Genomic DNA, 228452 nt, shown 5'->3' on the forward strand with positions numbered 1-228452 from the left:
AGGCCGCCGATGCGCTGGGGCTGTCCTACTGGCGCAAGCATCGCCTGATCGTGCTGCCGCAGGCGATCCGCCATGTCATCCCGCCGCTGGTCAACACCTTCATCGCCTTCTTCAAGGACACGAGCCTGGTCCTGATCATCGGCATCTTCGACCTGCTGACGACGGCGAAGACCGCGATCATCGATCCGGCCTGGCAGCAATTCTCGGTCGAGGTCTACATCTTCGTCGCCGCGATCTACTTTGTCTTTTGCTTTGCGATGTCGCGGTACAGTCGCGGCCTGGAGGCGAATACCGCCTCGAGGTGAGCGGCTTTCCCCGCCGCGGGAGCGAGCCAGAAGCGCTGGAAGCCTATACTGGAGCGCGAAATGCTTATGCCGTGCCTATATCGCGTGCCTGGATTCAAACTGGCAATCCTACGCGGCGAGATCCATCTGCAATTTGCTGGTGGCACTCACAAGAGGCACGTCACATCATGATGAAATCAGTTCTCGCAGCGTCGGCCATGCTGGTCGCGCTTTGCTCCGCCGCCTCTGCCCACGAGGCAATGAATCACTCGCACATGGCTTCGGCGGCCACTGCCCAGATGTCGGAATCGCATCCGAACTCCTTCGCCTTCGCCGCTCCAACGGATGAGGCCGGATACGATGCGCATCGGTATCACGGCGGGCCGAAAGCGAACGACTAGGGTCTGACCGGCGCACGGCGGGGACGGCCAAGTCCCCGCCGGTGCGGCTCGCGTTATGCCTTCACCTTGGGATCGATCGGCGTGGAGCCGCGCAGACCCAGAATATCCTCCAACACCTTCGCGCCGGCGATCACCTGCGCATCCGCGCGCGGGGCGCCGACGACCTGCACACCGACCGGGAGGCCAGACGCCGTGAAGCCGCAGGGCAGCGACAGCGACGGGCAGCAGGCGAGCGTGATGGCGTAGACGATGCCGAGCCATTCGACATAGTTCTCGAACTTCTTGCCGGCGCATTCGGCGACATAGCGGTGCTCGATCGGGAAGGGCGGTACGATCGTGGTTGGCGTCAACAGCAGGTCGTAGTTTTTGAAGAACTCGATTGCGCGCGCAGTCATGCCGACGCGTTGCGCCTCGGCGCGCGCGAGCTGCTCGACGGTGAGCTTGAGGCCTTCCTCGATGTTCCAGATCACCTCGGGCTTCAGAAGGTCGCGCTTGGTTCGCAGCAGATTGGCCTTGGTGATCGCGAAATCGAAGGCGCGCAGGACGTGGAAGCATTCATGCGCCTCGCGCCAGTCCGGATGCGCTTCCTCCACGATCGCGCCAGCCTCCGCAAAGCGTTCAGCGGCCTTGCGCGTGATCGCCTTGACCTCGGGATCGACCGGCGTGATGCCGAGATCGGGCGAATAGGCGATGCGCTTCGGCTTCTTGCCCGACTGCGCCGCCGACAGGAACGAGGTCGCAGGTGCGGGCAGCGAGAGCGGGTCGTCCGCATAGTCGCCGCTCATGGCATCCAACAACAGCGCAAGATCCTCGACGTTGCGCGCCATCGGCCCCACCACGCCGAGATTGCGGTCGATCGCCGATTTGGGGGTGTGTGCGACGCGCCCGATGCTCGGCCGCATGCCGACCACGCCGCAGAAGGCCGCGGGGCTGCGCAGGCTGCCGCCCATGTCGGAGCCCTGCGCGAGCCAGGCCATGCCGGTGGCCAGCGCCACCGCCGCGCCGCCGGAGGAGCCGGCCGCAGACTTCGTCGTATCCCAGGGATTGAGCGTCGCGCCGAACACTTCGTTGAAGGTGTTGGCGCCGGCGCCGAATTCCGGTGTGTTCGACTTGGCGTAGACGACCGCGCCATTGCCTTCGAGGTTCTCGACCATGAGATCGGACTGCTTGGGCACATTGTCCCTGAAGATCGGCGAACCCTGTGTGTTCAGCACGCCCGCGACGTCGGTCAGGTCCTTGATCGGCACCGGCAGGCCGGCGAGCAGCCCGCGCGCGCCGGCCGGCTTCTGCATCAGCGCCTTGGCGTTGTCCCGCGCGCGATCGAAGCATAGCGTCGGCAGCGCGTTGACCTTGCCGTCGACCTCACCGATGCGCTTCTCCAGCACATCCAGAAGCTCGAGCGGCGAGACGTCGCCGGATCGCAGCTTGTCGACGAGGGCGCGTGCGGTTTCGCGGATCAGGTCTTGAGACAACTATTTTACTCCTGTGCTTATTGTGTCGTCATTGCGAGCGCAGCGAAGCAATCCGGACTGCCACAGCGGATGCATTCCTGGATTGCTTCGCTGCGCTCGCAATGACGGGAAAAACTAACCCCAGCCCGCGCTGATGCCGCCATCCACGGTATAGATGACCCCCGACGTATATCCGGCGCGATCAGACGCCAGGAACGCCATGAGATCGCCGATCTCGCGCGCATGCGCGGGCCGGCCGAGCGGCAGGCTCTTCTGGAATTCCTTGTAACGGCTCTCATCGCCGAACTGGTGCTTTGCCCGCGTCTTGAGCAGGGTGACGTGGCGATCAGTGCCGACCGGGCCGGGATTGATGCCGACCACGCGGATGTTGTCGGCGAGGCTCTTGCCGCCGAGCGCGCGGGTGAAGGCCATCAATGCGGCGTTGCCGGCGCTGCCGCAGATGTAATTGGCGTCGAATTTTTCGCCGGCCGCGCCGATGTCATTGACGATGACGCCGCCGCCCTTCGCCTTCATCTGCGCGTAGATCTGCCGCGTCAGGTTGATGTAGCCGAACACTTTCAATTCCCAGGCGTGCCGCCAGGTCGCCTCGTCGATCTTGTCAATCGAGCCGCCGGGAATGTCGCCGGCATTGTTGACGAGCACGTCGATGTCGGCGGCTTCCCTCGCGAGCCGCGCCACGTCTTCGGCCTTGCGCAGGTCCACGATGCTCGTCGCGGCATCGATCTGGTGCGCGGAGCGCAGGCGGTCCGCCAGCGCCTTGAGCTGGTCGCCGCTGCGGGCGGCGAGCAGGAGGTTTGCGCCTTCCTCGGCAAACGCCTCGGCGGCGGCTGCGCCAATGCCTTTGGACGCGCCCGTGATCAGGACGCGCTTGCCACGCAGATGCAGATCCATGAAGGGTACTCACTCGGTGGGAACATCAGGATCAAACCAGTAGGCGCTCGGCCGCGCCACGGTCAACATTGCAGTGCAGCGTTGCACTGCTGCCGAGTTTGGTCCATTGCAGTGCGGTCAAAAAGGCGGCGGCTGCCGGACCAACCAAGGACGTTCTCGATGAGCAAGAAACAATACCGGATTGCAGTCATTCCCGGCGATGGCATCGGCAAGGAAGTGATGCCCGAGGGCCTGCGCGTTCTGGAGGCAGCGGCGAAGAAGCACGGGGTGTCCCTGCATTTCGACCATTTCGACTTCTCGTCCTGGGACTATTACGAGAAGCACGGCCAGATGATGCCCGACGACTGGAAGGAAAAGATCGGCAAGCATGACGCGATCTATTTCGGCGCCGTCGGCTGGCCGGCCAAGATTCCGGATCACGTCTCGCTGTGGGGGTCGCTGATCAAGTTTCGCCGCGAGTTCGACCAGTATGTGAATTTGCGCCCGGTGCGGCTGATGCCCGGCGTGCCGTCGCCGCTGGCGAACCGCAAGCCCGGCGACATCGATTTCTGGGTGGTGCGCGAGAACACCGAAGGTGAATATTCCTCCGTCGGCGGCCGCATGTTCCCGGACACCGACCGCGAGTTCGTCACGCAGCAGACGGTGATGACCCGCATCGGCGTCGACCGCATCCTGAAATTCGCTTTCGAGCTCGCACAGTCGCGGCCGAAGAAGCACCTGACCTCGGCGACCAAGTCCAATGGCATCTCCATCACCATGCCCTATTGGGACGAGCGCGTGGAGGCGATGGCCAAGAAATTCCCGGGCGTGAAGTGGGACAAGTACCACATCGACATTCTGACCGCGAACTTCGTGCTGCATCCGGACTGGTTCGACGTCGTGGTCGGCTCAAATCTGTTCGGCGACATCCTCTCCGATCTCGGCCCGGCCTGCACCGGCACCATCGGCATCGCGCCATCAGGCAACATCAATCCCGAGGGCGATTTCCCCTCGGTGTTCGAGCCGGTGCACGGCTCGGCGCCCGACATTGCGGGGCAGGGCATCGCCAACCCGATCGGCGCGATCTGGTCCGGCGCGATGATGCTCGAGCATCTCGGCGAGAAGGAAGCCGGCAAGTCGATCGTCGAGGCGATCGAGCGCACGCTTGCCGAACGGACGCTGCGAACGAAGGACCTCGGCGGCAACGCCGACACCACCGCCTGCGGCAAGGCGGTTGCGGATATGGTGGATTGAGGCGAGGCGAGCTGCGTAGGGTGGGTTAGCCGAAGGCGTAACCCACCACTGTTCGTATCCGCAGAGACAGAAGAGGTGGGTTACGCCGAGCAACTGCGCTTCGCGCAGTTGCAGGGCTAACCCACCCTACACATACGATTTCCGCGTCGCATCGAAGATCGGCGGATAATTGTTCTCGTCGAGCAGATCGAGAAACGGGTCGAGTCCCCTGGACTTGATGAGGCCGAGCTCCTGATGCGAGATCAGGTTCACGGTCAGGATCTCCACGGGATCGCTCGCGATCTCCAGCGCCTCGGCGATCTGCTTATCGGGGCCGATGATCGGTGTGAGAAACAGGAACGTCTGGAAGTCCGTTCCTGCAACCGGCGGACACGGCAGCGCGACGCGATGACCAAAACCGAACCAGGTCGTGTCGATGAACGGCAGATTGGCCAGCCAGCGCAGATTGGCGCAAACCTCCTCTGTCGGCTCCCGGACATACCACATCAGCTCGGCACGCGGCTTCGCGTCCCCATGCACTCCCGGCATCCGCTGCTCGCTCATGCCGTTGGTGACAAGGACATAACCTTCGTCAGATCCCTCTTCGCACACCGGCACGAAATCGCGGCCAAAGGCGTGGATGTCGATGCGGCGCTCCGCGCTGCCGGTGAAGCTGTGCTCGGGCTCGCCAAGCTCGCTTTCATAGATCGCGAGCCGGTGCCGGTAGAAGTCGGTTTCGGGTAACGGCTCGCTCGAGCCGGACATGAGCTTTGCAAGACGGGAGAACATGTGAACCTCGGGGGCGGATGTGGACCGGGATATCCGCGTTGTCGTGAGACGACGCGGGCCGGTTCAAATCCGCTCCACGAGTGCGGTGATGCTTCGCTTTAGTCCAGACCTCGTTGCGCGATAGTGCACTTCGCCGGGCTATTCTCAGCGATGCGCTTCGTTCCCGACTACCCCGCGATCTTCTCGATCGCCGCCTGATCCAGTCCGAACTTCGTCCCGGCCTCCAGGATTTCCTGCCACGTCGTCGGGTCGACCGGAATGCCTTCGGCCAGACGCTTCTTCCTGGTCTCGCGCTCGGGATCGCCGGCGATCTTCACCTTGTCGACGCCGGGAGCGGGCGGCGAGCCGGTGTGCCAGGCAACAAAACTCTCGACCTCGCTCGCAAGGTTGTCGCCGGTGCCGAGCTTGTTCGGGTCGATGACGATCGAGAGCATGCCGTTGAGGACGTTGTACTTGCCGTCGGACGGGCCCTTGACCACCTGCCCGCCGGACAGCGCGCCGCCGAGGATTTCGCACACCAGCGCGAGCCCCGAGCCCTTGTGCTCGCCGAACGGCAGGATGGCGCCGTGCGGCGGGATCACGGTGTAGCGCGGATTGGTGGTCGGCTTGCCTTCGTTGTCGATAATGGTGCCGGGCTCGAGCTCGACGCCCTTGTTGTGGGCGACGCGGGTCTTGCCTTGCGCGATTCTGCTGGTGGCGAAGTCGAGCACGATCGGGTCCTTGCCCCTGCGCGGGATGCCGACGCAGAACGGGTTGGTGCCGTGGCGCGCATCGCTGCCGCCCCACGGCGCCACGATCGGGCGCGAGATCACGTTGACGAAGTGGATCGAGACCAGCCCGTGGTCGATGCACTGCTCGGCCCAATGGCCGATGCGGCCGATGTGGTGCGAGTTGGAGAGGCCGACGAGACACACGCCGTTGCGCTTGGCGCGCTCTGCCGCCAGCTCCATCGCCTCGTGCCCGATCACCTGGCCATAGCCGGTGAGGCCGTCGAGAGTGAGGAGCGGACCGGTGTCGAGCACGATCTTGACGTGCGCGTTCACGGCGAGGCCGCCCGTGGTGACGCTCTGGACGTAGCGCGGGATCATGCCGACGCCGTGCGAGTCATGTCCTCTAAGATTGGCCTCGACGAGGTTGGTGGACACGAGCTCGGCTTCGCGGTCCGTAGATCCGCCCGCCTTGACGATGGCGCGGATGGCGTTGGTGAGCGGCTCTGCCTCGATGGTGCGGTAGTCGGCCATTGTAGTTGCTCTTATCCTTTCACAATCCGGCGGCAATGAACCCATGCCGCTTCAATGAGGTTCTCGCTCGCTTCCGGCGTGCGGAAGGCCGAATGCGCCGACAGCGTCACGTTTGGAATCTTCGTCAGCGGATGGTCGCCGGGCAGGGGCTCGGTGTTGAAGACGTCGAGGCCGGCATGGCGGATGTGGCCGGACTTCAGTGCGTCGATCATCGCCTGCTCGTCGACGACCGCGGCACGCGCGGTGTTGATCAGGATGACACCGGGCTTCATCGCAAAAATCTTCTCGCGCGTGATCATGCCGCGGGTCTCGTCGTTGAGCAGCAGATGCAGCGACACGACGTCGCTTCTCGCCAGCAGCGTGTCGAGATCGGTGAACTCGACGCCCGGATGGCTCTTTGGCGACCGGTTCCAGGCAATCACCTTCATGCCTGAGCCGACCGCAATTCGTGCGACTTCCGCGGCGATGCCGCCGAAGCCGATCAGGCCGAGCGTCTTGCCGGTGAGCTGCATGCCATCCTCGCGCAGCCAATTGCCGACGCGCATCTCGCGGTCCATCATCGCGATGACGCGGGCAGAGGCCCACATCAGGGCGATCGCGGACTCCGCGACTGCCGTGTCGCCATAGCCCTTGATCAGATGCACGGAGATGCCGAGCTCGGCGAGTTCTTCCGGATTCATGTAGCTGCGCGCGCCGGTGCCGAGGAACACGACGTGCTTGAGGCCGGCGCATTTCTTCGCGACCTCGGTCGGAAGCGCGGTGTGGTCGACGATGGCGATCTCGGCGCCATCGAGGACTTCAGGATATTGCTCGGGCTTGATGTCGGGATCCCTGTGGATCCGCACCTCGGGGTCGCCGGGCTTCCCCAGCCGCTCCATGATCACGGCGAGGGCTTCGTTGGCGTCGACGAAAACTCCGCGCATGGCTCTCTCCGATCAGGATGCGACGCCGGCGATCGCCAGCACGGTGTGCATCAGCACGTTGGTGCCCGCGGCGCAGTCGGGCTGCGTGGCGTCTTCCAGCTCGTTGTGGCTGATGCCGTCCTTGCAGGGCACGAACACCATCGCCGCCGGCATGACGGTGTTGAGGTTGCAGGCATCGTGGCCGGCGCCGGAGGTGATGCGGCGGGAGGAATAGCCGAGCGTCGTCGCCGCGTTCTCGACTGCCGCGATCAGCTTGGGATCGAAATGCGTCGGCGGCTTGCGCCAGACCAGGTCGATCTTGACCTCGACCTTGCGGCGCGCGGCAATCTCGGCAATGGCGGCGCGCAGATCGCGATCGAGCGCGTCCATGATGGCGCCATCCGCGCTGCGGCAGTCCATGGTGAAGGCGATCTCGCCGGGAATGACGTTGCGCGAGGGGTTTGCGATCACGGCCTCGCCGATGGTGCCGACTGCTTTCGGCCCGTGCTTCTTCGCGATGGCCTCCATCGCCAGCACGATTTCGGAGAGCGTCGCGAGCGCATCGCGCCGCAGCGGCATCGGCGTCGATCCGGCATGGCTCTCGAAGCCGGAAATCTTACCGTCGTACCAGAGCACGCCCTGGCCGGAATCGACCACGCCGATGGTCTTGCCTTCGGCCTCGAGGATCGGACCCTGCTCGATGTGCAGCTCGACGAAGCAGCCGAGCTTCTGGAAGCCGACCGGCTTGTCGCCGCGATAGCCGATGCTGTCGAGCGCCTGGCTGACGGTCGTGCCGTCGATATCCTTTCGCGACAAGATGTCATCGGTGGTGAAATCGCCGACGTAAGCGGCGGAGGCCATCATCGCCGGTGCGAAGCGCGAGCCTTCCTCGTTGGTCCAGTTGACGACGCAGATCGGCGCTTCGGTTTCGATGCCTGCGTCGTTCAGCGTGCGGATCACTTCCAGCGCGCCGAGCGTCCCCAGAATGCCGTCATACTTGCCACCGGTCGGCTGGGTGTCGAGATGCGAGCCGATGCCGACGGGCAGCTTCGTCATGTCGCGGCCCTTGCGCAGGCCGAACTGTGAGCCGAGTGCATCGGTGTGCACCTCGAGGCCGGCGTCCTCGCAGGCCTTGCGGAACCAGTCGCGCACCTGCTTGTCTTCGCTGCTCAGCGTCAGCCGCCGCACACCGCCCTTGGCCGTCCCGCCAAACTGGGCGGTCTCGTGGATGGAGCCCCAGAGGCGGGCGGAATCGATTTGCAGATTGGTGGCGGCTCGGCTCATGCGGTCGGTCTCTCGGTTGTCCGGCGCTTTTTCAATGACGCGCCGGCGCGGACTCGTCAACCGCGAGGCTGCTCTGCGCAATCTGCCGTGCGAGCTCGGCGACGCGCTCCACCGCGACGACGTCAGGCGAGGCGAGCCAGCTCGCTGTGAATGTCAGCGGCGCTATGGCGAGATCGGTTTGGAGCAGCTGCAACCGCCCGTCGGCCAGCTCGTTCTCGACGATGGCGTCGGGGATCACGGCGATGCCGAGCCCTTCGACCGCCATATGGATGACCGTCGCCAGCGATGCGGACGCATGCAGCCGGATCGGCGGCAGCTCCGGCCGGTCGAAGACTTCGCGCACGACCTCGTAAGGCCTGGTCTTGCGCGGGAAGGTGATGATCGGAAACCGCGCGAGGTCGGCGCGCGTCACCGGGCCGTCGCCGAGCCCGAGCGAGGGGCTTGCGAGAAAGCCGATCGGATAATCCGCGAGCACGCGATTGTGGACGCCCGAGGCCGACAGCGGCCCCACCACGAAGGCAAGCTCGATCTCCTGCGCGAGCAGGCGCGCAGTGAGGTTCGGCGTGATGTCGACCTCGATCTCCAGCGACAGGTTTGGATAGACTTCGTTCATGCTCTTGACGAGCCGCGGCAGCCAAGTGTGCACGATGGTCTCGGCGACGCCGAGGCGCATCACGCCGCGCATCGCCGAGCGATCGCCGATCTCGGCGATCATCGCCGCCCTCAGACCGATCAACTTCTCCGCATAGACCATCATCTGCCGGCCGCTCGGCGTCGGCGAAGCAACGCGATGATCGCGGTTGAGGAGCTTTACGCCCATCTCGCGCTCGAGCTGGGCGATGCGCTGGGAGATCGCCGGCTGGGTCGTATTGAGCCGTGCTGCGGCGCCGCGAAAGCTGCCGAGCTTCACAACCCAAAGGAAGGTTTCGATCGACCTGAAGTCCAGCATGAGAAGGATTTTCCCGATCGATAAATCTAATTTATCAAGATCGATTAGAAAGGAAGATTAGACTTTATAGCATGCTTGGTGTTCGCTGTCTTTGTCGAGTTTATAGGCAGGTCGATCAAATGACTGTTTTGGTGGCAGCGCAGCAAACTGAAACGCCCGACACGCTCCCGAGCCGCCAGGCGCGGCTCGCCTATCGCGGCGGCCAGGTCGGATCTACTGCCGGCGTCGCCCCCGGCTTCGTCCAGGGCAATCTGGCGATCCTGCCGGCCGAATACGCCAGCGCCTTTCACCGCTTCTGCCAGCTCAATCCGAAACCGTGCCCGATCATCGGCATGTCCGATGTCGGCAGCCCGCACATCCCCGCGCTCGGCGCCGATCTCGACATCCGCACCGACGTGCCGCGCTATCGCATCTGGCGCGACGGCGAGGTGGTCGACGAGCCGACCGACGTGACCAAGCATTGGCGCGACGATCTCGTGACCTTCGTGCTCGGCTGCTCGTTCTCGTTCGAAGAGGCGTTGCTCGACGAGGGCATGCCGATCCGCCACATCGAGCAGAACGTGCGCGTGCCGATGTACCGCACCAACATCGCCTGCGGCGAGGCCGGTCCGTTCGCCGGTCCCATGGTGGTGTCGATGCGTCCGTTCAAGCCGGCCGATGCGATCCGCGCGGTGCAGATCACCTCGCGTTATCCCGCCGTGCACGGTGCACCCGTGCACCTCGGCCATCCGCACCTGATCGGCATCAAGGATCTCGCCAAGCCGGATTACGGCGATCCCGTGCCCGTCGCCGACGACGAGATCCCGGTGTTCTGGGCCTGCGGCGTGACGCCGCAATCGGTGATCAACGCCGCCAGGTTGCCGTTCGCGATCACGCATTCGCCCGGCCTGATGCTGGTGACGGATCTGAAGAACCGGAACATGGCCGTGATTTAGTAGGCAGCGTTTGCTGCTTCTTCGGGCTTTACCGCGTCCATCAATCGCTCCATTCGATCAGTCGAAATTTAGTAACAGGGGACTTTGCCATGACGATCTCTCGCCGCGACGTGCTGCTTGGTGCCACAGCCACTGCCGCGCTGGTGCCGCTCGCTGCACGCGCCCAGACCTCCGAGGTCGTGATCGGCGTGATCTATCCGTTCTCCGGCGGCAGCGCGCAGCAGGGCGTCGACGCGCAGAAGGCCTATGAGACCGCGCTCGAGGTCATCAACAAGGACACCGATTTCGATCTGCCGCTGGCCAAGGGCGAGGGTCTGCCGGGCCTCGGCGGCGCAAAAGTCCGCCTCGTGTTCGCCGACCACCAGGCCGATCCGCAAAAGGGCCGCGCCGAGGCCGAGCGCCTGATCACGCAGGAGAAGGTCTCCGCGATCATCGGCACCTATCAAAGCGCGGTCGCCGTCACCGTCAGCCAGATCTGCGAGCGCTACCAGATCCCGTTCGTCTCCGCCGACAACTCCTCGCCGAGCCTGCATCGCCGCGGCCTCAAATATTACTTCCGCGCCGCCCCGCATGACGAGATGTACTCGGCTGCGATGTTCGACTTCTTCGATGCTTTGAAGAAGAAGGGCACCAAGATCGAGACGCTGTCGCTGTTCCACGAGGACACCATCTTCGGCACCGATTCCGGCAACGCCCAGGCCAAGATCGCCGGCGAGCGCGGCTACAAGATCGTCACCGACATCAAGTATCGCGCCAATTCGCCGTCGCTGTCGGCCGAGGTGCAGCAGCTCAAGAGCGCCAATGCCGACGTGCTGATGCCCTCGAGCTACACCACGGACGGCATCCTGCTCGTCAAGACCATGGGCGAGCTCGGCTACAAGCCGAACGCGATCGTGGCGCAGGACGCCGGCTTCTCGGAGAAGGCGCTCTATGATGCCGTCGGCGACAAGCTCGAAGGCGTGATCTCGCGCGGCACCTTCTCGCTCGATCTCGCGCAGAAGCGTCCCATGGTCGGCAAGATCAACGAGATGTTCAAGGCGCGCTCGGGCAAGGACTTCAACGACCTGACCTCGCGCCAGTTCATGGGCCTGATCATCCTGGCCGACGCCATCAACCGCGCCAAGTCGGCCGACGGCGAGAAGATCCGCGATGCACTGGCTGCGACCGACATCCCGGGTGAGCAGACCATCATGCCCTGGAAGCGCGTCAAGTTCGACGAGGCCGGCCAGAACAACGACGCCGACCCCGTGCTGCTGCAATATATCGGCGGCAAGTTCGTCACCATCTTCCCGCCGCAGGCCGCGATCGCCGAAGCGACCTGGCCGATGAAGTAAGATTGGGAAGCGGGAGCTCGGACGTAGCTCCCGCCCTCATCCTGGGGAACGGGCGTAGCCCGCGTCTCGAAGGACGAGGGCTGGGCCATCCTTCGAGACGCGCGCTGGTGCGCGCTCCTCAGGATGAGGATCTATTTCGGGGGACGACTTTTGACAGCTCAAGCCATTATCCAGAGTCTCGCGAGCGGCCTTCTGATGGGCCTGCTCTACGGACTGATCGCGGTCGGCCTCGCGCTGATTTTCGGCCTGATGGACGTCACGAACTTCGCCCATGGCGAATTCCTGATGCTCGCGATGTACCTGTCCTTCTTTCTGTTCGCGTTCTTCGCGATCGATCCCCTGCTGTCGGCCCCATTGGTCGCCGCGGCGATGTTCGTGTTCGGAGCGGTGGTCTATCTACTCCTTGTACGCTTCGCCATGCGGGCCAAGGCCAATGCCGGCATGGTGCAGATCTTCACGACTTTCGGCCTTGCGATCGTGATGCGCGGCCTCGCGCAGTACTTCTTCACGCCGGACTATCGCAGCATTCCACAGTCCTGGCTCGGCGGTAAAACCATCTCGGTCGCCGGCATCTTCCTGCCCGAGCCGCAGCTCATCGGTGCGCTGGTCTCGATCGCGGCCTTCGCCGGGCTCTACCTCTTCATCCACCGCACCGACTTCGGCCGCGCGCTGGAAGCCACCCGCGAGGATCCCGGCGCCGTCGCGCTCGTCGGCATCGACAAGAACCGCGTGTTCGCGTTCGGCTGGGGCCTCGGCGCCGCGCTGGTCGGTCTCGCCGGTGCGATCATGGCGGTGTTCTTCTACATCTATCCCGATGTCGGCGCGTCGTTCGCGCTGATCGCCTACGTGACCGTGGCGCTCGGCGGCTTCGGCAGCGTGTTCGGCGCCTTCGCCGGCGGCATTATTGTCGGCCTGGTCGAAGCGGTGACCGCGCTGGTGTTGCCGCCATCGCTGAAGTCCGTCGGCATCTATGCCGTCTATCTCCTCGTCGTCTTCATCCGGCCGCGCGGCCTGTTCGGGTCGATGTGATGGACAAGGCTTTTGCAGCGCGGCGCCGCCGCGACCTCATCATCGCCGCCGTGCTGGCCGGGCTCGCAGCGCTGGCTCCGCTGTTGATCAAGGATGTTTACGTCCAGAACATCCTGATCCTGACCCTGATGTATGCGGCGCTGTCGCAGAGCTGGAACATCCTGTCCGGCTATTGCGGGCAGATTTCGCTGGGGCACGCGCTCTATTTCGGCATCGGCGCCTACACCACCGAGCTGCTGTTCACCAAGTTCGGCGTGCTGCCCTGGTTCGGCATGCTCGCCGGCGGCGTGATTGCGGCAATCATCGCAATGGGGCTCGGCTATCCCTTCTTCCGCCTGCGCGGCCATTACTTCGTGATCGCGACCATCGTCATCGCCGAAATCGGACTGCTCTTGTTCCAGAACTGGGAATGGGCGGGGGCTGCGATGGGAATCACCGTTCCCGTGCGCGGCGACAGCTGGCTGAAATTCCAGTTCATGCGCAGCAAGCTGCCGTACTTCTATTTCGCGCTGGTGCTGTGCAGCCTCGCCTGGTTCGTCACCTGGTGGCTGGAGGACTCCAAATGGGGCTTTTGGTGGCGCGCGGTGAAGGACAATCCGGAAGCGGCCGAGAGCCTCGGCGTCGTCGTGTTCAACTCCAAGATGGGCGCGGCCGCGGTCTCCGCCTTCCTCGTCGCCATCGGCGGTGCCTTCTATGCGCAGTTTCTCGCCTATATCGACCCTGAAAGCGTGATGGGCTTCCAGTTCTCGCTGCTGATGGCGTTGCCGGCCGTGCTCGGCGGTATCGGCACCCTCTGGGGTCCGGTGCTAGGGGCGGCCATCCTGATCCCGATGACGGAGCTGACGCGCTCTTATATCGGCGGCTCAGGCCGTGGCGTTGACCTCATCGTCTACGGCGCCCTGATCGTCGCGATCTCGCTGGCCCTGCCGCGCGGCTTGGTGAGCCTGTTCTCCCGTTCGAAAGCAAGAGGAGCCACGCGATGACAGCGCTCCTTGAAACCCGCGGCGTCTGGCAGCGGTTCGGCGGCCTCGTCGCCAACAGCGATGTCTCGATCTCGGTCGGCCGCGGCGAGATCGTCGGTCTGATCGGGCCGAACGGTGCCGGCAAGTCGACGCTATTCAATCTCATCGCCGGCGTCTTGCCGCCGACGCAAGGGTCGATCTGGTTCGACGGCGAGGATGTCACGAACATGCCGGCGGCCGAGCGCTGCCAGCGTGGCGTCGGGCGCACCTTCCAGGTGGTCAAGAGCTTCGAGACCATGACTGTTATCGACAACGTCATCGTCGGTGCTCTCGTCCGCAACACCGTGATGCGCGAGGCGCGCCGCAAGGCGCATGAGGTGCTCGAATTCACCGGTCTTGCCGCGCGCGCCGACGTGCTCGCGAGCGACCTCGTGCCGGCCGAGAAACGCCGCCTCGAAGTCGCCCGTGCGCTGGCGACCGAACCAAAGCTGCTGCTGCTGGACGAAGTCCTCACCGGCCTGACGCCGACCGAGGCGCAGACCGGCGTCGCGCTGGTGCGCAAGGTCCGCGATGCCGGCATCACCGTTTTGATGGTCGAGCATGTCATGGAGATCGTGATGCCGCTGGTCGACCGCGCCATCGTGCTCGACCTCGGCAAGGTGCTGGTCGAGGGTAAGCCTTCCGACGTCGTCCGCGATCCCAAGGTGATCAGTGCATATCTGGGAGATCGTCATGCTGTCGGTGCATGAAGTCACGACCGCCTATCAGGGCCTGGTCGCGATCTCTGCGGTCTCGATCGAGGTCCAGAAGGGTGAGATCGTCTGCGTCGCCGGCGCCAATGGCGCGGGCAAGTCGACGCTGCTCAAATCCATCGCCGGCGCCGAGCGCCCGCGCTCGGGCACGGTGACGTTCGACGGCAAGCGCCTCGACGGCATGGCGCAGCATCACATCACCGCCACCGGCATCGCCTATGTGCCGGAGAACCGCCGCCTGTTCCCGCGCCTGTCGGTGCGCGACAATCTGCGCCTCGGCAGCTATCTGTACCGCGGTGACGCCGACCGCGAGGGGCCGCTCAATCTCGTGTTCACGCTGTTCCCGCGTCTCCAGGAACGTTTGGAGCAACGCGCCGAGACGCTGTCCGGCGGCGAGCAGCAGATGCTTGCCATCGGCCGCGCGTTGATGACGCGCCCGCGGCTGCTGATGCTGGACGAGCCCTCGCAGGGCATCATGCCGAAGCTGGTCGACGAAATCTTCCAGGCGGTGCTGCGCATCCGCGACGCCGGCATGACCGTGCTGATCGTCGAGCAGCGCATGGCCGAGTGCCTGGAGATCGCCGACCGCGCCTACATCCTGCAAACCGGCCGCGTGCTGATGCAGGGCCCGGCAGAGGAGATCAGGGGGAACCCGGACGTACGGAAGGCGTATCTGGGGCTTTAGTTACTACACGATCGGTGTCATCGCCCGCGAAGGCGGGCGATCCAGTATTCCAGAGACATTAGTTGGCTACGGAGAAGCCGCGGCGTACTGGATTCCCCGCCTTCGCGGGGAATGACAGCGGTGAGTGAGGCCGCGCCATCGCGCTCGTCACGAGACGGTGGCGCTAATGCTCGTGCCCGGGCAGCGTCACCCCGAACACCTTCACCAGATCCTTCACCTGCTCCGGCGACAAATACCGCGGGTTCATCCCGCGCAGCAGCAGGTACAGCTTCGCCGTCTCCTCCAGCTCCTCCGTCGCGAATACCGCGGCCTCCAGCGTGTCGCCAGCGACCACCGGGCCGTGATTGGCGAGCAGCACGGATGAATATTTGCCCGCCAGTCCCTTGATCGCATCCGCAACCGCGGGATCGCCGGGGCGGTAATAGGGCACAAGCGCAGTGGCGCCGCATTTCATCAGATAATAAGCCGTCATCGGCGGCAGCGCGGCGCGTGGGTCGATCTCGGGTAGCATCGAAAGCGCGACCGAATGGGTGGAGTGCAGATGCACGATCGCCCGCGCGCTTTCGCGCGTGTCGTAGAGCGCGGTGTGCAGCGGAACTTCCTTGGTCGGCGCATCGCCCGAGAGGAGGCGGCCCCGTGCGTCCAGCCGCGACAGTCGCGCCGGGTCGAGGAAGCCGAGCGAGGCGTTGGTGGGGGTGACGAGCCAACCCCCGTCGTGCATCTTGACGCTGATATTGCCGGAAGAGCCCGGCGTCAGCCCGCGCTCGAACAAGGACCGTCCGAAGCGGCAGATATCCTCGCGCAGCCGGGTCTCGTTGCTCATAGCCGTCATGCCCGCTTGTCTCACGCTTTGGCAGCGCGGCCAAGCCGTGTTATTCGGATCAGTGAGCCGCCGCAAAGGGCGGCCGTCCAGGAAACGTTCGCAAGGGTCAGTTGCATGTCCGCCTCCACGTCACAAAATCAGCGTATCGCGGTCATCGGGCTCGGCTCGATGGGGTTCGGCATGGCGACCTCGCTGAAGCGCGCTGGTCATGCGGTGACCGGCTGCGACGTCTCGGCTGACGCCGTGGCGCGTTTCGTGAAGGACGGCGGCACAGGCGTCAGCACGCCAGCGGAAGCGGCCAAGGGCGCCGACATCGTCGTCAGCGTCGTCGTCAATGCCGCGCAGACCGAGACCATCCTGTTCGGCAAGGATGGCGTCGCCGAGACCCTGCCGAAGGACAGCGTCTTCCTGTCCTCCGCAACCATGGACCCGGATGTGGCCCGTCGCCTCGCAAAGCAGTTGGAGGCGACCGGCCGTCACTATCTGGATGCGCCGATCTCCGGCGGCGCGCAGCGCGCGGCCCAAGGCGAACTGACGATCCTTGCCTCCGGCAGTCCCGCTGCCTTTGCAAAGGCACGGCCGGCGCTCGATGCCATGGCGGCAAAACTGTACGAGCTCGGCGATGCCGCAGGGCAGGGCGCCGCCTTCAAGATGATCAACCAGTTGCTCGCCGGTGTGCATATCGCCGCCGCCAGCGAAGCGATGGCGTTCGCCGCCAAGCAGGGCCTCGACATCCGCAAGGTCTATGAGGTGATCACGGCCTCCGCCGGCAATTCCTGGATGTTCGAGAACCGCATGCCGCACGTGCTCGACGGCGATTACACGCCGCGCAGCGCGGTCGAGATCTTCGTCAAGGACCTCGGCATCATCCAGGACATGGCGCGCAGCGCCCGCTTCCCGGTGCCGGTCTCGGCCGCCGCTCTCCAGATGTTCCTGATGACGTCAGCTGCCGGCATGGGCCGCGATGACGACGCCTCGGTGGCGCGCATGTACGCGCAGGTCACCGGCGTCAAACTTCCCGGCGACAAGTAAAGCCAAGAGGATTCCAATGCCCCGTTTCGCCGCCAACCTCTCGATGATGTTCACCGAGGTGCCGTTCCTCGACCGTTTCGACGCCGCCGCGCAAGCGGGCTTCACTGCAGTCGAATTCCTCTTTCCCTACGAGCATCCGGCTGAAGTGGTCGGCGAGCGGCTCAAGCGCAACGGTTTGACGCAGGCGCTGTTCAACCTGCCGCCGGGCGATTGGAATGCCGGCGAGAAGGGTTTTGCGGCGCTGCCGGCGCGATTCTCCGATCTTAAGGCGAGCCTGGAGACCGCGTTGCCTTACGCCAAGGCGACCGGCGTCAAGCGGCTGCACTTGATGGCCGGCATTGCCAACCGCGGCGAGCGCGTCGCGATCGAGGCGTTCTACAAATCGGTGGCGTGGGCTGCGGAGTTCTTCGCTCCGCACGGCATCGATATCGTGCTCGAGCCGATCAATGCGCGCAATGTGCCCGGCTACTTCCTCAACGATTTCGGCTTCGCGCGCGACCTGATCCAGGAACTGAGACTGGCGAACCTGAAGCTCCAGTTCGACATCTATCACTGCCAGATCATCCATGGCGACGTCACCATCCGCCTGCGTGAGATGATGCCGATCATCGGGCACATCCAGATCGCCAGCGTCCCCTCGCGCAACGAGCCCGACGGCGAGGAGCTGAACTATCCTTTCCTGTTCACTGAACTCGACCGGCTCGGCTATACCGGCTTCGTCGGTTGCGAATACAATCCGCGCGGCAAGACCACCGATGGCCTCGCCTGGTTCAAGCCTTATGCGGGAGTGAAGCCGTGACGCTCGCACTGGGTTGCATCGCCGACGACTATACCGGCGCCTCCGATCTCGCCAACACGCTGACGCGCGCGGGCCTGCGTACCGTGCAGACTATCGGCGTGCCCGCGGACGATCTCACGCTGCCCGAGGTCGACGCCGTCGTGGTGTCGCTGAAGAGCCGCTCGATCGAGGCGGGCCTTGCCGTGTCGCGCTCGCGCGCGGCGGAGAAATGGCTGCGTGGCCGCGGGGCGCGCCATGTGCTGTTCAAGATCTGCTCGACCTTCGATTCCACCGATGCGGGCAATATCGGCCCGGTGATGGACGCGCTGCGCGCCGATAGCGGCGAGGCCGTCGTGCTGGTGACGCCGGCCTTCCCGGAGACCGGTCGCACGGTCTACCAGGGCAATCTGTTCGTCGGCGCCGTGCCGCTGAACGAGAGCCCGCTCAAGGACCATCCGCTCAACCCGATGCGCGATTCCAACCTGGTGCGCGTGCTGGCACGCCAGAGCAAGACGCAGGTGGGTCTCGTCGACCTCGCGACCGTCACCCGCGGCGCGGAGGCCGTGCGGGCTCGGCTGGCCGAACTGTCAGGCAAGGGCATCGGTGCCGCGATCATCGATGCCGTGTTCGACCGCGACCTCGAGACCATCGGCCTCGTCGCTGCCCAGCATCGGCTGTCGGTCGGCGCCTCCGGCATCGGCCTCGGACTGGCGCGGGCTCTCGTCTCGACGGGCAAGGTCAAGTCGGCCGCTGGCAGCGGCGGGGCGGACGCCGCCGTCAGCGGACCGGCGGCCTGCCTCGCCGGAAGCTGCTCGCAGGCGACGCTTCAGCAGATCGCCAACGCCGAACGCGTCATGGCGGTGCTCCATCTCGATCAGGACCGTATTCTTACGGGAGCGGACGAAGTGCAGCGCGCGATCGCCTGGGCCAGGCCGCGTTTAGCCGACGGTCCGGTCCTGATCGCGTCGAGCGCGACACCGGATCAGGTCGCCGCCTTGCAGGCGCGCCACGGCCGCGATGCGGCCGGTCACGCCATCGAGCAGGCGATGGCCGACATTGCGGAAAACCTAGTCAAATCAGGCGTCAGGCGGCTGGTCGTGGCTGGCGGCGAGACCTCCGGCGCCGTCGTCGATCGCCTCGGGATTCCCGGCTTCCTGGTCGGTGCGGAGATCGCTGCGGGCGTCCCGGTGCTGCGCGCCGTCGGCGCTGAAGCAGGCGATATGTTGCTCGCGCTGAAGTCCGGAAATTTCGGCGGGCCGGAATTCTTCGCGGACGCGCTTGGGCTCATGCGCTGAGCGCAGGGCGTTCTTAGCTGCCTGTTCATTTCTTTCAGGCTCCGTACTCGAACGGAGTCGTAGTTAACATCTGCTCAGTCGCTCTGTTGTCTGATGTCGGCGTCGCTCCTTTTGGTTGATTGTTAAGACCTCCCGGACGCGCGCCCGCGCCAGCACAACGAGACCCGATTATGTTCGCCACCATTTCCATTCGCGCCAAGATCATCAGTGTCGTGGCGTTCCTGCTGGTCGCGATGACCGGCATGGGCCTGCTCGCCGTCACGAAGATGCGGTCGATGAACGCCAACACCACCGACATCACCACGAGCTGGCTGCCCAGCGTCCGGGTGCTCGGCGAACTCCGCGCCAGCGTCATCACCTACCGCAACGTCGTTCGCCAGCACATGCTGTCCGAGACCCTCGAGGAGAAGCTCGCCAACGAAAAGACGGCCGGCACCGTCATCGAGGCGCTCGCCAAGTCCCGCAAGGCCTACGAGCCGATGATCACTTCGCCCGAGGAACGCCGGCTGTACAACGAATGGGCCAAGCTCTGGGACGATTACAAGAAGGGCACCGAAGACGTCATGGCGCTGTCGCGCAAGGAGGCCGGCAAGGTCCCGCATGACGCGCAGGAGCTGAACACCAAGACGGTCAACAAGATCGGCCTTGCGTCGGATGAGGTCCTGATGAAGGACATCGATCTCAACACCAAGGGCGGCGACCAGGCTGCCCAGGATGCCGCCGACAGCTATTTCTATGCCTTCATGCTGGTCTCGATCATCCTCGGCGCCGCCGTGATCATCGGCATCGGCGTCAGCTTCTACCTGGTCCAGGACGTCTCCGCCGGCATCAACTCGATCATCCAGCCGATGCAGGCGCTCGGCAAGGGCGACCTCTCCGCCGAAGTCCCGCATCGCGGCGAGAAGACCGAGATCGGCGCCATGGCCGACGTACTCCAGATCTTCAAGGAAGCCTTGATCGCCAAGAAAGCCGCCGACGAGGCCGCCGCCGCCGATGCCGAAGCTAAGATCGAGCGCGGCCGCCGCGTCGACGGCATCACCCGCGATTTCGAAACGATGATCGGCGAGATCGTCCAGACCGTGTCGTCGGCCTCGACGCAGCTCGAAGCCTCCGCCTCGACGCTGACCTCGACCGCCGACCGCTCACAGCGGATGGCGACCACGGTCGCCGCGGCCTCGGAGGAAGCCTCGACCAACGTGCAGTCGGTAGCCTCGGCCACCGAGGAGATGGCCTCGTCGGTCGGCGAGATCAGCCGTCAGGTGCAGGAATCAGCGCGGATGGCGGGCGACGCCGTCGGCCAGGCCCGTGCCACCACCGAGCGCGTCAGCGAGCTGTCCAAGGCGGCCTCCCGCATCGGCGACGTCGTCGAGCTGATCAACACCATCGCCGGCCAGACCAACCTCTTGGCGCTGAACGCCACCATCGAGGCGGCGCGTGCCGGTGAAGCCGGCCGCGGCTTTGCGGTGGTCGCCTCCGAGGTGAAGGCGCTCGCCGAGCAGACCGCCAAGGCGACCGGCGAGATCGGCCAGCAGATCTCCGGCATCCAGGCGGCGACCAACGACTCGGTCGGCGCCATCAAGGAGATCTCCTCGACCATCGAGCGTCTCTCCGAAATCTCCTCGGCGATTGCGGCTGCGGTGGAAGAGCAGGGCGCAGCGACCCAGGAGATCGCCCGCAACGTGCAGCAGGCGGCGCAGGGGACCCAGCAGGTCTCCTCCAACATCACCGACGTGCAGCGCGGCGCGACCGAGACCGGCACCGCCTCCTCGCAGGTGCTGTCGGCAGCGCAGATGCTGTCCAACGACTCGAGCCGCCTCAAGACCGAGGTCAGCAAGTTCCTGACCAACGTCCGCGCGGCCTGAGCCGGGAAACCATCGCAGTTCTGAAGGCGGCGCCTGCGGGCGCCGCTTTTTTTGCTGGGGGTGAGCCGCTTCCGTAATATTCCGGCCGCAGGCTGCATATCTGGAATGCGATTTCGCAGTGCGATAGCAGGGAAGTGACCGGACGGGGCGGCGCTGTCGTTGGCCATTTCCACGGTGTTCGGGTAAATCAGCCCTAGGAACCCGTGGGGCGTGTTCCCTGTCCCTGATTTGGAATTGCCTGACCAATGATTGCTCTGGTCCGTATTGCCCTGAGCCGACCCTACACGTTTGTCGTGCTCGCGCTTCTGCTCCTGATCATCGGGCCGCTCGCGGCCCTGCGGACGCCGACCGACATCTTTCCGGACATCCGCATCCCCGTGATCGGCGTGGTCTGGCAGTACACCGGCCTGCCGCCGGACCAGATGTCCGGCCGCATCACCACGCCGTTCCAGCGGGCGCTGACGACGACCGTCAACGACATCGAGCATATTACCGCCAACTCCTATAACGGCTTTGGCATCATCAAGATCTTCTTCCAGCCGAACGTCGACATCCGCACCGCCAACGCGCAGGTCACCGCGATCTCGCAGACGCTGCTGAAGCAGATGCCGCCGGGCGCAACGCCGCCCCTGATCCTGAACTACTCCGCCTCGACCGTTCCGATCATCCAGGTGGCGCTGTCGGGCGATGGCCTGACCGAGCAGAACCTCGCCGATATCGGCATCAATAATCTGCGCACCCCGCTGGTCACCGTGCCCGGCGCGGCGATCCCGTATCCGTTCGGCGGCAAGCAGCGCCAAATCCAGATCGACCTCGATCCGACCGCGCTCCAGGCCCGTGGCCTGTCGGGCCAGGACGTCGCCAACGCGCTCGCAGCCCAAAACCTGATCACGCCGGTCGGCACCCAGAAGATCGGCCAGTTCGAATACAACATCCAGCTCAACAACTCGCCGCTGAAGATCGACGAGCTCGGCAATCTGCCGATCAGGACGGTCAACGGCGCGATGGTCTATGTGCGCGATGTCGCGACCGTGCGTGACGGCAATCCGCCGCAGACCAACATCGTCCATGTCGACGGCAACCGCTCGGTGCTGATGATGGTGCTGAAGGCGGGCGCGACCTCGACGCTCGATATCATCGCCGGCATCAAGCAGAAGGTGATCGACGTCAAGGACCAGCTGCCGGACGCGCTGAAGATCGGCTTCATCGGCGACCAGTCGGTGTTCGTCCGCGGTGCGATTCAAGGCGTCGCGATCGAAGGCGTGATCGCGGCGCTGCTGACCAGCGTCATGATCCTGCTGTTCCTCGGCAGCTGGCGCTCCACGGTCATCATCGCGGTCTCGATCCCGCTCTCGGTGCTCGGCGCCATCATCATGCTGTCGGCGATCGGCGAGACGCTCAACATCATGACGCTCGGCGGCCTTGCGCTCGCGGTCGGCATCCTCGTCGACGACGCCACCGTCACCATCGAGAACATCAATTACCATCTGGAGCAGGGTAAGCCGGTCGAGCAGTCGATCCTCGACGGCGCCAACCAGATCGTGACGCCGGCTTTCGTCTCGTTGCTGTGCATCTGCATCGTATTCGTGCCGATGTTCTTCCTCTCCGGCGTCGCCCGCTTCCTGTTCGTGCCCATGGCCGAAGCCGTGATGTTCGCGATGATCTGGTCGTTCATCCTGTCGCGCACGCTGGTGCCGACCATGGCGAACTATCTGCTGCAGGCACACGTCCATCACGAGGGCGGCCCGCCGAAGTCGCGCAATCCGCTGGTGTGGTTCCAGCGCGGTTTCGAGGCCCGGTTCGAGCGCATTCGCGGCGGCTACCATGACTTCCTCGGGCTCGCGCTGGCGCACCGCGCGGTGTTCGTGATCGGCTTCCTCTGCGTGGTCGGCGCGTCCTTCGCGCTGGTGCCGTTCCTGGGACGCAACTTCTTCCCGGCGGTCGATGCCGGCAATATCCTGATGCATGTCCGCACCCAGGTCGGCACCCGCGTGGAGGAGACGGCGAACCAGCTCGCCGACGTCCAGAAGGCGATCCGCAAGCTGATCCCCGGTGAAATCGAGACGCTGACCGACAACATCGGCATGCCGATCTCCGGCATCAACATGACCTACAACAACACGGGCGTGATCGGCCCGCAGGACGGCGACATCCAGATCAAGCTGAAAGAGGGCCACAAGCCGACGGAAGAGCACGTGCGCGTGCTGCGCGAGCAGCTGCCGCGCCTGTTCCCCGGCGTCAGCTTCGCGTTCCTCCCCGCAGACATCGTCAGCCAGATCCTGAACTTCGGCGCGCCGGCGCCGATCGACCTGCAGATCCGCGGCGCCAACGTCAACGCCAACTTTGCCTACGCCAACAATCTGTTGGCGCGGGTTCGCAAGATTCCGGGCGTTGCCGATGCGCGCATCCAGCAGTCGCCGAACAACCCAACCTTCAACATCGACGTCGACCGCACCCGCGCGCAATATGTCGGCCTGACCGAGCGCGACGTCACCAACAGCCTCGTGGTCAATCTCGCCGGCTCCTCGCAGGTCGCGCCGACCTACTATCTCAATCCGGAGAACGGCGTTTCCTACTCCATCGTGATGCAGACGCCGCAATACCAGATCGACTCGCTCAGCGCGCTGCAGACGCTGCCGATCACGGCAACGGGCGCCTCGCAGTCGCCGATCCTCGGCGGCATCGCCGACATCAAGCGCGCGACCTCGAGTGCGGTGGTGTCGCAATACGACATCCAGAACCTCATCCAGATCTTTGCCACGACCTCGGGCCGCGATCTCGGCGCGGTCGCCGCCGACATCCGCCAGGTGATCGCCGACACGGCCAAGGACGTGCCGAAGGGCTCCTCCGTGGTGCTGCTCGGCCAGGTGCAGACCATGAACAGCGCCTTCACCGGTCTTCTGTTCGGCCTGCTCGGTGCCGTCGTGCTGATCTACTTCCTGATTGTCGTGAACTTCCAGTCCTGGTCCGATCCGTTCGTGATCATCACGGCGCTGCCGGCCGCGCTCGCCGGCATCGTCTGGATGCTGTTCATGACCGAGACGACGCTGTCGGTGCCGGCCCTGACCGGCGCGATCATGTGCATGGGCGTTGCCACCGCCAACAGCGTGCTCGTGATCTCCTTCGCCCGCGAGCGCTACGAGGAACTCGGTGACCCCATCGCCGCTGCGCTCGAGGCCGGCTTCGTCCGGTTCCGCCCGGTGCTGATGACCGCGCTCGCCATGATCATTGGCATGGCGCCCATGGCCCTCGGACTGGGCGAGGGCGGCGAGCAGAATGCGCCGCTTGGCTGCGCCGTGATCGGCGGCCTGATCTTTGCAACTTTCGCCACGCTGATGTTTGTTCCCGTGGTGTTCAGTATGGTACACAAGAAACAGGGCGCCAAAGCCGCCGCCCCATTGGAGACTCCGCATGTCGCCCACTGAACCCCGCTCCCCGGTGTCGCACCGGAAACTGGGCATCTTCGGCGTGGTGGCGCTGATTGCGGCAGGCCTCGTCGTAGGCACCGGCATTCGTGCCCGCGAGGAGCAGGGCTCCAAGCTGAAGGAATGGACCGACGATCAGGCCGTTCCCAGCGTTGCGGTGACCCTGCCGAACGCAAAATCCCTCAACGGCACCATCGACCTGCCGGGTCGGCTCGAAGCCTATTACCGCGCGCCTATCTTCGCACGCGTCTCCGGCTATCTGAAGAGCTGGAGCGTCGACATGGGCGCGCGCGTCAAGGCGGGGCAGGTGATCGCCGAGATCGAGGCGCCCGACCTCGACCAGCAACTGCTTCAGGCCCGCGCCGACCTCGCCAGCCAGCAGGCCAGTGCCAGGCTCTCGGAAGCAACGCTCAACCGGCGCAAGACGCTGGTCGCCTCCAACTTCGTCTCCGCGCAGGAGATCGACGAGCGCACCGCCGATCTCTCCAACAAGAACGCGGCCGTCCATTCAGGCCAGGCAAATGTCGAACGGCTTGAAGCGCTGGCCGGCTACAAGAAGATCACGGTGCCGTTCGATGGCGTGGTCACGGCGCGCGATACCGACGTCGGCGCGTTGATCAATGCCGGCGGCGGCTCCGGCCCGGCGATGTTCGTGGTCTCCGACATCACCAAGCTGCGCGTTTACGTCAACGTTCCCCAGAACTACGTGCCTGCGATCAAGATCGGCGCCAAGGCCACCATGGTCATGCCGGAATACCCGAACCGGACATTCCAGGCGACGGTCGAGGCGTCTTCGCAGGCCGTCGACGTCGCCTCAGGAACCACCCGCATGCAGCTTCGGCTCGACAATTCCAACGGCGAGTTGATGCCCGGCGGCTATGCCAGCGTGAAGCTCAACCTTCAGCGCGACACCGCGCCGCTGAGCATTCCCGCCAGCGCCCTGATCTTCAACGGCAGCGGTCTGCGTGTTGCGACCGTCGGTCCCGACGACAAGGTGCAGTTCAAGACCGTGACCATCGCGCGCGATCTCGGCAAGGAGATTGAACTCGCCTCGGGCATCGCACCCGACGACCGCGTCATCACTGCCCCGCCGGATGGCCTTTCCGACGGCGACCAGGTTCGCGTCGCCGGCGGTGCCAAGGGCAAGCCGGCGACGGCGTCGGAGAAGCAGGCGCCGAAGGGCTAGGTTGATCTCGTAGGGTGGGCAAAGCGAAGCGTGCCCACCGTCTTCACGTGATTGGAAGAAGAATGGTGGGCACGGCGCAAGAGCGCCTTTGCCCACCCTATGAAAGCTACGCCACCCGCCACTCCGGCACGTCATCCGCGGCCATCGCGATCTCGCCGAGCGAGCCTACTGGCGTGCGATCCATGTTGAGCAGATGCGCAAGCGTCGCCGCGTCGCTCGCCGGAATGCGCGCGAGTGTGCGCCGCTCGTCCGCCGTCCGCAGCATCACCACGCCGTGTTCGACCTCGCCGCCGCGGCCATAGAGCACCGTAAAGCTCTCGACCTTGCCCTTGCCTGAGACCTCCGTGACGAACTCGGGCACCGCGCGCTTGTTGCGGTCGGCCTCGCCTTGCACGCTCGTCTCCTGCGCCAGCGCCTCACGTGGCGTCTTCGACACCACCAATGCGTGGTGCTTGGTGACGAAGCCGCCCTGGCCGTAGAGCAGCCCGAGCTTGGCACCATCGCGCACACGCCGCACCATCGCGCAGGCCGCATGCGTCATGTAGGTGTTGAGCGGCGCGCCGAAGAAGGTCAGGCCACCGGTCACGGTCGGCTGCACGTCGACCCCGAGGCCAAGCGTCCGCCGCGCCATCTTGGGCACGCAGGGGAAGCAGCTATAGAGCTCGATCGCGTCGAACTTTTTACCGTCGCCGCCGGCGAGATCCATCGCCGCCTTCAGCACCGCATTCTGCGGATGGCTTTCATGGAACTGATCGCGCAGGAGGTAATCGCGCGGCTCTTCGGCCGAGGCGCCGCCAAGCGGGTAGACCAGCTTGTCCTCCGCGATGCCGGCCGCGCGCGCCTTGGCGAGGCTGGTGAGCAGCAGCGCGCCGCCCATGTTGACGCTGGGGTTGGCGACCATGAGCTTGTTGTAGGGCCAGGCGATCAGCCGGTTGTCGGCCGTCGGCGTCGTGATCTCGTCCGGCGCATGGCGCCGCTTCAGCCAGGCGTTGGGATTTTCGGCGGCGGCCTGGGAGTAGCGCGACCACAGCGTGCCGGACTCTGCCATGGCTTCGCGCGGCGTCTGGCCCCAATGGGCGGAGGAGGCGGACTCATAGAATGGATAAACCGTGACGGGACGGAACACGCCGAGTTTCACCGCCAGCGGCTTCTGGAAAGCCGCCCCACGCTTGGGCTCCTCGACGTCATGGGCGAACGGCGTCCAGGGTAGCTTGACCCCGGCGCGCTCCGCCTTGGTCGCGGTCGACTGCGCCTCCGCGCCGCAGACTGCCGCCACAGTGCATTCGCCACGCGCGATGCGTTTTGCCGCCTCGTGGATGTAGCGGATCGGGCTCTCGCCGCCGACCGGGCCGTAATAGCAATGCGCCGGCGCAATGCCGAGCCGCTGCGCCAAAAGCTTCTCCGGATCGCGATAGCGCCAGCTCAGGAAGTTGACGACGTCGAGCGACTGCACCTCGCCAAGCAGCTTTGCGCCGGCGTCCTGCTCGGCCCGCCGCAGCGCTTGCTCCAGAAGATCGAGAGGCTCGAGGCCCTCGGTGATCTCCTTGGGTCGGTCGATGATCTCGCCGATGCCGACGATGACGGGGATGCGGTCTTCTGGGATATTGTCAGTCATAATCTCGATTCACGATGTTAGTTGTCTCGTCATTGCGAGGAGCTCGCGACAAAATTGCGAAGCAATTTTGCGCTGTAGCGACGAAGCAATCCAGATATGTATCCGCGGAAGCAGTCTGGATTGCTTCGCTTCGCTCGCAATGACGATGTGGATGCTACTCCGCTACCAGCGCATTCATGTGCTCGACGGCCTCGGCAAATTCCTCCTTGAACTCCTGCACCACCGCGCCCGCCGACTTCACGCTGTCGATCAGGCCGACGCCCTGGCCGACGAAATAGCTGACGAGGTCGCGCGCCTTGGCATTGCCGCTCGCCGCCGCCCGATCGATCGCGTTGAAGGCGTCGCGGCTGATGACGCTTTGCAGCGGCATCGGCAGCGCGCCGGGGCTTTCCGGCGCGCGGTCCCAGGCATCGGTCCAGACCGACCGGAGCTGGCGTGCGGGCTTGCCGGTGCGCCCCTTCGAACGGATCGCGTCGCGCGAGGACGCCGCGATCATCTTCTCGCGGAAGATCTCCGTGGTCTCGGCCTCCACGGTGGCGAGCCACACCGAGCCGGTCCAGGCGCCGGCCGCGCCCATCGCCATGCAGGCGGCCATCTGCCGTCCCGTCATGATGCCGCCGGCCGCGAGCACCGGCACGTCGCGGATGTTCTTGATCGCCTTGATCACCTCCGGCACCAGCACCAGGGTGGAGACCTCGCCGCAATGGCCGCCGGCCTCGGTGCCCTGCACCACGAGAATGTCGACGCCGGCGGCGACCTGGCGCAACGCATGCTCCTTGGCGCCGACGAGGGCGGCAACCGGCACGCCGTGCTTCCTGCCCATCTCGATCATCGCCTTCGGCGGCACGCCCAGCGCGTTGGCGATCAAACGGATCGGATGGTTGAAGGAGACCTCGAGCAGCTGAAGTGCGGTCTTCGCGTCGAACGGTTGCGGCTGGTTGTCGGCCACATCACTTGTCGTCAACTCGATGTCGTATTTCTTCAGGAGGTCGCGCGTGTAGGCGCGGTGCTCCTGCGGCACGCGCGCCTCCAGGCTCTTCCAGGTGACGTCCTTCTCGCCTGCGGTCGAGATGTTTTCGGGGATCAGCACGTCGATGCCATAGGGCTTGCCGTCGACATGCTCGTCGATCCATTTCAGCTCGCGTTCGAGCGTGTCGGGCGTGTGCACGGTCGCGCCCAACACGCCAAAGCCGCCGGCGCGGCTGACGGCGGCAACGACGTCGCGGCAATGGCTGAAGGCGAGCAGCGGGAACTCGATGCCCAGCATGTCGCAGATCGGCGATTTCATGGCACTCTCCCGGCAGCCGTCGCGTTGCTGTTGTTGCTTTGCTTGAGCGAAGGCACTTCGAGGCTAGCCCATCGTCGCTAGCGATGCCAATCCGGATTTGGCCGCGCATCTTGCGTGCAGACGCCACGCGGCGGATGAGCCATTCCGCAGCACAAAATAAACAGGCCAGAGCCCACCGATTTGCCTCTTGCGCTTTTGTGAGCCTGTGAGAATGCTGGCGCAAACAAAGAGAAAACAGCGAGGGAGCGCCAACTGATGTCGCAAGCGCAAGCGAGTCCGGCCCGAACCGTGAAGGCCCAAGCCTTGAAAGCTTACGACGTGGTCGTCGTCGGCGCGGGCTTTGCCGGCATGTACATGCTGCACCGCCTGCGCGGTCTTGGCTTCTCGGCGCGCGTCTATGAGCAGGGCGGTGGCGTCGGCGGCACCTGGTACTGGAATCGCTATCCCGGCGCGCGCTGCGATGTCGAGAGCATGCAGTATTCCTACTCGTTCTCGGAAGAGCTTCAGCAGGAGTGGGACTGGAGCGAACGCTATGCGCCGCAGCCGGAGATTCTGAACTACGCCAACCACGTTGCCGATCGTTTTGATCTTCGTCGTGACATCCAGTTCGACACCCGCGTCGAGCGCGCGGCGTTCGACGCGGGCACGAAGTGCTGGTCGGTGAAGACGTCGGACGGCGAGACGGTTGAGGCGCAGTTCATCGTGCTCGCGACCGGCTGCCTCTCGAACGCGCGCAAGCCTGACATCAAGGGCCTCGAGAGCTTCAAGGGACCGGTCTACCACACCGGCAACTGGCCGCATGAAGACGTCGACTTCACGGGCTTGCGCGTCGGCCTGATCGGGACGGGATCGTCTGGCATCCAATCGACGCCCGTCATCGCAGAACAAGCAAAACATCTCACCGTATTTCAGCGCACGGCGAATTTTTCGATTCCCGCGCGCAACGCCGCGCTGACCGGCGAAGAACGCAACAATTTCCGCAAGACCTATCCGGAGATCCGCCGCTTCGCCCGCGAAGTCGCACGCAACGGCATTTTCGCCGAGCAACCCGATCGCGGCGCACTCGACGACAGCGACGAGACCAGGAATGGCAAATATTCGACGCGCTGGGAGCGCGGCGGGCTCACCTTCATGTATGTCTACAACAATCTCGGCCTGGAGCGATCCGCGAACGATACCGCGGCGAACTTCGTGCGCGGCAAGATCGCCGAGATCGTGAAGGACCCCGAAACCGCGAAGCTGTTGCAGCCGAACAGCCATCCGATCGGCACCAAGCGCATCTGCATCGATACGGATTATTTCGCGACCTTCAACCGGCCGAACGTCTCGCTGGTCGACATCAAGACCAATCCGATCGAGGAGATCACCGCGAATGCCGTGCGCGTCGCAGGCAAGGACCACGAGGTCGACGCGCTTGTGATGGCGACGGGGTTCGATGCCATGACTGGCTCGGTCGCGAAGATCGACATCAGTGGCCCGGGCGGACGGACGCTGAACGAGAAATGGGCGGAAGGCCCAAAGACCTATCTCGGGCTGATGAGCGCGGGCTTTCCGAACCTCTTCATCATCACCGGCCCCGGCAGTCCGTCGGTGCTCTCGAACATGATCGTCTCGATTGAGCAGCATGTCGACTGGATCGCCGATTGCCTCGTCCACATGCGCAGGCAGGGTGTTGCCACCATGGAGGCTTGCGGGGAGGCCGAGGACAAGTGGGTCGCCCATGTCAACGAGGTCGCGCACGGCACGCTCTATCCGCAGGCCAATTCCTGGTACATGGGTGCCAACATTTCCGGCAAGCCGCGCATCTTCATGCCCTATATCGGTGGCGTCGGTGTCTACCGCCGGATCTGCGACGAGGTCGCGGCGAAGGGATATGAGGGGTTTTTGCTGGGGCGGGCCGAGCAGGGGCTGACGGCGGCCGCGTCCTGAGCCTCGCTCCGATCGTCATTCCGGGGCGCCGTAGAGCGGCGGGCCCGGAACGACGGCGGGGAAGTGGCCTGCCATGACGAAACGCAGAGTTGCCCCGCCCGGCAATGCATTTCTGCGCCCTTGCCATCGGCCGTTCGCGGGCTAATTAATGCAGGCGCATCTTTTCGCCGGAGCCCCCGCATGACCGACGCCCCCGCCTACGTGCCGCCCAAAGTCTGGACCTGGAACAAGGAGAACGGCGGGCAGTTCGCCAGCATCAACCGGCCCATCGCCGGTCCCACCCACGACAAGGAGCTGCCGGTCGGCAAGCATCCCTTCCAGCTCTATTCGCTGGCGACGCCGAACGGCGTGAAGGTCACGGTGATGCTGGAGGAACTGCTGGCGCTCGGCCACAAGGGCGCCGAATACGATGCCTGGCTGATCAGGATAGGCAATGGCGACCAGTTCGGCAGCGGCTTTGTCGACATCAACCCGAACTCGAAAATTCCCGCGCTGGTGGACCGCTCCGGTCCCGAGCCGATCCGGGTGTTCGAATCCGGCTCGATCCTGGTCTACCTTGCCGAGAAGTTCGGCGCCTTCCTGCCGAAGGATATCAAGAGCCGCACCGAAGCGATGTCCTGGCTGTTCTGGCAGATGGGCAGCGCGCCCTATCTCGGCGGCGGGTTTGGTCACTTCTATGCCTACGCGCCGACCAAGATCGAATACGCCATCGACCGCTTTGCGATGGAGGTCAAGCGCCAGCTCGACGTGCTCGACCGGCGCCTTGCCGACAACGAGTACCTCGCGGGCAATGAGTACACCATCGCCGACATCGCGGTGTGGCCCTGGTACGGCGCGCTCGCCAAGGGGCTGGTCTATGGCGCCGGCGAATTCCTGTTGGTGCAGGACTACAAGCACGTGCAGCGCTGGACCGACCAGATCGCCAAGCGCCCGGCCGTCAAGCGCGGCCGCATGGTCAACCGCGTCTCCGGCGATCCCGCCAGCCAGCTCCACGAGCGCCACGACGCCGGCGATTTCGACACCAAGACGCAGGACAAGATCGGCGAGCCGGCCGCGACGTAAACGGTGCTCGCTTCACCTCGCCCCGCTTGCGGGGAGAGGTCGAATTCGATCGAAGATCGAATTCGGGTGAGGGGGACTCTCCGCGAGTCCAACTCACACTGTTTTCTCGGAGGCAGCCCCTCACCCCAGCCCTCTCCCCGTAAGAACGGGGCGAGGGAGCGCGATGGCGCGGCCTACTTCCCCTTCCCCCCTTCCGCGGCCGGAAACACCACGCGATCATCCGTGCGGCAGTAGCGATCGGCGAACATGCGGCCGATCGGGTGATAGCGGTCCATGTGCACCCGCATCGCCTTGTCGTCCCACAGTTCGTCGCGGATATGGAAGTGGATGCCTTCGCCCATGATCAGCCGGCGATCGTCGTTGACGTCGATCATCTTCCAGAGCTTGCACTCCATCGCCCAGGGCGTGTCGGCGAGCCGCGGCACGGCGATCTTCGCCGATGGTGCGAGCTTCAGCCCGAGATAGTCAGGCTCGCCCACTTCAGGGGGAAAGTCGCCGCTGCTCTCGTGCATGGCCTTCGCCAGCGGCTCGTCGGCGAGGTTGACCACGAACTCGCCAGTGCGCTGGATGTTGAGGAACGTGTCCTTGTCCTGGCCGTTGGGCTTGCGGTTCGCCGCGAACATGCACAGCGGTGGATCTTCGCAGAAGGCGTTGAAGAAGCTGAACGGCGCGGCGTTGACGACGCCGGTCGGCCCGACCGAGGTCACCCACGCGATCGGCCGTGGCAGGATGAAGGACGTCAGCACCTTGTAGCGCTCGCGTGGCGTCAGGTCGCTGGCGGCGTATTCCATGGTGGCTCCGTAGGAGTGAAACTCTCGTAGGGTGGGCAAAGCGAAGCGTGCCCACCACTTTCTTGCGAAGCCGCGATGGTGGGCACGGCGCGCGAAGAGCGCGCCTTTGCCCACCCTACGGCTCTTCCCGAGCGGGGAGAGGCCAGAGACTTTTACGCCATGCTCAGCTCGTGGCGTCCCACCACCATCCAGTGCACCTCGTCCGGACCATCGGCGAAGCGCAGATGGCGCACGTCCTGATACATCTCGGCAAGCGGGGTCCAGTGCGAGATGCCGCTGGCGCCGTGCATCTGGATCGACTGGTCGATGATCTTGCAGGCGCGCTCAGGCACCATGGCCTTGACCATGGAGACCCAGACGCGGGCCTCCTTGTTGCCGAGCACGTCCATCGCCTTGGCGGCCTTGAGCACCATCAGCCGCATCGCCTCGATCTCGCAGCGCGCCTGCGCGATGATCTGCATGTTGCCGCCGAGATGGGCGATCTTCTTGCCGAACGCCTCGCGGGTGAGGCCACGCTGCACCATCAAATCAAGCGCCTTCTCGGCCTTGCCGATGGTGCGCATGCAGTGATGGATGCGGCCCGGGCCGAGGCGGAGCTGCGAGATCTCGAAGCCGCGGCCTTCGCCGAGCAGCATGTTCTCCTTGGGCACACGGACGTTGTTGAAGCGCATGTGCATGTGGCCGCGCGGGGCGTGGTCCTGGCCGAACACGTACATGGGCCCGAGCACCTCGACGCCGGGCGTGTCGCGCGGCACCAGGATCTGCGACTGCTGCTTGCTCGGCGCCGCATCCGGATTGGTCTTCACCATCACGATGAGGATCTTGCAGCGCGGATCGCCGACGCCGGAGATGTAGTATTTCTCGCCGTTGATGATCCATTCGTCGCCGACGAGCTTTGCGGTCGTGGAAATGTTCTTGGCGTCGGAGGAGGCGACGTTCGGCTCGGTCATGACATAGGCTGAGCGGATCTCGCCGTTCATCAGCGGCTTCAGCCACTTCTCCTTCTGCTCCTTGGTGCCGACGCGCTCCAACACTTCCATGTTGCCCGTGTCCGGCGCCGAGCAGTTCATCGTCTCGGAGGCCAGCGGACTCTTGCCCAGTTCGGAGGCGATATAGGCGTAGTCGAGATTCTTCAGGCCCTGGCCGGTCTCGTCGTCGGGCAGGAAGAAGTTCCAGAGGCCTTCCTTCTTGGCCTTGTTCTTGGCGACCTCGAGCACCTCGAGCTGCTTCGGGGTGAAGCTCCAGCGATCCTGCTTGCCTTCGCCGGCCTTGGCGAATTCGATCGACATCGGCTCGACGGTGTCGCGGATGAATTTCCTGACGTGATCGTAGAGCGGCCGGACCTGGTCCGACATGCGCAGATCGTTGAGCTCGTCGCCGGGATTGAGAGTGTAGTTGGTGGTGCGGGGTATGTAGGCGTGCTTTGTCATTGTTCCTCCCGGGGTCACTGAGATCGCGTTGGGCCGCAGAATAGTCGCAGCGCGGCCAAAGCGCGAGCGCACATTTTTTCAGGCGACCCATGCCATGCGATGGAATATCGCGAGCGTGTTTGAAATGTTGTTTGAACGGGGTCGAAGCTTCGGCGTGCTCGCGCACCAATCTCCGCTGTCATCGCCCGATTTAATCGGGCGATCCAGTATTCCAGAGGCGGCGGTGATTGAACCGAAAGGCCGCGGCGTACTGGATGCCCCGGTCAAGCCGGGGCATGACAGCGGTGGTTGCGGCTAAATCAGTTCGGCAGCCGATGCATCGCGCAGATCTTGTTGCCGTCGAGGTCGCGCAAATAAGCGATGTAGAGCTTGTTCCCTGCGCCCTCGCGGATGCCGGGTGGATTCTCGATCGGCGTTCCGCCGGCGGCGACACCGGTGGCGTGCCACTTGTCGACCTGCTCAGGCGAGTTGGCGGCAAAGCCGATGGTGCTGCCATTCGCACACGTGGCGGCCTCGCCGTTGATCGGCTTCGTCACCGAGAACACGCCGGTCTTGGTGATGTAGAAGATGCGATGGCCGTCGACCCTGGCCGGGCGCACCTCGAGCGTGCCGAGCAGCTGGTCGTAGAACGCCTTGGCCTTGTCCAGGTCGTTGGTGCCGATCATGATGTGTGAGAACATTTGCCCATTCCCCTCAGAGTTTGTAGCCCGGATGGAGCGCAGCGAAATCCGGGTCTTGCTTGCTTTTGAAAATCCCGGATTACGCTTCGCTCCATCCGGGCTACGAGATTCAAAACGCCGTATAGCCGCCGTCGATCACGAACGTATCCGCGGTGTGATACGACGACGCCTTGCTCATCAGATACACCGCGATGCCGCCGAAATCGCTGGCCTCGCCGAAGCGCCGCATCGGAATGCGCGGCATCACATTGGCGACGAACTTCTCGTTGGCCATGATGCCCGCGGTCATGTCGCTCTTGATCCAGCCGGGCAGGATCGCATTCGCGGTGACGCCGTGACGCGCCAGCTCGACGCCGAGCGCGCGCACCAGCGCGTTGATCGCGGCCTTGGTCGCGGCATAATGCTCATTGCGCGCAGTGCCGAAGATCGAGGCGAGGCTCGAGGTCGCGACCAGCCGGCCGAAGGGATCGCCGGCATTGGCGCGCTCGGTCATGTGTTTTGCGGCGGCCTGGAACGCGTGGAACACGCCGTCCAGATTGGTCGCAAACATCGTGCGCCACTCTTCCTCGGTGCGCTCGATGAAGGAGCGCCGGCCGCCGCCGCCGATGCCGGCATTGGCAAAGCAGCCGTCGACCCGGCCGAAAATGTCGAGTGTCGCCTTCATCGCGGCATTGACCGAGGCTGGATCGGTGACGTCGCAGACGCGGGTGTCGACCTTGCCGGAGAGGCCCGTCATGCTCGCGGCAGCAGCCTTGTTCTTGTCAGGATTGCGGCCCCAGATCGAGACGTTGCAGCCCTGGCTGGCGAGCGCCTGCGCGATGCCGAGCCCGATACCGCCATTGCCGCCGGTGATCACGGCGACGCGGCCGCTGAGGTCGAAAAGGTTCATGGCGCGTTTCCTGTTCTTGGCACGGGCGCGCGCCAGCCTGTGCGCGCAAGATTGTGCGATACGACGACAAGGTATGTTCGGACCACCATGGACAAGGCCGCGACAAAAATCAAATATGCGCCCCGGCAAAACTAATTCCGGTCTGCGAAACATCGCTAATACCAACTGACGAGGAAACCATGCAGTTCAAACACGTCACGCTCGATTTCGATGGCTCGGTCGCGATCCTCCGGCTCGACCATCAGGAGGTGATGAACGCGGTCTCCATGGACATGCTGGGCGGCCTCTCAGATGCGCTCGACGCGATCGAGGAGAAGAAGGGCGAGGTGCGTTGCGTGGTGCTGACCGGCGCGGGGCGGGCGTTCTGCACCGGCGCGAATCTGCAAGGCCGCAACAATCAGTCGAAGAAGACCAAGGCCGGCCTGACGCTCGAGACCGGCTTTCATCCCTTCCTGCGCCGCATCCGCAATCTGCATTGCCCGATCGTGACCGCGGTCAACGGCCCGGCGGCCGGCGCCGGCATGAGCTTCGCACTGCTCGGCGACATGATTTTGTGTGCGCGATCCTCTTACTTTCTTCAAGCGTTCCGTCGCATCGGCTTGGTGCCGGATTGCGGCTCGACCTGGCTGCTGCCGCGCCTGATCGGCCGGGCGCGTTCGGTCGAATTGTCGCTGATGGGCGAGCGCCTGCCGGCCGAGAAGGCGCTGGAATGGGGCCTCGTCAACCGCGTCTATGACGACGGCGTGCTGATGGAGGAGGCGATGAAGCTCGCGCGTGATCTGGCGAGCGGCCCGACCGTCGCGCTGTCGCTGATCCGCAAGCTCTACTGGGACAGCCCCGAAAATTCGTTCGAGGATCAGCTCAACCTCGAATTCCAGTGCCAGCTGCGCGCCGGCGACACGGACGATTTCCGTGAAGGCGTTGGCGCGTTCCTGGAGAAGCGCCCGGCGCAGTTCAAAGGCAAATGATCGAGGCCGAGCTCTCCCGCAGCGTCGCGCGCTGGTGCGAAGGGGCGACCGGCGTCACGGGCGCGGCAAAACTGTCCGGCGGCGCCAGTCAGGAAACCTGGCGCTTCGACATCGAGCATCCCGATGGGTCGATCGGCGCGATCCTGCGCCGCTCGCCGAAGGGCTATGGCGCCGCGCCGACGCGGGCGGCCGGTCTCGGCGCCGAAGCGCAGTTGATGCAGCTTGCCTATGAGGCCGGCGTGCCGTCGCCGCGCGTCATGCATGTGCTGACGCCGGACGAAAATCTCGGCACCGGCTTCATCATGCAGCGGGTCGAGGGCGAGACCATCGCCCGCAAGATTCTTCGCGATGATGAGTATGCGGCGGCGCGGCCGCGTCTCGCGCGGCAGATCGGCGGTGTGCTCGCCGGCCTGCACAAACTGCCGCAGGACAAGCTGCCCGAGCTGCGCAGCCGGTCCGCGACCCAGGAGATTGGCGAGTTCGAGCGCGACTATCGCAGCCTGAACTGGCCAAAGCCCGTGTTCGAGCTGGCGCTGCGCTGGCTGCGCGACCATGATCCCGGCCCCTCCGCCGAGACGACGCTGGTGCACGGCGATTTCCGCAACGGCAACCTCATCGTCGGCGCTGACGGCGTCCGCGCCGTGCTCGACTGGGAGCTCGCCCATCTCGGCGATCCCATGGAGGATCTCGGCTGGGTCTGCGTCAATTCCTGGCGCTTTGGTGAGATCGACAAGCCGGTCGGCGGTTTTGGCACACGCGAGGAATTGTTCGCCGGCTATGAGGCCGCGGGCCGCAAATGCGATCCTGCGCGCGTCAAATTCTGGGAAGTGATGGGCACGCTGCGCTGGGGCATCATGTGCGGCGGCATGATGCAGCGGTTCCGCGAGGGGCCTGACCATTCGATGGAACGCGCCATGATCGGCCGCCGCGCCAGCGAGACCGAGATCGATCTGTTGCGGCTGCTGGCGCCGCGCGGGAGCTGATACATGCAGGACGAACCGACCCCGACCGAGCTGACCAAGGCGGTCGCCGATTTCCTCCGCAACGACATCACGCCGCTGATCTCCGGCCATCAGGCCTTCAAGCTGCGCGTCGCCGTCAACATCCTCGACCTCGTCACGCGGCAGCTGACGCAGGAGGAAGGGAGTGACGCGAAGGAGGTGGAGCGGCTGCGTGCGCTGCTGGGCATGGACGGCTCGGTCACCGATCTCAACCGCGCGCTCGCCGATCGCATCGCCAAGGGTGAGGTTGATCTGGCAACGCCTGGCCTCGCCGAGCATCTCTGGCAGACAACGATGGACAAGCTCGCGGTCGATCAGCCGAATTACGCGTCGTACAAGCGGGAGCTGGGGCGATAGGCGGGTAGACGGTGCCATATTCTCCGCTGTCATCGCCCGCCTAGTGCGCAATTGCGCACAGGGGCGGGCGATCCAGTATTCCAGAGACGGCAGTGAGATACATTGAAGCCGCGGCGTACTGGATGCCCCGGTCAAGCCGGGGCATGACACCTGTGGTGTTGGGACATCCGTCGTCGTGACGAGGAGAGCGGCGCTCTACTTCCCCACCCATTTCGGCGGCCGCTTCTCTGAGAACGCCTTCGGGCCTTCGATGTAATCCTGCGAGGCCACCATCGCCTTCACCGCCGGATATTCGCGCTGCTCCTCGATCGCCTGTTCCAGCGACACGGCGAGGCCCTTCTGGATGGTCTGCTTCGATGCGCGGATCGACATCGGCGAGTTCTTGGTGATCATCTCCGCCCAGCGCAGCGCGCCCGACAGGGCCTCGCCCTGCGGCACCACCTCGTTGACGAAGCCGAGCTCGTGGCCCTCCTTGGCGCTGACATGGCGCGCGGTGAGGATCATGCCCATGGCGCGCTTCAGGCCGATCTGACGCGGCAGGCGATGCAGGCCGCCGGCAAGTGCGGCGAGGCCGACGCGCGGCTCGGGCAGGGCGAAGGTCGCGTTCTCCGAGGCGATGATCAGGTCGCAGGCGAGCGCGATCTCGAAGCCGCCGCCCATGGCGACGCCATTGACCGCGGCGATGATCGGCTTGTCGCAGTCGAAGCGCGAGGTCAGGCCGGCGAAGCCGCCCTTGTCCCAGCCGCGCTTGCCGCCCGCCGCCTGCCACTTCAGATCGTTGCCGGCGCAGAACGCCTTGTCGCCGGCGCCGGTGACGACCGCGACCCACTGCTCGGGGTCGGCGGAGAAATCGTCGAAGACCTTGTTGAGCTCGAAATGCGCATCGATGTGCAGCGCGTTGTAGACCTCGGGCCGCGACAGCGTGACGATCGTGATCGGCCCCTTGCGTTCCACCTTTGAGAATTTCAGATCCATCGCGCGCTCCCGCATTTTCTCGTGAAGGAATATTGCGGACATACTAGCGCGCGTCAGCGCCGCGACACCATCGAATTGCGCGGGCGCGCCTTGCGCCTGTCACACGCCTTGCCTTGCTTGACTTGCGCGCGCACTTCTCACCTTAATCGCGCGAAGCGAAAAGCGCGGTAGCGCCTTAACGCAAAACAACAAAACTACTCCGGGAGAGAGCCGTGGATTTCTCATTGCCTGCCGATCTCGTCGCCTATCTCGGAGAGCTCGATCGATTCATCGAACGCGAGATCAAGCCGCTCGAACAAGCCGACGACAACATCCGCTTCTTCGACCATCGCCGCGAATGGGCGCGCACCGATTTCGACAATGGCGGCCTGCCACGACATGAGTGGGAAGCGCTGCTGCGCAGGGCCAAGGATCTCGCGGATGCCGCCGGCCATCTGCGCTTTCCGGTGCCGAAGCAATATGGCGGCAAGGACGGCTCCAACCTCTGGATGGCCGTGATCCGCGAGCACTTTGCCGCCAAGGGTCTCGGCCTGCACAACGATCTCCAGAACGAGCACTCCATCGTCGGCAATTTCCCCGTTGTCACCATGCTCGATCGCTATGGCCGCGACGACCAGAAGGCGATGATCGACGGTTCGATCAAGGGCAAGTACCGCATCACCTTTGGATTGACGGAGCCGCATCACGGCTCGGACGCCACCCACATGGAGACGCGCGCGGTGCCCGCGACCCGCGACAACGTCAAGGGCTGGATCATCAACGGCGAGAAGATGTGGACGACCGGCATGCACGTCGCCACGCATTGCGCGCTGTTCGCGCGCACCTCGGGCAATGACGGCGATGCCCGCGGCATCACCTGCTTCCTGGTGCCGGCCAAGAGCGATGGAGTGAAGGTCGAGGAGTACATGTGGACCTTCAACATGCCGACCGACCATCCCCGCGTCAGCTTTACGGACGTGTTCGTGCCTGAGGACGCGCTGTTCGGCGAAGTCGGCCGCGGCCTGTCGCTGGCGCAGTGCTTTGTCCACCAGAACCGCATCCGCCAGGCGGCAAGCTCGCTCGGCGCCGCCGTCTACTGCATCAACGAGAGCGTCAAGTATGCGCGCGAGCGAAAGCCGTTCGGCAAGGCGCTCGCCGAGAACCAGGCGATCCAGTTCCCGCTGGTCGAGCTCGCGACGCAAGCCGAAATGCTGCGCCTGTTGATCCGCAAGACCGCTTGGGAGATGGACCAGCTCAATGAGGAGCAGATCGAGCGCACGCTCTCCGACCGCGTCTCCATGTGCAACTACTGGGCAAACCGCCTCTGCTGCGAATCCGCCGACCGTGCCATGCAGGTCCACGGCGGCATGGGCTATTCACGCCACAAGCCGTTCGAGCACATCTACCGCCACCACCGCCGCTATCGCATCACGGAGGGCAGCGAGGAGATCCAGATGCGGAAGGTGGCGGGGTTTTTGTTCGGGTATATGGGGCCGGGGAAGCATTAGAGAGACGCTGCGATCTCTCCCCGAGTCGTCCCCGCGAAGGCGGGGACCCATAACCCCAGGGAGTAGTTTGAGGCGAGACGGCAACTCCGTGTCTTCGCCAAACTCCACCCTGTGGTTATGGGTCCCGGGCTCGCGCTGCGCGCGCCCCGGGACGACGACGCGGATAGAGCGGGGCTAATTCACCCTTCTATCCTTCCCCGCCCAATAAGGCTCCCTCAACTGCCGTCGCAAGATCTTGCCTGACGGATTCCGCGGCAGCGCCGGCAGGAACACCACGCTCTTCGGAGTCTTGAACCCGGCAATGCGTTCGCGGGTGAAGTTGATGATGTCGGTGGCGGTCGCCTGCTTGCCGGGCTTCATCACCACGACGGCCTTCACCGCCTCGCCCCATTTGTCGTCGGGCACGCCGATCACGGCGGCCTCGGCGACATCAGGGTGATCGCACAGCGCGCTCTCGACCTCGGCCGGGTAGATGTTCTCGCCGCCGGAGATGATCATATCCTTGATGCGGTCGTGGATGTAGAGATAGCCGTCCTCGTCCATGTAGCCGGCGTCACCGGTGCGCAGCCAGCCATCGCTGCGCAGCGTCGCCGCAGTCGCCTCCGGCAAATTCCAGTAGCCGGCCATGTTGGAGCCCGAGCGCGTCGCGATCTCGCCGACCTCGCGCGGCGGCAGCGGCTTGCCGTCCGCATCCAGGATCGCGATCTCGACACCCGGCAGCGCTTTGCCGGCCGAGCGCATCCGCTCGAGGCCCTCGACGTGGTCCTCCGGCGGCAGCGCGACGATGGTGCCTGTGGTCTCGGTCATGCCGTACATCTGCACGAAGCCGCATTTGAAGACCTCGATGCATTCCTTCAGCAGCGCCGCCGGAATCGGCGAGGCGCCATACAGCATGTATTTCAGCCGCGAGAAATCGACCGTCTTCGCGCGCGGCTGCCGCACCACGAACTGCATCGCCGCCGGCACCATGAACAGCTTTGTGATGCCCGATTGCTCGAAGAAATCCAAAACCTTCGTCGGATCGAACTCGCGCGCGATCACGCCGCGGGCGCCGTGGTAAAGTCCCATCACGCCCCAGCCGGAACCGCCGATGTGGAAGATCGGCATCGCCACCAGTGACACGTCGTCGGTCGACCACCGGTTCCATTCCGGTTTATCCTCGGCATTGCCTGTTTGCACGAGGTTGAGGAAGTTCGCATGCGACAGCATCGCGCCTTTGGGCTTGCCTGTGGTGCCCGACGTATAAAGCTGGATTGCGATGTCCCGGGTGTCGATCGGCACGCTGGGATCATCGCCCCTCTGCGTATCGCGCCAGGCCGTAAAATCCTGCCATTCCGGCGCGCCGCCTTCGGTGGTGATGACAGTGCGCACGCTGGGCAGCTGGTCCTTGATCTGGCGGACCTGCGCGATGAACTCCGGCCCCACGAACAGCGCCGGCGCCCTGCAATCCGCAACGATGAACGCGACCTCGGGCCCGGCGAGACGCCAGTTCACCGGCGCCATCACCACACCCGCCTTCATCGCGCCCATCAGCAGTTCGAAATAGAGGTCGCTGTTCTTGCCGAGATAGGCGATGCGGTCGCCCTTCTTCACGCCCATCGCGATCAACGCGTTGGCGACCTTGTTGGTCTTGACGTTAAACTCGGCAAAGCTGGTGACGCGGCCCTCGAACTCGTAGGCGGTCGCGTTGCCGCGGCTCGTCGCGCGCTCGCGCACCATGTCGGCGAGATTCGCCAATGGCTGTGTGGTGGACATGTCTCTCCCGTGGCGTCTTGTTTTTATGCCTGGGAGTGTGGCGTCATCCGCGGGTGAAGACAAGATGGGAGGGGCCCCGCGTCGTCCCGGACAAGCGCAGCGAAGCGGAGCGCAGATCCGGGAGCCATAACCACAGGAAGAGGTTTTGCGGAGACTCGGAGTTACCGGTCTCGCGCCAAACCTCTTCCTGGGGTTATGGGTCCCGGGCTCGCGCTATGCGCGCCCCGGGACGACAGCGGTGGGTGCATCACCCCCGCTTCGCCCGGTCCTTCTCGTTCTGCGCCATGATGCTCTCGCGCGCGGTTTTCCAGTCGTCGTCGCTCCAGTCGCGGAGCTGGTAGAAATTGCCGCCCATCGCCAGCGCTTGCGCGCCGTCCATGGCGATGGTCTCGCCGCTGATCCAGTCGCAGCCGCCGGAGATCAGGAACACCGCGAGGTTCTGCAATTCCTCCATGGTGCCGACGCGGCCCATCGGGTTCATCGCCTTGGTGCGGGCGCCGGCTTCGTCGCCGGGCTTGATGCGCTTGCTCATGCCCTCGGTCGGGATCTCGCCCGGCGCGATGGTGTTGAGGCGGATGCCGTACCGGCCCCATTCGGTCGCGAGCGACATCGTCATGGCGTGGATCGCCGACTTGCTCATCGCGGACGGCACCACGTAAGGCGAGCCGTTGCGCACCCAGGTCGTGGTGATGGAAACGACATTGCCGGGCTGCTTCAAGGCGATCCAGCGCTTGCCGACCGCATGGGTCACGTAGAACGTGCCGTGCATCACGATGTTGGCGACGGCATCGAAGCCGCGCGGCGAGAGCTCTTCGCTGCGCGAGATGAAATTGCCGGCCGCGTTGTTGATGAGATCGGTGAGGGGAGAGTCACGAAAGATGGTCTCGATCATCTCTTCGACCGCGAGCGCGTTGCGGATGTCGACGCCGTGGCTGGTGACGCGGCCACCATACTCGGCCATCAGCTCGGTCGCGGTCTCGTCGCACACGATCTTGCGCCGGCCGCAGATGTGCACCTCTGCTCCAAGCTGGAGGAAGCGCGCCGCCATCGACTTGCCGAGCCCGGTGCCGCCACCGGTGACAAGGATGTTCCGGCCGGCCAGAAGATTTTCCTTGAACATGGCTGTTTCCTCCGCAGGCATTGTCAGTTAATTGGTCGATTGACTAAATCCGGCCGCCGGCTTCCTGTAAAGCGGCACTGAACAAGAACAGGGGAGAATTCATCCATGGAAGAGCGCGTCTCGATCTCGATCTCGGAAGGCGTCGCCGACGTGCGCCTGGTGCGCGCGGACAAGATGAATGCGCTCGATCAGGCGATGTTCGAAGCCCTTGTTGCCGCAACCGACCGGCTTTCGAAGGAAAAGGGCGTGCGTGTCGTCGTGCTCTCGGGCGAAGGCCGCGCCTTCTGCGCCGGTCTCGACATGGGGCGTTTTGCCGCCATGAAGGAGAAGGGCGGCAACGGAATTCCGGGTGGCGAAAATCGCGATCTCACCAAGCGGACGCATGGCCAGGCGAACTTTCCGCAACAGGCGGTGTGGGGCTGGCGCCAGTTGCGGGTTCCGGTGATCGCGGCCGTGCACGGCGTCGCTTTCGGCGGTGGGTTCCAGCTCTCGCTCGGTGCCGACATGCGCTTTCTCTCACCCGATGCGCGGATGTCGGTGATGGAGATCAAATGGGGCCTCGTGCCCGACATGGCGGGCACGCCGATCCTGGCCTCGCTCGTGCGCGATGACATCCTGCGCGATCTCACCTACACCGGCCGCATCTTCTCGGCGCAAGAGGCGATGGCCTATGGCCTCGCGACGCGCATCTGCGATGATCCGCGCGCCACGGCTCTCGAAGTCGCGCGCGAGATCGCCGGCAAGAGCCCCGATGCGATCCGCGCTGCGAAGCGGCTGCTGAACAATCTCTCGGTCGATCCGGGTCCCGCATTGCTCGCGGAGTCGGTCGAGCAGCAGAAGCTGATCGGCAGCGCGAACCAGACCGAAGCGGTGCGCTCCAATCTGGAGAAGCGCGCGCCGAGGTATGTGGATTAGTAACTCCCCGTCATTCCGGGGCGATGCGTAGCATCGAGCCCGGAATCCATAACCACGATCGGGAGTATGGATTCTCAGATGCGCAATTGCGCATCGTAGCCTGCGCCTTCGGCGCATCCCGGAATGACGACCGCGGTTGTGACTAAGATCTCAAACCCGACGAAAGATCGGAAAAAGCAACAAATGAGCGAAACGTCCCAATTCCTCGGCATCGTCTCCGGCGAGCACCGCCGTACCCACGCCGAAGTCGCCAACCGCGCGGGTCGCATCGCGAGCGGCCTCGCCGAAATCGGCGTCGAGCAGGGCGATTGCGCCTGCATGCTGATGCGCAACGACATCGCCTTCCTCGAAGCCGCCTACGCCGCGATGCGGCTCGGGGCCTATGGCGTGCCGATCAACTGGCACTTCAAGCCGGAGGAGATCAACTACATCCTTGGCGATACCGGCACGTCCGTGCTGATCGGGCATGCAGACATGCTGCACGCCCTGCGCGATGCCATCCCGAAAGGCGTCACCGTGCTCAGCGTGCCGACCCCGCTGGAGATCCTGTCCAACTACAAGATCGACCCCGATCACCTGAAGACGCCGGACTTCGCGATCGATTTCGAATCCTGGCTTGCGCAACACCAGCCCTATGACGGCCCAATCGTGCCGCAGCCCATGAACATGATCTACACGTCAGGGACGACGGGCCATCCCAAGGGCGTGCGGCGCAACGCACCGACGCCGGACCAGCAGGCGGCCGGCGAGCGCATGCGTGCGATGATCTATGGGCTCAAGCCCGGCGCCCGCGCGATCCTGCCGGGCCCGCTCTATCATTCCGCGCCGAACTCGTTCGGCATCCGCGCCGGCAAGCTCGGTGGCGCGCTGGTGCTGATGCCGCGGTTCGACGCCGAGGAGTTCCTGGAGCTGATCGAACGGTATACGATCGACACCATCTTCATGGTGCCGACCATGTTCATCCGCCTGATGAAGCTGCCGGAGGCGATTCGCAAGAAATACGACGTCTCCTCGCTCCGTCACATCATCCACGCCGCGGCGCCCTGTCCGGCGGACGTCAAGCGCGCGATGATCGAATGGTGGGGGCCGGTGATCTACGAATTTTACGGCTCGACCGAATCCAGCGCCGTCACCTTCGCGACATCAGAGGACGCACTGAACAAGCCCGGCACGGTCGGCAGGATTTCGCCGGGCGCCGAACTGCGCTTCATCGGCGACGACGGCCGCGTGCTGGGCGTGGGCGAGATCGGCGAGATCTATTCCCGCATGGCCGGGATGGCCGACTTCACCTACCACAACAAGCCGGAGAAACGTGCCGAGATCGACCGCGGCGGTTTCATCACCTCGGGCGACGTTGGTTATATCGACAAGGACGGCTACGTCTTCATCTGCGACCGCAAGCGCGACATGGTGATCTCAGGCGGCGTCAACATCTATCCGGCCGAGATCGAGTCCGTGCTGCATGCCGTGCCCGGCGTGCATGATTGCGCCGTGTTCGGCATCCCGGATGCCGAGTTCGGCGAGGCGCTGATGGCGGTGGTCGAGCCGCAACCGGGTGTCACGCTTGATGCGTCCGATGTCCGTGCAAGGCTGAAGACGTCGCTCGCCGACTACAAGGTGCCCAAGCATATCGAGATCCGCACGAGCCTGCCGCGCGAAGACTCAGGAAAGATCTTCAAGCGCCGCCTGCGTGATCCCTATTGGGAGCAGGCGGGGCGGAAGATCTGACACTGCGTAGGGTGGGCAAAGCGAAGCGTGCCCACCATTACGGTCGCAAGGCATCGATGGTGGGCGCGGCGCTTCGCGCCTTTGCCCACCCTACGAGATACGGGACGGGGAAACATTTGTCATGACCGACGCCGCAAACGAAGTCCTCTACGAAGTCGCCGACCACATCGCGGTGATCACGCTGAATGCGCCGGAGCGCATGAACACGATCTCCGGCCCGATGCTGAACGATCTGGCGCGGCTGCTGACCGAGGCCAATGAGGACCGCAACGTCCGGGTCGTGATCCTCACCGGCAAGGGGCGGGCATTCTGCGCCGGCCTCGATTTGCGTCGGGAGCGCGACGGCAATGGCCTCAGTGCCGCGTCTTCGCCGACCACGATCAATCTGCGCAACACGCCGCCGACCGTGCTTCAGGCGATGGACAAGCCGACCATCTGCGCCGTCAACGGCGGCGCCGCCGGTTACGGCATGGACACCGCGCTCGGCTGCGATATCCGCATCATGGCGGAGTCCTCGAAGCTTGCGGCGGCCTTCGTCAAGCGCGGCGTCGTGCCGGAATCCGGCGGCACCTGGCTGCTGCCTCGGATGCTCGGCTGGGCCAAGGCTTCCGAGCTGATCTTCACCGGCCGGACGCTCAGCGCCCGCGAGTGTCTGGAATGGGGCCTCGCCAACGAGGTCGTGCCGGATGCCGACTTGATGGGCCGCGCCCGCGCCATCGCCCGCGAAATCGCAGCCAACGCGCCGCTCGCGGTGCAGGCCTCCAAGCGCATGATGCGGATGGGCCTCAACGAGAACTTCTCCGATCACGTTCACCGCGTCTACCTCCAGCTTCTGCCGCTGTTCAAGACACAGGACATGGCCGAGGGCATGAAGGCGTTCATGGAGAAGCGTGAGCCGAAGTTCGAGGGGCGGTAGGCGCCGCCTGATCGCGCACGCTGGAGTAGCAATCAGTAATCGGCTCGGCTAGGTTGACGTTCCCACGCCAACCGCTTGCGATCGCCGATGCCCTCATACCGCGCCAGCTTCTTCGAAGTTCCTCATGCGGCCCTTTACGCGCTGATGACGGTGACCGTCCTGGCGTCGGGATTCTGCTTCATCCAGGCAGGCAGTCCGGCGGCGCCGGCAGAGTTGCTGTATCGCTATGGCGGCATGTATTCGGGCGCAATCGCGCGGCATGAGTACTGGCGCCTGCTCGCCTATGGCTTCCTGCATGTCAACTTCGTCCACCTCACCATGAACATGTTGTGCCTCGTGCTGTGGGGCGGACATCTCGAGCGGCGAGTGGGACCGGCCTATTTCCTCATCATCTATCTCTGCGCGATGGTGTTCGGCGCCGTCATCGGCAATGGCATTCATTCCACGCCCTATTTGACCGTCGGCGCGTCCGGCGCCACGTCGGGCATTTTGGGTGCGCTGCTCTGCCTGTGGATCCTCGGCAAGCTCGACGTCAGGTTCGACTTCTTCGCCATCAACATCGGATTGAACATCGCGTTTGCGCTCGGCAATTCGCGGATCGACTGGGGCGTCCATCTCGGCGGCTTTGCGGCCGGATTGATCGCCTGCGCATTGCTGGACCTCATCGAGAAGGCGAATCCTTACGCGCTTCGTTGCAAATTTCCCGAAGCCGTGAAGGTCAATCTCACTCTGTTGGCCTGTGTTGCTGCTGCGTGGGCTTGGAGCGGTCAGGCCATCGCCGCCGGGATTTCCGGATGGGGCCTGGCCATCGTTGTCGTGGTCGCATGCTGTGCGGTCGTGAAGGTGGTTGATCTCGTCCTCTCCATGAAGAAGGGTCTTGCGATCGTCGTGGTCGCCCTGGCTGGAGCGAATGCTGTCACCATCCTGCTGTGCGGTTTGGCTCTGGCATCTTCTTGCAGTCCGCGCTGGCCAACCGGGTCCGTTCCACTCGATAATCTTCTCGTCATATTCTGTCCCAATCCTGTTCTGATCTCGGGGCTGGCCGCGATCGGTGCCGCCGCGGTGACGCTGTGGCTCTGCGCAAGGGAAATTTCGCGCGGGATCGAGGATGTCGGATTTGTCGGCACATCGCTGCGTGCCGAACGCAGCCGGCGTCATGGACTATGACCGCGGAGGTCGTGCTATAAGAGGGCTCATTGACCCCGGATCATCCCAAGGTTCCTAAATCTAATGGCCCCCGTTTCCATTCTGCTCAACGTGATCTGGATTCTCATCGGCGGTGCCTGGATGGCATTCGGCTGGCTGGTGGCTTCCGTCATCATGGCCATTACCATCATCGGCCTTCCCTGGGCGCGGGCGGCGTTCAACATCGCGGTCTACGCCCTGCTGCCGTTCGGCTCGCGCGCGGTCAACCGCGACGAGGTCACCGGTATGGGCGATATCGGCACCGGCCCGCTCGGGGTGATCGGGAACATTATCTGGTTCGTGCTGGCCGGCTGGTGGCTGGCACTCGGCCACGTGCTGACAGCCGTGATCTTCGCCATCACCATCATCGGCATCCCCTTCGCCTGGGCCCATCTGAAGCTCGCCGGCATCGCGCTCTGGCCGATCGGCAAGGTGATCGTGCCGGCCTAGCCTCAAGCGATCGTCCCTTTCAGTGTGCGCCGCCCCCAACTTCATCTTGCGCTGCGGCAAAAAACTTGCACACTCGGCTGAGCCGGGCAGCGAAGCGAGCTCGAACAAGGAAGCGAGCCATGTCCCTCCAGACCGTGCCACCCGACGCCATTGACAACCGGCCTAACCGCGCTGAGGACGCCCAGGCGCTGGAGGCAGATGCGCGGCTGCGTGACGACATCCGCCTGCTCGGACGCATCCTGGGCGACACCGTGCGCGACCAGGAAGGTGCTGAGTTGTTCGACCTGGTCGAGCGCATCCGCCAGACCTCGATCCGGTTCCACCGCGACGAGGACCGGCTCGCCCGCCGCGAGCTCGAGCAGATCCTCGACAGCATGTCGACCTCGGAGACGGTGCGGATCGTCCGCGCCTTCAGTTATTTCTCCCACCTCGCCAACATCGCCGAGGACCAAAACAACATTCGCCAGATGCGCGCCCGCAGTGCCGCCCAGAGCACCGGTTCCGGCGTGCTGGCAGAGACGCTGGCCCACGCCAGGGACGCCGGGATCAGCTCCGATGTGCTGCGCAATTTCTTCAAGACCGCGCTGGTCAGCCCGGTGCTGACGGCGCACCCGACCGAGGTCCGCCGCAAGAGCACCATGGACCGCGAGATGGAGGTCGCTAGCCTGCTCGACCGCCGCGAGCGTGTGGCGCTGACTGAAGACGAGGCCGCCGCCAGCGACGAGCAGCTTCGCCGCGAGGTGCTGACGCTGTGGCAGACCAATCTCTTGCGCCGGACCAAGCTCACCGTGCTCGACGAGGTCGCCAATGGCCTGTCGTTCTACGATTACACCTTCCTGCGCGAGGTGCCGCGGCTGGTCAACGTGCTCGAAGACCGGCTGGAGGAGGCTGGCGAGGCGGCTGCAAGCGAGCTCGCCTCGTTCCTGCGCATGGGCAGCTGGATCGGCGGCGACCGCGACGGCAATCCCTTCGTCACCGCCGACGTGATGCGCGGGACGCTGCGGCTGCAGTCGAGCCGGGTGATGCAATTCTATCTCAACGAGCTGCATGTGCTCGGCTCGGAGCTGTCGATCGCGGCGCACCTCGCCGACGTCTCCGAGGAGCTGCGGACGCTGGCGGAACGCTCGCCCGACACCTCGCCGCACCGGAGCGGCGAGCCTTATCGTCTCGCGGTCTCCGGCATCTATGCGCGCCTGACGGCGACGGCCGAAAAGCTCGAGGTCGAGATCACGCGTCGGCCGGTCGGCAAGGGCAGGCCTTACGAGACCGTTAGGGAGCTGCAGGCCGATCTCGACGTGCTGCACCGCTCGCTGATCTCCAACAATGCCCGCGTCATCGCTCGCGGCCGGCTGCGGCTCTTGCGGCGTGCGGTGGATTGCTTCGGCTTCCACCTGGCGCGGCTCGACATCCGCCAGAATTCTGCCGTGCACGAACGTACCATCGCCGAGCTGATGGACGCCGCGAACCCCGGCATGTCCTACCTCGCGCTGGGCGAGGACGCGCGCATCTCGCTGCTCACCAACGAGCTGCGCAGCACGCGCTCGCTGGTCTCGCCATTCGTCAAATACAGCGACGAGACCATGGGCGAGCTCAACGTCTTCCATTCCGCCGCGGAGGCGCATGCGAAGTTCGGCTCGGACGCCATTCCCCAATGCATTATCTCGATGTGCAAGGGCATGTCCGACATGCTCGAAGTGGCCGTGCTGCTCAAGGAGGTCGGCCTCGTTCATCCTTCCGGGCGCAGCGCCATCAACATCGTGCCGCTGTTCGAGACCATCGAGGATTTGCAGGCCTCCAGCGCCATCATGGATCGCATGCTGTCGCTGCACGATTACCGCCGCCTCGTCGACAGCCGCGGCAGCGTGCAGGAGGTCATGCTCGGCTATTCCGACTCGAACAAGGATGGCGGCTTCGTCACCTCGGGCTGGGAACTCTACAAGGCCGAGATCGGCCTCGTCGACGTGTTCGAGCGCCACGGCGTGCGGCTGCGCCTGTTCCACGGCCGCGGCGGCTCGGTCGGCCGCGGCGGCGGTCCGAGCTATGACGCCATCATCGCGCAGCCCGGCGGCGCGGTGAACGGGCAGATCCGCATCACCGAGCAGGGCGAGATCATCTCGTCGAAATATTCCAACGCCGAAGTCGGCCGCAACAATCTGGAGATACTCGCCGCCGCAACGCTGGAGGCGAGCCTGCTGCATCCGCGCCAGAGCGCGCCGCGCCGCGAATATCTCACCGCGATGGACGAGCTTTCAAATTTGGCTTTCAAGGCCTATCGCGGCCTCGTCTACGAGACCGACGGTTTCGTCGATTATTTCTGGGCCTCCACCGTCATCAACGAGATCGCGACGCTGAATATCGGCAGCCGTCCGGCCTCGCGCAAGAAGACCCGCGCGATCGAAGATCTGCGCGCCATTCCCTGGGTGTTCTCCTGGGCGCAGTGCCGCCTGATGCTGCCGGGCTGGTATGGCTTTGGTAGCGCGGTCGAGCAGTGGATCGCGGAGCATCCCGACAAGGGCATGCCGTTCCTGAAAGAGCTCTACAGGGAATGGCCGTTCTTCCGCATGCTGCTGTCGAACATGGACATGGTGCTCGCCAAAAGCTCGATCGCGATCGCCTCGCGCTATGCCGAACTGGTGCCGGACGAAGCGCTCCGCGAAAAAATCTTCGGCCGCATCCGTCGCGAATGGCATTCCTGCATCGAGACGCTGCTCGACATCATGGGCCAGGACCGGCTGCTCCAGGGCAACCCGCTGCTGGAGCGCTCGGTGCGCCACCGCTTCCCCTATCTGGATCCGCTCAACCACGTGCAGGTCGAATTGCTGAAAGAGCATCGCGCGCAGAACCCGGACGAGCAGGTGCTGCGCGGGATTCAGCTGACGATCAACGGCATTTCGGCCGGATTGCGGAATACGGGGTAGTAGGGCGAGTAGCGAACAGAAGGCGTGCCGCTGTCGACTATTCGCTACTCACCATTCGCTATTCGTTGATGTTCACGGCTTTAGTGCGCCCTGCACACCGGTGTACACAGCATAGAGCGATGTCGAGCCACAGATATAGAGTCTGTTTCGCTGCTGCCCGCCGAAGCTCAGGTTGGCGACGGTTTCCGGGATGTGAATTTTGCCAAGCAGTTGGCCGTTGGCCGTATAGCAGCGCACGCCGTCTTCGTTCGGATCGCCCCAGCCCACCGAACACCAGACCCGTCCTTCGGTGTCACAGCGGACGCCGTCGGTGATGCTCGGCTTTGGCATCTCGGCGAAGACCTTGCTGTTCGACACCTTCCCCGCCGCCACGTCGAGGTCGAACACGCGGATATGCGATGGGTTGTCCGGTCCGTCCGTGAATCCGGTCTCGCAGATGTAGAGCTTCTTCTCGTCGGGCGAGATGGTGATCCCGTTGGGCTCCACAAAATCGTCGATGACGACCTTGACGTCGCCGGTTTTCGGGTCGACGCGGTAGACGTTCTTCTTCTCCTGCTCGGGGTCGGCCTTGATGCCCTCATAGAAGCCACCGATGCCGTAGGCCGGATCGGTGAACCAGATCGCGCCATCGGCGGTAACGACCGCATCGTTCGGCGAGTTCAGTCGTTTGCCATTGAATTTGTCGGCAATGATGGTGATCGAGCCGTCGAGTTCGGTGCGCGTCACACGCCGCCCGCTATGCTCGCACGTGATCAGGCGTCCTTCGCGATCGATCGTGTTGCCGTTCGAGTTCATCGAGGGTTGACGGTAGACGCTGGTATGACCGTCATCCTCCGAGAAGCGCATGATGCAATTGTTGGGGATGTCGCTGAACAGCAGATATCGTCCGGCTGCAAAATACACGGGACCTTCGGCCCATCGGAAGCCGGTTGCAACACGCTCGACCGCCATGGTGCCGGCGAAGGCCGGGAAGTCGGCAGGCCCGAACGTTGGCGGCCCCTTCTTCGCGGATTCCAGACGGGAGTCCGGGTAGCGGCTGCCGGGAAGCGGTCCCAAGGGCAACGGGGCCGTCGATATCGTCGGAGTGCCGGTCTGGCCGAACGGCGTAACGGAGGCGGCCAGGGCTGCGTTCATGGTGACGCCCGTCGCGGCTACCGCCGCTGCCGCGCCCTTCAAGAGGGTGCGGCGTCCAAGGCACGGCTCATCAGTACCAGTAGAATTGGTCAGTGATTTTGTCATAGTCGCCTCCCGTTTTTTGTTGGAAGGAAGCCATTCGCCCGCAATCGGGCGTAATGCGGGCGATCTCCGGTCGGACAACCGGAGATCGCAATGCAACAATTGCTGGGAAAACGGCTAGACGGGATCCCAGGGGAAGATGTCGGCGGAACGGTCGAGCTTGTAGAACGAGCCCTTCAGTGCCGGCATGCCGTGTTCCGCGATCGTTTGCGGCGTCCAGCCTTCGCTGCGATGAACCGAGCGCAGCGGGCGATTCTGGCTGAACAGGAACAGCTCATTCATGCGTGCGCCGAAGATCTGCCCGGAGACGTCCTTGGCGGCATCGGAGAGCAGATAGGCGCAGATCGGTGCGATCTTCTCCGGTCCCATCTGCTTGATCTTCTCGACGCGCGCCTTCTCGGCTTCGGTCTCGGTCGGGATGGTGCCGATCATGCGGGTCCAGGCAAACGGCGAGACGCAGTTGGAGCGGACGTTGAAGCGGCCCATGTCGAGCGCGATCGACTTCGACAGCCCGATGATGCCGAGCTTGGCCGCGGCGTAGTTGGCCTGGCCAAAGTTGCCGATCAGGCCGGAGGTCGAGGTGAAGTGCACGAAGGAGCCGCTCTCCTGCTCGCGAAAGATCCGCGCCGCGGCGTGGCTAACGTAGAACGAGCCCATCAGGTGAACCTTGATGACGGCCTCGAACGCTTCCACGCTCATCTTGTGGAAGATCATGTCGCGCAAAATGCCGGCATTGTTGACGACGCCGTCGAGCTTGCCGAAATGATCGGTCGCGGTCTTCACGATCTTGCTGGCGGGGACAGCTTCCGCCACCGACTCGAAATTGGGCACCGCGATGCCGCCGCGCTTCTTGATCTCGTCGACCACCTCCTCGGCGGGCGAAGCGCTGGAACCGGCGCCGTCAGCGGCAACACCGGGGTCGTTGACGACGACCTTGGCGCCCTCCGCCGCGCAGAGCAGCGCGATCTCGCGCCCGATGCCGCGGCCTGCACCGGTGACGATGATGACCTTGTCTTGCAGTGATTTTGTCATGTGAGTTCTCCGCTAGCCGTTCCAATTTCCGCCGTCATTCCGGGATGCGCCGCAAGGCGCAGGCCCGGAATCCATACTCCCGATCGTGGTTATGGATTCCGGGCTCGTCGCTGACGCGACGCCCCGGAATGACAGTCGTTACCTCTCGTTCGTAAACACGATCGTGCCTGATGCCGCGAACATGCCGCCGACGCCGTGACACACCGAAATCTTCGCGTTCGGCACCTGCGCCGGCGCGATGCCGCGCATCTGGCGCACGCTCTCCTGGAGTGCGTACATGCCGTACATGCCCGAATGCATGTAGGACAGGCCGCCGCCATTGGTGTTGAGCGGCAGCTTGCCGCCGGGCCGCGTGTTGCCATCCGCGATGAATTGGCCGGTTTCCTCGTGCGGCATGAAGCCGAGGTCGCCAAGGCCGAACAGCGGCAGATGCGCAAATGCATCGTAGATCATGAGATGGTCGACATCCCGGTGCGCGATGCCGGCTTCCTTGAAGGCGAGGGGGCCGGCGGTCTTGAATGCGCGCGAGGAGTTGAAAGTCTCCATCTGGCTGACCATCGGCGTCTCCACGCTCTCGCCAGTGCCCATGATGTAGACGGGCTTCCTCGGAAAATCCTTGGCGCGGTCGGCCGAGGTCAGGATCAGCGCGCCGCCGCCGTCGGTGACGAGGCAGCACTGCAGCAGCCGGAACGGATAGGCGATCATGCGCGAGTTGAGGACATCAGCGACCGTGATCGGGTCCTTCATCATCGCGCGGGGATTTTTGGCCGCCCATTCCCGCTGCACCACCGCCACCGAGGCGAGCTGCTCATGCGTGATGCCGTAGGTCTTCATGAAGCGCAGCACGGGGATCGGGAACATGCTGGGTGGCCCGTAGATGCCGTAGGGCGCCTCGAACTGTCCTTGCAGGCTGTCGGCGGGGACCGAGCGCGGCGCCTTGCCGATCATCGACTTGCCGCTCTCGGCATGGGTGATCAGCACGGTCTTGCAGAGACCGGCCTCGATCGCCGCGGCGGCATGGCGAACGTGCAGCATGAACGAGCAGCCGCCGACCGAGGTGCCGTCCACCCAGGTAGGCTTAATGCCGAGATAATGGCAGACCTGCTGCGGCGTTTCGACCGCGGTGGCAAAGCCGTCGATGTCGGAGAGTTTCAGCCCGGCATCCGCGATGGCGTTGAGCGCCGCATCCGCGTGGAGCTGGAGCTGCGACATATTGGGGATGACACCGAGTTCGGTGGTCTCGGCCGCGCCGACGACGGCAACCTGGTTGCTGCGCATGGCCTATCCCTTCGCCGGACGGAACACGGGGAGGGTGATCTTGTCGTCGAGCGCCTCGAAGGCAACTTCGAGCTTCATGTCGAGCTCGAGCGCCTCCGGCGTCTGCGGACAATCGATGATGTTGCTCATCATCCGCGGTCCTTCGGCAAGCTCGACCACCGCGATCGCATAAGGCGGCGTGAAGCCGGGCGCGGCGGGACGATGATTGATCACGTAGCTGTAGAGGAAACCCTTGCCACTCGCCTTGAAGATGCTGACCTTGCGCGAGGCGCAGGACGGGCAGAACGGGCGCGGCGGGAAATAGACATGCGCGCAGGCGTCGCAGCGCTGCAAACGCAATTCGCCCGCTTTCGTGCCGTCCCAGAAATGCTGGGTCTCCGGCGTCGGTTTCGGGCGCGCGCGCTGCGGTTCGGCCATGTCGGAAAACCCTCCCAAAGGCAATTCTTGCTAAGGCCTGGGCTTCACGCCTGGCTGTTTCGATCTTGATGCGACAATCGACCATCGCGCGTCAACGGTCCAGCAATGCGCATGCATGCCATCATGCGCACAATGCTTGTGTCGAACCGAGGCGGCGCTATAGATTGCGCGCGCAATATTCCGTGAGACAGACATGCCCGATTTTCCGACACTGGCGAAACTCGCCGACGACCTCGAAAGCAGCCGCACGACCTCCCGCAAGCTGGTCGAGGCATGCCTCGCCAGGATCGCCGACCCGACTGGCGAGGGCCAGCGCACTTTCATCCACGTCGACAAGGATGCCGCGCTCGCAGCCGCGGATGCGATGGACGGCTTGCGCAAGGTCAAGGCGGCGCCGTCGCGCTATGCCGGTATCCCGGTCTCGATCAAGGATCTCTTCGACATCAAGGGCCAGGTCACGCGCGCCGGCTCCCGCGCGCTCGACGATTCTGCGCCGGCCGATCAGGACGCCGCGACGGTGGCGCGGCTGCGCAAGGCCGGCTTCGTCGTGATCGGGCGGACCAACATGACCGAGTTCGCCTATTCCGGCATCGGCATCAATCCGCACTACGGCACGCCGAAGGGCGCCTGGAACCGGGCCGAGGGACACGTGCCCGGCGGCTCGTCCTCGGGCGCCGCGGTGTCCGTGCTTGACGGCATGGCGCATGGCGCGCTCGGCACCGACACCGGCGGCTCCTGCCGGATTCCGGCCGCCTTCAACGGCATCGTCGGCTACAAGCCGACGCAGCGCCGCGTGCCGCTGGACGGCTCCGTGCCGCTGTCCTTCTCGCTCGACAGCATCGGGCCGCTGGCGCGGTCGGTCAGCTGCTGTGCCATTCTCGATGCCGTGCTCGCGAACGAGCCGATCGTCCCGCTGAAGCCGCGGCCGGTAAAGGGCATGCGGCTCGCAGTGCCGACCACGATTGCGCTCGATGATCTCGACGCGGACGTGGCCTCGACGTTCGAGCGCGCGCTCAAGAGCCTCGCCGATCACGGTGCGATCATCGAGCGCATCGAGATGGCCGAATTTCACGACATCGGCCCGATGAACGCCAAGGGCGGCTTTGCGGCGTCCGAAAGCTATGCCTGGCATCGCTACCTCATCACGGCCAAGGGCGACGTCTACGACCCCCGGGTCTCCGTGCGCATCATGCGCGGCGAGGCGCAGAGCGCGGCCGATTACATCGATCTCCTCAACGAACGCCGCTCGCTGATCGCCCGCGTCAATGCGCGCATCGCGCCCTATGACGCGCTGGTGCTGCCCACCACCGCCAACACCCCGCCGAAGATTTCCGATCTCGCCGATGACAAGGCGTTCACCAGGGAAAACCTGCGGGCGCTGCGCAATTGCACCCTCATCAACATGATCGACGGTTGCGCCATCTCGCTGCCCGCGCATCGCGAGGGCGAAATTCCCGTCGGCCTGATGCTGGCGGGCGCGGGCGGATCGGACCGTCGTATTTTCGAGCTTGCTGCCGGCATGGAGGCCGTAATTCGTGTTTGACCTGACTTTCACCGTTGACGCCCAGGACACCACCACGCCGCTGACATTGGCGATCGACCAGATGGTCATTGCCGGCTGGACCGGGCGCGATCCCGTCGCGCGCGACAAGCACATCGCCGAGCTGCAAGAGATGGGCATCGCCCCGCCGGCCTCGACGCCGATCTACTACCGCGCCTCGGCGCGGCGGCTGACCCAAGAAGACCGCATCGAATGCTGCGGCGGCGATTCCTCCGGCGAGGTCGAATTCGTGCTGATCGGCTGGCAGGGTCGCATCTTCGTCGGCTGCGGCTCCGACCATACCGACCGCAAGGTCGAGGCCTACAACGTCACGGTCTCCAAGCAGATGTGCGACAAGCCGGTCGCATCCACGCTCTGGGAGCTCGAGGACGTCATCGGCCATTGGGACAGGATGATCCTGCGCTCCTATGCCACCATCAAGGGCGAGCGCGTGCTCTACCAGGAGGGCACGCTCGACGCGATGCTGCCGGTCGCCGACCTCATCGCGCGCGGCTTTGAGGGTAGCAAGTTCCCCGACGGCTGCGCCATGTTCGGCGGCACCTTTGCGGCCAAGGGCGGCATCCGCCCCGCCGATCGCTTCGAGTTCGAGCTCGAGGACCCCGTGCTGAAACGGACGATCAAGCACGGGTATGACGTGGCGACGCTGCCGGTGAGGGGCTGATACCTCTCCGCCGTCATTGCGAGGAGCCCTTGCGACGAAGCAATCCAGGATCCCTCTGCGGAAAGACTCTGCATTGCTTCGCTGCGCTCGCAATGACGAGGAGATAGTCGGGAATCGGGTGGCAAAGGGCGGGCCGGTCTTGCGAAGGTGGCAGTCATGACAGCAACGGCACGCAAATCACCCCCTAAGCCCTCAGTCGACCTCGCCGCCCACGTCGACGCCCTCGACTGGCCGCAAATCACTGCCGAGCTCGACGCCCAGGGCAGCGCCGTCCTGAAGGATCTGCTGACGCCGGACCAATGCCGCGCCATCGCCGCGCTCTATCCTGATGATGCGGGCTTCCGCAGCCGCATCGTCATGGGTCGCCACGGGTTTGGCCGTGGCGAGTACAAATATTTCTCCTACCCGCTGCCCGATCTGATCGCGGAGCTCCGCCCGGCGCTCTATGCCCACCTTCAGGGCGTTGCCAATCGTTGGAACGAGGCGATGGGGATCGATATCCGTTATCCCGCCGCGCACGCGGCGTTCCTCGAGCGCTGCCACGAGGCAGGCCAGGCGCGACCGACGCCGCTGCTGCTGCAATATGAGGCGGGCGACTTCAATTGCCTGCACCAGGATCTCTATGGCGAGCACGTGTTTCCGCTCCAGGTCGCTATCCTCTTGTCCGAGCCGGGACGCGATTTTACCGGCGGTGAGTTCGTGCTGACCGAGCAGCGCCCGCGCATGCAGTCGCGCGCCGAGGTCGTGCCGCTGATGCAGGGCGATGCGGTCGCTTTCGCCGTGCATCACCGCCCAGTGCAGGGGACACGCGGCACCTACCGCGTTAATCTCCGCCACGGCGTCAGCCGGATCAGGTCCGGCCAGCGCCACACGCTGGGTGTGATCTTCCATGATGCCAAGTGAGCGCTGCGATTGACGGGTGATCTGTTCGACACGGCCGCCGAGGCACAGCCGTCGCGCGAGGAGATTGGCGACGGCGCCGTGTTGCTGCGCGGATTCGTCAGGCCGATCGAGAGCGAGCTGATCGCCGCCGTGCGCGCGATCGTGACGCAGTCGCCGTTCCGCCGCATGACCACGCCCGGCGGCCACCTGATGTCGGTGGCGATGACCAATTGCGGCGAGCGCGGCTGGATCACCGATCACACCGGCTATCGCTATGATCCCATCGATCCGCGAACCGGCGCGCCATGGCCCGCGATGCCGGCGGTGTTGCGCGACCTAGCCCGGCGCGCCGCGGAGCAGGGCGGCTTTGCCGGCTTTGCGCCCGATGCCTGCCTCGTCAATCGCTACGAGTCCGGCACGCGGCTGTCGCTGCATCAGGACAAGGACGAGCTGGACTATTCGGCGCCGATCGTCTCGGTCTCGCTTGGGCTGCCCGCGACCTTCCTGTTCGGCGGCCTGGCGCGCAGCGACAAGCCGCGCCGCTTCCGGCTCGTCCATGGCGACGTCGTCGTCTGGGGCGGGCCCAGCAGGCTCGCCTATCACGGCGTCGCGCCGCTCGCCGATGGCGAGCACGCGCTGCTGGGAAGGAAGCGGATCAATTTGACGTTTCGCCGGACGCGGTGAATCAAGCAGAGTGCTTGCTCGCAGGAAATCGCCTAGACTTGGGGGCTACCCGAGTACGAAAGTCGAGGGGCCCATGCAGCAAATACCGGGATGGCTGAGCACCGCGCTGATCGGTGCTGTGATTGCAGCCTTGGGGTATGTCTCGAAGCTTGCGATCGAAAGTGCTCTTCAATGGAGGGCGGCCCGTACTGCGCGGCGCGCTCAGCTTGTTCACCTGCTATCCCTGCTGCTGGCGACGAGGAAGGCCTTCATTATACAGAACGCGCTGGCACGGCGGCTCTGCGACGAAATCACCCGTGCTCATCCGGAGCTAGATGGGTCGTATGACAACGTTCTTGCCCAGGGATATCTCTCTTTGGACGACCGACAGAAGTTAGAGCATGGCGTCATCCGCAATTATACGAGCAACTGTTTGTACCCACTGAACTTGCAAATCATCGATTGGCTTTCGAAGGACGATTATTTCAAAGGCGGAGGCAGACAACAACAGGCCAAAGAGCTCTCAGTAAGATTGCAGACCCTTTTTGCTCATTTGGTATTGTGGCGCGCCAAGTACGAATTTTGGATACCTTCCAGGCCGGAGCGCGCCATCGTATACATGGCTGACGAGGATGCTCACGGCATAAGTTTTCCCACCGGTATCGAGGACCTGATTGCTCGCGTGGCCGATGACATGATCGGCTCGCCGGGCGAGGCGGCGACCGGGAAGAGCCCGTGAGAAGCTCTACGGCTTCGGTGGGTGAATGAACGCCCAGGGGCTGACTTCCGAATCCCGCGTCACCTCCACGGAAATCAGATATGGCCCGCCATGGGCCAGCGCCTTTTCCATCGCCGCCTTGAACTGGTCCGGCGCGGTGACGCGCGCAGCAGCCACACCAAAGGACTCCGCGAGCTTGACGAAATCCGGATTGACCAGATCGGACGCCACCACGCGGCCATTAAAGCGCTCGCGCTGGTCGCGGCGGACATTGCCATAGGCGTTGTTGTTGAACACCAGCGTCACCACGCCGATGTTGAACTGCACGGCGGTGGCAAGCTCCTGCACGCCGAACATGAAGCCGCCGTCGCCGGTGATCGCCACCACCGGCTTGTCGGGATTGGCGACCTTGGCGCCGAGCGCGGTCGGGAAGCCCGAGCCGAGCGTGCCCTGATAGCCTGACGTGATGAAGGTGCGCGGCTCGTAGATCGGAAAGCCGTACCAGGAGGCGAAGCCGAACTGCGACAATTCATCGGTGACGATGGCGTTGGTCGGCAACACCTCGCGCAGGATGTTGAGATACGCCATCTGCGGCTGGATGCTCTGGATCTCTGCCAGCGCGGCCGCAGTGGCCTCCCGGATCGCGGCGCGGCGGCCGGCGGACTTGCTGTAGCCGGCCTTGCTGACCGCTTCGATCAGATCGGCGGTCGCAGTCTTGGCATCGGCGACGATGGCGGTGTCGGAGATGAAGCGCCGCATCTCGACGGGATCGATGTCGATGCGGATGCTCTTCAAGCCGTCGGGCCGATACGGCCAGCGCGACATGGTCGGCAGCTCCAGCCGCGAGCCGATGCCGATCATGAGATCGGTCTTCGGCCATAGCTTGTAGGCGGCAGCCATCGTGAGCCCCAGCTCATGCGCGTTGGAGACGATGCCGCGCCCGCTGCGGAAGGCGACAACGGGTGCATCGATCATCTCGGCGAGCTCGAGGATTTCGTCGCGCGCCTCGATCGCGCCGCTGCCGACAAAGATCATCGGCGCCTTGCTGCTCCTGATCACCGCGGCCGCCTGCGTGATCAGATCAGGATCGGGCAATGGCGCGGGCAGCGGCTCCAGCACCTTTGCGGCACAGGTGTCCGCGCGCTGGGTGAAGACGTCCCAGGGCATCTCGACCGAGGCGGGGCCGCGACGGCCGGACGTCATTTCCTGGAAGGCGCGCGATACGGTCGTCGGCGCGTTGCCGGGCGTTTCGATGCGGTCGGCCCATTTGACATAGGTGCGCAAGGTGGCGAGCTGGTCCGGCATTTCGTGCAGATGGCCGCGGCCCTTGCCAAGAAACTGCGTCGGCACCTGGCCGGTCACGCACAGCACCGGCTCGTTGCAGCCGTAGGCGGTCAGCAGCGCCGCGCTGGCGTTGAGCACACCGGGGCCGGGCACCACGCTGAACACGCCGGGTTTGCCGCTGGAGCGCGCATAGCCGAACGCCATGTAGCCGCAGGCCTGCTCGTGCCGCGCGCCGATCACCTTGAGCTGGGCCTGGTGGAAGGCGTCGAACAGGCCGTAGACCTGCGCGCCGGGCAGGCCGAACACGGTGTCGACGCCGTGGGCGACAAGGCCGCTTACGATCGCTTCGCCGCCGGTGAGGGTGGTCATTGCACTATTCCATTTCGATTGTTGTCAGGCTTCGTCGACGACGCCATTCCGTAGCATGCCGATGCCTTCGGCTTGGACCTCGATGACATCGCCGGGCGTCAGATAGCGCGGCGGATCGAACCGCGCACCGGCACCGGTCGGCGTGCCCGTCACAACGATGTCACCGGGGACCAGCGTCGCGAAGGTCGAGATATAGCTGATGAGATAGCGGAACGGGAACATCAGCCGGCTGGTCCGGTCCTCCTGCCTGAGCTCGCCGTTGACATGCGTGGTCAGACGAATGTCGGCGATCTGCGCTTCCCGGGTGTAGGGCACCAGCCACGGGCCGAGGCTGCCGCTGGAATCAAAGTTCTTGCCCTGCGTGACGTTGAACTTGGCGTGGCGCAGCCAGTCGCGCACCGAGCCTTCGTTGCAGAGCGTGAGCGCCGCGATGTGATCGAGCGCGGCACTTTCCGCGATGTGTCGGCCCGCCTTGCCGATGACAAGCACGATCTCGCCTTCGTAGTCGAGCTGCGCTGACGCGCGCGGGCGCACCAAAGGCGTGTCGTGGCCGACGAAGGAGCGGGGCGAGCGCATGAACATGCTCGGATATTTCGGTGCGTCCTGGCCGTCCTTGTACTCGGCATTGCGGTCGGGATAGTTGACGCCGATGCAGATGATCTTTTCCGGCGCGGGCACCGGCGGCAACCATGTGATATCGCCGAGCGCGTGATCCGGCGCGCGGCTGGCGGCCTCTTCGGCAAGGCTCACGAGCTTTCCGGCCGCGATCACCTCGCGCAGCGTCGGATAGTCTTTTGCGTGGCGTGCGGAGAGATCGACGATGCCGCCCTCAAGGACGGCGCCGTACTTGGTTTCACCCTTCACGGAATAGGTGGCGAGGCGAGGGAGCTTCATAGGCAATCTATCTCTCTTGTCGTCCCTGTGAAAGCAGGGACCCATACCGCGTGATCTATCGATAGCGTGCGATGACAATCCCGAACGACCAACCTTCGCCAAACTCCTCCCTGTGGTTATGGGTCCCTGCTTTCGCAGGGACGACGGGGAGAGTTATTTTGCCTGTCATCGGCATTAATCCGCCACCAGTACATCGGCCACGAACTTCGGCTCGCGCACGGCTTGCCCGCTGAACGGCGAGCCCTGCTCGAACCAGGACCGCGGCGCCGGCGCGCCCCATAGCGTCTGGCGGCGTGGATCGCGCAGCGACCAGCGCAGCGGCTCGTGGTCGTGATCGCCGGTGAAGTAGTCGCTGGTGTATAGTTCGAGACGGTGCCCGTCGGGGTCGCGCACGTAGAGGAAGAACGCATTCGAGATGCCGTGGCGTCCCGGGCCGCGCTCGATGTTCTTGACGAAGCCTTGCGAGGCCATCACGTCGCAGAGATGGATGATGTTCATCGCCGTCGGCGTCCAGTAGGCGAAGTGGTGCAGGCGCGGGCCCTTGCCGTTGGTGATCGCGAAGTCGTGGACATTGCCCTTGCGATGCATCCAGGCCGCGGCGATGCGCCCGTTCGGTCCGTCCTCCTCGGCGTATTCGGTGAGACGGAAGCCGAGCCGGGCATAGAACTCGACGGTGTCCTGCACCTCGGCGGCGAAGACGTTGAAATGATCGAGCCGCTGCGGATGGCATCCCCTGTAGAGATCGTAGCGGCGTAGCAGATGCGGGCGGCGGTCCATCGACGCGTACAGCTCGATCTGGAAGCCGAAGGGGTCGGTGAATTGCAGCGTGCGGCCCTGGAAGGGCTGGTCGACGAAGGCGTAAGAGAGACCGTTCTCCGAAAGGAAGGAGGCGGCCTTGTCGAGGTCTTTGTCGTTGCCGACTTTGAAGCCGAGCCGGGCGCAGGCGGGCACCGCCGCCTTGCGCAGCACCAGCGAGTGATGCTGGTGCTCCTCGGCTGCGCGCAGATAGACGACCTTGTCGTCGGCATCCTCGACATGCAGGCCGACGGTGGTCTCGTAGAATTCGCGGCTGAGCTTCAGGTCGGTCACGTCGAGCACGACGTGGCTGGAGCGGATGATGTTGAACGGCGGTTCGAAGATGTGTTGCGGTACGGGCATCGGCGTTTCCCCTCTGGCTCGTCATCCCGGGATGTCCCGAAGGGACAGGCCCGGGATCCATACTCCCGACTGGTGGTTATGGATTCCGGGCTCGCGCTATGCGCGCCCCGGAATGACAATTACATTCCCAATTTCTGAATCTTGTGCGTGCCCCGCGCCAGCGAGACGTGCTTGGTTTCCATGTAGAAGTCGAACGAGTAGTCGCCGCCGTCGCGGCCGATGCCTGAGGCCTTCATGCCGCCGAACGGCGTCGGCAGATGGCGGACGTTCTCCGAGTTCAGCCAGATCATGCCGGCCTCCAGCGCATCGGCAACGCGCAGTGCGCGGCCGACATCGTTGGTCCAGACGTAACCGGTCAGGCCGTAGCGGATGTCGTTGGCGATCTCGATGGCGTCGGCCTCGTCCTTGAAGGGCAGCACGGTGAGGAAGGGGCCGAACACTTCCTCCTGCGCCACGCGCATCCTGCCGGTTGCGCCGGTCACCAAGGTCGGCTCGACATAGTGTCCGCCGCCCGGGCCGTCATAGGCCTTGCCGCCGACCGCGATGGTCGCGCCGTCCTGCCGCGCGACGTCGAAATAGGAGCAGACTTTGGCCAGGTGCCGCTCGTGGATCAGCGGCCCGATCTCGGTGGCGGGATCGAGGGGATGGCCGACCTTGAGTGCCTTCACGCGCGCGGTCAGTTTCTCGATGAATGTCTCGGCAATGTCTTGCTGGATCAGCAGACGGCTCGACGACGTGCAGCGCTCGCCGTTGAGCGAGTAGATCATGAACACGACGGCATCGAGCGCGCGGTCGAGATCGGCGTCGTCGAACACGATCACCGGGTTCTTGCCGCCGAGCTCGAAATGCACGCGCTTCAAGGTCGGCGCGCCCTGAACCATAATCGCCGACCCCGTCGCGCTCTCGCCGACGAAGCCGATCGCCTTGATCGCGGGATGCTCGGTCAGGGCCTTGCCGGCCTCCTCGCCAAACCCATGGACGGTGTTGAGCACGCCGTCGGGCACGCCGGCTTCCTTGACGAGCCTTGCGAGAATGGCGGCCGTCACCGGCGACCATTCGGCCGGCTTGTGCACGACGGTGCAGCCCGCGGCCAGCGCCGGCGCGATCTTCCAGGTCGAGAGCATGAACGGCGTGTTCCACGGCGTGATCACGCCGACCGGGCCGATCGGCACGCGGGTCGAGACGTTCCAGTGCTCGTCGCTCGGCGTGTTCTGGCCATCGCGCGCCTCGGCGCATTTGTCGGCGAAGAAGCGAAAATTCTCGGCGGCGCGGATCGCGGCCTTGGCCATGAAGCGATAGGCTTGGCCGGTGTCGATGCATTCAAGCACGGCGATGTCGTCGGCATTGTCCTCGATCGCATCGGCGACCCGGTGCAGCAGCTTCTTCCGCATCGCCGGCCCCATGTCGCGCCAGGACTTGAAGGCCAGCGCAGCGGCTGTGGCTGCGGCGTCGATGTCCTCGGCGGTGCCGCGCGCGACGCTCGCAAGCGTGGCGCCATCTACCGGCGACTTCGTCTCGAATGTCTCACCGGAGATCGAGGGGACGATCTTGCCGTCGATCATGTGGCCGATGCCGTCGGCCCGCAGCTTCTTCAGCAGTGGTGCTGCACGGTCGCGATTGGCCTGGAACACATCGGCTTTCGGCGTGGGCTTATCCATGGGCAGCCTCCACTTTCAGGGCGTCGTGGATGTTGTTGCGCTTCCAGCTGGTGTCCTTGTCGTTGATCTGCATGTCGAACGACAGGGCGAACTTGCTGGCGGCGAAGACGGGATCGAGATGTTTTGAAAGCGCCTGGAAGACGTGCTCGCCGGCTTTCTGGCGCGTGGGAAGGTCGCGGCCCTCGCCGACGCGCAGCACCATGTCGAGAAAGCCGTAGTCCTGTCGCGCGTCCGCGATCGCATAGTGCTCGCATCTAATGGCGCGGACGCGAATGCCGCCGAGCGGGAAGATGCCGGTCTCGACCGCCGCCTTCCGCACCACCTCGCAGACCGCGCCGATGTCGAGGCGGCCGTCGAGATTGGCCGAATATTCGATGGTGAAATGCGGCATCGCGGTTTCACTCCCTGTCTTTTTTGTTTGCCTAAGCGAAGTAGCAGCTCACCGAGCCGTAGGCGCCATAATCGGCCTGAATTGTGTCGCCCTTGCGGGTCTCGATCGGACGGATGAAGGAGCCGGCAAGCACGATCTGGCCGGGCTCCAGCGCATGGCCGAGCGGCGCGATCTTGTTGGCAAGCCAGGCCACGGCAGTCGCGGGATGATTGAGCACGCCGGCAGCAAGGCCCGTCTCTTCGAGCTGGCCGTTCCTGAAGCAGAGCGCGCCGATCCAGCGCAGGTCGGCGTCCAGCGGGCGGATCGGCCGTCCGCCGAGCACGATGCCGGCATTCGCCGCGTTGTCGGCGATGGTGTCAAAAATCTTTCGCGTCGCCTTGGTCTTGGGATCGACGCGCTCAATGCGCGTGTCCAGGATTTCCAGCGCCGGCACGACAAAATCGGTGGCGTTGAGCACGTCGAACATCGTGCAGTCCGGCCCCGCGAGCCGCTTGCTCATGACGAAGGCAAGCTCGGCCTCGACGCGCGTGGCGATGAAGCGCTCGGTCGGGACAAGGCCGCCATCGAAAAAGAACATGTCGTCGAGCAGCACGCCGGAATCCGGCTCGTCGATATTGAGCGCGCTCTGCATCGCCTTCGAGGTCAAGCCGATCTTGTGGCCTTTGACGGTGCGGCCTTCCGCGAGCTTGAGGTCGACCCAGGCCTTCTGAATCGCGTAGGCGTCAGCGATGGTGATGCCCGGAAAATCCTGCGAGAGCTGCCGGATCTGGGTGCGGGTCTTCTCCGCCTGGTGCAGACGGTTCGCGCAAGCTTGGATATCGTCGTTGGAAAGCGCCATCTGTGATCTTACAAATCGTGGTGCCCGGAGATACTTAACATGTTAAGTGAATGCGTCAAACACAATTTGGGTTTGCTGCACTGCAAACATTTTGCGGCTTGAAAGGGCGTCATGACGAAGAGACCGGCTGATCCCGCGAACGGAAGTGAGCCCGCCGCACGGCAGGTGCCGATGCGCGACTTCTCGCGCTCGCTGCCGATGTCGCTGCTCAGGGCACGTGAAGCGGTGATGCGGCAATTTCGTCCCAAGCTGCGCGAGCACGGCCTGACCGAGCAGCAATGGCGCATCCTCCGCGCATTGGCAGCCATCGAGGCCGCGGAGGTGACCGAGCTTGCGCGCACGGCCTTTCTCCTCGGCCCGAGCCTGTCGCGCATCCTGCGCGATCTCGAGGCGCGCAATCTGATCGAGCGCAAGACCGCCAAGGCGGACCAGCGCCGCAGCATGGTCTCGATCTCGAAGGAGGGCGTGAAGCTGATGGCCGCGGTCGCCCCATCCTCGGAGGCGATCTACGCCGAGATCACGCAACGCTTCGGCGCGCGCAAGCTCGCCGAGTTGCAGGAGATGCTCGGTCAGTTGGAATCGTGTCTCGCTTCGACGGACGCGAGTGACGTCACGGATGAAACGTAACGGCAAATTTGCATGATCACTTTCCAACTACGCATGACTGTCATCATTGCATAATGCGTGGGCAGCGCGGTCGCCGCGAAATGCGTGAAAATGCCGTGAGAAATCGCTGAGAATAGACAGCCGTCGCGGGTGTTGATCACTATTGGGTGCGCGCTCTGCGCAGTTAGTCGATGTTGGCGCAATATCAATTTACTCGTATCGGCAGAATTCGTAAGTAGCATCCGGTCCTGTATTCAGCGATAGAGCCAAAACAGAACCAAGACCAAGAAGGGCCGACAAGGATGCCCGGCCCCAGGGAGGAATGAATGAGACTGACGAGACGCGACTTCGCGGCCGGAATTGCTGCCGGCATTGCCGCGCCATACCTCATCAAGAGCGCGCATGCGCAAGGCGCCACCATCAAGATCGGCATGTGCGCGCCCGTCACCGGTCCCGCCGCTGAGTCCGGCGGCTACGCCGTCAAGGGCGCCAGGCTCGCGCTCGAAGCCGTCAACAAGGCCGGTGGTATCCTGGGCAAACAGGGCGAGTTGATCGTCGAGGACGACCAGACCACCAATCCCGGCATCGTGCTCGCCTTCTCGAAACTCGCCGCGCAGTCCGACATCGTCGGGTTCCTTGGCTCGATTCGTTCGACCCAGGTGCATGCGATGGCGCCTGACGTCACCAAGCTTGGCAAGCCCGTGATGATCGGCGGTACCGATCCGAACCTCACCCATATGGGCAATCAGTGGCTGTTCCGCTGCCGTCCGAACGACAGCTATTCCGGCCGCGTGATCGCCGAATACGGCGTCACCACGCTGGCCAAGAAGAAATGGGCCGTGCTGCACTCGACCGATGCGTTCGGCACCGCAGGCGGCAAGGCGCTGACCGCCGCGCTCGAAAAGCTCGGCGCGCCGCCGGTGCTCGATCAAGGCTATGCCAACCAGAGCCAGGACTTCACCCCGGTCGTGCTCGCGATCAAGCAGTCCGGCGCCGACATCCTCGGTTCCTACTTCACGTTCGAGAACGATCTCGGCATCTTCGCCCGCCAGCTCCGTCAGCTCGGCGTCAACATCCCGTGGGTCGGCTCGCCTTCGATCGTCAACATCACCGCGCTGAAGCTCGCAGGTCCCGCGCTCTACAACACGTATGGCGTGGCGGACTATGCCGAGGATTCCAGTGAAGGTTCGAAGGCATTCGGCAAGATCTACCGCGATGCGGTCAAGGTCGCGCCCGACAACCAGAGCTCCTGGACCTTCGACGCCATCAGCGTCTTGTCGGCGGCCATCAACAAGGCCGGCACGACCGATCCGGCCAAGGTCCGCGAAGCCATCCTCGCGATCAAGAAGTTCCCGGGTGCCGAGGGCGAATACAATTTCGACCAGAACGGCGATGGTCTCCACGGCTACAACATCGTGAAGAACGAGAAGGGCAACATCGTCTTCGACAAGCACATCGAGTTCAACGACTGACGTTCATTCGACCTCCCCGATTTCGATCGGGGAGGTCGAACCGTCTTTCGGCGAACGCATCCGACCTCCAACAGAACGCTTGTCATGGATCTCGCCCTACAACTCCTTTTTACCGGCATCGGTATCGGCGCCGTCTACGCGCTCGTCGCGCTCGGCTTCGTGCTGATCTTCCGTGCCACCAATGTGGTGAATTTCGCCCAGGGCGAATTCTCCATGGTTGCGGCCTATCTGATGGTCGTCGCGGTCGAAGCCGGTCTGCCCTATTGGGCGGCCTTCATCGTCGCGCTGCTCGGCATGGCGCTGCTCGGTGTCATCTTCAATCTCGGCGTCTATTATCCGCTGCGTCACCGCACCTATCTGCCTGTGATCATCGCCACCATCGGCGCCTCGATCCTGCTCGCCAATTCCGTGCTCGCGATCTACGGCCCGCAGCCGCAGGTGCTGGAAGGCTGGTTCGAGACGCCCGGCATTCAGGTCGGCCCGGTCTATCTCGACAGCCAGTATCTGCTGATCATCGGCGTCACCATCTGTCTCGTGATCTTCAATTTCTGGTTCTTCGAGAAGACGCTGCTCGGCAAGAAGCTGCAGGCGACCTCGCAGGACAAGGAAATGGCCTCGCTGCTCGGCATTTCCGTCTCCACCATGATCATGATCACCTTCATCTATTCGGCGGTGCTTGGCGGCCTTGCCGGCATCCTCGTCGCGCCCGTGCTGTTCGTCTCGATCCAGATGGGCTCGACGATCGCGCTGAAGGCGTTCGCGGCCACCATCATCGGCGGCTTCGGCGACGTTGCCGGCGCCATCATCGGCGGTCTCGCGCTCGGCGTGATCGAGACCTTTGGTGCGGCCTATATCTCGGTGCCCTACAAGGACGGCTTCGCCTTCCTGGTGCTGGTCGCCTTCCTGATCTTCCGGCCGCAAGGCATCTTCGGCGAACGCGTGGCGGAAAAGGCATGAGCGCACCCAGCGACAACATGCCGATTCCGGCGCCCGCCATCCGTTCGAAACCGCTCGTGATCCGGCACCTGCCGTACTTCATCGGCGCGGCGATCCTGGTCGCGCTCGCGGCCAACATGCGCTTCGACGGATACGTCCATAACATCCTGCTGCAGGCCACCACGTTCTCGATCGCGGTGTTCGGCCTCTCGGTCGTGCTCGGCCTGTGCGGCCAGATCAATCTGGCGCAGGCGGCGTTCTTCGGGCTCGGCGCCTATGCGGTCGGCATGGGCACGACGGATCTGCAGCTCAGCTTCTGGCTGTGTCTCGTCGGCGGCTGCGTGATCTCGCTGCTCGCGGGCGCGTTCCTCGGCATGTCCACGCTGCGGCTCGGCGGTCATTATCTTGCGATGGTGACGATCTCGTTCCAGCAGATCGTCACGCTGGTGATGATCAACGCGATCTGGCTCACGCGCGGTCCCGACGGCGTCCCCAACATCAAGCGTCCCGAGCTGTTCCAGTCGTCGCAGAGCTATCTCGCCTTCTGCGTGGCGATGCTGGCGATCGTCGGCTACCTGGTCTGGCATCTCTCCGACACCAAGCTCGGCCGCGCCATGCGCGCGGTGCGCGACAACGAGCTTGCGGCCGGCGTCAACGGCATCGACGTCTTCCGCACCAAGATCTACGCCTTCGCGCTCTGTGCGCTGCTCGGCGGGCTCGCGGGCGGATTGTTTGCCGGCGGCTTCGCCTATGTCAGCCCCGATCAGTTCTCCTTTGCGGAATCGATCGTGTTCCTGACCATGTCGCTGCTCGGCGGCGTGGCCTCGCCGATCGGCTCTGCCATCGGCACGGGTCTCTTGATCCTGATCCCGGAATGGCTGCGCTTCCTCAAGAGCGTGCCGGGCCTGTATCTCGCGATCTACGGCCTGTTCGTGATCCTGATCATCCGCTTCATGCCCGACGGCATCTGGGGCTTTGTCGCGGACGCCTTCACGCGCTGGCGCGCCAAGATCAAGGCGCCGCCGGCAGCGGCTGCCCTGCAATTGAAGCCGGCGACGATCGGCGGCGACACGGTGCTGGAAGTCACCGGCCTGTCGAAGCATTTCGGTGGCCTCAAGGCCGTCGACGGCGTCGACATCGCCGTGAAGCGCGGCGGCGTGCATGCGCTGATCGGTCCGAACGGCTCGGGCAAGACCACGACGCTCAACGTGCTCTCGGGTCTCTATGAAGCGACAGCCGGCAGGATCGTGCTCGACGGCACCGACATCACCCACATGCCGCCGCATCAGCGCACGGCGTCTGGTCTCGGCCGCACGTTCCAGAACATTCGCCTGTTCCGTTCGATGACGGCGCTGGAGAATGTCGAGATCGGCGCCGAGCGGCCCGGCAACACCATGGTCGGGAAGGGCGACGACGCCCTGACCGAGCGGGCGATGGAGGCTTTGACCTTCGTCGGGCTCGGCAGCCGCGCCAACGAGCTGATCTCGAGCTTCTCCTACGGCCATCAGCGGCTGATCGAGATTGCCCGTGCGCTGGCCTCGAACCCGACGCTGCTGCTGCTCGACGAGCCCGCGGCCGGCCTCAACTCGACCGAGAAGCTGGAGCTGCACGAGCTGCTCAAGCGCATCGCGGCGCAGGGCCTGACCATCCTGATCATCGATCACGACATGACGCTGGTCTCGGAAGCGGCCCAGCACATCACCGTGCTCAACTTCGGACGCCGTATCGCCGACGGCGAATCCCTGGCCGTGCTGCGTCATCCCGACGTCGTCTCCGCCTATCTCGGGAGCGAATGATGCCGTTGCTCGAAATCCGCAATCTGGTGGTGCGCTACGGCGAGATCGAAGCGCTGCGCGGGGTGACCTGCGCGGTGGAGCAGGGGCAGGTGGTGACGCTGCTCGGGGCCAACGGCGCCGGCAAGTCCACGACCTTGCGCGCCATCTCCGGCCTCGCCAAGCCGACCTCCGGCGACATCCTGTTCGACGGCAAGTCGATCGCAGGTCTTGGTCCGGAAGCGATCGTCCGCATGGGCATCTCGCACGTACCGGAAGGTCGTAGGGTCTTCCCGGGTCTCACCGTGAAAGAGAACATCATGCTCGGCGCGTCCAATCGCCGGGCGCCGACCTCGGAGATCTCGCGGGAGGCGGACGCGATGTTCGACCTGTTCCCCGACATCCGGAAGTTCACCAACGCGCTCGGCTGGACGCTGTCCGGCGGCCAGTTGCAGATGGTGGCGGTGGCGCGCGGCTTGATGGCCAAGCCGCGGCTGTTGTTGCTCGACGAGCCCTCGCTTGGTCTTGCGCCTGTCATCGTGCAGGCCGTGTTCAAGATCATCTCGGAGATCCGGCGTAACACGACGGTGCTGCTCGTCGAGCAGAATGCGCGCATGGGCCTGTCGGTGGCCGATTACGGCTATGTGCTCGAAACCGGCCGCATCGTGCTCGGCGGCAAGCCCGACGCGCTCTGGGGCAACGAAGCGATCCGCGCCGCCTATCTCGGCGGCCATGCCAAGGTGAATGCTTAACCGGGGAGTTTCTTGATGGTCACGATCCAGGTCCAGAACCTCATCGACTTCGTCGGCGAGGTGTTTGGTCACGCAGACTCCTCGCCGGAGGAGGCGAAGCGGATCGCGACCTATCTCACCACGGCCAATCTCACTGGCCATGACAGCCACGGCGTGATCCGCGTGCCCGTCTACATCCGCTGGCTGAAGACCGGCTTCGTGGTCCCGAACCAGACCGCAGAGGTGGTTGTCGACACGCCCTCGCTCGCGGTGGTCGACGGCAAGTTCGGCTACGGCCAGACCGTGACGCCGCAAGCGGTCAGGATCGGCATCGAGAAGTGCAAGAAGGCGGGCCTTGCCGCTGTTGCGTTGCGCAATGCCGGCCATATCGGCCGCGTCGGCGACTGGGCCGAGATGGCCGCCGCCGAAGGGTTGGTCTCCGTGCATTTCGTCAATGCCGCCGGCTCGCTGCTGGTGGCGCCGTTCGGCGGCGTCGAGAAGCGGCTCTCCACCGCGCCTTACTGCGTCGGCATCCCCCGCGAGGGCCAGGACCCGATCGTGCTGGATTTCGCGACCTCCGTCGTCGCCGAAGGCAAGGTGCTGGTCGCAAGCCGCGGCGGCAAGAAGCTGCCGAAGGGCGCGCTGGTCGATGCCGACGGGACCCTGAGCGAGGACCCGACCGTGCTCTACGGGCCCTTCACGCCGGAAGGGCCGCGCGATCACACCAAGGGCACCGGCGCGATCCGCGCCTTCGGCGACCACAAAGGCTCGGGTCTGGCCTTCATGTGCGAGCTGCTCGGCGGCGCGCTGACCGGAACCGGGGCCACCTCGGGCGGGCAGCGCTTCGCCAACGGCATGCTGGCGTTCTATATCGATCCGAAGGTCGTCGATACCTCCCATGTGTTCGACGCAGAGGTATCGCGCTATACCGACTTCATCCGCGCCACCAAGCCGATGGCGGGAGTCGATCAGGTGCTGATTCCCGGCGATCCCGAGCGGAAAACCCGGGCTGAGCGCACCAAGAACGGCATCCCCTTGCCGGATGACACCTGGGCGGCAATAGTGAACACCGCCCGCGAGGTCGGCGTCAGCGAAGTCAGCATCCAGCGGGCGACCGCATAGGTCTTGCGTCATTGCGAGCGTAGCGCGGAGCCCCGGTTCGCGGTAACAGCAGAGCCGTGCTGTCGCGGCGCTCGTCATGGTGACGAAGGTCCAAACAACGGTCCAAGCAACAAAAGAAGGAAGGCAACGTGGCGAACAAGGTCAAGGAAATCTGGAAGTCGGGCAAGGCCGTGGTCAACGCGTGGCTCGCGATTCCCTCCGGCTTCTCGGCCGAGATGATCGCGCAATGCGGCTTCGACAGCGTCACCGTCGACATGCAGCACGGCGTGCAGGACTATCTCTCGATGGTGCAGTGCTTCCAGGCGATGGACAAGCATCCCGTGACCCCGATGGTCCGCGTGCCCTGGAACGAGCCCGGCATCATCGGCAAGGTGCTCGATGGCGGCGCCTACGGCGTGATCTGCCCGATGGTGAACACGGCGCAGGAAGCCAAGAACCTCGTCTCGTATTCCAAGTATCCGCCGCATGGCGTCCGCTCCAACGGCCCGATCCGCGCCGGCATGTACGGCACCGCGGGCTCCTACCAGAAGACCGCGAATGCCGACACCATCCTGCTGCCGATGATGGAGACCAGGACCGCGGTCGAGAACATGGAAGCGATCCTCGACGTCGAGGGCATCGACGGCGTCTATATCGGCCCGTCCGATCTCGGCTTCTCCTACGGCCTCGAGCCGAAGCTCGACCGCAGCGAGCCCGAGATCCTCGCGATCTACGACAAGATCATCAAGGAATGCGCCAAGCGCGGTCTCAACCCGGGCATCCATTGCAGCGGCGCGGAGGGCGCGGCGCGTGCGATCAACATGGGCTTCAAGCTGGTGACGTTGTCCAACGAAGTCGGCCTGATGACGACCTACGCCAAGATGCAGGTCAACGCGACCCGCAAGGATTCGGCCGGGAAGGCCTGATCTCGTGTCCCGGACGCGATGCGGCGTCTAGCGCCGCTTCGCAGAGCCGGGACCCAGTTGCTTGCGAAAGAAACGACACATGGGGCCCCGGACGCAGCGCACCGTTTCACGCTGCGCTGCGTCCGGGGCACGATAGTTTTGATACAGGAGACCTGCCATGACCATCAGCCCCGTCATTCGCCTCCATCCCGATGATGGCGTGCTGATCGCGCGCGCGAGCCTGCCGCCGGGAACATTGGTTGCCGACGGCGTGACCACGGTCGAGCGCATTCCCTCCGGCCACAAGGTCGCGATCAAGCCGATCGCAGTGGGCGAGCCGGTCAGGCGCTACGGCCAGATCATCGGCTTTGCGACGGTGCCGATCGCGCCGGGCCAGCACGTGCATACGCAGAACTGCGGCATGGGCGATTTTTCCAAGGACTATGCCTATTGCGCCGACGTCAAGCCGACGCCGAACTTCGACTTGCCGGCGACCTTCGAGGGCATCCGCCGCCCGGACGGCCGCGTCGCCACGCGCAACTATATCGGCATCCTCACCTCGGTGAATTGCAGCGCGCATGTCGCAAGCCTCGTCGCAGACGTCTTCAAGAAGAATCCGTTCACCGGCGACAATCCTCTCGCCGACTTTCCCAATGTCGATGGCGTGGTCGCGCTGACCCACAAGACCGGCTGCGGCATGACGCAGAACGAGCCCTTGGCGCTGCTCCGCCGCACACTCGGCGGCTATGCGCGTCACGTCAACTTCTCCCACGTCATCGTGCTTGGGCTGGGCTGCGAGGTGAACCAGATCGGCGGCCTGATGGAGGAGCAGAAGCTCGCCGGCCGCCTTCGCGCGATGGACATCCAGGAGGTCGGCGGCACCCGCAAGACGGTCGAAGCGGGTATTGCCTTCGTGCGTGAAGCTCTCGCGGACTCCAACAAGGTCAAGCGCGAATCCGTGCCCGTCAGCGAACTCACCGTGGCCCTGCAATGCGGCGGCTCGGACGGCTATTCCGGCGTATCCGCCAATCCGGCGCTTGGGGCTGCCAGCGATCTCATCGTCCGTCACGGCGGCACCGTGATCCTGTCGGAGACGCCCGAGACCTACGGCGCCGAGCACCTGCTCACGCGCCGCGCCGTCAGCCGCGAGGTCGGCGAGAAGCTGGTCGATCTCATGCGCTGGTGGGACGCGTATACCGAGCGCGAAGGCGCCGAGATGAACGCCAATCCGAGCCCTGGCAACAAGGCCGGCGGCCTCACCACCATTTTGGAGAAATCGCTCGGCGCGATGGCCAAGGCCGGCACCACCAATCTCGTCGACGTGCTGCGCTATGCCGAGCCCATCACCAAGAAGGGTTTCATCTTCATGGACACGCCCGGCTACGATCCGGTCGCTGCGACCGGCCAGGTCGCCGGCGGTGCCAATCTGGTCTGCTTCACCACCGGCCGCGGCAGCGTGTTCGGCTGCAAGCCGGCGCCCTCGATCAAGCTCGCCACCAACACGCCCATGTACAAGCGCATGGAAGAGGACATGGACGTCAATTGCGGCACCATCCTCGAAGGCGAGGAGAGCGTCGAGCAATGCGGCCAGCGCATCTTCGAGCTCATCCTGAAGACGGCGTCCGGACAGCCGACCAAGAGCGAAAGCTTCGATTTCGGCGGTGCCGAATTCGCGCCCTGGGTGCTAGGGGCGACGATGTGAGGCTACGCGGCAGTTACGGAATGGTGACCGACAACGCCCGGAAGTAGCTTGCCGGAACATGGTCGCGCACGAAGCTGGGCAGTACGTCGGATTGGTCGAGCGTCCGCGGATCGATGTCGCTGAGCTCCGCGATGCTTGGGATCTTCAGGTGGAAATTGCCTCCGGTAAGAAGGGTACCAAGCCCGACTAGGTTGAAGCTGGGGTCGTTTCCCTCTTTCGACGCCGGCACCTGACCTGCGAAGGTCGAGCCAGACGCGCAATGCAGCATTCGGCCGACGTGGCGGAAGTTGCCTCGCAGGCTGGGTGGAACGGCCGGGACGATGTCGTTACCGTTGACGAGCCGGAACGTGCTTTCGCTGAGAGGCTCGTAGGCTTCAAAGAAATCCTGACCGCCGGTTCGCGGCCCGCCAAACGTGTAAATGGCGGTTGCCCGTAGGCCAGCATCCAACGCCCGCAGTGCTGAGATATTTGCCAAGGCGCCGCCCATGCTGTGTCCAGTAAAGAAGAGCGGCTGTCCGGCGCCGCCACTCCTGATCGCGACTTCGATGTCTGATCGGACTGCATCGACGGCTTCGGCAAATCCCTTGTGAAGAACATTTTGACTTGGTGCGAGGGTGAAGTCGGTGATCCAATCCTTGATACTGAGCGGATCGGTGCCGGAGAGTGTGACGAAAGTCGCGCCGCGTCCGACGGCGACAATGAAGCGGGCTTTTGGCGGCACCAAACCTGTAGCGGGAGTGTCGGCGCCGAAGCCGCGCATCTCTAGCCCCAATGCCGTCAGGATATTGTCTACCTTGTCGCGGTCGTCGGTCTCGTAGGCGAGCTGCGACAACCACATCATGGCTTGCGCGTTTCCCGGTGTGAAACCTGGAGTGACCGTGAAACCATCGAGCGCGTCGGCGCGATAGGAAGCCCGCGGGAATCTGACCAGAAAGCTCATCGGACACATCTCCTCTTTCAGGCCGCGCCACGCGTCGATACGTTGCGCGGCAACCATTACGAACGGGAGAGTCCATCATGCGCAAAGCGGCGCGTCGGGCGCGGCTTGTGCAGGCAATGGTTCATTCGATCATAGGTAGATCACTTCGGCAAGTGTAACTCGCAGATCAGCCCGCGGCGTAGGCAACCCGTGCCCGTTGTTAGTGCTTGATCCCACCCGGAACCGGTGTTCTGCTCAAAAAAGCTGCTGGAGCACCGCACCCCGTGTCGATCTACGTCGCACTACACCACGTCACGCACTACAAATACGACCGCCCGATCGATCTTGGCCCGCAGACCATCCGGCTGCGGCCGGCGCCGCATACGCGCACGCCGGTTCTGAGCTATTCGCTCAAGGTCACTCCGGCCAATCATTTCGTGAACTGGCAGCAGGACCCGCAAGGCAATTGGCTGGCGCGCTACGTCTTTCCGGAGAAGACGACCGAGCTGAAATTCGAGGTCGATTTCACGGCGCAGATGACCGTGGTCAACCCGTTCGACTTCTTCGTCGAGCCCTATGCCGACAGTTTTCCGTTCGAATATTCGAAGGATCTGAAGACCGAGCTCGCGCCTTATCTCGAGACCATCAAGCCCGATCGCCTGTTCGCGAAATTTCTCGACACGATCCCGCACGAAGCCCCGAACACCGTCAACTTCCTGGTCGATCTCAATCGTGAGCTTCAGAAGCACGTCCGTTACATCATCCGCATGGAGCCCGGCGTGCAGACGCCGGAGGAGACGCTCTCCTCCGGTGCCGGATCGTGCCGCGACTCCGCCTGGCTCCTGATCCAGACCTTCCGTCATCTCGGTCTCGCGGCCCGTTTCGTCTCCGGTTATCTCATTCAGATACGCCCCGACATCGATCCGATCGAGGGACCGCCAGAGGTCGAGAACGATTTTACCGACCTGCATGCCTGGGCCGAAGTCTATTTGCCCGGCGCGGGCTGGATCGGCTTCGACGCGACCTCGGGTATGCTCGCGGGCGAGGGGCACATCCCGGTTGCGGCCACGCCGCATTATCGTTCGGCGGCGCCGATCTCCGGCGGCGCCGGCTTTGCCGAGGTCGAGTTCGAGTTCGACATGAGCGTGAAGCGCATCCGCGAGGCGCCGCGCATTACAAAGCCGTTCTCCGACGAATCCTGGACGCGGCTCAATGACCTCGGCGAGCAGGTCGACGGCGATCTCGCCGCGCAGGATGTCCGGCTGACCATGGGCGGCGAGCCGACCTTCGTCTCCGTCGACGATCTGGAAGCGGCGGAATGGAACACCGAGGCCGTCGGCCCGACCAAGCGCGCGCTCGCCGACGATCTGATCCGCCGCTTGCACACGCGCTTCGGGCCGGGTGGCCTGCTGCACTTCGGCGAGGGCAAATGGTATCCCGGTGAAAGCCTGCCGCGCTGGGCCTTTGGCCTGTACTGGCGCAAGGACGGCGTACCGATCTGGAAGAATGCCGATCTGATCGCCAGGATCGAGAATCCGCGGCGCGCCGAGGTCATGGACGCCCAGGAATTCGTGGAGGGCGCGGCGGCGCGGCTCGGACTTGATCCCGGCTACGTCATCCCAGCCTATGAGGACACCGCGTACTGGCTCCAGAAGGAAGCCGAGCTTCCCCTCAACGTCGATCCGTCCGACTCCAAATTATCCGATCCCGAAGCCCGCGCGCGGATGGCGCGCGTGTTCGACGAGGGCCTCAACACGCCGCGTGGCTTCGTGCTGCCGGTGCAACGCTGGAACGCGCCGCCGCGCTGGCGCAGCGAGCGCTGGCAACTCCGGCGCAATCATCTGTTCCTGATGCCGGGCGATTCACCGCTGGGCTTGCGCCTGCCGATCGGCTCGCTCGGCTACATCCCGCCCAACCAATATCCTTACATCGTCGAGCAGGATCCGTTGGAGCCGCGGGGCAAGCTGCCGGTGTTCACGCTCGCCGCGCGCCCGGAATCGCCGCCGCAGGTCGCGCCCGAGCATCTCAACACGTCGGTCCCGGTCCGCACCGCGATGTCGGTCGAAGTTCGCGACGGCGTGCTCTGCGCCTTCATGCCGCCGGTCGAGCGCATCGAGGATTATCTCGAGCTGGTCGCGGCGCTCGAAGCCACCGCCGAGGAGATGCAGCTCCAGGTCCATGTCGAGGGCTATCCGCCGCCGTTCGATCCGCGCGTCGAGGTCATCAAGGTGACGCCCGACCCTGGTGTCATCGAGGTCAACATCCAGCCGGCAAAGAGCTGGCGCGAGGCGGTCGACATCACCGTCGGGCTCTATGAGGACGCCGGCAAGACACGCCTCGGCGCCAACCGCTTCCTGGTCGACGGCCGCCACACTGGCACCGGTGGCGGCAACCACGTCGTGGTCGGCGGCTCCAGCCCGCAGGACTCGCCGTTCCTGCGCCGGCCTGATCTCTTGAAGAGCCTCGTGCTGTACTGGCAGCGGCATCCGTCACTGTCCTATTTCTTCTCCGGCCTGTTCATCGGCCCGACCAGCCAGGCGCCGCGCATCGACGAAGCGCGCCACGACAGCATCTACGAGCTCGAGATCGCGCTCTCGCATGTGCCGCCGCCGGGCTACCAGACGCCGCTGTGGCTGGTGGACCGGCTGTTCCGGCATCTGCTCGTCGACATCACCGGCAACACCCATCGCGCCGAGATCTGCATCGACAAGCTCTATTCGCCGGATGGCTCCACAGGCCGGCTCGGCCTCGTCGAATTCCGCGCGCTCGAAATGCCGCCCGATCCGCGCATGTCGCTGGCGCAGCAGTTGCTGATCCGCGCGCTGATCGCAAAATTCTGGCGCGAGCCGCAACAAGGCAAGTTCGTGCGCTGGGGCACTGCGCTGCATGATCGCTTCATGCTGCCTCACTTCATCTGGCAGGATTTTCTTGACGTGCTTTCTGAGTTGAAGCAGTCCGGCTATCCCTTTGAGCCAGAATGGTATCTGGCCCAGCTCGAATTCCGTTTCCCCGCCTTCGGCCGCGTCCATCATGGCGGCGTGACGCTGGAATTGCGTCAGGCGCTGGAGCCCTGGCATGTGCTCGGCGAGGAGGGCTCGGCCGGCGGCACGGTGCGTTATGTCGACAGTTCGGTCGAACGGCTTCAAGTGAAAGCTGAGGGGTTTGTCGAGGGCCGCCACATCGTGACCTGCAACGGCCGCCGCCTGCCGATGACCTCGACCGGTCGCTCGAGCGAAGCCGTGGCCGGCGTCCGCTTCAAGGCCTGGCAGCCGGCCTCCGGCCTGCACCCGACCATCCCCGTTCACGCGCCCCTGACCTTCGACCTGATCGACACCTGGAACGGGCGCTCGCTGGGCGGCTGCGTCTATCACGTCGCCCATCCCGGCGGCCGCAGCTACGACACCAAGCCCGTCAACACCTACGAGGCCGAGGCGCGGCGGCTGGCGCGCTTCCAGGACCACGGCCATACGCCGGGTCCGATGCAGCCCCCGCCCGAGGAACGCACAAATGAGTTTCCGCTGACCCTCGACTTGCGGACCCCGCTCCTGCAATGAGAATGATGGTGGGGCAGGGAGAGGCGCATGGGCGAGGGCGCAGCCGAACAGGACGACAAGACGGGTAAGGCGCAAGGTCAGCGCGAAGGCCAGCGCCGCCTCGCGCAATGGGTCCGCGACTATAGTCGTCTGCCCGGCATCCCCGACGAGTTCCTGGGGCCCGACGGCGCCCCCCGCGCGGTCTGGAGCCGCTTCTTCGACGCCTTCGGCGCGCTCGCGCCGGACGAGATCGAACGGCGGTTCGGCATGGCCGACCGCCATTTGCGCGAGGCCGGCGTCACCTACCGTGCGCCCGGCGACAGTGCCGACCGGCCATGGTCGATCAGCCATCTGCCGCTGCTGATCGACGAGGCCGACTGGAAGCAGCTGTCCGCTGGCATCACCCAGCGCGCCGAGCTGCTCGAGCTCGTGCTGCGCGACATCTATGGCGAGGGGCGGCTGGTCGCGGAAGGCGCGCTGCCGGCCGCCGCGATCGCCGGCAGCCCCGAATATCTCCGTCCCGTCTGCGGCGTGCCGCCGCCGGGCGGGCGCTATCTCTCGCTCTATGCCGCCGATGTCGGCCGCGGACCCGACGGGCGCTGGTGGGTGCTCGGCGACCGCACGCAGGCGCCCTCAGGCGCGGGCTATGCGCTGGAGAACCGCCTGGTGCTCTCGCGCGCCTTCTCCGATCTCTACAAGTCGATGAACGTGCCGCGCGTCGCGCCGTTCTTCGAGGCGTTTCGCGACAGCTTGCGCGCGCGCGCCGATCGCGACGAGCCGCGCATCGGCGTGCTCACGCCGGGCAGCTTCAGCGAGACCTATTTCGAGCACGCAACCCTGGCGCGCTATCTCGGCTTCCTGCTGGTCGAGGGCGACGATCTCGCCGTCAGCGACAACCGTATCCACATCCGCACCGTCGCCGGCCTGAAGCGGCTCGACGTGCTGCTGCGCCGGGTCGATTCCAACTCGCTCGATCCGCTCGAGCTCGATGCGTCCTCGCATCTCGGCGTGGCCGGCCTGATCGACGTGCTGCGCAAGGACGGCGTCGTCGTCGCCAACATGCCGGGCTCGGGCGTGCTGGAGGCGCGCGCGCTGCTCGGCTTCCTGCCGGCCCTGAGCCGCCGCCTGCTCGGGCAAGAGCTCAAGATGCCGCATATCGCGACCTGGTGGTGCGGCCAGCGCAACGCGCGCGACGAGGTGTTGTCACGGCTCGACGAGGTCGCGATCGAGGGCGCCTACCGCCGCGGCGTTCCCGGCTTCGACAGCAATGGCCCGGTGCTCGCGAGTGAGCTCGACGCCGCCGGGCGCCAGCGTCTTATCGACGCCATCAGCACGCGCGGCATGGACTATGTCGGCCAGGAGATGGTGCGGCTTTCGACCATGCCGGTGTGGGAGCAGGGCCAGCTCACGCCGCGTCCCTTCGTGCTGCGCGTGTTCGCGGCCGCGACGGCCGACGGCTGGGCCATCATGCCCGGCGGCTTCTGCCGGATCGCCGAGCAGGCGGACGCGCGCGCGGTGTCGATGGGCGACGGCGCGCGCGCCGCCGACGTCTGGGTGGTCTCGGACAAGAAGGTCTCGATCGCGACGCTGCTGCCCGCGACCGACAAGGTGCGGATCCGCCGCATCGCCGGCGTGCTGCCGAGCCGCGCCGCGGACAATCTGTTCTGGCTCGGCCGCTATCTCGAACGCGCGGAGGCAACGCTGCGGTTGGTGCGCGCGTTGGGCTCGCCGAGCGGGCCCAACAAGGGCACCGCGGCCTCGCTGCAATCGGCCGACCGCATCCAGCGCCTGCTGGTGGCGTGGGGCGCGATCTCGCAGGCCTCGCGCACTGCGCCGGGGCGCATCGTCGCCGAAGCGCTGCAGAGCCCGGAGCGGTTCGGCTCGGCGCTGTCGCTGGTGCGCGCGGCGCAGCGCACGGCGACATCCCTGCGCGAGCGGCTGTCGCCCGACGCCTGGCAGGTCATCACCGAGATGGCCGATCGGCTGGCCTACGAGGTCGAGGACGACGACGATGTGCTGAGCGCGGCCGAGCTGACCTTGCAGGAGCTTGCGAGCCTTGCGGGACTGGCGCAGGAGAACATGAACCGCGCCGCCGGCTGGCGCTTCCTCGATATCGGCCGCCGCACCGAGCGCGCCATCAACACCACGCGCTTCGCGCGCCAGTTCGCCTATGACGAGGCCTGCGACGAGGATCTCGATATCCTGCTGACGCTGGTGGATTCCCAGATCACCTACCGCTCGCGCTATCTGCTGGCGCCGATCCTGGCGCCGGTGCGCGATCTCGCGGTGCTCGACAGCTACAATCCGCGTTCGGTCGCGTTCCAGGTGACGACGCTGAACGAGCACATCGCTTCGCTCCCGAGCCTGAAGGAGCACGGCCTGATCGAGCAGCCGCAGCGGCTCGCGGTGGCGGCGCAGGCGATGCTGGCCACCGCGGAAGCCGAGAAGCTCGAGGTCAAGACCCTGTTCTCGCTGGAACAGGACCTGCTCGGCCTCGCCGAGGCGATCGGGCTGCACTACTTCCCGCACGGCCCCAATGCCAGCCGGCCGGAAAAGCTGACGGGGCTGGCGTGATCTACGACATCCGTCACGTCACGACTTACGAATACGAGAGTGCGGTCAGCTTCGCTCGCTGCACGCTGCGGCTGGAGCCGAAGAGCGGCGACGGTCAGGAGCTGATCTCGCACAGGGTCGAGATCCGGCCGCGCCCGTCCGAGCGCCACGTCCGCCGCGACTTCTTCGGCACGCTCACCGAGAGCGTCGTGATCGAAACCGCGCACCGAAACTTGCGCATCGACTCGCGCTCGCGCGTGTCCGTCTCGCGCAAATCGCCGGCGCGCGATGCCGTCAGCCCACCCTGGGAGAGCATCCGCGACATCGCGTTTGAAGCAACGAGCCTCGGGCCGTCCTCGCCGGTCGGCTATGTCTTTGCGAGCCCGCTGGTGCCGGTGCTGCACCCCGTCAGCGCCTATGCGGCCACGAGCTTTGCGCCCGGCGCAGGGATCCTCGCCGGTGCGACCGATCTCATGCATCGCATCCGCACCGAATTCCGCTACGATCCGAAGGCCACGGTGATCTCGACGCCGCTTGGCGAGGTCTTCGACAAGCGCCACGGCGTTTGTCAGGACTTTGCCCATGTGATGATCGCAGGGCTGCGCGGGCTCGGCCTTCCGGCAGCCTATGTCAGCGGCTATCTCCGTACCATTCCGCCGCCGGGCCAGCCGCGCTTGCAGGGCGCCGATGCCACCCATGCCTGGGTGTCGCTGTGGTGCGGCGCGGAGCTTGGCTGGGTCGATTTCGATCCGACCAATGATTTGCTGGTCGCCAACGATCACATCGTGCTCGCGGTCGGGCGCGACTTTTCCGACGTCTCGCCGGTCGACGGCATCATCGTCGGCTCGCCGAAGCAGAAGCTCGGCGTCGCCGTGGACGTGCTGCTGGTGGAATAAAAGCGGTCTCGCCGGCTCGGCCAGGCTGTGTCGCGGCCCGACCGCAACCGTGATGTCGCAGGGCACAACAGCAACATATTTCCGTAAATTCGTCCCGGCGTTTGGTCACTTGGCCCAAGATGGGCTATGCTGGCCGTTGCGTTGAGGACACGAATGAGACGTCGGGAGCTGGCGTGGGACACCACCGACAAGCGGGGCTGCATCCATGATGACGTTACCGAGACTGGCGGCTGAATCCCTGGAGAAGTTGCTGGGCTCGTTCATGCGTCGCAGGTACGACGATTCCTATGCCAGGGTGGTGGAGGCCTCGACGCGCACTGCGATGGAATGCATCGGCAACAGCGACGCGCTCTATCACAATATCGAGCATACGATGCTGGTGACGCTGGCGGCCCAGGCGATCATGCTTGGCCGCAATCTGCACACGCACCTCGATGCCGAGGACTACATCCATATCCTGATTGCCTGCCTTGCGCACGACATCGGCTATGTTCGCGGGCTGTTTCCGGAGGACGACGAAGACGGTTTCGTGGTCGACGAGGCCGGCACCAAGGTGTCGCTGCCGCGCGGCGCGTCGGATGCCAGTCTGATGATGTATCACGTTGATCGTTCGATGCTTTTCGTGCGGCGGCGGCTGCCACCGATCCGCGGTATCGACAGTGAGCGCGTCGCCCGTGCCATCGAGGGCACCCGCTTCCCGGCCCGTGAAGGCCAGGAGTATGACGACGAAGCCTCGATCCTGCGCGCCGCCGACTTCATCGGCCAGCTCGGCGATCCCAACTATCTGCGCAAGGCCAACGCGCTCTATTACGAATTCGAAGAGGTCGGAATCAACCGCCAGCTCGGCTACGACTCCCCGGCCGACATCGTGAACCGCTATCCACAATTCTACTGGAACAGCGTCGCACCGCACATCCAGACCGAGATCGGCTATCTCAACAAGACCGAGATCGGCCGGCAGTGGATCGCCAACCTCTACAGCAACGTGTTCCGCGCCGAACGCGAGATCTCGCTGTCAGGCCCGCAGAAATAGGGGCGCCCTTGTAGCCCGGATGGAGCGCAGCGAAATCCGGGGTTCGCGGATGCTGGCGTCCCCGGATTACGCTGCGCTCCATCCGGGCTACGAAGTCTCAACTCCGTGAGAAAATCATGCAGCAACAAATCATCACCACGGATATCCTCGATATCGCCTATCTCGAATATGGCGCGCCGGATGGCTGGCCCTGCATCATGGGCCACGGCTTTCCCTATGATGTGAACGCCTATGCCGAGGCCGCGCCTCTGATCGCGGAAGCGGGCGCGCGGGTGCTTGTGCCGTGGCTGCGCGGCTACGGGCCGACGCGTTTCCGGTCCGCCGCGACGCTGCGCTCCGGCGAGCAGGCGGCGCTCGGCGCCGATCTGCTGGCCTTCATGGATGCGCTTCACATCGGGCGCGCGGTGGTCGGCGGTTACGATTGGGGCGGGCGCGCGGCCTGCGTGGTCTCGGTGCTGCATCCCGAACGCGTGATCGCTCTCGTCTCCGGCAATTCCTACAACATCCAGAACATCGCGCGCGCGATGGAGCCGGCTTCGCCACCGGAGGAGGCGGCGCTCTGGTATCAATATCTCTTCCACAACGAGCGCGGCCGCCGCGCGCTGGAGCGCAACCGGCGCGGCTTTGCGCGCCAGCTCTGGGCGATGTGGTCGCCGAAATGGGGCTTCGACGACGCCACGTTCGAAACGAGTGCGATGGCGTTCGACAACCCTGATTTCGTCGATGTCGTGATCCACTCCTACCGTCATCGCTATGGGCTGGTCGAAGGCGATCCCGCCTATGCCGCGATCGAGGCCAAGCTCGCCGCGCAGCCGCCGATCCGTGTCCCGACGATCGCGGTCGACGGCGACAGCGACGGTGTCAATCCCGGCACCGCCCATCACGCGCCCAAATTCGAAGGCGTGTTCGAACGGCGTGTCTTCGCTGGAGCCGGCCACAACCTGCCGCAGGAGCGGCCTGCCGAATGGGCGCGCGCCGTGCTCGACGTGCGGAAAGCAGCTTCGTAAAGCCCGGCTTTCCCGCCCTGCCGCCCGGTCGCCCGATTTTTCGCGACTTCGGGAACCTTTTCCGATTGCAGCCGTCCAAGCTGAGGGACCGCCAGATGTGCGCGGCTCATTGCAGGGAGGCTATTGATGAATTCACATGCGCGCAGGTTGGAGGGCGTCGCGGTTGCGCAGCTGCCGGGCGAACGGCCTGGCAGGGCCGAGGTCGAGCAGGCGGTCCGGACCATGATCCGCTGGGCGGGCGACGATCCCGCGCGCGACGGTCTGCACGACACGCCGGACCGGGTTGCGCGCGCCTTCGCAGAGTATTTTTCCGGCTATGCGCAGGATCCGACCGAAATCCTGCAAAAGACCTTTGAGGAGATCGAAGGCTATGACGAGATGATCGTCCTGCGCGGCGTTCGCTTCGAAAGCCATTGCGAGCACCACATGGCGCCGATCGTCGGCCGCGCCTGGGTCGCCTATATCCCGCAGGGCCGCGTCGTCGGCATCAGCAAGCTCGCGCGTGTGGTGGACATCTACGCGAAACGCCTCCAGATCCAGGAGAAGATGACCGCGCAGATCGCCAATACGATCAACGATGTGTTGAAGCCCGAAGGCGTCGGCGTCATCATCAAGGCGACGCATCACTGCATGACCACGCGTGGCGCGCACAAGCCTGGAACCGATCTCGTCACCAGCCGCATGCTGGGCGTGTTCCGTGACAACGCGCTGACACGTCAGGAGCTGTTGGGGCTGGCCAATTCGGACGCGTGATCCGCGCGGGCCGAGCTGAAGGAGACGACACCATGACCGAGCACAAGACGCCGAGCGGGCCGGACCTCACCAGGGGCGTGTTGCTGACCGCGTTCGAGGACGGCAAGCTGCTCGGCCATGTCGGCGAGGAAGACGTCTTACTGGTGCAAGCCGGCAGCGAAATCTTCGCGATCGAGCCGTCCTGCAGCCACTACCACGGCCCGCTCGCCGAAGGGCTGGTCGTCGGCGACACGATCCGCTGCCCCTGGCATCACGCCTGCTTCTCCTTGCGCACCGGCGAGGCCACCCGCCCGCCGGCGCTGAACGCGCTGGCGGTCTGGGAGGTCACGCGCGACCAGGACAGCATCTTGGTTCAGCGCAAGCGCGAGATGCCGCAGCCTGCAGCGTCACATCGAAGCGCGCCGACGCCGGAAAAATTCGTCATCGTCGGCGGCGGTGCGGCCGGCTTTGCGGCCGCCGAGACGCTTCGGCGCGAGGGCTTTGCCGGCGCCATCACCACGCTCAGCGATGACGGCGCGATGCCGGTCGACCGGCCGAACCTCTCCAAGGATTACCTCACCGGCAGTGCACCCGAGGATTGGCTGCCGCTGCGGGGCAAGGACTATTATCAGGACGCAGGCATCGATCTGAGGCTCAACATCAACGTTGCAGCGATCGATCCGAAGGCGCGCATCATCACGCTCGGCAATGGCGACAAGCTGCGGTTCGACCGGCTGCTGCTCGCGACCGGCGCCGAGCCGGTCAAATTGCAGATTCCGGGCGCGGACCAGCCGCACGTGCACACCTTGCGCACCGTCGCCGACAGCCGCGCCATCATCAAGGCGGCGGGCAGCGCGAAGCGCGCGCTGGTGATCGGCGCCAGCTTCATTGGCCTCGAAGTCGCGGCCTCCTTGCGGGCGCGCAAGCTGGAGGTGCATGTGGTTGCGCCTGAGGAGCGGCCGATGCAACGTGTGCTCGGCCCCGAGATGGGCGATTTCGTCCGCGCGCTGCATGAAGAGAACGGCGTCCACTTTCACCTCGAGGACACCGTGGAAAAGCTCGACGGCAAACGCGCAACGCTGAAGGGCGGCAGCGTGATCGAGGCCGATCTGGTCGTGGTCGGGATCGGTGTCAGGCCGCGCCTTGCGCTCGCCGAGCAGGCGGGGCTCGCCATCGACCGCGGCGTCAGCGTGAACGAGTATCTCGAGACCAGCGCATCAGGCATCTTCGCGGCCGGCGACATCGCGCGCTGGCCCGATCCGCATTCGGGCCAGAACATCCGCGTCGAGCACTGGGTGGTGGCGGAGCGGCAGGGCCAGGCCGCGGCGCGCAACATGCTCGGCAGGCGCGAACGCTTCGACGCCGTGCCGTTCTTCTGGTCGCAGCACTACGACGTTCCGATCAACTATGTCGGCCATGCCGAGAGCTTCGACGACATCGCGATCGACGGCACGATCGACGGCAGGGACTGCCTGCTGAAGTATCGCAAGGGCGGGCGCGTGCTGGCGGTCGCTTCAATCTATCGGGATCTCGATAGTCTCAAGGCCGAGCTCGACATGGAGCGCTCGCGCGCGTGAGGCGCCCCGTCCGCCCTTGACTTAAGTCAACGGGGCTCCCGCGGGGGCTGCTCTACTGGCTGTTGTCCCGGCGCGGCTCGTGCTATCCTGAGATGTGCCTTGGGACTTCGCATGCAGGAGTAGCCGTCATGACAAGTGCTTCGGATACGTCTCCAAACTTGGGTCTTGGGTCCGGCATTGCTGCGCTGCACGCCAAGTGGGGCTGGATCGTCGCCCTCGGCGTCGTCTATCTCATCACCGGCTTCATCGCGCTCGGCAGCATGATGATGGCGACGGTGGCGAGCGTGCTCGTGGTTGGTGTGATGATGATCATCGCCGGGGTCACCGAGGTGATCGGCGCGTTCCAGATGAAGAGCTGGGGCAAGTTCCTGATCTGGGCCTTGCTCGGCGTGCTCTATATCGTCGCGGGCTTCCTGACCTTCGAGAACCCGTTGTTCGCCGCGGTGCTGCTCACCTTGTTCCTCGGCGCGTCGCTGCTGGCCTCGGGCGCCGTCAGGCTGTTTCTCGCCTTCAGCATGAAAAGGGAAAGCCCGTGGGTGTGGGTGGCACTGTCTGCGGTCATCACCCTGCTGCTCGGGCTCTTGATCCTGGCGCGCTGGCCGGTCAACAGCGTCTATATCCTCGGCCTGTTCCTCGGCATCGACCTGATCATGGCCGGCGCCGGCTGGGTCAGTCTGGGCTTTAGCCTGCGGCGGCGCCATTAAGGCTTGATCCGGAGAAGGACCGTGGTCGCCCAAGAGCGCGATGACGGTTCATCCAGATTTCATCGCGCGTCGGGCGACGCTGAGGGATTGTCATGCGCTGGTTTCATCTCGCCGTGATCGTGTTTTTCGCCGCAGCGACCATCGTCTTCGCCGTGCAGAATCTCGACACGGTCACGATCTCCTTCTTCAAGATGAATCTCAGTCTGCCGCTCGCGCTCCAAACCCTCGTTGTCTATCTCGTTGGAGCCGCGACCGGCGGCAGCCTGTTCGCCCTGCTGCGGCGTTCATACGCAGGTTCGAAACGAGACGTCGAATGAACCAGCAACTCGACGCAAGACCGTGTTGCGGAACTCCGCTGATCTGACGTGCTGGCAAAAAGCAGCACGCCGCGCGGTCGCCTCGCGTGGACGATCATCACCGGGGAGAAACCATGAGAGCCGCTTTGGTCCTGGCCGCAGCGCTGGCTGCCGCCTGCCTGTCCACGCCCGTCTCCGCGCAAAAGTCCTACGGTCCTGGTGTCAGTGACACCGAGATCAAGATCGGCAACACCATGCCCTATAGCGGCCCCGCATCGCCGCTGGGCATCACCGGCAGGGTGATCTCCGCCTATTTCGATGAGGTGAACGAGAAGGGCGGCGTCAACGGCCGCAAGCTCAATCTGTTCTCGCTCGACGACGCCTTCTCGCCGCCGAAGACCATGGAAGCCGCGCGACGCTTGGTCGAGGGCGACGGCGTCGCCTTCATCTTCGCGACCATGGGCACGGCGCCGAGCTCGGCGATCGCAAAATACCTCAACAGCAACAAGGTGCCGCAGCTGTTCCTGATCAGCTCGGCCTCGAAGTGGAACGATCCCGCCAACATGCCGTGGTCGATGGCGCTGCCCTGGGCGCCGAACTACACCAGCGAGGCCGCGATCGACGTCGCTTACGCCCGCGCCAAGAACCCGAACGCGCGTTTCGCGGTGCTCTATCAGAACGATGACGCCGGCAAGGAATATTTTCGCGGTGTCAAGGAAGCGCTTGGTGCCGACGCCGACAAGGCGCTCGCGATGGCCTCGAGCTTCGAGGTCACCGATCCCACCGTCGATTCCCAGGTGCTGACGCTGGCCAACACCAAGGCCGATGTCTTCATGATCTATTCGGTGACGCCGCGCGCCTGCGCGCAGGCGATCCGCAAGGCCCATGAGGTCGGCTGGCAACCGACGCGCTTCCTCGCCTCCGGCTGCGCCAACAAGGCGACCGTCATGGTCCCTGCGGGCCTCGATGCCGGCAAGGGCGTGCTGTCGCTCGGCTCGCTCAAGCCGTTTGTCGAGCAGCCGAAGGACGACCCGTCGATGACGGCCTATATCGACTTCATGAAGAAGCGCCTGCCCAATGCCGACATCAACAACGTCGCCGGCCTCTACGGCTACACCGTGGCCGAGGCATTGGTTGTCCTGCTCAAGCAGTGCAAGGATAATTTGACGCGCGAGAACATCATGGCGCAGGCGGCGAACCTCAAGAACGTGCCGCTGTCACTTCTGTTGCCCGGCATCACGCTCAACACCACACCGCAGGATTTCCGCCCCATCAAGGACGGCTACATGCTTCAGTTCGACGGCAACGACTGGATCGTGGCGAGCGAGCTCTTGCGCGGGACGTGAGGCGGCGTTCTCTCCGCGAACTCGGAATCGTAGGGTGGGCAAAGGCGCACTTGCGCCGTGCCCACCACCGATCCAACACCGAAACAGAAACGTGGGCACGCTTCGCTTTGCCCACCCTACGACACCGGTAGCAAAGCGGCCACAGAGACGGTGCACCCTCTCCCCTTGTGGGAGAGGGTGGATGCGCGAAGCGCAGCCGGGTGAGGGGTGTCTCTCCTCACGACTGCTTGTGCGAGTGGAGAGAACCTCTCATCCGGCGCTTCGCGCCACCTTCTCCCACAAGGGGAGAAGGGAAGAGCTAAGCGCAGCGAACAGGAGACCACCATGGACTTTCAACACTACGCTCGTTCGCTTGAGCTGCAGGAACGCGTTCGCCAGTTCATGCTTGCGCATGTCGAGCCGGTCGAGGAGCTCTATTACGAGCAGGTCAAGCCGGAGGCCACGCGCTACAAGACGCCGCAGGTCCTCCAGGACTTGAAGCGGCTGGCACGCGAGCAGGGGCTCTGGAACCTGTTCCTGTCAGGTGAGCACGGCCAAGACCCTGACAACACTGGCCTGACCAATCTCGAATATGCGCCGGTGAAGGAGATCATGGGCCGCATCCTCTGGGCGCCCGAAGTCTTCAACTGTTCGGCGCCCGATGTCGGCAACATGGAGGTGCTGGCAAATTACGGCACACCGGCGCAGCAGGAGCGTTGGCTGAAGCCGCTGCTGGAGGGGCGCATCCGCTCCGGCTTCTCGATGACGGAGCCGCAGGTCGCCTCCAGCGACGCCACCAACATCCAGTGCGAGATCAAGCGTGACGGCGGCGACTACGTCATCAACGGTCGCAAATGGTTCACGTCAGGCGCGATGAACGAGGATTGCGAGATCCTGATCGTGATGGGCAAGACCGCGCCCGACGATCCCGACCGCCATCGCCAGCAATCCATGATCCTGGTGCCGAAGGCGACGCCCGGTTTGCGCATCGTCCGCGACATGCTGACCTACGGCTACGACGACGCGCCGGTCGGCCATCCCGAAATCGTCTACGAGAATGTCCGTGTACCGGCCGAGAACATCCTGCTCGGCGAGGGCCGCGGCTTCGAGATCGCGCAGGGCCGGCTCGGCCCCGGCCGCATCCATCATTGCATGCGCTTGATCGGCTGCGCCCAGCGCGCGCTCGAATTGATGTGCCAGCGATCCGTGTCGCGCACAGCCTTCGGCAAGCCGCTCGCAGACCAGGGTTCGGTGCGCGAGGACATCGCCAACTCCTTCTGCGAGATCGCGCAGGCGCGGCTGCTCACCTTGCAAGCTGCCGACAAGATGGACCGCGAAGGCAACAAGGCCGCGCGCGACCTGATCGCCGCCGCCAAGATCGTGGTGCCCAGCATGGCCGCCCGCGTCATCGACCGCGCCATCCAGATCCACGGCGCCGCCGGCGTCTCGCAGGACACCTTCCTCGCGCGAGCGTACGTCTATGCCCGCTTCATCCGCATCGGCGACGGCCCCGACCAGGTGCACCTTGCCGCGGTCGGCAAGGAGCTGATCAAGCGCGGCGGCGTGATGGGGTAGGGCCTGGCCCTCTCCAGGAGCGCGTGCAGCTTGATGCGGGATGAACGCTCATAGCGGCGCGCAGGATGCCGCGCGCAACCCCGGCGTCTCGCCATTCGACCTGACATTTAACCATGAAACGGCACTGTTTCAGGTCGTTACCGCATTGTTTCAGATCATTGTAGCACAATAGTAACGACTCTCGATTGAAAGTGGCGCTGAGTACGCGCTGCGGCAGGTTCGCGCACGGGTGAGAGAGAACAGACCGCTTCCGTTCGAGGAGAGGGCCTTTGCCGGCGTCAAAAGAGGCGGTCACGCCCCTGGCCATGTCAGGAAGCACGTTTAGCATGAGCTACCGCTGGATCATCGTGTCGGCGATCCTGCTGATGGCCTTGCTCGTTCAAATGCCTGTCGTTCTCAACGCGGATTTGAGCTGCCTGCTGACCGAAGGCGAGAAGGTTCTCGATGGCGGAAAGCTCGGCGTCGACGTCTTCGAGCTGAATCCGCCGCTGTCGGTCTATTTGTACATGCCGGCGCTGCAGCTTGCGCGCATCACCGGCATTGCCCCCGAGATCATCGTGATCATCCTGGTGATGATCGAGATCGTTGCCGCACTCGTCATCATCGATCGTGCCGCTGCGGCGGCAAAGCTGGAAGCCGACGAGAGGAGCATTACGGCGTGCGTGCTCGCATTCCTGTTCGCAATTTTTCCCAGCGCCGTATTCGGACAGCGTGAACACATCGCCGTCATTGCGATGACGCCTTTCGTCGCCATCGCTGCGATCCGCTGGCGCGGGCTTGCGCCCGGACCGGTTGCGATCCTGGCAGGACTTGGTGCCGGGTTGGCCATGAGCCTGAAGCCCTACCTTACCCTCGTGGTCGGCCTGCCGATCATCCTCTGCGTCCTCCGTCAACGCTCCATCAGACCCTTGTTCACCCCCGAAGCGTGTGCGGCCGCCGCTGTCGTCATCGGCTACGGAGCGGTGCTCGCCATCTTCTTTCCGGCTTATCTGTTGACCTTTGCGCCGATGGTCACTGCCGCTTATGTGCCGTTGAGGATGGATTTCGGCGATCTGCTTTTTTTCCCGGCGGTTATGCTGGTCGCTTCCGTCGGCCTCGTGCGCCTGTTGGCGCCGCAGGACTTCAAATGGGAAGGCGGCGCAACGCCGTGGCTGGCCGCAGCGGTTGGCGGAGCGGCGAGTTTCATCATCCAGGGTAAGGGCTGGACCTACACGGCATTTGCGCTTTGCATGTTTGCGAGTGCCGCGCCATTGCTGCAGGCTCGCACGAAGACGTTGCGCCTGCCTGTCATGATCTGCGCCCTTGCTGCGATTGTGTGCATCGGCTCCCGTTTGTCCCTTCAGGTGCGGCCGTTCCCGCCACTGGAGGGGCGTATCCAGGCCCTTGCAAAGCATCCGCGGCTGATCACGATCGGCGATCATGTCGCTCTCGGGCATCCGCTCGTCCGCCAGATCAATGCGACCTGGGCGGGCAACACGTGTGGGCAGGCGTTGGCGGCCGGCTCAATGCTCCAACAGAAGAGCTCGCAACTGCCTGAGGGTGAGCGAGCGAAACTGGACGGCATCATCAATTTCGAGCGGCGGCTGCTGTTGGCGGACCTGCGAGCCGGTCGTCCGAATGTGATTCTCGTGGATACCTATCTGCTGAGCTCGATGCCGTTCGATTGGCTGGCCTGGGCCAATTCGGATCCCGACCTCAAGGCGGAGTTGAGCCGTTATCGTGAAGTCGAGGATGCCGACGGCCGCGTTCGCATATTGGTCGATCCTTCCGGTTCGGAATGATAGTCCCGTCTCGCTCGATGTGAGCTGTCGGTGGCAGTGCTTGCCGGGGCTGCAGTGGCTAATAGCTGCTTTCGTTTGCTTTGCCGCTTATTCGTGGTGGCCGACGTCACGTCCCTAAGGGGCCGGTCCAACGCAATTCGGGTGTGCAATGGCGAGACTCATCACGCTTGCTGGTTTGCCGGGGGTCGGCAAGTCAAGCATTGCCCGGGTTCTGGCGCGGCGTACCGGAGCCGCCTGGCTGCGGATCGATTCGATGGATCAAGCGATCTGGGCATCCGGTACTGCACCGGCTGATCTGCTGGACTGGACCTATCGCGCCGCTCAGGCCGTCGCGACAGACAACCTCGCCCTCGGCCTGGACGTGATTGCCGACTGCGTCAATGATTGCGAGGAGGCGCGGGAAGGCTGGCAAATCGCCGCGCGAAAGGCTGGCGCCGAGATCGTCTGGATCGAGGTGGCGTGCAGCGATGCCGACGAGCACCGACGCAGGATTGAGACGAGATCGACCGACATTGCCGGGCTGTCGTTGCCCGGCTGGAATGCGGTCGCCGGCCGAGCCTACGCTCCGTGGGAGCGCGATCATTTTACGGTCGACACAGCACGGCGCAGTCTCGAGGAGTGCGTGGAAGAAGCGCTCGGCCTGCTTGACCGTCGGTAGCCGCTTCTGGCGCCTCCTTCCGCAAACACAAGTCTACTGAAGCTGACCCAGCTCATCCATGGCGATGATGAAGCCAACGAATGCAAGCAATCCTAGAAACAACACAATGGAATAGAGAAACTCTCGCGTGAGCGTCGCGCGAAACATCGTCTCCAGGGAGAAAATTGACGCTCCGGGCCTGAGAGCCTTTCGGTACATTTGCTCCTGCAAGAAGGAGCCGTAAGCCACTGCCGCAAATACGATTGCGGTCACAACAGCGATGATCCTGGCTCGTCCCTCTCCTGTGATCCCTAGGTAGGCAAAACACGAGAACAGGATGATCAGAACGACAATTTGGGCCTTCCGCATGTTGGGTTTCGCCGGCTCCGGGCCATCCAAATTGACGATCGACTTTAGCGTGCGCAATTGAAGCCGCGCAGGTAACCCAGCGCCCGGCTTCCATGACGCCTGACGCCGCCACGATGACATCATGCCAGTGTTTTGCCCGACGAGTCAAAGCGATTTCGTAAAATCAGCAATCATCCGAGCGCGAAGCCAAGCCATTGATATCGCTGGCCCCGGCTACTGTGCTTGGGGTTGTTTTTCAGTTTTGGTTCTGGCAGGCCTGCCGCCGGCCTCATGGCGCCGGGGTGCGCCTGATCATTTCGCCTTCATCATCCCGCTTTGGCGATACGGCTGTCGGCCGCTCCCGAACGCAGGTTCTGGAAGAACTTTTCCACCTCGCGCGACAGCGTGTCCGCCGTCTCCGTCAGGCTGCTCGCCGCCGTCAGCACGGAGGCTGCCGCCGTGTCGGTCTCGCCGATGGCGTCGCGCAGCGAGGTGATGTTGGCGACCAGGGTCTCGTTGCCCTGCGCGGCCGATTGGGCGTTGGACGAGATCTCGCGCGTGGCGGCGTCCTGCTGGCCGATCGCGCCGGCGATTGCCGAGGTGACATCGTTGATCTCGCGCACGGCGCCGCCGATCTCGCGTACGGCATCGACCGCGTTGCGGGTGGACGCCTGGATCATCGAGACGTTCTCGCCGATCTCGGCGGTCGCCTTGGCGGTCTGACCCGCCAGCGCCTTCACTTCGTGCGCGACGACGGCAAAGCCGCGGCCGGCGTCACCGGCGCGCGCGGCTTCGATGGTGGCGTTGAGCGCGAGCAGATTGGTCTGCTCGGCGATGGCCTGGATGAGATTGAGGACGCCGTCGATGCGCTGGGTGGCGGCCGCGAGGCTTTCGATCTCGGAGATCGATTTTTCGGTGCGCTGGCCGGTCTGCTCGACCGCGCTTGCGGACTGCCGGACCTGGCGGCCGATCTCCACCACCGACGCGGACAGCTCCTCGGCCGCACCTGCCACCGCCGTGACGTTGTGGGAGGCCTGCTCGGTGGCGTTCGCCGCGGTGCCGGCGCGGCTGCTGGCATCCGCCGTGACGCGGGTGATGGTCTGTGCCGTCTCGCGCATGACGGAGGCGTTGTCGCTGAGGCCGCGCATGATCGCGCCGATCGCCTCGCGAAACGCGTCGACGGATTGCTCGATGTGGCGGGCGCGCTGCTCGCGCGCGGCGGAGTCCTGCGAGACCTGCGAGGCGAGATTGCGGTTGCGGCCCATCGCGTCCTGGAAGATCTGGATGGCGCGTGCCAGCGCGCCGATCTCGTCGGCGCGGTCAGAGTGCGGCACCACGACATTCTCGGCGCCGTCCGCGACCTGCTCGATGGTCGCGGTGATGGCGGAGAGGGGACGGGCGATCGAGCGGGCGATGATGACGATGCCGATCACGACGAGGGCCAGCGCGACGCCGCCGAGGCAGGTCAGCACGAAGGAGAGGGTGCGATTGGTCTCGGTCTCTTGCGCGATCTGTCTGGCGCGTTCGGCATAGACCTTGGACAGTGCCTCGAGATCCTTGTTCAGCGCCGAGCGCACGGCGCGATTGGCGTCGTTGTCGCCCCATTCGCGGCCCGCGGCCGCATTGATCTCGACGCCGCGGCGCACCAGCTCCTTGCGGAACTCGACGAACTGCTCGATGCGCTTCTTGAACGTGGCGAACTGCTCGGCATCGTCGGCTTTGACGATGGTCTCCCAGCGCTTCACGACGTCGAGGATCTGGGCGTTGAACTTGAGCAGGCCTTCGCCGTATTTCTTCACGACGGCCGGTTCGGTCGACATGTAGACGCCGCGCGATTCCATCACGACCGCGTAGACCAGCGAGTTGACTCGCTCGACATTGAGCGCGGCGGCGTTCGCCGTCTCGATCGCGCTCGTCAACTCGGCGCTGCGGCGGCTGTTGTAGTCGGACAGCGTCGCGATCGCCGCCGTGAGCAGCGCGAACAGCGCGAAGATCGCGTAGAGCTTGGTCGCAAGCGTGAAACGGCCTGCCACCCCCGTGGCATTCCCAGATCGGTCGGTTGTCATGCTTTTCAGAGGCCCCAATGGCCGGCAGTGGCCGGAGAGCGCGGTCGTATAAAATTGATGCAAAACTATGCAGAATGAAGATGGACGCCGTCTTAACGCCGTGGCCCGGCCCCTTCGTCCTTAGTCGAAAGAAAGGTAAGATATTTCAGTGTCTTGATCTGGGTATAGTTTGGGATCGCGCTGATGTCGGCCACTGGCCGATGAACCCCGGAGGGGCCTTTGGTCTACCGCCACACCATCGACGCCACGACCTACACGTTCCCGGACCTGCGCGACCTGCTCGCCAAGGCGACGCCGCCGCGCTCCGGCGACCGGCTGGCCGGAATTGCCGCGGCAAGTGCCGCGCAGATGATCGCGGCGCGGATGGCGCTCGCCGACGTCCCGCTCGGGCAGTTCTTGCAGGAAGCTGTCATCCCGTACGAAGCCGACGAGGTCACCCGCCTCGTCATCGACAGCCACGATGCCAGGGCATTCGCGCCGGTGGCTTCGCTGACGGTCGGCGCCTTTCGCGACTGGCTGCTGTCGGACGCGGCGACATCCGAGGTTTTGCGCAGGCTGGCAGGCGGCATCACCCCGGAAATGGCGGCCGCGGTCTCAAAGCTGATGCGCAACCAGGACCTGATCCTGGCGGCGCGGAAATGCGAGGTCACCACCGCCTTTCGCAACACCATCGGCCTGAAGGGGCGGATGAGCACGCGGCTCCAGCCCAACCATCCCTTCGACGACGCCAGGGGCATCACCGCCTCGATCCTCGACGGCATCCTGTTGGGGGCCGGCGATGCCTGCATCGGCATCAATCCGGCGAGCGACGATCCCGCCGTCATCGCGCAATTGCTGCGGCTGCTCGACGAGATCATCGCGCGGCTGAAGATCCCGACGCAAGCTTGCGTGCTGACCCATGTCACGACGACGCTGTCGCTGATCGGGCAGGGCGTGCCGGTCGACCTCGTCTTCCAGTCGGTCGCCGGCACCGAGGCCGCCAACCGCAGCTTTGGCGTCGACCTCGCGCTCCTGAAGGAGGCGCAGCAGGCCGGCCTGTCGCAGAAGCGCGGCACGGTCGGGCAGAACGTGATGTATTTCGAGACCGGCCAGGGCTCGGCGCTGTCGGCGGGCGCCCATCACGGCGTCGACCAGCAGACCTGCGAGGCGCGGGCCTATGCGGTCGCCCGCGCCTTTGCGCCATTGCTGGTCAACAGCGTGGTCGGCTTCATCGGCCCGGAATATCTCTACGACGGCAAGGAAATCATCCGCGCCGGGCTGGAAGATCATTTCTGCGGCAAGCTGCTGGGCCTGCCGCTCGGGATCGACATCTGCTACACCAACCATGCCGAGGCGGACCAGGACGACATGGACAATCTGCTGACGCTGCTGGCGGCCGCCGGCGTCACCTTCATCATGGGTGTCCCCGGGGCCGACGACGTCATGCTGAACTACCAGTCGACGTCTTTTCACGACGCGCTCTATGTCCGCGACGTCTTCGGCCTGCGCCGCGCGCCGGAATTCGACGACTGGCTGGTGCAGTCGGGGATCGCGGGCGCCGATTTCCGTCTTGCCGGCGACGCAGGCCTGCTGCCCGATTTTGCCTCACGGCTGATCGCGTGACGCGGCGGGAGCGCCCGGCGGCTTGAGGAAACCATTGGTCCCTCTCGGAATTATGGTCCTGCCACAATATTGAGAAATTCCGGCGACAGCATTACGCTGTGTGTCTGGCTGGCAATTTCCGCAGCTATGTCGACCGTGGCGGGGGAGCTTTGATGCGAGCTGAAAGTAACGGTACGGCCCGGCGGATTCTGTGCGTGTTTCCCCGGTACACCTCGTCGTTCGGGACGTTCGAGCATTCCTATCCATTGACCGACGGCGTCTGTGCCTTCATGCCCCCGCAGGGGCTTTTGCTGCTCGCGGCCTATCTGCCCGAGGAGTGGGAGGTCAAGTTCGTCGACGAGAATCTCCGTCGCGCGACCAACGAAGAGTTCGCCTGGGCGGAGGCGGTCTTCGTCAGTGGCATGCACATCCAGCGCCAGCAGATGAACGACATCTGCCGCCGCGCCCATGAATTCGATCTTCCGGTCGCGCTCGGAGGTCCCTCCGTCAGCGCCTGCCCGGACTATTATCCGTCCTTCGACTATCTCCATGTCGGCGAACTCGGCGACGCCACCAATCGGCTGATCGAGATTTTGGCGCGCGACACGTCGCGTCCCGGGGAGCAGGTGGTGCTCACTACCAAGGACCGCGTGCCGATGACGGAGTTTCCGATCCCGGCCTACGAACTCGCCGACGTGAAGAAATACTTCCTCGGCAGCATCCAGTATTCCAGCGGCTGCCCCTATCAGTGCGAGTTCTGCGACATCCCCGGCCTCTACGGCCGCAATCCGCGCCTCAAGTCGCCCGAGCAGATCATCGCCGAGCTCGACCGCCTGCGCGAATGCGGGATGACCGACACGGTCTATTTCGTCGACGACAATTTCATCGGCAACCGCAAGGCGGCGATGGACCTGCTGCCGCATCTGATCGAATGGCAGAAGCGGACCGGCTATGTGGTGCGGCTCGCCTGCGAGGCGACGCTCAACATCGCCAAGCGGCCCGAGATCCTCGAAAAGATGCGCGAGGCCTATTTCATCACCATCTTCTGCGGCATCGAGACGCCCGATCCCGACGCGCTGAAGGCGATGCACAAGGACCACAACATGATGGTCCCGATCCTCGAGGGCGTGCAAACGATCAACTCCTACGGCATGGAGGTCGTGTCCGGCATCATCATGGGGCTCGACACCGACAAGCCGAACACCTCGGAGGCGCTGCTGGCCTTCGTCGAGGAGTCCCGGATTCCGCTGCTCACCATCAACCTGCTCCAGGCGCTGCCGAAGACGCCGCTGTGGGACCGTCTGGAGCGCGAGGGCCGCCTGATCGAGGATGACGGCCGCGATTCCAACGTCGACTTCCTGTTGCCCTATGACGAGGTCGTCGCATCCTGGAAGCACGCCATGGGCGTCGCCTACGAGCCCGAGAAGGTCTACGCGCGCTTCCAGTATCAATGCGACAACGTCTATGTGCACCGCCTGAAGATGCCGACGCCGGACGAGATGAAGACCTGGCGCAACATCCGGCGCGGTCTCGTGATGCTGCGCAACATCTTCTGGAAAGTGGGTGTGCTCGGCGACTACAGGCGCGTGTTCTGGAAGTTTGCGCTCGGGCGCATCAAGCGCGGCGACCTCGAAGGGCTGATCGGCTGCACCTTGATCGCGCACCATCTGATTACGTTTGCGCGCGCGGCGTCCAGCGGCAGGCAAAACGCCTCGAACTATTCGATCCGCCTGCGGGAAGCCTCCGTTCCCGCCGAATGACGCGACATGTCTGATCCGGCCGTCCCGCGCCGCCCGACCCTCGATCTGCGGTCGCTGACGCCCGCGCGCGTCGCGCTCGGGCGCAGTGGCGCGAGCGTGCCGACAAGGGCCTTGCTGGATTTCACGCTGGACCATGCCCGCGCCCGCGATGCCGTCCATGCAGTGTTCGACGCGCCGCGTCTGGTCGCAGATCTCCGCGCGCTTGGCCTCGTCGTCATCGAGGCGCGGAGCCAGGCGGTCGACCGCAGGGATTATTTGCGGCGGCCGGATCTGGGACGACAGCTCGATGCCGGCTCGGTCGATCTGTTGGCACGACATGCCTCGGAGCCGTGCCAGCTCGCGGTCGTGATCGGCGATGGCCTGTCGGCGGCCGCGGTCCACGCCCATGCGGTGGCGCTGGTGTCTCACCTGCTGCCGCTGCTTGCGGAAGGGAACGACGTCGCGATTGGACATGTCGTTGTCGCCTCAGGCGCGCGCGTCGCGCTCGGCGACGAGATCGGCGCGATTCTCGGTGCGCGCATGGTGGTGACGCTGATCGGCGAGCGGCCGGGCCTGTCCGCGCCCGACAGCCTCGGCGCCTATCTGACCTTCGCACCGAAGCCGGGCCGCACCGATGCCGAGCGCAATTGCGTCTCGAACGTCCACAAGGCCGGGTTGAGCCATGACGAGGCCGCCTTCAAAATCGCCTGGCTTGTTCGCGAGGGGCTGGCGCGGGAGGCCACCGGCGTGGCGCTGAAAGACGAGAGCGGCGATCCTCCCGCTCGAATCGGGACGATCCGGCCGGAATGACCGGTATCAAGGGTCGAAATCGCCGCATGTTGATCCAATTTGTGCGCTTGCGCGTGCTTGCGAGAGGGCGTTTGGACCTGCTAAACCCCTCGCGGCGATTTTCCGCGCATTTTCAAAGGGCAAGCCTCCCATCTGTATGGCATTTTCAAGCCGTTCGCGGGACGCAATAAGCTCACAGACCCGAGCCGATTAGGAACTGGACAAGGCATGCTCGAAAAGCACCGCGAGAATGAGGTTCATGTCGACAAGGTCGAGCAGGGACCGACGTCCTCGATCGCCTTCGGGCTCGAGCGCATCGGGCTGATCGCCGTCCGGGCGCCGATCGTCTCCTGCATCGTTCTGCTCGCCCTGATCGTCGGTGCCGTGTTCGGCATTCACCGGATCAAGATCGACGATTCGCTGTCGCAGCTGTTCCGGTCCAACACGCCGGAATTCCGCCAGTATGAAGCGGTGACAAAGAAGTTCCCGGCTGAGGAATTCGACGTCCTCGTCGTGGTCGAAGGCAAGACCCTCCTGGCGCGGAATAACCTCGAGAAGCTGCGCGACTTCGTCACCGACATGCAGCTGGTCGAAGGCACGCGCGGCCTGGTCTCGCTGTTCTCGGCGCGGCAGGCGCCGGCGCCGGGCAGGCTGCCGGCGGCGCTGTTCCCGCCCGAACTGCCCGAGGGCGCGGCCTATGACAAGTTCGTCGAGACCGTCAAGAACAACGAGATCATCCGCGGCAAGCTGTTGTCGGACGACGGCACGCTGGCGCTGATCGTGCTGTCGCTCGATCCGGAGGTGGTCGCCTCCAACAAGCTGACCAAGACCGTCGGCGACATCCGTGCGCTGATGAAGGAAGACCTCGGCAATACCGGCCTCAACGTGCAGCTCTCCGGCGTGCCGGTGATGCAGCTCGAGATCCGCAACGCGGTCGAGCGTGACGGGCTGACCTACAACATCCTCGGCATCCTCGCCGGCTGCGTTATCGCCATCATCTTCTTCCGCAAGATCTCGTTCATGGTCGCGGCGGCGTTCCCGCCGATGATTGCGATCCTGCTGGCGCTCGGTGCGCTCGGCTGGGCCAATTTCAATCTCAACATGTTCCTGAACGTGATGACGCCGCTCATCATGGTGATCAGCTTCTCGGACTCGATGCAGTTGACGTTCGCTGCGCGCGACCGGCTGATCGCGGGCCAGGACAAGTTCACCGCGTTCAAGAACGCCGTGCTGGTGGTGGGCCCGGCCTGCGTGCTGACGCACGGCACCGCCGGCATTTCCTTCATCGCGCTCCAGTTCTCCGACTCCGACCTGATCCGCAAGTTCGGCGAGGCGGGCCTCGCCGCCACCATCATCGCGCTGGTCGCGGTGCTGTCGCTGGTGCCGGTGTTCGGCGTGCTGCTGGTGCGCAATGAGAAAGTCTTTGCTTCCAAGTTCCAGAGCGCGGATGCCGGCGTGCAGGCGCTGCGCAATTTCTGCTACTGGATCGCGGTCCGCATGGTGGGCCGTCCCGGCCTGTTCAGCCTGATTGCAGTGTTGTTCGTCGCGGGCCTCGGCGTCATCTACGCCAATCTGGAGCCGCGCTACCGGCTCGCGGATCAGGTGCCGGACAAGCGCCAGGCCGTCGCCGCCAGCGACCGGCTCGATGCCAAGCTCACCGGTGCCAATCCGGTCAACGTGCTGGTCCAGTTCCCCAAGGGTGAGACGCTCTACTCGCCGGAGACGCTCCAGACCATCGCGGACGTGCATGCGACCGTCGAGAAAGCCGCCGGTGTCGGCAACGTCTGGTCGCTCGAGACCCTGCGCCGCTGGCTCGCGGACAAGGCCGGCAGCGCCGACGTCGCGACGCTGAAGGAATATGTCAACGTCATCCCCGAGCATCTGGTCCGACGCTTCATCGACGCCGAGCAGGATGCCGTCGTGGTCGCAGGCCGCGTGCCGGACAAGGATTCCAGTCAGCTGCTACCGATCGTCGACAAGCTCGATTCCGAACTTGATGCCGTCCGCAAGAAGCATCCTGGCTACGAGATCGCGGTAACGGGTCTTGCCGCGATTGCCGCGCGCAACTCGGCCGGCATGATCGAGAAGCTCAACCGCGGGCTCACTGTCGAATTCGCGCTCGTCGCGATCTTCATCGGCCTTGCCTTCCGCTCCTGGGTCGTGATGTTCGCCTGTATCCTGCCGGGCATCTTCCCGGTGGTGATGTCGGGAACGGTGCTGTGGGCGATGGGCGAGGGGCTGCAATTTGCCAGTGTCGTGGCGCTGACCGTTTCGTTCGGCTTGGGCTTAAGCGCGACGATCCACTTCCTCAATCGCCTCAGGCTGGAGAGCAAGCCGGGCGTCGGTTCGGCGCTCGCGGTGGAGCGCGCGACAGTGCTGGTCGGCCCGGCATTGATCCTGACCACGCTGGTGCTGGCCTGCGGTCTCGTCGTCACCGTGTTCTCCGACCTGCCGTCGCTGCGGCTGTTCGGCTGGCTCAGCGCCTTCTCGATGGTGATGGCGCTCGTCGCCGATCTCTTCATCCTGCGGCCGACGGCGATGTGGTTGATCAACCTGCACGCCAAGCTGCAGGGCCCGGACAAGCCGGCGATCTGAGCGGGCGGCGGCATACGCCGCCGCTTGCTCACGCCTCGACCCGGACGATCCCGTACGGATTGAACTTGAAATCGTCCTCGGCGTAGTCCTGCTCCCGCGAGAACGTAAGCTTGCGATCGCAGAGCGTCGCTTCGATGCCACGGTCGGCCATGGCGTTGGTAAGCTCCTCCATGAGCATCACCGCCGACCATTCGTTGCCGCGCGATTTCGCGACATAGATCTCCGGCAAGCCGACAAGGTGATAGCCGACGCTCTCGTAATAGCGATCGCCGCCGAGCGGACGCTTGGCGAAAGCAAGACGACACGCCTTGGCGACGGCGAGGGTCATGCCAAGGCCCTGACTGGTCTTTGCGCCCTTGCGTGCCTGATCGCCGAGACTGCGCCACCGCTCGAGGCCGTGGGCAACGCCGGCGCTTTCGCCCTTCACGGCGGTGGCGCCAGCCTCGATCATCTCCTCGACGATGCGCAAGGCCGCCGCCGAAAAGGCGACTGCCTTCTGCTGCTCCAGCGGCGGGCTCAGCAAATAGAGCACCGCTTTGTGGCTGGCCACGGCCGCTTCGTCCGCGGCAGACCAGGCTCTCGGGAAGACGCGGTCCCAGCATACGCCGAACGACCGCTCCATGTGCGGATCGGGCTTGGCCTGCGAATAGGTGCGGTCGATCTCGAAGTTGAAATCCGCGATCGTCTTGGCCACCGCCTTCGGCGGGTGCAGCAGGCTCTCGTCCTTGCCGAGGAAGCAGAGCACGTGACGCGGTTGTACCGACGAAGGCTGCATGCTCGTACCCTGCTGGTCATTGGCGAAGGCGCGGCTGGTTACGAAGAGCCCGGCGGCCTTGAGCAGATGTCTGCGAATTGGGTCCATGTCCGCAACAATGTCAGCAAAAAGCCCCCGGCTCGCGAGAACCGGGGGCGTGTTCCTTATCCGCTGGGAAGGGCGTCAGCCCTTCGTCATCGTGATGTTGACGCCGCGGATCTCGCCCTTCGAGCTGATCTGCACCGTCTGCTTGGTGCCGTTGGTGCGCAGCGACAGGTTGGCGGCGAAGCCGTTGGCCTCGACGAACACCTCGATCTGGCCGCCGCCGGCGGTGCCCTGGAGATTGCCGAAGATGTTGCGGTTGGTCTCGCTCCAGTTGCCGGAGATTCGCTCGCCCTGGCTCGTCACGTCGCTGGTGAGGTCGAACTTGTAGCTGTCGGACGCGCAGTGAAGGGCCTGCTTGAGGCTGAGACCGGTGCCGGCGACCTTGTAGTCGGCCTTGCAGCGGATGCGCTCGGTGCTGCCATCGGACAGCGACACCGTGCCGGTGCCGCTCCACGCACCGTCGAAACCTGCAAACGGTCCGGACGACTGAGCATGGCTTGCCGAGACTGAGAAGAGCAGCGCAGCCCCGATGCCGGCCGCCTTGATTGCCTGTCCAGATCGCCCAAAGAATTGCATTTTGAATATCCCGTTTTCGAACGACGTTCGCTTAGGATGAACGTCTCGCCACATCGAAAGTTTAGTGTTCCGAGCCTGTGTCTGGTTCAAAGCCTGACGGCCAGGGACGGCGGTTCACGACGCCCTCGCGCCAGGTCAGGCTGCGCGATTCTCTCTGTTTCGGTGTGTTTCTGGCGGGAAAAGCAGGGCGGAGAGATGCAGCTCTGCAACAGGTACGCATCAAAACGCGGTGTGCCAGAATTATGACGTAGTATCAATCTCTTACATCTGCCAATGAAGAGCGAGGGAAGGCTTGATTTGGTGGATGTGGCGCCAATTTGGCCGCATTTGCCAGTGCTTGTGCCTTCTCCGAGGCCGCACGTTCCGCGGCGACTTGCCATCAGAACAATCCGTTCCGGTCGTCCACCCTGTGCTGTCCGGGATCGGTGCGGTTCTGCCGTCAGAATGAAGGAATACAATGCGTAAGCTTCTCGTCGCTCTCACCCTGCTGTCGGCATCCCTTTCGACGGCGGCATTCGCCCAGGCAGGACGCGGCACGGACGCCGAACAGAAGGCCTGCACGCGCGATGTGCAGAAGTTCTGCCGCCCGGTCATCGACCAGGGCGATTTCACCATCCTGGCCTGCCTCAAGGAGAACCGGGCCAAGATCTCGCAGGCCTGCGACCAGGTCCTGAAGACCCACAACCAGTAAGCTCGGCCACTGGCCCACCAAGGGCGGCCCCGGGGCCGCCTTTTCGGGCCGGATCCGGAAGGGCAGCCATCGAGAGACAGGATTGGTTTTGCGGCCGTATTCCCCTATATGGGGGCCGCGGCGGCATCGTCGGCATGAGCCCGCGCGAGCGAAAAAGCCCTTCCTGTCCAAACGATTGTAAACCAGCCCTCGATGACCTCTGCGAGCGAATTGCGATCCGGCAAGGGTGACCGCGACGAGAATTTTCCCGTCGCGTCCTGGATCATTCATCCGCGCCATCGCGCGCTGATCCTGGCGTACTACAATTTCGTCCGCACCGCCGACGACATCGCGGATCACGCGACGCTGCCTCCCGACCAGAAGCTCGCTTATCTCGACCTGCTCGAGGCGGAACTGCTCGGCGAGGGCGAGACCCAGGCCGAAGCCGTCATTCTGCGGCGGGCGCTGGCCGAGCGAGGCATGGCACCGCGCCACGCGCTCGACGTGCTCATCGCGTTCCGCATGGACGTGACCAAGCTGCGCTACGAAAACTGGGACGAGGTCATCCACTATTGCCGCTACTCGGCGATGCCGGTCGGCCGCTTCATGCTCGACGTCCACGGCGAGAGCACGTCAACCTGGGCGGCCTCGGACGCGCTCTGTGCGGCGCTCCAGATCAACAACCACCTCCAGGATTGCGGCAAGGATTTTCGCGAGCTCAATCGCGTCTATCTGCCGCGCGACGCGCTGGCCGCGAGTGGCGCCTCGGTCGAGCAGTTGGGGCTGACGCAGTCGCCGCCGGCGATGCTGGCCTGCCTTCAGGCGCTCGCCGTGCGCAACGCAGCCCTGCTCGACGAGGGCAGGTCGCTGAGCGCGGAGATCCGGGATTTCCGCCTCGGCGTCGACGTCGCGGTGATCCAGGCCTATGCCGATCGTATCGTGCGCCTGTTGAAGGTGCGCGATCCCCTGCGCGAGCGCGTGCATCTGAACAAGTTCGAGCTTCTCACTTTCAGCCTCGCCGGCATGATCGGCGAAGTCGGCCGCCGCGCGATCGGACGCAAGGCCATTTCCAGACCGGGGACTGCACATGACGCTTGAGGCGACCTCGCCCAGCGCCAATTACGGCTCGACCGCATCGAACAGCTCCTTCTACGCTGCGATGCGCATCCTGCCGCATGACCAGCGCGAAGCGATGTTCCAGATCTACAGCTTCTGCCGCCAGGTCGACGACATCGCCGATTCCGACGGCCCGCGCGACGAGCGGCTCGCCGCACTTCAGGAGTGGCGCAACGACATCGACGCGCTCTATCAGGGCCATCCGCCGCCGCGGCTGAAGGACTACGTCGCCTCGGTGAAGACCTTCGGCCTCAAGCGCGAGGATTTCCTTGCGATCGTCGACGGCATGGAGATGGACGTGCCGCAGGACATCCGCGCGCCCGACATGACGACGCTCGATCTCTACTGCGATCGCGTCGCCAGCGCCGTGGGGCGGCTGTCGGTGCGGGTGTTCGGCCTGCCCGAGGAAGACGGCATCCAGCTCGCCTACCATCTCGGTCGCGCGCTCCAGCTCACCAACATCCTGCGCGACATCGACGAGGACGCTGGCCTCGGCCGGCTCTACCTGCCGCGCGAGGCGCTGCTGCATGCCGGCATCACCTCCAACGACCCGAACCGCGTGATCACCGAGCGCGCGCTGCCGAAGGTCTGCCAGCCGCTGACGCAGCGTGCGAAGGCGCATTTCGAGAAGTCGGACGAGATCATGAACCGCAACAAGCGCCGCGCCGTGCGCGCGCCCCGGATCATGTCGAAATACTACCATTCCATCCTGGACCTCCTGATCGCGCGCGGCTTCAACGCGCCGCGCGAGCCGGTGCGTGTGTCGAAGGTCACGCGCATCCTGATCCTGCTCCGTTACGCTTTCATCTGATGCAAAAGACAGCTCACATCATCGGTGCTGGAATTTCCGGCCTCTCCGCCGCCGTGCGGCTCGCCAATGCCGGCTTCAAGGTCGCCGTCCACGAGGCGACGCACCAGGCCGGCGGCCGCTGCCGCTCCTATTTCGACGGCGCCACCAATCTCACCATCGACAACGGCAATCATCTGCTGCTGTCGGGCAATAGCCATGCGCGCGCCTATGCCCGCTCGATCGGCACCGAGGCGGGCCTCGTCGGCCCCGAACGCGCGCAGTTTCCGTTCGTCGACATCAAGACCGGGCAGCGCTGGCAGATCGATCTCGGCGATGGCCGGCTGCCGACCTGGGTGCTCGACGAGAGCCGCCGCGTTCCCGACACCGGGCTCAGCGATTATCTCAAGCTGGCGCCGCTGATCTGGGCGTCGGAGGAGACGCTGGTCGGCAAGTCCATTCCCTGCGAAGGCATCCTGTATCAGCGGCTGGTGCAGCCGCTGCTGCTTGCAGCGCTCAACGTCGATCCGCCCGAGGGCTCGGCCGGGCTTGCCGGCGCGATCGTGCGCGAGACGCTGCTTGCCGGCGGACAGGCGTGCCGGCCGCTGATTGCGCGCGACGGCTTGAGCGCCGTGCTGATCGAGCCTGCCGTGAAGTTCTTGCAGGAGCGCGGCCACACCGTTCAGCTCGGCCATGAGCTGCGTTCGTTTACGACCGGTGATGGCAAGGCCAGCGCGCTGAATTTCGGCGGCGAGGATGTGATCCAGCTCGGTGAGGGCGATGTCGTCGTGATGGCGGTGCCGCCGCGTGCCGCCGCGAGCCTGCTGCCCGGGCTGAAGACGCCGACCGAATTCCGCGCCATCGTGAATGCGCATTTCCGCTTTGAACCGCCGCCCGGTTCGGCGCCGATCCTCGGCGTGATCGGCGGCGTCGTGGAATGGCTGTTCGCGTTCCCGAACCGGCTCTCCGTGACCATCAGCAATGGCGACCGCCTGGTCGACATGCCGCGCGAGGAACTCGCGCAGGCGATCTGGAACGACGTCTGCGAGGCGGGCGGCGTGTCCGGCGAGCTGCCCCCCTGGCAGATCGTGCGCGAGCGCCGTGCCACATTTGCGGCCACACCGGCCCAGAATGCCCTGCGTCCGGGGCCGGCCACTGCGCTGAAAAACCTGTTTCTTGCCGGCGACTGGACTGCTACGGGATTGCCTGCAACCATCGAGGGATCGGTGCGGTCCGGTGATCGCGCCGCCGATCTGGTTTTGGCCGCAAAGCGGCCCTGACGGGCAAAGTCCCGGTCAATTTCAATCGACTATCGGAGCAATCGAGCGACATGGATTCCGTGAACGCGACCAGCCGCCAAGCCCAAGAATCCAGAGCCTTGGAATCGAGGATCTTGGAATCGGGCGTCCTGGAATCGAGCATTGCGTCGGCGACGCAAGGCGTTCTCGGCTTCCAGCAATCCGACGGCCATTGGGTGTTCGAGCTCGAGGCCGACTGCACGATTCCGGCCGAATACATCCTGCTGCGCCATTATCTCGCAGAGCCCGTGGACGCCGTGCTCGAGGCCAAGATCGGCAATTATCTCCGCCGCGTTCAGGGCGCCCATGGTGGCTGGCCGCTGGTGCATGACGGCGAGTTCGACATGAGTGCGAGCGTGAAGTCCTACTTCGCGCTCAAGATGATCGGCGATTCCGTCGACGCCCCGCACATGGTGCGTGCGCGCGAGGCGATCCATGCCCGCGGCGGCGCGATCAACAGCAACGTCTTCACACGCTTCCTGCTTGCGATGTTTGGCGTGGTGACCTGGCGCGCGGTGCCGGTGCTGCCGATCGAGATCGTGCTGCTGCCGTTCTGGTCGCCGTTCCACATCAACAAGATTTCCTACTGGGCCCGCACCACCATGGTGCCGCTGATGGTTCTTGCCGCGCTGAAGCCGCTGGCGAAGAATCCTAAGGGCGTCGGGATCGACGAGCTGTTTCTCCAGGATCCGCGCTCGATCGGCATGACCGCGAAGGCGCCGCACCAGAGCATGGCCTGGTTCGTGCTGTTTCGTGCACTCGACGGCATTCTGCGCGTGATCGAGCCGATGTTTCCGAAGAGCCTGCGCCAGCGCGCGATCGATGCGGCGCTCGCCTTCACCGAGGAACGCCTCAACGGCGAGGACGGCATGGGCGCGATCTATCCGCCGATGGCCAACATCGTCATGATGTATGACGCGCTCGGCAAGGACGAGAATTATCCGCCGCGCGCGGTCACGCGCCGGGGCATCGACAAGCTGCTCGTGTTCAACGGCGACGAGGCCTATTGCCAGCCCTGCGTCTCGCCGGTGTGGGACACGACGCTGACCGCCCACGCGCTGCTGGAAGCCGGCGGTGACATCGCCCTGCCTGCGGCCAAGCAGGGCCTCGACTGGCTGATCCCGAAGCAGGAGCTCGAGGTGAAGGGCGACTGGGCGGTGAAGCGGCCCGACGTGCGCCCGGGCGGCTGGGCCTTCCAGTACAACAATGCCTATTATCCCGATCTCGACGACACCGCGGTGGTGGTGATGTCGATGGACCGCATGCGACGCGAGCACGGTGCGACCGGCTATGACGCCGCGATCGACCGCGGCCGGGAGTGGATCGAGGGCATGCAGAGCGACGACGGCGGCTGGGCCGCCTTCGACGTCAACAACCTCGAATACTATCTGAACAACATCCCGTTCTCGGACCATGGCGCGCTGCTCGATCCGCCGACCGAGGACGTCACCGCGCGCTGCATCTCCATGCTGGCCCAGCTCGGCGAGACCGAGAAGTCCAGCAAGCATGTGGCCGACGGGGTCGCCTACCTCAGGAAGACCCAGCACCCGGAGGGGTCCTGGTACGGCCGCTGGGGCATGAACTTCATCTACGGAACCTGGTCGGTGCTCTGTGCCCTCAACATGGCCGGCGTCCGCCATAACGACCCGATGATTCGGAAAGCCGCCGACTGGCTGGCCTCGATCCAGAACAAGGACGGCGGCTGGGGCGAGGACGCCGTCAGCTACCGTCTCGACTACAAGGGCTGGGAGGCGTCTCCCTCGACCGCCTCGCAAACGGCATGGGCCTTGCTTGCCCTGATGGCTGCTGGCGAGGTTGATCACCCGGCCGTCGCCCGCGGGGTGGAGTACCTGATTGCAACACAGAACAAAAAAGGACTGTGGGACGAGCAGCGGTACACCGCCACAGGCTTTCCTCGTGTATTCTATCTGCGTTATCACGGTTACCCGAAGTTCTTCCCGCTGTGGGCGTTGGCGCGGTATCGGAACTTGCGGAACACCAACAGCAGGGTGGTAGGGGTCGGGATGTGACTTTGGGGACGGGGGACTATCTGACCGTGGGTAATGCCATCGACCCGCGGCCGATATTGATCGTGACTGGACTGGTTCAGGAGGCCCGTATCGCGGCTGGGCCCGGAATGGCGGTCATTTGCTCGTCGAGCAGCCCGACCCAGTTGCGGGCGCTTCTGACGGTGGTGGATCCCGAGACGATTCGCGGCGTGATCTCGTTCGGCGTGGCCGGCGGGCTCGACCCGACGCTGCGCTCCGGCGACGTCGTGCTGGCGACCGAGGTGCTCTCCGGCGATACCCGCTGGGCCGCAGGCCTGTCGCTCGGCGACGACCTGATCGACCGCCTGACGTCGGGCCGCCGCCGCGTGGTGCGCGGCAGCCTTGCCGGCGCCGAGGAGGTGGTCACGAAGCGGTCCTGCAAGGCGGCGCTGCATTCGGAAACCGGCGCCTCCGCCGTCGACATGGAAAGCCACATCGCGGCCGCCTACGCCGCCGAGGCGGGGCTGCCCTTTGCCGCGGTCCGCGTCATCAGCGATCCCGCCCATCGCGCGCTGCCGGCGCTCGCCCGCGCCGCCATCAAGCCGAACGGCCAGATCGACCTTGCGGCGGTCCTGCGCGGCATCGTGCGCAATCCGACGACGCTGCATGCGCTGGTCTCGACCGGCATCGACTTCAACCGCGCGCTGCGTTCGCTGCGCGGCTGCCGCGACTATTTGATCGGCACCGAGCTCGTCGACAGCGAGGCCTTGGTCTCAAAGGCGGCCTGACCTCTTGATGCGATAAAGCAAAAGGCCCGGTCGCCATTGGCGACCGGGCCTTTTGCGTTTTGGTGCCTGCTCACTCGGTCGCCTCCATGCGGTTTCGGTCCACGTCCCACAGCGTCCGTCGCATCATGCCTTCGACAATTGCCGCCGACTCGCTTGGACGCAGATAGATCGCCGTGGACTTGAGCAGCCATGGCAACACCGCTTGCTCGAGCCGCTCCTCATAGGCGCGGCGCATCATGTCGAATGCCTGCAGGCCGGGTCCCGCCAGGATCACATGGTGTGGGCGCAGCACGGATATCGTTGCCTCGGGGCGTTCGCGCCGAAGATGAAAAGGCCCGGTCGCGGTGGCGACCGGGCCTTTTTCGGTTCGTACCGACTTGCGTGCTTAGGCGGCGGTCGACGCCTTGCGGGCTGCCTTCTCTTGGGCGGCGAGGGCCTCGTCCTTGCGGATCTCCGACAGGCGCTTCTGCACTTCCGCCGAGAAGATGTACTGCGCCGGACGCTGCTTGGTCATGTCGATCTCGGGCGCCATCGGGCCCGTGGTCCTGATGCCGCGCAGCGACACCCACATCGCCTTCAGCGGGTGGCTGATGGCAGCGGTCGCAGCCGTCGGCTCGTAGCCGCAATGGGCCATACAGTCGGCACACTTCTCGTACTTGCCGGTGCCGTAGGTTTCCCAGTCGGTGGTGTCCATCAGCTCCTTGAAGGTTTTTGCGTAGCCTTCACCGAGCAGGTAGCAGGGCTTCTGCCAGCCGAAGATGTTGCGCGCGGGCATGCCCCACGGCGTGCACTCGTATTCCTGGTTGCCGGCGAGGAAGTCCAGGAACAGGCCGGAATGCATGAAGTTCCACTTCTTGCCCTTGCCCATCGCGAAGACGTCGCGGAACAGCTTCTTGGTCTTGGTGCGGTTGAGGAAGTGCTCCTGGTCCGGCGCACGCTCATACGCATAGCCCGGCGACATCGAGACGCCGACGCCGAGCTCGACGGTGAGGTCGAGGAATTTCGCGATCTCCTCGGCCGGATGGCCGTCGAAGATGGTGGCGTTGACGTTGACGGTGAAGCCGCGCGCCTTGGCCGCCTTGATCGCGGAGACGGCGCGATCGAACACGCCCTTCTGCGACACGGCCTTGTCGTGGTGATCCTTCAGGCCGTCGAGATGCACCGAGAAGAACAGGTACGGGGAGGGCGTGAACAGGTCGAGCTTCTTCTCGAGCAGCAGCGCGTTGGTGCAGAGCGAGACGAACTTCTTGCGCTCGACGAGGCCACGCACGATCTCGCCGATCTCCTTGTGGATCAGCGGCTCGCCGCCGGGAATGGCAACCATCGGCGCGCCGCACTCGTCGGCCGCGTCCCAGCACTCCTGGGCGGTCATGCGGCGGTTGAGGATCGCATCCGGATAATCGATCTTGCCGCAGCCGACGCAGGCGAGGTTGCAGCGGAACAGCGGCTCCAGCATCAGCACGAGCGGATAGCGCTTGCGGCCAAGCAGTTTCTGCTTGAGCAAATAGCCGCCGATACGCATTTCCTTGAAGAAGGGGATAGCCATTACAAGTTTCTTTCTGGGCTAGGAATTCGGGTGGGTCAGCTCGCAGCCAGTTCGGCCGGAAGCCGGAATTCGATGTTTTCCTCGCGGCCCGGCAGCACCGAGACCTTGACTGGTCCGATCCGCCGCATCGCTTCGATCACGTCATCCACGAGTACCTCAGGCGCCGAAGCGCCGGCCGTGACGCCGACGGTCTTGGCATCTTTCAACCACTCCGGATTGAGCGCACTGCCGTCGGCAATCAAATAACTCGCGACGCCGGCCTCAGTGCCGATTTCGCGGAGCCGGTTCGAGTTCGAGCTATTGGCAGCGCCCACCACCAAGATCACATCGACCAGCTTGCTCAAGTCCCTTACCGCAGATTGGCGGTTCTGTGTCGCATAGCAGATATCCCGGATATCCGGGCCTTGAATATCTGTAAAGCGGGCTTGGAGGGCCGCAATAATGTCCTTGGTGTCGTCGACCGACAGGGTGGTCTGGGTGATGTAGGCCACTGGCGTATCCGCCTGCAGCGTCAAGGCCTTAACCTCTTCAACGCTTTGGACAAGCAGCACCGGGGCGGGAACCTGGCCCATCGTGCCCTCGACCTCGGGATGGCCGGCATGGCCGATCAGGATCAGGGTGCGGCCCCTGGAGATGTAGCGTTTCCCCTGATTGTGAACTTTCGTGACCAGGGGGCAGGTGGCATTGAGCACAGGAAGGTCGCGCGCGGCAGCCTCTTCCTCGACGCTGCGGGCGACGCCATGGGCACTGAAAACGGTCACGGCTTTCGGCGGAACCTCGGACAGTTCCTCGACGAAGATCGCGCCCTTGTTCTTCAGGCTCTCGACCACGTACTTGTTGTGCACGATCTCGTGGCGCACGTAGACGGGCGGGCCGTACTTCTCCAGCGCCCGTTCCACGATCTCGATCGCACGCACCACGCCCGCGCAAAAGCCGCGCGGCTGCGCTAGATAAACTTCCATAGGACGCCCATCACGCAATTTGCACCAATCCGCTTCTCAAGTCCCCGGCGGCACTTCGATACTGTCCAATGAGTTGCAATAACCGCACCATTGGTTTCGCGCACGCGGTAACCGCCCACCCTACCTGGGCCCCGGCGCATGGAGGCACAGCACTTTGTGTCAAAAAATCGGCAAAAAGGAAAGACCGGATGAAACCCTGGTTCCGTTACCGTGCGCATCCGCGGTAGTATAATAGGGCATGCGCTCTGAGCAAGATGGCGACATTTGTGCTCACCGCTTCGCCACTTTCCCGCCTCAAGTCACCGGCTATACCGACCGCCCCGCATGATTTTGCCACGGTCTGTCGCCGTTTACCTCGAACCTTCGTGCGGCGAGAACCACTCAAAACAGCAATAGGTTTCGCCGGGGAACTCCGATAAACAGCGGGCGTTTCCGGCAAGCTGTTAACCGCAGAAAGAAAAGATGCTGCAAAGCGTAGTCGTTGCCATCGTCAGGGCCTGCACCCGGTTTGCCTCCCTCGTCGTCGTTCTCGGGCTCCTGCTTTCGGTCGGGGCGGGCTATTACACGTCTAAGCATTTCGCCATCAACACCGACATCAATTCGCTGATTGCCCAGAATTTGGACTGGCGCCAGCGCGACCAGCAATTCGACCGTGCCTTCGACCGCGACGCGACGATTCTCGCGGTCGTCGAGGCCAGGACGCCGGAGATGGCGACCGCGGCAGCGGATGCGCTCTTCGCCAAGCTGAAGGACAACAAGACCGACTTCCAGTCGATGCAGCAGCTCGGCACCGGCGAGTTCTTTGAGAAGAACGGCTTGCTGTTCCTGCCGACCGAAGAGGTCGGCAAGATCACCAGCCAGTTCGAATCCGCAGCGCCCCTGGTCGAGATCATGGCCGGTGATCCCTCGATCCGCGGCCTGACCGGCGCGCTGGAGACGGGACTTGCCGGCGTCAAGCGCGGCCAGGTCAAGCTCGACAATACCGCGCGGCCCTTCAATCAGATCGCGCAAACGGTCGAGACCGTGCTCAACAAGGGCAAAGCGAGCTTCTCCTGGCGTGAGCTCGTCAGCGACGAGCCGCTGACGGATTCCGATAAGCGCGCCTTCATCGAGTTCAAGCCAATCCTGGACTACAACGCGCTGGAGCCCGGCAAGGGCGCCACCGACGCGATCCGCAAGGCGGCAGTTGATCTGGATTTTGCGAACAAGTACCAGGCACGAGTGCGACTGACCGGTCCGGTCCCGATCGCCAACGAGGAATACGCCACCGTCCAGGAAGGCGCCGTCGTCAACGGCGTCGGGACTGTGCTGGTCGTGCTGCTCATCCTGTGGATGGCGCTGCATTCGTCGAAGATCATTTTCGCGGTGTTCGTCAATCTCTTCGTCGGCCTTGCGCTGACGACCGCTGCCGGCCTGATGATGGTCGGCTCGTTCAATTTGCTGTCGATAGCGTTCGCCGTGCTGTTCGTGGGACTGGGCGTCGATTTTGGTATCCAGTACAGCGTCCGCTACCGCTCGGAGCGCTACAAGCACAACGATCTCTCCGGCGCGCTGGTGCTTGCCGCCAAGCGCTCCGCGGTGCCGCTGTCGCTGGCGGCAATGGCGACCGCCGCCGGCTTCCTCTGTTTCCTGCCCACCGATTACAAGGGCATCTCCGAGCTCGGCCAGATCGCCGGCGTCGGCATGCTGGTGGCGTTCCTCTCCAGCATCACCGTACTGCCCGCAATGCTGAAGCTGTTGAACCCGCCCGGTGAGCAGGAGCCCGTCGGTTATGCCTTCCTGGCGCCGCTCGATTACTTTCTGGAGAAGCACCGTGTGCTGGTCGTGGGCGGCACGTTGCTGCTGGCGCTCGCCGGCCTGCCGCTGCTCTACTTCCTGAAGTTCGACTTCAACCCGATGAACCTGCGCAACCCGAAGGCCGAGTCGATCGCGACCTTCCTCGATTTGCGCAAGGATCCGAACACCGGCGCCAATGCCATCAACGTGATGACCACGTCCGAGGAGCAGGCGAGGCAGGTCGAGGCGAAGCTGGAGAAGGTGCCGGAGGTGCTGCGCGTGATGTCGCTCGACAGCTTCGTGCCGACCGACCAGGCGCCAAAGCTGAAGCTGCTCGCGCAGGGCGCCAAGGTGCTCAACCCCGCGCTCAATCCTGACCAGGTCGACGCTGCGCCAACGGACAAGGAAAACGTCGAGGCGTTGAAATCCTCAATCGACAATCTGCGCCGGACCGCCGGTGACACGAAGGGCCCGGGCGCCGTCGCCTCGCGCCGGCTGGCGGACGCGCTCGAAAAGCTCGCCAATGGCGACGAGGCCACGCGGAACAAGGCGCAGGACGTGTTCGTCACGCCGCTGAAGATCGCGTTCGGCCAGCTCAGGAATGCGATGCAGGCCGGGCCGGTCACCCTGGCCTCACTGCCCCCCGAGCTCGTCAGCGCCTGGAAGAGCAAGGACGGGATCATCCGCGTCGAGGCGCAGCCGAAGGGCGATCCCAACGACAACGACACGCTGCGCAAGTTTGCAGCCGCCGTGCTCGCTGCCGAGCCGACCGCGATCGGAGGGCCGGTCTCGATCCTGAAATCCGGTGACACCGTGGTGAAGGCGTTCATCCACGCCGGCATCTACGCGCTGCTGGTGATCGGCCTGTTGCTTTGGATCACGCTGCGGCGGTTCGTCGACGTGCTGATGACGCTCGTGCCGCTGCTGGTCGCCGGCGCGGTCACGCTCGAAATCTGCGTGTTGATCGGCCTGCCGCTCAACTTCGCCAACATCGTCGCGTTCCCGCTGCTGCTCGGCGTCGGCGTCGCCTTCAAGATCTATTATGTCGTGGCCTGGCGCTCGGGCAGGACAAATCTGCTCCAGACCAGCCTGACGCGCGCAATCTTTTTCAGCGCGCTGACGACGGCGACCGCGTTCGGCAGCCTGTGGCTGTCGAGCCACCCCGGAACGTCCAGCATGGGCAAGCTGCTCGCACTCTCGCTGGTGACGACGCTTGCCGCAGTGCTGCTGTTCCAGCCGGCCCTAATGGGCAAACCCCGCAATCTCAGGGAGTAGGCAGATGTCGCCGACCTGGTCGGCGGCGTTCTTCTGACCGGGCTTGGCGGTGGTGGTGGCGGTCTTCTGGGCTGCGGGGGCAAGGGCCGGCGCTGTGGCGCTGGCGCCGGTCGTGCCGCCTGTGGTGGTGCCGCCCGTGGTGCCTTGGGCTTTCGGCGCCGCGCCGGTGGGCTTCGGCGCACCCTTGGCCATGGCATTGGCGGTGCTCAAAGGAATCGGCGGGGCGACGCGGGTCCAGGTCTCGCCGCCGCAGAGGAAGCCCATCACGCAGCCCTTGATCTCGAGCTGGTCGGTGCCGACGGGCGTGATGGTTGCGCTGTAGAGCTGGCCGTCCTTGGCGTTGTAGACCTGCCCTTCCCACTGATCGACGCCGGGCTTCTTCTTCATGTCGATCAGGGTCGCCATGCCCAGCGTCGGCCTGGTCTTTTTCGACGCATCCGGATTGTATTCATCGCGGCCGCCGGGCTGTTTTTCCCAGGAAACCGCGCCCCACATGCTGCCATTGCATTGGGCGACACGAATGTTGGCGACGGCGTCGGCGACCCGCCAGTCGCCGGTGGGATCGGCGGCGAGCGCGGGTGTCAGGCAGGTGTAACCACCAGCCAGTATTAGTCCGGTGTAAAGGGCTAAACGCATGATAGTTCCTTGGCAGTGCAACATGGTTTAAAGCTGTGCTTGCGAAGATGGTCCGAAAAAGGGCAAAAGGCCGCACAGACCGTTTTCGGTAACGGTCCCTTTTCAGTTGACGAGCCGGCCCTCAAGCGAAGTATGTAGCGGATGCACAGCCCAAATCCAGACATGTCTCAGCTATTCGCGGACCGTCAGGCCCAGCGCAGCACCCTGCATAATCGGTATCTGAACGAACAGTTCGTTCGGGTTCTCAAGACCATCGGCTACGATGTCGGCTTCCAGAAAGGGCAGGGGCAGTACCTCTACGATCGCGAGGGGGCGCGCTATCTCGACCTGTTGTCCGGCTTTGGCGTGTTCGCGATCGGGCGCAATCACCCTGTCATGCGCGAGGCGCTCAAGAGCGTGCTCGATGCCGACCTGCCCAATCTGGTCCAGTTCGACGTCTCGGTACTCGCCGGCGTGCTCGCCGAGCGGCTGCTGAAATACGTCCCCTATCTCGACAAGGCGTTCTTCGCCAATTCCGGCGCCGAATGCGTCGAAGCGGCGATCAAGTTCGCCCGCGGCGCCACCGGCCGTCCCGGCATCGTCTATTGCGCCCACGGCTATCATGGCCTGACCTACGGCGCGCTGTCGCTGACGGGTGATTCGAACTTCCGTACCGGCTTCGAGCCGCTGCTGCCCGGCTGCACCTCGATTCCGTTCAACGACCTCGCCGCGCTCGAAAAGGCGCTGGCCTCGCGCGAGGTCGCGGCCTTCGTCGTCGAGCCGATCCAGGGCAAGGGCGTCAACATGCCCACCGACGAGTTCCTGCCGGGCGCTGCCGCACTCTGCAAGAAATACGGCACGCTGTTCGTCGCCGACGAGATCCAGACCGGCATGGGCCGCACCGGCCGCTTCCTGGCGGTCGAGCACTGGAACGTCGAGCCCGACATGGTGCTGCTGTCGAAGTCGCTGTCCGGCGGCCACGTGCCGGTCGGCGCCGTGCTGACGCGCAAGAGCATCTTCGACAAGATCTTCAATCAGATGGACCGCGCTGTGGTGCACGGCTCCACCTTCTCCAAGAACGATCTGGCGATGGCCGCGGGCATCGCGACGCTCGACGTCATGGAATCCGAGAAGCTGATCGAGTCCGCCGCCAAGCGCGGCGCCGAGCTGCGCTTGGCGCTGACGCGCATGGTGCCCGGCTACGAGTTGATGAAGGAAGTGCGCGGCAAGGGCCTGATGATCGGCGTCGAGTTCGGCCCGCCGAAGTCGCTGCGGCTGCGGGCGTCCTGGAACGTGCTGGAAGCTGCCAACAAGGGCCTGTTCTGCCAGCTCATCACCGTGCCGCTGTTCAAGGACCACAAGATCCTCACGCAAGTCGCCGGTCACGGCAGCCACACCATCAAGCTGCTGCCGCCGCTCACCATCACCGAGGAAGATTGCGGCTGGATCGAGCGCGCCTTCGACGACGTCATCGCCGGCAGCCACAAGGTCCCCGGCGCGATCTGGTCGCTCGGCAAGACGCTGGTGGACAACGCGGTGCGGCGGTCGGCGTAAATTCGCCGATCTATCTCAGCAATCGTCATTGCGAGCGAAGCGAAGCAATCCGGTATGCCTCTGCGGATGCGGGCTAGATTGCTTCGCTCGGCTCGCAATGACGCTGGTTCCAGCTACCCCTCCACATTCGCCTTCATCGCCGCCTCGAACTTGTCGACGAATTCGGCGAGCTCGTCGGCGCCGATATCGCTGACGGCCCAGAAGTTCAGGCCGCGATTGCCCCAGCGGCGGCAGTTGAAGCCCTGCATGGTCTCGGTCTTCGGCGCGCGATATTCCGCGTTCGATGTCTGCGATACGAACAAATTGATCACGTGCTGCCGGCGCTTGTAGACGACGGCGCCGATGGCGCGGGCGTCGATATAGTCGAGCCGGCCGCCGACCAGCGTGAAGCCTTGCGCGGTGAGATCGATCACGGGCGGGGCGACGTCGAGCTTGCCGTTGAACCACGGCTTCACGGTGTGCTGGTCGGTGGAGACCACGTCGATGAGGTGGCCGGCCTGAAGCGAGCGCAGATGCGCGGAGACGACCTCCGACAGGATGCGCTGCTGGTCGTCCTGGCGCAGCACCACGGCGACGACGCCGGAGGCGGCGAGCGCGGAGACGGCAGAGCCCATTGCAAAGCCGCGTAGCACCGAGCGGCGGGTCGGTTGCCGGCGCTGCGGCTGTGGCAGCGAGGCTTCGATCCGGGCGCGCAGGCTAGCCGGCGCGGCATAGCGCAAATCGGTGTCGGCGAGCGCGCGCTGCATCTCGCGTTGTGCGGCAAACTCCGCGGCGCAGTCCGGGCAGCTGGCAATGTGGGCTTCGACCTCGCGCGCGTGGCCGGCATCGAGCTCGTTGTCGAGCAGCGCGTGAAGCAGGATTTTTGCTTCGTCGCAGGTCATCTCGAATGCTCCTCTTCCGCCGTCCAGGCCGCGCGCAGCATGGCGCGGGCGCGGGCGAGGCGGGACATCACGGTGCCGACGGGGGCGCCGACGGCCTCGGCGATTTCACGATAGGACAGGTTGTTGATCTCCCGCAGCACGAATGTTTCCTTGAACGGTTCGGCGAGCGTGTCGATCAGCTTGCGGATGGCGCCGGCATCGCGGCTGCGCAGCACTTCGGTCTCGGGGCTCGCCTCGCTCTCCTGCCAGATCGGCGTCTGCTCGGCGGCGCCGGGCGTATCCTCGATCGCGCTGGGCCTGTGCGCGCGCCGCGCGTATTCGGCGTTGCAGACGTTGCGCAGGATCGCGAACAGCCAGGGCTTCATCGCCGGCCCGCGATAGCTGTCAAAGTGCTTCAGCGCGCGCAGATAGCACTCCTGCACCGCGTCCTCGGCGTCGGAGGCATCGCGCAGCAGATAGCGCGCGAGCGTGTAGACGTCGTCGAGATAGGGCAGCGCGGCTTCGCGGAAGCGCTGCGCCTTCTGCAAATCGTCGTTGGCGGGCATCGCTCCTCGCTTTGCCTCTTGTTCTGCGCGTCGCGTTGTTTCGTCCCTGTTTGTTTCGTCCCCGTGTGTGACGGAAGGCACACGAGCCCGGCCGGCGTGGGACCACCGGCCGGGCAAGACGTTGATGCCTTGGTTTGAGACGTTACTCAACCTTGATCATCCCCGTCATGTGCGGGTGCAACGAACAAAAATATTTGTAGTCGCCCGCATTGGTGAAGGTGAACGAGAACTTGTCGTCGGTGTCCAGGGCCTTGGACCTGAACTTGCCGGCCGACACCACGGTGTGCGGGATGTCGTCCCGGTTGGTCCAGGTCACGGTGGTGCCGAGCTTGATCTTCAGCTCGGCCGGCTGGAAAACGAAATTGTCGATATGCACTTCCATGTCGTCGGCACGGGCCGTCGTTGCGGGCAACAGGATGGCCGCGACCACGGCGACACCGAAGTCGCGGCGATTGAGTGTTTTCATTGTCAGCTTCCGTTCAGCCTTTTTCCGTTCAATCTTGGATCAACCCTGCAGCGGCGTGTCGATGATCGCGAGCCGCTGCTCGTTCTGCTTGAAGTTGATGCTGGCGACGCCGAGCATGCCGCGCAGCTTTGCGTCCTCGACCTTCATCGGTCCGGGCGAGGGCGCGGTCCCCGGCGCGGGCTGCGGGAACGCAGTTGAGCGCGCGGTGTGGAAGGTGACGTTACCCTCGACCTTCTGCATCACCTGATGGATATGGCCGTTCAGCACGGTGACGGAGCCGAAGCCTTTCACGTGTTCCAGCGCGCGGCCGCCGTCCTCGGTGCCCCAGCCCCATTCGGGATAGACCGTCCAGAGCGGGATGTGCGCGAACAGCACGATCGGCGTCGATTTCGACTTGCCGCGCAGATCGTCCTCGAGCCAGGCGAGTTGCTCGGAGCCGAGATTGCCGAGACCGCCGCCCTTGAGGTCGACGACGTTGACGAGGCCGATGAAGTGCACGCCGCCGGCGTCGAACGAATACCAGCCTGCACCCTTGGTGCCGCGGCCGTAACGCTCGCGATAGAATTTCACCTCCTCGTCGAGAAAGTCATGCTCGCCAGGCACGTAGTGCACGTCGAGCTTGCTCTGCGAGATGATGCGGTCGGCATTGTCGAACTCGGCTGCCTTCGACAGGTGCGTGATGTCGCCGGTGTGGATCATGAAGGAGGGTTTTGCCGGCATTGCGTTGATCTTGTTGATAGCCTCCTCCAGCGTGCCGAGCGCGTTGGGGTTCGCCGGCTTGTCGAAGCCGACATGGCTGTCGCTGATCTGGAGGAAGGTCATGCCGGGCGCGGCCGCGGTCGCGGCCTGCGCGGAATCGATGATGCCGAGCGAGCGCGGCACGCCGCCCGTGATGGTCCAGAGCACCCCGGTGCCGGCCCAGGTCATGCATTCCAGCACCTTGCGGCGGCTGACGCCGTCTTCCCCGTGATCGTGTCCGCTCATCGCACGTCTCCTCTCGCCCGGAATTGGGCTTCGGGGAGGTGATTGAGGGAGGGGGAGGCTTATTCCCGGATGCGATGACGTTTTCGTGAGGTGGGGGATTGTAGCCCGCATGGAGCGCAGCGGAATGCGGAGGCGGTGCGCGGCTATCCCCGGATTGCGCTTCGCTCTATCCGGGCTACGCAGAGGATTTCGTGAACTCCCGCACGGCCTCGACCACGCGTTCCGGCACTTCCTGCGCCACGCAGTGCCCGGCGTCCTCAAAGACCATCGTGCTGACACGCGGAATCAGCGACACGGCACGCGACGCCATCTCCTTGTAGATGGGTCCCGACTTCGCGGCAGTCGCGACGCGGACAGGGCATTCGATCTCGGCAAGCCCTGCAAACGGGTTGCCGCGGGCATCGCCGACATAGACCTGCTCCATCGCCTCGTAGATCGGACGCAGGATTGCGAATTCGATCTCGGGCGTGCAGCAAAGCCGAACCCGGCCATTCTCCAGCGGCACGAAGCCGTGGCGTACATAGGCCCGGAGCGAGGTCTCGGTCCAATCGGCAAACGCCGGCGCAGTGCGGTAGCGCTCGAACACGGTGTCGGCACTGTCGAACTCGGCCCGCCGGCGCAGCGTGCCCTGGACGCGGGCGAGGGACTCTTCGTTCAATCCCCCGGGCCGCGCCGCGCGCGGGTCCATCACGGTCGGCTCCATCACGAACAGGCGTGTGAAGCGTCCTGGCCGAAGTTTCGTCGCGAGCAGGAGATCGGTCGCGCCGGCGCTGTGGCCGATGCCGTAGACCTCGCACAGATCGAGCGCATCGATCACCCGGCAGACATCCTCGGCATAATCAAGGAAATGATAGGTATCGGGCTTGTGGCTCGCTCCGTGGCCGCGGCGGTCGAGCGCGTAAACGGTGTAGGTCGATGCAAGCTCGCGCGCGACCTCGTCCCAGACGTCGGCGACGAAACCGGTGCCGTGCACGAGCAGCGCGGGCGGCCTCCCGCTCTCGCCCCATCGCAGCATCGCGATCTGCGCGTCAGTGGGGCCGATGGAGAAGCGATGTGGATTGATCATGGGGACGGAACGCTACTTCGCGTCCTCCAAAATCATCGTCGCGCCCTTCTCGGCGATCATCGCTGTCGGCGTATTGGTATTGCCTGACGTTATCGTCGGCATGATCGACGCGTCGATAATGCGCAGGCCGCTCAGGCCGTAGAAACGCAGCCGTTCGTCCACCACCGCCATCGGATCATTCGCCGCGCCCATCTTTGCGGTGCCGACGGGATGGAAGATGGTGGTGCCGATGTCGCCGGCGGCCTTGGCGAGCGAGGCATCGTCGTCGCCGACGGTGGGGCCGGGCAGATATTCGCTCGGGCGATATTTGGCGAGCGCCTTCTGCTGCATCAGTCGCCGCGTGGTCCGGATGGCGTCGGCGCCGACCTGGCGGTCGTCGTCGGTCGACAGATAGTTCGGCGCGATGATCGGCTTCTCGTCCGGGCTCGCCGAGCGCAGCCGCACTGTGCCGCGCGATGTCGGCTGCAGATTGCAGGCGCTCACCGTGATTGCGGGGAAGTGGTGCAGGGGATCGCCGAACTTGTCGAGCGACAGCGGCTGCACGTGGAACTGGATGTTGGCGCGGGCGCGCGTCGCATCGGAGCGCGTGAAGATGCCGAGCTGCGACGGCGCCATGGTCAGCGGGCCGCGGCGGCGGAAGGCGTAGTCGAGCCCCATCAGGCCACGGCGGAACAGATTGTAATAGGTCTCGTTCAGCGTGCGCACGCCCTCGACCTTGTAGATCGCGCGCTGCTGGAGATGGTCCTGAAGGTTGCGGCCGATGCCGGGCTTGTCCATCACGATGTCGATGCCGAGCGGCGACAGCCAGTCGGCGGGGCCGATGCCGGAGCGATGCAGCACCTGCACTGAGCCGATGGAGCCTGCCGAGAGGATCACCTCGCGCTTCGCGCGCGCCTCGATGATCTCGCCGTTCTGGATGAAGCGCACGCCGACGGCGCGGCCCTGCTCGATGATGAGACGATCGACCAGCACGTTCTTCTCGAGCCGCAGATTTGGGCGGTTCAGCGCCGGCTTGAGGAAGCCGCGCGCCGACGACCAGCGCCGACCGCGCTTCTGGTTGACGTGGAAATAGCTGGTGCCTTCGTTGTCGCCGGTGTTGAAATCGGGAATGCGCTTGATGCCCATCTCCTCGGCGGCGTCGCCGACGGCGTCGAGAACGGCCCATGACAGCCGCGGCGCCTCGATGCGCCAGCCGCCGCCGGTGCCATGATGCTCGCTCGCGCCGAGGAAGTGATCTTCGAGTTTCTTGAACAGCGGCAGCACGTCGTCATAACCCCAGCCGGTCATGCCAAGCTGGCGCCAGTGGTCGTAATCGGCGGCCTGTCCGCGCATCGAGATCATGGCGTTGATCGCCGAAGAGCCGCCGATCACCTTGCCGCGGGGATAGGCCAGCGAGCGGCCATTGAGACCGGGCTCGGCCTCGGTCTTGAACATCCAGTCCGAGCGCGGATTGCCGATCGCGAAGAGATAGCCGACCGGAATGTGGAACCAGATCCAGTTGTCGTCGCCGCCGGCTTCGAGAATGAGGACGCGATTCCCTGATACGGCCGAGAGGCGGTTGGCGATGATGCAGCCGGCCGTGCCGGCTCCGACGACAATGTAGTCAAACTCACCTTCGAGGCGCCTCGGCATTCTGCTTCCACCCAAACAGGCGTCATGCCCGGGCTCGTCCCGGGCATCCACGCGCTTTCCATCCTAATAGTCAGACGTGGATGGCCAAGACAAGCTGGTGGCAAGCCCGGCCATGACGAGAGCACAGGGGACCCTCGATCCGCGGGAGTTAGGTGGACTGGTGCTTGCGTGGTAGACAGTCCTGTATTCCCAACAAAGCTTGAGACCCCTCCATGCCCATCGTGAACCGCGTCGCCGACCTCCAACCCGATATTCAGGCCTGGCGCCGGGACATCCACCAGCATCCGGAGCTGCTCTACGACGTTCACCGCACCGCAGCATTCGTTGCGGACCGGCTGCGCGAGTTCGGCTGCGACGAGGTTGTGACCGGCCTCGGGCAGACCGGCGTGGTCGGCGTGATCAAGGGCAGCAAGCCGGCCGGCGACGGGCTCAAGGTGATCGGCATGCGTGCCGACATGGACGCGCTGCCCGTCGACGAGCAGACCAACCTGCCTTACGCCTCCAAGACTCCGGGCAAGATGCACGCCTGCGGCCATGACGGCCACACCGCGATGCTGCTCGGTGCGGCCCGCTACCTCGCCGAGACCCGTAACTTCGCCGGCGATGCTGTGGTGATCTTCCAGCCGGCCGAGGAGGGCGGCGCCGGCGGCGCGGCCATGGTCAAGGACGGGCTGATGGAGCGTTTCGGCATCGAGCAGGTCTACGGCATGCACAACGGGCCGGGCATTCCGATCGGCTCGTTCGCGATCCGGCCGGGCCCGATCATGGCGGCGACCGACGAGGTCGACATCATGATCGAGGGCCTCGGCGGCCACGCCGCGCGTCCGCACAAATGCGTCGATTCCGTGCTGGTCGGCGCGCAGGTGATCACCGCGCTGCAGTCGATCGTCGCCCGCAGCGTCGATCCCCTGGAATCGGCCGTGATCTCGATCTGCGAATTCCACGCCGGCAATGCCCGCAACGTCATTCCGCAGACTGCGACGTTGAGGGGCACCATCCGCACGTTGTCGCCGGAGGTGCGCAAGCTGGTCGAGAAGCGCGTGCACGAAGTGGTGGCGGGCGTGGCGCAGATCACCGGCGCCAAGATCGACCTGCACTACAAGCGCAATTATCCCGTTGTGAACAACCACGCCGCGGAGACCGAGGTGGCGCGGCGTATCGCCAGGAACGTTGCCGGCGAGGCCAATGTGCACGAGATGCCGCCGCTGATGGGTGGCGAGGATTTCGCCTACATGCTGGAAGCGCGGCCCGGCGCCTTCATCTTCTGCGGCAACGGCGACAGCGCCGGCCTGCATCACCCCGCCTACAATTTCAACGACGAGGCGATCGTGTTCGGCACGTCCTATTGGGTCAAGCTGGTCGAGGAATCGCTCGCGGCGTCTTAAGGCCGAACCCCGAAGCACAAACGAAAAGGGCCCGTGCATCGCACGGGCCCTTTGTCTTTGAGGCGCGTGATCGGCTTCAGAAGATCCGCGAGAAGATCACGTAGAGCGTGGCCGACAGCGCGATCGCGCAGGGCAGCGTCAGCACCCAGGCCATCAGCAGGTTGCGGATGGTCGCCATCTGCAGGCCCGAGCCGTTCGCGGCCATGGTGCCGGCGACACCCGACGACAGCACGTGGGTGGTCGAGACCGGCAGGCCGAACACGTCGGCGGCGCCGATCGTGGCGGCGGCGACCAGCTCGGCGGAGGCGCCCTGTGCGTAGGTGAGATGGGTCTTGCCGATCTTCTCACCGACGGTGACAACGATGCGCTTCCAGCCGACCATGGTGCCGAGGCCGAGCGCGATGGCGACGGCGACCTTCACCCAGGTCGGGATGAACTTCGTGGCGCTATCGAGGCCGCCCTTGTAGGCGTTCAAGGTCGCGACCTCTTCCTTGTTGAGGTCGTTTTCCTTGTCCTTCATCAGGAAGCGGATCGCTTCCGAGGTCAGGTACATGTCGTTACGGGTGTTGCCGACCACTTCCGCCGGCACCTTGTTGAGCGAGCCGTACTTCGCGACCTGGTCGCCGACATCCTTCACCAGCACCGACAGCGAGGGGTAGGTGCCTTCGCTGATGTGGTGCGAGGTGATGTACTGCGTCACCGCAGGACGGGGATCGCCGATGATCGAGTGACCGGCGCCCTTGGCCGCGATCACCTTGGAGGCGGCCTCCGAGACCTTCTGGAACTGGGCGACCTGGCTCTCCGGCAGCGCGCGGTTGAGCGCGTAAGCGGTCGGCACGGTGCCGATCAGGATCAGCATGATCAGGCCCATGCCCTTCTGGCCGTCGTTCGAGCCGTGGGCGAAGCTGACGCCGGTGCAGGTTGCGATCAGCAGGCCGCGGATCCAGAGCGGCGGCGCCTTGTTGCCTTCGGGCGCGGCATAGAGCGCAGGGTTGCGCACGATGAACTTGAGCAGCAGCAGCAGCACGGCGGCGCAGATGAAACCGAACAGCGGCGACAGCAGCAGCGCGTAGCCGATCTCGGTGGCCTTGCTCCAGTCGACGCCCGAGGTGCCGTCGCGGCCGCGCATGACGGCATTGGCGATGCCGACGCCGATGATCGAGCCGATCAGCGTGTGGGAGGAGGAGGCGGGCAGGCCGAAATACCAGGTACCGAGGTTCCAGATGATCGCGGCGATCAAGAGTGCGAACACCATGGCGAAGCCGGCGCTGGAGCCGACCTGGAGGATCAGCTCGACCGGCAGCAGCGAGACGATGCCGAACGCGACCGCGCCGGAGGACAGCAGCACGCCGAGGAAGTTGAAGAAGCCCGACCACATCACCGCGAATTCAGCCGGCAGCGAATGGGTGTAGATCACGGTCGCCACCGCGTTGGCGGTGTCGTGGAAGCCGTTGACGAATTCGAAGCCGAGCGCGATCAGCAGCGCGACGAACAGGAGGATGTAGGGCAGGAAGGTCGTCACCTTCGTGCCGGTCGCGTTGACGTCGACATAGATGCTGTAGGCAACGAAGAGCAGGCCTGCGGCAAGGATGCCGAAGAACAGGATCATCGTGAGCGGGTTAAAACCCTTGTCGAGATTGGGCCTGGAAGCCGGCTGGACAGGCGTCGGATCGCCTACCGCACGGTCGAATGCAACATCTGTCATTTTTGGACGCCCCTTAACTAATTTGAAGGGCTATTGTCCGCGATGGATTTGAAGGCTGGATGACAACTGCGTCGTAAAGTCGCTTTCCCTCCAGTATTTGCCAGTATTTAGGCGGCGCGTGCGGCTTTCTTCTGCAAGCCGGCGGCAATCTTCAGGTCTTCGACAAAGCGCTGATATTCCAGTACTTTGGCTTCCGGATCGGGCAGTCGCAGCAGATAGGACGGGTGCACCGTCACGAGCGCCTTGCGGCCGTCGGGCAGGTCTATGAGCCGGCCGCGGGTCTTGCCGATCGGGATGATCTTGCCGAACACGCTCTGCGCGGCGGTGGCGCCCATCGCCACGATGAGCTCGGGCTGGATTGCCGAAACTTCCCGCTCGTACCATTGCCGGCATGCCCGGATCTCCGGCGTCGCCGGCTTCTGGTGCAGACGGATCTTTCCGCGCGGCACGAATTTGAAGTGCTTGACCGCGTTGGTGACGTAGACCTTGTTGCGGTCGACGCCGGCTTCCTGAAGCGCACGGTCGAGCATCTGGCCGGCCGGGCCGACGAAGGGGTGGCCGGCGAGGTCTTCCTTGTCGCCGGGCTGCTCGCCGACCAGCATGATGGTCGCGTCTTTCGGGCCCTCGCCGAACACGGTCTGCGTCGCGTCCTTGTAGAGCGGGCAGGCGCGGCAATGGGCCGCCTCCTCGCGGAGCGCTTCGAGATCGTCGGCAGCCAGCTTGCGTGGCATCGGAGCCTCCGGCCGCCTCTGAGGCTTGTGCGGATCGGTTGCAGCATTGGCGATCATGGCGCCGGTCATGCGCTCGGCATCCTCGATCAAGGGCTTAATGATCGACGCCTCGGGCAGGTTCCTCCAGTATTTCTTCGGCATCTCCGTCTGCATTGCCTTCACCTTCAGCCGCGCCGGATTGAAGATGCTGGCGTAGTAGCGCCGCCAGGTTTCCTCGAGCCGGTCTTCGCCGGGTGCTTCGTTCTTGCTCACGCCCGACGTGAACGAGAGCGCGTGGCCATCCCAATGCGCACACAGATCGGGTGTCAGGATCGACCAGGGCATGTCGGCGAAGCGCTTGGCGAAGAACGGTGCGGCGAGCTCGACGATGTAATGCTCCGGCTCGAACCAGGCGACGTAATGCGCCGCGCGTTCGCGGCCGATCTCGCGGAATCGCACGAAGGCATGCATCTTGTGCTCGTCGCGATGAACCGCTCGTGCCATCGCCGTGACTTGCGCGACATCGGGATCGGTCGCGACCTCGATGAGATCGTGATTGTCCTTCAAGCGCCAGAGCAGGCGATAGAGGATCGCAAAGCGCTCGCCGTCGCGATGCAGGATCGCGGCCTTGGCGAGATCGACGAATTTTGCCGAGACATTGAAGGTGCCGTCGTTCACCTCAAGTATCGGAGACGGCGCGGGCGGTGCGAACAGCTCGGCTTCGCCGCCTTGCACGGTCCAGGTGACATCGGTTGGCGGCACATGATGAAGCACGAGGCTGCGTGCGGCTTTGCGCCAGCCGTCGAAATCGGTTTGATTGTCGAGGGTGATGTACTGCATCAGAAGCCAAACCCCAATTGTGTTGCCTTCGGCTTGAACCGTTCGATCAGCCGCGCCTCGTCGAGGCGATGCGGCGCGGGGCGGTGATCGCTGAGGACGATGAACGGCAGCGCCTTGTTGCGGGGCACGTGCAGCCGCGCGAGATCGGAGAGGCGGATCGTGGTGGTGCGCCGTGTCGCGATGATGCGCTCGACCGCCTTGGTGCCGAAGCCGGGCACGCGCAACAGCTCCTCGCGGCTGGCGCGGTTGACGTCGAGCGGGAAGCGGTCGCGATGGCGCAGCGCCCAGGCGAGCTTCGGATCGATGTCGAGCGGCAGCATCGCGCTGTCGTCAACGATCTCCGCAACGTCGAAACCGTAGAACCGCATCAGCCAGTCGGCCTGGTAAAGCCGGTGCTCGCGCAGCAGGGGCGGCGCGCGCAGGGGCAGCGCGCGGCTCGCATCGGGGATCGGGCTGAAGGCGGAGTAGTAGACGCGCCTCAGCCTGTAGGAGCCGTAGAGATTGGCGCTGGTGTGCAGGATGGTGTGATCGTTGGCACTGTCGGCGCCGACGATCATCTGCGTGCTTTGCCCGGCCGGTGCAAAACGCTGCGGCCTGGCCTTCGTCTTCGCGCTGCGGCCTTCCTCGGCCTCGTCGAGCTTCAGCCGCAGCCGGCCCATGGTGCGGCGGATCGCGCGCACATCCTTTTCCGGTGCGAATTGCTGCAGGCTCGTCTCCTCGGGCATTTCGATGTTGATGGAGAGACGGTCGGCATATTTGCCGGCTTCCGCGATCAGCGCGTCGTCGGCCTCGGGAATGGTCTTGAGATGGATGTAGCCGCGAAAGTGATGCTCCTCGCGCAGTTTGCGCGCGACGCTGATCACCTGCTCCATGGTGTAGTTGGGGCTGCGGATGATGCCGGAGGAGAGAAACAGGCCCTCGATGTAATTGCGCCGGTAGAAGTCGAGCGTGAGCTTGACCACTTCGTCGATGGTGAAGCGGGCACGCGGCACGTTGGATGAGGCGCGGTTGACGCAATAAAGGCAGTCGTAATTGCAGGCGTTGGTCAGGAGCACTTTGAGCAGCGAGATGCAGCGTCCGTCCGGCGCGTAGGAATGGCAGATGCCCATGCCCGGCGCGGTCGAGCCCATGCCCTTGCCATCGCTGGAATCCCGCTTCTCGGTGCCGCTGGAGGCGCACGACGCGTCGTATTTGGCGGCATCAGCCAGAATCTCCAGCTTGCGTTGTACGTCCATCGTGGAATCCCTTTGATTCAGCTTACGAATCCGGATGAGCACCAATTCGATTGACTCCCCGGCCGCTGTTAGCTTTATATTAGAACATATCATGAACAAATGAGCCAGCCGCAGGTTCTTATTTTTGAGAACCTCGGCAATCACCTCTGAAGGAGCGGCGTATATGAGCGGCGCACGGATGAACGCGCTTGCGACCTTGCGCGGCCAGATCGAGCGCATCGAGACGGCGGAGGTCGTGCATCAGCACGATCGCGTCGCGCTCGGCCACGGCGAGGTCGACAGCGCGCTGAAGGGCGGACTCGCGCGCGCGGTGATCCACGAGGTGTTTTGCGAGGGCCGGCAGGGAACCGCCGCGACGGGTTTTGTCATGGGGCTTGCGGGGCGTGTCTCGCGGCGCCGGCCGCTGCTGTGGGTGCGGCAGGATTTTTCGGAACTCGAGACCGGCGCGCTGTCGATGAGCGGGCTTGCCGAGATCGGTCTCGATCCGCGCCGCGTGGTGATGGTGCGCGCCGCCGATGTCGAGAGCGCGCTGCGGACCTCGGCCGATGCGCTCGCCTGCGACGCGCTTGGCGCCGTCGTGCTCGAGCTCTGGGGTGAGACGCGACAATTCGATCTCGTGGCGAGCCGCAAGCTGACGCTGGCCGCGCAATCGTCCGGTGTCACCGGCCTGATGTTGCGGATGGCCGCGCAGCCGCTGCCCTCGACCGCGGAGACGCGATGGATGCTGCGCGCGGCGCATTCGCCGCCGGGCCCGGCATGGAGTGCCTGGGGCGCGCCGCGCTTCGATGCCGAGCTCTTGCGCAATCGTCATGGCCCGTGCGGCCGGTGGATCATGGAATGGAAATGTGATGAGTGCCAGTTCTCTGAACCGTCGGCGTATCCTCAGCCTGTGGCTGCCACGCCTGCCCATCGATCGGATTCAGCGGTTCTTCGGCGCGCTGGGTAAGGCCAATGATCCGAGCATCGTTGTCATCAAGGACAACAATGCGCTGGTGATCCATGCGCTCAATGAAGCCGCCGAGCGCCTCGGCTTGTATATCGGCCAGCCCCTGGCCAATGCGCGGGCGATGTGTCCGGACTTGAAAGTGTTCGACGCCGATGTCGTGGCCGATGCGAAGACGCTCAGCGACGTCGCAGACTGGTGCGACCGCTTCACGCCGCTGGTGGCGCTCGATCCGCCGCACGGGCTGTTTCTGGACATCACCGGCTGCGCGCATCTGTTCGGCGGCGAGGCTGCGTTGTTGCAGACCTTCGTCCGCGCGCTCGCCCGTCAGGGTTTTGCCGCCAGCGCGGCGATCGCCGGCACCTCGGTCTGTGCGCGCACGCTGACGCGGCAGGCCTCCGGCACCATCGTTGCCGATGGCGGGGAGGCGGCGGCGATCAGCCGGCTGCCGGTGTCCGCGCTCGGTGCGGGCGAGGCCATCACCACTGGTCTGCGCCGCGCCGGCCTGAAAACCATCGGCGATGTCGCCTCGCGCGAGCCGCATGAGATCACGGCGCGGTTCGGCGCGCGGTTTTCGACGCTGCTCGCGCATGCGCAGGGGCATGGCGATGCCCCGATCAATCCGCGCAAACCGTTGCCGGATTACATCGTGGAGAAGCGCTTTGCCGAACCGATCGCCACCGACACCATGATCGCGATGACGCTGTCGCGGCTCGCCGACACGCTGATCGCGTCCATGGAGAAGCAGGGCAAGGGCGCGCGGCGCCTGGAAGCCGCCTTCTTTCGCACCGACGGCGTGGTGCGCGCGATCATGGTCGAGACCGGGCGGCCGGTCACGCAAAGCAAAGTCATCGACCGGCTGTTTCGCGAACGCCTCGATGCGCTCGCCGATCCGCTGGATCCCGGCTTTGGTTTCGACATGGTGCGGCTGTCGGCGAGCCGCACCGAGATCGTGGTGCAGGAGCAGCGCGATCTCGACGCCCATGTCCACGACAATGACGAGCTCGCCGCGCTGATCGACCGCATCGCCGCGCGCATCGGCGGAAAGCGCGTCGTCGTGCATTTGCCTGAGGATACCCATATCCCCGAATGTGCGGTGCTGGCCGCGCCTGCCCAGCACCATCTCGCCGTGGCCATGCAGGCCGAATGGCCGGCGCGCGCCGAGAGCGAGCCGCCGCTGCGCCCCTTAAGGCTGTTCGACAGACCGGAGCCGATCAAGGTGCCGTTCGCGACCGTGCCGGACGGCCCGCCGCATCAGTTCACCTGGCGACGCGCGCTGCATGCGGTGGTGCGAGTGGAAGGGCCCGAGCGTATCGCGATGGAATGGTGGCGGCAGGACGGCAAGCAATTGACGCGGGATTATTTCCGCATCGAGGATGCCGAAGGCCTGCGCTTCTGGATCTTTCGCGACGGTCTTTACGAAGGAGAGGTGTTCGACGACGAAGGCAAACCCATTCCTCCCAACTGGTATGTGCACGGCCTCTTCGCATGACTACGCCCGCTTATGCCGAGATCGGCATCACCACCAATTTCTCCTTCCTGCGCGGCGGCTCGGATCCGCGCGCCTATGTGCATCAGGCGAGCATCCTCGGCATTCCCGTGATCGGCATTGCCGACCACAACACGCTCGCCGGCGTAGTGCGCGCCTACAAGGAGCTCGACAATGACAAGGTGCTGTACAAGCCGAAATTGCTGATCGGCGCGCGCATCGTCTTCATCGACGGCACGCCCGACATTTTTGTCTATCCGCGCGACCGCGCCGCCTATGGCCGGCTGTGCCAGCTCCTCACCAGGGGCAAGCGCGGCGACGACATCACGCGGATCGAGAAGGGCGAATGCCATCTCACTTTTGCCGACCTTCTCGAGTTTTCCGAGGGCCAGCTCCTGGTCCTGACGCTGCCGCATCGCTTCGAGCCCGAGCAGGCGCTGGATGTTCTCACAAAGCTTAAGGACAGCCGCGCCGAGGGCGTGTGGCTGGCGGCGAGCCTGGTCTATCGCGGCGACGACCGCCGCCGCCTGGCGCGGCTCGATGATCTCGCCGCCAAAGCAAACGTGCCGCTGCTCGCGACCAACGAGGTGCTCTATCACCATCCCGGCCGTCGTCCGCTCCAGGACGTGCTGACCTGCATCCGGGAAAAAACCACGATCGAAGCGGTCGGACGGAAGCTCGAAGCCAATGCCGAGCGATTCCTGAAGACGCCACGCGAAATGTCGCGGCTGTTCCGCGACTTTCCCGAGGCGATCGCGGAGACCATGCGCTTTGCGGGCAAGATCGATTTCACGCTCGACCAGCTCAAATACCAGTATCCGGACGAGCCGGTGCCGCGAGGCAAGACCGCACAAGGGCATCTGGAGGATCTGACCTGGGCGGGCGTGCAGACATATTTCGGCGGCAACATCGATGACAAGCTTCGCGCGACCCTGAAGAAAGAGCTCGCGCTGATCGCAGAGCTGAAATACGCGCACTACTTCCTCACCGTGCACGACATCGTGCATTATGCGCGCAGCCAGAACATCCTGTGCCAGGGGCGGGGATCGGCGGCGAACTCAGCGGTCTGCTACGTGCTCGGCATCACCTCCGTTAATCCGACCAAGGTCGATCTGCTGTTCGAGCGCTTCATCTCCAAGGAGCGGCTGGAGCCGCCTGACATCGACGTCGATTTCGAGCATTCGCGGCGCGAGGAGGTGATGCAATATGTCTATCGCCGCTACGGCCGCCACCGCGCCGCGATCATCGCCACGATCATCCATTACCGCCCGCGCAGCGCCATCCGTGACGTCGGCAAGGCGCTGGGCCTGACCGAGGACGTCACCGCTGCGCTTGCCGACACCGTCTGGGGAAGCTGGGGCAAGGGCCTCAACGACATGCAGGTCAGGCAGGCCGGGCTCGATCCCAACAATCCCATGATCAACCTCGCGGTCGAGCTCGCGACCGAGCTGATCGAATTCCCGCGCCATCTCTCCCAGCATGTCGGGGGCTATGTGCTGACGCAGGACCGGCTCGACACCTATGTGCCGATCGGCAACGCCGCGATGGACGACCGCACCTTCATCGAATGGGACAAGGACGACGTCGACGCGCTCAACATGATGAAGGTCGACGTGCTCGCGCTGGGCATGCTGACCTGCATCCGGAAATGTTTTGATTTGATCGACCAGCACAAGGGCAAGCGCTGGGTGCTGGCGAGTGTCCCGCAGGACGATCCCAAGGTTTACGACATGCTGTGTGCCGGGGAATCGCTCGGCGTATTCCAGGTCGAGAGCCGCGCGCAGATGAACATGCTGCCGCGCCTGAAGCCGCGGACCTTCTACGATCTCGTTATCGAAGTCGCGATCGTGCGGCCGGGGCCAATCCAGGGCGACATGGTGCATCCCTATTTGCGACGGCGTAACGGGATCGAGAAAGTGACCTATCCCTCGCCATCGCCCGAGCATGGTCCCGCGGATGAGCTCTACAAGGTGCTGCACAAGACGAAGGGCGTGCCGCTGTTTCAGGAGCAGGCCATGCGAATCGCGATCGAAGCAGCAAAGTTCACCTCCGAGGAGGCTAACGGCCTGCGCCGCTCGATGGCGACCTTCCGCAATGTCGGCACCATCGGCCAATACGAGGAGAAGCTGATCGGCAACATGGTCGCGCGCGGCTACGATGCCAACTTCGCCAGAAGCTGCTTTGACCAGATCAAGGGCTTTGGCTCCTACGGTTTTCCGGAGAGCCATGCCGCGAGCTTCGCGCAGCTCGTCTACATCTCGTCATGGCTGAAATATCATCACCCCGATGCGTTCTGTTGCGGCCTGCTGAACTCGCAGCCCATGGGCTTTTACGCGCCGGCGCAGATCGTCGGCGACGCTCGCAAGAATGGCGTCGAGGTGCGGGACATCGACGTATCCTACAGCTTTGCGCAAAACACGCTGGAGAACACCGAGGGCAAATACTGCGCCGTCCGCCTGGGCTTCCGTCAGATCGACGGCTTTCACTGGCTCGATCCCGATGAGGAGTTGCTCAAAGAGGCGCAGGCGAAACGGCAAGGCAAGGTATATGTCACTCAGAAAGACTGGGCCGACCTGATCATCGACGCCCGCAACAGCGGTCCCTTCACCTCGCTCGAAGACTTCGCCCGCGACACCGGCCTGCCCAAGCGTGCGCTGATCCTGCTCGCGGATGCCGACGCGTTCCGCTCCCTCGGCCTCGACCGCCGCGAGGCGCTGTGGCAGGTGCGGCGGCTGCCCGACGACGTGCCGCTGCCGCTGTTCGAGGCCGCGACCGCGCGCGAGCAGCCGGACGAGCATGCAAAACCATTGCCGGAGATGCCGCGGGCCGAGCAGGTGGTCGCGGACTACCAGACCATCCGGCTATCGCTGAAGGGCCATCCGATGGAATTTTTGCGCGAGATGTTCTCGCGCGAGCGTGTGGTGTCCTGCAGGGACATCAGCCATGAGAACGAGCGGCGCCGCGTCCGCTGCGCCGGCGTGGTGCTGGTGCGGCAGCGGCCGGGCAGCGCCAGCGGCGTCGTGTTCATGACGCTGGAGGACGAGACCGGCATCGCCAATGTCGTGGTGTGGCCCAAGATCATGGAGCAGTACCGCAAGGAGGTGATGGGCGCGCGCCTCATCCTGGTCGAGGGCTATATCCAGAGCAGCCCCGAAAAGGTGACGCATCTCATCGCCCAGCGCATGGTCGATCGCTCGCACGATCTGGTCGGTCTCGCCAACGACGCGCTGAGCCGCAAGCATCCGGTGCCGGCAGGCGCCGACCTGATCGAGCCCCTCAACGACGATCCCCGCGCCCACGCGGATATGCCGGCGCAAAAAATCCGCCACCCCCGCAACGTCCGCATCCTGCCGCCGTCGCGGGATTTTCATTGAGGGGTCATGACAACCGCTTGGATCGGCTAATCCCGCCTAACGATCGATACGATTTGAATTAAGTCTCTAAGCAACCTGAAAGCGAGATACCTATACACTTGGTTGTGCCCGATTTGGACATGACGGGGTGATGTTTGCAGCAACTGGAACCGCCGCAACGATCGCGCGGCCTGGCCGTCGCCGTAAAGCCGGATCGAAGACCCTCCCGTGTTGATAGGCTGAGTCTCTGGTTATCCAAGGGCAGCACGATCGATAGGCTTTGGATCGGGACAACCGAAAGCAAACCTTACCCGGCGTTGCGCCGTGTGGAAGAGGCCCTCCAGCTCATCAAGCGCCACGACACACTCAATTATTCCCGTATCACCCGCAATCTCGACCGAATATGGGTGCACCTGCTCCCCAGCGCCCAGGCGCACTATGATCAGTCATTGAACGCTTGCGCCCTCGATGAACGTTACGTTCTCAACGAGACAACGACGCTTGAGCGGATCGCCTCAACCATCGTCCATGAAGCGACCCATGCACGGTTGGAGGGCTGGGGGATCATCTATGAAGAAAAGAGCCGCTATCGGATCGAAGCGACCTGTCTTCGACGCGAGCTCAACTTCCTCATGAAGCTGCCTGACAGCGGACCCATGCAGGAAGAAATTGTTCGTACATTGGAGTGGTGCGAAAGCGACCAGATTTACCTTTCCGACGCGAGCTTTCGGGACCGCGAAGAACAGGGCCAGATTGATACATTGCGCTATTTGAAAGTGCCGGACTGGCTCGTGCAATTTGCAATGTGGGTCATTCGCAGGCGGCGTTCGCGTCTACCCGCACCATGAGTGCCTGAGCCTCCGCGAGGAACGAAGCGACGAAGCAATCCAGACTGCATCTGCGACAATCTGGATTGCTTCGCTGCGCTCGCAATGACGAGTTTGTTGCGTGATCACACGCGACACACTCGACTGTCATACCCCGCGACCCGACTACGCCAAGGCTTCGCCGGGGCTGAGGTCCAGGGCCGCCGAAGCTTTAGCGTAGGCGGCAAGCGGGGTATCCAGTACGCTGCGGCTTCTCGGTTCTAGCCGCGCTGTCTCTGGAATACTGGGTCGCCCGGTCAAGCCGGGCGACGACAGTGTACCCGCTCTAAAAATTCACCCGGTTCGAGATCGCGCCGTCCACGACGAGATTGGAGCCCGTGGTGAACCCCGACACCGGGCTTGCCAGAAACACCGCCGCGCTTGCGATCTCCTGCGGCGTTGCCATGCGGCCCGTCGGGTTGCGCTTCATCGCGTCGTTGTAGCGCTCCGGCATCTTCTGCTCGATCACGTTCCAGACGCCGCCCTTGAAATAGACGGTGCCGGGCGACACCACGTTGACGCGGATCTTCTTCTTGGCGTATTGCCGCGCCAATCCCTTGGCCATGTGGATCAGCGCCGCCTTGATCGGGCCGTAGGAGCTGGCGAGATCGGCCTGCGCCGCCGAAATCGAGGAGATGATGACGAAGGCGGCATCGCCGCTCTTTTCGCCGCTGGTCTCGAGGAACGGCCGCGCGGCGTCGAACGCATGCACGGCGCCGAGCACGTCGAGCCGGAAGTTCTGCTCCCAGGATGCCGCATCATGGCCCTGCGCCATCGCGCCGGCATTGGCGAACAGCAGGTCGATGCCGCCGAGCTCCTTTCCAGCAGTCTCGATCCAGGATTTCAGCGCCGCGCCGTCGGTGACGTCGACCGGTCCGCCGCTGGCGCGGACCCCGCTTGCCTTGAGTTCAGTGACGGTCGCCGCAACCTGATCCGCGTTGCGCGCGCACACCGCGACGTTGCTGCCTTCGCCGGCGAGCGTGGTTGCAATCGCCCGCCCGATGCCGCGCGTGCCGCCGAGGACGATGGCGTTTTTGCCTTTGAGACCGAGATCCATTGTTTGGTTTTCCTTTTTGTTGGTGCAAAGAGTGTAGCCGTTTCAGGAGACATGCTGAACTCTCCAATTCGTCATTGCGAGCGTAGCGAAGCAATCCAGAAATGCATCCGCAGAGACAGTCTGGATTGCTTCGTCGCAAGGGCTCCTCGCAATGACGACGCGGAGAGGCGGTTCCCTCACTCCGGTGCCGCCCCCACCGGCGGGCCGCCGGGCGGGCGGTGCAGGAAGGTCAGCGAGGCGTAGGCGCCGGCCCAGGAGCCGATCGCCGCGAAAGCGACATAGAACGGGTTTTCGGTGTAGCTGATCACGGCGTAGGAGGAGAGCAGGTACCAGACCGCGCTCCAGTTCGCCGCCGGCACGCGCTTGCGCGCGATCACGGCCGAGGTGAACATGACATAGACTGCGTCGGTGGCCGCCGTTGCGATAAACACGGCGCCTGCGGTGAGGGGATCTACGGCGGCCATTGCATTCCTTTCTGCGATCATGACATGGTCGCGAAAACTACAGCATGATCCAGAAAATGCGCAGCGGATTTCCGAAAGGATCATGCTTAAATCTGAAAGGGAGAGAAGCGGTCATGCAAAGCCCCGCCGATATTCTTAGGGATCTCTGGACCTCCATCGGCGGCGACAAGGCCGCGCTCGAACGCGTGCGGCTGACTGGTGAGGAGCCGCAAATTCCGTCCTCGTTTCGCGTCGCCGTCGCCGGACAGACGACGATCGCCGCCGCTGGTCTGGCCGCCGCCGAAATCTGGAGACTGCGCAGCGGTGAGCCGCAGGACGTCTCCGTCGACATGCGCCACGCCGTCGCCGAATGTCGTTCGGAGCGTTATTTGCGCCTCGACGACAAGCCGCCGCCGCCAGCCTGGGACGCCATCGCCGGCGTCTACAAAACTGGAGATAACCGCTTCGTCCGCTGCCACACCAATTTCCCGCATCATCGCGACGCCGTCTGCAACGTGCTCGGCTGCGAGCCCGAGCGCGACAAGGTTCAGGCCGCGTTGATGCAATGGAAGGGCGAGGATTTTGAAACTGCGGCCTATGCCGCGGGCGGCGTCGTCGCCCTGATGCGTTCCTACGACGAATGGTCCGCGCTGCCGCAGGCGCGCGCGCTCGCCGAACTGCCGTTGGTCTCGATCGAGAAGATCGGCGAGGCCCCACCCAAGCCATGGCCGCAGGGATTGTCGAACGGCGATCGTCCGCTTTCCGGCCTGCGCGTGCTCGATCTCTCGCGCGTCATCGCGGGCCCCGTTGCCGGCCGCACGCTCGCCGCGCACGGCGCGGATGTGCTGCTCGTCTCGGGGCCGGAGCTGCCGGCCATTCCCTGGCTCACCATCGACACCGGCCGCGGCAAGCTCACCACGTTGGTCGAGCTGAAGAGCGAGGCGGGCAGGGCGCAGCTGCGCGAGCTGTTGAAGGGCGCCGACATCTTCTCGCAAGGCTATCGTCCGCGCGCGCTTGCGGCCCTCGGGTTCGCGCCGGAGGATGCAGCGAACATCAATCCCGGCATCGTCTATGTCACGCTGTCTGCCTATGGCCATGCCGGCCCCTGGGCGGAGCGGCGCGGTTTCGATTCACTGGTGCAGACCACAACGGGCTTCAACCACGCCGAGGGGCAGGCCGCGGGCATCGACGGTCCCAAGGAATTGCCGGCGCAGATGCTCGACCATGCCACCGGCTATCTGATGGCATTCGGCGCGATGATGGCCAAGGCACGCCAGGCCCGCGAGGGCGGGAGCTGGCACGTGCGCGTGTCGTTGGCGCAGACCGGACGCTGGCTGTGGAATCTCGGCCGGCTCGACGGCGGCCTGGACACCCCGGATCTTACGGGCGAGGCCGTACATGCTGCATTCATCGAGCCCATGCCATCTGGCTTCGGCACGTTGAAGGCGGTGCGCCATTCCGCGCTGCTGTCGACCACGCCGGCGCGATGGAGCCGCCCGGCGATGCCGCTCGGCAGTCATCCGCCACAATGGCCGGCGCGAAACTGACGTGAAGCTGACGCGATGCAATATTTTAACGCAAACGGAAAGGTGGCTGGCGTTTTTTAGGTTGTTTGAAATCCCAATTCAGCACTATTAGCGCGACCGATAAGGCAGTCGTCTGCCGAGATCGTCGCAGACTTGACCGGGCCCCATGGTAGTTGAAAATACCAAGCGATTGCAGGTGTTTACAAAACAACGGGTGATCACATCCGTAGTTTTACTGGCACTCGCCTGCGCCGGTGCCTATGGCTTCCTGCGTGCGGGGGCCAAGGAAAAGAGCCACTCCGAGGTCTCCAGCCAGTCGCGCAGGAATGCGCAGAATTTCACGCCGACGCCGTCCGAGTGGGCGACGCTGACGATCGAGCCGGTCAAGGCCAAGACCTTCCGGGCCGAATATGTCACCGAGGGTAAGGTCGCGGTCGATGAGGATCGCTCGACGCCGGTGTTCTCGCCCTATGCGGGCCGGGTGACCAAGTTGCTCGCCAAGCCGGGCGAGATGCTGAAGCAAGGTCAACCGCTGTTCACGATCGAGGCCGCCGACACCGTGCAGGCCCAGAACGATTTCATCGCTGCGATGACCTCGCAGAACAAGGCGAAGTCTGCGATCGATCTTGCCGACATCCAGTTCAGGCGCGCCAAGGACCTCTATGAGGGCCGCGCCATTCCGCTGAAGGACTATCAGCAGGCCGAAACGACCCAGGTCCAGGCGCAGAACGACGTGCGCTCCTCGGCGACGGCGCTGGAAGCCGCGCGCAACAAGCTGCGCATCCTCGGCTTCACCGACGAGACCATCAAGGCATTCCAGGACAAGGGCGTCATCGATCGGGAGATCACGATCTACTCGCCGATCTCCGGCACCGTCGTGCAGCGCAAGATCGGTCCGGGCCAATACGTCAATTCCGGCGCCAGCGATCCGGTGTTCGTGATCGGCGACCTCTCCACGGTCTGGCTCACCGCCTTCGTGCGCGAGAGCGATGCGGCCGCGGTGTGCATCGGCCAGGACATCAGCGTCAACGTGATGGCGCTGCCGGGCCACCCCCTGACCGCCAAGATCAACTACGTCGCCGCCGCCATCGATCCCAACACGCGCCGCCTGCTGGTTCGCGCGACCATCGACAACAAGGACGGCCAGCTCAAGCCGGAAATGTTCGCCAACGTCACGATCTATTCGGCCGGCGACCGTGCCGCGCCGGCGGTGCCGAAGCAGGCGCTGATCTATGAGGCCGACAAGGTCCGCATCTGGGTCGCGCGCGAGGACAAGTCGGTCGAGCTGCGCCAGATCAAGACCGGCCTCATCAATGGCAATTTCGTCGAGGTCACCAGCAATCTGAAGCCAGGCGAGCAGGTCGTCACCAAGGGCAGCCTGTTCATCGACCGCGCGGCGTCCGGTAGCTGATCGACGACCCAAGAAAATTGAAGACCTGAATGGATCGTCTCGTCGCCCTTGCCGTCAACCGGCGCTTCCTGATGGTCGGGATGTTCTTCGCCGTGCTGATCGGCGGCCTGATCGCGTTCAACCAGCTCAACATCGAGGCCTATCCCGATCCGACGCCGCCGATGGTCGACATCGTGACGCAGAGCCCGGGCCTGTCGGCGGAAGAGATCGAGCGCTACATCACGATTCCAATCGAGACCCAGGTCGCGGGTCTGAAGAACCTCACGACGATCCGCACCATCTCGCTCTACGGCCTCTCCGACATCAAGCTCCAGTTCTCCTTCGCCTACACCTATGACGAGGCGCAGCAGCAGGTCTTGAACCGCCTGGCGCAGCTCGCGCCGCTGCCGGGCAATGTGCAGCCGCAGATCTCGCCGCTCAGCCCGATCGGCGAAATCTTCCGCTACCGCCTCGTCGGTCCGCCGAACTACAGCGTGCTCGATCTCAAGACCATCCAGGACTGGATCCTCCAGCGCCGCTTCCGCGCCGTACCCGGGGTCATCGACGTCACCGGCTGGGGCGGCAAGAGCAAGACCTACGAGCTCCAGGTCGACTTCAACAAGCTCGTCGCCAACGGCCTGACGCTGCCGCAATTGCTCCAGGCGGTCAGCAATTCCAACGTCAATGTCGGCGGCAACACCGTCAATATCGGCCAGCAATCGGCCGTGGTACGCGGCGTCGGCCTGATCCGTTCGATCGACGACCTCGCCAACACCATGGTCTCGCAGACCAACGGCAATCCGGTGTTGGTCAAGGACGTCGCCACCGTCACTGTCGGCCAAAAACCCCGTCTCGGCATTGCCGGCATCGACGATTCCGACGACATCGTGCAGGGCATCGTCCTGATGCGCCGCGGTGAGCAAAGCTCGCCAACCATCAAGCGCGTCCACCAGCTCGTTCAAACCATCAACAACTCCAGCATCCTGCCGCCCGGCGTGCGCATCGAGCGCATCTACGATCGCGGGGACCTGATCGAACTCACCACCCACACCGTGTTGCACAACATGGTGGTCGGCATCCTGCTCATCGTACTGTTGCAGTGGATGTTCCTCGGCGATCTCCGCAGCGCGCTGATCGTCGGCGCCACCATTCCGTTCGCGCTGTTCTTCGCCGTGATCATCCTGGTGCTACGCGGGGAATCCGCGAATCTGCTGTCGGTCGGCGCGATCGATTTCGGCCTCATCGTCGACGCCACCGTCATCATGGTGGAAGCGATCTTCCGCCGCCTGACGCAGACCACGCCGGTGTCGGAATCCGAGCAGATGTCGCCCGAGACGCTGTTCGGCATGAAGAGCCACGCCATCCTCAGCGCCGCCGCCGACGTGTCGCGCTCGATCTTCTTTGCCGCCGCCATCATCATCGCGGCGTTCCTGCCGTTGTTCACGCTGTCCGGCGTCGAGGGCAACATCTTCGGGCCGATGGCGCGCACCTATGCCTATGCGCTCGCCGGCGGGCTGCTCGCGACCTTCACGGTGACCCCGGCGCTGTCCGCGATCATTCTGCCTGCGCATCTCGAGGAGACCGAGACGAGGGTCATGCGGATCCTGCACCGGATCTACATGCCGGTGCTGAATTGGGCCGTCGCCAACCGCGGCATCATGCTCGGCGGCGCGGTCGGTCTCGTGCTGATGACGGTGGCGCTCAGCCGCCTGCTCGGCCTCGAATTCCTGCCCAAGCTGGAAGAGGGCAATCTCTGGATCCGCGCCACGCTGCCGCCGACCATCTCGCTCCAGGAAGGCAACACCTACGTCAACGAGATGCGCAAGCTGATCCGTGCCCGGCCCGAGGTGGAATCCGTGGTGTCGCAGCATGGCCGCCCCGATGACGGCACCGACGCGGCCGGCTTCTTCAACGCCGAGTTCTTCGCCCCCCTCAAGCCCGCGAGCCAATGGCCGGGGACGCACGACAAGGAAGAGTTGACCGCGCAGCTATTGAAGCAGCTCGACGATCGCTTCCCAGGCGTCGAATTCAACTTCTCGCAATATCTCCAGGACAACGTCTCCGAAGCCGTCTCGGGCGTGAAAGGCGAGAACTCCATCAAGCTGTTCGGCAGCGATCTCCAGGCGCTCACCGACACCGCCAACAAGATCAAGTCGGTGCTGGCGACCGTGCAAGGCGTCACCGACCTCGCGGTGTTCACCTCGCTCGGGCAGCCGACCATTCAGATTGACATCGACCGTGCCAAGGCCGCGCGCTATGGGCTCGCGCCGGGCGACATCAACGCCACCATCAAGGTCGCGATCGGCGGCGATACCGCGGGCGATCTCTACGAGCCGGGCTCCGATCGTCACTTCCCGATCATCGTCCGCCTCGCGCCGGAATATCGCAGGAGCGCCGAGGCGATCCAGAATTTGCGCATCGGCGCGCCTGGCCCCAACGGCACCGTCACGCAGATTCCCCTGAGCGAGGTCGCCACCATCAGCCTCGTCTCCGGTGCCGCCTACATCTATCGCGAGCAGCAGGAACGCTATCTGCCGATCAAGTTCTCGGTGCGCGAGCGCGACCTCGGCAGCGCGATCCGCGAGGCGCAACAGAAGGTCGCCGAGCAGGTGCAGCTGCCGCCCGGCGCGCACATGGACTGGGTCGGCGAGTTCGGCAATCTCCAGGACGCCATCCGCCGGCTGTCGATCGTGGTGCCGATCTCGCTGGCGCTGATCGGCGTGCTGCTCTGGTTCAATTTCGGCTCAATGACCGACACGCTGCTCGCGATGAGCGTGATTCCGATGGCGATCTTCGGCGGCGTGCTCGGTCTCTTGATCACCGGCACCGCCTTCAGCGTCTCCGCCGCGATCGGATTCATCGCGCTGTTCGGCATTGCGGTCATGGACGGCATCATCATCCTGTCGCAGTTCAACCAGCTCATCGAAGAAGGCATGGACCGCGTGAGCGCGGTGATACGCACCGGCGAGTTGCAGCTCCGGCCGGTGCTGATGACCTGCGTCGTTGCCGGCGTCGGCCTGCTGCCGGCGGCGCTGTCGGAAGGCATCGGCTCGCAGGTGCAGAAGCCGCTCGCCGTCGTCGTCGTCACCGGCATGATGCTCGCGCCGGTCGTGATCCTGGTGACCTTGCCGGTCCTGATTTCCTTCTTCTCCCGCCGCGCGCGCTGATCGCGCGCCGTCGCCGCGCCTCAGAATCCGTAGAGACGCGCGGGATTGTCGACCAGGATCTTCTTGCGCACCTCCGCATCCGGCGCCCACACAGGAAGCTGGTTGAGGAGCCGGCCGTCTTCGATCTGATAGAAGGGCGCGATGTCGGTGGGCTTGCGTCCCTCGACGGGGCTGGAATCTGGATGCGGCCAGTCGGTGCCCCAGACGATGCGGTCCGGGTTCGCCGCGATCAGCGCCCGGGCATAGGGCACCATGTCCTGATAGTCGGGCGCGAGGTTCGACGAGCGATAGGCTCCTGAGATCTTCACATAGGCCTTGCCGGATTTGACGAGCGCGATCAGGTCGGAGAATCCCGGCTGCTCCAGTCCGAGCGACGCCTCGAGGCCGCCGAAATGGTCGAACACGGCCGGCACGGGCGAAGCCAGCACGAGCTCCTTGATCGCCGAGATCATCGGCAGCGTGGTGTAGAGCTGCACGTGCCAGCCGCGCGCCTTCATGCGCTCGACGGCGGCGGTGAAGCGCGCGCGGCCGACATTCGGATCGCTGACGCCGCCGGTGGCGAGATTGATGCGACTGCCGCGAAAACCGTCCGCCTGCATCGCGTCGAGCTGTGCTTCGGTCGTCTTGTCGTCGATCACGGCCACTCCGCGCGCTGTCGCGCCGCGCGCCTTCATGCCGAACAAGGTGGAGGAATTGTCGGTGCCGTAGACGCTCGGCGTCACGATCACCACGCGCTCGATATGCAGCGCCTTGTGCAGCGCCGCCATTTCCTCGGGGCTTGCCGGTTCCGGCGTATAAACGCGCCCAGCGAAGAACGGAAACTTTTCGACGTCACCATGGATGTGCGTGTGGCAATCGCAGGCAAGGGCCGGAACGTCGAAATCGACCGGCGTCGCGGGCTGCGCCGCACGGGCGTGAGCTTTGTTGGTCATGGCTACTCCGGCGGCAAGGGAGGCAAGCAGGACGCTGCGTCGGTTGAGCAAGGTTCTCTCCCTGCTTCGTTATTTGGAGGTGGGACCGAAACAGTATCACATCAGCGGGGTAGCCGCTCCGCTTCACTGCATAGCTGCTCGACAAGATCCGCAAGCCGGCGTGAGCCGTCGATGCGCACGACCGGGCAGGGCAGGCCCGCGAGCCAGGCTTCATCTTTTGTGAGACTGCGGCCGTCGCGATCGCCGGCTTCGTAGCGCGAGGCCCATTCGACGAACGACTCCGTCTCCTCGTGACGCCAGCCGCCCTGTGCGACGGCATCAGCTCCGAAATGCGTAGCCTCGCGGCCACGCAGGCGCTGCAAGCGAAGCTCGCGCGGTGTCGTCACAAAGACGACAAGATCGAAGAACGGGACGAGCTCGTCGCCCCAGCCGGTGACGGTTCCGCTCAGCACCCAGTCGAGACGCGGCAGAAACATCTCGCGCATCAGGCGCAGGCGCTCCGTGGCAGGGCGCGTCGTCTGGTAGGGCGGCACGGTCGGCAGCCAGAAATAATCGTCGCTGTCGTGATGCGGCAGCGCAAGCCGGTCGGCGAGCGCGCGGCCGAGCGTCGTCACGCCGGAGCCTGAAGCTCCCATCAGATGGATGCGGCGGCTCTTCATCGGCATCAGGCCAGACGATTTGAAACTACTGCCCCGACGGCGTGCGCAGGCCGTGCCAGGCGTCGCGGACCTGCTGGTAATGCACCTCGGGCAGATAGTCCGGCGTGTTGAGGCTAAGCGTCTTGACGTCGAGATGGCCGACGGCGCTGAGCAGCGTGTAGGAGGCGATGACGCGGTCGCGCAGTGCGCCGATCAGGCGGGCCTTGGCCTGGATCAAATCGGCCTGCGAGTTCAGCACGTCCACCGTTGTGCGCTGCCCGCCGGCGGCCTCGCGCTGCACGCCCTGGAGCGCGACGGTCGCCGCCTTCACCTCTGATTCGGACGCGGAGACCGTGATCTTGGCGCCCTCATTGGCGACCCAGGCGCTGGTCGCCGCCGTGCGCGCCTGGTTGCGGACCTGGTCGAGCACGAGCCGGCTCTGCGCCGTGATCTCCTTGGCCTGTCGGGTCTGTGCGGCGGCCTGGCCGCCGTCGTAGATCGGCGCGGTGACGTTGGCGACGATCGAGGCCTGGTCTTCGGCGATGGTGCTCAGCGTCGGGTCGTTGCTGCGGCTGCGGCTGGCGCTGCCCTGAAGACTGGCGCTCGGCAGCAGCGCGCCCTCGGCGACGCGGATGTTGGTCGAGGCAACATCGACGTCGAAGCCCGCCGCCATCACCGCCGGGTGCTGGCGGATCGCCGTCGTCAGCGCATCCTCGCGGCTCTTCGGCAGATAGCGGTCGACGACTTCGGCGGGCCGAAGCTGCGTTGGCGCATTGCCGATCACCTGCGCGTAGACCGCCTGGCTCACCGCCAGCGCGACTTCCGCGGCGTTGAGATCGGCGAGCCCCCGGCTGAGCCGCGCCTCGGCCTGGGCGCTGTCGGTCGGCGTGACGTCGCCCGCATTGAGGCGGCGCTGAGTGACGGCGAGCGTCTCGCGCAGGAACGCGACGTTGGAGCGTTGCGCCTCGACCAGTGACTGGTTGGCGAGCACGTTGGTGTAGGCGGTGACCGCGTCGAGCAGCACGCCTTGGCCGACATTGCGCAGCGCCTCGCGGCCGGACTGCACCTGAAGTTCCGCAGCGCGGACGCTGTTGGCGGTGCGGAACCCGTTGAACAGGGTCTGCGTCACGGTGACGCCGATGATCCACGGCTTCAGATTGGCGGTCTGGATCGTGTTGTCGGGCAGCAAATTGCGCACCGATTGCAGGCCGGCGCTGAGGCTTGCCACGATCTGCGGCCGGTAGCCGGCGAGGGCCTGCGGCACGTTTTCATCCGTGGCGCGTTGCCGCGCGCGCTCGGCATTGAGCTGCGGGTTGGTCTGGTAGGCCTTGGCGAGCGCCTCAGGCAGGGCTTCCGCCCATGCGGCGGAGGGCAGGGCGCAACAGAGCGCCAGCGTGGTCCATGTCGCAAGCACAGGACCCACGCCCGATCGATGCCGCGTCATCACGCGACCAACTCTGGCGGCACGCCCAATCATGTAATCCTGCTAAACCCCGGCTGTCCGCCCCCGCCGACGGTGGCCTCTTAACTGTTTAACCAGCCGGGGTCCCGCAGGCAAACTGCCGCGGGGAAAACCCCCATCTATTCCGTGCTTGTTGCAGGTGCGTCACAGGGTTTCTGCACCAGGGCGGCGAAGCCTTACACCAGCCTGACCGCTCGCGGGCATTACCGGTTCTTGTTGACAGGCTTGCGCTTCTCGATGAACGCCGCCATGCCCTCGGAGCGGTCCTCCAGCGCGAAGGTCGCGTGAAACAGGTTGCGCTCGACGCTCATGCCTTCGGCGAGCGTGGTCTCGAAGGCGCGGTTGACCGCTTCCTTGGCCATGGCGACGGCGGGCCGCGACATCGATGCGATCTTCTCGGCGGCTTCCATGACCTCGTCCATGAGCCTGTCGGCGGGCACGATGCGGCTGACGAGGCCTGAGCGCTCCGCTTCCGCCGCATCCATCATGCGGCCGGTGAGGCAGAGGTCCATCGCCTTCGACTTGCCGATCGCGCGGGTCAGGCGCTGGGTGCCGCCGATGCCGGGAATGGTGCCGAGCGTGATTTCGGGCTGGCCGAACTTGGCGGTGTCGGCGGCGATGATGAAGTCGCACATCATGGCGAGCTCGCAGCCGCCGCCGAGCGCATAGCCCGCGACCGCGGCGATGGTCGGCTTGCGGCAGCGCGCGACGCGGTCGCCGCCGATCGCGGCGAAATCCTCGGAGAACATGTCGATGAAGCCTTTCGGCTGCATCTCCTTGATGTCGGCGCCGGCGGCAAAGGCCTTCTCACTGCCGGTCACGACGATGCAGCCGATGGCGTCATCGGCCTCGAGATCGTCGACGGCCGCGGCGATCTCGCGGAAGACGCCGAAGGAGAGCGCATTGAGCATCTTCGGCCGGTTCAGCTTGATGATGCCGACCGCGCCTTTGCTCTCGACGATGATGTGTTCGAACGTGCTCATGCTCCACCCACGCGTTTGATTGGGCGGGCAATGTGCCCGCTGGCGCGGTGGGCTTCAAGGGCCGAAAAGCTGTCGGAACGAGGCCGTCCGGAACGCGCGGCGAGACGCGCGTTCCGGACGAGGTCCCTCACCCCAAAATCAGGCCAAAAACCAGGCCAAGCATCAAGCGAAGAACATGCGTGCGGCAGACGCCAGCGTCAGCAGCGTGCCGACGCCGATGAAGATCTTGCCGATCAGCGAGCTCTGGTCCCAGGCCGAACTGTGGCTGCTCGCCATCACCGGCGCCGGCCGCGCGTCGGTTGCGGCGATCACCGCCTTCTGTGCCGGCGGGTCCTGTTGGAGGGCGCGGTCGATGTCGTTGAGCTGATCGGGCGCCACCACCTGAGCCTCGTCATTCGGCGCGGTGGTATTATCGGCTGCAGCCTGAACGTTGTCGTTGGCGCGGCCGGTCAACGCGGAGGCCGCGGCAGCCGTCGGCGTATCGGCTGCGGCGATCTGCGCGTTGGCGTTGGCGACTGCCGGCGGCATCTGGCTCAAGGCCGGCACGTCGTTTTCGGCCTTCGCCGCGCCGTCCTTCTTGTCGGCCTTGTCGTCGGATTTCTGCGCCGTCTTGCCGCTGTCGCGGTGGCGCGATGCATGGCGTCGCTGGTTGCTCGGCTTGACTGCGTCGGCCTGGTTGCTCGCGCTGTCCGATTTGCTGCTTGCGGCTGAACTCGGTGCCGCCTGTGCAGCGGCTCCGACCAGCACGAAAAGGCCGGCAAGAAGAATCAGTGCGGCGCGCCCGCTGGCTTTCATCATGTTGACGATCTCCCCAATTCCGCCTGTCCCGGGACCGAACAGAGCCCCTGGGGCGTGACCACAGCGGGGCAAAAAATGGGAATCTTCGGGCTATCCCGGGCAAAAGCGGGGCAAACCGCCGCCTCGCAACCGGCCGCCGGATGCGGACGGGACCGATCGGTGTTATGAGCCGTCGCGGGTTTCGACGGCCGCATCGCGTGGCGAGGCACGGCGCAGATCACGAAGTCGTGATCTTTCTGGTGCCGGCGTAACAAACTGAAAGAGCTGCCGAATTGCATGGTGAGGGCGCGTGCGCGGACGTGAGGACGAGTGGACCGGCCTGATGCGGTCGGCCATGGCAGGCGATGATGCGGCGTATCATCGCCTGTTGAAGGCGGTCACGCCTGTGCTGCGCGCTGCCGCAAGGCGGGGTCTGGCGCGGGCCGGGCAGCCTCCCGACCAGGCCGAGGATATCGTGCAGGAGATTTTGTTGGCGGTGCATCTGAAGCGGCACACCTGGGACAGCGAAGCCCCCTTCGCCCCTTGGCTGTTTGCGATCGGGCGCAACAAGCTGATCGATGCGCTCCGGCGGCGGGGCCGGCGGGTCTTCGTCAACATCGACGATTTCGCCGAGACGCTGCCGGGCGAGGCACCGCAGGAGACGGCCTCGGCGGCCGAGGTCGCAACGCAGCTCGACACGCTGCCGCAGCGCCAGCGCGACGTGCTGCAGTCGATCGCCGTCGACAGCGCTTCGATCAAGGACACGGCGTCAAAGTTTTCGATGAGCGAAGGTGCGGTGCGGGTCGCGCTGCATCGCGGACTTGCGGCGCTGACTGCCAAACTGCGGGACCACTAGTCATGGATACCGATCAACTCATTCGCTCGCTCGCGGCCGACAACGCCCATCGCGCGCCGCGCGTCGGCGCCGTGCTGACGATGGCGCTGCTGGTGGCGGCACCGTTCTCGATTCTGATCTTCGCCAGCTTCCTTGGCGTACGGCCCGACGTGATGACCGCCATGCACAATCCGTTCTTCGACACGAAGTTCGCGGTCACGCTGTCGCTTGCGATCCCAGCGATCATCGTGAGCCTGCATCTGTCGCGGCCCGAAGCCTTGATGCGCGGCTGGGGCTGGCTGCTGCTGCTTCCCGTCGGCCTGCTTGCGGTTGCGATCGGCAGCGAGACCATGATGGCCCCGGCGATGCCGATGACGATGCGGATGATGGGCAGGAACTCACGGGTGTGCCTGCTCGCGATCCCCGCAATGTCGCTGCCGCTGCTTGCAGGCGCGCTGTTCGGCCTGCGCCACGGCGCGCCGTCGCATCCTGCACTCGCCGGCGCGCTCGCCGGCCTGCTGTCGGCCGGCCTTGCCGCAACGCTCTACGCCTCGCACTGCACCGACGACTCGCCGCTCTTCGTCGCGACCTGGTATACGATTGCGACGGCACTCGTGACCGCGATCGGCGCCTACGCAGGTTCGAAAGTCTTGCGCTACTAGCGGTGCCGGCCTCACGCCACCGGCGTCGTGCCCTGCTGCATGCGGTGGAAGCGCAGCACCTGCTGCGCGGTCGATGAGCGCAGGGCCTCGTAGGCATCGCGCAGCGTCAGCATGTCGGTCTTCGAGCCGCCCGAGAGCTTTTCGCGCATCGCGATGATCGCGCGGACGCTCGACCATTGCATGCCCGCGACCTTGGCGAGGACCATCACGCCCTCGTTGCGGCTCTCGATCATCATGTTCTCGGCGGTCTCGACCGCGACGCCCGCGAGTGCTGCGAGCCCCGCATTGGTCTCGTCGAACTTGCCCTGCTCGGCGAAGCTGGTGACCTGAAACTCGTTGAGACGACCGTCCTCGTGCAGCGATCTCACCAGCGCGCGCGCCATTTCGGTCTGCCTGGTCATGGCGGCGGCGCGGACCCGCTGGGTCGCTTCCTGGACCACGCTGGACACTTCGTCCGCGAGCTCCGGATGCGCGGTCTCGAGCTTCCTGCGCACGCTCAGCGACGCCTTGGCGATCAGCTTCAGGTAGTGATGGCGCGGCAGGTCGGGCCGCAGGCCGATGCAGGTGGCGAGGTCATCGTCGCGTTCGGCGCGCGTGACGAGGTCGGTGAAACTTCCCTCGGAGAGCTGCGCGCCCGGATTGCTGACGGTCGATTGCACGACGTCTTCGTTGCCGCGCGCCACCAGCACGTCGGTCAGTGCTTCCGACAGCACCCGCCGCAGCGAGATCGCCTTGAGATGCGCCTGGCCCCTGGTGCGCGCGATCTCGATCAGGGTCGCCTCGTCCAGCCGTTCCGATTTCGAGAGCACGGGTCCGGAGACTTCGATCACCTCGTCGAGCGCGAGCGTGCGGATGATCTTGGGCGGCGCGGCCGCGATCGGCGCGAGACGGTTGGCGAGCAACGTTCTCGCCGAGGCCTCGATCTGCTCGATCAGGCACTGGAACACGTCGTCGAACACCCTGATGTGCTCGTCGGAATAATCCACCGCATTGTTGATGAAGAGATCGGTGACGCGGCGCAGGGCCTCGACCCGGCGCGCGACGGTGCCGTGTGAGAGCGCGGTCTGCAATTCCTCAAGCAGGTTCTCGGATGGTTTTTCGGATTTCGATCTCATGGCCCTGTCCTGGAGCGTTCGGTCCGGCTGCGGCTTCTGCGCAGCCAGGAGAAAATGGATTAGTCAGCTCGTTGCAATTCGGTTGCGCCCTTGCGCCTTGGCGGAATAAAGCGCGCTGTCGGCGCGTGCGAGAAACGTGTCGGCAGTATCGTTGTCGCGCAGCGTCACGACGCCCGCGGAAATCGTCACCCGCATGCCGGGGGAAAATGCGCTCCAGTCGAGATCGGCGACGATGCCGCGCAGCCGCTCGAGCATGCGCCCCGCCGCGCCGCCGTCGGTGCCCGGCAGCAGCAGCAGAAATTCCTCGCCGCCATAGCGGCCGAAAAAGTCGGCCGGGCGGATATTTGCAAAAATGGTGATGGCGAAGGTGCGCAGCACCTCGTCGCCGACGGGGTGGCCGTGGGCGTCGTTGATGCGCTTGAACCAGTCGAGGTCGATCAGCGCGATGGCGCAAGGTGCGGACGCCTGCTGCGACTTTTCGACCTCTGCATCGAGCAGCCGCATGATGCAGCGGCGGTTGTAGGAGCCGGTGAGCTCGTCGAGCTCGGCGAGCTCCTCGATGCGCTGATAGGCGGCCTTCAGTTCGATGCTGCGCCGGTACAGGACCTTTCGCAGGGTCGCGCCGAACAGGCCGAGGAAGGCGCACTGGCCGATCACCAGGACGAAGCACAGCATCGAGGCGGTCCGCTGGAGCCTGGTGGCGACTGGCATGCCGATCGGCAGGTCGGAGGCGAGGAAGACGGCCGCGAGGCAGGTCGTCGCGATCGCCCAGGTGAACATCGCCTGCGCCGAGGTCATGCGCAGCGTGCCGAAGGCGAAGATCAGGAACAGCACGCTGATGAAGGCGATGCCGAGGGTCGGCACCGACACCAGGAAGATGAACTGCAGCGCCATGTGCGCCGAGATCTGGAAGACGGTGAGATAATGGTCGCTGTGTCTGTCGCCGACGCCGGCTTCCGACATCACGACGAAGATGCCGATGATCATCAGGCCGCCGACCCAGAACAGCGACGGAACGTTCATGGGGACGACGCCGTCATGGGCATAGATCAGCAGCACGAAGGCGCCGAGCGAGTAGCTTGCGACCTGGCCGACATACATCTGCCGGCGTTGCCGGACCCGGCGTGCTCGTACCTCGGGCGCAGCCGCGTCGGGCATGAGAACGAGATCCGCGACCTCAGCGGCATTCCTCTCCGGTAAGGTCGTCGCGGCCGTGCTCATTGTCCCGCCAAGGGTGAATGTCGCCCAAAAATCTACGCGGCAAGCCTTTAGGTTTGGTATCCTTCGAAATCGAATCCAAACGGTGCAGCGCGCAACAGGGTGACAGCGGCCGGCGGGGAAATTTGCCGGCAATTAGGCATCGTTGGCGACGGGGTCGAGCCAAAGCAGGGCTTGGTGAGACATACGTCGTGCAGGGCTGCTATGGTTCCATCATGTCGGGCCGTCCGCGCCGGACGGCATTGCGCAGGGAATGCTTCATTACTATGTTACCGTTATCGAGCGAGCCGGCCAACCGCCGCGGGTGGCAAAAGGAAAATTCGCGTATGTGGGGTAGATCACACAGACCCCCGTGTGACTGCGGTAGGCTGAAGAATTTCGCCCCGCCCGTCGAACCGTCCGCCGCGCCGACCCGACCAACTTTGCGAGACGGGCATTGAGCGTGACACAGGCGGCTTCGGACGAGGTCCTCATCGCCAGGATCGCTCAAGGTGACCGGCTCGCCATGCAGGTGCTGTACGGGCGGCACCATGTCAGGGTCTACAGGTTCGGGCTAAGGCTCGTGCGGGACGAGCAGGCGGCGGAAGACCTCATCAGCGAGGTGTTTCTCGACGTCTGGCGTCAAGCCGGCAAGTTCGAGGGTCGATCCGCCGTTTCCACCTGGCTGCTGGCAATCACCCGATTCAAGGCCCTGTCTGCGCTCCGGCGCAGGAAGGACGTTGGGTTGGACGACGAAGCTGCCAACGCGATCGAGGATTCGTCTGACGATCCGGAAATCGCGGTGCAGAAAAAGGATACCAGTGAAGCGTTGCGGGAGTGTCTGACGGGCCTCTCGCCGGACCACCGGGAAATCGTCGATCTCGTCTACTACCACGAGAAATCCGTGGAAGAAGTGGCCGAAATCGTCGGTATTCCGGAGAACACTGTGAAGACGCGCTTGTTCTATGCGCGCAAGAAACTGGCCGAACTGCTGAAGGCAGCCGGCGTTGAGCGAGGCTGGCCATGATGGCATTGAGCAAAAAGATGCTGGAGCAAGAGCCCAGTGAAATTGAACTGCTACTGCCCTGGCACGCCGCCGGTACGCTGAACGCGCGTGACGCTCGCCGCGTCGAGGAAGCGCTGGCGCGTGATCCGGCGCTTGCAAAGCAATATGCCGCGATCCGCGGCGAGTACGAAGAGACCATCCATCTGAACGAGAGCTTAGGGGCTCCGTCGGCGCGGGCGATGCAGAAGCTGTTCGCCGCGATCGATGCCGAGCCGGCGCGGCCGGTCGGTTCGCTGCCGCTCTCGGCGCGCATCGCGACCTTCTTCTCGAGCCTGTCGCCGCGTACGCTGGCCTGGTCGGCGAGCCTGGGTGCCATCGCGCTGCTGCTCCAGGCCGGCATCATCGGCGCCGTGCTGATGAAGACCCAGCCCGCGACCTTCGAGACCGCTTCGCTGTCGGTCGGCGCGCCGATCACGCGTGAGCTTGGAGCTCCACCTGCGCGCGCGCTGGTGCGGTTCACGCCCGAGGCGCGCGTCGCCGACATCACCGCGCTGCTCGACAGCTACCAGGCTTCGATCATCGGCGATGCCAAGGGCGGCATGTTCCGTCTCCAGTTCGACAAGGCGATGGGCCGGGACGAACTCGCCTCGCTGCTCGGCAGGATGTCGCGCGAGAAGTTCGTCAACCTCGCCGTCGCGGCGCCGTAAGGCGCCGCTGCACCGATGACGCGCAAGTCCGAGAGTAAGTCGCGAGCCGGGGCCTACGCTTCATCGGTCGGAGCTGCACTCCTGCTCGCCGCCGGTCTCGGCGTCGAGGTTGCGCAGGCGCAGGCGATCATGCGCACGCCGACGATCAGCGTCCCCACGCGCACCCCGACCATCTCTCCCAGCATCGCCGCGCGCGTCAGCCCCGGTGTTGGTGCGCGGGCTGTCGGCGTCGGCCCCGGCCCGCGTTCTATCCCTGCTATCCCGCGTACCACCACCACGGCGCGGATGCGACCGGTCCCAGTGCTGCCCTATGCGCGCTATTCGCCGAACCTATACCCCGCCTGCACCGCCCCCTATCGCGACGCCGACGGCGAATGCCTGGCGCAGCCGGGCGCAGGCGGCGATGGCGCGGGCAAATCGGGCAAGAAGAGCGCCGGCAAGGGGCGGGGCAACAGCACGCCGGCCGCCGTCGACTTGCGCACCTTCGCCAACGAATTCGTGGCCGAGATCGACGGCGCGCTGTCGGCGACCGAAGCCGACGAGCTTGCGCGTCGCCACGGCTTGACGCGTGTCTCATCCGAGAATTTCCCGCTGATCGGGGCGACGTTCGGCCTGTTCCGCATCACGGACGGCCGGCCTTCCGAGACGGTGCGGCGGGAGTTCGCCGCCGACGGCAGCGTGCGCTCGGTCCAGCCGAACTTGCGCTACGTGCTCCAGGATCAGAAATCGTCGGTGCCGACCGAGGGCGATCCCGCGCAATATGCGCTGGCCAGGCTTCGCCTGCCGCAGGCGCATACGCTGGCGCACGGCGCCAACGTGACGGTTGCCGTGATCGACTCCGGCATCGACGCCCAACATCCCGAGCTCGCCCATTCCATCGCCGACAACTTTGATGCGCTCGGGAGCGCCGAGGGCCCGCATGTCCATGGCACCGGCATTGCCGGCGCGATCGTGGCGCATGCCAAGCTGATGGGCAGCGCGCCCGAGGCGCGCATCATCGCCATCCGCGCCTTTGGCGGCTCGACGGGTGGAGCCCAGAGCTCGTCCTACATCGTCCTGCGCTCGCTGAATTACGCCGCCGAGCACGGCGCGCAGATCGTCAATATGAGCTTTGCCGGTCCGAAGGACGCCGTGATCGAGCGCGCCATCGCGGCGGCCGCCGCCCGCGGGCTGGTGCTGATCGCGGCCGCCGGCAATGCCGGCGCGAAATCGCCGCCGCTCTATCCGGCCGCCAATCCCAACGTGATCGCGGTCAGCGCGACCGACCAGCAGGACAAGCTGTTCTCGGCGTCCAACCGCGGCAATTACATCGCGCTGGCGGCGCCCGGCGTCGACATCTTCCTGCCGGCGCCCGACGGCAAGTACCAGATGACCTCGGGGACCTCGTTCTCGGCCGCCTATATCTCCGGCGTCGCCGCGCTGCTGCTCGAGCGCAATTACACGCTCAAGCCGGAGGCGCTGCGCATGACGCTGGCGAAGACCGCGCGCGACCTCGGTTCACCCGGCCGTGATGATCTCTTCGGCGACGGTGAGGCCGACGCGTTTGCCGCGGTGATGGCTGTTCCCGCCGACAGCGCGACGCCTGTTGCGGCTGCGTCCGGTACAACAAAACGTGAAGATGCCGAGAAGCGTCGCGACGGGCCTGGCATCCGCGCGATCGAACAACCCTCGCTGTCGAGCGCAGACGATAAATCCACGATTTCTCAGGCGGATAGGCCGGCGACGCGATAGCGGCTGCGACAACTTTGCGCGCGGTGCGAAGGCCAAGAAATCGAACGCCGCATTGAACGTTAAGCCGGCTGCCACGACCAAATTATGTGGGAGCGGTCATCCCTCCCCATAAGTCATATCAGGCGCGAGCGCCCATCCACCCCAAGCGCCCATATGGCTCGACCCGTCCGGTTGTCCCCCCGGACGGGTCTTTTCTTTTCAGGCGTCTGATTTCTTGAACCGCTCGGCGCGATCAGCTTCCGGTTGAACGAACGCGGCGGCGCCCCTTGTCGGCGTCCGGGAGTCGCCCCGCAGGCCGGTTATGCTTGTGCGAAGCTTGACTCGAAAACACAGCAATTATCCGCACGACTACGGTGATTGACGACGACCGGCGTGTCGTTGCTGGACAAGTCAAAACTTTTCCACAAAATATTCATGTCGCGTCTAAATTGATTCGTGTGCGTTGCGTCGCGTCCGTATTTTTCTCCCAACGGGCTGGTTTATGACACATCGCCAAGAGGCTGTTCGCGACGTGGCGCGTGGCCGCGACATTGCGGCACGCTGGTGCGCTCTCGCCGAGCAGCGGCTGGAACATCTCTCCGAAATGTTCGAGACCGGACGCTGGCGCCGCTATCACTCCGAGCTCGCATTCCTCGAAAACATCCAGGAAGCCAAGCGCGCCGTCCAGACCTGGCGCGCGCTCGCGACCGGTGCTGACGTGGCCGCGGCGGCCGCGAGTGTCTCGCCCGTATTCGGCTGGTCGCCGGCGACCATGCCCCGCGTGTTTCCGCGCGACCAACAGGCGCAGACCGTGCAGCCGAAGGCCGTCCATATCGCCGCAGAGACCGCCCTCCCGGTCAGGCTCGCGCCCAAGCCGGAGGTCTTTGCCGAAATCACCGAAGCCCCGCTCGCGCCGCGAGCGACGCCTGCTACGGTGGCATTGTTCACTGCGCCCGCCGCTGTCGCGCCGCTCAAGGCTCCCGCTGCGCGGGCGCCGCTCACCGCACCCTCTGTGAGGTCGCCGGTCGCCGCGCCTGCCGCAATGGCGGCGTTCGCCGCACCTGCCGTGAAGGCGCCCCCCGCCACGCCTGCTGCAATGGCAACGCTTCTGCCGCAGTTCGCCCCGCCCGCCGCCGAAATCGTCGCCGCACCCGAGCGCGTCGTCGAATTCACCTTCAGCCTCGACGGCCTGCAAGCGAAGTACCCGCTGCTGAGGAACGCGTTTTAAGGCGGACATTCAAGACGGTCGCCGCGACTTCTTGCGCCGTCATCCTGAGGTGCGAGACACGTGGCGCAACGCGCCGCGTGGGGAGCCTCGAAGGATGCGCGGCCCGTCTGCCGCCGCGCTGACGCCTACTTCTTGGACCTCGGCGCTCCCGCCCGCCGCCGCGCAAGCTGGCTCACCGATCCCCAATCCGAGCGAATGAGCGCCTCCTTCTTGGCGCGACTCCACCCCTTGAGTTGTCGCTCGGCCGCAATGCCGTCGGTGATCCGATCGAAATACTCCGACCACATCAGGACCACTGGCCGTCTCGAATAGGTGTATCCCGGATAGGCACCGGCATTGTGTTCGTCGACGCGTCTCGACGCGTCCTCGCCGGTAGCGCTCCCGATATAGAAGGAGCCATCCGCACAGCGCAGCATGTAGACATAGATGCCCACAACATCATCCTTCGAGGCTCCCCGCGCGCTGCTGCGCACCGCACGGCTCGCACCTCAGGATGACGGCACTGTGCTTGTTGTCAATGCTTAGCGGAGCAACTTTTGAGTGTGTCGCCGAACAGCGTGACGTTGTCGAACCCAAGCTCCGCCTCTCGCCCCGTCATCCTGAGGTGCGAGACACGTGGCGCAACCCGCCGCGTGGGGAGCCTTGAAGGATGCGCGGCCCGTCTGCCAACGGCGCAGCTACCGCCGCACCGCATTGCCGCCGACCACCAGCTGCGCAAAGCGCTGCGCGCCGTCGGCCGACAGATCCGACGTCACCGCACGGGCGTGATCGAGCCCGACCACGGCGCCGCGCGGGGTTTCCGAGATCATGTTGTTGTTGACGAGCGCGGTGCCCGCGCCGGACACCACGGAGACGCCGACGCCGGCCAGCGCCTTGCGGATCACATTGCCCGTGATCGCGACGTCGCGCAGATATTTGCCCCAGCCGGCGACGATGCCATAGGACGGCGCGTTCTCGATCACATTGCCGGTCACGGAGCTGTCAGCCTCGATGTAGATGCCGACACCGGCATCGTCGTCGGGGGCGGTGCCGATCGGCCGCTTCGGGATCAGATTGCGGATGATGTTGCCCTGGACCACCGCGATGCGGCCGCCTTCGTTGAAATTGCAGACGGAGACGCCGACGGCGGCACCATCGACCGTGTTGTTGGCGATCACCGCGGCCTCGAACGCGAACTCCGAATAGAGCGCGACCTCGCGCACGTCGCTGACGCTGTTGCCTGATATGTGGATGTTCGACGCCGAATTGCCGCGCACCGCCGAGTAGTCGCAGTTCCTGATGCGATTGCCGCGCACGATCACGTTGCCGGCGCGAAACGCGTTGATGGCGTTGCCGTACTGGCCCGAGCCGCCGGGGCCCGCCTTGATGTCCTCGATGCGGTTGTCAGTGACCAGCGTGCCGTCGTCGCCGATTGCGGTGCGCAGGATCTCGATGCCGTTGTCGTTGGTGCCGATGATGGTGTTGCGCGAGACGCTGAGGCCTCTCGCGTCGAACGAAACCACTGCCGTCACCGCGATGTTGGTGAAGATGTTGCCCGAGATGTCGCCGGACACCTGCTCGAGCCAGATGCCGCTGCCGCCGGAGCCGGTGATCTCGCAATCGGTGATGCGGACGTCACGCCCGCCGAGGACGTGGATCAGTCCGCGCCGCGTCGGAAGCGGAATGCCGCCGCCGTCGAAGGTGATGCCGGTGAGGCCGATCGAGTCCGAGCCGTCGCTCTGGATCGCGGAAGCGCCGCCGGTGAAGACGAGCTTGGTCGCGCCGCGCACGCCGATCAGCTGGGCGCCATTCGGCAACCGCAGCAATCCGCTGCGATAGATGCCGGGTGGCAGTGCCAGCGGCGCCTGTGCCCGCGCAGCTTCGTCGATGGCGCGCTGGAGCACGCGGGTCTGGTCCTCGCTGCTGCCGGGCCGCACACCGTATTGCGTGGCATCGCGGCCGAGCAGGGATGTCAGCGGCGCCGCGCGCGCGGCGTCGGCCGGCATGGCGAGGGCGCCCGCGAGGCCTGCGGTCGAAGCTCCGATGAGATGACGGCGATTGAGGTCCATGACGCATCCTTCGGCGGACGCGGGAGGTCCGCGACCGACTAGGTAGCGCAGGGTGGCTGGGGCGGTGAGGATTGTTCGCGGTAGGGTTAAATGTTTACCGCAAAGACGGTGCCGTAGGGTGGGCAAAGCGTAGCGTGCCCACCATTGTTACACAAATGCGGAGGTATGGTGGGCACGGCGCTACGCGCCTTTGCCCACCCTACGAAATCTGAGTGTTCCGCTGCTTCCTTGCCAATCCCACCATCTCCATCAGCATGGCCTCGCCGGCATCAACCAGTTCGTCGAGCGTGATCCGCGGCGCACCCTTGCGCCGCACCGCGCCGCTGCGTGCGAGCAGGGGAATGTGGATGAACGCCGCAAGCTGTGGTCCGCCCGCCCTCACGTTCTCGATCGCGCGCCAGCTGAGATAATTGCAGAGATAGGCGCCGGCATCGCGCGAGGCGCGCGCGTCGATGCCGGTGAGGCGCGCGGCGCGCAGCAGTCTTGCCGTGTGCGGACCGAACGTCATCGCGTCCGCACGGCCGGCGATGCCGCGCTTGCTGGAGCGGGTGTTGGCGGCATCGGGCCAGAGCATGGTGACGGCATTGCGTGCGCGGGTCTCGATGCGGAGGTAAGGCGTACGCGAGGCGAGGCCGAACATCAGCAGCGCGTCGGGCTGTTCCTTCGCGAGCACATCAGGCAATTGCCGGTCGACCGCGGCATAGGTGACCGGGAAGATGTGGCTCGCGAGCGCGACATCGTCGAGCGCCGGACGGCGCAATTGCGCCAGCCGCGCCACCAGTGGCTGGGTCGGGTTATAGGGCGCGCCTGGAAACGGTCCGAAGCCGGTGAGGAGAATGCGGAGCTTTTCGCTCATTGCAGCAGCTCCAAAATCTGCTCGGCGGCGAGTGCCGGCGTGAGATGGCCTTCGGCCACCTCAGCCTCGATCTTCCTGACCTTGGTCCGCACCGACGCCTCGCTGCGTAGACGCGCCAGCATGCGCTGCTCCAGCATCGACCACATCCACTTCACCTGCTGCTCGCGCCGCCGTGCGGCGAAGTCGCCGGACGCGTTCATCGCCTTGCGGTGATCCAGAACCTTCTGCCAGAGTTTTGCAATCCCGTCGCCTGTCAGCGCCGAATAGGTCTCGACCGGCGGGTGCCAATGCTCGGACCGCGGCGCCAAAATATGCAGCGCGCCGCGATAGTCGGCGGCGGTGATATTGGCGCGCTTGAGATTGTCGCCGTCGGCCTTGTTGATCGCGATCATGTCGGCGAGCTCGACCAGGCCCTTCTTGATGCCTTGCAATTCGTCGCCGCCGCCCGGCAGCATCAGCGCGAGAAAGAAGTCGGTCATGTCGCAGACTGCGGTCTCGGACTGGCCGATGCCGACGGTCTCGACCAGCACGACGTCGAAGCCGGCGGCCTCGCACAACAGCATGGCCTCGCGCGTCTTGGCGGCGACGCCGCCGAGCGTGCCTGACGATGGCGAGGGACGGATGAAGGCGTCATTGGAGGCCGACAGCCGCGCCATCCGCGTCTTGTCGCCAAGGATCGAGCCGCCGCTGCGCGCCGAGGACGGATCGACCGCGAGCACCGCGACCTTGTTGCCCTGTTCGATCAAGTACGTCCCGAGCACGTCGATGGTGGTGGACTTGCCGACGCCGGGCGAGCCGGTGATGCCGACGCGAACCGCCTTGCCGGTGTCGGGCAGCAGCATCTGCACCAGCTCGCGCGCCAGCGCCTGGTGGTCGCCGCGCCGGCTCTCCACCAGCGTAATCGCCCGGGCGAGCGCCGCGCGACTGCCGGCGCGCAAGTCGCGGGCGAGGGTTTTGATGTCCAGCGAGGCCTTCTTCTCAGTCATGCCCTGCTTTACAACGCCCCGGCGGGGCAGGCGAGGGCCGCTCGCCCGATATCACCGAGTCGTTGCTGCCGCTGTCTGCACCGGCTTCACCTTGCGCCAGACCCACACCATCACCGGCCACAGCAGCGCGCCAATCGCCATGGCGGCGAGGATGGCAGCGACCGGGCGCTCGAAGAACGGCAGGATGCTGCCGTCCGACTTGATCAGCGAGGTCACGAAAGCCTGCTCGACCATAGTGCCCATGACGATGCCGAGCACCATCGCGGCCACCGGATAGCCGTTCGCCTCCATGACATAGCCGATGATGCCGAAGGCGGCGACGGTGACGACGCCGAACATGTTGTTGCCGATCGCGAACGAGCCGACCGCGCAGCACAGCATGATGATCGGCATGATGGCGGAGCGCGGCGCCAGCAGGATGTAGGCGGCGATCCGGATCATGGCGATGCCGAGCGGGATCATCAAAATGTTCGCGATGATGAACATCAGATAGATCGCGTACATGCTCGACGCCTTCTCGGTGAACAGCGTCGGGCCGGGATTGAGGCCCTTCATGTAGAGCACGCCGATCGCGATCGCGGCGATGGTGTCACCGGGGATGCCGAACAGCAGCGAGGGCACCCAGCCCGAGGCGATGCTGGCGTTGTTGCTAGCGCCGGCCTCGACCAGGCCCTCGACGTGGCCGGTGCCGAATTTCTCCGGCTCCTTGGAGAAGCGTTTCGACATCGCATAGGAGACCCAGGCGGCCATGTCGGCGCCCGCGCCGGGCAGCACGCCGATGATGATGCCGATGATGTTCCCGCGCGTCATCTGCCAGTGATACTTCTTGGTCAGCTTCCATTGGCCGGCCATGATGCTTCCGAATTTTCGTCGCGGCAACGGCGGCGGCTCGGGCGTCAGCATCGCGCGCATCACCTGCGCCACCGCGAACACGCCGACCAGCGCCGGGATCGGCTCGATGCCGCCGAACAAATCGGTGATGCCGAAGGTGAAGCGCGGCACGCCGCCGGGGTTCTCGATGCCGATGCAGGACACGAGCAGGCCGAGGAACATGCCCGCGATCGCCTTCACCGGCGAGGAGCGCGCGACCAAAGTGGCGCACATCAGGCCGAGCAGCGCCAGCCAGAAATATTCGAAGGTCGAGAACGACAGCGCGATCTCGGCGAGCGGCGGCGCCAAGATCATCAGCGACAGCACGCCGGCGATGCCGCCGACGGCGGAGAACCAGACGCCGGCCCCCAGCGCCAGCTCAGCCTGGCCCTTGCGCGTCATGGCGTAGGCCTCGTCGGCATAGGCGGCCGAGGCGGGGGTGCCGGGAATGCGCAGCAGCGCGCCGGGGATGTCGCCCGAGAAGATCGCCATCGAGGAGGCCGCGACGATGGTCGCGATCGCCGCGATTGGCGAGAGATAGAAGGTGACGGGGACAAGCAGGGCGGTCGCCATCGTCGCCGACAGGCCCGGCAGCGAGCCGATCACGAGCCCGTACACGGAGGCTGCGAACATCGCGATGATGACCTCCCAGGTGGAGATCAGCGCGAACGCTTCAATGAGGGTCTTGAGCATGGGATCACCAGGGCGTCGGCAACAGGCCAGCGGGGAGCGGCACGCGCAGCAGCTTGCCGAAGATGAGGTGGATGGCGAAGGGCGACAGCGCCGCGAGCGGCAGCGCCAGCTTCCACTTCGCCCCGAGCGCGGTCGAGGTGACGTAGACCATGATTGCCGCGGTGATGATGAAGCCGAGCCGGTCGGCGGCGGCGACGTAGAACAGCAGCAGCGCCGGCGGCAGCAGGGCGCGCAGACCGTAGAGCTTGCCCTGCGGCGGCGGTGCAGCCGCCACCTGGCCGTCCTCGAGCGGGACCAGCTCTTCCTCCTCCTCGAAGGAATGGCCGATGCCGAACACGATCGCGAGCCCGCACAGCGCGAGCCCGACACCGATCACGAGCGGAAATACGTTGGGGCCGACCGGCTGCCCCGGCACCGGCGGCAGGATCCAGCCGCCATAAGCAGCCGCCGCGCCGAGCACGACGAGAAACGATCCCGTGACGGAGTCGGGAAGACGCATGTGAGAATCCTATGCGAGGTATTCTCCCTCTCCCCACGCGCGGGGAGAGGGTTGGGCTGAGGGGGGCTCTCCACGGGGGAGGTGAGAATTGGACTCGTGGAGAGTCCCCCTCACCCCGAACCCGCGCTTCGCGCGGATTCCGGCCTCTCCCCGCAAGCGGGGGGAGGCGATCAGAGCATCGCAGGTGCGGATCACGCCTTGCTCAGGCCGGCGGCCTTCATCGCCTCGCCCATCTGGGCGTCGCCCTTGTCCATGAAGCTTGCGAACTGACCGGCATCGCCCCACACCGTGCCGAAGCCGCGGTTGCTCATGAAGTCCTTGAACTCGGCGGAGTCGTAGACCTTCTTCAGCGCTGCGGTGAGCTTCGTTGCGATCTCCGGCGGCAGGTTCTTCGGTGCGCCGATGCCGCGCCAGGCGCCGGTTGCGTAGTCGATGCCCATCGCCTCCTTCAGCGTCGGCACGTCCTTGAAGATCGGGTTGCGCGCCGGCGCCATGATGGCAAGGCTCCTTGCCTTGCCCGCCTCGATGATGGCGCGCGCCTCCGGCACCGAGCACGTCGTGAGGTCGAGGCCGCCGGCGGCGAGATCCTGCATCGCGGGCGCAGCGCCATTCGACGGCACCCAGGCGACCTGGTTGGCGGGCAGGCCCATCGCCTGCATCCAGCCGACCAGCGCGAGATGCCAGATGCCGCCCTGACCGGTGCCCGACGCCTTGAACTTGCCGGGAGGCGCCGCCTTGATGGCTTCGGCGAGCTCCTTGACGGTCTTGTAGGGCGAGGAGGAGGAGACCTGGATGCCGGGCGGGTCCTCGTTCATCAGCGCCAGCGGCGTGTAGCTCTTCGGCGTCAGCTCGGTGAGGCCCTGCCAGTGCATCATCGAGATTTCGACGGTGAGCATGCCGATCGTGTAGCCGTCCGGCTGCGCGGTCGCGATCGCGCTATGGCCGACCACGCCTGAACCGCCGGTGCGGTTGACGACGTTGAAGGGCTGGCCGAGATCCTTTTCCAGGAGGGCTGCGACAATGCGCGCAGTCGCGTCGGTGCCGCCACCGGCGCCCCAGGGCACGATCACGGTGACCGGCCGGGCCGGATACGCCTGTGCGCGTGCGGGTGTGAGACCGAATGCGGCGGATGCGGCAATCGCGGCGGAAGAGGCCGCAAAAGTGCGGCGCGAAATCTTGGACATCAATGCCTCCCAGCGGCGCCCGTGACACCGGGCGCTCTTGTCAATGAAGGCATTCTAGTCGGCTTTGCGGCGCCGCTGCAAGGTAGCGCTACCACAGCGTTGTGAGCAATGTGTCGCTGCTCAAAACATCATCACTGCGGCTCCGCCGCGTCGCCCTTCGGTCGCGCACCGCCGAAGATACGCATGCCTTCCGCCGTGAGATAGGTCTTCAGCGTTTCCCACGTCACGAAGGCGACATATTCGCCCTCGGCGTAGGGGCCAACCGCGTAAGGCGGATAGTGGAAGGTGAGCCCGGAACTCTTGCCCGTTTCGGTTGACGGCGCGAGCGTCACCGCGCCGATCTTGAGCAGGCTCGGCTCGACGCTCTTGAACCACTCGTCGGTCGCGGTCTCGCTGGTGTCGCGCTTCTTCTTCTCGACTCTCAGCGAAGCGATCACGGCCTTCACCATCGCCTTCATAGTTGCCCCGTTGTCGGTGGTCTCGGTGAAGAACGGGCGGATCGAGATGCGCTTGCCCTCGCTCTTGTCCCACAGGATCGTGTTCACGTCCGAGTTGGGATGGGCGCCATGAGTGTCCATGTAGTCGTTGCGCAGGACGCTGACATAGCGATCTGCAACAACGGAGCGGATCGCATATTTGCGCTCGAAATCCCAGCCGCCGTCCTTGAAGAACTGCGGATCTTCCTTGCGCGAGGCGGCGGCCTCGGCCGCGTTCTTGTCGAGCCACTTCCTGCCTTCGGCCAGGCAATCCGCCGCGAGCGCCGCATCCGCCTTGATCCTGTCGTCGAGGAAGACGCGGGCGTCGATGCTCTTGGTCTTGATGATGGCGTCGGGCTTGGGGTCCGCGGCGAGGGCGGAGATCACGCACGTTGCGCTAAGCGCCATGGCGACGCTCAAACCGATCATGAACTTCAATGGGAGTGCTCCTTACGTGAGCGTCAGAATATTTCGAGGATGTGGTCTGCGATCTGCTGCGCAGAGTGGGGGGAGGCGGAGCGCCGGACAGTCGCCTGCGCCTGCAAGCCGGTTGCATCCTCGATGATCTGCTCGACGTCGATCAGGTTGAGCAGCGAGAAAGAGGCCTCCGGTTCGACCTCGACCAGGACATCGATGTCGCTGTGCGGGTGATAATCGTCGCCGTCCCGCGTGCCGAGGATGGCGAGCTTCGAGACGCCCTTGGCTTTGATGGCATCAGCGTTCTGGCGTATCGCAGCGATGACCTCATCACGTGTCATGGAGACAATCCGGCCGGTGATACGGCCAGCGTACCATCTACTCCGCCGCCTCGCTATGCCCGAGCCGGGCATTCAGCTTGCGGATCAGCTCCTCGGCGGCTTCCGCGATCACCGTGCCCGGCGGGAAGATGGCTTCGGCGCCGGCCGCATAGAGCGCGTCGTAATCCTGCGGCGGCACCACGCCGCCGATGATGATCATGATGTCGTCGCGGCCCTGTTTCTTCAGCGCGGCCTTGAGTTCAGGCACTGCGGTGAGATGGGCGGCGGCGAGCGAGGAGACGCCGAGGATGTGCACGTCGTTCTCGACCGCCTGCCGCGCAGCTTCATCGGCAGTTGCAAACAGCGGCCCGATGTCGACGTCGAAGCCGATGTCGGCGAAGGCCGAGGCAATCACCTTCTGGCCGCGGTCGTGGCCATCCTGGCCGATCTTGGCGACCAGGATGCGCGGCCGGCGGCCTTCCGCCTCCTCGAAGGCGTCGATCAGCGCCTGAACCTTCTCGACCTGGTTACCCATGCTGGACGCCTCCCGCTTGTAGACGCCGGTGATGGACCTGATCTCGGCGCGGTGCCGGCCGAACACCTTTTCCATCGCGTCCGAGATTTCGCCGACGGTCGCCTTCGCCCGTGCTGCGTCGATCGCGAGCGCGAGCAGATTGCCGTTGCCTTCGCCGGCCGAGCGCGTCAGCGCGGCAAGCGCCGCGTCGACGTCGGTCTGGTTGCGCTCGGATTTCAGTCGCGTCAGCTTGTCGATCTGGAGGCGGCGGACATTGGTGTTGTCGACCTTGAGGATGTCGATGGGAGCCTCATCCGTCGGCTTGTACTTGTTGACGCCGATCACCGCCTGCTTGCCGGCATCGATCCGGGCTTGCGTCTTGGCCGAGGCCTCCTCGATGCGCAGCTTGGGCACGCCGGCCTCGATCGCCTTGGCCATGCCGCCGAGCTCCTCGACCTCCTGGATGTGGCTCCAGGCCTTCGCCGCGAGGTCGCGCGTCAGCCGCTCGACATAATACGAGCCGCCCCAGGGATCGATGATGCGGGTGGTGCCGCTCTCCTGCTGCAGGAACAGCTGGGTGTTGCGGGCGATGCGGGCCGAGAAGTCGGTCGGCAGCGCTAAGGCCTCGTCGAGCGCGTTGGTGTGCAGCGACTGGGTGTGGCCTTGGGTGGCCGCCATCGCCTCCACCGTCGTGCGCATCACATTGTTGAACACGTCCTGCGCGGTCAGGGACCAGCCCGAGGTCTGGCAATGCGTGCGCAGCGACAGCGAGCGCGGGTCTTTCGGGTTGAACGGCTTCAGCAGCTTCGCCCAGAGCAGGCGCGCGGCGCGCATCTTGGCGACTTCCATGAAGAAGTTCATGCCGATCGCCCAGAAGAACGACAGGCGCGGTGCGAAGCGGTCGACGTCGAGGCCGGCGGCAAGGCCGGCGCGCAGATATTCGACGCCGTCGGCCAGCGTGTAGGCGAGCTCGAGGTCCTGCGTCGCGCCGGCCTCCTGCATGTGATAGCCGGAGATCGAGATCGAATTGTATTTCGGCATCTTCGTGGAGGTATAGGCGAAGATGTCCGAGATGATCCGCATCGAGGGCGTGGGCGGATAGATATAGGTGTTGCGCACCATGAACTCTTTCAGAATGTCGTTCTGAATGGTGCCCGAGAGCTTTTCCGGCGGCACGCCCTGTTCGCCGGCGGCGGCGACATAGAGCGCGAGGATCGGGAGCACCGCGCCGTTCATGGTCATCGACACGCTCATCTGGTCGAGCGGAATGCCTGCGAACAGCGTGCGCATGTCGTAGATGGAATCGATGGCAACACCGGCCATGCCGACGTCGCCGCCGACGCGCGGATGGTCGCTGTCGTAGCCGCGATGGGTGGCGAGGTCGAAGGCGACCGAGAGGCCCTTCTGTCCTGCCGCGAGGTTGCGGCGATAGAACGCGTTGGAATCCTCCGCCGTGGAGAAGCCGGCATATTGCCTGACGGTCCAGGGCTGGTTGACATACATTGTCGGATAGGGGCCGCGCAGGTAGGGCGCGATGCCCGGATAGGTCTCGAGGAAATCGAGCCCGGCCAGATCGGCCTCGCCATAGGCGGGCTTCACCAGAATGCCCTCGGGCGTCAGCCACGGCTCGGCGCTGCCTGACGGCGCGGCGGTAGCGATGCGCTCGAAGGCGACGTCGGCGAAATCAGGAATGCGGCTCATGGTTTCAACCATATCATTAGACGCTCAATCATGATCCGGATGTTGATGGCTTACGATGGTCGCCATCTTTTCCGGCCCGTAATTCTGCTGCGTGGTCTGGCTCGGCAAATTGGAGATTCCGACCACCCAGCCGAGCCGGGATTCGGATCCGTATTGGCGCGTCGGCACCAGCTGGTCGGGCCGGTCGAAGGCGCCGGTCATGATCTCGATCCGGTCGCCGTCGATGCGGCCAAAGCTCAGCGGCGTGCCGCAGGCGGCGCAATAGCCGCGATCAGCGATCGAGGAGGAGCGGAAGAACGCCGGCTGCCCCTTGCTCCAGGCGAAGTCCGTCCGGTTGATGTCGGCGAAGGACGCGAACGGCGCGCCGCTCGCCTTCTGGCACATCCGGCAATGGCAGATCGAAACCCTGTTGGGGGTTGCCGAAATCGCAAAGCGCACCGCGCCGCATTGGCAACCGCCGGTGAAAACTGGTTTGCCCGCCTCGCTCATGCCTGCTCCATCCGTCGGTAGGCGTCTTGCAGTGTCGCAAGCGCATCGCCTCCGGCGAAGACAAAACCCGTGACGCCGGCCGCACGGAGTGCCGCCTCGGCATCGGTCGGACGGCCTGCCAGATAGATATGTCGCGCGCCCGCCGTTTGCAGGGCCTTCGCCGCGGCGTCGGCGTGTTCCGGATAGACCTTGTCGCTGGAACAAAGACAGGCGAGCTCGGCGCCGGAGGCCTTGAATGCGGCGGCCAGTTTGGCCGGATCGGCAAAGCCCTCGCTGTCGACGGCCTGGATGCCGCCGGCCTCGAACAAGCTCTTGGCAAAGGTCGCCCGCGCCGTGAAATCGGCGGGCGTGCCGAGATTGGCCAGAAACACCTTTGGCCGCGCGCCGCGCGCCTTCAGCGCCGCATCGGATTTGTCGCGCAACGCCTCGAACGGTTCCGCAAGCCGGATCGGCGGCAGCGCATCGAACTTGTACTTCTGCTCACCGTAAGGCGCGAGCGCGACCGGCGTCGCCTTCAGCACCGCCGTTTCGCTCTCATGCAGGTTGGGAAACTCGCTGGCGCCTGTCAGCACGTCGCGGCGTTTAGCGATATTGGCGTCGCGCGCTTTTCGCGCGGCTGCGACCTTGCTCTGGAACAGGCCTTGCTGAAGCGCGGCGAAGGCGCCGCCGGCTTTCTCGCTCTCCTGGAACAGCGCCCAGGCGGCGTCGCAAAGCTGCGCCGTCAATGTCTCGATGCCGCCTGCGCCGGCGGCGGGATCGCTGACCTTGGCGAGGTTGCATTCCTCCAGCAGCAGGGCTTGCGTATTGCGCGCCACGCGCCGCGCGAATGGATCAGGCAGCCCGAGCGCCAGCGTATGCGGCAACACGGTGATCGCATTGGCGCCGGCGAGCCCGGCCGCGAATGTCGCGATGGTCGCGCGCAGCATGTTCACGTAGGGATCGCGCTGCGTCAGCATGCGCCAGGCCGTATCGGCGGCAATGAACAGCGGCTTCGGCGTCAGCCCGCACGCCGTCTCGATGCGTGCCCACAACAGCCGCAGTGCGCGGAATTTTGCCATGGTCAAAAACTGGTCGGCATCCGCAGAGAGCCGCGCATAGATCATTCCCTGCGCCTGCTCCAGCGGAACGCCGGCACCTTCGATCGCGCGCAGATAGGCGACGCCGCAGGCCAGCACGAACGCGAGCTCCTGCACCTCGGAGCCCCCGGCATCGTGGATCACACGCCCGTCGGCGGACGCGAACGGTCCCGTGAAGCCGAGCGCGGCGAGACCCTTGATGGCGCCGGTGACGGCCGGAACGATCTCGTCCCATGTGTAGGGGCTGTGTCCCCACACCGCGCCGGCCGCAAGCGGATCGAGCCCGAAGCGGATGTTGCAGGCGGCGGGATCGAGGCCGTTGCTCTTCACATATTCCGCGACATGGATCGCCGCCATCCGCGATTGCGGACCGATCTGGAGCTCGATGCCGATGCCGGCATCGAGATGAATATCCTTGAAGACCTTGGCGACAGCATCGGCCGAAGGTTCCAGCCCGAACCCGTGAGCGCCACTGCCGCCGGCGAACACCAGCGCGAGACCCGTCGCGCCATTTTCAAGATCGGTCAGCGCCTGCGCATTCGCGAGCGCTGCATCGGGATGGTCGATCCGCTGCATGATCTGCCACGGCGCGGCGGCAGGCCGTCCCACCACGGGCGCAACGCCCCGGGCGCGGGGATAGAGCGGGTCGATCTTGAGGCCGTCATAAGTCTTGCCGACCAGCTTCTCGAACGGCGCGCCCTTCAGCACGCCGTCGACCAGCTTGCGCCAGTCGTCGACCGTGGCCTTGGGAAAATCGGCCGCGAGCGGCAGGTCGTCAGTCACGGAGGTCATACGGCCAAGGGCTCCCAAAAATCTTGTTGTTCGCAGGCGAAATTGCCACGGCCGGCCGTCGCTGCAAACGGTTGTTTTTGGTTAACCGGTATCCGGAAGCCGCTCAATGCCTTGCGTCGAGACGCTGGCAAGCCCGTCACGCGCACGTATGCCTGAGATTACGCGGTCGGGCGCGATTTCAGCCAGCGGCACCAGCACGAAGGCGCGCTCGAACAAGCGCGGATGCGGCAAGGTCAGGTCGGGCTTCTGCAAGCTGACATCGTCATAGGCGATCATGTCGAGATCGAGCGTGCGCGGGCCCCATTGCCTCTCCTTGTTCCGCGTGCGGCCGAATTTCTGCTCGACCTTCTGCATCACGAACAGGAGTGCATGCGGATCGAGATCTGTCTCGATCTCGATGCAGGCATTGATGAAGGGATCCTGGTCCTCGTCGCCCCAGGGCGGCGTCGCATAGTCCGAGGAGCGCGCGACCAGCGCGGCTTGCGCCATGCCGCAGATGTGCGAAATCGCCTTCCGGAACGTCGCGCGGACATCGCCGACATTGCCGCCGAGTGCGATCAGCACACTCGCCATCTCAGGGATGCCGCGAGCGCGTCAGCATGATGCCGACGTCGTCGAAGATCGCGGCGATCGGCGCATGCGGCTTGTGCACGGTGATCTTCACGGCGCGGATGCGCGGGAAGTGCGACAGGATGGCATCGGCGACCGCGCCGGCCGCCCGCTCCAGCAGCTTGTAATTTGTGTTCTTGAACGCCGCCGTCGTGGTCGCCACGACTTCGGCATAGGACACCGTATCGGCGAGCCGGTCGCTACGCGACGGCTCCGACAAATCGGTATAGAGCTCGAGATCGATGACGAAGCGCTGGCCGACTTCGGTCTCGTGATCCATCACGCCGTGGCGGGCGTGGATCGACAGGCCGGTGACGAAGATCGTATCGGTCATTGCTTGCTCTCGATTGCGTTCGCGACCCGCAGGGCCTGCAAGGTCTCGGCGACGTCATGGGTCCGGATGATCTTGGCGCCGCGCTGTGCGGCGATCAGATGCGCGGCGATCGAGCCGGCGAGCCGTTCTTTCGGCTCCGAGGGCGATACCGAGGCGATGAAGCGCTTGCGCGAAGCGCCGACCAGGACCGGCAGGCCGAACATATCGAATTCGCGCAGCCGCGCCAGCGCAATCATGCTCTGCTCGGCCGTCTTGCCGAAGCCGATGCCGGGATCGAGCACGATTTTTTCGCGCGCAATGCCGGCCTTGGCGGCGATATCGAGCGAGCGCAGGAAGAACGCCTTCATGTCTGCGACGATGTCGATGGCGGAATCGACGGTCTCGCGGTTGTGCATGACGATGACGGGGACGCCGCGCGCGGCGATGAGCTGTGCCATGCCGGTGTCGCGCTGCAGGCCCCAGACGTCGTTGGCGATCGCAGCGCCCTGGTCGAGCGCAAAGGCCACGACTTCAGCCTTCATGCTGTCGATCGACACGGGCACGCCCAGCGCCACCACGCCTGACAACACCGGCTTCAGCCGCGCCAGCTCGTCCGCCGCCGTCACCGGCCGGGCGCCTGTGTAGGGCCGGGTGGACTCGGCACCGATGTCGATGATGTCGACGCCGGCCTCGATCATCGCCCGCGCCCGCGCAAGCGCCAGCTCGGGCGCGATAAACTCGCCGCCGTCGGAGAAGGAATCCGGGGTGACGTTGAGCACGCCCATCACTGCCGGAATCGGCCGCTCCAGCAGCGTCCGCAGCACGTCGGGCCCGGCCGAGCCGGCCGGCGGGACGGATGGGGAGGGCGAGGCATTCATGCGGCCCGCTTTAGCGGTCGGGGAGGGGGGATTCAAGGTGGGAGGTGGCGAATGTCGATGTGTTCGCGGAGCATCGATCGCCTCCACTGTCATTGCCCGCGAAAGCGGGCAATCCAGTATTCCGAGGCCGTGCGGTGATACGGAGGAGCCGCAGCGTACTGGATACCCCGCCTTCGCGGGGTATGACACCGAGAGCTAACGCGGCAGGTCGTATGCCGAGGGAGATGCCCTAATACGTAATCTTCGGCGGCAGCTTCTTCGCCTTGGCGATGATGTCGCCGACCGATTTTTCCGAGGGCAGGATGCGGACGAGCTTCTTCTTCACGTTGGCTTCCCGCATGCTCTGGGCGAGCCGTGCCGGATTCCGATAAGCGAGCTCGCGCACGGTGGTGACGCCGGCGGCGCGGACGAGGCCGACCTTGGCCCGGCCCATCCCGGGAATGCGCATGTAGTCGGAGACGTTGGCCCATTCCAGCAACTGCTGCTCGCTGATGCCGGTCTTGGCGGCGAGCGCCTTGCGACCCTTCACGGTCGAGGCCGCCTCGAGCAGCGCGTCGGTCGTGCGGATTCCTTGCGCCTTTAATTTGTTGGCGGCAAAAGCCGGCAGGCCCTCAATCTCGGAGATCGGATATGTCATGATGCTCGATATGAAAAGCGTCGCTCAGGCGAACTGGCTGAGGCCCGGCGTCCCCGCAATGATCTTGCCCATCTGATCCGCTCCGATTTTGTCTCGGCCGTAGCGGAAAAGTTCACGGGCAACGTTCTGAATCTCGGACATGCCAAGTCCCAGGCCCATCAGGCGCGTGCCGACGGCCATCAGGCCGCCGCCCATCAGCCGCGACAGTCCGCCGCCGCTCCTGGACGCCTCGATCGCCGCTTCTGCACCGGGAATCTGATCGATCAGCGCTTCGACGTTCTCGGAAGGACCTTCGCTGCGGAGGAAGCCCAGGATAATGCCGACGGTCTTTTCAGCCACAGCACCATCTATGCTGGCGTTCGACGCCAGCCGCCCGATCAGCTCGTCCATAAGGCCCGCCCCTCAGCCGGTTTGCATGCCCGAGTATTGCTTCCGAAATGATCTTGATCCGGAGCGATGTGAAATACAAGCGATGAACGCACGCAAGGTTCCGATTCACTCTCGAAGGCGCGAAAAGTGTTGCAACGATGCAAGAGCGGAGATGGATTCAGCGAAAAATTGCCGCGGTGCGAACGCGTCTTTCCTACTTTCGGCTGATGTCGGCGGTATGTTTCCGACAATGTCGCATGCTCAGGGCGCGTTGAACGGTTTTAATCCGCACGCGACATGCGTTAAACTACGGAGCAGGTGCATTCGAGTTTCAATAGGCGAAACACGGCAGAGAGATCAGAGAGAAGCATGACCGCACAGGACAGCAAGCTCGGCGACACCGACGACAAGATCTTCGTCGGCAAGGGAGACGAGCAGGCATGGCTGACGCTGGCGCTTGCCAATCGCCACGGCCTCGTCACGGGTGCAACCGGGACCGGTAAGACGGTATCGCTGCAAGTCATGGCGGAAGGATTTGCGCGCGCCGGCGTTCCGGTCTTCGCATCCGACATCAAGGGCGACCTCTCCGGCATCTCCGAGGTCGGCGAGGCCAAGGATTTCATTGTCAAGCGTGCCGCCGAGATGGGGCTGACGTTCCAGCCCGACCAGTTCTCGACGGTGTTCTGGGACGTGTTCGGCGAACAGGGCCATCCGGTGCGGGCGACCGTCACGGAGATGGGGCCGCTTCTGCTCGCGCGCATGCTCGACCTGAATGACGTGCAGGAAGGCGTGCTCAACGTCGCCTTCCGCGTCGCGGACGACAACGGGCTGACCCTCATCGACATGAAGGATCTGCGCGCGCTGCTCGATGCCATCGTGCCGGATGCCGGCAAGAAGGGGGCGGACGCCGTGGAAAGCCCGCTTGCCGACATCAAGAAGGAGGCTCAGGGTTTTGGCAACGTCACCAAGGCCACCGTCGGCACCATCCAGCGCCAGCTTCTGGTGCTGGAAAACCAGGGCGGCACCAAATTCTTCGGCGAGCCGGCGCTGACGCTGAAGGACTTCATGAAGACCGACCGCGACGGCCGCGGCATGGTCAACATCCTTGTTGCCGACAAGCTGCTGCAGAGTCCACGGCTTTACGCGACATTCCTGCTGTGGATGCTGTCAGAATTGTTCGAGGAGCTGCCCGAGGCCGGCGACCTGCCGAAGCCGAAGCTGGTGTTCTTCTTCGACGAGGCACATCTGTTGTTCAACGACGCGCCGAAGGCGTTGATGGACAAGATCGAGCAGGTGGTGCGTTTGATCCGATCCAAGGGCGTCGGCGTCTATTTCGTGACGCAAAACCCCGTCGACGTGCCGGACCGCGTGCTCGGGCAATTGGGCAACCGTGTCCAGCATGCGCTGCGTGCCTTCACCCCGCGCGACCAGAAGGCGGTCGCCGCAGCGGCCCAGACCTTCCGGCCCAACCCGAAGCTCGACACCGCCAAGGTGATCATGGAGCTCGGCAAGGGCGAGGCGCTGGTGTCCTTCCTCGAAGGCAACGGCACGCCGACGATGGTCGAGCGTGTCATGATTCGGCCGCCATCGGCCCGCATCGGATCGATCACGCCGGAAGAGCGCAAGGCGATCATGGATGCGAGCCCGGTGAAGGGCAAATACGACACCGCTGTCGATGCCGAATCCGCCTACGAGATGATCCAGAAGCGGATTGCCGGCACGGCCGCGACTGCCGATGCCGGTGCGGCCGGCGGAGGTGGCGGCATCCTCGGCCAGATCGGCTCGATGGTCGGCACCATCTTCGGCACTAACGTCAAGCGCGGCCGCCTGTCCGCGGGCCAGGTCATTGCGCGCGACGTGACGCGATCGGTCACCAACCAGGTGATCGGGGGGATGGCGGCCAATCTCGGCAAATCGGTCGCCGGCCAGCTCGGTGGCTCGATCGGCCGCACCCTGGTGCGAGGCGCGCTCGGCGGGCTGCTGCGTCGTTAGGCAGAGAAGCCGGATTTGAGGCACTAAAGCCTCCATTGCGTCAAGCCCGGCAGGACGAAATCTCGCGAGTATTTGGATGCGATTGCCCCGCACGCCGGGCGAGGCCGAACACCATAAATTCAGGTGAAGGGGGTTCTCCAAGCGTCCGTCGGTCTGCTACGTGCTATTTGTTGCCGACGGGACATAATGTGACATCACCGAATCTATCAGACAAACTTGGCCCGCACAGAGCCTTGTCGCTGCGTGCGCCGCTCGATCTGCTCTTCCTGATCTGCTGCGTCCTCCTGACCGCTGACGTGCTCGTTCCCGAGATCTTCGGCCACGGCAAGACCAAGGATTATGGGCTGTGGTACTGGGCCGGGCAGCAGGTGCTGCACGGTAGATCGCTCTATCCCGACCAGATCGGCGAGTATTTCGAATTCATTTATCCACCGCTGCCGGCGATCCTGCTGGCGATCCCGAGCTGGTTCGGCAAGATCCCGCTCTATGTCGTGCTGTCGATCCTGAACGTGGTGGCATGGTGGTACACGGGCAACTTCTCCAATGCCATGACGGGATCGGGCCGCAGGCCCGGCCCATGGCTCGAAGCGCTGCCGGCCATCGTCACCGTGACCTTCGTGTTCGACATGTTCGACCTCGGCCAGCCGAACCTCGTGCTGCTGGCGATGATGCTCTGGGGCTTCTGGTTGTTGCAGCGTCAACGGTCCTGGCTCGCGGGCTTCCTGTTCGCGCTCGCCACCGCCATCAAGGTGTTTCCGATCGCGGTGCTGCCCTATCTGATCTGGCGCAGGAAGTGGGCGGCCACCGTCGCGACGGTCGCTTTCACCGGCATCCTTCTCTATGTCGTGCCTGCACCGATCCGCGGCTTCGAGCGCAACGCGGCCGAGCTCAAGACCTGGTACCAGGGCATGGTCGGCACGAGCTCGGAAAAGGGCTTTGGCCAGCGCGATGAGCAGAACTGGTCGTGGGTCAACCAGTCCCTCATTGCCGTCACGCACCGTCTGGTCCGACCGATCAACTACAATCAGGAAGATCCCAGCAAGCCACCGCGCACGATGAATGTCATCGACGTCGACTACAAGACGGCGAACTTGATCGTGATGGCGTTGTCGGCGTTGCTCGGGCTCGGCTTTCTCGCGGTGATGCCGTCGCAAGCGCGGCGAACGGCGCGCTCGGATGCGGAGGAGCTCGGCATCCTGTTCTGCCTGATGACGGTGGCATCGCCGCTGGCGCGGCAATACTACTTCATGTGGCTGTTCTTCCCGATGACGGTGCTGATGCATCGCGCCGCCTTCGACGCGCGACCGAACGTGCGGCTGGGAACCTGGCTCGCGCTGGGCGCCGCCGGCATCCTCATGCTGCTGTCGCTGCCGTGGTTTCCCAATGTCATCCAGGCCTGGGGCAATAACCTTGTCGCGACCGCCATTCTTGCGGGTAGCCTCGCATGGCACATCCGGCATCCGCCGGTTGCGGCTGGCTCCGAGGCGGCGGCAGCGCTAAAACCCGGTACCTCTTGAGACTCAAAAGTCAGGAATACGACCATGGCCAATGCGCAGCTTCAATCGGTGCTCGATCACATCGACAAGGATTTTGACAACAGCCTGGAGCGTCTGTTCTCGCTGTTGCGGATCAAGTCGATCTCTGCGGATCCGGCTTTTGCCGCCGACTGCAAGGCCGCGGCCGAGCATCTCGCCAAGGACATCGCGAGCCTCGGTGTCGCCACTGAAGTGCGCCCGACCGCCGGCCATCCCGCCATCGTCGGCAAGACCGGGGCCGGCGGACGGCCGCATGTGATTTTCTACGGCCATTACGACGTGCAGCCGGTCGATCCGCTCGATCTCTGGCACCGTCCGCCGTTCGAGCCTGCCGTCACCGACCATGCCGACGGCCGCAAGATCATCGTCGCGCGCGGTGCCGAGGACGACAAGGGCCAGGTCATGACCTTCGTCGAGGCCTGCCGCGCCTGGAAGAAAGTGACGGGCTCGCTGCCGATCGACATCACCTTCCTGATCGAAGGCGAGGAGGAGGTCGGCTCCAAGAATTTCGTGCCGTTCATCGAGGCCAACAAGGACGAGTTCAAAGCGGACTACGTGCTGGTCTGCGACACCGGCATGTGGGACCGCAACACGCCCGCGATCACGACGTCGCTGCGCGGTCTGCTCTATGAAGAGCTGAAGATCACCGCCGCCAATCGCGATTTGCATTCCGGCGTGTTCGGCGGCAGCGCCATGAACCCGATCCGGGTACTGACGAAAATCCTGGGCGGCCTGTTCGACGACGACAACCGCATCACCATCCCCGGCTTCTATGACGGCGTGAAGGATCTGCCACCCGATATCCTGGAGCAGTGGAAGAAGCTCAACCTCACGCCGGAGATGTTCCTCAAGCCGATCGGTCTGTCGATCCCCGCCGGCGAGAAGGGCCGGCTGCTGATCGAGCAGGCCTCGTCGCGTCCGACCTGCGACGTCAACGGCATCTGGGGCGGCTATATCGGCGAAGGCTCCAAGACGGTGATTCCGTCGCACGCCTCGGCCAAGGTCTCGTTCCGCCTGGTCGAGGGGCAGGATCCCCAAAAGATACGCAAGGCCTTCCGCGACTACGTGACGGCGCGTATCCCCGGCGACTGCAAGGTCGAGTTCGGCGATCATTCCGCCGCGCCCGCGGTGGCACTCGACTGGAACATGAAACCGCTCGCCGCCGCCAGCAAGGCGCTGACCGAGGAGTGGGGCAAGGAGACCGTGCTGATCGGCTCGGGCGCCTCGATCCCGATCGTCGCCGATTTCAAGCGGACGCTTGGGCTCGACTCGCTGCTGGTCGGCTTCGGATTGGACGACGACAACATCCATTCGCCGAACGAGAAATACGACCTCCGCAGTTTCCAGAAGGGCATCCGCTCCTGGGCGCGGATCCTCGCGGCGCTCGCGGACGTGAAATAAGCGCGGTGCCGTAGCCGTAGGGTGGGCAAAGTGTAGCGTGCCCACCACTTCCCAGGCGAGTTGCAAGATGGTGGGCACGGCGCTATGCGCCTTTGCCCACCCTACGAGATCTCTCCTCGTCATTGCGAGCGAAGCGAAGCAATCCAGAATCCCTCCGCGGAAGCAGTCTGGATTGCTTCGCCGCTTCGCGCCTCGCAATGACGGGTGCGGCGGCGACCGCCCCAAATAAAAACGCCGCCCGGAATTGGGCGGCGTTTCATTCCGAAACGTGTAGAGGGTGTTGAGACCTACCCTACACGAAATCCAGAAAATCTCAAGACCGGTAACCCGGAAGCTCGCGGTCGAGCTTGCGCAGCAGCGGCGGCCAGACCAGGTTGGTGGCGCGCAGCTCGGCGCGGTCGCGGTTGGCGAGCAGCTCGGTGTTCTTCTCGATCGCAATCTCCTCAACCGGGTAGACCGGCGTGCCCAGCGCGCGCGTGCGCACCTGCATCGAGCAGGCGCGCTCGAGATGGTACATGCGCTCGAACGCTGAGGCGACCGACCGGCCGACCGTCAGCGTGCCGTGGTTACGCAGCAGCATGTGGTTATGGTCGCCGAGGTCCTTCTGCAGCCGCGGCCGCTCGTCGTGGTCGAGCGCGATGCCCTCATAGTCGTGATAGGCGAGGTCGTGGGTGACGAGCTGGGCGGTCTGGTTCAGCGGCAGCAGCCCTTCCGCGCTGCTCGACACCGCGGTGCCGTCGAGCGTGTGGAGATGCAGCACGCAGATTGCGTCCTCGCGCACCTCGTGGATCGCCGAATGGATGGTGAAGCCGGCCGGGTTGATGCTGTACTCGCTCTCGGAGAGCTGGTTGCCGTGCAGGTCGACCTTGACGAGGCTCGATGCCGTGATCTCGTCGAACATCAGTCCGTAGGGGTTGATGAGGAAATGATGGTCGGGGCCGGGCACGCGGGCGGAGATGTGGGTGTCGACCAGATCGTCCCAGCCGTACAGCGAGACGAGGCGGTAGCAGGCGGCGAGATTGACCCGTTGCTGCCACTCCGCCTCCGTCATGTTCGACGGCACTTCCTTCAGGCGCGCTTCCGCTGGCGACATGGCTTATCTCTCCGAACATCGTTGTTGCGGGGAGGGAGCGTAGTCGCGGGTGAGGCTGGCGGCAAGGCGGTCAAATCGCAGCAGCCACGCGTAGCCCGCATGGAGCGCAACGTAACGCGGGGGCCTCACGAAAGGTCCCGGAGAAAATTATTACGGCGCCGGGATCGACAGCAGGCTGGAAATGCTGCGGCCGCGGATGTCGTAGACGCGGGCGAACACCACGTCATCGCGCTTGATCTCGACCATCACGGGCGCGGTGAGGCCCTTGCAGTAGAACTCGCCGAGCGTCATCGCGAAATCGGCCGCGTTGGAATCCCAGCCAATGGTGAAGTCGGGCCCGAGCGCCACCTGGGCCGGGCGCTGCGGACCGCACACCGCGACCTTCCATTTACGGTTTCCCGGCGCCACTTCCTGCCGCTCGACGATCTGCTCGCGCAGTTCGTCCGAGGCCTGCTTCAGCGCAAGGCCCCAATAGTCCAGCATGAAGCGGTCGTCGGCGCCGCGCACGGTGCCGGCGATGTGGTTGAAGTGCGTGTACTGATAGGGATGCAGCCGGATCATCTCGGCCAGCGAGAGCGCGAGGCCGAAGCAGAAGGTCGCGAGCACGACGGGCTGCCAGGTGCGGTGGTTGGTGCGCAGGCGCTCCATCGCCCAGGCAAAGGCGACGCCGCCGAGCACCGCCATCGGCGGGATCACGAAGACGAAGTGGCGGATGCCGTTGTACAGCGCCGGCCGCTTCACCATCGCGATCGCGAGCGGCAGGGTCGCCGCCAGCGTCAGCATCAAGAGGATGGTCTTGCGGCGCGCCGGAACCTCGCGGCGCGGCAGCATCGCGAAGGTGCTGACCACGGCGCCGCCCATCAGCACCAGCATCACCTCGGGAAGCTGCAGCGCGAACAGCGTCGGCAGATAGGACCAGGGCATGTCGGGCACGGACACGATCGCGCCGTCGAACATCTCCTTCCAGGGCTTCTCGAAGAAGTGCGAGAAGTAGGTCAGGGCCTCGAAGGGATTGCCGGGCTCCATGATCGACCACGGCCAGATCAGGCCCATCACGAGATAGCCGAACACGAGGCCGGGCAGCAGCACGTAGACGACATGGGCGAATCGGCGGGCTGCTTCGCGGGCGCCTTCGGTGCGCAGCTCCTCCAGGAACAGCGGCATGAAGCCGATCATGGCGTAGACCAGCGCGAGGCCGCCGAGGACGCGGCAGCCGAGCGAGAGGCCGGCACCCAGGCCGACGATCAGGATCGTGCGCGGCGACGGCTGCGGATATTCCTCGGCGAGGCGTACGAGGCCCAGCATCAGGATGATCATGGCCACCGCGAAGGGCGCATCCTTCGGGTTCATGAACATGTGGCCGTAGAAGATCGGGCAGAGCGCGAGCAGCAGGAGCGCGGCAAGACCGGCAAGGGGCCCGCCGATGCGGCGGCCGAGCCGCCACGTCACCGCAAGCCCGATCACGCCGACCATGGCGCCGAGCATGCGTCGCGTCTCGAACAGCTCGAGCGGAATGACCTTGTGCAGGAGAGCCGCGACCATGTCGAAGCCGCCGCCATACATGTAGAGATTCGCGAAAGAGAGCGCCGCGGTGTCCCTGAAGCCGGAACCGAACATGCGCAGCAGCAGGTCGGCATATTCAGCGTGGGTGTAATCGTCCCAGCCGAGCCCGTAGTCGCGGAAGGTCAAGCCTGCAATGACGGCGACCGCAGCCAGCACCAGCATGGCGAGATCGTCGCAAGTCCGTTCAACCGAGCGCCGCAGAGGCGTGTCGATCGCCGAAGTCGTGATGGATGTCATGGCTATTGGTGACCCGGAATCCCCTCTTGGCCCTGCTGGTGCCCGCGGGCCACTTCCCCGGAATCCCTATAGCGCAGTTCCATTACCAAGTAATTGGGCATTATGGCTAAAATCCTGATGCGACGCAGCAAATCCAGACAGTTGAGAGCAGCTTAGAAGTAGCGGGCCGTAGCTGAAGGGAATGTGAATAAGTCCCTGATATCCTTCCCTTTAGGAACGCAGGCTCTAATTCGCCGTTGGCGTGGAACACCGTATGACGGTATCTTGGCGTAACGGGTGTCGCGCACGGCTGCGCGACCAGGGGTGAGTTCGATGAGCTTGGCATTGTTGATTGTGGGGATTTTCGCCGTCCTGGCGGGCCTCCTTACGATCCTGTTCGGCTTCACCGTTAGGGAGGCCAGCCTCGGCAGCACCCTCATAATCTCCGGCACCATTGGCGTCTGCTCCGGAATGTTACTGGCCGGCCTCTACGTCGTGGTCGTGGAACTGAAGGGCATCGCCCGCCGGCTGGCCGGATCGGCCGCGCCGGGCGAGGTTCGGGTCAGGCCCGTGCTGCCGGGCCTCGCGGTACCTGGCGCGCCAGTGTCCGAGCCCCCGGTATCGGCGACGAAAACCGAGCCACCACCGGCCGCGGCTCTGCCGCCGTGGCAGAGCGAGGCCGCCGCGCGCGAGCGTCCGCGCGCCGAACCGCCGCCGGAGCCGGAAGCTCCGACACCGCCTGCGGCTCCGGAAGCGCCGCGCCGCCGCAATCTGTTGTTCGCATCGTCCTCCCGCAAGGAGCGCGAGCGCGCGGAGGCGAAGGCGACAGAGAGCTTGCCGCCGCAGCCTCATGACGAGCCCACGGAACCGGCCGACCCGGAGAGTCAGCCGGCGAGCTTCGACGATGCCTGGCCGAGGCCGGACCGTATGCGGCCACCGGAACCGCCGGCCGCCGGGCGTCGCCCGCCGCCGCGCTCGCCGTCGATCTTTACCGAGCCCGGCCCGCCGCCGCCTCCCCCCGAACCGACGCCGGTCGAGCAGGCGCCCGTGACCGTGCTCAAATCGGGTATCGTCGACGGCATGGCCTATTCGCTCTATTCCGACGGCTCGATCGAAGCGCAGATGCCGGAAGGCATGATGCGCTTCGCCTCGATCGACGAACTGCGCGCCCATCTCGACCAGCGGTCGTGAGACCGCCGCGTCCAAGTAGAGCGCCATCGTTCTTGTCACTTCGTCAGTAATCAGCTCATATTCGTCAGTCGTCTTATTTCGGCCGAATGTATTGTTGACACGGAATACTTAGGCGTCGTCTCCCGGCGAGACGCAAGGTCAGGGAAAGGTCGGGCCCATGTCGGATAACGGGGCTAAGAATTTCATCGAGCTGACGGCGAGCATCGTGTCCGCCTATGTCGGCAACAACCCGACGCCGGCGGCCGATATTCCGAACCTGATCAGCCAGGTGCATGGCGCCTTGGTGCGCGTGTCGTCAGGCCGCACCGAGACCGCGCCGCTCGAGCCGGCCAAACCGGCGGTGTCGCTGAAGAAGTCGATCGCGCCGGACTATCTGGTCTGTCTGGAAGACGGCAAGCGCTTCAAGTCGCTGAAGCGCCATCTGCGCACCCAGTACAACATGACGCCGGAGCAATATCGCGAGAAATGGGGCCTGCCGGCCGACTATCCCATGGTCGCGCCGAACTACGCGGTGGCGCGCTCGCAACTGGCAAAGCAGATGGGACTGGGACAGCAGCAGCGGAAGCGGAAGTAAAGCTACGCGCTGGATCCCGTAGGGTGGGCAAAGGCGCGAAGCGCCGTGCCCACCATCTTTCTTCAATCGCGCTGGAAATGGTGGGCACGCTTCCGCCTTCGCTCTTCGAGCTACGGCGGACAAGTCGCTTTGCCCACGCTACGAAGCTTCTTCACGACGCTTCCGCGAGCGCCTCTTTCGCGTCGGTCTTGATACGTTCGACCATCGAGCGCAGGCCGTTGGAGCGCTGCGGCGTCAGATGATCGCGAAAGCCGAACTCGTTGAATACCGCGATCGCGTCGGTCGCAAGGATCTGCTGCGGCGTGCGGCCGGAGTAAAGCGAGAGCACGATCGCGACCAGACCGCGCACGATGTGGGCGTCACTGTCGCCGCGATATTTCAGGATCGGGGCGCCGCCATCGCGATCGACCAGCTTCTGGAGCCAGACCTGGCTGACGCAGCCATTGACCTTGTTCTCGGCCGAATGCTCGGATTCGGGCATCGGTTCCAGGGTGCGGCCGAGCTCGATGACGTACCGGTAGCGGTCGTCCCACTCGTCCAGAAGCTCGAAATTGTCCCTGATTTCGTCGATCGTCGTCATGCTGGCCCAATGTTCCCGTTCAGGCCAATATAAGGATGCGAGGACGCGAAATCGATAGGGTTTGGGCGCTAATTCGCCGGCGCCGCTGCAGGGCCGCGCCATTCCAGCGCGAGGTCGTCCTGGCTCAGGGTGTCGCGCGGCGCCTCGCCCGAGGCGGCATCGCCTTCGCCGGCCAGCGCGATCGAGCCGGTATGATCGGGCGCCTTCTTGTCGGTCTTCTCGAGCTGCTCTTTCTTGTCGTTGATGATCTGGTAGATCTTCTTCGCGCCGTCCTGTGCGCGCTGGCCGATGATGGTCGCGGCTTGGCCGCCGACCTCGCAGGCCGCCGGCTGGCGCTTGCAGAACTGGGTCACGTCGGAGACGGCCGCGGTCGCAGCCTGCACCGCATCGGCGGCGCCGATCTGCGGCAGCTTGTCCGATTCGGGCGTCTTGTCCCGCGGCAGGAGCACCAGAACCAGCCCGAGCCAGAATGTGATGCGGAGCAGAAAGCGCATCTTATCGACCTGTATGTTAGATCCCGCCGCGGCGATGCCCGCGAGGCGCCGGACCTAGCAACTCTCGATAAATCGCAAGTGATTGCCTTCCGCTTAATTCGCGGAAAATCTACGCAAGAATCTTCCTGAACCGCCACGTCGTAAATTTTCGATTGACGCCGGAGCCCCGTGATTTCGGTGGCGCCGCTTGTCCACCAATTCGAAACCATGCGGGGACTGGTGAAACCCTGTGTTCACCATCCCCGATGATGACGTGGTCAAATCGCCTAAAAATCTCCGCGATGACACAGTGTCCGGCGGCGGGCCGCATTGCCTTAGCACTCGTTTAAGGTCGCTCTGACACGGTGGCTCAACGATAAGGAGGCGTTCCGGCGCGTCTTCTCGACGAGTGGGCCGAAGCGCGAGACCCGTGACAGTTTTGAGTATCATCCGCGATTGTCTCGATGCACTGCTGCATCCCTCCGCGCGTTACGACGCGCTGACGCGAGCGCGCCATCGTGCCTTCATGGCGCCGCGGCTGCTCGGCAGCCTGGCCGCGTTTGCCGCATTCCCGGTCTATCTCGCCACGCGCGGCGCGCCGAGCGCGATCGAGGTCGCCGCCTTCGCGTGGCTGATCGCCCCCATTCTCCTGTCATGGTTCCTGTCGCGCACCGGCCGCTATGAAGGTGCCCATGTGCTGTCGTCGCTGGCGCTTGCCGGCCTGATCATGGCGGTTGCCGGCACCACCGGCGGCATCGAATCATTCGCCGCGATCTGGCTGGTCGTGGTTCCCCTGGAAGCCGCGTTGTCGGCCTCGCGCCGCGTCGCGGCCTTTGCCTCCCTGCTTGCGCTGTCCTGCGCCGGCGTCCTGATCCTTGCCGGCCAGCTCGGCTGGCTTCCGGCCGGAGACGCCAGCGCCGCACAACGCGGCGTGCTGATGGCGTTCGGCGTCGCCTCGGCGACGCTCTATGCCGCGGGCCTCGCCTTCGGCGCGGAATCGCTCGCGCGCACCAGCGTTGCGCTGCTGTTGCGCGAGGAAGAGCGCTATCGCCTGCTGGCGCGCAACATGAGCGACGTCATCTCGCGGCATCGGCGCAACGGCGCTGTGCAGTTCATCTCGCCGGCGGTGGAAGCCATGCTCGGCATGCCTGTCGCGCAGCTGCTCGGCCACGGCCTGTTCGACCGCGTCCACGTCGCCGATCGTCCGGCCTATCTCACGGCGCTCTCCGATGCCGCGCGCGGGGACGTGCGCAGCGTCGAGTTCCGGCTGCGGCGGGAGCCGGCCGGATCGGAGCGTGGCCAGGTCGATTTCATCTGGGTCGAGATGCGCTGCCGGCCGCTCGACCAGGACATGGGCCGCCAGGATATTGACGGTGACGCCACGCGCGAAGCGGAAGTCGTCGGCGTGATGCGCGACGTCACCGATCGCAAGCTCGCGGAGCAGGCGCTCGATCAGGCGCGCAGCGCCGCGGAAGCGGCCGATGCCGCCAAGACCCGCTTCCTCGCCACCATGAGCCACGAGCTGCGCACGCCGCTCAACGCCATCATCGGCTTCTCCGAGATGATCGCGCAGGAGCAGACCCTGATGCTGGGTGCGGCCCAGCGCAAGGAATATGCCCAGCTCATCAACGATTCCGGCCAGCATCTGCTCTCGGTCGTCAACGGCATCCTCGACATGTCGAAGATGGAATCGGGCAATTTCGAGATTGCGTCGGAACCGTTCGCGCCGCGCGCATCTCTGATGCATTGCTGCAATCTGCTGGCGCTGAAGGCGCGGGAGAACGGCATCGACCTCATCACCGATGCGCCGCAGGACCTGCCTGTCATGACCGGCGATCCGCGCGCCTTCAAGCAGATCGTGCTCAATCTCGTCGCCAACGCCATCAAGTTCACCGAGCGCGGTGGTCAGGTCACCGTATCGGCCGCGGTGTCCGGATCGCAGCTCGCGCTGCGCATCAGCGACACCGGCGTCGGCATTGCGGCAGATGATCTCAAGCGCATCGGCGCGCCGTTCTTCCAGGCCGGAAAAACTTATCAGCGCCGTCACGAAGGCACGGGTCTCGGGCTTTCGATCGTGAAGAGTCTGGTGGCGTTGCATCTCGGCGAATTGACTGTACAAAGCAGGCTCGGCGAGGGCACCTCCGTCACCGTCAGATTGCCGCTCGTCTACACGCCGCCGCAGGCCAAGACGTCCGATAGAATGGCGGCCGAGAGCAAGATCGCGACGCTGACGCCGGTGCCGCGCCAGGAGCTTCAGGACCAATCTCACGACCAACCCGCTCTGGTGAAGAAAAGTGCCTAAGAAGTCTGCCAAGGACGAAGCCGCTCCGCGCCGCCGTGGCGCCAAGGCCGCGGTCATCGATGTCGAGACCGAGCGCAATCTTGCGATGCGCATCCTGCTGCACAGTCCCAAGGACACGCTGGCCGGTCTCGTCGCCGTCGCCGCAGTCAGCGCGATCGTTGCCAACGCGCTGTTCCTTCAGACCGGCCGGCATCCGGCGCCGATGTTCGGCACCGTGATCAATCTTCCCGCGCCGTCGTCCGTGCCGCTGTCGAACCCCTTGCCGCGTCCGCGCCCCGTCGGCGCGGATACCTCGCCGCTGGAGCCGAGAGCGACGGAATTCCGCGCCGAGCCCAAGCCTGTCGAGCGCGCCGCCGAGAAGGCCCCCGAGAAGCCGGTCGAGGCGACGGCATCGACGCCGCGCGCGGGCGATCCGATGACCAATCTGGTCAAGCAAACGACGTCGGCGCCGCCGCAATCCGTCGCCATCGCGCGTCCGCCGGCGCCGATTCCCGTCGCGCAGAGTCCGGCCGCGCGGCGTATCGCCGGCGTGCAGCGCGCGCTGTCCGAATACGGCTATGGCAATTTGAAGATCACGGGCACGATGGGCGCAGAGACGCAGTCCGCGATCCAGAAATTCGAGCGCGAGCACAAGATGCAGGTGACGGGTCAGGTGTCCGACCGCCTGCTGCGCGAGCTTGGGGCCGCGATCGGCCATCCGGTCGAATAAGCGTCATTGTTGCGCGCAGGCTGGTGCTGATTGCAGCACTGGCCTATCGTGCTCTTCATGCGTTTGAAATCAAACATCTGGGTTTCCGCCTACCTGCGCCGGTGCCAGACCGAAGGCGTGTTCGGGGCGGTGCGTCGTCGCGGTGCCGAGGAGGCGGGCGCGGTATTCGTGAAGGTGTCGCTGCTCGACGGCAACGCGATGCTGTACGTACCGGCGCCGCAGACCGTCTATGACGACGGCCGGCCGGTCGATCGCTTCTTCGTGCCACTTGCCGCGCAGCCGATGCCTGAGCCAGCAGTCGAGGAGCGCCTCACCAAGGAAATCCGCTTCGATCCGGACGCCTGGATCGTCGAGACCGAGGACCGCAAAGGCCGTCACTTTCTCGAGTTGGCGAAGACCTAGCGGTCCGATCCGTCGGTGCCCGTCCGCACCGCAGGCGCCGAGCCCGGCTGCACGCCCGGCCGGGTCTGGCTCGCGCCCGCGCGCGCGCGCTGGCGTTCGCTGTCATGCAGCGAGGACTGGTATTTCGCGCGCGTGACCGCGAGCGTCGAGCCGCGCCAGGCCGCCAGCATCACCAGCGCGGAGCGGTCGCTGAGCCGGTCGTAGAGCCGCGACAACCGGTACACCGCATCGACCGACGTGCCGATCTCCGGCTTGAAGAACAGGAGGATGCGCTGGAAGTTCGGGCTCGGCATGTCGAGCGCGCGCGCGGCGATTGCGAGCGCTTCGCCGCCGGCATCGTCGACGATCTGGGCGGCGACGCGCGAGGGCAGGATCAGGCTGTCGCCGAGCTCGTAGGTGAAATTCTCGACATCGTTGGCGATTGCCGCCATCTCCAGGATCTGGATCGCACGCTTGGCGCGCACGGTCGGAATCCGCGGCGCGGCCTTCAGCGGGGTCTGCGCCAGATTGTGCAGGACCAGCGCGCGCTGGGTCGCATCGGCGCGGAAGAACATGTCGTGGATCTCGGCCGCTTCCTTCGGCTGCATCGCCATGTTGGCGGCCAAGCGCAACTCGGCGTCGGTCGGCGTGCGAGCAGGCGAAGCCGCCTGCGGGGAGCTGCGAATTTCGCGCGCGAGCGGAACCCTGCGGCCTTCCTGGGTCGCAACCAGCCCGAGTTTCTGCAGGACCGGGACGGGCGTCAGCGGATAGATCGCAAGCTTCGCCTTGACGGCCGCGCGCGTCGCATCGTCGACCTGGTCGATCAGCCGCGTCGCAAGCTCGATGAACTGGCGCTGCTCGTCGTCGCTGTGGGTGGGCGCCTGGACATAGAGGTCCGTCAGCACGCGCAGCAGCGTCGGGCGAACATCAACGCCTTCGCGACGGGAGAGGCTCATCAGCCCGTCGAATCCGGGAAACAGCGACTTGGTCATGGAGAGATACGCGACCTGGGAAAGATACTCGTCCGCGAGCCTAACGCAGGTTCCTTTAAAGGCTCGTTAAGGAAAACGAGGCGTGAAGTCGACCCCATCATTTCAGGTGTTGTCGTCCCGCAACGGGACGCGGGAGGCCGCCCGTGAAGTTACGGTCCGGCAGGCGCGTTTACACCCCGTTAACCATGAACTGATCTTAATGAACGCACGTTGCACCAGCGCGCTCGGTCGCGCGGCAATTGATAGAGAGCTGATATGGGGACCATTATCGAATTTCCGGCCGGTCGCCGGGCAGGCTCGTCGGGGGATGCCACGCCGCGTACGGAAACGGGAACGATTCTGATCCTCCCCGTGATCCGCATCGAGCGCCAGACGGAAGAGACCAGCGGCGATCGCGGGCCGGAGCAGGGCACAGCGCCGGGGCGCCGTCGTCGTCGCCGCTAGCATCCGGCTCTTGCAATGCCGGATGCCATCCGTCAGATCCGGCCTGTCGTAACGGCCGTCCTGCTCGCACTCGTCGGTGCGACGCTCGGCGCGTGCAGCGGCGGCGATTTCGGCCGCACCCGCGCTGACATGCGCAGCGACGACATGCATCGCTGGCTCGGGGCCGAGGCCACCGGCAGCGTCGGCCTGAAGTCGTCCCAATTCCAGCTCACCGACGCGGAGCGCCAGCTTCGCGATCTCGCCTATCCCATGATCGAGCCGCCGCTGTCGCGGCCCGCCTGGAAGAGCGTATTCGGCGACTACAGGGCGCTGCCGTCGCCCTGGCAGCAGAAGGTCGTGTTCGACCGCACCATGTATGGGCGCACGCTGATCGACGAGCCGCATCGCTCGCATTCATCGCGCTATGCGCAGCTGATCGAGGACGTGCGCAACGACATCACCCGTTTCGAGCCGTTCTTCGGCTCCGCGATCCGCGTCATCGATCTCGACAGGAAGCGCGATGCGACCATGGCGCGGGTCTCCGAGCTCTCGCCAAGGGAGAGGGATGATGCGGTCGCGCGCATGCGGGAGAACTCGCTGATCATCCAGTGGGTGCAGCTGTGCCTCGAGCAGCGCGTCTCGTCCTATCGCTGGGCGCTGGAGCGTCTGGTGATCCAGGCGCCCGACGGCATGGCCGCCGATGCCGACCGCCTGATCGGCGAGCTCGCGGCCCAGACTGCCAATCCGCCGGTTGCGGCCCAGCCGCCCTATGGCCGCGCAGTCATCTCGAAGGGCTAGGACTTCCTGCGTTTGTTGCGCCGTGGGCCGGTCGGATCCGGCTTGCGCCGCTGCTTCTGAAGTTTCCCGACAAAATCCTTCAGCGCATCCGCCAGCGGCACTGATGCGCGATAGGCAAGCCCGACCTCGCGTTTGACCTTCACCTCGATCTCGCGCACCGCGACGTCGGGATTGCCGCGCGCCACGCCTTCCGGGACGATGGCAATGCCGACGCCGGCCGCGACCAGCGCCATCGCCCAATCCTCCGATTGCGCGATCGCCGCGGTCTGCCTTCGTTGTGAGTTCCGACCGAAGAATTCGCTTTGCTCGCAATGGCAGCGGTCGATCAGGGGGACGCCGGCGAGATCGGCGGTCCGCAGCTTCTCCTTCAGCGTCAGCGGATGCGAGGGCGGAAGTGCGGCGACATAGCGCTCGCTCCACAGCGCGACGAAATGCTCGTCGGCGCGCAGCATGCTCTTCGAGATGATGCGCGCATCGGCGCGCTCGTCGCTGCCGACGAGGCGAAGCGCGATGTCGGTGCGCGCCGTCAGCGGCTTCAGCAGCGCGATCGTTCGGGGGATGTCGAGCGTGCGCATCAGTCCCAGCGTGACGGTGGTCTTCGTATTCGGCTTCCTGAACAGGCTGCGTGCGGCGTCCGCATCGTCGATGATGCGGCGGGCCAGCGCATGAAACTGCTCGGCTGAGGCGGTCGGCGCGACGCCCTTCTTGTGCCGGATGAACAGCGTGGTGCCGAGCTCGGCCTCCAGATGGGTGATCGCGGTCGAGATCGACGGCTGCGATACGAAGCATGCGCGCGCCGCCGCGGTCAGATTGCGCTCGCGGTACACGGCGGCGAAGTAGCGAAGCTCGCGGATGTCCATAAGATGAACCTAGAGATAGTATCAGTATTCAATATTTTACCTATAGATCGCCCGGTGGCAAGAACGCCCTGCTCACAACAGCAGGAACGCGCCATGAAGATCCACCACCTCAACACCGGCACGATGTGCCCCATGGGCCGCCGTCTTGTGAACGGCACTGGCGGCCTGTTCCAGCGCGCCCGCCTGGTCTGCCATTGCCTGCTGGTCGAGACGAAGGACGGACTCGCTCTGGTCGACACCGGCATCGGTCTCGGCGATATCGCAACGCCCGATCGGCTGGGGGGCCGATGGCTGCGCCAGACCGCGCCGAGGCTGGATCCGGCGGAGACGGCGGTCGAGCAGGTGAAGGCGCTCGGCTACTCGCCCAGCGATGTGCGCCACGTGCTGCTGACGCATCTCGACCGCGACCACGCCGGCGGCGTACCGGACTTTCCCCATGCCGCGATCCACGTCCATCGCGCCGAATACGACATGGCGGTGGTACGCAAGCCCGCGCCGCCCGAAGGGCGCTATGTCACGGGGCAGTGGAGCCATGGGCCGCGCTGGACATTCTATGGCGAGGCCGGCGAGGACTGGTTCGGCTTCAAGGGCGTGCGCGCGCTCGGCGACAAGGAAGCCGACATCCTGATGATCCCGCTCGCTGGCCACACGCTCGGCCATTGCGGCATCGCGGTGCGATCAGGTGACAAATGGCTGCTGCATGCCGGCGACAGCTATTTCCACCACGCCCAGCTCGACCCGTCGCCGCGCGTGCCGTTGATGCTGGGTTATTTCCAGCGCCGCGGCGACATGGATCGCAAGATGCGGATCGCCAACCAGGCGCGGCTGCGCGCGCTGAAGCTCAACCACGGCGACCGCGTGAGCATCGTCAACAGCCACGATCCCGTCGCCTATGAAAGCTGCCGCTGCGCTGCGCATTAGGGTGTCGAAGCCGGGCCGCCGGTTATGCGCCCGAACGCACTGCTTGAGTCCGGAGCAAGCGGTGCTTCACCGTTCGGGCGATTGCCGCCGGCGCGTCGTCGGGAATCGCAAAGCATGAGCTCGCGTTGATTTCGCACAGGACGTACGTGTCGGTGCCCGCGGCGTCGCGGGGCCCGTACAGGAAGTCCGCGTCCCAGATCACCGGCAGCGACGGCTCGTCGATGCCGAGCGTGTCCATCAGCTGCGGCGTCCATTCGTCCTCCATCGATCTTCGGAGCGCCTGGAATTGCGAAGCATCGGGTCCGTACATGATCCGTGGGCCCGGCTGAGCCTCGGGTGCGTCGGGGCCTTCCGGCGGCGGCGGGATCAGGGCCTTGATCAATTGATGCCCGAAGCCCGCGACCTTGGCGCCGCTCATGTAGCAACGGATCATGCCGTCGGGCAGACGGGGTTGGAACGCCTGGTCGATGATGCAGCCGCCCCATCCGAAATACGGTTCGCAGCGGGCGAGCAAGGCATCGAGCGGCATGTCCTCGGGTAGACTGCCGCGTTGGGCATGCAGCACGCGAACCATGGCGTCCGCGTTGGGCTGGGCCTCCACCTTCCACACCCCTTGGCCACCATTGCCGCGATTTTGCTTGAGCACGCGCGGACCGTTCGCCTGAAGGCGCGCGGGAAATTCGGCGCGGAAGCTTGCGGCGGTGTCATAGCGATGCGTGTCGGCTCCCCAGCCGAGATGACGCGTTCGGTAGAGCACCTCCTTGACGCCCATCTTCAGGATCACGTCGGGATGTGCGCTCACCCATGGCCCTTGCGCCGCAACGTCGCGAAGTAGCGGGTCGAGGGCCTCGCGCGTCTTGCCCTGATGGATCGGATCGACCCAGACGAGCACGCCATCGACGGCGAGCAGTTGATCGCGGACGGCGCCGGCGAAGATCTCGTCGTAGATCACCGGCCGGGCTTCGATGCCGACCGCGGCGAGTGCTTCGAAAACGCGGACGAAGCGGCTGTTTTGTGCCGTCGTGTCCCGGCGCGCGGCAGCGTCGCCGCGGGAGAGGATGGCAACGGTAGGGCGGAGAGGAGGGTGGCGTTCGGTATCCATGCGCAAGCTCCACGAATGGCGTGCTGCGCAGAGCTTGGACCGAGGTCTCACGGGGAGTCTGCTTCGTCCCCACGCCGATCAATCTACGTGAGATCGTCCGGCCGTTGCAAGATGGTGTTTGTGCGGTTCCATCCAGATGGCGAACGCTTCGCGCGCGCCGCTACGGTGGCGGAGGATAGCGGTCGAATGTCGGCAGTTCGTGCGCGCGCTCCATCCATCGAAGGCGCTCTGCGACCTGGATGTGCATCGTCGCCGGTACGGCATCGGGATCGTCGTAGGTCGCGCTCTGGACGTCGATGACCCCGGGCAACATGTCGGCGTTGACATAAAACAGGCCGGTTCCGCAGTCGCCGCAAAAGTGCCGCCGCGCATGTTCCGAGGAGTGATACACCTTGGGCTCGCCTTTGGTCACCTTGACGGCATCGTCCGCGTACATCGTCCAGCCGACGACGGGAGCGCCCGCGTGAAGCCTGCAATCGCGGCAGTGACACAGCGCGTGCACGATCGCTTCGCCCTCGACCCGATAGCGGATCGCGCCGCAGTGACAACCGCCGGTGATGGTGCTCATGCGTTCCTCCCGATGGAAGCGAGGTTTCGTTGATCGATAGCTCTCGAGACCTGCGGCTTCAACGGCGCAATCGATTTGCGATTGCGTCCTACTGTCGCGTGACAACTCCTGCCACGGCGCGGGCGATGTGATCCGCGACTACCATTTGAACGAAGCTGCGACCTCGTAGCTGCGCGGCGCGCCGAGGATGATCTGGTCGGTGTAACCCGGATCGCCCCAGGCCGCGTAGAGCTTGTTGGTCAGGTTCCTCACGCGAAAGCTGATCCGGGTCTGGTCCACGCCCGGGAAATAGGCTTTGGGGATGTCGACGAATGCGAACGCGTCGAAGATCGTGTAGGCGTCCATCGTGACCAGATTGTCCTGGAAGTTGAAGCGGTCGCCGACGTGACGGACGAGGCCGCCGATCTCCACCGGCAGCTTCGTGTCGAAGCGATAGGAGGCGCCGGCGTTGGCGATGAAGTTCGGAACGTTGGGCGGTGTCTTGCCCGAATAGGACTGGAAGTCGCCATTGCCGTCGACATAGGTGAAATCGATGAAGCGCGACTGCACGAAGGCGACGTTGCCCCATAGTTTCAGGCCCGCGACCGGATTGACCGCGGCGGCGATCTCGACGCCCTTGGAGGCCATCTTGCCGGCGACGTTGAAGAGGATGCCGCTTTCGGGGACGTAGACGTTCTTGCGCTCGATGTCGAAGGCCGAGAACGTGGCCTCCGCGCGCTTGTCGGCCGACAGCACTTTCACGCCGGTCTCGTAGGTCCGCGACGTCGTGAGCAGCAGCGGCGTCGTGGGCCTGAGGATGAAGATGTTCGCCACCGTCGGGTCGGCTGCCGTCGCGTACTGGCTGTAAAGCATCACGCCGGGCGCGATGTCCCAGGTGTAACCGATGCGTCCGGTGACCGGATTGAACGTCTTCGAGAAAGGATAGTTGGCTTTCAGGAGGCCATTCTCGTCGAAGCGGGTCCGCGACAGCTCGATATTCTCAAAACGGATGCCGCCGATCAGCGCAAAGGTCGAGGTCAGCTTGAGCCGGTCCTCGAACGACAGCGAGGCGGTGTCGAGATGGGTGTAGATCTTCTCGTCGCTGCGCGGGCCGTAGAGGCCGCGGTCCGGATTGAGGAGGTCGACGTAGTCATTGAAGAACAGCGTGTCCTGCGAGACGTTGAACTGGTTGCTGCTCGCCGCCACGGTGGCGACGAAGCGATTGTCCATTCCGCCGAGATTGGAATTGACGGTGAGGTCGGTGATGTTGCCGTAGAGCCGCTGCGCGTGATCGAGCGCCAGGCGCTCGCGGTAGATGCTCTGCGCGCCTGCGAAATTGCCTACGGTCTGGTCGAACGACGAGATCTCGTTGTTGAACCAGTGCCGGTGGGCGTCATAGCCATAGACCTGGCTCTTCAGCGAGATGTTGTTGGTGATGTCCCATTGAAAGCCGCTGCGCAGCCAGAGCTCGTTGGCGCCGCTGTGATTGTCGAGCACGTTGTAGTTCGTGGTCAGCGTGCGCGCGTCGATGGTGACCGGGACCGGCGTGCCGCCGCCGAGGTAATAGTTGCTCCAAAGGCCGGAGACGACGCCGTACGTCGGCACGATGCCCGGCGCGTTCGCCGGCACCAGCGGCGTCCCCCAGTAGAAGCGGTCGTTGTCCTGCCTGTATTCGGTCGCGCCCCAGATCTTCAGGTTCTCGTTGACGCGATAGTTCAGCTGGCCCGAGACGTTGCTGAGCTTCGAATAGGTGTCGTCGATAAAGCCCTTGTTGTTGAAATGGCTGATGTCGAAGCGGTAGTCGAGGCCGTTGATCAGCGTGCTGCCGCCCGAGCCGTATCCGGCGCGATAGCCGTTGAAGGAATCGTAGGAGGTGAAGGCGTCGTTGACGATTGGTCCGGTGTGCGGCGCCTTGTTCACGTAGTTGATGGCGCCGCCGGTCGCACCGAGGCCCGCCACCAGCGAGTCCGGTCCCTTGATGATCTCGACCTGCTGGAGGCCAGCCACGTCCATGGGACGGCCGGTCATGGTCGACGGCCCGATCGGGATGCCGTTGTAGAGCGTGGAGATCTGGTCGCCGGAAAAGCCACGCATCGAGAAGATGGCGGGCGCGCCGGGCGCATCGCCGCCGGTGACGCCGACTGCAGCCTTGGCGACGTCGGTCGTGGTCCGGATGCCCAGGTTCTGCATCGTCTGCTGACTGATGACCTCGACGGTCGCCGGCATCTCGCGCGCCGTGATGCCGAGCCGGGAGCCGACGTCGGTGACGGCTGCCGTGTTGAGCGGCGTCTGCACCGGGCCGCTCGGAGCTTGCGTGGCCGGAACGGCGACAGCAGGGGCGCCACGATTGCGTCCCGCGGCGCGCCGGGCGGCGCGCTGCTTCTGAGTGCCGGGGCTGACGGCAGGAGCCTGTCGCGGCGCAGGCGGCGACACGATCACCGGGCCGACCTCCCGGGAGCGGTTGTCCTGCGCCGCGCTTTGCGCGAGCGCCGCGGACGACAAGGACACCGACGAGAGCAGAGTAATCAGGAAAGCACGCGATAACGCTGGCCTTGCGCCAGCACGGAAATGAAGATTTTGCACGACAACGCTCTGCGGCGACGCAAACAAACCGTCACCGCGGTTGCCTTAGTCATCCACCTTCGCCCCAGGCGGCGGATGCACCGGCTACTTGTCCGACATCAGGGCACCCCGCCCAATGCGTTCGCGCGTGACCATGGCTGGTAGCAGGTTTCCTGGCTCGCGGGTCATCGCCTTCGACCACCTTCCCAGAGGCCCAAGCGGGGCTCCAGTGGTTTGTTTGGTCGTCGACTATCCGCCTACAGTTGCGGGGGCAGCCGCGGAATTGCCCACTGAGGTGGACGCACCGCATTCCCTTGAAGAGTCCTTGCGGACACTACCGATCACGAAACTGGCATCAGGGGATGAGCGCGTCAACATCCGCGCGGGCTGCTGGACGGGCCGGTCGGTCGATGGTGGCCTTGTGTTGCTGTTTTGCACGATAGTCCGAAGGGGTGCGTCGAAACGTCCAACCCGGCCTCCGGACGAGCCTGGGTAACGAACGCTTGACCACGATCAATGACTGCCTTTGGTGTCCGAATATGCTACTGAGGCCGAGTTCCGGCCCGACAAGGTAAGTCGATATTGATGCAGTTCGTCCGTACCATCGTGGCAGTCGCCATCGCCATATCCCTGGCGATGCTGCCGGTTGGCGCGTCCGCGGCGAACCTCGCAATGTCGTCGGATGGCATGCAGACGGCCATGCACATGAACGGCGACGCCGACATGTCGATGGACGATTGTTGTCCCGACATGAAGGGAACGGGCTCCCATAGCGGCGGCTACAAGTGCGGTATGGGCTTCTGCTGCGTTGGTGGGATCATCGCGCTCGGTGATGTCAGGCCCGTGGCGTTCGAACGTCTCGCGGTCGTGGCCAGCACGATGGCTATCCCCCCGGATCAGGTCGTTTCCTTCCGCGGCGGCAGTCCTCCTTTCCGACCTCCTCGAATCTGATCTCGCAAAGCCCGAGACGCGAGCGGCAGGCCTGCTCGCGACGACGACTGACGTGCGCGCTTCAAGCGCCACGGCGAAAGATCAATTCATGAGGACAGGACAATGCTTTCCAAGATCAGCACCGCGGCTCTCGCCGCCACCCTTTCGCTTGCCGCTTCCGCCGCGATGGCGGGCGCGGGCGACTACGCCTTCGAGCCCGTCACTCCGCAGATGAAGAAGGGCGAAGACGTCACGCTCGCCGTTCGCCTGACGAACAAGCAGACCGGCAAGCCGATACCGGACGCGGTCATCTTCAAGACCCGCCTCGACATGGCCCCGGACGGGATGGCCGAGATGGAATCGGCGGTCGCGCCGCTGCCGTCCAGGGAGCCGGGTGTGTACGCCTTCAAGACGGACCTGCCGATGGCTGGCCGCTACCAGATGACGCTGTCTGTGAAGGTGCAGGGCGAACCGGAGACGGTCACCGGCAAGGTGATGGTCACGGCGGTCAAGTGAGCGTTCGGGCGCTGCCCGGCAGCGCCCGACATTCCCCTTTTTCCTTCACACGGACGCGCGCTCCCGGGCGCGCGGATACACGACATGAAAACGCTGCGTCTCCTGACGGCCCTTGCGCTGGGCGGCGGCCTGGTCCTGGCCGGCTACTACTGGCATTCGAACGGTGCGGGCTGGCTCGCTGAGGCCGACATATCATCGGCTGCGGCTGCCGCGGAGCGAACGCCGCTCTACTACCGCGATCCAAGTGGTGCGCCGCTCTGGTCTGCTGGTCCGAAGAACGACGACCGCGGGCGGGACTATCTGCCGGTCTACGACGACGATGGAGCGGCCGTCGCGCCGGCGCCACCGAAGGCGCAGGCGGCTTCGCCGCGAAAAATCCTCTACTACCGCAATCCCATGGGGCTGCCCGATACGTCGACCGTCCCAAAGAAGGATCCGATGGGGATGGACTATGTCGCCGTTTACGAAGGCGACGACACCGACGACGGCACGGTGAAGCTGTCGCCCGGCAAGATCCAACGCGCGGGCGTGAAGTCCGAGCCCGTCGCGCAGCGCTCGATCCGGGTCTCGGTGAAGGCGCCCGGCACGATCCAGCTCGATGAACGCCGCGTGTCGGTGATCGCGATGCGCGCCGAAAGCTTCGTGCAGAAGGTCGCCGACGTGACGACCGGCACGCGCGTGAAGGCCGGCCAGCCGCTGATGGAAATCTACAGTTCGGCGGTGGCGTCCGCGGCGGCGGAATATCTCGCGACGATCACCTCCAAGACGGTCGGCGGTGTCGAGATGTACGGCCGCGGCTCGCGACAGCGGCTGGTCAATCTCGACGTTCCCGAGTCCGTCATTGCGGAGATGGACAAGACGCACACCGCGCCCGTCGCCATACGCTGGTCTGCGCCGCGCGACGGGGTCGTGCTCGAGCGCAACGCGATCGAAGGCATGCGGGCCAATCCCGGCGACGTCCTGTTCCGGATCGCGGACACCTCGGTCGTCTGGGCGCTGGTCGACGTGGCCGAGCGCGATCTCGGCAACATCGCGGTGGGCCAGTCGGTCGCGGTGCGCGCGCGCAGTTTCCCCGGCCGAACCTTCACCGGGACAATCGCCGTCGTCTATCCGCAGGTGAACCGCGACACGCGAACCGTTCGCATCAGGATCGAGCTTGCCAATCCGGACGCGGTGCTGCTGCCCGACATGTACGTCGATGCCGACATCGACACGGCCGATGCCGCGCCCGTCCTGACGATACAGGACAGCGCGGTGCTCGACACCGGCAGCCGGCAGGCCGTCCTCGTCGACAAGGGGGAAGGGCGCTTCGAACCGCGGGAAGTCAAGCTCGGCCGTCGCGGCGGCGGTTATGTCGAGGTGCGCCAGGGTCTCGCGGACGGCGAGGCGGTGGTGACCTCCGCAAACTTCCTGATCGATGCGGAAAGCAACCTGAAGGCGGCGCTGAAGGGGTTTGGCGAGGCGGCATCCCATGCCACCGACGCCGGCCCTGGCAATGCAACGGGAGATCACAAATGATCGCCCGCATCATCGCCTGGTCGGCGCGCAATCTGGTGCTCGTGCTGTTCGGGACCGGCTTCGCGGCCGCCGTCGGCCTCTACGCCCTGGTTCACCTTCCGCTGGATGCGATTCCGGATCTCTCGGACACGCAGGTCATCGTCTACACCGAGTATCCCGGCCAGGCGCCGCAAGTGATCGAGGATCAGGTCACCTATCCGCTGACGACGGCGATGCTCACCGTGCCGAAATCGAAGGTCGTCCGCGGCTTCTCGTTCTTCGGCGTCTCCTTCGTCTACGTGATCTTCGAGGACGGCACCGACATCTATTGGGCGCGGTCGCGCGTCATGGAATTCCTGAACGGCGCGGCGTCCAGGCTTCCCGCCGGCGTCACCCCGACCATCGGACCCGACGCGACCGGCGTCGGCTGGGTCTACCAATACGCCGTGGTATCGAAGGAATTGAACCTGGCGGACACGCGCACGATCCAGGACTGGAATCTGAAGTTCGCGCTGGCCAAGGCCGAAGGCGTCGCCGAGGTCGCCAGCGTCGGCGGCTTCGTCAAGCAGTACAACGTGGTCCTCGACCCGCAGCGGATGCGCGACCGCGGCATCAGCATGCAAAAAATACGTGAGGCGATCCGCGCCAGCAACGCCGACGTCGGCGGCCGCACCGTCGAGCTCTCCGAGTTCGAATACGTCATCCGCGGCAAGGGCTACATCAAGAGCATCAACGATCTCGGCAACATCGTGCTGAAGACGAGCAACGGCACCCCGGTGCTGCTGCGGGACGTCGCCAGCGTCGAGCTCGGGCCGGACGAGCGGCGCGGCATCGCCGAATTGAACGGCGAAGGCGAGGTCGCAAGCGGCATCGTGCTGCAGCGGTTCGGCGTCAACGCCCTCGACGTCATCGAAAACGTCAAGAAGCGCTTCAGGGAGATCGCGAGCAGCCTCCCGAAATCGGTCGAGATCGTACCGGTCTACGACCGCTCGAACCTGATCTATGCGGCCATCGATACCCTCAAGCATACCCTGTTCGAGGAGAGCATCGTCGTCGGGCTCGTCTGCATCGTGTTCCTGCTGCATGTCCGCAGCGCACTCGTCGCGATCCTGATGTTGCCGGTCGGCGTGTTGATGGCGTTTGGCGCCATGAAGCTGCTCGGGCTGGGATCGAACATCATGAGCCTCGGCGGCATCGCGATTGCGATCGGCGCCATGGTGGACGCCGCCATCGTCATGATCGAGAACGCACACAAGCACCTCGAACGGGCGGGGCCCGATCAGTCACGCGTGCAGGTTCTGATCGACGCGGCATCCGAGGTCGGTCCCGCGCTCTTCTTCAGCCTGTTGATCATCACCGTGTCGTTCATGCCGATCTTCACGCTGGAATCGCAGGAGGGCCGATTGTTCAGCCCGCTGGCGTTCACGAAGACCTTCTCCATGGCCGCCGCGGCGTTGCTGTCCGTCACCCTGGTGCCGGCGCTGATGGTGATCTTCGTCCGCGGCAGGATCGTCCCGGAGAGCAGGAACGTCATCAACCGCTTCCTGATTTGGGTCTACCGTCCCGTGATCAAGGGGGTTCTGCGCGCCAAGACGCTGGTCATCCTGGCTTCGCTCGTCGTGCTTGCGGTGACGATCTGGCCGGCGCGCCAGCTCGGCACCGAGTTCATGCCGGCGCTGAACGAGGGAACGCTGCTCTACATGCCAACGACGCTGCCTGGCATTTCGGTCACCAAGGCAGCCGAGCTGATGCAGATGCAGGACCGCATCATCAAGTCGTTTCCGGAGGTCGCTTCGGTCTACGGCAAGGCGGGACGAGCCGCTACTGCGACCGATCCCGCCCCGACCGAGATGTTTGAGACGATCGTCAACCTGAAGCCGAAGGAGCAGTGGCGTTCCGGCGTAACCGTCGACAGTCTCATCGCCGAGATGGACAAGGCGTTGCAGTTTCCGGGTGTCTCCAATGCCTGGACCATGCCGATCAAGGCACGTATCGACATGCTCTCGACCGGAATCCGCACGCCGGTCGGCGTCAAGGTCATGGGCACGGACCTCGCCGAGATCGACCGGCTCGCGAAGCAGATCGAACGCGTCATCAAGACCGTGCCCGGCACCTCGTCGGCCTACGCCGAGCGCGGCATAGGCGGCTATTATCTCGAGATCGTTCCCGACCGTGAGGCGCTCGCCCGTTACGGCATCCTGATCCAGGACGTCCAGGACACCATCGCGGCCGCGCTCGGCGGTCAGACGGTCACGACGACCGTGGAGGGACGGCAGCGGTTCACCGTGAACATGCGCTATCCGCGCGACCTTCGCGACAACCCCAAGGCCATCGCCAGCGACATCCTGGTGCCGATGCCGTCGGGCGGCGCCGTGCCGCTCGGCGAGGTGGCGAAGGTCGAGCCCGCGCGCGGGCCGACGTCGATCCGGACGGAGAACGGCCAGCTTGCGACCTACATTTACGTCGACATCCGGGATCGCGACATCGGAAGCTACGTCGCTGACGCGCAACGCGCCGTGACGGAGAGCATCCGGTTTCCCGCCGGCACCTACGTCGTGTGGAGCGGCCAGTACGAATATCTGCAGCGCGCCGCCGCCCGTCTGAAGATCGTCGTGCCCGTGACGCTCACGATCATCTTCCTGCTGCTGTACCTGAACTTCCGGGCGATGACCGAGACCCTGATCGTGATGCTGTCACTGCCGTTCGCGCTGGTCGGCGGCATCTGGATGATGTGGTGGCTCGGCTTCAACCTGTCCGTCGCCGTCGCGGTCGGCTTCATCGCGCTCGCAGGCGTCGCCGCCGAGACGGGTGTCGTCATGCTGATCTACCTTGACCATGCGCTGGCCGAGGTGAAAGCCAGGTGCAGCGCCGAGGGGAGGCCACTGACGCGCCGGGATCTTCACGATGCCATCATGGTGGGCGCGGTCGAGCGCGTGCGGCCCAAAATGATGACGGTGGTTGCCATCATGGCCGGTCTGCTGCCGATCATGTGGAGCACCGGGGCCGGATCGGAGATCATGCAGCGCATTGCGGTGCCGATGATCGGCGGCATGACGTCATCGACACTGCTGACGCTGGTCGTGATCCCCGCAATTTTCGGCTTGGTGAAGGGGCGGGGGCTTCCATCGGGCGAGCGATCGGCTCCTGCCGACGAATGGACCGCGCGCGCGTCGCAAGCCGCCGAATAGGCTGGGCAGCGGAGGTGGTCTTCACGGCGACCTCCGCTCCACCATGAAAAATCCGCGGCGGATTCCGACCGAGGAGCGTTAGGGTCGGTGGGTTGCCTGGCGCGCGTCGACCACCTCGCCATCCTCCTTTACGAACCGGCCGACCGGATTGCCGAGGAGATCGACGACGGCTTCGGAAGGGCGGCACAAGCGCGTGCCCTTCGAGGTCACGACGATCGGGCGGTTGATGAGAATGGGATGCGCGAGCATCTGGTCGATCAACTGGTCGTCGGTCCATTTGGGGTCGGCGAGGCCGAGCTCCTTGTACGGCGTGCCCTTCTCGCGCAGCAGTTCGCGAACCGGAATGCCCATCGCTGCAATCAGCTGCTTGAGCGTCTCGCGCGATGGCGGGGTCTTGAGATATTCGATGACAGTGGGCTCCGCGCCGCTCTGCCGGATCATCGCCAGCGTGTTGCGCGAGGTGCCGCAATCGGGGTTGTGGTAGATCGTGACGTTCATCGGGTCGTCTCCGCAATTTTTACGGGGCCGCGGGCCCTGGAGTGCCCGAGCAGCCAGTTCATCAACAGCATGCCGGCGAATGCTCCGCAGAGCTCCGCAAGGATGAATCCGGGCAGGTCGGTCGGACGAATGCCCGAGAACGTGTTTGTCAGCGACCGCGCGATGGCCACCGCCGGATTTGCAAACGACGTGGAGGCCGTGAACCAGTAGGCTGCCGTGATGTAGAGGCCCACCAGCCAGGGAACCGCCGTCCGCTGAAATCGGATGCCGGCCAGGATCGTCGCGACCAGACCGAAGGCGGCGACAGCTTCGGCGAACCATTGCGGCCCGCCCGTTCGAACCTTCGTCGAGAAATCGAGCAGGGGAAGTCCGAACATCAGATGCGCGGCCATCGTCCCCGCGATGCCGCCGGCGATCTGCGCGACCACGTAGAGCACGGCTTCGTTGACCGGAAGCTCGCGCTTGCCGGTGAAGACGAGGGTCACCGCGGGATTGAAATGCGCGCCGGAGATCGGACCGAGCACGGTGATCAGGACAACCAGAATGGCGCCGGTCGGCAGGGTATTGCACAGAAGCGCCAGCGCCACGTCCTTGGTCAGCGTCTCGGCCATGATGCCGGAGCCGACGACGGTGGCGACGAGAATGCCGGTGCCGAGCGCTTCGGCTGCGAGGCGCCGTGGAAGATCGAAATTGTCCATCAGCCGGCCTTCGGCGTTGAATGTGTTGCGCCCTGGGAGCGTCCGATCTCGCGCAGCTTGGTGCCGAGGGAGAGCTTGTCGATGCTCCTGAGCGGCAGGCTCACAAAGGTGTCGATCCGATTCTTGAGGTAGCGGAATGCGGTGACGAACGCTGCCTGTTTCTCCAGATCGGTACCTTCGGCTGCGGCGGGGTCCTCGATACCCCAATGTGCAGTCATCGGCTGTCCCGGCCAGATGGGGCAGGATTCACCGGCCGCATTGTCGCAAACGGTGAAGACGAAATCCATCACCGGCGCATCGGGAGCGGCGAACTCCAGCCAGCTCTTCGAGCGCATCCCGTCGGCGGGGTAGTCCATGCTTTCCAGCGTGCGCAGTGCCAGCGGGTGCACGGCGCCTTTCGGGGTGCTGCCGGCGGAGAAGGACTGAAAGCGGCCGGCCCCGTCCTTGCGGAGGATGGATTCGGCGAGGACCGAGCGCGCCGAATTGCCGGTGCACAGGAACAAAACATTGTAGATCTGGTCAGGCACGGCTTCGCTCCTTTCGCTTTGGCGAGCAGCAGGCTTGAAGGCTCTCGACGACCGGTTCGCAAACCTCCGGCCGGCCGCCGCAGCAATCCCGAAGCAGGAAAACCGCAACGTCCCTGAACTCCGCAAGGTTGGCGCGATAGACGATCGAACGGCTGTGTCGCTCGGAGGTGACGAGGCGGGCACGCGTCAGGATCGAGAGATGAGCCGAAAGCGTATTCGGAGGGACTTCCAGCAGACGTGCGAGGTCGCCGGCCGCAAGACCATCGGGCTCGTGTCGGACCAGCGTCCGGAAGGCCTCCAGACGGGTCGACTGTGACAGGGCGGCGAGCGCGAGGACGGCTTCTTCAGTTTCCATATATCCAGATTTATAGAAATGATGATAAAGCGTCAATTGAATTTCCGAACTCGCCGCGTTTAGAATGCGTTGTGTCTTGCGATCGAGGAAAGTCGGCCATGCAAACCCAATCGGTCATTACGTGTCCGGTCTGTCATCACGCGTCAGCCGAAACCATGCCGGTTGACGCCTGTCAGTTCTTCTACGATTGCAAGGGATGCGGGACCCGGCTCAAGCCGACGAGCGGCGATTGCTGCGTCTTCTGTTCGTACGGATCGGTCCCTTGTCCGCCGATCCAGCAGAACGGAAAGTGCTGCTGAAGCCGCCCCGCCGGGGGGCGGTCTCTCCCATATTTCCAATATTCTAGAAATACGGTTGACGGCGAGGGCGGACCGGCGCATCTTATGGTCATGAAGATCGACGACGCAGCAGCACGCTTGGAAGCCCTGGGTAACCGGACCCGGCTTCAGATCTATCGGGCCCTGGTCCGCGCTGGCCGATCGGGCATGCCCGTCGGCCGCTTGCAGGACAAGCTGAAGATCCCGGCATCGACGCTGTCTCACCACATCAAGTCTCTGGTTGCGGTCGGGCTGATTAGTCAGGTCCGCGAATCCACGACCCTGGTCTGCCACGCGAACTACGACGGGATGCGGGGCCTGGTGGATTTCCTGGTGTCGGAGTGCTGTGCGGACGAAACCGAATGCAAGGATGCCAAGACGGCGGCCTGATTTTTTTGGGCCGAATTATTCGATGATTCTAGAATAACGGGAGTAGCGAAATGAGCGGCGGAAAGACAGTTGCCATTATCGGGGCAGGGCCGGTCGGCCTGGCTGCGGCCGCGCACGTGCTCGAACGCGGCATGTCCCCCATTGTGCTCGAGGCCGGACCCGAAGCCGGACACGCCGTCCGCCAGTGGCAGCAGGTCCAGCTGTTCTCGCCGTGGGAGTACAATGTCGACAAGGCCGCCGCGCGCCTGCTTGCACCGACGGGATGGAATTCGCCGGACCCGCAATCCTATCCGACCGGCGGCGAACTGCTTGACCGATACCTGATGCCGCTCGCGACGCGAACGTCGCTACGCGATGTGATCCGGACCTCCAGCCGCGTCTCGGCCATCAGCCGCGTCGGCTTCGACAAGGCAAAGACCAAGGGCAGAGAGCAGGTGCCTTTTGAAATCCGCTATCAGAACGGCAAGGGGCCCGAGGTTCTGCGTGCAGACGCCGTGATCGATACCTCAGGCACTTGGTTCTCCCCCAATCCGGCCGGCCGCAACGGTTTGCCGGCGATCGGTGAGTCCGAATGCGGCGACCGTATTGCCTACGGCATGCCGGATGTCCGGGGTGTCGCTCGTCCCAGATATGCTGGCAAGACCGTCGCTGTCTTGGGCGCGGGCCATTCAGCGGTGGGCACGCTGATCGATCTCGTACATCTCGCCGACGAAGTGCCGGGCACTCAGCCCGTCTGGCTGTTGCGCGGCGCCGATCCCGCGAAGGCTTTTGGCGGCGGCCGTAACGATAAACTCGCGGCGCGCGGCGAACTCGGGAGCGCCTTCGCCGCACTTGTTGCCTCCGGGAAGATCAAGGTCGAAACCGAATTCGGCGTCACGCACCTCTCGGACTCCGAAGGTCGCCTCAAGATCGCGGCAGGGTCCTGTTGCGGTGGGCGAAGCGTGGTCGTGGACGAACTGATCGTGTCGACGGGTTTCCGTCCTGACTTCTCGTTCCTGTCTGAATTGCGTTTGCGGCTCGATCCCGCCATCGAGGCACCGGTCGCTCTCGCACCGCTGATCGACCCCAACGAGCATAGCTGCGGGACGGTGCGTCCCCACGGGGCTCGCGAGCTCGCGCATGATGAAGCGGGTTTCTACATGGCTGGCATGAAGTCCTACGGCCGCGCTCCGACCTTCCTGATGATGACGGGTTATGAGCAGGTTCGCTCGATTGCGGCCGACATCGCTGGCGACAAGGAGGCGGCGGCGAGGGTGGAGCTTGTGCTGCCGGAGACCGGCGTCTGCACGCGTGGTGGTGTCGAGGCTGCGGGAGCTGCATCGGGATGTTGTGGCGGCCCTGCGAAGGAGGATTTGTCCGCCTGCTGTGCTGCCGACGAAACGGCCAAGAAGGCCGGCGCTTCGGGGTGTGGTTGTTCATGAAGCAAGTTCTCGCGGGCCAAGCCCGAGGCCCGCTCGGCGTCGTCGCCGCGCTCGGCACCGCGCAAACGGTTGCATGGGCGTCGAGCTATTATCTCCCGGCCATCCTGGCTGCGCCGATTGCGCGCGATCTCGGTCTCGCGCCGACTTACGTGTTCGGCGCGCTGTCGGGAGCGCTCGTCATCTCTGGCCTGCTCGGCCCGCGCGTGGGGCATGCCATCGATACGTTTGGCGGGCGCAGCCTGCTTGCCATTTCGAACCTCGTGTTTGTGGCAGGCCTGCTCCTGCTGTCCGTGGCCCATGGCGCGGCGGTGTTGATTGCGGCCTGGGCGTTGCTCGGGATCGGCATGGGCATGGGCCTCTATGAGGCGGCCTTCGCGACGCTTGCGCGCATCTACAGTACCAATGCACGACGAACCATCACCGGTATCACGCTGATCGCCGGTTTCGCCAGCACGCTCGGCTGGCCCCTCACGACCTGGCCCGCGTCGGAGTACGGCTGGCGCGTCGCCTGTCAGGTATGGGCGGCGATCCATATCGCTGTTGCGTTGCCGCTCAATCTCTCGCTGCCGCGCGCCGTTCCATTGGACCAGCAGGCTCGACCGGGGCCGGGTGCAATCCAGCAATCCGGACGCCAGAGCGAGACCTTCGCGATGGTGCTGCTGGCTTACATGTTCGCGGCAGCAAGCTTTGTCAGTTCGGGCATTTCGGCCATTCTGCCGACCATGCTGGTTGCGTTCGGCGCCACACCGGCTCAGGCCCTGCTCGCGGGCGCGTTGGTCGGGCCTGCGCAAGTCGGCGCGCGTCTGCTGGAAGCAGGATGGCTCGCCCGGTTTCATCCGCTGCTCTCGGCGAGGCTGGCCATGCTGATGAATCCGATCGGCGTCGTTGCGCTGGTGGTGGGCGGACCCTTGCTCGCGTCGACCTTCACGGTGCTGTACGGAGCGGGCAACGGCATCATCACCATTGCCCGTGGTACGCTTCCATTGGCGCTGTTTGGGCCGGCCGGATTCGGCAAGCGGGTCGGCATGATCTCGCTGCCTTCGAGACTGACGGGTGCCGCCGCGCCGCTCGCATTGGGGCTGATGGTGGAGCACATCGGCAGCAGTGCGCTGTGGATCAGCGCGCTCGTCTCGGTTTCGGCCTTCTTCGCGCTCTTGCTGCTTCGTACGGAGCGGACAAACTCAACGCCTCTCCAGGTGGGAGAACAAAATTCGTAAGCTCGGCGGCCGGTCTCTGATTGCGGTGATGTGCATAGGGCAGGTCGGCAACTTGCTGCCGCATGTGACCTTGTCCGCAAATCTGGCGCAGCATTTGATGCCGGAGTGGGGCCTCTCCGCCGCCGAAGGCGGGCTGATGGCAAGCGGTTATGCATTCGGCTACATGCTCGCGGTGCCCGTGCTGACGACGTTGACCGACCGGATCGACGCGCGGATTGTCCTGCTCTGGGGCTCGATCGTCAGCGGGCTCGCGACTGCAGCGTTCGGAATCTTCGCGCAAGGGTTCTGGTCGGCGACCGCGATCTGGTCCCTTGCAGGACTTGGTTTTGCCGGCGCCTACATGCCGGGCCTGAAGGCGCTGACGGACCGGCTTCCCGCCGGCGACACCTCGCGCGCCGTTACGCTGTACACCTCGAGCTTCTCGGTCGGCGTCGGCCTCTCGTTCCTGGTCGCCCAACTGATCGCCGACCGCTGGGGGTGGCGCACCGCCTTCCTCGTCACCGGCCTCGGTCCCGTCGCCATGGTCGTCGCGTGCCTTCTGATGCGGGAGCAGCGGCCCGCGCAGAAGGCGGGGCGTCTGCTCAACTTCGCACCCGTCTTCGCCAACCGCGAGGCGCTCGGATACATCTTCGGCTACGGCGCGCACTGCTTCGAGCTTTACGGCATCCGCACCTGGCTGGTCGGGTTCTGGACCTTCGTCGTTGCGCACCAGGGCGCGCCGTCTTGGTTGAGCCCCGTCGTGCTGAGCTTCTGCTTTGCGGTGATCTCGATGCCCGCAAGCATCCTCGGCAACGAGGCCGCGCTGAAATTCGGCCGCCATCGGGCGATCACGGTCGTCATGATCGCGTCGGCCTGCGTCGCACTTATCATCGGGCTCAACGCGACGGCGCCGGCATGGGTGCTCGCACTGCTGCTCCTCGCCTATGGCCTGACCGTGCCCGCCGATTCAGGTGCGTTGACTGCCGGCATGTCTGCCGCGGCGACTTCCGAACATCGCGGCGCGACCCTGGCCTTGCATTCGACGGTCGGCTTCGGTCTGTCGGCAGTTGGAGCCTGGGGAACCGGCGCCGCGCTCGACGCGGCCGGCGGTCCGCAGAGCGCGACCGGCTGGCTGCTGGCGTTCATCGTTCTTGCGGCGGGAATTGCGCTCGGTCCGTTCGCGCTGCTCTGGGCGCGGATGGATCGAACGCATCACGCCTGAGCCAGCTCTACTCGTGCCGCCATATCTCCACGGCTGAGATGACCAGGATCACAGCCAATGCCGGCAAAAGAATCGAATTCGGGACAACGCCGAGCAGCAAGCTGCCGATGAATGTACCGACGATCGATCCGATCGCCATTGCAAGCATGAACTGCCAGTTGGCGCGGAGCACTGAAAAATTCTGATCGCGACTATAGCGCGCGAATCCCACGAGCATCGTCGGAAGGCTTACCGCGAGTGAGAGGCTGCCTGCCAGCTTCACGTCCGCGCCGAACAGCAGGATCAGGGTGGGGATCAGGAATTCTCCACCGGCAACGCCGAGCAACGACGCCACGATGCCAATCACGAAGCCTGCCGCTACGCCCGCGACAATCAGGTACATGCCGGTGAGCGCCGGGGCGGGTGCTGCCGCAGTGCCGTGTGCGAACAGAAGCACACCTGCGATCAGCAGCAACAAGACGGCTATGATCTTGTAGAGCGTTTCGGACTTGAGGCGCGTCGCCCAGGATGCCCCGGCATAGGCGCCAACAAGGCTGCCCGCCAGCAGGTTCAGGATGACCGGCCAATGCGCATATATTTCGGCAAAGGGAACGGCGCGGGCACGAAATGGCAGCGCGCTGGTCACCACGATCAGGCTCGTCGCCTTGTTGAGGACCACGGCTTCAAGACCGCGAAACCTGAACAAGCTGATGAGTAGCGGCAGACGAAATTCGGCGCCCCCGAGGCCGATGAGGCCGCCCAAGGTACCGATGATTGCGCCCGAGCCGAACGCGGCGGAATTGTTTCGCATGGTCACGACGGAAAAAATGCGCTGGTGCGCGAAACTAGACTTGCCCGTAATCCGTCGTGGCGGGGGGCTTCACACCTGCTTACGGCAGGGCGTGGGGCTGAGGAACAGGCTAGTCTAGAATCTCGGGCGTTGCAAACTTACGTCCACTCGGCTTCGAACGGCAGGAGACGATGACGATCCTTCGATCATGGCTCGCTTTTCTCCGACATGAAAAAACCCGCGACGGATTGCTCCGCGCGGGTGTTACGAACTTGAGATGCTGCCTGTACGCCGGTCTTTTTGCTCGACGTGCCAAAGGTTCCAAACCGTCGGCGCTATCCTCGTGACGTGCCTCCGATGACTTCTGCATTCCCCGATTTAAGCAGGTTGACAGTTCGGCCATCCGGGTTTTAATTCGCCGCTACGGGGATGTGCGATCTCCCCGTGAGGCGACATGCCCAAGTATCGCGTCCTTAATCACCAAGGGCGCAGCATGTCAGCATCATACATCCCCATTTCTTCCGGCAGATTATCTAGACTGATCGGCACGGCGAATACGCCGGCGCTTATCGATGCGCGCATTGACGGGGACGTCTCAGCCGCCCCCCGCCTGATACCCGGCGCCGGGCGACGCTCGCGCGATGTCCAGGATTGGGTCTCCCGCTTGATGGGCCGATGCGATCGATCTCGGGGCGTGATTAGCCGCAGCTGCTTCAAGACCTAGGAGCACATCAATGAGAAACACACTCTTCGCGTTCATCGGTCTCGGCGCCTGCCTCCTTGGCTCGGTCTCGACGGCTCAAGCGCAGAACATCGACTGGCAGAAGGTTGACGAGACGCTGGGCCGCAAGCCCGCCGTCTCGGACGACGTCCACCGTTACGGCTTTCCCCGCAGCGATCTCTCCGTGACGTTGGACGGGGTGACGATCAAGCCGGCGCTGGCGCTCGGCGGCTGGGTTGCGTTCAAGCCCGGGCATGGCGGCGCCATGGTCATGGGCGACCTCGTGTTGCTCGAAACCGAGATCAATCCCGTGATGGCGAAGATGATCGCGAACGGCCTTGAGATCACCGCCATCCACAATCATCTGCTGCGCGCGAGTCCGGCGACGTTCTACATGCATGTTGCCGGGCACGGGGACCCGGTCAAGCTCGCCGCTGCGATCCACGATGCACTTGCCGAAAGCAAGACTCCATTGACCGTCGCAGCGCCGGCGAGCCCGCCGCCGGCCGTGGACCTCGACACCGCGAAGCTCGACCAGATTATCGGCAGCAAGGGACAGGCCAACGGAGGCGTCTACCAATTCAACGTGAAGCGACGTGATCCGATCACGCAAGACGGCATGCCATTGACCCCTGTCGCTCCAATGGGCGTTGCGATCGGTATCAACTTCCAGCCGACCGGGGGCGGGAAGGCGGCCATCACGGGCGACTTCGTGCTGACGGGCAACGAGGTCAACCCTGTCATTCTGGCGCTGCGCACGCACGGCATCGAGGTGACCGCGCTGCATAGCCACATGCTGGATGAGCAGCCGCGGCTTTTCTTCATGCACTTCTGGGCGAACGACGACGCCGTCAAGCTTGCCGAGGGCTTGCGTGCAGCCTTGGACAAGACTGCCAGCACGAAAAGTTGAGCCAAGGATCAGAAGGAGAAGCCCGATGCGTTACGAAGCCAAACCGATGCCGTTCGATCCGAAGTCGATCAACGGCATCTCTGAAAAGGTGCTCGTCAGCCACTACGAGAACAACTACGGCGGAGCCGTGAAGCGGCTCAACGCGATTGGCGCGCAGCTCGCAGAGCTCGATTTCGCCAAGGCGCCGAACTTTCTCATCAACGGCCTGAAGCGCGAGGAGTTGATCGCAACGAACTCGATGATCCTGCACGAGATCTACTTCGACGGTCTTGGTGGATCTGAGAGGCCGAGCGGCGCTCTCGCCGATGCGATTGCGCGCGACTTTGGCAGCATCGAGCGCTGGCGTACGGAATTCGCGGCCATGGGCAAGGCCGAAGGCGGCGGCTCGGGTTGGGTGATCCTTGCCTATTCCCCCCGTGACGGGCGGCTCATCAACCAATGGGCCGCAGATCATACCACAACGCTCGCCGGCGGTCGGCCGGTGCTGGTGCTCGACATGTATGAGCACGCCTATCACATGGATTTCGGCGCTGCCGCCGCCCGCTATGTCGACGTCTACATGGAGGCCATTCGCTGGGAGAACGCCGCCAAATTGTACGATCGATACGCCGGGGAATCCTGAAAGAGGCGCGGGCCCACATTTCGAGGCGATGGGGGATCGGACGCTGAGGTAATCGAGTGATCGATTGCGGGGACCCGCGACCTCCCCATCAGATGGATATGCATCCAAGTGCTCGCCTGCATTGTTCTTGGGGAGACGACCCATGGATGGACCTGTCTTCGCTCTCTTCGCATTTGCCGCGCTCGCTGGCGGCTTCGTCAGCGGCTTTTCCGGATTCGCCATGGGCCTCGTGGTGTCGGGCGTATGGCTGCACATCATCACGCCGATGCAGACCGCTACCTTGATCGCAGGCTACGGCTTGCTCACGCAGGGCTACGGCATCTTCAAGCTGCGACGTCTCCTCGATCTTCGGAAGGCTTGGCCGCTCGCGCTCGGAACTGTCATCGGCATCCCGATCGGCGTCAGCATTCTCGCGTATCTGAACCCCAGCTACCTCCGATTTGGTGTGGGGGTCCTGCTGGTGCTCTACGCAGTCTATGGCCTGACGAAGCCCGTATTCGCTCCGGTGAAGATCGGAGTCGGGGCCGATATCGCCATTGGCGTTTCCAACGGCTTGCTTGGCGGCCTGACTGGGCTCGGCGGCGTGATCTCGACGATTTCCTGCCAATGGCGCGGCTGGCCCAAGGACGTGCAGCGCGCGGTGTTTCAGCCGGTGTTGTTCGTGGCGTTCGTTGTCATTTCGACCGCTCAAGCCGTAGCCGGCACCATCACCAGGGAGACGCTGGTGCTCTATGCGCTCGGCGTTCCCTTCATGGTCGCCGGCCTTTGGTCCGGGTTCAAATTGTTCGGCAAGATCAACGATGAGAACTTTCGCAGGACCGTGCTGGCGCTTTTGCTGCTCGCGGGATTGTCGCTGATCGCATCGGTGCTGTCGTTCGGACTGCGTTGATATCAGCCGAAGCCCCGGCGGCTTACCACCTCGGACTATTCTCCGCGGACGAGAAAATCGCCGGAAAGAGGCCTATCGCCGCCTCGTTGCCTTTGGTGTCCCGGTGACGGATTTAAGCAGGCGCAGGTCGCTCGCGGCCTCCGCGAGCAGCCAGTCACGAAATGTCGCAATCTTCGGAAGTGACGCGGTCGCCTTGGGGCAGACGATCCAATAGCTCTTCGACAATGGCACCGACTCCGGGAAGGGCAGCGCCAGCCGTCCATTGATCAGGTCCCAGGCCCCTAATGTCGTGCGGGCCAGGGCGATGCCCTGGCCGTTGATTGCGGCATCGATGACCATGCTGGCGCGATTGAGCACCGGACCATGCGTGACATCGGCGTCGTCAATGCCGACGCCACGTAGCCAATTTGCCCAGTCGGATCTGCTGTCGAGGTGGATCAGGGGAAATCTCAGGATATCCGCGACCCCGCCGATGCGGCGGCGTCCCGACAGCAGCTTGGGACTGCATACGGCGAAGAGCCGTTCCGTGCAGAGCCTTGTGGCATCGAGGCCCGGCCAGTTTCCATCGCCATGGCGGACCGCAAGATCGACCTCCTCACGCGCAAAATCGACGTGATGCATCGTTGCCGAGACGCGGAGATCGATTCCCGAATGCGCTTCCGCGAAATGGCCGAGGCGATGCACCAGCCATTTGGCGGCAAAATCCGGGGACGTGCTGACCGTGAGCACGCCTGCGTTTTGTCGCTGCAACAGCCGCTCCGTACCCGCGGCAATTCGGTCCAGCGCATCGCGTATCACCGCGAGATAGTCGCGGCCCGCTTCCGTGATGATCAGGCGCTGGCGCTCGCGGCTGAACAGCTTGATGGCGAGCTCCGTTTCCAACGCCTTGACCTGATGGCTCACCGCACCTTGCGTGACGCACAGCTCTTCGGCGGCCCGCGTGAAGCTCTCGTGGCGGGCTGCGGCTTCGAAGGCCTTTAGTGCGTTCAGCGGTGGCAAACGCGGGCGCATGACGCACCTTCCTGAGGAACTTCATGAGAAAAATTGGGGCTGGCCCGAGAAACGATGCTTTGCGGACTTTGCCCTGCCGGCCCTATGCAGGCGGCCACGACACGAAATCATGGGAGTTGGAGGCAATAAATGTCAATAACTATTGCCGTTCGCGGTTTTCCGGCGCGAGTTCGACGCAGCGCGACGGCTGCGGATCATAAACAAAATTCATGGCAGACGTTGATCGGCAGATGGCTTGCCCGTATCGAGCGGATAATCAGCGCGACGATCTTCGCGCGATTGCCGACAATCCCCATCTCCTTGCCGATCTCGGGCTCACCCGGGAAGAGGCCTTGGAGCAAGCGAACAAGCCGTTCTGGCGCTGATCGAGCCCGATCGACAGCAAGCGAACCGGGAGGAGAAAAGATGTCCGAGACCATCGTTTACGGCTTTCCCCGCAGCACGTTCGTCAACATCGTGCGGCTCGTCCTCACCCACAAGGACGTGGCCTACCGCTTCGACGACCTCGAGCCCGTGATGGGCAGGAGCGAGCATCTCGCGCTCCATCCGTTCAACCGCGTTCCGATCTTCCGGCACGGCGACTTCACCGTCTACGAGACGCGCGCCATCGTCGGCTACATCGACGAGGTGTTCGCGGGAGCACGGCTGACGCCGCAGAACCCGCACGCGCGGGCTCGCATGAATCAATGGATCGGTGTCGTCGATTCCTACGTCTATCCCTACATGATCTACCATGTGACCCACGAGCGGCTGGTGTTTCCCGAGCTCGGGATTGCATCCGACGAGAAGGTGGTGGCGCACGCACTGCCCAAGGTCGAGAACGCACTCGTGGCCATCGAGCGCGAGCTCGCCGATGGTCGGGACTACCTCCTCGGTCCAGAACTCTCGATCGCGGATTTCTACCTTTTGCCAAGCACCTTTGCGTTCAGCCTGACGGAGGAAGGCAAGGCCATGTACCCGAAATATCCGGCCTTCTGTCGATGGCGGGAGCGCATGGAGAGCCTGCCGACGACGCGGAAGCTGCGCGCGATCCTGCCGCCGCGCGCGCCCATTGCTCATGCCCGCGAGTGGGCGCACTCGCACCGCCCGAGATATTGAGCTAGGCTTGGACTGACACTGGGGGCAGGGACTTTCCGCCAGGTACCCGACGCAGTGGATTGCGTTTTCGAGCGGCGGGGGACGACGGTGATCCTTAGATTACGGCAACCTGTGCTACGGCATGAAAAAAACGCGGCGGATTGCTCCGCCGCGGGTGTTACGAACTTTCGATGTTGCCATCATGCCGGTGTTTTGCCCGACGTGTCAAAGGCGGCCAAAATGGTCTCGCCGCTGAGGTCGCGCTGCTGCTGATCGGTCGTTCAGATTAGCTAACAGTTTCAACGCCCCCGCTACTGTGCATGGGGTTGTTTTTCAGTTTTTGTATTGCGGCTCGCCGAAACGGCCGCGCTCAGCGCCGTCCGCGCGGCGCTTCGGCCTTGGCGGGCGGCTCGGTCTGCGGCGCGCAGGTCGCAGCCTGAAGCGAGTTTTGCGCCTGCTGCATCAGGCCAGGCTCGGCGGCGAGCGCCTTCATCACGATCAGGCCGGTGGTAGCAGGGGAGTCGATGATGAGGCGGTCGGCCGCGGTGATCTCTTCGTCCTCGGGCAGCTCGTTATGCTGCGGCTCGGTCATGAGGTCGAGCTCGATCACCTTCTTGCCGGCGGAGCGGTCGTTGATGGCGTAGTAGGCGATCTCGTTGCGGGTGTAGAACGACACCGAGGTGTAGGCCTGGCTCACCGGCACCGTGAGCTTGAGCGGCCCGCCCGTGAGGTCGTAGCGGCAGATCGCGATCGCGAAGGCCGGGTCCATGAACGGCATCGGCGAATTGTTGGGATCGGCGAGGGGAAGCTGCGTCACGGCGTTGAGCTTGGTCATCGGCGTCAGCCGCGAATAGGCGTCCTGTGTCGCGATCCGCGGCAGCGCCAGCACGCTGACGAGATGGACCACGAGGCCCAGCACCACGCCCGCGACGATGGTGAACATCAGGCGGATCATGAGCAGCCCACCGTCTTGATCGTGGGCATCGGCGCATCGCGCTGGGTGCGCGTCGCAACGCCGACAGGGGTGTCGTAGAGGCGCAGCATCAGCGCGTAACGCTCGATGCCGCCGGTCGGCAGCCAGTTGCCGGCGCGTGAGCGCGAGGCGATGCGGATCTCGAACGTCCCGTCGGACTGCCGCACGATCTCCTGGCTGGTGAAGCCGTAGCGCTGCAGCGAATTGGCGACGAGGTGGCCCTTGCGGTCGTACAGCGTCAGCGTCCAGAACCGCGCCGGCGGCGTCACGCCGGAGACGACGACGTCGCAGCGGCCGTCGAGCGCCTTCTTCTTCTCGTCGGCGGTCGCGGTGAAGGCGACGCCGTCACCGGTGCCGATCGGCAGCTCGCCGTTGCGCACGATGGTGGCGCGCGAATAGGGATCGACGTCGGCGGTGCCGGTGCGGGGGCGGGCGGTCCAGGGGCCGATGGTCAGCGCGCCGATCTCGGTGCCGCGCGTCGTCGTCATCCAGGTCGCGCCAACGCCGACCACGCTCGCGAGCAAAAGGGCCGTCAATGTGATCAGGATCAGCCGCACGGGTTTCGATCAGTTCTTGCGCGGGACGGATGCATTCGCATTCTCTTCCGCATAGTTCTGCGGGAAGGCGAGCGCGCTCGTCGACGAGGCCGGCTTGGCCAGCTTGTCGTCGTCGGCAGCCGCCTTGGTCGCGGTCCTGGCGGCGTCATCGAGCAGCTTCTCGACGCGCACCAGCACGTCGGCGCCGCGCTTGGTCAGCACGGGCGGCGGGCCGGGCTTGGTCTCCAGCACCTTCGGCGCCGCATTGGCCTGCGCTGCCGTCGGCTGCGGCGGCAGCTTCTGGCCCATGCCGATGCCGGGGATTTCCCGGACCTCGACGCCCTGATGCGCGGTGACCATGATGTCGTGCCAGGTCTGCGCCGGCAGCGATCCGCCGGTCATGCGGTTGGTCGGCGAATAGTCGTCATTGCCGTACCACACCGCGCAGGTGAAATTGCCGGTGTACCCGACGAACCAGGCATCACGATACGCATTGGTCGTGCCGGTCTTGCCGGCGGTCGGAATGCCGTCGAGCGCGGCGCGGCGCGCGGTGCCTTCGCTGACGACGTGGCTCATCATGCCGGCCATGTCGGCGGCAACGGAGGCCGGGATCGCCTGTCGCGGTTTTGGACCGTCGCGGTCCCAGCGCCAGACCGGATCACCGGCACCGGTGCGCACTTCCAGCACCGAATGCGGCGTCACCGCCTTGCCGCGGTTGGGGAAGGTGGCGTAGGCGACGGCGTGCTCGATCACGGTGACTTCGTCCGAGCCGATCGGCAGCGACGGCGTGTCGGGCAGCGGCGCCTTGAGGCCGAAGCGGCGGGCGACCTCGACGATCTTGGCGCGGCCGAGCTTAGCCGGGTTCGGCGCCTTCGGCTGTTCCTTCTGGCCGATCGCGATCGACAGCTTGACCGGCACGACGTTGATCGAGCGCGTGATCGCCTGCGTCAGCGTCACCGAGCCGGAATAGGAATGGCCATAGTTCTGCGGACACCAATTGCCGATGCAGACCGGGCCGTCGACCACGATCGAGTTCGGCGTGAAGCCGTTGAGGAGCGCGGTGGTGTAGACGTAAGGCTTGAACGACGAGCCGGGCTGGCGGTAGGCGTCGGTGGCGCGGTTGAACTGGCTCGCGCCGTAGTCGCGGCCGCCGACCATCGCGCGGATGCCGCCGTCGAGATCGGACACCACGGTTGCGGCCTGCGTCGCGTGATAATCGCGGCCGAACTGGCGCAGCTGGTTCTCGATCGCGTCTTCCGCGGCCTTCTGCACGTTGGTGTCGATCGCGAGGCGCACCACGAAGACGCGCTCGGTGTACGACTTCGGGAAGGTGTCGACCAGCTTGCGCATCTCGTCGAAGGCGTAGTCGAGATAGTAGTTGGGCGAGGCTTCGTCGCGGCGGTCGACCGCGAAGGCCGGGTTGCGGCGGGCGCCGAACACCTGGCCCTCGGTCATGAAGCCGGCGTCGACGAGATTGTCGAGCACGACGTTGGCGCGGGCGCGCGCCGCGGGCAGGTTGATGTGCGGGGCGTATTTCGTCGGCGCCTTGAACAGGCCGGCGAGCATCGCGGCTTCCGCCAGCGTCACGTCGCGCGCGGATTTGTTGAAGTAGAAGTGGGCTGCGCCGTCGACGCCAAAAGTGCCGCCGCCCATATAGGCGCGGTCGAGGTACAGCTTGAGAATCTCGTTCTTGGTCAGGCGCCATTCCAGCCAGACCGCGAGGAAGGCCTCGTTGACCTTGCGCTCGATGGTGCGCTCGTTGCTCAAGAACAGGTTCTTGGCGAGCTGCTGAGTGATCGAGGAGCCGCCCTGGCGGACGCCGCCGGCCTGGGCGTTGGTGACGAGCGCGCGCGCGGTGCCGGCGATGTCGATGCCGAAATGCTCGTAGAAGCGGCGGTCCTCGGTGGCGAGCGTCGCCTTGATCAGCACGTCCGGAAAGTCTTCCAGCGGGATCGAGTCGTTGTGCTTGATGCCGCGGCTGCCGATCGGGTTGCCGTAGCGGTCGAGGAAGGACACCGCCAGGTCGGACTTCTTCAGCCAGTCCTCGTCCGCGGTCTCGCGGAAGGCGGGGATGGCGAGGGTGAGCATCACGACCAGGCCGCCGAGGCCCAGCGTCGCGGCCTCCGACAGCGGCTCGATGAACACCCAGCGCTTCCAGCGGCCGACATAGAAGCGGTCCATGAAGGTCGAGTAGCGCTCGTAGAGCTCGCGGATGCCCTTGGCGGAGGAGAACAGCGAGGAATCGATGCGCGCGTCGAGATCCAGAAAGAAATTCCGGATGCGGCTCTTCCAGTTGGATGGTGTGTTCTGGACCACCTAGAACCCTTGAGGCTCGGTTCGACAGCGTTCAGGCACCCGGCCGGGGCGGCACCGAGACGTCTTGAGGGAATGTTACGGCAAACCCAAGGCGCCGGTTTCGCGTCCGAGGGGACTTGCTGTTCCTTCTAGCCGAGCAGGGCCCATAAACCAATGGTCAGGCTCGCGATTTTGAACAACAGGCCTAATTGACCCCGGTTCATTACGGGCCTCAATTGGGCGTTGCTTGCAGCGTCCCGGCCGCACGCCGTAGATGAACGAGCCGTAGCTCTTTCGAACCCTTGTTGAGGCGCATGACCGCAGCTCCCAAACGACCTTCAGGCCAGGAAGGATTCTTCTGGAAAACCAAGACGTTGGAACAGCTGTCGACGGCCGAATGGGAGAGCCTGTGCGACGGTTGCGGCCGCTGCTGCCTGAACAAGCTCGAGGACGAGGATACCGGCGATATCTATTTCACCCATGTCGGCTGCAAGCTGCTCGATGCCGGGACCTGCGGCTGCAAGGACTATCCGAATCGCTCCGCCAAGGTTCCCGATTGCGTCCGGCTGACCCCGGCCAATGTCCGCACCCTGAACTGGCTGCCGCCGAGCTGTGGCTACAAGCTGGTCGCCGAAGGGCGCGACCTCTATTGGTGGCATCCGCTGGTCTCGGGCGATCCCAACACCGTTCATGAAGCCGGCGTCTCCGTCCGCGGCCGGGTCGAGGGCAGCGAGGAGGAGATCCCGGACGAGGAGCTCGAGGACCACATCGTGCAATGGCCGGCGCAGCTGCCGAAACGGGCACGCCTGAAGCGACGTCCGAAGGACTGACCCGCCTGCGACGTCGAATCACGTCATCGCGATGACCCCGCGGCGGGATGCACCCATGCGCCGCGGTGCCTGCCTGAGAAGAACTTTCCTCTCTACATTGCCTGCATAGAACGAATCCTTCGCGGCGTTTGCGCCTCCTCACGGCTTCCGATCGAGATGAACAAGTTCGACCGGCAGAGCAGTTCTGCCGACATTCAGGCTTTGCCTGACGACATTGCCGAAGAGCTGTCCCGCCTTCCCAGCGAGGTCTTGAGCGTCGACGACGCGCCTTCGCTCGCGCCGCCGGCGCCGTTGTCGCAGGACGAGGTCCGGACCATCGTGATCAGCCTGATGCTGACGATGTTCCTGGCTGCGCTCGACCAGACCATCGTCGCGACCGCGCTGCCGACCATCGGGCGCCAGTTTAACGACGTCTCCAACCTCTCCTGGGTCATCACCGCCTATCTGCTCGCCTCGACCGCGGTCGCACCGGTGTTCGGGACGCTGAGCGATATCTACGGCCGCCGCGTGATGATCATCATTTCGCTCAGCCTTTTCGTCGCCGGCTCCGTGCTGTGCGCGATCGCGCCGAGCATGCCGATGCTGATTCTGGCGCGCGGTCTTCAGGGCCTCGGCGGCGGCGGCATCATGCCGGTCGTGCAGACCGTGATCTCCGACATCGTCTCCCCGCGCGAGCGCGGCCAGTACCAGGCCTATTTCTCCAGCGTCTGGATGGTCGGCGGCATTTTGGGCCCGGTCATCGGCGGCGTGTTCGCCGAGCATCTGCACTGGTCGATGATCTTCTGGATCAATCTCCCGCTCGCGGCCGCCGCCATCGCGATGCTGCTGCCGAAGATGAAGAAGATCCCGGTGTTCCACCGCAAGCGCAAGGTCGACTGGCTCGGCGGCGTGCTGCTGATGGCCTCTGCGGTCGTCTTCATGCTGGTGCTGACCTGGGGCGGCACGCGCTATCCGTGGCTCTCGCCGACCGTGCTTGCGATGGTGGGCGGCGCCGTCGCGCTCGCGGTCACCTTCGTCTGGCACGCGCGGCGGGCCGACGAGCCGTTCCTGCCGTTGAAGCTATTGACGGGTTCGGTGGCGCCTTTCGCCATGACAGCCGGTGGCTGCGGGCTCGGTGCGATCACGGGCCTCACCGTGCAGCTGCCGCTCTACTACGAGTCGGTCTACCATCTCAGCGCCAGCGAGGCGGGCCTTGCGCTGATTCCGCTCGCGGCGGTCTCGACCTGCGGCGCGGCGATTGCCGGCCGTACCATGGCGCGCGCAAAACACTACAAGCGCGTTGCCATCATCGGCACGTCCTGGGCCGCGCTGTGCGGCCTCGCCCTCACGGTCACCACCTTGCCGCTGTGGGGCTTGCTGATGCTGATGGCCGCCTTTGCGCTCGGCCTCGGCACGACCTTTCCGGTCTGCGTGGTCTCGCTGCAGAATTCGGTCGCGCGCCCGCAAGTCGGCACCATCACCGGCGCGATGAACTTCTTCCGCTCGCTGATGTCCTCGTTCACGGTCGCAGCGTTCGCGGCGATCCTGCTGATCGCGCTCGGCACCGACGTTCCGCTGGCCGGCGAGCATCACGCCGCGGGTGCCATCGCAATTCCCGCCGACGACATGCGCCACGCCTTCCGCTACGTCTTCGGCGCCGCCACCGCGCTGATGACCACCGCCGCGCTCTGCCTGATCATGATGGAGGAGCGGCCACTCGCCGGCCCCTCCGTCACGCAGCAGGTGGAGATGGCGGAGTAGGGGTTAGCCGCCGCGATCGGGATCGTCGTCGGCATCACCTGCGCTCGTCTTTCGCGCTTTCGCTGCAAGCTGTTCCTTGAGCCGCGCGAGTGCTTCGGCGGACCAATCACTGACATCTGTTACCGCGACCCAGGCATCGACATAATGCTCTGGCGCGTAGACATGGCCAAAGCCCATCGGCGTCGCGGTCGCGACCGCCATGTCGAGGGCGAGCTGCAGCATCGTCACGATGGGATACCAACGCAGCTCCGGTGATACGTCCGGCCCGCGCGGCGCATTCATCCAGTCCGGCGCCCGATAGGCGTCGCGGTAGGCGAAGAACGTGATCGCGTCGCTGGCATATTGCAGATAAACGACGCGCATCGGCCCCCAGGGCCTATCCGGCGGCACCGTCGGCCCGTTCTGGTTCATGAAGCGGACGAGGCGGCCGTCGCGGAATTCCGGGAGCCAGGCCGGCGATCCTGGATTGCGGTTCGCGGTGACCGATCGCCAGATGCGGCTCTCGAATGGCGCCCCGCTCCACAGCGCGCCGCCAATGGGATCCCCGATCGTCTCGAACAGCTCCGCGGATTTCTCCGAGTTCATGGCGCCGAGGCTCAGTCCATGCAGATACAGCTTCGGCCGCTTGTCCTTCGGCAGCGTCGTCCAGTAGCCGTAGATTTCCGCGAACAGTGCGCGCGACGCTTCCGCGCCGTATTCGGGCTGAAACAGCAGCGACAGCGGACTGTTGAGATAGGAATACTGCATCGCGACGCTCGCGACATCGCCATGGTGGAGATATTCGACCGTATCCATCGCGGCCGGATCGATCCAGCCCGTGCCGGTCGGCGTGATGACGATCAGGATTTTGCGGTCGAAGCCGTGTTGGCGCTTGAGCTCCTCGAGCGCAAGCCTGGCGCGCGCTTGCGCGGTGTTGCGGCTCCCGAGCCCGACATAGACGCGCACGGGATTCTGCGCAGGCCTTTCCGTGACGGCGCTGATCTCGGCTGCGGCCGGGCCTGAGGCAATGAACCGGCGCCCCATGCGCCCGAGCTCGGTCCACTTCACCAGCGATGCCGGGCTTCCCGTCCGACCGGGATCGGTCGGCTGCGGCCGCTCGGGCTCGAACAGAACATCGAGTTCGCGGAAGGAGGAATCGAGTGCGTTGAACGCCGTGCGGATCAGGACATTGCTGGCGATCGACCAGAACAGCAGGGCTGCGACGAGCACGCCGATCACGTTCGCGACCTTCCGCGGAACGAGGCGTCGTGTGCGCGCGGCGAGAAAGCGGGCGACAAGCGCGAACAGCCGCCCCAGCGCCAGCAGCAAGACGAACGTGATCAGGGCGATGACGCAGACCTTGAGCGGATGGGCGGTCTCCAACGGCGCCATCTTCATCACGGCGCGGATCGAGTTCTGCCATTCGGCCGTGCGCCAAAGGAAGACGATGACGACGAGCAAGCAGACGGCTGCGGCCAGTGCATTCGCAATTGATCTTGCGCGCGCCGAAGGTTCGGGCAGTTCGAGATAGTGCCACAGCCGGCGCCACAGGATTCCGGTGAAATAGCCGATCGCAAAGCAGCCGCCGGCGAGGGCACCTTGCGTGAGATAGCTGCGCGGGATCAGCGTCGGCGTCAGCGCGGCAGCGAAGAACAGCGCACCCAGCATGAGGCCGACGCCGGACAGCGACAGCAATTGTCGCCGAATGAACCGAGCTGGATTCATGAAAGCACCTCCCGAGCCACGCTATCCTCCGGTCGTGTCCGGAAAGCTGCTCTTTCGCGGCAACAGGATCGTGAACTCCGTGAACGCGCCGGGCTCTGTCGTGACGTCGATCGTGCCGCCGTGCTGCTTCACGATGATGTCGTGGCTCATCGACAGCCCGAGACCGGTACCTTCGCCGGCCGGCTTGGTGGTGAAGAACGGATTAAACATCTTCGCCTTCACGTCTTCCGGAATGCCGGTGCCGTTGTCGCGGATGCGGATCTCGATGCTGTCGCCGCGGTCGCGGGTCGCGGCGATCACCACCGGCTCGTAACCGGCGGCGCCGCTGCCCATCTGGCGCCTGGTCACCGCATAGAACCCGTTCGAGATCAGGTTCAAAAGCACCCGGGAAATCTCCTGCGGAAACACCTCCGCCGAACCTGCCGCCGGGTCGAGCTCGCTCTTCATCGTCACGTCGAAGAGCGGCTTCTCGGCACGCGCGCCGTGATAGGCGAGGTTGAGGCTCTCCTCGACCAGGGCGTTGATGTCGCTCAGCCGGTGCTCGCCGCCGCCCTCGCGCGAATGCAGCAGCATGTTCTTGACGATGGAATCGGCCCGCCTTCCGTGCTGCACGATCTTTCCAAGATTGTCTCTCAGCAGCCCCGTCAGCTCGTCGACCTCCGCGCGCAGATCGTCGGCGAGCGGGACGGGCGCAAGCACCTCGTTCAGCTCGTCGGTCAGCTCGGCCGAGAGCGATGCAAAATTGTTGACGAAGTTGAGCGGGTTCTTGATCTCGTGCGCAATTCCGGCGGTGAGCTGGCCGAGCGAGGCCAGCTTTTCGGTCTGGACCAGGCGGTCTTGCGCCGCGCGCAAATCGTCGAGCGATCTGGCGAGCTCCCGCGTGCGGTCCTGCACCTCGTTGAACAGGCGGGTGTTCTCGACCGCGATCACGGCCTGGTCGGCAAAGGTCTTGAGCAGGCTGATCGCCTTGTCCGGGAAAGGCCCGGCCTCGCGGCGCGTCACGCCGATGGTTCCGATCGCAATGCCGTCGCGCAGCATCGGAATCACGAGGATGCTGCGATAGCCTCGCGTCCGCGCCAGCTCCCGCATCGCCTCCGTGAGGTCGGGCTCGTTCTGCATGTCGCTGCGGAAGGCGTATTCACCACTCGTCGCCACCCGGCTGTGAATGCCCGATGCCGCAAGCGGCGCCGGGAACGAGCTACGCAGCTCCGCGTTGCCGGCCTCGTTGTCGGTGGTGAAGGCGGCCAGATGCAGCATGCCGTTGAAGACGCGGGTGACGGTGGAGGAATGTCCGCCGACCAGCGCCTTGGCACTGTCGGAGATGGCCTGGAACACCGGCGTGACGTCGGCCGGCGAGGCCGCGATCACCTTGAGGATGTCGGCGGTCGCGGTCTGCCGTTCCAGCGCTTCCCTGGTGGCGTTGAACAGGCTGACATTCTTGACCGCGATCACCGCCTGGTCGGCGAAGGTCTGCAGCAGCCGCACATGATGCTCGGCGAATGTGCCGGTCGTCCGCCGCGTGGCGATGATGACGCCTTTGGCCTCGCCCTCGCTCATCAGCGGCGTGAACAGCATGCTGCGAAAGCCGCGGGCGCGCGCGATGTCGCGTGCCGCCGGCTCGAGCTCGGTATCCGGCAGCTGCGCCGATTCACCATGGGCCGTGAGCTGGTACGCCGGGAACTGCGCGAACGGCACCGGAAACGAGGCCTGGAGCACGCGGTCGCCGGCTGGATCGCCCGGCGTGAATGCCACGAGGTGCGCGGCGCCGTCGACATAGCGCAGCACGGCGGTGGAGAAGCCGCCGATCAGCCGGTTGGCGTTGGCGGCGACGGCGTCGAACACCGGCTGCACGTCGGAGGGCGAACTCGCCAGCACTTTCAGAATGTCGGCGGTCGCGGTCTGCCGTTCCAGTGATTCCCGCGTCTCGTTGAACAGGCGCGCGTTCTCGATAGCGATCGCGGCCTGGTCGGCAAAGCTCTGTTGCAGCGCCATCTCATCATCGGTGAAGGGCGCGAGGCGGTCGCGGTAGACGATCAACGCGCCGATCGCCTTACCTTCAAGCCGCAGCGGCGAGCCGGACATCGAACGCGTGCCGGCGGCGCGAGCGTGAGGCATGCCGGGCCAGTCGGCGATGGCCGGATCGACATTGTCGAGATCGGGAACATGAACCTGCCGGTTCTCGGCCACGATGGTGCCGGGCATGTTGCGGCCGCCGATCTTGAGCTGGGCGAGCGGCACGCCGGCGCCGACGCGCATAGAGCTGTCGCCGACCCGGATCACCCTGGACCACCCGTCGCCTTCCGCAATGTGAATGGTGGCGCTCGGCGCGCCGAACAGATGCATGGTCGCTTCCGCGATCTGTTGCAGCGAGCCCTCCGCATCGCCCGAGGAGTTAGCGATGGTGCGCAGGATCTCCATGCTGGCGTTCTGGCGGTCGCGCGCAATGGCAAGCTCGGCTTGCAGGCGGGCGTTCTCGGCCGCTTGGGATCGCAATTGCCGTTCGAGCTCGGCGGCCTTGTCCTGGGGAGGCGCGGTCATTGATCATCCGGCTAAGCGCCGCGACGTACGCGGTACCAAGCCCGATTATCACATCTCCTGCGGCCGGAGCCAGCGCCGAGCCCCCGCCTTAGTGCAAACGGCTCATGTGCCCGGCCGCGACACCTCGGTCTCCTTGCTGGTGATGAACTCCAGCAGCACGGGCACGCCTTCCTTCGTCTTCTGGATGCCGCGCTTGATCGCGGGGATGATGTCCTCCGGCCTCGTCACCCGCTCGCCATGGCCGCCAAAAGCGCGCGCCATTGCGGCATAGTCGCCGGAGATGTCGGTCGAGCGATATTTCTCGGTCGAGATCGGCATCACCTTCAACTCGATCGCCATCGAGAAATTGTTGAGCAGGATCGACATGATCGGGATGCGCTCGCGCACCGCGGTCTCGAAATCCATACCGGTGAAACCGATGGCGGCGTCGCCCCAGACATTGATGCAGAGCTTGTCGGGCTTTGCGAGTTTTGCGCCCATCGCCAGCCCAAGGCCGTAGCCGAGCTGCGTCGTCTTGCCCCAGCCGAGATAGGTGAGGGGCTCGACCGCCTTCCAGAACGGCGAGAGCTGGTCGCGCGGGCTGCCTGCATCGTGGGTGATGATGGTGTTCTTGATGTCGACGGTGTGCTGGAGGTCCCAGAGCACACGATAGGGGCTGAGCGGGGCGTCATTGCTGGTGAGTTTCGGTATCCATTTGGCCAGCCACTCCTTGTGTGAAGCGGCGATCTCGGCCGCGACCGCTGATGCGTCGCGATCCGCCGTGACGGTCTTGCCGATCTCCTCCAGCAGCGCATCGAGCACGAGGCCGGCATCGCCGACGAGGCCGACCTTGGCTTCCACATCCTTGTTGAGATGGTTCGGATCGAGCGTGGAGTGGATGATGGTCTTGCCCTTCGGCATCGCGACGCCGAAACTGGTTTCCGTGAACGAGCAGCCGATGCCGAAGATGACGTCGGCCTCAGCGAGGAATTTGGGGACCGCGCGCGGCACCGCGAGGCCGCCCGAGCCGAGCGATAGCGGATGCGTTTCCGGGAACGATGATTTGCCCCCTAAACTGGTGGTGACGGGAATGGCGAGCCGCTCGGCGAGCCGCTTCAGTTGCGGCCAGGCCTGCGCGTAGTGCACGCCCTGGCCGGCATAGATCACGGGGCGCTTCGCGTTGACGAGCAGGCCCGCTGCCTCCTTCACATGAACAGGATCGGCGCCGTAGCGCGTGCGCAGCACCGGCGTGTAGTTCAGCGGCTCCGGCACCTCCTCGTTCCACATGTCGGCGGGGATCTCGACGATGACGGGCCCGCCGCGGCCGTTCTTGAGCTTGGTGAAGGCACGGCGAAAAATGTTGGTGACCTCGGCCGCCAGAATGATCGGCTCGGACGATTTCGAAAACGCCTTCATCGCCTCGCTGGAATTGAAGTTCGGCTCGATATGCGCGAGCCGGCGCTGATAGCCCATCGGCAGCACCAGCACGGGCACGGATTCGCCGTAGCATTGCGCAACGCCACCCATCGCGTTCTCGGCGCCGGGCCCGTGCTGCATGCAGAACGCGCCGATCGATCGCCCCGACGTCACCCGCGAGATCGCATCCGCCATGTGCACCCCGACGCGCTCCTGCCGCACCATCACCGGCCGGATTTCGGCCTTGGCCGCGTGCTCGATCAGATGGTTGACCGGATAACCGCAGAGGATCTCGATCCCCTCGCGCTTCATGATTTCCGCAATGGCGGTGCCGAGCTTCATGGCGTCTCTCTCCTCAGGCGCAGGCCGGTTGCTCCGGTCGATTGGGGAGAGAGGATCAGGAATTTACAGGAGGGTAAAGCACGGTTGGGCGACGGTCGCGGTAGGTCAGCCATGCAGCGAGCTGCCGTAGCCCGGATAGGGCGACTTGTCCGCCGTAGCTCGAAGAGCGAAGGCGGAAGCGCAATCCGGGCTACAAACGTCCTACTTGCAGTTTTTGCAGATCGTCAGCTTTCGTTTCAGCGCCTCGTCTTCCTGATCGACCGATGACTGGCCGCCGAGGCCATTTGTATCAGGATTGGACGTGGAATTGGACTTGGCGCCCTTTGCTGCGCGTGACCTCACAGGCGGCGTCACCTGGCTTGAGGCGTCATTGTCGTCGACGGTGCCTACACTGAAGCCATCGTAGTCGGCGGGCGGATTAGGCATCGGCGGAGGCCCGCCGATCACAGGCGGCGAAGCCTCCCTGCCGGATGTCGCCGGCGGAATTCTGGAAGTTTTGGCGCTCGCGCGCGGCGGCGATGCATTGGGCGGAGCAAGCGAAACCGGAGGCGCGACCGAAGTCTGTCCTCTCGCGCTGTCGTGCGACCAGGCGCCGACAAACATGAGGCTGAGAGCCAAGAGCGTCACGCTTCTCATCCGCATCCTTCAAGCCGCTCTGGTCCAATGATTGAGCATGGTTCGTCGAACCACAACGGGCTGAAGACTATCAGGACTCAAAAGGCCGTCAAAGCGCGGGAGCGCGAGGATGTGGTTGCTTGAAGGACGTTGCGTAGCGTCCGGGACACGATTTTGAGTGCGTTACGGGCCACGCGCTATTGCGAGCGCAGCGGGGTAATCCAGAATTCCTCCGCGGGAGGACTCTGGATTGCTTCGCTATCGCTCGCAATGACGAGATCGGGGAGGGAGCATGCGCCGACGGCCGCGCCGGGGTCGGCGCGTGCAGGACGTCGCCTCAGGCCAGGGCGGCCGTTACGAGGCGGCTTTTACTTCAGCGACGAGCTGATCGAGTTGAACTTGTTGTTGAGGAGCTGGCTGCCCGTGTTGTTCACGACGGTCACGATCGCCAGCGCAATGCCGGCGGCAATCAGGCCGTATTCGATGGCGGTTGCGCCAGTCTCATCGGCAAGGAAAGACCTAAGCAAAGTCATTGCCAACTCCTCTTCATCCGATCCAATGTGTGGCAGCGTCGTTTTCGGACTGGTAAATAGTTCGAATAGATTTTTCTGCGCGACGGAAGAATGAAGCCCGGGCGGCCGCGCCTCCGTCACATACGATGGCATCCATTAAATTAAGGTTCCATCGATCCATCCAAATGGATTCAAATCGACCGCCCCCCGCAAGGACACGCGGACGCCGGTGCGCCTGTCAGGGCGTGATGGTCGGGCCCGGTGCGGCGGGGAGGCGGCGCTTCAGCACGGTCGCGAGACGGCCGACGAAGTCCTTCATCGTGCACGGCTGCGGCCGCGGCGCCGTGCTCGCCGCCTGCTCGTGATCAGGCGCGTCGTTCACGATGCTGATGTAGTTCTTTCTGACGTCCTGCTGCACGGGGCACGCGAACCTTGGCTCGATCGGAGCCGGAACCATGCTGCGCATAAGGGGAACCAACGGTTAATTTTGTCGCCCGTAGGAATACCCTGTCGTGCTGGACACGAGGGCGCCGATTAACGGTTTGTTGAGCCTGTTCGTCACGGTCGGCACGGATGCCTGCCAGGAATGACAACCAAG

Annotated in this window: 200 protein-coding genes, 1 pseudogene and 1 riboswitch (1 of these 202 running past the window's edge); of the genes and pseudogenes, 105 read left to right on the forward strand and 96 right to left on the reverse strand. The window is 64.7% G+C overall.

Features of this window, described 5'->3' with window-relative positions; genetic code table 11:
- Positions 1-305 carry the 3' end of an amino acid ABC transporter permease gene (locus ABIB95_RS06345; RefSeq protein WP_354238259.1) on the forward strand. 805 nt of this gene lie to the left of the window's left edge, so 305 of the gene's 1110 nt are visible here — the last part of the coding sequence; its start codon lies off the left edge, out of view; it ends in the stop codon at positions 303-305.
- A 433-nt stretch (positions 306-738) separates the two neighbouring features.
- Here the strand turns inward: ABIB95_RS06345 and ABIB95_RS06350 are convergent, their stop codons facing one another.
- Positions 739-2157 carry an amidase gene (locus tag ABIB95_RS06350; protein ID WP_354238260.1) on the reverse strand — a complete coding sequence of 473 codons (1419 nt, stop codon included), beginning with the start codon at positions 2155-2157 and terminating at the stop codon, positions 739-741.
- A 114-nt stretch (positions 2158-2271) separates the two neighbouring features.
- Complete coding sequence (locus tag ABIB95_RS06355; RefSeq protein ID WP_014496907.1) at positions 2272-3048, reverse strand: SDR family oxidoreductase; 777 nt, start codon at positions 3046-3048, stop codon at positions 2272-2274.
- 159 nt (positions 3049-3207) lie between these two features.
- Between ABIB95_RS06355 and ABIB95_RS06360 the strand changes: the two genes are divergently transcribed.
- Positions 3208-4281, forward strand: coding sequence for a tartrate dehydrogenase (locus ABIB95_RS06360; protein ID WP_354238261.1), 1074 nt, complete (start codon positions 3208-3210; stop codon positions 4279-4281).
- A 126-nt stretch (positions 4282-4407) separates the two neighbouring features.
- Here the strand turns inward: ABIB95_RS06360 and ABIB95_RS06365 are convergent, their stop codons facing one another.
- The 5 genes from ABIB95_RS06365 to ABIB95_RS06385 form a co-directional block, all read right to left on the reverse strand.
- Positions 4408-5049, reverse strand: coding sequence for a suppressor of fused domain protein (locus ABIB95_RS06365; protein ID WP_354238262.1), 642 nt, complete (start codon positions 5047-5049; stop codon positions 4408-4410).
- 167 nt (positions 5050-5216) lie between these two features.
- A complete protein-coding gene (locus ABIB95_RS06370) occupies positions 5217-6290 on the reverse strand; it encodes a malate/lactate/ureidoglycolate dehydrogenase (RefSeq protein WP_354238263.1) in 1074 nt (357 codons plus the stop codon).
- 11 nt (positions 6291-6301) lie between these two features.
- Positions 6302-7213: an NAD(P)-dependent oxidoreductase gene (locus ABIB95_RS06375; RefSeq protein WP_354238264.1), complete on the reverse strand. Its 912-nt coding sequence runs from the start codon at positions 7211-7213 to the stop codon at positions 6302-6304.
- 12 nt (positions 7214-7225) lie between these two features.
- The gene (locus ABIB95_RS06380) at positions 7226-8476 is read right to left on the reverse strand and encodes a Zn-dependent hydrolase (RefSeq protein WP_354238265.1); all 1251 of its coding nucleotides are present in this window, start codon (positions 8474-8476) and stop codon (positions 7226-7228) included.
- A 31-nt stretch (positions 8477-8507) separates the two neighbouring features.
- Positions 8508-9425 (reverse strand): LysR family transcriptional regulator, encoded by a 918-nt coding sequence (locus ABIB95_RS06385; RefSeq protein ID WP_063984703.1) that lies wholly within the window; start codon positions 9423-9425, stop codon positions 8508-8510.
- Positions 9426-9544: 119 nt separating this feature from the next.
- Here ABIB95_RS06385 and ABIB95_RS06390 point away from each other — a divergent pair, with 119 nt between their 5' ends.
- The 6 genes from ABIB95_RS06390 to ABIB95_RS06415 all read left to right on the forward strand — a co-directional run bounded on the left by ABIB95_RS06390 (position 9545) and on the right by ABIB95_RS06415 (position 15122).
- Positions 9545-10360 (forward strand): putative hydro-lyase, encoded by an 816-nt coding sequence (locus ABIB95_RS06390; protein WP_071915761.1) that lies wholly within the window; start codon positions 9545-9547, stop codon positions 10358-10360.
- Positions 10361-10449: 89 nt separating this feature from the next.
- Positions 10450-11694, forward strand: a complete 1245-nt coding sequence (locus tag ABIB95_RS06395; RefSeq protein WP_354174596.1) for an ABC transporter substrate-binding protein — start codon at positions 10450-10452, stop codon at positions 11692-11694.
- A 150-nt stretch (positions 11695-11844) separates the two neighbouring features.
- Complete coding sequence (locus tag ABIB95_RS06400) at positions 11845-12723, forward strand: branched-chain amino acid ABC transporter permease (RefSeq protein WP_063984700.1); 879 nt, start codon at positions 11845-11847, stop codon at positions 12721-12723.
- Positions 12723-13706 carry a branched-chain amino acid ABC transporter permease gene (locus ABIB95_RS06405; protein WP_063984699.1) on the forward strand — a complete coding sequence of 328 codons (984 nt, stop codon included), beginning with the start codon at positions 12723-12725 and terminating at the stop codon, positions 13704-13706. The genes ABIB95_RS06400 and ABIB95_RS06405 overlap by 1 nt, the downstream gene beginning before the upstream one ends.
- Complete coding sequence (locus tag ABIB95_RS06410; RefSeq protein WP_028146884.1) at positions 13703-14434, forward strand: ABC transporter ATP-binding protein; 732 nt, start codon at positions 13703-13705, stop codon at positions 14432-14434. Before ABIB95_RS06405 ends, ABIB95_RS06410 begins: the two co-directional genes overlap by 4 nt.
- Positions 14418-15122 carry an ABC transporter ATP-binding protein gene (locus ABIB95_RS06415; RefSeq protein WP_063984698.1) on the forward strand — a complete coding sequence of 235 codons (705 nt, stop codon included), beginning with the start codon at positions 14418-14420 and terminating at the stop codon, positions 15120-15122. The genes ABIB95_RS06410 and ABIB95_RS06415 overlap by 17 nt, the downstream gene beginning before the upstream one ends.
- Before the next feature lie 163 nt (positions 15123-15285).
- Here ABIB95_RS06415 and otnC read toward each other — a convergent pair whose 3' ends face one another.
- Positions 15286-15954 (reverse strand): 3-oxo-tetronate 4-phosphate decarboxylase, encoded by a 669-nt coding sequence (gene otnC, locus ABIB95_RS06420; RefSeq protein ID WP_166099069.1) that lies wholly within the window; start codon positions 15952-15954, stop codon positions 15286-15288.
- On the opposite strand from otnC, the gene ltnD reads away from it, so the two are divergent.
- From ltnD to ABIB95_RS06450, 6 genes are all read left to right on the forward strand, one after another.
- Positions 15838-16977, forward strand: a complete 1140-nt coding sequence (gene ltnD / locus ABIB95_RS06425; RefSeq protein ID WP_502917800.1) for an L-threonate dehydrogenase — start codon at positions 15838-15840, stop codon at positions 16975-16977. The two genes, otnC and ltnD, sit on opposite strands and share 117 nt — an antisense overlap.
- 16 nt (positions 16978-16993) lie before the next feature.
- Positions 16994-17776, forward strand: coding sequence for a 2-oxo-tetronate isomerase (gene otnI, locus ABIB95_RS06430; protein ID WP_247308130.1), 783 nt, complete (start codon positions 16994-16996; stop codon positions 17774-17776).
- Complete coding sequence (otnK, locus tag ABIB95_RS06435; RefSeq protein ID WP_354174608.1) at positions 17773-19050, forward strand: 3-oxo-tetronate kinase; 1278 nt, start codon at positions 17773-17775, stop codon at positions 19048-19050. Before otnI ends, otnK begins: the two co-directional genes overlap by 4 nt.
- A 170-nt stretch (positions 19051-19220) precedes the next feature.
- Positions 19221-20912 carry a methyl-accepting chemotaxis protein gene (locus ABIB95_RS06440; RefSeq protein ID WP_063984694.1) on the forward strand — a complete coding sequence of 564 codons (1692 nt, stop codon included), beginning with the start codon at positions 19221-19223 and terminating at the stop codon, positions 20910-20912.
- A 245-nt stretch (positions 20913-21157) separates the two neighbouring features.
- Positions 21158-24337, forward strand: coding sequence for an efflux RND transporter permease subunit (locus ABIB95_RS06445; RefSeq protein ID WP_354238267.1), 3180 nt, complete (start codon positions 21158-21160; stop codon positions 24335-24337).
- A complete protein-coding gene (locus ABIB95_RS06450; RefSeq protein WP_085403936.1) occupies positions 24324-25523 on the forward strand; it encodes an efflux RND transporter periplasmic adaptor subunit in 1200 nt (399 codons plus the stop codon). The genes ABIB95_RS06445 and ABIB95_RS06450 overlap by 14 nt, the downstream gene beginning before the upstream one ends.
- A gap of 106 nt (positions 25524-25629) precedes the next feature.
- Here ABIB95_RS06450 and ABIB95_RS06455 read toward each other — a convergent pair whose 3' ends face one another.
- Positions 25630-27138 (reverse strand): acetyl-CoA acetyltransferase, encoded by a 1509-nt coding sequence (locus ABIB95_RS06455; RefSeq protein ID WP_354238268.1) that lies wholly within the window; start codon positions 27136-27138, stop codon positions 25630-25632.
- Positions 27139-27292: 154 nt separating this feature from the next.
- Positions 27293-28426: a nitronate monooxygenase gene (locus ABIB95_RS06460; protein WP_247308149.1), complete on the reverse strand. Its 1134-nt coding sequence runs from the start codon at positions 28424-28426 to the stop codon at positions 27293-27295.
- Between the two features lie 255 nt (positions 28427-28681).
- Here ABIB95_RS06460 and ABIB95_RS06465 point away from each other — a divergent pair, with 255 nt between their 5' ends.
- The gene (locus tag ABIB95_RS06465; protein ID WP_354238269.1) at positions 28682-30355 is read left to right on the forward strand and encodes a flavin-containing monooxygenase; all 1674 of its coding nucleotides are present in this window, start codon (positions 28682-28684) and stop codon (positions 30353-30355) included.
- Between the two features lie 180 nt (positions 30356-30535).
- Positions 30536-31417: a glutathione-dependent disulfide-bond oxidoreductase gene (gene yghU, locus ABIB95_RS06470; protein WP_354238270.1), complete on the forward strand. Its 882-nt coding sequence runs from the start codon at positions 30536-30538 to the stop codon at positions 31415-31417.
- 173 nt (positions 31418-31590) lie between these two features.
- Here yghU and ABIB95_RS06475 read toward each other — a convergent pair whose 3' ends face one another.
- Entirely contained in the window at positions 31591-32208 is a 618-nt protein-coding gene (locus tag ABIB95_RS06475) for a flavin reductase family protein (RefSeq protein ID WP_354238271.1), read from the reverse strand.
- A 152-nt stretch (positions 32209-32360) separates the two neighbouring features.
- The gene (locus ABIB95_RS06480; RefSeq protein WP_354238272.1) at positions 32361-33638 is read right to left on the reverse strand and encodes an acyl-CoA dehydrogenase family protein; all 1278 of its coding nucleotides are present in this window, start codon (positions 33636-33638) and stop codon (positions 32361-32363) included.
- A 94-nt stretch (positions 33639-33732) separates the two neighbouring features.
- On the opposite strand from ABIB95_RS06480, the gene ABIB95_RS06485 reads away from it, so the two are divergent.
- A complete protein-coding gene (locus ABIB95_RS06485; protein WP_354238273.1) occupies positions 33733-33936 on the forward strand; it encodes a hypothetical protein in 204 nt (67 codons plus the stop codon).
- A gap of 1 nt (position 33937) precedes the next feature.
- Here ABIB95_RS06485 and ABIB95_RS06490 read toward each other — a convergent pair whose 3' ends face one another.
- Together ABIB95_RS06490 and ABIB95_RS06495 are read right to left on the reverse strand one after the other, a co-directional pair.
- On the reverse strand, positions 33938-34318 hold the full coding sequence (locus ABIB95_RS06490; protein ID WP_028146897.1) for a VOC family protein: 381 nt from the start codon (positions 34316-34318) through the stop codon (positions 33938-33940).
- Positions 34319-34427: 109 nt separating this feature from the next.
- A complete protein-coding gene (locus ABIB95_RS06495) occupies positions 34428-35207 on the reverse strand; it encodes an SDR family NAD(P)-dependent oxidoreductase (RefSeq protein ID WP_354238274.1) in 780 nt (259 codons plus the stop codon).
- 179 nt (positions 35208-35386) lie between these two features.
- On the opposite strand from ABIB95_RS06495, the gene ABIB95_RS06500 reads away from it, so the two are divergent.
- From ABIB95_RS06500 to ABIB95_RS06510, 3 genes are read left to right on the forward strand one after another with little or no spacing between them, the layout of a single operon-like run.
- Positions 35387-36175, forward strand: a complete 789-nt coding sequence (locus tag ABIB95_RS06500; RefSeq protein WP_028146899.1) for an enoyl-CoA hydratase/isomerase — start codon at positions 35387-35389, stop codon at positions 36173-36175.
- A complete protein-coding gene (locus ABIB95_RS06505; RefSeq protein WP_354238275.1) occupies positions 36172-37158 on the forward strand; it encodes a phosphotransferase family protein in 987 nt (328 codons plus the stop codon). The genes ABIB95_RS06500 and ABIB95_RS06505 overlap by 4 nt, the downstream gene beginning before the upstream one ends.
- A 3-nt stretch (positions 37159-37161) precedes the next feature.
- On the forward strand, positions 37162-37533 hold the full coding sequence (locus ABIB95_RS06510) for a DUF6285 domain-containing protein (RefSeq protein ID WP_354238276.1): 372 nt from the start codon (positions 37162-37164) through the stop codon (positions 37531-37533).
- 195 nt (positions 37534-37728) lie between these two features.
- Here the strand turns inward: ABIB95_RS06510 and ABIB95_RS06515 are convergent, their stop codons facing one another.
- A complete protein-coding gene (locus tag ABIB95_RS06515) occupies positions 37729-38508 on the reverse strand; it encodes an enoyl-CoA hydratase-related protein (protein WP_071915744.1) in 780 nt (259 codons plus the stop codon).
- A gap of 212 nt (positions 38509-38720) precedes the next feature.
- Between ABIB95_RS06515 and ABIB95_RS06520 the strand changes: the two genes are divergently transcribed.
- On the forward strand, positions 38721-39995 hold the full coding sequence (locus ABIB95_RS06520) for an acyl-CoA dehydrogenase family protein (RefSeq protein WP_354238277.1): 1275 nt from the start codon (positions 38721-38723) through the stop codon (positions 39993-39995).
- Between the two features lie 174 nt (positions 39996-40169).
- Here the strand turns inward: ABIB95_RS06520 and ABIB95_RS06525 are convergent, their stop codons facing one another.
- Positions 40170-41750, reverse strand: coding sequence for a fatty acid--CoA ligase (locus ABIB95_RS06525; RefSeq protein ID WP_354238278.1), 1581 nt, complete (start codon positions 41748-41750; stop codon positions 40170-40172).
- 247 nt (positions 41751-41997) lie between these two features.
- Complete coding sequence (locus tag ABIB95_RS06530; RefSeq protein ID WP_354238279.1) at positions 41998-42870, reverse strand: SDR family oxidoreductase; 873 nt, start codon at positions 42868-42870, stop codon at positions 41998-42000.
- A gap of 105 nt (positions 42871-42975) precedes the next feature.
- On the opposite strand from ABIB95_RS06530, the gene ABIB95_RS06535 reads away from it, so the two are divergent.
- The 6 genes from ABIB95_RS06535 (at position 42976) to ppc (ending at position 50982) form a co-directional block, all read left to right on the forward strand.
- Entirely contained in the window at positions 42976-43785 is an 810-nt protein-coding gene (locus ABIB95_RS06535) for a crotonase/enoyl-CoA hydratase family protein (protein ID WP_354238280.1), read from the forward strand.
- A gap of 183 nt (positions 43786-43968) precedes the next feature.
- Entirely contained in the window at positions 43969-45513 is a 1545-nt protein-coding gene (locus tag ABIB95_RS06540) for an acyl-CoA synthetase (protein ID WP_354238281.1), read from the forward strand.
- 121 nt (positions 45514-45634) lie between these two features.
- Positions 45635-46429, forward strand: a complete 795-nt coding sequence (locus tag ABIB95_RS06545) for an enoyl-CoA hydratase/isomerase family protein (RefSeq protein WP_354238282.1) — start codon at positions 45635-45637, stop codon at positions 46427-46429.
- An 87-nt stretch (positions 46430-46516) separates the two neighbouring features.
- Positions 46517-47596: a rhomboid family intramembrane serine protease gene (locus ABIB95_RS06550; RefSeq protein ID WP_247308177.1), complete on the forward strand. Its 1080-nt coding sequence runs from the start codon at positions 46517-46519 to the stop codon at positions 47594-47596.
- A 63-nt stretch (positions 47597-47659) separates the two neighbouring features.
- Complete coding sequence (locus tag ABIB95_RS06555) at positions 47660-48064, forward strand: YccF domain-containing protein (RefSeq protein WP_354238283.1); 405 nt, start codon at positions 47660-47662, stop codon at positions 48062-48064.
- A gap of 119 nt (positions 48065-48183) precedes the next feature.
- Positions 48184-50982 carry a phosphoenolpyruvate carboxylase gene (gene ppc / locus ABIB95_RS06560; RefSeq protein WP_253570178.1) on the forward strand — a complete coding sequence of 933 codons (2799 nt, stop codon included), beginning with the start codon at positions 48184-48186 and terminating at the stop codon, positions 50980-50982.
- Between the two features lie 72 nt (positions 50983-51054).
- Here the strand turns inward: ppc and ABIB95_RS06565 are convergent, their stop codons facing one another.
- The 4 genes from ABIB95_RS06565 to ABIB95_RS06580 all read right to left on the reverse strand — a co-directional run bounded on the left by ABIB95_RS06565 (position 51055) and on the right by ABIB95_RS06580 (position 54945).
- The gene (locus ABIB95_RS06565; protein WP_071915734.1) at positions 51055-52221 is read right to left on the reverse strand and encodes an SMP-30/gluconolactonase/LRE family protein; all 1167 of its coding nucleotides are present in this window, start codon (positions 52219-52221) and stop codon (positions 51055-51057) included.
- Positions 52222-52335: 114 nt separating this feature from the next.
- Positions 52336-53250: an SDR family oxidoreductase gene (locus tag ABIB95_RS06570; RefSeq protein ID WP_014496864.1), complete on the reverse strand. Its 915-nt coding sequence runs from the start codon at positions 53248-53250 to the stop codon at positions 52336-52338.
- Positions 53251-53388: 138 nt separating this feature from the next.
- On the reverse strand, positions 53389-54528 hold the full coding sequence (locus tag ABIB95_RS06575) for a thiolase C-terminal domain-containing protein (protein WP_354238285.1): 1140 nt from the start codon (positions 54526-54528) through the stop codon (positions 53389-53391).
- A gap of 3 nt (positions 54529-54531) precedes the next feature.
- On the reverse strand, positions 54532-54945 hold the full coding sequence (locus tag ABIB95_RS06580; protein ID WP_027568974.1) for a Zn-ribbon domain-containing OB-fold protein: 414 nt from the start codon (positions 54943-54945) through the stop codon (positions 54532-54534).
- Positions 54946-55138: 193 nt separating this feature from the next.
- Between ABIB95_RS06580 and ABIB95_RS06585 the strand changes: the two genes are divergently transcribed.
- The 5 genes from ABIB95_RS06585 (at position 55139) to ABIB95_RS06605 (ending at position 59451) form a co-directional block, all read left to right on the forward strand.
- Complete coding sequence (locus ABIB95_RS06585) at positions 55139-56488, forward strand: amidase (protein WP_354238286.1); 1350 nt, start codon at positions 55139-55141, stop codon at positions 56486-56488.
- Positions 56481-57167 (forward strand): DUF2848 domain-containing protein, encoded by a 687-nt coding sequence (locus ABIB95_RS06590; RefSeq protein WP_354238287.1) that lies wholly within the window; start codon positions 56481-56483, stop codon positions 57165-57167. Before ABIB95_RS06585 ends, ABIB95_RS06590 begins: the two co-directional genes overlap by 8 nt.
- Before the next feature lie 156 nt (positions 57168-57323).
- A complete protein-coding gene (locus ABIB95_RS06595; RefSeq protein WP_354238288.1) occupies positions 57324-58070 on the forward strand; it encodes a 2OG-Fe(II) oxygenase in 747 nt (248 codons plus the stop codon).
- A gap of 9 nt (positions 58071-58079) precedes the next feature.
- Entirely contained in the window at positions 58080-58733 is a 654-nt protein-coding gene (alkB, locus tag ABIB95_RS06600; RefSeq protein ID WP_354238289.1) for a DNA oxidative demethylase AlkB, read from the forward strand.
- 73 nt (positions 58734-58806) lie between these two features.
- Complete coding sequence (locus tag ABIB95_RS06605) at positions 58807-59451, forward strand: hypothetical protein (RefSeq protein WP_354238290.1); 645 nt, start codon at positions 58807-58809, stop codon at positions 59449-59451.
- Between the two features lie 6 nt (positions 59452-59457).
- Here the strand turns inward: ABIB95_RS06605 and ABIB95_RS06610 are convergent, their stop codons facing one another.
- The 6 genes from ABIB95_RS06610 to hpaH form a co-directional block, all read right to left on the reverse strand.
- A complete protein-coding gene (locus tag ABIB95_RS06610) occupies positions 59458-61083 on the reverse strand; it encodes a thiamine pyrophosphate-dependent enzyme (RefSeq protein ID WP_354238291.1) in 1626 nt (541 codons plus the stop codon).
- A gap of 24 nt (positions 61084-61107) precedes the next feature.
- Complete coding sequence (locus ABIB95_RS06615) at positions 61108-61977, reverse strand: fumarylacetoacetate hydrolase family protein (protein ID WP_354238292.1); 870 nt, start codon at positions 61975-61977, stop codon at positions 61108-61110.
- Positions 61978-62151: 174 nt separating this feature from the next.
- Positions 62152-63135 (reverse strand): 3,4-dihydroxyphenylacetate 2,3-dioxygenase, encoded by a 984-nt coding sequence (gene hpaD / locus ABIB95_RS06620; protein WP_014496854.1) that lies wholly within the window; start codon positions 63133-63135, stop codon positions 62152-62154.
- 119 nt (positions 63136-63254) lie between these two features.
- A complete protein-coding gene (hpaE, locus tag ABIB95_RS06625; RefSeq protein ID WP_354238293.1) occupies positions 63255-64793 on the reverse strand; it encodes a 5-carboxymethyl-2-hydroxymuconate semialdehyde dehydrogenase in 1539 nt (512 codons plus the stop codon).
- Positions 64786-65184 carry a 5-carboxymethyl-2-hydroxymuconate Delta-isomerase gene (locus ABIB95_RS06630; protein ID WP_354238294.1) on the reverse strand — a complete coding sequence of 133 codons (399 nt, stop codon included), beginning with the start codon at positions 65182-65184 and terminating at the stop codon, positions 64786-64788. The genes hpaE and ABIB95_RS06630 overlap by 8 nt, the downstream gene beginning before the upstream one ends.
- Positions 65185-65215: 31 nt before the next feature.
- Positions 65216-66022 (reverse strand): 2-oxo-hept-4-ene-1,7-dioate hydratase, encoded by an 807-nt coding sequence (gene hpaH / locus ABIB95_RS06635; protein ID WP_354238295.1) that lies wholly within the window; start codon positions 66020-66022, stop codon positions 65216-65218.
- Positions 66023-66133: 111 nt separating this feature from the next.
- On the opposite strand from hpaH, the gene hpaR reads away from it, so the two are divergent.
- The 8 genes from hpaR to ABIB95_RS06675 all read left to right on the forward strand — a co-directional run bounded on the left by hpaR (position 66134) and on the right by ABIB95_RS06675 (position 75247).
- The gene (hpaR, locus tag ABIB95_RS06640; protein WP_354174659.1) at positions 66134-66649 is read left to right on the forward strand and encodes a homoprotocatechuate degradation operon regulator HpaR; all 516 of its coding nucleotides are present in this window, start codon (positions 66134-66136) and stop codon (positions 66647-66649) included.
- 305 nt (positions 66650-66954) lie between these two features.
- Positions 66955-68100 carry an ABC transporter substrate-binding protein gene (locus tag ABIB95_RS06645; protein WP_354238296.1) on the forward strand — a complete coding sequence of 382 codons (1146 nt, stop codon included), beginning with the start codon at positions 66955-66957 and terminating at the stop codon, positions 68098-68100.
- 84 nt (positions 68101-68184) lie between these two features.
- Complete coding sequence (locus ABIB95_RS06650; RefSeq protein WP_071915720.1) at positions 68185-69057, forward strand: branched-chain amino acid ABC transporter permease; 873 nt, start codon at positions 68185-68187, stop codon at positions 69055-69057.
- Positions 69054-70832, forward strand: a complete 1779-nt coding sequence (locus tag ABIB95_RS06655) for a branched-chain amino acid ABC transporter ATP-binding protein/permease (protein ID WP_166098894.1) — start codon at positions 69054-69056, stop codon at positions 70830-70832. The genes ABIB95_RS06650 and ABIB95_RS06655 overlap by 4 nt, the downstream gene beginning before the upstream one ends.
- Complete coding sequence (locus tag ABIB95_RS06660) at positions 70832-71560, forward strand: ABC transporter ATP-binding protein (protein WP_063986556.1); 729 nt, start codon at positions 70832-70834, stop codon at positions 71558-71560. The genes ABIB95_RS06655 and ABIB95_RS06660 overlap by 1 nt, the downstream gene beginning before the upstream one ends.
- 15 nt (positions 71561-71575) lie before the next feature.
- Positions 71576-72661, forward strand: a complete 1086-nt coding sequence (locus tag ABIB95_RS06665) for a malate/lactate/ureidoglycolate dehydrogenase (protein ID WP_354238297.1) — start codon at positions 71576-71578, stop codon at positions 72659-72661.
- 128 nt (positions 72662-72789) lie between these two features.
- On the forward strand, positions 72790-73566 hold the full coding sequence (locus ABIB95_RS06670) for an HpcH/HpaI aldolase family protein (protein WP_354238298.1): 777 nt from the start codon (positions 72790-72792) through the stop codon (positions 73564-73566).
- 157 nt (positions 73567-73723) lie between these two features.
- A complete protein-coding gene (locus ABIB95_RS06675; RefSeq protein ID WP_071915717.1) occupies positions 73724-75247 on the forward strand; it encodes a UxaA family hydrolase in 1524 nt (507 codons plus the stop codon).
- A gap of 13 nt (positions 75248-75260) precedes the next feature.
- On the opposite strand, the gene ABIB95_RS06680 is transcribed toward ABIB95_RS06675, so the two are convergent.
- Complete coding sequence (locus ABIB95_RS06680; protein ID WP_354238299.1) at positions 75261-76187, reverse strand: lipase family protein; 927 nt, start codon at positions 76185-76187, stop codon at positions 75261-75263.
- Positions 76188-76450: 263 nt separating this feature from the next.
- Between ABIB95_RS06680 and ABIB95_RS06685 the strand changes: the two genes are divergently transcribed.
- The 13 genes from ABIB95_RS06685 to ABIB95_RS06745 all read left to right on the forward strand — a co-directional run bounded on the left by ABIB95_RS06685 (position 76451) and on the right by ABIB95_RS06745 (position 93836).
- Positions 76451-79720: a transglutaminase family protein gene (locus ABIB95_RS06685; RefSeq protein WP_354238300.1), complete on the forward strand. Its 3270-nt coding sequence runs from the start codon at positions 76451-76453 to the stop codon at positions 79718-79720.
- Between the two features lie 27 nt (positions 79721-79747).
- The gene (locus ABIB95_RS06690) at positions 79748-82273 is read left to right on the forward strand and encodes a circularly permuted type 2 ATP-grasp protein (protein ID WP_354238301.1); all 2526 of its coding nucleotides are present in this window, start codon (positions 79748-79750) and stop codon (positions 82271-82273) included.
- A complete protein-coding gene (locus tag ABIB95_RS06695) occupies positions 82270-83148 on the forward strand; it encodes a transglutaminase family protein (RefSeq protein ID WP_063984655.1) in 879 nt (292 codons plus the stop codon). The genes ABIB95_RS06690 and ABIB95_RS06695 overlap by 4 nt, the downstream gene beginning before the upstream one ends.
- 205 nt (positions 83149-83353) lie before the next feature.
- On the forward strand, positions 83354-84181 hold the full coding sequence (locus tag ABIB95_RS06700; protein WP_028146934.1) for an HD domain-containing protein: 828 nt from the start codon (positions 83354-83356) through the stop codon (positions 84179-84181).
- A 116-nt stretch (positions 84182-84297) separates the two neighbouring features.
- Positions 84298-85188 carry an alpha/beta fold hydrolase gene (locus ABIB95_RS06705; protein ID WP_354238302.1) on the forward strand — a complete coding sequence of 297 codons (891 nt, stop codon included), beginning with the start codon at positions 84298-84300 and terminating at the stop codon, positions 85186-85188.
- A 126-nt stretch (positions 85189-85314) separates the two neighbouring features.
- A complete protein-coding gene (gene folE, locus ABIB95_RS06710) occupies positions 85315-85941 on the forward strand; it encodes a GTP cyclohydrolase I FolE (RefSeq protein ID WP_071915711.1) in 627 nt (208 codons plus the stop codon).
- A gap of 32 nt (positions 85942-85973) precedes the next feature.
- On the forward strand, positions 85974-87497 hold the full coding sequence (locus ABIB95_RS06715) for an FAD-dependent oxidoreductase (RefSeq protein WP_354238303.1): 1524 nt from the start codon (positions 85974-85976) through the stop codon (positions 87495-87497).
- 128 nt (positions 87498-87625) lie between these two features.
- Complete coding sequence (locus ABIB95_RS06720; RefSeq protein WP_014496836.1) at positions 87626-88201, forward strand: HdeD family acid-resistance protein; 576 nt, start codon at positions 87626-87628, stop codon at positions 88199-88201.
- A 92-nt stretch (positions 88202-88293) separates the two neighbouring features.
- On the forward strand, positions 88294-88518 hold the full coding sequence (locus ABIB95_RS06725; protein ID WP_014496835.1) for a LapA family protein: 225 nt from the start codon (positions 88294-88296) through the stop codon (positions 88516-88518).
- 113 nt (positions 88519-88631) lie between these two features.
- Positions 88632-89843 (forward strand): ABC transporter substrate-binding protein, encoded by a 1212-nt coding sequence (locus tag ABIB95_RS06730; RefSeq protein WP_354238304.1) that lies wholly within the window; start codon positions 88632-88634, stop codon positions 89841-89843.
- A gap of 324 nt (positions 89844-90167) precedes the next feature.
- The gene (locus ABIB95_RS06735) at positions 90168-91397 is read left to right on the forward strand and encodes an acyl-CoA dehydrogenase family protein (RefSeq protein ID WP_354238305.1); all 1230 of its coding nucleotides are present in this window, start codon (positions 90168-90170) and stop codon (positions 91395-91397) included.
- Between the two features lie 557 nt (positions 91398-91954).
- Complete coding sequence (locus tag ABIB95_RS06740) at positions 91955-93178, forward strand: hypothetical protein (RefSeq protein ID WP_354238306.1); 1224 nt, start codon at positions 91955-91957, stop codon at positions 93176-93178.
- 148 nt (positions 93179-93326) lie between these two features.
- Positions 93327-93836: a P-loop nucleotide/nucleoside kinase family protein gene (locus ABIB95_RS06745; protein ID WP_354238307.1), complete on the forward strand. Its 510-nt coding sequence runs from the start codon at positions 93327-93329 to the stop codon at positions 93834-93836.
- 33 nt (positions 93837-93869) lie between these two features.
- Here the strand turns inward: ABIB95_RS06745 and ABIB95_RS06750 are convergent, their stop codons facing one another.
- On the reverse strand, positions 93870-94307 hold the full coding sequence (locus ABIB95_RS06750; protein WP_354238308.1) for a hypothetical protein: 438 nt from the start codon (positions 94305-94307) through the stop codon (positions 93870-93872).
- Between the two features lie 182 nt (positions 94308-94489).
- Positions 94490-96229: a methyl-accepting chemotaxis protein gene (locus ABIB95_RS06755; RefSeq protein WP_354238309.1), complete on the reverse strand. Its 1740-nt coding sequence runs from the start codon at positions 96227-96229 to the stop codon at positions 94490-94492.
- 219 nt (positions 96230-96448) lie between these two features.
- Here ABIB95_RS06755 and ABIB95_RS06760 point away from each other — a divergent pair, with 219 nt between their 5' ends.
- From ABIB95_RS06760 to ABIB95_RS06775, 4 genes are all read left to right on the forward strand, one after another.
- On the forward strand, positions 96449-97831 hold the full coding sequence (locus tag ABIB95_RS06760) for an ethanolamine ammonia-lyase subunit EutB (protein ID WP_354116865.1): 1383 nt from the start codon (positions 96449-96451) through the stop codon (positions 97829-97831).
- Between the two features lie 152 nt (positions 97832-97983).
- Positions 97984-99570, forward strand: coding sequence for a B12-binding domain-containing radical SAM protein (locus ABIB95_RS06765; protein WP_354238310.1), 1587 nt, complete (start codon positions 97984-97986; stop codon positions 99568-99570).
- A gap of 6 nt (positions 99571-99576) precedes the next feature.
- On the forward strand, positions 99577-100359 hold the full coding sequence (gene eutC, locus ABIB95_RS06770) for an ethanolamine ammonia-lyase subunit EutC (protein ID WP_354238311.1): 783 nt from the start codon (positions 99577-99579) through the stop codon (positions 100357-100359).
- A 207-nt stretch (positions 100360-100566) separates the two neighbouring features.
- Positions 100567-102933 carry an efflux RND transporter permease subunit gene (locus ABIB95_RS06775; protein ID WP_063984642.1) on the forward strand — a complete coding sequence of 789 codons (2367 nt, stop codon included), beginning with the start codon at positions 100567-100569 and terminating at the stop codon, positions 102931-102933.
- 28 nt (positions 102934-102961) lie between these two features.
- Here the strand turns inward: ABIB95_RS06775 and ABIB95_RS06780 are convergent, their stop codons facing one another.
- Positions 102962-103795, reverse strand: coding sequence for a hypothetical protein (locus ABIB95_RS06780; protein WP_354238312.1), 834 nt, complete (start codon positions 103793-103795; stop codon positions 102962-102964).
- 75 nt (positions 103796-103870) lie between these two features.
- Positions 103871-104368, reverse strand: coding sequence for a hypothetical protein (locus tag ABIB95_RS06785; RefSeq protein WP_028146949.1), 498 nt, complete (start codon positions 104366-104368; stop codon positions 103871-103873).
- Positions 104369-104825: 457 nt separating this feature from the next.
- On the opposite strand from ABIB95_RS06785, the gene ABIB95_RS06790 reads away from it, so the two are divergent.
- The 6 genes from ABIB95_RS06790 (at position 104826) to ABIB95_RS06815 (ending at position 111015) form a co-directional block, all read left to right on the forward strand.
- Entirely contained in the window at positions 104826-105059 is a 234-nt protein-coding gene (locus ABIB95_RS06790; protein WP_028143219.1) for a hypothetical protein, read from the forward strand.
- A gap of 192 nt (positions 105060-105251) precedes the next feature.
- Entirely contained in the window at positions 105252-106136 is an 885-nt protein-coding gene (gene hpnC / locus ABIB95_RS06795; RefSeq protein ID WP_354238313.1) for a squalene synthase HpnC, read from the forward strand.
- Positions 106126-106965, forward strand: a complete 840-nt coding sequence (hpnD, locus tag ABIB95_RS06800; protein ID WP_208085714.1) for a presqualene diphosphate synthase HpnD — start codon at positions 106126-106128, stop codon at positions 106963-106965. Before hpnC ends, hpnD begins: the two co-directional genes overlap by 11 nt.
- The gene (gene hpnE, locus ABIB95_RS06805; protein ID WP_028146952.1) at positions 106965-108221 is read left to right on the forward strand and encodes a hydroxysqualene dehydroxylase HpnE; all 1257 of its coding nucleotides are present in this window, start codon (positions 106965-106967) and stop codon (positions 108219-108221) included. The genes hpnD and hpnE overlap by 1 nt, the downstream gene beginning before the upstream one ends.
- Positions 108222-108271: 50 nt before the next feature.
- Complete coding sequence (gene shc / locus ABIB95_RS06810) at positions 108272-110269, forward strand: squalene--hopene cyclase (protein ID WP_354238314.1); 1998 nt, start codon at positions 108272-108274, stop codon at positions 110267-110269.
- Positions 110266-111015 (forward strand): phosphorylase, encoded by a 750-nt coding sequence (locus ABIB95_RS06815; RefSeq protein ID WP_063984634.1) that lies wholly within the window; start codon positions 110266-110268, stop codon positions 111013-111015. Before shc ends, ABIB95_RS06815 begins: the two co-directional genes overlap by 4 nt.
- 70 nt (positions 111016-111085) lie before the next feature.
- Here ABIB95_RS06815 and ABIB95_RS06820 read toward each other — a convergent pair.
- The 3 genes and pseudogenes from ABIB95_RS06820 to ispH all read right to left on the reverse strand — a co-directional run.
- Positions 111086-111331 (reverse strand): annotated as a pseudogene (locus tag ABIB95_RS06820) (ROK family protein); the annotation flags it as partial.
- Positions 111332-111400: 69 nt separating this feature from the next.
- Complete coding sequence (hpnH, locus tag ABIB95_RS06825; protein ID WP_354238315.1) at positions 111401-112561, reverse strand: adenosyl-hopene transferase HpnH; 1161 nt, start codon at positions 112559-112561, stop codon at positions 111401-111403.
- A 35-nt stretch (positions 112562-112596) separates the two neighbouring features.
- On the reverse strand, positions 112597-113523 hold the full coding sequence (gene ispH / locus ABIB95_RS06830; protein WP_063984631.1) for a 4-hydroxy-3-methylbut-2-enyl diphosphate reductase: 927 nt from the start codon (positions 113521-113523) through the stop codon (positions 112597-112599).
- Between the two features lie 462 nt (positions 113524-113985).
- Between ispH and hpnN the strand changes: the two genes are divergently transcribed.
- Positions 113986-116574 carry a hopanoid transporter HpnN gene (gene hpnN, locus ABIB95_RS06835; protein ID WP_354238316.1) on the forward strand — a complete coding sequence of 863 codons (2589 nt, stop codon included), beginning with the start codon at positions 113986-113988 and terminating at the stop codon, positions 116572-116574.
- Here hpnN and ABIB95_RS06840 read toward each other — a convergent pair.
- Positions 116542-117210: a DUF2147 domain-containing protein gene (locus ABIB95_RS06840; protein ID WP_354238317.1), complete on the reverse strand. Its 669-nt coding sequence runs from the start codon at positions 117208-117210 to the stop codon at positions 116542-116544. The genes hpnN and ABIB95_RS06840 overlap by 33 nt on opposite strands.
- A gap of 141 nt (positions 117211-117351) precedes the next feature.
- On the opposite strand from ABIB95_RS06840, the gene hpnO reads away from it, so the two are divergent.
- On the forward strand, positions 117352-118743 hold the full coding sequence (hpnO, locus tag ABIB95_RS06845; RefSeq protein WP_028146959.1) for an aminobacteriohopanetriol synthase HpnO: 1392 nt from the start codon (positions 117352-117354) through the stop codon (positions 118741-118743).
- 113 nt (positions 118744-118856) lie between these two features.
- On the opposite strand, the gene ABIB95_RS06850 is transcribed toward hpnO, so the two are convergent.
- From ABIB95_RS06850 to ABIB95_RS06875, 6 genes are all read right to left on the reverse strand, one after another.
- Complete coding sequence (locus tag ABIB95_RS06850) at positions 118857-119624, reverse strand: anti-sigma factor family protein (RefSeq protein ID WP_354238318.1); 768 nt, start codon at positions 119622-119624, stop codon at positions 118857-118859.
- Positions 119621-120169: a sigma-70 family RNA polymerase sigma factor gene (locus tag ABIB95_RS06855; RefSeq protein WP_354238319.1), complete on the reverse strand. Its 549-nt coding sequence runs from the start codon at positions 120167-120169 to the stop codon at positions 119621-119623. The genes ABIB95_RS06850 and ABIB95_RS06855 overlap by 4 nt, the downstream gene beginning before the upstream one ends.
- Positions 120170-120311: 142 nt before the next feature.
- Positions 120312-120635 (reverse strand): cupredoxin domain-containing protein, encoded by a 324-nt coding sequence (locus tag ABIB95_RS06860; RefSeq protein ID WP_028146964.1) that lies wholly within the window; start codon positions 120633-120635, stop codon positions 120312-120314.
- A gap of 39 nt (positions 120636-120674) precedes the next feature.
- Positions 120675-121619: a metallophosphoesterase family protein gene (locus ABIB95_RS06865; RefSeq protein ID WP_354238320.1), complete on the reverse strand. Its 945-nt coding sequence runs from the start codon at positions 121617-121619 to the stop codon at positions 120675-120677.
- Positions 121620-121794: 175 nt separating this feature from the next.
- The gene (locus tag ABIB95_RS06870) at positions 121795-122685 is read right to left on the reverse strand and encodes an alpha/beta fold hydrolase (protein WP_166351266.1); all 891 of its coding nucleotides are present in this window, start codon (positions 122683-122685) and stop codon (positions 121795-121797) included.
- Between the two features lie 12 nt (positions 122686-122697).
- On the reverse strand, positions 122698-124317 hold the full coding sequence (locus ABIB95_RS06875) for a GMC family oxidoreductase (protein WP_166351268.1): 1620 nt from the start codon (positions 124315-124317) through the stop codon (positions 122698-122700).
- Positions 124318-124529: 212 nt separating this feature from the next.
- On the opposite strand from ABIB95_RS06875, the gene ABIB95_RS06880 reads away from it, so the two are divergent.
- Positions 124530-125702 carry a M20 aminoacylase family protein gene (locus tag ABIB95_RS06880; RefSeq protein ID WP_085403878.1) on the forward strand — a complete coding sequence of 391 codons (1173 nt, stop codon included), beginning with the start codon at positions 124530-124532 and terminating at the stop codon, positions 125700-125702.
- A gap of 76 nt (positions 125703-125778) precedes the next feature.
- On the opposite strand, the gene ABIB95_RS06885 is transcribed toward ABIB95_RS06880, so the two are convergent.
- The 3 genes from ABIB95_RS06885 to ABIB95_RS06895 all read right to left on the reverse strand — a co-directional run bounded on the left by ABIB95_RS06885 (position 125779) and on the right by ABIB95_RS06895 (position 130192).
- Positions 125779-127407, reverse strand: coding sequence for an inorganic phosphate transporter (locus tag ABIB95_RS06885; protein WP_028146969.1), 1629 nt, complete (start codon positions 127405-127407; stop codon positions 125779-125781).
- A 107-nt stretch (positions 127408-127514) separates the two neighbouring features.
- Positions 127515-128957 (reverse strand): UdgX family uracil-DNA binding protein, encoded by a 1443-nt coding sequence (locus ABIB95_RS06890; RefSeq protein ID WP_354238321.1) that lies wholly within the window; start codon positions 128955-128957, stop codon positions 127515-127517.
- Entirely contained in the window at positions 128957-130192 is a 1236-nt protein-coding gene (locus ABIB95_RS06895; RefSeq protein WP_354238322.1) for a putative DNA modification/repair radical SAM protein, read from the reverse strand. Before ABIB95_RS06895 ends, ABIB95_RS06890 begins: the two co-directional genes overlap by 1 nt.
- Positions 130193-130355: 163 nt before the next feature.
- Here ABIB95_RS06895 and ABIB95_RS06900 point away from each other — a divergent pair, with 163 nt between their 5' ends.
- The 4 genes from ABIB95_RS06900 (at position 130356) to ABIB95_RS06915 (ending at position 136825) form a co-directional block, all read left to right on the forward strand.
- Positions 130356-131138, forward strand: a complete 783-nt coding sequence (locus ABIB95_RS06900) for an ImuA family protein (RefSeq protein ID WP_354238323.1) — start codon at positions 130356-130358, stop codon at positions 131136-131138.
- On the forward strand, positions 131041-132627 hold the full coding sequence (locus ABIB95_RS06905) for a Y-family DNA polymerase (protein WP_354238324.1): 1587 nt from the start codon (positions 131041-131043) through the stop codon (positions 132625-132627). Before ABIB95_RS06900 ends, ABIB95_RS06905 begins: the two co-directional genes overlap by 98 nt.
- Entirely contained in the window at positions 132624-135998 is a 3375-nt protein-coding gene (locus ABIB95_RS06910) for an error-prone DNA polymerase (RefSeq protein WP_354238325.1), read from the forward strand. The genes ABIB95_RS06905 and ABIB95_RS06910 overlap by 4 nt, the downstream gene beginning before the upstream one ends.
- Before the next feature lie 134 nt (positions 135999-136132).
- Entirely contained in the window at positions 136133-136825 is a 693-nt protein-coding gene (locus tag ABIB95_RS06915) for a hypothetical protein (RefSeq protein ID WP_354238326.1), read from the forward strand.
- A gap of 304 nt (positions 136826-137129) precedes the next feature.
- Here ABIB95_RS06915 and ABIB95_RS06920 read toward each other — a convergent pair whose 3' ends face one another.
- Complete coding sequence (locus ABIB95_RS06920; protein WP_354238327.1) at positions 137130-137900, reverse strand: SDR family NAD(P)-dependent oxidoreductase; 771 nt, start codon at positions 137898-137900, stop codon at positions 137130-137132.
- 176 nt (positions 137901-138076) lie between these two features.
- Positions 138077-138364: a hypothetical protein gene (locus ABIB95_RS06925; protein ID WP_063984616.1), complete on the reverse strand. Its 288-nt coding sequence runs from the start codon at positions 138362-138364 to the stop codon at positions 138077-138079.
- A 113-nt stretch (positions 138365-138477) separates the two neighbouring features.
- Here ABIB95_RS06925 and ABIB95_RS06930 point away from each other — a divergent pair, with 113 nt between their 5' ends.
- The 3 genes from ABIB95_RS06930 to ABIB95_RS06940 all read left to right on the forward strand — a co-directional run bounded on the left by ABIB95_RS06930 (position 138478) and on the right by ABIB95_RS06940 (position 144426).
- Complete coding sequence (locus ABIB95_RS06930; RefSeq protein ID WP_354238328.1) at positions 138478-139890, forward strand: CoA transferase; 1413 nt, start codon at positions 138478-138480, stop codon at positions 139888-139890.
- Positions 139891-140035: 145 nt separating this feature from the next.
- Positions 140036-141280 (forward strand): efflux RND transporter periplasmic adaptor subunit, encoded by a 1245-nt coding sequence (locus tag ABIB95_RS06935; protein ID WP_354238329.1) that lies wholly within the window; start codon positions 140036-140038, stop codon positions 141278-141280.
- Between the two features lie 29 nt (positions 141281-141309).
- Positions 141310-144426 (forward strand): efflux RND transporter permease subunit, encoded by a 3117-nt coding sequence (locus ABIB95_RS06940; RefSeq protein WP_063984613.1) that lies wholly within the window; start codon positions 141310-141312, stop codon positions 144424-144426.
- Positions 144427-144446: 20 nt separating this feature from the next.
- Here the strand turns inward: ABIB95_RS06940 and ABIB95_RS06945 are convergent, their stop codons facing one another.
- The 5 genes from ABIB95_RS06945 to ABIB95_RS06965 form a co-directional block, all read right to left on the reverse strand.
- The gene (locus ABIB95_RS06945; protein ID WP_085403869.1) at positions 144447-145409 is read right to left on the reverse strand and encodes an amidohydrolase family protein; all 963 of its coding nucleotides are present in this window, start codon (positions 145407-145409) and stop codon (positions 144447-144449) included.
- Positions 145410-145459: 50 nt separating this feature from the next.
- A complete protein-coding gene (locus ABIB95_RS06950) occupies positions 145460-146017 on the reverse strand; it encodes a P-loop NTPase family protein (RefSeq protein ID WP_354238330.1) in 558 nt (185 codons plus the stop codon).
- A 25-nt stretch (positions 146018-146042) separates the two neighbouring features.
- A complete protein-coding gene (locus ABIB95_RS06955; RefSeq protein ID WP_155795324.1) occupies positions 146043-147473 on the reverse strand; it encodes a TolC family outer membrane protein in 1431 nt (476 codons plus the stop codon).
- A gap of 188 nt (positions 147474-147661) precedes the next feature.
- Positions 147662-148441, reverse strand: coding sequence for an enoyl-CoA hydratase (locus ABIB95_RS06960; RefSeq protein WP_063984610.1), 780 nt, complete (start codon positions 148439-148441; stop codon positions 147662-147664).
- Positions 148442-148603: 162 nt separating this feature from the next.
- Positions 148604-149239, reverse strand: a complete 636-nt coding sequence (locus tag ABIB95_RS06965) for a hypothetical protein (protein ID WP_071915674.1) — start codon at positions 149237-149239, stop codon at positions 148604-148606.
- A gap of 289 nt (positions 149240-149528) precedes the next feature.
- Between ABIB95_RS06965 and ABIB95_RS06970 the strand changes: the two genes are divergently transcribed.
- Both ABIB95_RS06970 and ABIB95_RS06975 read left to right on the forward strand, forming a co-directional pair.
- On the forward strand, positions 149529-150074 hold the full coding sequence (locus tag ABIB95_RS06970; RefSeq protein ID WP_028146986.1) for a sigma-70 family RNA polymerase sigma factor: 546 nt from the start codon (positions 149529-149531) through the stop codon (positions 150072-150074).
- A 2-nt stretch (positions 150075-150076) separates the two neighbouring features.
- Entirely contained in the window at positions 150077-150715 is a 639-nt protein-coding gene (locus tag ABIB95_RS06975) for an NrsF family protein (RefSeq protein WP_354174730.1), read from the forward strand.
- A gap of 11 nt (positions 150716-150726) precedes the next feature.
- On the opposite strand, the gene ABIB95_RS06980 is transcribed toward ABIB95_RS06975, so the two are convergent.
- Together ABIB95_RS06980 and ABIB95_RS06985 are read right to left on the reverse strand one after the other, a co-directional pair.
- Entirely contained in the window at positions 150727-151830 is a 1104-nt protein-coding gene (locus ABIB95_RS06980) for a DUF2336 domain-containing protein (RefSeq protein WP_354238331.1), read from the reverse strand.
- 63 nt (positions 151831-151893) lie between these two features.
- Entirely contained in the window at positions 151894-153051 is a 1158-nt protein-coding gene (locus ABIB95_RS06985; protein WP_253570241.1) for a GGDEF domain-containing protein, read from the reverse strand.
- Positions 153052-153484: 433 nt separating this feature from the next.
- On the opposite strand from ABIB95_RS06985, the gene ABIB95_RS06990 reads away from it, so the two are divergent.
- The 4 genes from ABIB95_RS06990 to ABIB95_RS07005 all read left to right on the forward strand — a co-directional run bounded on the left by ABIB95_RS06990 (position 153485) and on the right by ABIB95_RS07005 (position 157678).
- On the forward strand, positions 153485-154054 hold the full coding sequence (locus ABIB95_RS06990) for a sigma-70 family RNA polymerase sigma factor (RefSeq protein ID WP_008140099.1): 570 nt from the start codon (positions 153485-153487) through the stop codon (positions 154052-154054).
- Positions 154051-154740, forward strand: a complete 690-nt coding sequence (locus ABIB95_RS06995; RefSeq protein WP_063984606.1) for a hypothetical protein — start codon at positions 154051-154053, stop codon at positions 154738-154740. The genes ABIB95_RS06990 and ABIB95_RS06995 overlap by 4 nt, the downstream gene beginning before the upstream one ends.
- Positions 154741-154755: 15 nt before the next feature.
- Complete coding sequence (locus ABIB95_RS07000) at positions 154756-156471, forward strand: S8 family serine peptidase (RefSeq protein ID WP_354238332.1); 1716 nt, start codon at positions 154756-154758, stop codon at positions 156469-156471.
- 511 nt (positions 156472-156982) lie between these two features.
- Positions 156983-157678, forward strand: coding sequence for a TIGR03809 family protein (locus ABIB95_RS07005; protein WP_354238464.1), 696 nt, complete (start codon positions 156983-156985; stop codon positions 157676-157678).
- A 125-nt stretch (positions 157679-157803) separates the two neighbouring features.
- Here the strand turns inward: ABIB95_RS07005 and ABIB95_RS07010 are convergent, their stop codons facing one another.
- The 17 genes from ABIB95_RS07010 to ABIB95_RS07090 form a co-directional block, all read right to left on the reverse strand.
- Positions 157804-158112: a GIY-YIG nuclease family protein gene (locus ABIB95_RS07010; RefSeq protein WP_354238333.1), complete on the reverse strand. Its 309-nt coding sequence runs from the start codon at positions 158110-158112 to the stop codon at positions 157804-157806.
- Positions 158113-158355: 243 nt separating this feature from the next.
- Entirely contained in the window at positions 158356-159726 is a 1371-nt protein-coding gene (locus ABIB95_RS07015) for a TIGR03808 family TAT-translocated repetitive protein (protein WP_354238334.1), read from the reverse strand.
- Between the two features lie 199 nt (positions 159727-159925).
- Positions 159926-160582, reverse strand: a complete 657-nt coding sequence (locus tag ABIB95_RS07020) for a pyroglutamyl-peptidase I (RefSeq protein WP_354238335.1) — start codon at positions 160580-160582, stop codon at positions 159926-159928.
- Entirely contained in the window at positions 160579-161568 is a 990-nt protein-coding gene (meaB, locus tag ABIB95_RS07025; RefSeq protein ID WP_354238336.1) for a methylmalonyl Co-A mutase-associated GTPase MeaB, read from the reverse strand. The genes ABIB95_RS07020 and meaB overlap by 4 nt, the downstream gene beginning before the upstream one ends.
- Positions 161569-161619: 51 nt before the next feature.
- Positions 161620-163131, reverse strand: a complete 1512-nt coding sequence (locus ABIB95_RS07030; RefSeq protein WP_354238337.1) for a tripartite tricarboxylate transporter permease — start codon at positions 163129-163131, stop codon at positions 161620-161622.
- A 4-nt stretch (positions 163132-163135) separates the two neighbouring features.
- Positions 163136-163630: a tripartite tricarboxylate transporter TctB family protein gene (locus ABIB95_RS07035; protein WP_354238338.1), complete on the reverse strand. Its 495-nt coding sequence runs from the start codon at positions 163628-163630 to the stop codon at positions 163136-163138.
- A 191-nt stretch (positions 163631-163821) separates the two neighbouring features.
- A complete protein-coding gene (locus ABIB95_RS07040) occupies positions 163822-164814 on the reverse strand; it encodes a tripartite tricarboxylate transporter substrate binding protein (protein ID WP_028146998.1) in 993 nt (330 codons plus the stop codon).
- A gap of 131 nt (positions 164815-164945) precedes the next feature.
- A complete protein-coding gene (locus ABIB95_RS07045; RefSeq protein ID WP_085402697.1) occupies positions 164946-165719 on the reverse strand; it encodes an RsiV family protein in 774 nt (257 codons plus the stop codon).
- 32 nt (positions 165720-165751) lie between these two features.
- Positions 165752-166048, reverse strand: coding sequence for a nucleotidyltransferase family protein (locus ABIB95_RS07050; RefSeq protein ID WP_085402698.1), 297 nt, complete (start codon positions 166046-166048; stop codon positions 165752-165754).
- 37 nt (positions 166049-166085) lie between these two features.
- Positions 166086-168242 carry a methylmalonyl-CoA mutase gene (gene scpA, locus ABIB95_RS07055; RefSeq protein WP_354238339.1) on the reverse strand — a complete coding sequence of 719 codons (2157 nt, stop codon included), beginning with the start codon at positions 168240-168242 and terminating at the stop codon, positions 166086-166088.
- A 24-nt stretch (positions 168243-168266) separates the two neighbouring features.
- Entirely contained in the window at positions 168267-168731 is a 465-nt protein-coding gene (locus ABIB95_RS07060) for a GFA family protein (RefSeq protein WP_085402699.1), read from the reverse strand.
- A complete protein-coding gene (locus ABIB95_RS07065; protein WP_354238340.1) occupies positions 168728-170599 on the reverse strand; it encodes a methylmalonyl-CoA mutase family protein in 1872 nt (623 codons plus the stop codon). Before ABIB95_RS07065 ends, ABIB95_RS07060 begins: the two co-directional genes overlap by 4 nt.
- Before the next feature lie 81 nt (positions 170600-170680).
- Positions 170681-171172 carry a 2-amino-4-hydroxy-6-hydroxymethyldihydropteridine diphosphokinase gene (gene folK / locus ABIB95_RS07070; RefSeq protein ID WP_354238341.1) on the reverse strand — a complete coding sequence of 164 codons (492 nt, stop codon included), beginning with the start codon at positions 171170-171172 and terminating at the stop codon, positions 170681-170683.
- A 1-nt stretch (position 171173) separates the two neighbouring features.
- Complete coding sequence (gene folB / locus ABIB95_RS07075) at positions 171174-171542, reverse strand: dihydroneopterin aldolase (RefSeq protein WP_008553485.1); 369 nt, start codon at positions 171540-171542, stop codon at positions 171174-171176.
- Positions 171539-172399: a dihydropteroate synthase gene (gene folP, locus ABIB95_RS07080; protein WP_354238342.1), complete on the reverse strand. Its 861-nt coding sequence runs from the start codon at positions 172397-172399 to the stop codon at positions 171539-171541. The genes folB and folP overlap by 4 nt, the downstream gene beginning before the upstream one ends.
- A 229-nt stretch (positions 172400-172628) precedes the next feature.
- Entirely contained in the window at positions 172629-173036 is a 408-nt protein-coding gene (locus ABIB95_RS07085; protein ID WP_071915663.1) for a DUF4332 domain-containing protein, read from the reverse strand.
- Between the two features lie 24 nt (positions 173037-173060).
- Positions 173061-173426 carry a hypothetical protein gene (locus tag ABIB95_RS07090; RefSeq protein WP_063984593.1) on the reverse strand — a complete coding sequence of 122 codons (366 nt, stop codon included), beginning with the start codon at positions 173424-173426 and terminating at the stop codon, positions 173061-173063.
- Between the two features lie 348 nt (positions 173427-173774).
- Between ABIB95_RS07090 and ABIB95_RS07095 the strand changes: the two genes are divergently transcribed.
- The 3 genes from ABIB95_RS07095 (at position 173775) to ABIB95_RS07105 (ending at position 178333) form a co-directional block, all read left to right on the forward strand.
- Complete coding sequence (locus ABIB95_RS07095; protein ID WP_354238343.1) at positions 173775-175397, forward strand: helicase HerA-like domain-containing protein; 1623 nt, start codon at positions 173775-173777, stop codon at positions 175395-175397.
- A 233-nt stretch (positions 175398-175630) separates the two neighbouring features.
- A complete protein-coding gene (locus ABIB95_RS07100) occupies positions 175631-176914 on the forward strand; it encodes a glycosyltransferase family 87 protein (protein WP_354238344.1) in 1284 nt (427 codons plus the stop codon).
- 24 nt (positions 176915-176938) lie between these two features.
- Positions 176939-178333: a M20/M25/M40 family metallo-hydrolase gene (locus ABIB95_RS07105; protein WP_354238345.1), complete on the forward strand. Its 1395-nt coding sequence runs from the start codon at positions 176939-176941 to the stop codon at positions 178331-178333.
- 313 nt (positions 178334-178646) lie between these two features.
- Here the strand turns inward: ABIB95_RS07105 and ABIB95_RS07110 are convergent, their stop codons facing one another.
- Together ABIB95_RS07110 and ABIB95_RS07115 are read right to left on the reverse strand one after the other, a co-directional pair.
- Positions 178647-179426: a class II aldolase/adducin family protein gene (locus tag ABIB95_RS07110; RefSeq protein ID WP_028153549.1), complete on the reverse strand. Its 780-nt coding sequence runs from the start codon at positions 179424-179426 to the stop codon at positions 178647-178649.
- Positions 179427-179576: 150 nt separating this feature from the next.
- Positions 179577-181226 carry a glycosyltransferase family 39 protein gene (locus ABIB95_RS07115; RefSeq protein ID WP_063984589.1) on the reverse strand — a complete coding sequence of 550 codons (1650 nt, stop codon included), beginning with the start codon at positions 181224-181226 and terminating at the stop codon, positions 179577-179579.
- 312 nt (positions 181227-181538) lie between these two features.
- On the opposite strand from ABIB95_RS07115, the gene ABIB95_RS07120 reads away from it, so the two are divergent.
- Positions 181539-182396: a DUF308 domain-containing protein gene (locus ABIB95_RS07120; RefSeq protein ID WP_354238346.1), complete on the forward strand. Its 858-nt coding sequence runs from the start codon at positions 181539-181541 to the stop codon at positions 182394-182396.
- A 157-nt stretch (positions 182397-182553) separates the two neighbouring features.
- Positions 182554-182970: a Ros/MucR family transcriptional regulator gene (locus tag ABIB95_RS07125; protein WP_063984587.1), complete on the forward strand. Its 417-nt coding sequence runs from the start codon at positions 182554-182556 to the stop codon at positions 182968-182970.
- Between the two features lie 151 nt (positions 182971-183121).
- Here ABIB95_RS07125 and ABIB95_RS07130 read toward each other — a convergent pair whose 3' ends face one another.
- On the reverse strand, positions 183122-183550 hold the full coding sequence (locus ABIB95_RS07130) for a SufE family protein (protein WP_166098574.1): 429 nt from the start codon (positions 183548-183550) through the stop codon (positions 183122-183124).
- Between the two features lie 68 nt (positions 183551-183618).
- On the reverse strand, positions 183619-184044 hold the full coding sequence (locus ABIB95_RS07135) for a DUF5330 domain-containing protein (RefSeq protein ID WP_071915657.1): 426 nt from the start codon (positions 184042-184044) through the stop codon (positions 183619-183621).
- Positions 184045-184453: 409 nt separating this feature from the next.
- Between ABIB95_RS07135 and ABIB95_RS07140 the strand changes: the two genes are divergently transcribed.
- The 3 genes from ABIB95_RS07140 to ABIB95_RS07150 are packed head-to-tail and all read left to right on the forward strand — an operon-like array spanning position 184454 to position 187436.
- Positions 184454-186325: a PAS domain-containing sensor histidine kinase gene (locus ABIB95_RS07140; protein WP_354238347.1), complete on the forward strand. Its 1872-nt coding sequence runs from the start codon at positions 184454-184456 to the stop codon at positions 186323-186325.
- Positions 186318-187034 (forward strand): peptidoglycan-binding domain-containing protein, encoded by a 717-nt coding sequence (locus tag ABIB95_RS07145; protein ID WP_063984584.1) that lies wholly within the window; start codon positions 186318-186320, stop codon positions 187032-187034. The genes ABIB95_RS07140 and ABIB95_RS07145 overlap by 8 nt, the downstream gene beginning before the upstream one ends.
- Before the next feature lie 57 nt (positions 187035-187091).
- A complete protein-coding gene (locus ABIB95_RS07150; protein ID WP_063986550.1) occupies positions 187092-187436 on the forward strand; it encodes a DUF1491 family protein in 345 nt (114 codons plus the stop codon).
- On the opposite strand, the gene ABIB95_RS07155 is transcribed toward ABIB95_RS07150, so the two are convergent.
- Positions 187433-188407, reverse strand: coding sequence for a DUF2336 domain-containing protein (locus ABIB95_RS07155; RefSeq protein ID WP_354238348.1), 975 nt, complete (start codon positions 188405-188407; stop codon positions 187433-187435). The genes ABIB95_RS07150 and ABIB95_RS07155 overlap by 4 nt on opposite strands.
- A gap of 255 nt (positions 188408-188662) precedes the next feature.
- Between ABIB95_RS07155 and ABIB95_RS07160 the strand changes: the two genes are divergently transcribed.
- The gene (locus tag ABIB95_RS07160) at positions 188663-188851 is read left to right on the forward strand and encodes a hypothetical protein (RefSeq protein ID WP_014496746.1); all 189 of its coding nucleotides are present in this window, start codon (positions 188663-188665) and stop codon (positions 188849-188851) included.
- Positions 188852-188866: 15 nt separating this feature from the next.
- Positions 188867-189628 (forward strand): hypothetical protein, encoded by a 762-nt coding sequence (locus tag ABIB95_RS07165; protein WP_354174776.1) that lies wholly within the window; start codon positions 188867-188869, stop codon positions 189626-189628.
- Here the strand turns inward: ABIB95_RS07165 and ABIB95_RS07170 are convergent.
- On the reverse strand, positions 189625-190488 hold the full coding sequence (locus tag ABIB95_RS07170; RefSeq protein ID WP_354238349.1) for a LysR family transcriptional regulator: 864 nt from the start codon (positions 190486-190488) through the stop codon (positions 189625-189627). The two genes, ABIB95_RS07165 and ABIB95_RS07170, sit on opposite strands and share 4 nt — an antisense overlap.
- A gap of 93 nt (positions 190489-190581) precedes the next feature.
- Between ABIB95_RS07170 and ABIB95_RS07175 the strand changes: the two genes are divergently transcribed.
- Positions 190582-191409 carry an MBL fold metallo-hydrolase gene (locus tag ABIB95_RS07175; RefSeq protein WP_354174780.1) on the forward strand — a complete coding sequence of 276 codons (828 nt, stop codon included), beginning with the start codon at positions 190582-190584 and terminating at the stop codon, positions 191407-191409.
- Positions 191410-191431: 22 nt separating this feature from the next.
- On the opposite strand, the gene ABIB95_RS07180 is transcribed toward ABIB95_RS07175, so the two are convergent.
- The 3 genes from ABIB95_RS07180 to ABIB95_RS07190 all read right to left on the reverse strand — a co-directional run bounded on the left by ABIB95_RS07180 (position 191432) and on the right by ABIB95_RS07190 (position 195566).
- The gene (locus tag ABIB95_RS07180) at positions 191432-192511 is read right to left on the reverse strand and encodes a Cj0069 family protein (RefSeq protein ID WP_354238350.1); all 1080 of its coding nucleotides are present in this window, start codon (positions 192509-192511) and stop codon (positions 191432-191434) included.
- 160 nt (positions 192512-192671) lie between these two features.
- Positions 192672-193079, reverse strand: a complete 408-nt coding sequence (locus ABIB95_RS07185; RefSeq protein WP_354238351.1) for a GFA family protein — start codon at positions 193077-193079, stop codon at positions 192672-192674.
- 138 nt (positions 193080-193217) lie between these two features.
- Positions 193218-195566 carry a TonB-dependent receptor gene (locus ABIB95_RS07190; protein ID WP_354238352.1) on the reverse strand — a complete coding sequence of 783 codons (2349 nt, stop codon included), beginning with the start codon at positions 195564-195566 and terminating at the stop codon, positions 193218-193220.
- A 200-nt stretch (positions 195567-195766) separates the two neighbouring features.
- A riboswitch (cobalamin riboswitch) is annotated at positions 195767-195974 on the reverse strand.
- A gap of 231 nt (positions 195975-196205) precedes the next feature.
- Between ABIB95_RS07190 and ABIB95_RS07195 the strand changes: the two genes are divergently transcribed.
- The 4 genes from ABIB95_RS07195 to ABIB95_RS07210 all read left to right on the forward strand — a co-directional run bounded on the left by ABIB95_RS07195 (position 196206) and on the right by ABIB95_RS07210 (position 201751).
- Positions 196206-196571: a hypothetical protein gene (locus ABIB95_RS07195; protein ID WP_354238466.1), complete on the forward strand. Its 366-nt coding sequence runs from the start codon at positions 196206-196208 to the stop codon at positions 196569-196571.
- A gap of 102 nt (positions 196572-196673) precedes the next feature.
- A complete protein-coding gene (locus ABIB95_RS07200) occupies positions 196674-197066 on the forward strand; it encodes a FixH family protein (protein WP_354238353.1) in 393 nt (130 codons plus the stop codon).
- An 84-nt stretch (positions 197067-197150) separates the two neighbouring features.
- Positions 197151-198584, forward strand: a complete 1434-nt coding sequence (locus tag ABIB95_RS07205) for an efflux RND transporter periplasmic adaptor subunit (RefSeq protein WP_354238354.1) — start codon at positions 197151-197153, stop codon at positions 198582-198584.
- A complete protein-coding gene (locus ABIB95_RS07210; protein WP_354238355.1) occupies positions 198581-201751 on the forward strand; it encodes an efflux RND transporter permease subunit in 3171 nt (1056 codons plus the stop codon). The genes ABIB95_RS07205 and ABIB95_RS07210 overlap by 4 nt, the downstream gene beginning before the upstream one ends.
- Positions 201752-201829: 78 nt before the next feature.
- Here ABIB95_RS07210 and arsC read toward each other — a convergent pair whose 3' ends face one another.
- Genes arsC through ABIB95_RS07230 form a run of 4 tightly spaced genes read right to left on the reverse strand, consistent with a single transcriptional unit; the run spans position 201830 to position 203829 of the window.
- A complete protein-coding gene (gene arsC, locus ABIB95_RS07215) occupies positions 201830-202249 on the reverse strand; it encodes an arsenate reductase (glutaredoxin) (RefSeq protein ID WP_354238356.1) in 420 nt (139 codons plus the stop codon).
- Positions 202246-202947: an aquaporin gene (locus ABIB95_RS07220; protein ID WP_354238357.1), complete on the reverse strand. Its 702-nt coding sequence runs from the start codon at positions 202945-202947 to the stop codon at positions 202246-202248. The genes arsC and ABIB95_RS07220 overlap by 4 nt, the downstream gene beginning before the upstream one ends.
- Positions 202947-203474, reverse strand: a complete 528-nt coding sequence (locus ABIB95_RS07225) for an arsenate reductase ArsC (protein ID WP_354238358.1) — start codon at positions 203472-203474, stop codon at positions 202947-202949. Before ABIB95_RS07225 ends, ABIB95_RS07220 begins: the two co-directional genes overlap by 1 nt.
- Positions 203467-203829: an ArsR/SmtB family transcription factor gene (locus ABIB95_RS07230; protein WP_063984569.1), complete on the reverse strand. Its 363-nt coding sequence runs from the start codon at positions 203827-203829 to the stop codon at positions 203467-203469. The genes ABIB95_RS07225 and ABIB95_RS07230 overlap by 8 nt, the downstream gene beginning before the upstream one ends.
- A gap of 98 nt (positions 203830-203927) precedes the next feature.
- Here ABIB95_RS07230 and ABIB95_RS07235 point away from each other — a divergent pair, with 98 nt between their 5' ends.
- The 5 genes from ABIB95_RS07235 to ABIB95_RS07255 all read left to right on the forward strand — a co-directional run bounded on the left by ABIB95_RS07235 (position 203928) and on the right by ABIB95_RS07255 (position 208375).
- Positions 203928-204128, forward strand: a complete 201-nt coding sequence (locus ABIB95_RS07235) for a GDCCVxC domain-containing (seleno)protein (RefSeq protein WP_259258425.1) — start codon at positions 203928-203930, stop codon at positions 204126-204128.
- 90 nt (positions 204129-204218) lie between these two features.
- Entirely contained in the window at positions 204219-204536 is a 318-nt protein-coding gene (locus ABIB95_RS07240; protein WP_085402786.1) for an ArsR/SmtB family transcription factor, read from the forward strand.
- Positions 204537-204586: 50 nt separating this feature from the next.
- Positions 204587-205957, forward strand: a complete 1371-nt coding sequence (locus tag ABIB95_RS07245; protein WP_354238359.1) for an NAD(P)-binding domain-containing protein — start codon at positions 204587-204589, stop codon at positions 205955-205957.
- Entirely contained in the window at positions 205954-207174 is a 1221-nt protein-coding gene (locus tag ABIB95_RS07250; protein ID WP_354238468.1) for an MFS transporter, read from the forward strand. Before ABIB95_RS07245 ends, ABIB95_RS07250 begins: the two co-directional genes overlap by 4 nt.
- Positions 207175-207202: 28 nt before the next feature.
- Complete coding sequence (locus tag ABIB95_RS07255) at positions 207203-208375, forward strand: MFS transporter (RefSeq protein ID WP_354238360.1); 1173 nt, start codon at positions 207203-207205, stop codon at positions 208373-208375.
- Between the two features lie 7 nt (positions 208376-208382).
- Here ABIB95_RS07255 and ABIB95_RS07260 read toward each other — a convergent pair whose 3' ends face one another.
- On the reverse strand, positions 208383-209165 hold the full coding sequence (locus ABIB95_RS07260) for a sulfite exporter TauE/SafE family protein (RefSeq protein WP_354238361.1): 783 nt from the start codon (positions 209163-209165) through the stop codon (positions 208383-208385).
- A gap of 713 nt (positions 209166-209878) precedes the next feature.
- On the opposite strand from ABIB95_RS07260, the gene ABIB95_RS07265 reads away from it, so the two are divergent.
- From ABIB95_RS07265 to ABIB95_RS07275, 3 genes are all read left to right on the forward strand, one after another.
- Complete coding sequence (locus ABIB95_RS07265) at positions 209879-210775, forward strand: DUF1259 domain-containing protein (protein ID WP_354238362.1); 897 nt, start codon at positions 209879-209881, stop codon at positions 210773-210775.
- Between the two features lie 25 nt (positions 210776-210800).
- Positions 210801-211397: a superoxide dismutase gene (locus ABIB95_RS07270; RefSeq protein ID WP_354238363.1), complete on the forward strand. Its 597-nt coding sequence runs from the start codon at positions 210801-210803 to the stop codon at positions 211395-211397.
- Positions 211398-211539: 142 nt separating this feature from the next.
- On the forward strand, positions 211540-212286 hold the full coding sequence (locus ABIB95_RS07275) for a sulfite exporter TauE/SafE family protein (RefSeq protein WP_354238364.1): 747 nt from the start codon (positions 211540-211542) through the stop codon (positions 212284-212286).
- Positions 212287-212358: 72 nt separating this feature from the next.
- On the opposite strand, the gene ABIB95_RS07280 is transcribed toward ABIB95_RS07275, so the two are convergent.
- Positions 212359-213297, reverse strand: a complete 939-nt coding sequence (locus ABIB95_RS07280) for a transcriptional regulator GcvA (RefSeq protein ID WP_354238365.1) — start codon at positions 213295-213297, stop codon at positions 212359-212361.
- 194 nt (positions 213298-213491) lie between these two features.
- The gene (locus ABIB95_RS07285; protein WP_354238366.1) at positions 213492-213716 is read right to left on the reverse strand and encodes a hypothetical protein; all 225 of its coding nucleotides are present in this window, start codon (positions 213714-213716) and stop codon (positions 213492-213494) included.
- Here ABIB95_RS07285 and ABIB95_RS07290 point away from each other — a divergent pair.
- The gene (locus tag ABIB95_RS07290) at positions 213703-214395 is read left to right on the forward strand and encodes a glutathione S-transferase family protein (protein ID WP_354238367.1); all 693 of its coding nucleotides are present in this window, start codon (positions 213703-213705) and stop codon (positions 214393-214395) included. The two genes, ABIB95_RS07285 and ABIB95_RS07290, sit on opposite strands and share 14 nt — an antisense overlap.
- A gap of 349 nt (positions 214396-214744) precedes the next feature.
- On the opposite strand, the gene ABIB95_RS07295 is transcribed toward ABIB95_RS07290, so the two are convergent.
- From ABIB95_RS07295 to ABIB95_RS07305, 3 genes are read right to left on the reverse strand one after another with little or no spacing between them, the layout of a single operon-like run.
- A complete protein-coding gene (locus ABIB95_RS07295; RefSeq protein ID WP_166351371.1) occupies positions 214745-215329 on the reverse strand; it encodes a DUF1254 domain-containing protein in 585 nt (194 codons plus the stop codon).
- Positions 215326-215904: a DUF1214 domain-containing protein gene (locus ABIB95_RS07300; RefSeq protein WP_028149914.1), complete on the reverse strand. Its 579-nt coding sequence runs from the start codon at positions 215902-215904 to the stop codon at positions 215326-215328. The genes ABIB95_RS07295 and ABIB95_RS07300 overlap by 4 nt, the downstream gene beginning before the upstream one ends.
- A 9-nt stretch (positions 215905-215913) precedes the next feature.
- A complete protein-coding gene (locus ABIB95_RS07305) occupies positions 215914-218199 on the reverse strand; it encodes a transglycosylase domain-containing protein (RefSeq protein WP_071915626.1) in 2286 nt (761 codons plus the stop codon).
- A 293-nt stretch (positions 218200-218492) separates the two neighbouring features.
- Here ABIB95_RS07305 and ABIB95_RS07310 point away from each other — a divergent pair, with 293 nt between their 5' ends.
- Entirely contained in the window at positions 218493-219008 is a 516-nt protein-coding gene (locus ABIB95_RS07310; protein WP_354238368.1) for a YcgN family cysteine cluster protein, read from the forward strand.
- Positions 219009-219164: 156 nt separating this feature from the next.
- Positions 219165-220748: an MDR family MFS transporter gene (locus ABIB95_RS07315; RefSeq protein WP_354238369.1), complete on the forward strand. Its 1584-nt coding sequence runs from the start codon at positions 219165-219167 to the stop codon at positions 220746-220748.
- A gap of 3 nt (positions 220749-220751) precedes the next feature.
- On the opposite strand, the gene ABIB95_RS07320 is transcribed toward ABIB95_RS07315, so the two are convergent.
- From ABIB95_RS07320 to ABIB95_RS07345, 6 genes are all read right to left on the reverse strand, one after another.
- Positions 220752-222452 (reverse strand): alpha/beta hydrolase, encoded by a 1701-nt coding sequence (locus tag ABIB95_RS07320; RefSeq protein WP_354238370.1) that lies wholly within the window; start codon positions 222450-222452, stop codon positions 220752-220754.
- A gap of 21 nt (positions 222453-222473) precedes the next feature.
- On the reverse strand, positions 222474-224990 hold the full coding sequence (locus tag ABIB95_RS07325) for a GAF domain-containing protein (RefSeq protein WP_063984554.1): 2517 nt from the start codon (positions 224988-224990) through the stop codon (positions 222474-222476).
- A 102-nt stretch (positions 224991-225092) separates the two neighbouring features.
- Positions 225093-226769 carry a thiamine pyrophosphate-requiring protein gene (locus tag ABIB95_RS07330; RefSeq protein WP_354238470.1) on the reverse strand — a complete coding sequence of 559 codons (1677 nt, stop codon included), beginning with the start codon at positions 226767-226769 and terminating at the stop codon, positions 225093-225095.
- A gap of 159 nt (positions 226770-226928) precedes the next feature.
- Positions 226929-227363: a hypothetical protein gene (locus tag ABIB95_RS07335; protein WP_354238371.1), complete on the reverse strand. Its 435-nt coding sequence runs from the start codon at positions 227361-227363 to the stop codon at positions 226929-226931.
- A gap of 347 nt (positions 227364-227710) precedes the next feature.
- A complete protein-coding gene (locus tag ABIB95_RS07340) occupies positions 227711-227875 on the reverse strand; it encodes a Flp family type IVb pilin (protein ID WP_014496710.1) in 165 nt (54 codons plus the stop codon).
- A gap of 217 nt (positions 227876-228092) precedes the next feature.
- Positions 228093-228320: a hypothetical protein gene (locus tag ABIB95_RS07345; protein ID WP_354238372.1), complete on the reverse strand. Its 228-nt coding sequence runs from the start codon at positions 228318-228320 to the stop codon at positions 228093-228095.
- Between the last annotated feature and the right edge of the window lie 132 nt (positions 228321-228452).

It is taken from the genome of Bradyrhizobium sp. LA2.1 (assembly GCF_040547725.1).
Classification (GTDB): domain Bacteria; phylum Pseudomonadota; class Alphaproteobacteria; order Rhizobiales; family Xanthobacteraceae; genus Bradyrhizobium; species Bradyrhizobium barranii.

Excerpts from the sequence above, each read along its gene's own strand:
- ABIB95_RS06355 (WP_014496907.1), bottom strand. The coding sequence starts at position 3,048 with ATGGATCTGCATCTGCGTGGCAAGCGCGTCCTGATCACGGGCGCGTCC.
- ABIB95_RS06360 (WP_354238261.1), top strand. The coding sequence starts at position 3,208 with ATGAGCAAGAAACAATACCGGATTGCAGTCATTCCCGGCGATGGCATC.
- ABIB95_RS06365 (WP_354238262.1), bottom strand. The coding sequence starts at position 5,049 with ATGTTCTCCCGTCTTGCAAAGCTCATGTCCGGCTCGAGCGAGCCGTTA.
- ABIB95_RS06370 (WP_354238263.1), bottom strand. The coding sequence starts at position 6,290 with ATGGCCGACTACCGCACCATCGAGGCAGAGCCGCTCACCAACGCCATC.
- ABIB95_RS06375 (WP_354238264.1), bottom strand. The coding sequence starts at position 7,213 with ATGCGCGGAGTTTTCGTCGACGCCAACGAAGCCCTCGCCGTGATCATG.
- ABIB95_RS06380 (WP_354238265.1), bottom strand. The coding sequence starts at position 8,476 with ATGAGCCGAGCCGCCACCAATCTGCAAATCGATTCCGCCCGCCTCTGG.
- ABIB95_RS06385 (WP_063984703.1), bottom strand. The coding sequence starts at position 9,425 with ATGCTGGACTTCAGGTCGATCGAAACCTTCCTTTGGGTTGTGAAGCTC.
- ABIB95_RS06390 (WP_071915761.1), top strand. The coding sequence starts at position 9,545 with ATGACTGTTTTGGTGGCAGCGCAGCAAACTGAAACGCCCGACACGCTC.
- ABIB95_RS06395 (WP_354174596.1), top strand. The coding sequence starts at position 10,450 with ATGACGATCTCTCGCCGCGACGTGCTGCTTGGTGCCACAGCCACTGCC.
- ABIB95_RS06405 (WP_063984699.1), top strand. The coding sequence starts at position 12,723 with ATGGACAAGGCTTTTGCAGCGCGGCGCCGCCGCGACCTCATCATCGCC.
- ABIB95_RS06410 (WP_028146884.1), top strand. The coding sequence starts at position 13,703 with ATGACAGCGCTCCTTGAAACCCGCGGCGTCTGGCAGCGGTTCGGCGGC.
- ABIB95_RS06415 (WP_063984698.1), top strand. The coding sequence starts at position 14,418 with ATGCTGTCGGTGCATGAAGTCACGACCGCCTATCAGGGCCTGGTCGCG.
- otnC (WP_166099069.1), bottom strand. The coding sequence starts at position 15,954 with ATGACGGCTATGAGCAACGAGACCCGGCTGCGCGAGGATATCTGCCGC.
- otnI (WP_247308130.1), top strand. The coding sequence starts at position 16,994 with ATGCCCCGTTTCGCCGCCAACCTCTCGATGATGTTCACCGAGGTGCCG.
- ABIB95_RS06440 (WP_063984694.1), top strand. The coding sequence starts at position 19,221 with ATGTTCGCCACCATTTCCATTCGCGCCAAGATCATCAGTGTCGTGGCG.
- ABIB95_RS06445 (WP_354238267.1), top strand. The coding sequence starts at position 21,158 with ATGATTGCTCTGGTCCGTATTGCCCTGAGCCGACCCTACACGTTTGTC.
- ABIB95_RS06450 (WP_085403936.1), top strand. The coding sequence starts at position 24,324 with ATGTCGCCCACTGAACCCCGCTCCCCGGTGTCGCACCGGAAACTGGGC.
- ABIB95_RS06455 (WP_354238268.1), bottom strand. The coding sequence starts at position 27,138 with ATGACTGACAATATCCCAGAAGACCGCATCCCCGTCATCGTCGGCATC.
- ABIB95_RS06460 (WP_247308149.1), bottom strand. The coding sequence starts at position 28,426 with ATGAAATCGCCGATCTGCGACATGCTGGGCATCGAGTTCCCGCTGCTC.
- ABIB95_RS06465 (WP_354238269.1), top strand. The coding sequence starts at position 28,682 with ATGTCGCAAGCGCAAGCGAGTCCGGCCCGAACCGTGAAGGCCCAAGCC.
- yghU (WP_354238270.1), top strand. The coding sequence starts at position 30,536 with ATGACCGACGCCCCCGCCTACGTGCCGCCCAAAGTCTGGACCTGGAAC.
- ABIB95_RS06475 (WP_354238271.1), bottom strand. The coding sequence starts at position 32,208 with ATGGAATACGCCGCCAGCGACCTGACGCCACGCGAGCGCTACAAGGTG.
- ABIB95_RS06480 (WP_354238272.1), bottom strand. The coding sequence starts at position 33,638 with ATGACAAAGCACGCCTACATACCCCGCACCACCAACTACACTCTCAAT.
- ABIB95_RS06485 (WP_354238273.1), top strand. The coding sequence starts at position 33,733 with ATGCGATGGAATATCGCGAGCGTGTTTGAAATGTTGTTTGAACGGGGT.
- ABIB95_RS06490 (WP_028146897.1), bottom strand. The coding sequence starts at position 34,318 with ATGTTCTCACACATCATGATCGGCACCAACGACCTGGACAAGGCCAAG.
- ABIB95_RS06495 (WP_354238274.1), bottom strand. The coding sequence starts at position 35,207 with ATGAACCTTTTCGACCTCAGCGGCCGCGTCGCCGTGATCACCGGCGGC.
- ABIB95_RS06500 (WP_028146899.1), top strand. The coding sequence starts at position 35,387 with ATGCAGTTCAAACACGTCACGCTCGATTTCGATGGCTCGGTCGCGATC.
- ABIB95_RS06505 (WP_354238275.1), top strand. The coding sequence starts at position 36,172 with ATGATCGAGGCCGAGCTCTCCCGCAGCGTCGCGCGCTGGTGCGAAGGG.
- ABIB95_RS06510 (WP_354238276.1), top strand. The coding sequence starts at position 37,162 with ATGCAGGACGAACCGACCCCGACCGAGCTGACCAAGGCGGTCGCCGAT.
- ABIB95_RS06515 (WP_071915744.1), bottom strand. The coding sequence starts at position 38,508 with ATGGATCTGAAATTCTCAAAGGTGGAACGCAAGGGGCCGATCACGATC.
- ABIB95_RS06525 (WP_354238278.1), bottom strand. The coding sequence starts at position 41,750 with ATGTCCACCACACAGCCATTGGCGAATCTCGCCGACATGGTGCGCGAG.
- ABIB95_RS06530 (WP_354238279.1), bottom strand. The coding sequence starts at position 42,870 with ATGTTCAAGGAAAATCTTCTGGCCGGCCGGAACATCCTTGTCACCGGT.
- ABIB95_RS06535 (WP_354238280.1), top strand. The coding sequence starts at position 42,976 with ATGGAAGAGCGCGTCTCGATCTCGATCTCGGAAGGCGTCGCCGACGTG.
- ABIB95_RS06540 (WP_354238281.1), top strand. The coding sequence starts at position 43,969 with ATGAGCGAAACGTCCCAATTCCTCGGCATCGTCTCCGGCGAGCACCGC.
- ABIB95_RS06545 (WP_354238282.1), top strand. The coding sequence starts at position 45,635 with ATGACCGACGCCGCAAACGAAGTCCTCTACGAAGTCGCCGACCACATC.
- ABIB95_RS06550 (WP_247308177.1), top strand. The coding sequence starts at position 46,517 with ATGCCCTCATACCGCGCCAGCTTCTTCGAAGTTCCTCATGCGGCCCTT.
- ABIB95_RS06555 (WP_354238283.1), top strand. The coding sequence starts at position 47,660 with ATGGCCCCCGTTTCCATTCTGCTCAACGTGATCTGGATTCTCATCGGC.
- ppc (WP_253570178.1), top strand. The coding sequence starts at position 48,184 with ATGTCCCTCCAGACCGTGCCACCCGACGCCATTGACAACCGGCCTAAC.
- ABIB95_RS06565 (WP_071915734.1), bottom strand. The coding sequence starts at position 52,221 with ATGACAAAATCACTGACCAATTCTACTGGTACTGATGAGCCGTGCCTT.
- ABIB95_RS06570 (WP_014496864.1), bottom strand. The coding sequence starts at position 53,250 with ATGACAAAATCACTGCAAGACAAGGTCATCATCGTCACCGGTGCAGGC.
- ABIB95_RS06575 (WP_354238285.1), bottom strand. The coding sequence starts at position 54,528 with ATGCGCAGCAACCAGGTTGCCGTCGTCGGCGCGGCCGAGACCACCGAA.
- ABIB95_RS06580 (WP_027568974.1), bottom strand. The coding sequence starts at position 54,945 with ATGGCCGAACCGCAGCGCGCGCGCCCGAAACCGACGCCGGAGACCCAG.
- ABIB95_RS06585 (WP_354238286.1), top strand. The coding sequence starts at position 55,139 with ATGCCCGATTTTCCGACACTGGCGAAACTCGCCGACGACCTCGAAAGC.
- ABIB95_RS06595 (WP_354238288.1), top strand. The coding sequence starts at position 57,324 with ATGACAGCAACGGCACGCAAATCACCCCCTAAGCCCTCAGTCGACCTC.
- ABIB95_RS06605 (WP_354238290.1), top strand. The coding sequence starts at position 58,807 with ATGCAGCAAATACCGGGATGGCTGAGCACCGCGCTGATCGGTGCTGTG.
- ABIB95_RS06610 (WP_354238291.1), bottom strand. The coding sequence starts at position 61,083 with ATGACCACCCTCACCGGCGGCGAAGCGATCGTAAGCGGCCTTGTCGCC.
- ABIB95_RS06615 (WP_354238292.1), bottom strand. The coding sequence starts at position 61,977 with ATGAAGCTCCCTCGCCTCGCCACCTATTCCGTGAAGGGTGAAACCAAG.
- hpaD (WP_014496854.1), bottom strand. The coding sequence starts at position 63,135 with ATGCCCGTACCGCAACACATCTTCGAACCGCCGTTCAACATCATCCGC.
- hpaE (WP_354238293.1), bottom strand. The coding sequence starts at position 64,793 with ATGGATAAGCCCACGCCGAAAGCCGATGTGTTCCAGGCCAATCGCGAC.
- ABIB95_RS06630 (WP_354238294.1), bottom strand. The coding sequence starts at position 65,184 with ATGCCGCATTTCACCATCGAATATTCGGCCAATCTCGACGGCCGCCTC.
- hpaH (WP_354238295.1), bottom strand. The coding sequence starts at position 66,022 with ATGGCGCTTTCCAACGACGATATCCAAGCTTGCGCGAACCGTCTGCAC.
- hpaR (WP_354174659.1), top strand. The coding sequence starts at position 66,134 with ATGACGAAGAGACCGGCTGATCCCGCGAACGGAAGTGAGCCCGCCGCA.
- ABIB95_RS06645 (WP_354238296.1), top strand. The coding sequence starts at position 66,955 with ATGAGACTGACGAGACGCGACTTCGCGGCCGGAATTGCTGCCGGCATT.
- ABIB95_RS06650 (WP_071915720.1), top strand. The coding sequence starts at position 68,185 with ATGGATCTCGCCCTACAACTCCTTTTTACCGGCATCGGTATCGGCGCC.
- ABIB95_RS06655 (WP_166098894.1), top strand. The coding sequence starts at position 69,054 with ATGAGCGCACCCAGCGACAACATGCCGATTCCGGCGCCCGCCATCCGT.
- ABIB95_RS06660 (WP_063986556.1), top strand. The coding sequence starts at position 70,832 with ATGCCGTTGCTCGAAATCCGCAATCTGGTGGTGCGCTACGGCGAGATC.
- ABIB95_RS06665 (WP_354238297.1), top strand. The coding sequence starts at position 71,576 with ATGGTCACGATCCAGGTCCAGAACCTCATCGACTTCGTCGGCGAGGTG.
- ABIB95_RS06675 (WP_071915717.1), top strand. The coding sequence starts at position 73,724 with ATGACCATCAGCCCCGTCATTCGCCTCCATCCCGATGATGGCGTGCTG.
- ABIB95_RS06680 (WP_354238299.1), bottom strand. The coding sequence starts at position 76,187 with ATGAGCTTTCTGGTCAGATTCCCGCGGGCTTCCTATCGCGCCGACGCG.
- ABIB95_RS06690 (WP_354238301.1), top strand. The coding sequence starts at position 79,748 with ATGGGCGAGGGCGCAGCCGAACAGGACGACAAGACGGGTAAGGCGCAA.
- ABIB95_RS06700 (WP_028146934.1), top strand. The coding sequence starts at position 83,354 with ATGATGACGTTACCGAGACTGGCGGCTGAATCCCTGGAGAAGTTGCTG.
- ABIB95_RS06705 (WP_354238302.1), top strand. The coding sequence starts at position 84,298 with ATGCAGCAACAAATCATCACCACGGATATCCTCGATATCGCCTATCTC.
- folE (WP_071915711.1), top strand. The coding sequence starts at position 85,315 with ATGAATTCACATGCGCGCAGGTTGGAGGGCGTCGCGGTTGCGCAGCTG.
- ABIB95_RS06715 (WP_354238303.1), top strand. The coding sequence starts at position 85,974 with ATGACCGAGCACAAGACGCCGAGCGGGCCGGACCTCACCAGGGGCGTG.
- ABIB95_RS06720 (WP_014496836.1), top strand. The coding sequence starts at position 87,626 with ATGACAAGTGCTTCGGATACGTCTCCAAACTTGGGTCTTGGGTCCGGC.
- ABIB95_RS06725 (WP_014496835.1), top strand. The coding sequence starts at position 88,294 with ATGCGCTGGTTTCATCTCGCCGTGATCGTGTTTTTCGCCGCAGCGACC.
- ABIB95_RS06730 (WP_354238304.1), top strand. The coding sequence starts at position 88,632 with ATGAGAGCCGCTTTGGTCCTGGCCGCAGCGCTGGCTGCCGCCTGCCTG.
- ABIB95_RS06735 (WP_354238305.1), top strand. The coding sequence starts at position 90,168 with ATGGACTTTCAACACTACGCTCGTTCGCTTGAGCTGCAGGAACGCGTT.
- ABIB95_RS06745 (WP_354238307.1), top strand. The coding sequence starts at position 93,327 with ATGGCGAGACTCATCACGCTTGCTGGTTTGCCGGGGGTCGGCAAGTCA.
- ABIB95_RS06750 (WP_354238308.1), bottom strand. The coding sequence starts at position 94,307 with ATGATGTCATCGTGGCGGCGTCAGGCGTCATGGAAGCCGGGCGCTGGG.
- ABIB95_RS06755 (WP_354238309.1), bottom strand. The coding sequence starts at position 96,229 with ATGACAACCGACCGATCTGGGAATGCCACGGGGGTGGCAGGCCGTTTC.
- ABIB95_RS06765 (WP_354238310.1), top strand. The coding sequence starts at position 97,984 with ATGCGAGCTGAAAGTAACGGTACGGCCCGGCGGATTCTGTGCGTGTTT.
- eutC (WP_354238311.1), top strand. The coding sequence starts at position 99,577 with ATGTCTGATCCGGCCGTCCCGCGCCGCCCGACCCTCGATCTGCGGTCG.
- ABIB95_RS06775 (WP_063984642.1), top strand. The coding sequence starts at position 100,567 with ATGCTCGAAAAGCACCGCGAGAATGAGGTTCATGTCGACAAGGTCGAG.
- ABIB95_RS06780 (WP_354238312.1), bottom strand. The coding sequence starts at position 103,795 with ATGGACCCAATTCGCAGACATCTGCTCAAGGCCGCCGGGCTCTTCGTA.
- ABIB95_RS06785 (WP_028146949.1), bottom strand. The coding sequence starts at position 104,368 with ATGCAATTCTTTGGGCGATCTGGACAGGCAATCAAGGCGGCCGGCATC.
- ABIB95_RS06790 (WP_028143219.1), top strand. The coding sequence starts at position 104,826 with ATGCGTAAGCTTCTCGTCGCTCTCACCCTGCTGTCGGCATCCCTTTCG.
- hpnC (WP_354238313.1), top strand. The coding sequence starts at position 105,252 with ATGACCTCTGCGAGCGAATTGCGATCCGGCAAGGGTGACCGCGACGAG.
- hpnD (WP_208085714.1), top strand. The coding sequence starts at position 106,126 with ATGACGCTTGAGGCGACCTCGCCCAGCGCCAATTACGGCTCGACCGCA.
- hpnE (WP_028146952.1), top strand. The coding sequence starts at position 106,965 with ATGCAAAAGACAGCTCACATCATCGGTGCTGGAATTTCCGGCCTCTCC.
- shc (WP_354238314.1), top strand. The coding sequence starts at position 108,272 with ATGGATTCCGTGAACGCGACCAGCCGCCAAGCCCAAGAATCCAGAGCC.
- hpnH (WP_354238315.1), bottom strand. The coding sequence starts at position 112,561 with ATGGCTATCCCCTTCTTCAAGGAAATGCGTATCGGCGGCTATTTGCTC.
- ispH (WP_063984631.1), bottom strand. The coding sequence starts at position 113,523 with ATGGAAGTTTATCTAGCGCAGCCGCGCGGCTTTTGCGCGGGCGTGGTG.
- hpnN (WP_354238316.1), top strand. The coding sequence starts at position 113,986 with ATGCTGCAAAGCGTAGTCGTTGCCATCGTCAGGGCCTGCACCCGGTTT.
- ABIB95_RS06840 (WP_354238317.1), bottom strand. The coding sequence starts at position 117,210 with ATGCGTTTAGCCCTTTACACCGGACTAATACTGGCTGGTGGTTACACC.
- hpnO (WP_028146959.1), top strand. The coding sequence starts at position 117,352 with ATGCACAGCCCAAATCCAGACATGTCTCAGCTATTCGCGGACCGTCAG.
- ABIB95_RS06850 (WP_354238318.1), bottom strand. The coding sequence starts at position 119,624 with ATGACCTGCGACGAAGCAAAAATCCTGCTTCACGCGCTGCTCGACAAC.
- ABIB95_RS06855 (WP_354238319.1), bottom strand. The coding sequence starts at position 120,169 with ATGCCCGCCAACGACGATTTGCAGAAGGCGCAGCGCTTCCGCGAAGCC.
- ABIB95_RS06860 (WP_028146964.1), bottom strand. The coding sequence starts at position 120,635 with ATGAAAACACTCAATCGCCGCGACTTCGGTGTCGCCGTGGTCGCGGCC.
- ABIB95_RS06865 (WP_354238320.1), bottom strand. The coding sequence starts at position 121,619 with ATGAGCGGACACGATCACGGGGAAGACGGCGTCAGCCGCCGCAAGGTG.
- ABIB95_RS06870 (WP_166351266.1), bottom strand. The coding sequence starts at position 122,685 with ATGATCAATCCACATCGCTTCTCCATCGGCCCCACTGACGCGCAGATC.
- ABIB95_RS06875 (WP_166351268.1), bottom strand. The coding sequence starts at position 124,317 with ATGCCGAGGCGCCTCGAAGGTGAGTTTGACTACATTGTCGTCGGAGCC.
- ABIB95_RS06880 (WP_085403878.1), top strand. The coding sequence starts at position 124,530 with ATGCCCATCGTGAACCGCGTCGCCGACCTCCAACCCGATATTCAGGCC.
- ABIB95_RS06885 (WP_028146969.1), bottom strand. The coding sequence starts at position 127,407 with ATGACAGATGTTGCATTCGACCGTGCGGTAGGCGATCCGACGCCTGTC.
- ABIB95_RS06890 (WP_354238321.1), bottom strand. The coding sequence starts at position 128,957 with ATGCAGTACATCACCCTCGACAATCAAACCGATTTCGACGGCTGGCGC.
- ABIB95_RS06895 (WP_354238322.1), bottom strand. The coding sequence starts at position 130,192 with ATGGACGTACAACGCAAGCTGGAGATTCTGGCTGATGCCGCCAAATAC.
- ABIB95_RS06900 (WP_354238323.1), top strand. The coding sequence starts at position 130,356 with ATGAGCGGCGCACGGATGAACGCGCTTGCGACCTTGCGCGGCCAGATC.
- ABIB95_RS06905 (WP_354238324.1), top strand. The coding sequence starts at position 131,041 with ATGAGTGCCAGTTCTCTGAACCGTCGGCGTATCCTCAGCCTGTGGCTG.
- ABIB95_RS06910 (WP_354238325.1), top strand. The coding sequence starts at position 132,624 with ATGACTACGCCCGCTTATGCCGAGATCGGCATCACCACCAATTTCTCC.
- ABIB95_RS06920 (WP_354238327.1), bottom strand. The coding sequence starts at position 137,900 with ATGGATCTCGGTCTCAAAGGCAAAAACGCCATCGTCCTCGGCGGCACG.
- ABIB95_RS06925 (WP_063984616.1), bottom strand. The coding sequence starts at position 138,364 with ATGGCCGCCGTAGATCCCCTCACCGCAGGCGCCGTGTTTATCGCAACG.
- ABIB95_RS06930 (WP_354238328.1), top strand. The coding sequence starts at position 138,478 with ATGCAAAGCCCCGCCGATATTCTTAGGGATCTCTGGACCTCCATCGGC.
- ABIB95_RS06935 (WP_354238329.1), top strand. The coding sequence starts at position 140,036 with ATGGTAGTTGAAAATACCAAGCGATTGCAGGTGTTTACAAAACAACGG.
- ABIB95_RS06940 (WP_063984613.1), top strand. The coding sequence starts at position 141,310 with ATGGATCGTCTCGTCGCCCTTGCCGTCAACCGGCGCTTCCTGATGGTC.
- ABIB95_RS06950 (WP_354238330.1), bottom strand. The coding sequence starts at position 146,017 with ATGAAGAGCCGCCGCATCCATCTGATGGGAGCTTCAGGCTCCGGCGTG.
- ABIB95_RS06955 (WP_155795324.1), bottom strand. The coding sequence starts at position 147,473 with ATGATTGGGCGTGCCGCCAGAGTTGGTCGCGTGATGACGCGGCATCGA.
- ABIB95_RS06960 (WP_063984610.1), bottom strand. The coding sequence starts at position 148,441 with ATGAGCACGTTCGAACACATCATCGTCGAGAGCAAAGGCGCGGTCGGC.
- ABIB95_RS06965 (WP_071915674.1), bottom strand. The coding sequence starts at position 149,239 with ATGATGAAAGCCAGCGGGCGCGCCGCACTGATTCTTCTTGCCGGCCTT.
- ABIB95_RS06975 (WP_354174730.1), top strand. The coding sequence starts at position 150,077 with ATGGATACCGATCAACTCATTCGCTCGCTCGCGGCCGACAACGCCCAT.
- ABIB95_RS06980 (WP_354238331.1), bottom strand. The coding sequence starts at position 151,830 with ATGAGATCGAAATCCGAAAAACCATCCGAGAACCTGCTTGAGGAATTG.
- ABIB95_RS06985 (WP_253570241.1), bottom strand. The coding sequence starts at position 153,051 with ATGAGCACGGCCGCGACGACCTTACCGGAGAGGAATGCCGCTGAGGTC.
- ABIB95_RS06995 (WP_063984606.1), top strand. The coding sequence starts at position 154,051 with ATGATGGCATTGAGCAAAAAGATGCTGGAGCAAGAGCCCAGTGAAATT.
- ABIB95_RS07000 (WP_354238332.1), top strand. The coding sequence starts at position 154,756 with ATGACGCGCAAGTCCGAGAGTAAGTCGCGAGCCGGGGCCTACGCTTCA.
- ABIB95_RS07015 (WP_354238334.1), bottom strand. The coding sequence starts at position 159,726 with ATGGACCTCAATCGCCGTCATCTCATCGGAGCTTCGACCGCAGGCCTC.
- ABIB95_RS07020 (WP_354238335.1), bottom strand. The coding sequence starts at position 160,582 with ATGAGCGAAAAGCTCCGCATTCTCCTCACCGGCTTCGGACCGTTTCCA.
- meaB (WP_354238336.1), bottom strand. The coding sequence starts at position 161,568 with ATGACTGAGAAGAAGGCCTCGCTGGACATCAAAACCCTCGCCCGCGAC.
- ABIB95_RS07030 (WP_354238337.1), bottom strand. The coding sequence starts at position 163,131 with ATGCTCAAGACCCTCATTGAAGCGTTCGCGCTGATCTCCACCTGGGAG.
- ABIB95_RS07035 (WP_354238338.1), bottom strand. The coding sequence starts at position 163,630 with ATGCGTCTTCCCGACTCCGTCACGGGATCGTTTCTCGTCGTGCTCGGC.
- ABIB95_RS07040 (WP_028146998.1), bottom strand. The coding sequence starts at position 164,814 with ATGTCCAAGATTTCGCGCCGCACTTTTGCGGCCTCTTCCGCCGCGATT.
- ABIB95_RS07045 (WP_085402697.1), bottom strand. The coding sequence starts at position 165,719 with ATGATCGGTTTGAGCGTCGCCATGGCGCTTAGCGCAACGTGCGTGATC.
- ABIB95_RS07050 (WP_085402698.1), bottom strand. The coding sequence starts at position 166,048 with ATGACACGTGATGAGGTCATCGCTGCGATACGCCAGAACGCTGATGCC.
- scpA (WP_354238339.1), bottom strand. The coding sequence starts at position 168,242 with ATGAGCCGCATTCCTGATTTCGCCGACGTCGCCTTCGAGCGCATCGCT.
- ABIB95_RS07060 (WP_085402699.1), bottom strand. The coding sequence starts at position 168,731 with ATGAGCGAGGCGGGCAAACCAGTTTTCACCGGCGGTTGCCAATGCGGC.
- ABIB95_RS07065 (WP_354238340.1), bottom strand. The coding sequence starts at position 170,599 with ATGACCTCCGTGACTGACGACCTGCCGCTCGCGGCCGATTTTCCCAAG.
- folK (WP_354238341.1), bottom strand. The coding sequence starts at position 171,172 with ATGGCGAGTGTGCTGATCGCACTCGGCGGCAATGTCGGCGATGTCCGC.
- folB (WP_008553485.1), bottom strand. The coding sequence starts at position 171,542 with ATGACCGATACGATCTTCGTCACCGGCCTGTCGATCCACGCCCGCCAC.
- folP (WP_354238342.1), bottom strand. The coding sequence starts at position 172,399 with ATGAATGCCTCGCCCTCCCCATCCGTCCCGCCGGCCGGCTCGGCCGGG.
- ABIB95_RS07085 (WP_071915663.1), bottom strand. The coding sequence starts at position 173,036 with ATGACATATCCGATCTCCGAGATTGAGGGCCTGCCGGCTTTTGCCGCC.
- ABIB95_RS07090 (WP_063984593.1), bottom strand. The coding sequence starts at position 173,426 with ATGGACGAGCTGATCGGGCGGCTGGCGTCGAACGCCAGCATAGATGGT.
- ABIB95_RS07095 (WP_354238343.1), top strand. The coding sequence starts at position 173,775 with ATGACCGCACAGGACAGCAAGCTCGGCGACACCGACGACAAGATCTTC.
- ABIB95_RS07105 (WP_354238345.1), top strand. The coding sequence starts at position 176,939 with ATGGCCAATGCGCAGCTTCAATCGGTGCTCGATCACATCGACAAGGAT.
- ABIB95_RS07110 (WP_028153549.1), bottom strand. The coding sequence starts at position 179,426 with ATGTCGCCAGCGGAAGCGCGCCTGAAGGAAGTGCCGTCGAACATGACG.
- ABIB95_RS07115 (WP_063984589.1), bottom strand. The coding sequence starts at position 181,226 with ATGACATCCATCACGACTTCGGCGATCGACACGCCTCTGCGGCGCTCG.
- ABIB95_RS07120 (WP_354238346.1), top strand. The coding sequence starts at position 181,539 with ATGAGCTTGGCATTGTTGATTGTGGGGATTTTCGCCGTCCTGGCGGGC.
- ABIB95_RS07125 (WP_063984587.1), top strand. The coding sequence starts at position 182,554 with ATGTCGGATAACGGGGCTAAGAATTTCATCGAGCTGACGGCGAGCATC.
- ABIB95_RS07130 (WP_166098574.1), bottom strand. The coding sequence starts at position 183,550 with ATGACGACGATCGACGAAATCAGGGACAATTTCGAGCTTCTGGACGAG.
- ABIB95_RS07135 (WP_071915657.1), bottom strand. The coding sequence starts at position 184,044 with ATGCGCTTTCTGCTCCGCATCACATTCTGGCTCGGGCTGGTTCTGGTG.
- ABIB95_RS07150 (WP_063986550.1), top strand. The coding sequence starts at position 187,092 with ATGCGTTTGAAATCAAACATCTGGGTTTCCGCCTACCTGCGCCGGTGC.
- ABIB95_RS07155 (WP_354238348.1), bottom strand. The coding sequence starts at position 188,407 with ATGACCAAGTCGCTGTTTCCCGGATTCGACGGGCTGATGAGCCTCTCC.
- ABIB95_RS07160 (WP_014496746.1), top strand. The coding sequence starts at position 188,663 with ATGGGGACCATTATCGAATTTCCGGCCGGTCGCCGGGCAGGCTCGTCG.
- ABIB95_RS07165 (WP_354174776.1), top strand. The coding sequence starts at position 188,867 with ATGCCGGATGCCATCCGTCAGATCCGGCCTGTCGTAACGGCCGTCCTG.
- ABIB95_RS07170 (WP_354238349.1), bottom strand. The coding sequence starts at position 190,488 with ATGGACATCCGCGAGCTTCGCTACTTCGCCGCCGTGTACCGCGAGCGC.
- ABIB95_RS07175 (WP_354174780.1), top strand. The coding sequence starts at position 190,582 with ATGAAGATCCACCACCTCAACACCGGCACGATGTGCCCCATGGGCCGC.
- ABIB95_RS07180 (WP_354238350.1), bottom strand. The coding sequence starts at position 192,511 with ATGGATACCGAACGCCACCCTCCTCTCCGCCCTACCGTTGCCATCCTC.
- ABIB95_RS07185 (WP_354238351.1), bottom strand. The coding sequence starts at position 193,079 with ATGAGCACCATCACCGGCGGTTGTCACTGCGGCGCGATCCGCTATCGG.
- ABIB95_RS07195 (WP_354238466.1), top strand. The coding sequence starts at position 196,206 with ATGCAGTTCGTCCGTACCATCGTGGCAGTCGCCATCGCCATATCCCTG.
- ABIB95_RS07200 (WP_354238353.1), top strand. The coding sequence starts at position 196,674 with ATGCTTTCCAAGATCAGCACCGCGGCTCTCGCCGCCACCCTTTCGCTT.
- ABIB95_RS07205 (WP_354238354.1), top strand. The coding sequence starts at position 197,151 with ATGAAAACGCTGCGTCTCCTGACGGCCCTTGCGCTGGGCGGCGGCCTG.
- ABIB95_RS07210 (WP_354238355.1), top strand. The coding sequence starts at position 198,581 with ATGATCGCCCGCATCATCGCCTGGTCGGCGCGCAATCTGGTGCTCGTG.
- arsC (WP_354238356.1), bottom strand. The coding sequence starts at position 202,249 with ATGAACGTCACGATCTACCACAACCCCGATTGCGGCACCTCGCGCAAC.
- ABIB95_RS07220 (WP_354238357.1), bottom strand. The coding sequence starts at position 202,947 with ATGGACAATTTCGATCTTCCACGGCGCCTCGCAGCCGAAGCGCTCGGC.
- ABIB95_RS07230 (WP_063984569.1), bottom strand. The coding sequence starts at position 203,829 with ATGGAAACTGAAGAAGCCGTCCTCGCGCTCGCCGCCCTGTCACAGTCG.
- ABIB95_RS07235 (WP_259258425.1), top strand. The coding sequence starts at position 203,928 with ATGCAAACCCAATCGGTCATTACGTGTCCGGTCTGTCATCACGCGTCA.
- ABIB95_RS07240 (WP_085402786.1), top strand. The coding sequence starts at position 204,219 with ATGAAGATCGACGACGCAGCAGCACGCTTGGAAGCCCTGGGTAACCGG.
- ABIB95_RS07245 (WP_354238359.1), top strand. The coding sequence starts at position 204,587 with ATGAGCGGCGGAAAGACAGTTGCCATTATCGGGGCAGGGCCGGTCGGC.
- ABIB95_RS07250 (WP_354238468.1), top strand. The coding sequence starts at position 205,954 with ATGAAGCAAGTTCTCGCGGGCCAAGCCCGAGGCCCGCTCGGCGTCGTC.
- ABIB95_RS07255 (WP_354238360.1), top strand. The coding sequence starts at position 207,203 with ATGTGCATAGGGCAGGTCGGCAACTTGCTGCCGCATGTGACCTTGTCC.
- ABIB95_RS07260 (WP_354238361.1), bottom strand. The coding sequence starts at position 209,165 with ATGCGAAACAATTCCGCCGCGTTCGGCTCGGGCGCAATCATCGGTACC.
- ABIB95_RS07265 (WP_354238362.1), top strand. The coding sequence starts at position 209,879 with ATGAGAAACACACTCTTCGCGTTCATCGGTCTCGGCGCCTGCCTCCTT.
- ABIB95_RS07270 (WP_354238363.1), top strand. The coding sequence starts at position 210,801 with ATGCGTTACGAAGCCAAACCGATGCCGTTCGATCCGAAGTCGATCAAC.
- ABIB95_RS07275 (WP_354238364.1), top strand. The coding sequence starts at position 211,540 with ATGGATGGACCTGTCTTCGCTCTCTTCGCATTTGCCGCGCTCGCTGGC.
- ABIB95_RS07280 (WP_354238365.1), bottom strand. The coding sequence starts at position 213,297 with ATGCGCCCGCGTTTGCCACCGCTGAACGCACTAAAGGCCTTCGAAGCC.
- ABIB95_RS07290 (WP_354238367.1), top strand. The coding sequence starts at position 213,703 with ATGTCCGAGACCATCGTTTACGGCTTTCCCCGCAGCACGTTCGTCAAC.
- ABIB95_RS07285 (WP_354238366.1), bottom strand. The coding sequence starts at position 213,716 with ATGGTCTCGGACATCTTTTCTCCTCCCGGTTCGCTTGCTGTCGATCGG.
- ABIB95_RS07295 (WP_166351371.1), bottom strand. The coding sequence starts at position 215,329 with ATGATCCGCCTGATGTTCACCATCGTCGCGGGCGTGGTGCTGGGCCTC.
- ABIB95_RS07310 (WP_354238368.1), top strand. The coding sequence starts at position 218,493 with ATGACCGCAGCTCCCAAACGACCTTCAGGCCAGGAAGGATTCTTCTGG.
- ABIB95_RS07315 (WP_354238369.1), top strand. The coding sequence starts at position 219,165 with ATGAACAAGTTCGACCGGCAGAGCAGTTCTGCCGACATTCAGGCTTTG.
- ABIB95_RS07320 (WP_354238370.1), bottom strand. The coding sequence starts at position 222,452 with ATGAATCCAGCTCGGTTCATTCGGCGACAATTGCTGTCGCTGTCCGGC.
- ABIB95_RS07325 (WP_063984554.1), bottom strand. The coding sequence starts at position 224,990 with ATGACCGCGCCTCCCCAGGACAAGGCCGCCGAGCTCGAACGGCAATTG.
- ABIB95_RS07335 (WP_354238371.1), bottom strand. The coding sequence starts at position 227,363 with ATGAGAAGCGTGACGCTCTTGGCTCTCAGCCTCATGTTTGTCGGCGCC.
- ABIB95_RS07340 (WP_014496710.1), bottom strand. The coding sequence starts at position 227,875 with ATGACTTTGCTTAGGTCTTTCCTTGCCGATGAGACTGGCGCAACCGCC.
- ABIB95_RS07345 (WP_354238372.1), bottom strand. The coding sequence starts at position 228,320 with ATGCGCAGCATGGTTCCGGCTCCGATCGAGCCAAGGTTCGCGTGCCCC.